Raw genomic sequence first — 230,686 nt, 5'->3', positions numbered from 1 at the left:
TCCGCAGCTGGCACATCAGCGGAAAAACCCTCAAAGAATTCCTCAACGTCTACGTCGACGACACATATGGCGCACGCGCAAAGACGCAGCGCGACGTCACGCCCGAGGGCAAGTTCAATCGGCTGTTGAGCGAGGGCTGGGCTGACCACGTCGAGTCCCTCCTCCCCTTGGAGATCGCTTCCCTGGCCTTCTTCGACGGTGAAAAAATCGAATCACTGGCCGACCCCGAACGGGCCGCCTCCGTCATCGAGTCCGCCGTCCACTCCCTCCTGGGCGTGAGCACCGTCCAGCAGCTGCGCAACGACCTGCTGGCCTTGCAGCGTCGCCAGAAGCTGTCCGACGAAGAACAGCATCTGCTGGACAACATTCGGGCCCAGGAAGCCGAACGCGAGGCCGTGGTCTCCCAGTACGACATCGCCCATCAGGAACTCGCCCACTCCCGCACCGAGCTCGGTAAGGCGCAGCGCAAGCTGGACAGTCTGGAGAAGGCGTTCGCCGACGAGGGCGGTGACCTGTTCACTAGGCGCATCGAGCTGGAGAACGACAAGAAGCAGACCGCCGCCCGGCTGGCCCAGGTGCGCGGCGAGCTGATTCAGCTCGCCGCGGGCCCGCTGCCCCTGCTGATGGCTCAGCCGCTCCTGCAGGACGTGCGCAGGCAGGCCGAAAAGGAGCAGGAAGCCCAGCAATCGGCACAGGTTCTGCAGGTACTCGAAGCGCGCGACCAGTGGTTGCTGGATCTGGTGCCCGACACCGTCCGCGCCGATGTGCTTAAGCAACTGGACGCCGACCGCGCCGAGCGTGCCGACAAGACGCAACTGCCGGTGGACCTACGCTTGCCGCACGACGCACTGGCCCAGCTCACCGTCTTGAATGAACTCCTCCAGCGGGACCAGGAGCGCTCACAGCAGCTACTGCACAGCGCCGCAGAACTGACAGAACAACTCGACCAACTGGACCGGCAGCTCGCCGGCGTCCCCGCCCAGGACAAAGTCGAAGCCCTACAGGCGGCCCGGGACGAGCAGATCGTGGAAGTCGCCCGCAGCCAAGCCGCGTGCGACCGCGCCACGGCCAAGCTGGAGGACCTCAAGCGACGCCGCGAGCACGTCACCACCTTGCTCGAACGAGCCCACAAGGAGTTCGTCCGCACCAAGGTCAAAGCGGAAGAGGTCGAGCGGATCATCAAATACTCTGAAAAGGCCCGCGACACTCTCGAACGCTTCGGCTCCGCCCTCCTCAAGCGGCACATCAGCCGACTCGAAGTGGCCGTCCTGCAAAGCTTCAAGGTCCTCATGCGCAAGCAAGGACTCGTGCACGACCTGCGCATCGACACCGACAAGTTCACCCTCACCCTCGCCGACGCCGACGGCGAGCCCATCGACTCCGCGCGCCTGAGCGCCGGCGAGCGCCAGCTCCTGGCCGTCTCCCTGCTGTGGGGCCTGATGCGGGTCGCCGGCAACCGCCTGCCCAGCGTTATCGACACCCCGCTGGGCCGCCTCGACAGCCGTCATCGCGAGCACCTCGTCGACCGCTACTTCCCCAACGCCAGCGACCAGGTCCTCCTGCTGTCCACTGACGAGGAGATCGACGAGTACCTGCTGGGCCGCTTGCAGAAGTCCGTCGCCCAGACCTACACCCTCGTCCACGACGACACCGAGTTCACCACCGCTGTCGTCGAAGGCTACTGGTGGAACGCAGGAGCACAGCATGCCGGTTGACAACGTCCGCCTGTCCCAGCCAGCTAAGGACCGGCTGATCTACCTTAAGCGCACCACGGGCATCACCCAGTGGAACGTACTGTGCCGCTGGGCGTTGTTGCTGTCCCTCAAAGACCCCTCGACTCCGCTGGTCAAGGACATCGTCACCGACTCCAACGTGGAGATGACCTGGAAGACCTTCGCCGGCCAGCACGGTGATGTCTATCTGGCCCTGCTCAAGCAGCGCTGCGCGGCGGTTGGGCAGGAAGTATCCGATGAGAACGTCGCTCGCATGCTGACCGTGCACCTGCACCGCGGCATCGGATATCTGGGCGCGGACAAGCAAATGGCCACCATCGAAGGGCTAGTTGGCGCCGTCGTCACCTTCTGACGCGACCCTACTGATCCCCCAGGCAGGCCCCCTGGGGGATCGGTGTATCTGAGTCCCGTGGAGGACCAGAGGGGTGCCTTGTAGGGCTAGCTAGCCCTACGGGTGAGCCGGTCCCGGACAGTTTCGCCTGGGGTACCAGACGGTTGGCCGGTGCTCCTATCTCGCGCCTACAAGTCATCATGACTCGTCCACTATGTCGCTTTCGCCGCGTGTGGTCGCAGGTCATGCCCTTCCAAGCAAGTCATCCCCTGCGCTGGTCCTGACTTGGCCGCGTGTGCTTGCAAAGGTGTGACCGCCAAGTTGATCTCGGTGCCGTCAACTCCCTGCGGAGGGCGGCCCACGTGCGAGCCTCATGGCTACACAGTAGGAATCCTATTGAGCCGGGCTGGGCGGCTGGCACCCTGAACGTCTGGTGACCGACGACCGCCATCTTGCAGTGTGCCCTGACTGGGATGGAGGCTGCTGGTGTTGTCCCGGTGGCGATGGGTGTTGTTTGGGCCGCGTGGGGACGCCAGGCAGGCTGGTTCACAGACCAGTACTGAAGGGCAACCTTCCGCAGTGTCTGCGTGTCACAGTGATCGCTGCGCTATTTTTTTCACACACGACTGGCGCAAACCCGTGGACGCGGCTGTGTGTCCGGGGGAGAGGATCGAGGTATCACTCGCCAGGGTGTTGGTGACGTGGCGACAGGCTGAGAACAATGGTGGGTTCAGGGATCGTGGGGAGTGAGGCGAGAACGTGGAGTATGAGCAGGCGGTCGTCGACGTGGACGCGGCTCCTGCCGGCACGATGCGCGTGGCGACGGCACGGGCATGGGCTCGGATCCTCGTGGGCGTCGACTCCCCCAACGACCTAGGCACGTTGTTGGGGCGCTCGACGGCCGCAGGCGACGAGGTTGACGTCCGTTGCCATACCCAGCGAGCACGAAACCTGCTACGCAAGAATCATCTTAGGCGCCTCGATCAGTTGCTCGGGATCACCATCGCTGATTTGCGTAATATACGACAGTGTGGCAGAGAGAGCGCCGTAGATATCTTGACCGCTTTGTTGCTAACACTAGTTGGCGATTCAGGCATGCAGCCTCAAAGACCCGACGTTCCGTTGCCGGGGATAGACGCTCATCTGGATTCTCCCAAGCGTCAGAGGTATGACGGCGACGGCAGAGAACGCGATCCTGTGAAGGATCCTTTGCTTGACCTCCTGAAAGGCGCGTGATGACCGACGACTTGCCCTCTTGGGAACCGAGGTGGAAGCGCCGGTACAACTCGCCGCCAGATGACCTAATCAAAGATTTCTATGTCCCTGCCTTCGCCCGGTCGCGAAATTACGATCGAGCCGTTGGGTTTTTCTCCGCGGGCATTCTGGCGGCAATTGCGCCCTCTCTTGACAGGTTCGTTCTCAACGGCGGCATGATGCGGCTCATTACGTCTCCGGCCCACCTAAGCGACGATGAGCTGGCGGCAATGGGTAAGGGCGAGGCACTCAAGAACTACCTCAAGGAGGGGCTCCGACGCGCCATCTTGCAGCCGATTCCCAGCCCTGTGCTAGCTGACCGGCTGAAGCTGCTGACATGGATGGTCGCCTCTGGTCGGCTGGATGTCCGTATTGCACTGCGAGAGCATACGCACAGTTACGCACTGTTCCATGAGAAGATCGGAGTCTTCTCTGACCAGGCCGGTAACTGGATGACGTTCACCGGCAGTCCGAATGAAACCATCGGTGGGGCTAGGCTTCATTCGGAGTCGTTTCCGCTGCATCGTAGTTGGGTGAACGAGGAGCAGCGCGCGTATGCCCGCGAAGAACGAGACCGGTTCGAGCAGCTATGGGGCGAGCGCGTTGATGGCGTAGCTTTGTGGCGGGTAAACGACTGGATTGAACATCCTATGCGGTCCAACTTCGGCATCCGCGAGCCGTCTGCAGGGCGGACAATAACCGAAACTGACCAACCAGTCTCATCGATCGCCCCTTCTTTGGAAGGCGTGTCGCTTGTCCCGTCGCTACCTGACGACCTTACACTGCACGAGTTTCAACAAGGTGCGGTAAACGACTGGCTTCGGGCTGGTGGACGCGGCACTTTCGCTATGGCAACAGGCACTGGTAAGACCATCACCGCCCTGACGGCCGCGACGCAAGCCTCCGTATCCTCCTCCAACGCCAACAAGCCACTGCTTGTGCTGGTGATCGTGCCACTGATCGATCTAGTGGACCAATGGCGTCAGGAGGCCGAGCGGTTCGGCTTTCGTCCCGCTGTCTGTCACGGCACCCTCACCAGCAGACAGCGGGAGCATCTGAAATCTGTATTCTCAGCTGCCCGATCAAGTCAAGGACGCCGAGCTGAGATGGTAATCACCACGGCGGGCAGCCTCACGCCGCGTGGGAAGGACGTCGCTGATGACGAACATTTTCTGCAGCGGCAATTGGCCCGTCATCGTGGCCGGATCATGGTCATCGGGGATGAGATGCACTCTCTGGGCACACCAGCGCGCCTAAATGCGCTTCCCTCAAATCCCACGTTTACCCTGGGGCTCTCTGCGACGCCCAAGCGGCACGGCGACGACGAGGGTACGCAGGCTCTCCTAAGCTACTTCGGCGATCCTGTGGTTTCGATCAGTATCAAGCAGGCGATCTATCAGTACAACGCACTCGTACCTTATGACTACTTGCCGTATCGGATCGAGCTGACCGAGGACGAGGCCAAGCGCTATCGGCAGATTTCGCAACGGATCGCAGCTGCGTTCGCCAAGGGGGATGAGCTAGCGGCAGAGGCTCAAATTCGAGCGCGCACCAGGCTAACTCAGCACGCTACTGGAAAGCACGACCGACTTCGTCAGCTGATGGCGAGCGGCTTGAAAGACCAGACGCACCAGATTATCTATGTTGCCGAAGGGAAGAATCCCGAGACTGACTTCCCTGCGCTCAAAAAGACCGAGAAGATGCTCAGCGAGGAATTCGGGATGCGGATCGAGTGCTATTACGGTGAGACAGACAGGAGTCGTCGTGAGGTCCTTCAGGAGCGCCTGGCCAGTGGGGACATTCAGGCCCTATTGGCTATGAAATGCCTAGACGAGGGAGTTGACATCCCATCCGCGCGTATTGGTGTCATCACCGCGTCAACCCAGAACCCTCGGCAATTCGTGCAGCGTCGTGGGCGACTTTTGCGGCGTGACCCGAATAACCCGAAGTCGCACGCTGTTATCTATGACTTCATCGTAATGCCGCCTCGACCTGCCGGCGAGCCATCTGATTCAGAGAAGCGCCTCATTGCGGGGGAGTTGTCTCGGGCCGCTGAACTTGCCGAGGCGGCACGAAACCGCGAGGCGCTTCTGACAATCATCGAGTGGGCATACGAGTACGGTCTACGTCCCGTTGATCAGCCCTGGATGAGTATGACTGAGGACGACGAAATGGAGGAATGGGCCTGATGAACCCATTTGAAGAGCAAATGCAGAAGATGGCGAGCGAGTTGAGTCCTGAGGCTAAGGAGGTGGTCAATTACGTTGTTACTGCGGAACATAGGCGAAGGTTCTCTGATGACCGTAGTGACCTACCCGACGAATTTGCTAACCGTGCTCTTCAGATGGCGAAGGCTAAGGAGGGCCGTAAGTGAAGTTCGTGACCTTGGTAATGCGTAATTGGCGGTCCTTCCACGGCGACCACCGAGTTGAGTTCTCTATCGACCCGCGTAAGCCTGTAACTCTAATTCTAGGGCCTAATGGCGCTGGCAAGACAGCCCTTCTCAATGCGTTCACCTGGGCTCTGTACGGTGAGTTCACTGATGGGTTCGCGCGTCCAAGCCAATTGGTAAACGTCGACGCTGTAGAGATGGATCCATCTGCCGAGACCTGGGTAGAACTTACTCTGGTCCACGAAAAAGATGAGTTCCGTATCCGCAGGGTAACCGATGCGCACAGGCAGTCCGCTGGCCAATATGACCTAACAGTTACCAAAAACGGTGAGCGTGCGGTTGAAGACGACATTTATCGAATTCTCCCTAAAGCGCTCAAAGACCTGTTCTTCTTTCCTGCCGAGACGTTCAGTACTGCGAACGTATTGGAGGGGAGCAGGCCTGGCGAGGGATCCTCTCTAAACATCGGCCAGGCGATCAGATCTCTGCTGGCTGGCGACATCTACGACCGGGCGATCGAGGATCTGCGTAAGGCGATAGAGAGTGAGGCACTCAAACCGCCTAAAAACTATAGTGACAACACCGTCGAGGAAGCTCGGCGGAGGTACGCGCAGGCTCAGGAGGAGCTCAATTCTGCTGAGGAGCGTCGTGATGCCCTTCCAGGGCTGCTAGCGGATGCCAGGGACAAAGCGAGTAAAGCGAAAAAGGACGCTGAGAGGTACAACCCGGAGGAGATCAAAAAATGGGAGCGTGAGTACGAACAGCGAACGGGGCGCGTGCGGCAAGCGGAATCCGCAACCCAACGAGCGTACGATCTTTACCTCGACCTGGCCCGCAAGGCGCATCTCCATTTTTCTCAGAGCGCAGTGTACTCCGCGATCTCGCAGCTTGACCTAGCTGAAAAGGCTGGCTTGATGCCTCCGCGTATTCACGAGTCGGTGCTCGACAAGACGTTGAACGACTGCCGCTGCACGCTGTGTGGCGAGCCACTCTCGAAGGAAGCGAACGAGCGCATCAAGAGGCTGCGTGCGCACGTCGGCGACGCGCGGATTGCTGTCCGCGGCATGGAGACTCGCTCTCTGCTTGTGCGGCATGCCACCCAGAAAGACATGGCGGTCGCGAACCTTCGCGACGAGATTGCCTCTCTCGCGTCAGATCTTGGAGTCGCCGGCCCACAGCAGGGTGCCGACATGAGAATGCTCCAGGCAGTGCTGCGGACGTGCCTCGATATGGCTGAGCGGCTGCTTGGCAACGCGACACGTGAACTCATGGAATTCACCGAAGCCCAGGATGTGGAACGCCCTCCAGCAGGCCAGAGCCCTGTTGAGATCGCCATGGTGAGGCAGAAGAGCGTAGATATACTCGCTGCCGAGTCCAAGGGCATTGAAGCCGAAATCGAGACGCTAGCATCCAAAGTCGGAGAGTTGCTGTCGGACTACACTAAGAAGTCCTCGAAATCTGAGGGGCACAAGCGCAAGACAGCCGCCATTGAGATCCTTCGTGAGGTCAAAAAGTTCTTCGATACAGCCCGTAAGGGTCTGAACAAATTTGGTCGAGAAGATTTCGAGAAGGCAATCAATGTGACCTACTCGGATCTGATTGCCAAGCCGTATCAAATCCACGTCGGCGAGGATTTCGGTATTACGGTGCGTTTTCCAGGAAAAGATGAGGAGATTCCGCTTTCTCAGTCGGAGAAGGTGTTGGTCTTGATTGCTTTCCTGGGTGCCATCGCAAGGCTGGCTCCGATTTACGAAGAGATCGCCCGGAATCGGCAACAACTCAAGCGGACGGGGAGCGTCGATACATCGCGAAGTCATGGCTTCCCAGTCGTCCTCGACTCGCCGACAAGTCCATTGGATGATGAGTACGAGGCCGACGTGGTGAATGCGCTGCCCAGGTTGCTGCCTCAAGTCGTCGTGTTGGTTTCAGCGAAATCCGTTGCTGTATGGGAAGGGATCGCTGGTAGCGTGGGAAGCGCCAACATTATGGAATTGACTTCGCGTAGCTCCAGCAACCGAACAGTCCGATGGAACGGAAAGGACCACACCTACAGCGCTCAAGACGAAGGTGTGGCACATGCTAGAACACGGATGACCAGTATCAGTTGAAGGACGAGATATGGCGAACGTCAACATCTATCCGGATCATAGGGATATCCTCGATTCGCTTGTCACGTCGGGCAAAGCTAAATCCGCCGCGGCAGGTACTAAGACTGGCCCATTCAAGGAGATGCGGGACGCGTACGTATTCGCTGCAACGCTGGCGATGGCGCTAAATCAGCCTACGGCCGCGGAGGAAATGCCGACCTCTAAGAGAGGGGTGCTTCCTATCCAGGATCGAGTGTTTTTCGGTGCAGATGGCGCTACCGAGATCACCGCTGCGGTGGTTCTGACAAGCGCCGCTCCTGACCAAACCATCGATGATTCTCTGAGATCACAAATGGATTTGCTGGCCAGTGAGAACATGGCGGAACAGCTGGCACTGCTCGATCGCTACGCGTACGCAGGGTTCGACTGGCTGCGAAAGCACTCGCAGGACGAAAGCAGCATTCGCGACCTTGTCATGACGGCTATCGACACAGTCGAGTGTGCAGAGAGAGAAGTTGGAGATGGCTCACAGGTCCAAGATCCACTACTGGGTCTGCTTAATATGATTATCGATTGATTGGTCGGCGCGAGCCCTCAAGGTAGTGGTGTGATGGTGTGTTACTGAGCTTGAACTCGGGTTGTCGTAGGTGTGAGGGATAGCCCGGTTCCGGCGAGGCATCCGTCGATCAGGTCGGGGCGGTGCTGGATCCCTCTCAGGCCGCGACGGATGGTCTGGATCAGGTGCTCGGGTGTGGTGAAGGCGGTGTTGGACAGCCAGCCGCGCCGCAGCAGGGACCAGATGCCCTCGACGGGCTTGAGGTCGGGTGCGTAGGGCGGCAACTGGTAGACGGTGAGCCAGTCCCGTCCGGCGATGAACTGCCGCATTCCGGCGGTGAGGTGGACGTTGAGGTTGTCCCAGATGAGGACGATCGGGCCGCCGAGCTGTTGGTGGGCGGCGATGAGCAGGTCGCGGTAGTCGGTCCAGGCGAAGCTCTTGCGCCCGTCGCGTCGGCCGTCGTCGCGGCGGGGCCGGTAGATCAGCCGGGAGCGTTCGCCCGGTTTGTAGCAGGTCAGGGCCGCGATCGAGGTGCGGCGGCGGGATCGGCCGCGGACCCGGATGACGGGCGTGCGGCCACGACGGGCCCAGGTGCGGGCGGTGGGCGGCGTCATCGAAAAGCCGGACTCATCTTCGAAGACGATCCAGGCGTCGAGCGCCGCCGCGAGGCTTCCACCTGCGGCCAGGTCTCCTTCACCCAGCCGGTGACCTTGTTCTCGTCACGTTCGACGGCCCGTCTGGCCGGCACCTGGCAGGAGAAGCCGTGCCGGATCAGCAGCTTGCGCACCCCTTGCAGGGTGTAGCTCTTGTGGAAGCGCCGCCCGATCACGGTCTTGATCCTCGACAGCGTCCACCGCTGGTCCGGCCAGCCGTGCGCCATCGGCCCCTTGGCCAGCTCCGCTTCCAACACGGCGAACTGTGCCTCGCTCAGCCGTGGAAGCGAGGCCGAGCCGGCCGAGCGCAGGGCCCGCGGTCCGCCCCTGGACCACGTCCGCCGCCACCGCTGGACCGAGCGCACACTGACCCGTAACTCCTTGGCAATCGCCGAGCTCGGCTCGCCCAAGGCGAACTGCTCTGCGGCCCTCATCCGGATGCCTTCGCGGAACTGCCTGCGCTCATCGCTCAGGCCACCACCCTGCGCGTACCTCATGAAGACGGCGTACCGCGAGGATCAAGCTCTGTCAGCACCTACGACAACCCGAGTTCAACCGCAGTAGTGGGATAGGGAAGCGGCGAAGCGTGTTCCGTGTCGACTGGCTATCGTGCGGGTCTGGTGGTGGGATCGCTAAGTCGGAACCAACGCCTCCCTACTCCGTAGAAGCGCGAGGTCAGGAAAACCCCCTTCTGTAGCGTGAGCATCAGTCGAACCAAGCGTTGCGTGGCTGAAGTCCTGGCGTACTTTTGCAGAGCCCGCTGCACCCAACAGCCTCTCGTCAACTGCGGCGGGCCCGGCCTGGAGAGGCGTCTGCGCCTAAGCCGACGAAAGCCAGCCACGACAGCGGGTAGGCCGGCCGATCACGCGCGCGTGTGTCTCGCTGCACCTCCACTGGCCTCAACCAGGTAACAGGTTCTGTGGCCTTGAGCTGAGTCAGGGCGGCTGCTTGATGGCTGAGGGGTGCCAGGGCTGCGAGCACGGGAGCCCACAGCGCGCTGGTGCGATGTCGTGCCAGCGCAATGACGGCCTGGACGTGTTCGGAGTCCTCGTCACGCTTCTGAGATACAACACTTGATTGGGATCGCCGCGGATGATGGTGATACGCGCGGACAGAGACTTGGCGCGGGAGGCGGTCGTATCGCTTGAGGCGGTGCAGCTCTTTGTGCGGCGACCGGAGTCGTCTGGGAGGGACCAGTCCGGCTGCTGACGCGCGGTGGCCTGCGCAAGTTTCAGATCTGCTGGTCCTCGCACTTGGGCCAGCAGAACTGGGTAGCCAGATCGGCGGCAACCTGTGCGGCGCCGTCCCCCTTCTCTCACAGCCGGTGGCTGATCGCTTTGCGCGGCACGGGCGCCGGCCGGGCTGGAGCGGGGCGGAGACAGGAGCGCAGGCCCGGCCGGGGGCCGGGCCGCGCGCGGTGAGCGGAGCGAGCCGCCTTGAACCCGTAAAGAAGGTTGTTACTCAGTCTGACGCCGGGGGCTATGTGGCTTGAAGTTGTGTGCACATGAGGGAAGTTGCTTGGCCTGACGGTGTGCCATCGGCAGGAAGAGCGCCGGTCGGACAGCCCATGTGATGCGTGTGCTGACGTGGGTGATGGACGCCGTCCAGGGCCCCCGGCGTAACAGGGCCCGTCTCGTGTCGATACGGTCGTCGTGCAGCCGCGTCCACGCCTCTTGGGAAGCAGCCGTGTCGAGGGCCGGTGAGATGGTGCGCAGGATCGTCGCCACCCAGTTGTTCGCCTCGACCGCCGAGTACGCATCGAACGAGCCGAAGAGCGCCGGCGGCTGCCGCCCGTCCAATTTCTCCGTCCAGCACTCGCACCAGAAACCGGGACTGGTCGTGACCCTCAGCACGGGCGGCCTCCCCGGTGACCGTCTGCGCGGAGCTCCGCGGTGATGGTGCGGCCGGAGTCGTCGCCCTGGACCGTGACGCTGTCGGCGAGGGCGGCGACCATGCCGAGTCCGCGGCCGTGGGTGGCGTTGAGGGGCGGGTGCTGAACCTCGGGGGTGGTCTTGCTGTGTCCGGCGTCGGTTACCGCGATCGTGGTGGTCAGCTCGGAGACGGTGAGTGTGACGTGGAAAGAGCCGGCGCCGTCACCGCTGGCGGTGTGAGTGAGTGCGTTGGTGCCGAGCTCCGTGAGGATCAGTGCGGCGTCGTCCGAGCGCGGATGACCGTTCAAGGTGGCGTGGATCCAGTGTCGGGCGGTGCGGAGTGCTCGGGGGTCTCCCGGGAAGGTTCGTCGGTGCGTTGGCATGGCGTCCTCCATGGCGGTGACCTGCTGTTTTCTGCGTCCTCCGGGCGGACCGGCTGACACGGACCATGAAGAGCCGTACAATTAGTACTAACACCGTACCGAATGTGAGCGTACCGGGAGTGCGGGTTCGTACTTTTCGTGCGGGCGGGTGGCGCATAGCGTTCGCCGCGTGGTCTGGTGCTGACCTGGATGCCGATAGAGGGAGGACTCTGCATGTTCGGGCTGTTTGTGCGCTTCACCTGCAAGGACGACGTGGCAGCGGCTGCGTTCGACGACTTGGTGGCGCGCACCGGTGAGCAGATCCGGGCGAACGAACCCGGAACGGTGATCTACACAGTGCACCGCGTTGACGGCCGTCCGCTGGAGCGCGTGTTCTACGAGCTCTACCGGAACAAGGGCGCCTTCGAGGAGCACGAGTCGAAGGACTACGTGCGTGCCTTCCTCGCAGCGCGGGAGCAGTACCTGTCCGCCGTCGAGGTGGATCGCTTGGACTTCGTGTCCGGCAAGGGTGTGGACGTTGAGCACTGAGTACCAGAAGTCGCTCGGCCGCAAGATCGCCTTCAATCGGAAGCGCCGGGGACTGTCGCAGAAGGAGTTCGCCGGCCTTTTGGGGCGCTCGGAAGCGTGGGTGTCCCAGGTTGAGCGGGGCGTGCGGCGTATCGACCGGATGACCGTGCTGGAAAAGGTCGCCGATGTCCTTGAGGTGCCGGTCGCCGAGTTGGCGGCCGAGGCTCCCCTCGTCGCATCGGTGACCGATGGGGAGCCTCCGGGCGCGAGTCGCTTGCGAATGGTGCTGAGTGCCGCGCATTCGCTCAAGGCGGTTCTCAGCCGGCAGGACACGTCCCCTGACGTGCCGGCGTTGCGTGCCGAGGTGGACCGGGCTTGGTCACTCACACATCAGGGCAACTATGCCGACCTGGCTGAGCTGCTGGAAGAGCTGGTTCCTCGACTGGAGTCGGCCACCCGGTCCGTTCCCGACTCGGACCGCCCTGAACTGTTCCGGCTGCTGGCGGTCATGTATCACACGTGCAGCGGCGCCCTGGCGAACATGGGTGAGCCGGAAGCGGCGTGGATCGCCGTGGACCGTGCCGTGGTCGCCGCCGAGCGAGCGAACGATCCGCTGCTGATGGCGGCCGGCGAATTCCGGCTGTCACTGGTCTTCCTCGGCGCGCGGCACTTCGAGCAGGCGGCCCAGGTGTCCGGTAGTGCGGCTGACGCGTTGGGGCCTCTGTCCGAGTCCGGGCAGATCGAGGCGGTCGCGCTGCGTGGTGCGCTGACGCTGCAACGGGCGGTGGCCGCGGCTCGGTTGAACCTTGCCGATGAGGCATACGGGTATCTCCGTGAGGCCCGCGAGATGGGTGAACGGGTAGGCGACGGGCGGAACGACTACAACACCGAGTTCGGTCCGACCAACGTCGCCTTGCACGAGGTGGCCGTCGCGGTCGACCTCGGAGACGCCGGAGTCGCCATGCGCGCTGCCCAGACTGTTGACGCCTCCGGACTGTCGGCCGAACGGCAGACCCGTTTCCAGATCGACGTGGCCAGGGCATACGCCCAGCGACGGCAGGTCGGGGACGCCGTCACGGCACTGCTGTCGGCCCGTGAGCTGTCACCGGAACTGGTGCGGGCCCTGCCGCTGGTGAAGCAGCTCACCGCGGACTTGCTGACGATGAGCCAGCCGCCCTCTGAGGAGCTGCGCACCCTCGCAGGAGAGTTGGGCGTACACGAAGTACGGACTGGTACCTGAAGTACTAGACAGTACTTGGAGTGCGAGTTACTGTGGTTGTCGTCCGAACACCCCTTCGCGTCCAGCGGAGTTGGTGACGCGGGCATGCGAACGGGCCGGAGCAGGAAGGCAGACCTGCGCCGGCGCGTGAGCGAAAGAGGCCACAGAAAGAGATGTGGCCTGAGCGGGAGGCAGCCCACTCAGGCCGGGTGCGTCGTTGGCATCAACGCTCTTGGAGCGTATCGCGCCCAGTCGGTATGCGGTCAACCTCCCGTTGCGTAGTCATTCATCACTCAATGCGCCGGCATGCGTGCATGCGGTGCAGCGCAAGGGAGATCAGATCTGTGCGTGTAATCCGTGTGGAGACCTCGGCAGCCACCATCCTGCTGACCGAAGCTCCGGAACCGAAGGTCCGGGACCGGCAGACGGGCGAGATCGCGAAGGACGCCATCAGCGGCGAAGCCCTGATGACGATCGGCGTCGTTTACCTCGAGGACGGTGAGTCCTCCCTCATCAAGGTCACCGTTCCGGAAAGCGGCGTCACCGAGGGCTTGGCGCTGGGCGCCCCGGTTTCGCTGGTGGGCCTGGTGGCTCGCCCCTGGGAGAGCGTGTTCAACGGCCAGCAGCGGCACGGCATCGCCTTCCGTGCTGCCGCGGTCACGCCAGCCGAGTTCCCGGCGCCCGTGGGAACCTCCGCCTGATGTCGGACTGGACGACGCTGCTGGAGGTAGGTGGTCCCCTCGCCGCGCTCGGTGGCGGGGCTGCCTACACCCGGGCCCGTCACCCGGGCGTCTACTGGTCCACGGTCGGCCTGCCGATATCGACGGCCCGAATCCTGGGCTCGTACGGCTCCGTCATGGAGTCGTGCGGCCTGACGGTGCAGCCTTCCCGGCTGCGTGCGCTCGCCGTCAAGACGACGACTCGGCGTGAAGTCCGGCCAGTTCCCCCGCGCCGGGGCATCATCCGGCCCACTTCGACCGGGCTGCGGCTGAGGCTGCGACTGGCTCCCGGCCAGGAACCGGCGGACGTCGCCGCCTCGGCGGAGCGGCTGCGGCACGCCTGGGGCGTCCATGCCGTGTACGTGAAGGACGTCAAGCCGGGTGTGGTCGAACTGCGGCTCGTCGGCTTCGACGTGCTGCGCGATGTGCGGATGCCCAGGAAGGCGGGCGGCGGACTGCTCAAGGTGCCGGTGGCGCTGAGGGAGGACGCGACGGCCTTCGTACGGGACTACCACGCTGTGCCGCATCAACTCACCCTCGGCGCGACGCTGTCGGGTAAATCCATGTACCTGCGGCACCTGGTGACCGGACTGGCACGGCAACCGGTCGCACTGGTCGGGATCGACTGCAAGCGGGGCGTGGAGTTGGCGCCGTTCGCTCCGCGTCTGTCGGCTCTCGCCACCGATCCACGGCAGGCGGCCGAATTGCTGCCCGTCCTCGTACGCGAGATGGAAGACCGGTACGACCTGATCAAGGCTCGTCAGGGCATCGCCCCCGGCACAACAGACGAGGAGATCACGTCCGACATCTGGGGCCTGCCGGAACACCAACGACCTGTACCGGTCGTCTTGTTCGTCGACGAGGTGGCCGAACTCTTCCTCGTCGCCACGAAGAAGGACGAGGAACGGCGGGACGAGATGGTGACCCACCTCATCCGGCTGGCCCAGCTCGGCCGGGCGGCCGGCATCTACGTGGAGGTGTGCGGGCAGCGCTTCGGCGCCGAGCTGGGCAAGGGCGCGACCATGCTCCGTGCCCAGCTGACCGGCCGTGTCTGCCACCGGGTGAACGATGAGGCCTCCGCGAAGATGGCCCTCGGCGACGTCGCCCCGGAAGCGGTTGACGCAGCCTGCTCCATCGCCCCGGAATTGCCCGGCCTCGCGGTGGCAGGTGACACGTCTGGCGGCTGGTCCCGCATCCGCACGCCGTTCCTGTCTCTCGCCCGCGCGGCTGAGGTCTGCCGCGAGTCGGCTCACATGGTCCCCGACCTGTCCGCGCTCGAACCGTTCCGACCCGCGGTGCCGGCCCGGCCGACCGACGTTCCAGCCTCGCCCCTGAGCCCGGTACCGGTTACCGAGTAGGCCACTCACTACCCCCTACGGCCGGTACGTCCGCCTCGTGCCGAGTCCCTACTCCGGCACGCCTGAAAACGAGGGAGCCACCATGTCCCGCCCGTCTATTTCCGAAGTCAACGCGTTCCTCAGCGATCTGAAAGACCACCGAACGTTCGGAGTCGGCAGCTACGTCGAGCTGATGAGCCGTAAGGCCGAACTGCTGGAACGCATCGCCGCCGACCGGCCCGGTGACATTGAAGCGGCCGAAGTCGCCTCCGCTGCTCGCGCGCGAGCCGACGAACTCACGCCCACCGATTGACCCCACCCACGGAAGGGACGCAACTGTGCGCGCCCACTTGGCCCGCGTCGACGCGGTGTTCGTTCAGGCGGTCATCGCTGCCGCACTGTCCTTCGCCCACCTGCACGACCTGGCCGCAGCCGCCGGACAGGACGGCTGGAAGGCGTGGGCCTACCCGGTCTCCGTGGACCTGCTGTTGGTGGCGGCCTGGCGGCGACTGCGCTCCGGCGGATCGAAGGCGGCCGGGTGGTGCTGGTTCCTCGTCGCGCTGACCGCGTCGCTCGGCGCCAACGTCGCCACAGCCGGTCTGCTCGACATGGATGCCGTACCCGCCTGGCTGCGCATCCTCGTCGCCGGATGGCCCGCCGTCGCCTTCCTCGGCGGCACCCTCCTCGCCCACACCACACACGAGACGGCCGCGGACCCCGCGCCGGCAACCCCGGAACCGACCACAGCGGCTCCGGAACCCGAACAACGACCGGCCGTCGCCTCTCCTCGCCCACTGGTCCCGGCCGCGCTCGTCGCACACGCCCGCAAGGTCGCCGACGAACACCGCACCCGGACCGGATCGGCCATCGACATCTCGACCCTCCGCGCTCGGCTCGGCGTCCCCGCACCACTGGCCGAAGCCGTCGCCGCACAGCTCTGAGAGGAGCATCCATGCCCGCCAACCCGCGTTTCCGCCGGGTCGTCCGCATCGGACCCGTCCAGGTCGGCACGTATTACGACGGCCGGGGCCGCGAGAAGCACGCCGCCGTGTGCACGGCTCCGCGCTGCGGCTTCTCCGCCGACTACGACAGCCGCGCCGCTGCCGAGCTGGCCGCCCGCACCCACCGCTGCCACGTCCGCTGATGCGCTGATCCGCTGAGGAGGCTCCGTGACCGTCTCGCTCCCGCTCGTCTTCGTCCTGGGCGTCGTCGCCTGGGCCGCGATCAAGTTCCTCGGTGTGCGCCTCTGGGTCGCCGTCGTGATCGCCCTGTTTGGCTTCTGGCTCTCCCACACCTTCCTCGCCCCCGCCATCGAGACCGGCACCCGCACCGGCGTCGACGTCGTCGACGGCACCGACAAATGACCAGGAGGTACGCCGTGCTGTTCCGCCCCCAGCTCCCCGACACCCCACACCCGCCCACCACCCTCACCGGGCAGCAACAGGTGCAGGCGCCGCTGCCCTCCGCCGGCCGCCCGCTCACCCCCTACGTGGGTGCGGTCGCCGCGGTGGTCGTCGTCGGCATCGTTCTCACCGCGCTCCTGGCCGCCGTCGCCGTCACGGCTGTGTCCGTGGCCGTCGCCGCCGTGGTCCTGCGCTCGCTCGTCACCGGCGCCCCCAGGCGCTGACCGGCCGCCGGGGCGGCAACAAGCCGCCAAGCATCCCGCCGCCCCGGGGCCGTCCCTTCCCGACCGCCGAAACAGTCGAAAGGAACTCCCATCATCACCCGGCAGACTCCGCCCCCGCTGGCGGAACTCTCCACGCTGGCCTCCCTAGGCACCCTGCCCGAACTTGCCCGCCAGCTTTCCGGCCTGGGCGGCTGCACCCGCCCCGTTCGCCTCGACGGCCACCGCACCGAGTACGACGTCGACACCCGTACGGGCGAGATCGGCAGCGTCCTGCACCACCTCGACTCGACCGCCCTGCCCGCCGGTCACCTCCTGGTTCGCTGCAACAACCGGCGGGCTACCCGTTGTGCGGCCTGCGCCGAGGGCTACCGCCGCGACACCTACCACCTGATCACCGCCGGATTGCGCGGTGGCAAGGGCACCCCCGACCAGGTCGCCACCCACCCGCGCGTCTTCGCCACCTTCACCGCCCCCGGCTTCGGCCCGGTCCACAACCGCCGCACCGACGGCCGCCCTTGCCGCTGCGGCACCCACCACGACCAGGACGACGCCGTCCTCGGCACCCCGCTCGACTCGGACCGCTACGACTACGAGGCCGCCGTGCTCTGGAACGCGCACGCCGGGGCTCTCTGGCGGCGCTTCTCGATCTACCTCCGCAGGGAGGTCGCCAAGCGCGCCGGCCTCACCCAGCGGACCTTCCGCCACCACGCCCGCATCTCCTTCGCCAAGGTCGCCGAGTACCAGAAGCGCGGCGCCGTCCACTTCCACGCCGTCATCCGCCTCGACGGCCCGGAAGGCGCGGATACCTCGCCCCCGCACTGGGCCACCGCCGAGCTGCTCACAGACTCCATCCACGCCGCCGCGACCGCCGCACGTATCGACGGCCCGGTCGTCGACGGACGGGCCCACACCTTCACCTTCGGGCGTCAGCTCGACGTCCGTACGATCCGCTCCGCCGACTTCGACGGCGGCCAGGAACTGACCGAACGGGCCGTAGCGGCGTACATCGCCAAGTACGCCACCAAGGGCGCCGAGACCGCGACGGGAGCCCTCGACCGACCGCTGAAGTTCGCCGCCGAACTCGCCCAGCTCGACATCAGCGACCACGCCCGCCGCCTCATCCGCACCACCTGGGCCCTCGGAGCCCGCAAGGATCTCGAACACCTCCGCCTGCGCGCCTGGGCCCACATGCTCGGCTTCCGCGGCCACTTCTCCACCAAGTCCCGCCGCTACTCCACCACCCTCGGCGCCCTCCGCACCGCCCGCGCCGACTGGCGACGGGCCCAGACGGCTCCGTCCGTCCCGCGGGACGGCGACAGCACGCTCGTCCTCGCTCACTGGGTGTTCGCCGGCACCGGCCTCAGCGCTGCGGAGAGCTGGCTCGCCGCATCCCTCGAACCTGCCATCGGAACGGAAGGAGAACCGACATGGACCACCGTCACGACGAGCTGATGACTGTCCGCCAGGTGCTCGACGAACTGGGCGGAGTCTCCCGCCGCACCTTTTACCGCTGGCGGGAGCTGGGGCTGGGGCCTGAGGCGTTCAAGCTCCCCAACGGAGAGCTCCGAATCTGGCGGAGCGACTTCGCCACGTGGCTGCGACAGCTGGAGGCGGCGGCGTGAAGTCTCTCGACGTGAAGGTCTGGGGCGTCCGAAAGCGGGACACCAAAACGCCCTCGTACGGCGTCCGCTGGTCCGTGGCAGGCAACGTCTTCTCCGAGTCCTTCCGCACCAAAGCGCTCGCCGACCACTACCGCACGAAGCTCATGCGGGCGATGCGCGACGGCGAGGAGTTCGACACGGAGTCGGGCCTTCCGGCCTCGATGGAAGAGAAGAAGTCGGCCGTGTCGTGGTACGCCTTCGCCCTGAGGTACCTCGCCATGAAGTGGCCCCACGCCGCCCCCAACACACGGGACGGCATCAACGAATCGCTCACCAGCGTGACGGTGGAACTCCTCGACGACCGCGCCGGACGTCCGTCTGATGAGGCGATCCGCAAGGCACTTCGCAGCTGGGCCTTCGTCTTACCGGGGCCCGACGACCGGGAAGTCCCGGACGACGTGCGGAACGTTCTCCACTGGGTGTCCAAGGCCTCTCGACCGCTCGCTGATCTTGCTGAGCCCGCCACGGCCCGCGCGGTTCTCGACTCGCTGAAGCTCAAGCTCGACGGCACGGCAGCGGCGGCGGAAACCGTGCGGCGTAAGCGTCGGACGCTCGTCAACGCCGCGAACTATGCGGTCGACCTGGGGGAGCTGCGCGAGAACCCCGTCACGGCGGTCCGGTGGCAGAAACCGAAGGTGTCCAACCAGGTGGACCCTCGGGTCGTCGCCAATCCTGAGCAGGCTCGCAACCTCCTGGCTGCCGTCTCCTATGTGGGCGGATACCGGCGTGCCCGCGGTCGTCGCCTCGTGGGCCTGTTCGCCGCCATGTACTTCGGTGGCCTCCGGCCGGCGGAAGCGGTCGGCCTCGTCGAGACGGATTTGATCCTCCCCGACCAGGGCTGGGGCTCAGCACTGCTCCACCGGACCCGCCCGTCGGTCGGTAAGCAGTGGACCGACTCGGGGGAGACCCACGACGACCGTGGGCTGAAGAACCGACCGACCGAGGACGTGAGGCGCGTGCCGATCCCGCCTCATCTCGTCGCCGTGCTCCGCGAGCACCTGGCCACCTTCGGCACGGCGGAAGACGGTCGGCTCTTCTTCAGCGAGAAGGGTTCGGTCGTCCCGTCCTCGACCTACTACCGCGTGTGGCAGGAAGCCCGGCTCCTGGCGCTCCCACCGGCCGTCGCGGCCTCGCCGCTCGCGAGTAGGCCGTACGACCTCCGCCACTCGGCGCTGTCGACGTGGCTCAACGCCGGCGTTGACCCCACCGAGGTGGCCGAGCGCGCCGGCAACAGCGTCGAGGTCCTGCTGACCCGCTACGCGAAGTGCCTCGACGGACGGCAGGACGTCGCCAACCGGCGCATCGAGGGCCTGTTGCGTGAATACGAGTGATCGCACGGAACCCGGGCCTCATACTTCCGGCGTGGACATATCCGACGATGGCCAAAAGCTCGATCCTGAGTGGGTGGAGGCCGGTAACAACGTATGCGGTGTCCTGCGCGGTTGCCGGGACGCCTCTGCGGTGACCCGACACTTCGTGCGGACGGGGTGGAGTTCGAGGTCGTCTTCCTGGCACGGCTACGAGGTCGAAAACAGTTGGTGCCGGTTGGAGGTCGAGCCGATCGAGGGTCCGGACGTTCTGCTGAGCGGAGTCGTAGACCCTCAGCGTTTTGACGAGCTCGGCGGCGTACTCCTCTGCCTTGGTTTGAGCTACTCCCTGGAGCTCTACGAGGGAGACGAGACCCTGGTTCGCGAGATCCGAGTGTGATCACTGAGCCCACGTGCGAGGCCCCTGGCATCTTGGCCAGGGGCCTCGTCCTCTGCGCTGTCCTTCAGCTCGCCCCGGGGGCCTGAACTCGCTCAGCGGCGAGTAGCCGCTCCAGATGTTTCCGCGAGCTGTCGAGCGTGATGAGCATTTGCATACGAGCCTGCTCGAAGTTCGGGTCGACCTCAACGCCGAGATCATGGCGCAGTGCGACTCTCAACAGGTACACGCCATCGGACAGCGGACCGCTGAACCATGTCTTCGCCCGCTCGTATGCCCCCTCGAGGTCGGAGCTGATCGGCAGCTGCTTGACGACTGAGTACCCGACACCGAGCGCCCTGTTGAGGGTCGAAGCCACTTCCAGGACGTCCTTCGACAGTGCCATCTGCGCCTGTGAGTACTGGTCGGCCCAAGCATCCTTTGCGGCGTCGAGGGCTGCCGGCTCGCTGCTCTCACCACGCTCGGCTGCTCGGACTGCGTCTCGGGCGGCGACCCGGTAAGCGCGAGCCGCAGTGTTCAGCTGGGCATAGAGATCGCGCTTGGCTTGCAGCGCCTGCTCGGTGCGTTCTTGTGCCCGTTCGCGGTCGGCGCGCTGGTTCTGCTCCGCCGCTTGGGCCCGGCTGGCGCGCTGGCTGAGCACTGCTCCGCCCAGAGTTCCGCCCAAAGTTCCCCCGACGCTGATGAGCGCGACGGCAAGGGTGGTCATGTCCACGAGATCCCCCAACTCGTCCATGCGACTGCTCGTGGAGCAGTCTGCTCGACTTTAAGGGCATCACCTGCGGGAATGCTCCAAGATCCCGTCCACGCCTCGTCCACAGCCCCCGACATACGCCCGCTCCGAGCCGCACACGCCTGCACATACGCGAAGACCCCGTCCTCAGCGTTTTCGCTGGTGGCGGGGTCTTTGGGCACCTGATCCAAGGTGCCCCCGGCAGGATTCGAACCTGCGCACACGGCTCCGGAGGCCGTTGCTCTATCCCCTGAGCTACGGGGGCGTGCCCCCGAACTTCAGGGGCTGTGTGGCCTTGAGCTGCTCGCTCGCGGCGACGGGTAGAACACTACCAGCTCTGTCGGGGTGGTCAGGAACGGGTTTCCGTGAGTCGGGGGACGCAGGTCCCGAGGTCGGTGCGCCGGAGTCGCAGGGGTGGCGGGCCCCGGGTCCCCCGCACGGGGTGGAAGTGGGGAAAACCCGGACGCGGTGGCCGGTCTCGACCTACTCTCGAGGTGTGTCAGGCGCGTCCGGCCGGGTGCTTGTTGTGGACGACAACAAGGTCATCCGGCAGCTGATCAGGGTCAATCTCGAGCTGGAGGGCCTCGAGGTCGTGACCGCGTCCGATGGTGCCGAGTGTCTGGATGTCGTTCATCAGGTTCGGCCCGATCTTGTGACCCTCGATGTCGTCATGCCCCGGTTGGACGGGCTGCGGACGGCGGCGCGGCTGCGTGCCGATCCGCTCACCCGTGATCTTCCTCTCGCGATCATCAGCGCCTGCACCCGGTACGAGGTCGAGGCCGGCCTCGACGCGGGCGTCGACGCCTTCCTTCCCAAGCCCTTTGAGCCCGACGAACTCGTGGCCCTCGTACGCAGCCTGCTGGAGGGGAAGCGTGGAGAGGGCGGCGGGGGAGCGGAGGACGGCGTGGGGGCAGGGACGGGAACAGGGGCAGGGGCGGGTACGGGGAGTGTGACGGGGAACTTGTCCGGCGCCGAGTAGGACGGGCCCCCGGGCACCGTCCACATCCCGGACCCTCCCCGAACCGGCTCGCCCACCCACCCCCCTCCTCCCCTACGCTTGTCCCGTGACCCCCGTCGAGCTGTCCCGTACCGTGCTGCGCGCGGTGCGTCGTGCCGTCGATGCCGGGGAGCTGGGGGTGGCGGTGCCGTCGCGGGCCGTGGTCGGGCCGCCCGGGCCCGGGGGGAGCGGGGACTACGCCACCAACATCGCCCTCCAGCTCGCGCGTCCCGCCGGGCAGCCGCCGTTGCGGGTCGCGGAGGTGCTGCGGGCCCATCTGGCGGGCGAGGCCGGCGTCACGGGGGTGGAGATCACCGGGCCGGGGTTCCTCAACATCAGGGTCGATCACACGGCCGCCGCCGTGGCGCTCGTCGAGCGGATACGGGAAGAGGGGGAGCGATACGGGCACGGCGACGCCCTCGCCGGGCGGGTCGTCGAGCTGCGGGTGCCCTTCGACGTGCGCGCCGAGGTCCTGGCCGACGCGCTCGCGCGGATCGTCGGCTCGCAGGGCGGGCGCGTCGAGGTCAGGCATCGTGAGCCGGTCAACCTGCGGCCCGTCCCGGCCCCGGAGGACCCCGCTCCGCTCGGGCCCGACGCCGTTCAGTGGGCCCTGCTCCACCCCGCCCCGCACGACCGGCCCCGCGTCAGCGCCGACCATCTGGTCCAGCGGGAGGGCAATCCGCTCTTCCGCGTCCGGTACGCCCACGCCCGCACCCGCGCCCTCGTTCGCAACGCCGCCGACCTCGGGTTCACCGCCGAGCCCGGCGACCCCTGCGGGCCGGCGGACATCCGGGAGCTGGTCGCCCTGCTCGCCGACCATCCCCGCATCCTCGCCACCGTCGCCGCCGTTCCGCACCCGGACGGCATCGCCACGCCCTCCCGCCTCACCCGGCACCTGGTCGCCCTCGCGGACGCCACCCTCGTCCTGCTGCCCACCGTCCTGCCCCGCGGTGAGGAGAAACCCTCGGCCGCCCACCGCGCCCGGCTCGCGCTCGCCGAAGCCGCCGGGACGGTGCTGGCCGGCGGCCTGACCCTGCTCGGCATCGACGCACCCGATCACCTCTGAAAGAGCACGTTCACGATGAGCCGTTCCGCACACCCCGCCGGGCCCCGTCACGCCGACGTCCTCCCCGAAGGGCACCACGCGGCCCCGCCCGCCGACCTCAACACCCTCGACCCCAAGGTGTGGGCGCAGACCGTCACCCGCACCGCCGACGGCGTCGTCACCGTCGGCGGGGTCGACGTCAAGACGCTCGCCGAGCAGCACGGCACGCCGGCGTACATCCTCGACGAGGCCGATTTCAGGGCGCGGGCCCGGGCCTGGCGTGTCGCCTTCGGGGGCGACGCCGACGTCTTCTACGCCGGGAAGGCGTTCCTGTCCCGCGCCGTCGTGCGGTGGCTGCACGAGGAGGGGCTCAACCTCGACGTCTGCTCCGGCGGCGAGCTGGCCACCGCCCTCTCCGCGGGCATGCCCGCCGACCGCATCGCCTTCCACGGCAACAACAAGTCGGTGGAGGAGATCCGCCGCGCGGTGGAGGCCGGTGTCGGGCGGATCGTGCTCGACTCCTTCCAGGAGATCGTGCGGGTGGCGCACATCGCGCAGTCGCTGGGCAGGCGGCAGCGGGTGCAGATCCGGATCACCGTCGGGGTGGAGGCCCACACCCACGAGTTCATCGCCACCGCCCACGAGGACCAGAAGTTCGGGATCCCGCTGGCCGGCGGGCAGGCCGCCGAGGCCGTACGGCGTGCTCTCCAGCTCGACGGTCTCGAGCTGATCGGCATCCACAGCCACATCGGGTCGCAGATCTTCGACATGTCCGGCTTCGAGGTCGCCGCCCACCGGGTCGTCGGCCTGCTGAAGGACGTCCGCGACGAGCACGGGGTGGAACTGCCGGAGATCGACCTCGGCGGCGGGCTCGGGATCGCGTACACCAGCGACGACGACCCCCGCGAGCCGCACGAGATCGCCAAGGCGCTCACCGAGATCGTGACGCGCGAGTGCGAGGCCGCCCGCCTGCGCACACCGCGGATCTCCGTCGAGCCGGGGCGCGCCATCGTCGGCCCGACCGCCTTCACGCTGTACGAGGTCGGCACCATCAAGCCCCTCGACGGGCTGCGCACCTACGTCTCCGTCGACGGCGGCATGTCGGACAACATCCGTACCGCGCTCTACGACGCCGAGTACAGCATCGCCCTGGTCTCCCGGACCTCCGACGCCGAGCCGATGCTGGTCCGCGTGGTCGGCAAGCACTGCGAGAGCGGGGACATCGTCGTGAAGGACGCGTTCCTGCCCGGGGACCTGGCACCGGGTGACCTGATCGCGGTGCCCGCCACGGGGGCGTACTGCCGGTCCATGGCGAGCAACTACAACCACGTCCTGCGTCCGCCCGTCGTCGCCGTGCGCGACGGCGAGGCGCGGGTCGTCGTCCGGCGCGAGACCGAGGAGGACCTGCTGCGGCTCGACGTCGGGTGAGGCGGGGGACGCCGGGGAGCGGGAGAATTCCCGTGGACGCCGGGGCGGAAGATCTCCTGTCTGCCGCCCTGTGGAAATGAAATCAATGTCTCACGATCCGGACCGAGGGCAGAAACTGCGGTCCGGTGAGTGAGACTGGAGCAACCGTAGACGGTATGAGGAAACGAGGTCGGATGATGCGTACGCGTCCGCTGAAGGTGGCGCTGCTGGGCTGTGGAGTGGTCGGCTCAGAGGTGGCGCGCATCATGACGACGCACGCCGACGACCTCGCCGCGAGGATCGGCGCCCCCGTCGAGCTGGCGGGCGTCGCGGTGCGGCGGCCCTCCCGGGTGCGCGAGGGCATCGACCCGTCCCTCGTCACCACCGACGCCACCGCGCTCGTCAAACGCGGCGACATCGACGTCGTCGTCGAGGTCATCGGGGGCATCGAGCCCGCCCGTACCCTCATCACCACCGCGTTCGAGTACGGCGCCTCCGTCGTCTCCGCGAACAAGGCGCTGCTCGCCCAGGACGGCGCCGCCCTGCACGCGGCCGCGGACGAGCACGGCGAGGACCTCTATTACGAGGCCGCCGTCGCTGGCGCCATCCCGCTGATCCGGCCGCTGCGCGAGTCCCTCGCCGGCGACAAGATCAACCGCGTGATGGGCATCGTCAACGGCACGACCAACTTCATCCTCGACAAGATGGACAGCACGGGGGCGGGGTACCAGGAGGCGCTGGACGAGGCCACCGCCCTCGGGTACGCGGAGGCCGATCCGACCGCCGACGTCGAGGGCTTCGACGCCGCCGCCAAGGCCGCCATCCTCGCCGGGATCGCCTTCCACACGCGCGTGCGCCTCGACGACGTCTACCGCGAGGGCATGACCGAGGTCACCGCGGCCGACTTCGTCTCCGCCCGGGAGATGGGCTGCACCATCAAGCTGCTCGCCATCTGCGAGCGGGCGGCCGACGGGGGGTCCGTCACCGCGCGGGTGCACCCCGCCATGATTCCGCTGACCCACCCGCTCGCCTCCGTGCGCGGCGCGTACAACGCCGTGTTCGTGGAGTCGGACGCGGCGGGACAGCTGATGTTCTACGGCCCCGGCGCGGGCGGTGCGCCCACCGCCTCGGCCGTGCTCGGCGACCTCGTCGCCGTGTGCCGCAACCGGCTCAGCGGGGCGACGGGGCCCGGCGAGTCGGCGTACGCCGCCCTGCCCGTCTCGCCGATGGGAGATGTGGTCACCCGCTACCACATCAGCCTCGACGTGGCGGACAAACCGGGCGTTCTCGCCCAGGTGGCCACCGTGTTCGCCGAGCACGGCGTATCCATCGATACGGTGCGCCAGCAAGGACGGCAGGACGGGGGCGACGACGCCTCCCTCGTCGTCGTCACCCACCGCGCGTCCGACGCCTCCCTGACCGGGACCGTCGAGGCGCTGCGCAAGCTCGACACCGTGCGGGGTGTCGCCAGCATCATGCGGGTTGAAGGAGAGTAACCAGCAATGACCCACCAGTGGCGCGGAATCATCGAGGAGTACCGGGACCGGCTGCCGGTATCCGACAGCACGCCCGTCGTGACGCTCCGCGAGGGCGGCACGCCCCTCGTGCCCGCGCAGGTGCTCTCCGAGCGCACCGGCTGCGAGGTCCACCTCAAGGTCGAGGGCGCCAACCCGACGGGGTCCTTCAAGGACCGCGGCATGACCATGGCCATCACCCGGGCCAAGGAGGAGGGCGCGAAGGCGGTCATCTGCGCCTCCACCGGCAACACCTCCGCCTCCGCCGCCGCGTACGCGGTGCGCGCCGGGATGGTCTCGGCCGTCCTGGTCCCGCAGGGCAAGATCGCCCTGGGCAAGATGGGGCAGGCCCTCGTGCACGGCGCGAAGATCCTCCAGGTCGACGGCAACTTCGACGACTGCCTCACGCTGGCCCGCGAGCTGAGCGACAACTACCCCGTGGCGCTGGTCAATTCGGTCAACCCGGTGCGGATCGAGGGCCAGAAGACGGCCGCGTTCGAGATCGTGGACATGCTCGGCGACGCGCCCGACATCCATGTCCTGCCGGTCGGCAACGCGGGCAACATCACCGCGTACTGGAAGGGGTACCGGGAGTACGCCGCCGACGGCGTGGCCGCGAAGACCCCCCGGATGTGGGGCTTCCAGGCGTCCGGCAGCGCCCCGATCGTGCGCGGCGAGGTGGTCAAGGACCCGTCGACCATCGCCACCGCGATCCGGATCGGCAACCCCGCCTCCTGGCAGTACGCGCTGGCCGCGCGGGACGACTCCGGCGGCCTCATCGACGAGGTGACGGACCGTGAGATCCTGCGCGCCTACCGGCTGTTGGCCGCGCAGGAGGGCGTCTTCGTGGAGCCCGCGTCCGCCGCGTCCGTGGCCGGTCTGCTCAAGGCCGCCGAGCAGGGCAAGGTGGACCCGGGGCAGACGATCGTGTGCACCGTCACCGGCAACGGCCTGAAGGACCCCGACTGGGCCGTCGCCGGCGCCCCGCAGCCGGTCACCGTCCCCGTCGACGCGGTGACCGCGGCCGCGCGCCTCGGCCTCGCCTGACGAGCCTCGCCGGCCCGGCTCGCCCGTCAGCCCCGGCTCGCCCGGCCGACCTCGCCCGAAGAGCCTCGCCTGACGGGCCGGTCCTGACGGGCCGGGCCTGACGGGCCGGGCCTGACGGGCCGGGCCTGACGAACCGGGTGCCCCTTCGGGGGCACCCCCGCCGGGGTGTCCTCGTCAGGGGTGCACGGGGGGCTTGAGACACGCATCGTGCGCCGCCTGTGCGCCCTATGTCGCCACAGAACCTTCCTTCGATAGGCTGTACCGAACCCGCCCCGCATATGCCCGTGCATAGCGCGCGGCCGGTGAGGGGCCGCGCCCGCCGCGAACGGCCCGTGGGTCCTCGTACGTCATCGAATGTCATTCGACCATCACGCAGCTCAAGGAGAGTCAACGAGCGATGGCCGGTCCAGCGTTCCGCGCCGCCGCCGTCCGGGTGCGCGTCCCCGCCACCAGCGCCAACCTCGGTCCGGGCTTCGACGCCCTGGGCCTCGCGCTGGGGCTCTACGACGACGTCGTCGTCCGGGTGGCCGACTCCGGGCTGCACATCGACATCGCGGGTGAGGGCAGCGAGACGCTGCCGCGCGACGAGAAGCACCTCCTCGTCCGCTCCCTGCGCACCGCCTTCGACGCCCTGGGCGGCCAGCCGCGCGGCCTGGAGATCGTCTGCGCCAACCGCATCCCGCACGGCCGCGGCCTCGGCTCCTCCTCCGCCGCCATCTGCGCCGGCATCGTCGCCGCCCGCGCCGTGACCATAGGCGGCGAGTCCAAGCTCGACGACACCGCCCTGCTGGAGCTCGCCACCGAGATCGAGGGCCACCCCGACAACGTCGCGGCCTGTCTGCTCGGCGGCTTCACCCTCTCCTGGATGGAGGCGGGCGCCGCGCGGGCCATCAGGATGGAGCCCTCCGATTCCATCGTTCCGGTGGTTTTCGTGCCCGGTAAGCCGGTTCTGACCGAGACCGCCCGCGGTCTGCTCCCGCGCACCGTGCCGCACGTCGACGCCGCCACCAACGCGGGCCGCGCCGCCCTGCTCGTCGAGGCCCTGACCCGGCGCCCCGAGCTGCTGCTGCCCGCCACCGAGGACCGCCTCCACCAGGAGTACCGCGCGCCCGCCATGCCGGAGAGCGCGGCGCTGGTGGAGCGGCTGCGCGCCGACGGGATCCCCGCGGTGATCTCCGGCGCCGGCCCCACCGTGATGGCGCTGGCCGACGCGGGCACGGCCGACAAGGTCGAAGCCCTGGCCGGCGAGGACTGGGCGGCCAACCGGCTGAGCCTGGACCTGCGGGGCGCGAGCGTGCTCCCGCTCGCGCCCTGACACACGGTTGCCGGATTTCGAGAGGGGGAATGTTTGTTGGATCCGGTAGTGTTAACCTCAAGTCTGCACCCGACCCCACCATGGCGAGGTGCTTCGTGTCCCCGTCCGGGACAGACATTCTTCCGGGAGCTCCCCAAGCCGCACTGTGTTCCGTACGTCGTACCTGGGCAGTACGCCGTACAGCGACGCTGAGCGGTCCGCCGGGCACGCTCCGGAATCGGTGCGACCGCGCCACGTGACACCGGGTGTCACGGCTCGTCGAGGAAGCGCCATCACCAGAAATCTCTTCCGCCGCTTTGGCGGACCACCGCCCCGGCTTCGCCACAGCAAGGACCGAAGTCGGACAGCACAACCGGTCGCCGAGCCAGACAGGCCGACGTCCGCTCCAGGGAAGGACCCTTCGTGAGCGACACCACCGATCTGATGGGCGCACGTGTCGAGGAGACCGCTGCCGCGCCCGCCACGGACGCCTCCGCGCCTGCCACCGGTGCCGGCTCCCGGCGGCGCCGCGGTACCGGCCTCGAGGGCATGGTGCTGGCCGAGCTGCAGCAGGTCGCATCCGGCCTCGGCATCAGGGGCACCGCGCGCATGCGCAAGAGCCAGCTGATCGAGGTCATCAAGGAGGCGCAGGCTTCCGGTGGCGCCCCGGCCGCGAAGGCCGAAGCCCCCGCCGAGACCAAGCCGAAGCGCCGCGCCACCTCCAAGGCGCGCACGGGCGAGGACGCCGCCGAGAAGAAGGCGGACGCCGCCCCGGCCGAGGCCCCCGCCGAGAAGGCCGTGGCCCAGCAGCAGATCGAGATCCCCGGTCAGCCGGCCGGGGGGAACGACGCCCCCACCGAGCGCCGCCGTCGCCGCGCCACCGCCGAGGCGGGCAGCCCCGAGACCGTCACGGCCGAGGCCAAGAGCGCCCCCAAGGCCGAGACCCCGGTCCAGACCGAGCAGGCCGCCCCGCCGCAGGCCGACGGCAAGACCGACGCCGACGGCGCCGAGGGCCGTCGCCGCGACCGCCGTGAGCGCGGCCGTGACCGCGACCGCGACCGCCGCGGCAAGGGCGACGACCAGCAGGGCCAGGGCGGTCAGCGCCAGCAGCAGAGCCAGCAGCAGGGCGGCGGCCGCCAGGACCGCAACGCCGGTCCGCAGGACGACGACGACTTCGAGGGCGGCCGCCGGGGCCGTCGCGGCCGCTACCGCGACCGCCGTGGCCGCCGTGGCCGCGACGAGATCGGCACCGCCGAGCCGCAGATCGCCGACGACGACGTCCTGATCCCCGTCGCGGGCATCCTGGACATCCTCGACAACTACGCCTTCATCCGTACGTCGGGCTACCTGCCGGGCCCCAACGACGTGTACGTCTCCCTCGCCCAGGTCCGCAAGAACGGCCTGCGCAAGGGCGACCACCTCACCGGCGCGGTCCGTCAGCCGAAGGAAGGCGAGCGGCGCGAGAAGTTCAACGCGCTGGTGCGCCTGGACTCCGTCAACGGCATGGCGCCCGAACACGGCCGCGGCCGCCCGGAGTTCAACAAGCTCACCCCGCTCTACCCGCAGGACCGCCTCCGCCTGGAGACGGACCCGGGTGTGCTGACGACCCGGATCATCGACCTCGTGTCGCCGATCGGCAAGGGCCAGCGCGGTCTGATCGTGGCCCCGCCGAAGACCGGCAAGACCATGATCATGCAGGCGATCGCCAACGCGATCACCCACAACAACCCCGAGTGCCACCTGATGGTCGTCCTGGTCGACGAGCGTCCGGAAGAGGTCACCGACATGCAGCGGTCGGTCAAGGGCGAGGTCATCTCCTCGACCTTCGACCGCCCCGCCGAGGACCACACCACGGTCGCCGAGCTCGCCATCGAGCGCGCCAAGCGCCTGGTGGAGCTGGGTCACGACGTGGTCGTGCTGCTCGACTCGATCACCCGCCTGGGCCGCGCCTACAACCTGGCCGCGCCGGCCTCCGGCCGCATCCTGTCCGGTGGTGTCGACTCCACGGCCCTGTACCCGCCGAAGCGCTTCTTCGGTGCCGCGCGCAACATCGAGGACGGCGGCTCGCTGACCATCCTCGCCACCGCGCTCGTCGACACCGGGTCCCGCATGGACGAGGTGATCTTCGAGGAGTTCAAGGGCACCGGCAACATGGAGCTCAAGCTCGACCGGAAGCTCGCCGACAAGCGCATCTTCCCGGCGGTGGACGTCGACGCGTCCGGCACCCGCAAGGAGGAGATCCTGCTCGGTGCCGAGGAGCTCGGCATCGTCTGGAAGCTGCGCCGGGTGCTGCACGCGCTCGACCAGCAGCAGGCGATCGAGCTGCTGCTCGACAAGATGAAGCAGACGAAGTCGAACGTCGAGTTCCTGATGCAGATCCAGAAGACGACGCCGACGCCGGGCAACGGCGACTAGTCGCTCCGCTCGGAGAGCCGGAGAACTTCGGTCGTCGGGCAGCCGCAGGCCTGCCTGTGGCTGGTCGCGCAGTTCCCCGCGCCCCTTTGGGGGCGCCAGGGCCGTCCCCTTCGGGGGCGGCCCTTTCGGCTGTTCAGGAGCACGGTACGATCACGCCCTTCGGTCATGTATTCGACCGTGTACTCCGTGAACATCTGATCCCGAGGGGGGACTTGTGGGTACACCCACGCCCGGGGGCGGCCGGCACAGACGCCGGATACGGATCGCCCTGCCCGTCGCCGCGGCCACGGTCGCCGCCGCCGTCGCCGGCGCGCTGTTCCTGTCGTCCGCCCAGGCGGCCGAGGCACCGCCGGCGCCCGCCCGCGGCACGGTGCTGTCGTCCGAGGCACTCCAGGAGCTCGCCGCCGTCGCCGTCGCCGGCGACGACACCCCCGGAGAGACCTCCAAGGCGTCCCTGAGCGCCGACAGCAGCGCGAGCAGCACCGAGAGCAGCAGCGAGAGCAGCACCGAGAGCAGCAGCGCCGGCAGTGTCGACGCGAAGATCATCGGTGGCGCCACGACGACCCTCACCACCGCGCCGTGGATGGCCCAGCTCTGGTACGGCGACGACCGGGGCACCACCAGCACCAGCGACGACATCGGCTTCTTCTGCGGCGGCGCGGTCGTCGCCCCGACGAAGATCCTCACCGCCGCGCACTGCGTCAAGGGCTACGACTGGCACGCCAACGGCTTCGTCGTCACCGGCACCACGCAGCTGATCTCCGCGGACGGCGACCTGCACGGCGGCACCGCCATGGGCGTCTGGCGCCAGTGGAACCACCCGTCGTACAGCGCGACGACCATCGACAACGACGTCGCCGTCCTGACGCTGCCCGCCCCGGTCAAGGCCACGCCGATCCGGATGACGACCAACCTGGACTCCGCGTCCTACGCGGCGGGCACCACGGCCACGGTCTACGGCTGGGGCCGCACCAGCTCCGCCACGCAGGACATCTCCGAGACGCTGAAGGCCGCCGAGCTGCCGATCCAGTCCAACGCCGCCTGCACGGCCTACTACGGCGTCGACTACATCAAGGGCCACATGGTGTGCGCGGGCACGCCCGCCACCGGCAGCGACACCGGCACCACCTCCGCCTGCAACGGCGACTCCGGCGGCCCGCTCGTCGTCAAGAACGCGGCCGGCGAGGACAGGATCGTCGGCGTCGTCTCCTGGGGCGTGAAGGACTGCGTCGAGAGCGGCGCCTACAGCGTCTTCGCCAAGATGTCCACGTACGTCATCCCGGTCTATCCGCGCGTCGACGACACCAACCTCAGCGGCGACCACCTGGCCGACCTGTGGGTGCGCAACTCCTCCGACAAGACCGGGTACGAGATCGACTCCAAGGGCACCTCGCTGGCCGCCCGCGAGTCCTGGGGCACCTGGAGCGGCTACAACCTCGTCCTCCAGACCGACCTCGACCGGGACGGCTACCAGGACCTGATGCTGCGCCGCGCCTCCGACGGCGACGTCTTCTGGAAGCACTACGTGCCCTCCAGCGGCACCTGGGCCACCAAGCTGATCGGCGACAACTGGAAGACCCGCCGGACGATCGTCACCCCCGGTGACGTCACCGGCGACTACCTGCCGGACATGCTCGCCGTCGACGCCTCCGGCATCCTGTGGATCTACCCCGGCAAGGGCACCGGCGCCTTCTCCGCGCCCGTGAAGGTCGGCAGCGGCTGGAGCCAGTACGACGTCGTGCGCGGCCACGGCGACTTCACCAACGACGGCAAGACCGACCTGATCGCCCGCAACTCCAGCACCGGCGCGGTGTACCTGTACCCGGGCACCGGCACCGCCGGCACCACCGCGTTCGGCGCGCGGATCAAGGTGACGACCTGGAGCAAGACGACGTACAACGCCTTCGACGCCGTCGGTGACGTCAGCGGCGACGGCATCGCCGACTTCCTGGCCCGGACCCCCGCCGGCACGCTCTACCTGTACAAGGGCACCGGCAAGGCGAGCACCGCGGCCTTCGCCGCGCGGATCTCGCTCGGTACGTCGTTCAAGCAGTACGACCTCTTCGCCTGACGTCGCCTGACGCCACCGACGTCGTCCTAGGTCGTGCACGTCGCCGGTGAGCGGGGTGCGCCCCGTCCCGCCGTCCGAGCACGCTCCGCGCCCGGCCCTCCGAGGCCGGGCGCGGTCCGTTGTGCGCCCCCTCCCGACTTTCGCCCCCCGGCGGGGTGGGGTGACGATGGTGAGCATGCCCGCCGAGAGCACGCCGGAGCCCGGCACACCGGGCGGGACCGGCGCAACCGACCGGTCCGGCGGCGGTGGTCCGCGCCGGGGCGCGCGAGGCCGCCGCAGGGCGCTGACGGCCGCGGCATGGACGGCGGCGGGCATCGTCGCCCTCGGCGGCACCGGGACGGGCTACCTCTACGTCCGGCTCAACGGCAACATCGCCAGCGTCGACATCGACCGCCTGCTGGGCGCCGACCGCCCCGCCAAGGCCGACAACGGCTCCGAGAACATCCTCGTCCTCGGCTCGGACACCCGCTCCGGTCCCAACGGCGAGCTCGGCGGCGGCACCGACGACGGCAGCGCCCGCTCCGACACGGCGATGATCGTCCACGTGTACGAGGGCCGCCGGGAGGCCGGCGTGGTCTCCCTCCCGCGCGACACCCTCGTCGACCGCCCGGCGTGCACCGACGCCGAGGGCGTCACCCACCCCGCCGCGACGGACGTGATGCTCAACTCGGCGTACACCACCGGCGGCGCGGCCTGCGCGGTGAAGACCGTCGAGTCGCTCACCGGTCTGCGCATGGACCACTACCTGGAGGTCGACTTCGCCGGCTTCCGCACCCTCGTCGACGAGCTCGGCGGGGTCGAGGTCACCACCACCCAGGACATCCGGGACCCCGGCAGCCACCTGGACCTGAAGGCCGGCACGCACCGGCTGGACGGCGAGCGGGCCCTCGCCCTGGTCCGCACCCGGCACGGCGTCGGCGACGGCTCCGACCTCGGCCGCATCCAGCTCCAGCAGGCCTTCCTCAAGGCCCTGGCCGAGCAGGTCGGGAAGATCGGCCTGTTCACCGGCGGCACCCGGCTCTACGACCTCGCCGACACCGCCACCAGGACCCTCACCACCGACTCCGGCCTGGGCTCCCTCAACGCCCTGATGTCCTTCGCCGACGGCCTCCGGGACATCGACGCGTCCCGCATCACGACGGTCACCCTGCCCGTCCGCTACGACCCGGCCGACCCCAACCGGGTCGTCGTCCGGGAGCAGCAGGCCCGGCAGGTCTGGAAGGCCCTCCGGGACGACCGGCCCGTCCCCGGGACGGCCACGCGGGGCACGGCCACCGGGGAGGCGCAGGACGTGGTCGGCGCCCCGTGAGGGGTGCCGGGACGCCCCGGGAATACACGAGGGCCGCCCCCGGTTTTGGGGGATGGCGCCAGTCCTGGCAGACTGGTACGTCGGCTCCGGTTCACGCTGTCGCACCCCGCGACCGCGACCCGGCGCCCTCCCGAAACCTAGGAGACACCTTGAAGCGCGACATCCACCCCGCGTACGTCGAGACGCAGGTCAGCTGCACCTGCGGCGCGTCGTTCACCACCCGTAGCACCATCGAGTCCGGCGCCATCCGGGCCGATGTCTGCTCCGAGTGCCACCCGTTCTACACGGGCAAGCAGAAGATCCTCGACACCGGTGGCCGTGTGGCCCGCTTCGAGGCCCGCTTCGGCAAGGCCGCCGGCTCCAAGAAGTAGCGAGCCCCTGGGGCCGAAAGGCCCTGTCGCCGGTCCACGGCCGCGCCCCGCCCGGGGAGCGCCGGGACCGGCGTTTTTGGTCGCCCGCCTTCCCTTCCGTACGCAGCACAGGAGCCAGAGATGTTCGAGGCCGTCGAGGAACTCGTCGGTGAGCACGCCGACCTGGAGAAGAAGCTCGCCGACCCGTCGGTCTTCGCCGACCAGGCCAACGCGCGCAGGCTGAACAAGCGCTACGCCGAGCTCACCCCGATCGTCGCCACGTACCGCTCCTGGAAGCAGACCGGCGACGACATCGACACCGCGCGCGAGTTCGCCGCCGACGACCCGGACTTCGCCGCCGAGGTCAAGGTGCTGGAGAAGCAGCGCGAGGAGCTGACGGAGAAGCTGCGCCTGCTGCTGGTGCCGAGGGACCCGAGCGACGACAAGGACGTCATCCTGGAGATCAAGGCGGGCGCCGGCGGCGACGAGTCCGCGCTCTTCGCGGGCGACCTGCTGCGCATGTACCTGCGCTACGCCGAGCGCGTCGGCTGGAAGACCGAGATCATCGACGCCACCGAGTCCGAGCTGGGCGGCTACAAGGACGTCCAGGTCGCCGTGAAGACCAAGGGCGGCCAGGGCGCCACCGAGCCCGGCCAGGGCGTCTGGGCCCGGCTGAAGTACGAGGGCGGGGTGCACCGGGTGCAGCGCGTCCCGGCGACCGAGTCCCAGGGCCGGATCCACACCTCCGCCGCCGGTGTGCTCGTCACGCCCGAGGCCGAGGAGGTCGACGTCGAGATCAACGCCAACGACCTGCGCATCGACGTCTACCGCTCCTCCGGGCCCGGCGGCCAGTCCGTCAACACCACCGACTCCGCCGTGCGCATCACGCACATTCCCACCGGAGTCGTCGCCTCCTGCCAGAACGAGAAGAGCCAGTTGCAGAACAAGGAGCAGGCGATGCGTATCCTGCGCTCCAGGCTCCTCGCGGCGGCACAGGAGGAAGCGGAGCGGGAGGCCGCCGACGCCCGGCGCAGCCAGGTCCGCACCGTCGACCGCTCCGAGAAGATCCGCACCTACAACTTCCCGGAGAACCGCATCTCCGACCACCGGGTCGGCTTCAAGGCCTACAACCTGGACCAGGTCCTGGACGGCGACCTCGACGCGGTGATCCAGGCCTGCGTCGACGCGGACTCGGCGGCGAAGCTCGCCGCCGCGTAAGGCGCACGTACGCACGACGAGTACGACACGGAGGACTTGCGTGAACCTGCTGCTCGCGGAGGTGGCCCAGGCCACCCAGCGGCTGGCCGACGCCGGCGTGCCCTCGCCGCGCAACGACGCGGAGGAGCTCGCCGCGTTCGTGCACGGTGTGAAGCGCGGTGAACTCCACTCCGTGAAGGACTCCGACTTCGACGCCCGGTACTGGGAGGTCATCGCCCGGCGCGAGCAGCGCGAGCCGCTCCAGCACATCACCGGGCGGGCCTACTTCCGCTACCTGGAGCTCCAGGTCGGGCCGGGCGTCTTCGTGCCGCGGCCGGAGACCGAGTCCGTGGTCGGCTGGGCCATAGACGCCGTCCGGGCCATGGACGTCGTCGAGCCCTGCATCGTCGACCTGTGCAGCGGCTCCGGCGCCATCGCACTGGCTCTCGCCCAGGAGGTGCCGCGCTCGCGCGTGCACGCCGTGGAGCTGTCCGAGGACGCCCTGGTGTGGACCCGCAAGAACGTGGAGGGGTCCAGGGTCGACCTGCGCCAGGGCGACGCCCTGACGGCCTTCCCGGACCTCGACGGCCAGGTCGACCTGGTCATCTCCAACCCGCCGTACATCCCGCTCACCGAATGGGAGTACGTCGCCCCCGAGGCGCGGGACTACGACCCCGACATGGCCCTGTTCTCCGGCGAGGACGGCCTCGACCTCATCCGCGGTCTGGAACGGACCGCACACCGGCTCCTGCGCCCCGGCGGCGTCGTCGTGATCGAGCACGCCGACACCCAGGGCGGCCAGGTGCCGTGGATCTTCACCGAGGAGCGGGGCTGGGCCGACGCGGCCGACCACCCCGACCTCAACAACCGCCCGCGCTTCGCGACGGCCCGCAAGGCACTGCCGTGAGCGCCACCCCGCATTCCCACCCCCAGCAGTACGTGCACGAGGAGGCCCGCTAGACATGGCTCGGCGATACGACACCAATGACGCGACCGACCGCGTGACGGGTCTGCGCGAGGCCGCGTCCGCCGTCCGCCGCGGCGAGCTGGTGGTCCTCCCCACCGACACGGTCTACGGCATCGGCGCCGACGCGTTCTCCAAGGAGGCCGTGGGCGACCTGCTCGAGGCCAAGGGCCGGGGCCGCAACATGCCCACCCCCGTCCTGATCGGCTCCCCGAACACGCTCCACGGTCTCGTCACCGACTTCTCGGAGCTGGCCTGGGAGCTGGTCGACGCCTTCTGGCCCGGCGCGCTCACCCTCGTCGCCCGGCACCAGCCGTCACTCCAGTGGGACCTGGGCGACACCCGGGGCACGGTGGCGGTGCGCATGCCGCTGCACCCGGTCGCCATCGAGCTGCTGACCGAGGTCGGCCCCATGGCCGTCTCCTCGGCGAACCTCACGGGCCACCCCGCGCCGGAGAACTGCGACTCCGCCCAGGGGATGCTCGGCGACTCCGTCTCCGTCTACCTCGACGGCGGTCCCACCCCCGGCAACGTCCCGTCCTCCATCGTCGACGTCAGCGGCGACGTGCCCCTGCTGCTGCGCGCGGGCGCCATCGGCGAGGACGAGCTGCGGAAGGTCGTACCCGACCTCGAGGTGGCGAATTGACAGCCCCTGACGCGGGGCGTGGCATAGGCAGCGGAGTACGCGCTGCGGAAGAGACGACGACGTTCGGGTTCCCGCGCGACACCTTCCGCATCCTCCACGTCAGCACCGGCAACGTCTGCCGCTCGCCGATCACCGAGCGGCTGACCCGGCATTTCGTGTCGCAGCGGCTCGGGATCCTGGGCGGCGGGCTGATCGTGGAGAGCGCGGGCACCTGGGGCCACGAGGGCGCGCCCATGGAGGCCAACGCGGAGACCGTGCTGGCCGACTTCGGCGCCGACGCCTCCGGCTTCACCGGCCGCGAGCTCCTCGACGACCACGTCATCCGGGCCGACCTCGTCCTGACCGCCACCCGCGACCACCGTGCCCAGGTCATCTCCATGGGGCACTCGGCGGGGCTGCGCACCTTCACCCTGAAGGAGTTCACCCGTCTGGTGGACGCGATCGACCCGGCCACGCTGCCCCCGCTGGAGGACGGCGTGGTGATGCGCGCCCGCGCCCTGGTGCGCGCGGCGGCGGCGCTGCGCGGCTGGCTGCTGGCGCCGACGGCGGAGGCGGACGAGGTGTACGACCCGTACGGGGCGCCGCTGCCGTTCTTCCGGTCGATCGGCGACGAGATACACCAGGCGCTGGACCCCGTCGTCACGGCGCTCACCGGGGTGCCGGCGCGGATGTAACCCCACCCGCCGGCACCGCCCCCCACCGACGCCCGCCTCGCCTGCCTGTGTCCGCCCGGCGCCGGCCCCTCGTGGCGCCCCGCCCGGGCCCGTTTCTGCGGTGTCCGTCCCGCGCGGCGCGAGGTCCGCCGGCGTCCGCCCGCCCGAACCCGGCGTCCGCCCGCCCGAACCCGGCGTCCGCCCGCCCGAACCCGGCGTCCGCCCGCCCGTACCCGGCGTCCGCCCGCCCGTACCCGGCGTCCGCCCGCCCGGACCCGGCGCCCGGTCCTCCGGCGTTCGCCCCGGTAGCGCCCCTTCCAGGTCCGCCCGTGCGCCACGAATTGCTTCCGGTCGTCGACACCGGGCGTCCCCGGCCTCCCCGGCCTACATTGGACCTACGCCACCGTCGCCGCCCCGGAGTCCAGCGGGAGTCCACCATGCCGGTCACCCATGCCCCAGAGGCCGACGTCCTGCAACGGCAGGACCCCGAGCTCGCCGGGATCCTGCTCGGGGAGCGGGAGCGGCAGGCGTCGTCGCTGCAACTGATCGCCGCCGAGAACTTCACCTCGCCGGCCGTGCTGGCGGCACTCGGCTCCCCCCTGGCCAACAAGTACGCGGAGGGCTACCCGGGGGCCCGGCACCACGGGGGCTGCGAGATCGTCGACGTGGCCGAGCGGCTCGCCGTGGAGCGGGCCAGAACGCTGTTCCACGCCGACCACGCCAACGTACAGGCTCACTCCGGGTCGTCGGCGGTGCTGGCCGCCTACGCCGCGCTGCTGCGCCCCGGGGACACCGTCCTCGCCCTCGGGCTGCCCGACGGCGGCCACCTCACGCACGGGGCCCGCACCAACTTCTCCGGCCGCTGGTTCGACTTCGTCCCCTACGGGGTGGACGCCGAGACCGGGCTGATCGACCACGAGCAGGTGCGGACGCTGGCCCGCAGCCACCGGCCCAAGGCGATCGTGTGCGGGTCCATCTCCTACCCCCGCCACATCGACCACGCCTTCTTCCGGGAGGTCGCCGACGAGGTCGGCGCCTACCTCATCGCCGACGCCGCCCACCCGATCGGGCTCGTCGCCGGGGGAGCGGCCCCCTCCCCGGTGCCGTACGCGGACGTCGTCTGCGCCACCACGCACAAGGTGCTGCGCGGGCCGCGCGGCGGGATGATCCTGTGCGGCGCGGAGCTGGCGGAGCGGGTGGACCGGGCGGTGTTCCCGTTCACCCAGGGCGGGGCGCAGATGCACACGATCGCCGCGAAGGCGGTCGCGTTCGGCGAGGCGGCGACACCGGCGTTCGCCGCGTACGCCCATCAGGTGGTCGCCAACGCGAGGGTTCTCGCGGCCGGGATGGCGGCCGAGGGCTTCGCCGTCACCACCGGCGGGACCGACACCCACCTCGTCACCGCCGACCCGGCGCCCCTCGGCGCCGACGGACGCACCGCGCGGGGCCGGCTGGCGGCGGCCGGGATGGTGCTGGACTGCTGCGCCCTGCCGCACGGCGCGGCCGTCGGGGGCGCGGCCGCCGCCCGCGGCCTCCGGCTGGGCACGGCCGCGGTGACCACGCAGGGCATGGGCGAGGAGGAGATGACCCGGATCGCCAAGCTGATGGCGGGGGTGCTGCGGGACGACGTCGAGGTGCGGGCGGTGCGCGAGGAGGTGCGGGAACTGGCCCGGGCCTTCCCGCCGTATCCCGGCTGAACCGGGGTAGGCGCGCATCCGTACAGCCACCCGTGCAACCATCGTGGCTACCCGGAAGTCCCCAACCATATGCGGCCGTCGCTAGGGTGTGGGGCTGAGATGGCCAGCGAGACCTGTGGGGAAGCCCGTGCGTGAATACCTGCTGACGCTCTGCATCACGGCCGCGGTGACGTATCTGCTGACAGGGCCGGTACGGAAGTTCGCGATCGTGGCCGGGGCGATGCCGGAGATCAGGGCCCGTGACGTGCACCGGGAACCCACTCCGCGGCTCGGCGGGATCGCCATGTTCTTCGGGCTGTGCACGGGCCTGCTGGTCGCCGACCACCTCACCAACCTCAACCAGGTCTTCGAGACGTCGAACGAGCCGCGCGCCCTGCTCTCCGGGGCGGCGCTGATCTGGCTGATCGGCGTCCTGGACGACAAGTTCGACATCGACGCCCTGATCAAGCTGGGCGCGCAGATGATCGCCGCCGGCGTCATGGTCATGCAGGGTCTGACGATCCTGTGGCTGCCGATCCCCGGCGTCGGCACGGTCGCGCTGACCCAGTGGCAGGGCACCCTGCTGACGGTGGCGCTGGTCGTCATCACCATCAACGCGGTCAACTTCGTCGACGGCCTGGACGGCCTGGCCGCCGGCATGGTGTGCATCGCCTCGGCGGCGTTCTTCATGTACGCCTACCGCATCTGGTACTCGTACGGCATCGAGGCCGCCGCCCCCGCGACCCTGTTCGCGGCGATCCTGATGGGCATGTGCCTGGGCTTCCTGCCGCACAACATGCACCCGGCGCGGATCTTCATGGGCGACTCCGGGTCGATGCTGATCGGGCTGGTCCTGGCCGCGGGCGCGATCTCGGTCACCGGGCAGGTCGACCCGGACGTGATGAACCTGTTCTCCGGTTCGGAGCGCAACACCGTGCACCAGACGGTGCCCGTCTACATCCCGCTGCTGCTGCCGCTGACGATCATCGCGATCCCCGCCGCCGACCTGATCCTGGCCATCGTGCGCCGCACCTGGCGCGGCCAGTCGCCGTTCGCGGCGGACCGCGGACACCTGCACCACCGGCTGCTGGAGATCGGCCACTCGCACAGCCGCTCGGTGCTGATCATGTACTTCTGGTCGGCGCTGATCGCGTTCGGCGCGCTGACCTACTCGGTCAACTCCGCGTCCATGTGGATCGTCCTGGGCGTCGTGATCCTCAGTGCGATCGGGCTGGTGCTGCTCCTGCTGCCGCGCTTCACGCCGCGCGCCCCGCGCTGGGCCGAGGCCTTCGTGCCGCCGCGCTACCGGCGCCGCAAGGTCCTGCCCGAGACGGCGGCGGCGGTCGTGGCCGAGGGGGACGGCCCGGCGGAGGAGGAGCCGGCCGAGGAGCCGGAGGAGCCGCGTACGCCGGTCGCCGTCGGCGTCTCCGGGGTCAACGGGGCGACCGCCGTGGGACCTCGTTCGCGTACCGCCTCACGCACCACAAGGTAAGAATCTGACGAGAGCATTGCCAAGTCGTGGGGAAGCCGCGGGGTGGCAAAGCGCCCTAATACCAGACAAGAGGGCGCTGTATCTGCACAGACGCGCACTGTCACTCTCATGTGTGACAGCAAGCACACCATCCAGGTAAAGACCTCATCAAATAGTTTGTGATACGGTTCACGAGAACCCGGGATAGAGCCGAAGGACCGTAGTGCGACGGTCCAAAGGTGTGAGGTCTTCACCCCCTCGGACCGGGACTACGCTCGTCCATGACGACACCCTGCCCCCTTTGAATGCGGAGTTGCCGCCATGCCGTCCAACGACGTCCGGAACCTTGTGCAGACCGCCGTGCCCACGGCCGCGGTCGGCGTGGTCACCGTTGCCGTCAGTGGTGTGGTGGCCGGCGGCAAGGGTGCGATCGGGGCGGCCGTCGGCGTGCTGATCGCCGTCCTCTTCATGGGTATCGGTCTGTACGTCCTGCAGTGGACGGCAAAAACGCTCCCGCAGTTGTTCCAGGCCATGGGGCTGATGCTCTACGTGGCTCAACTCCTGCTTCTCATGATCTTCGTGGCCCTCTTCAAGGACACGTCCCTCTTCAACCCGAAGGCGTTCGCGCTCGCACTCGTCGTCTCGACCGTCGTGTGGATGGCCGCACAGGCCCGTGCGCACATGAAAGCCAAGATCTTCTACGTCGATCCGGACTCCGAGAAGAGCGACAAGCCCGAGAAGTCAAGGTCCTCGTCGTGAGGGGTAGGGCCGGGATAAAGGCGCGTGAGATCTCCTGCTATCGTCCGGTGCCAACTGCGGCATCGCGGGCGCGGGCATCTGAGCTGACGCCTGCTCATTCGCGAGGCTTGATGCCCCACAGCCGCCCCCACATCCGTAACACCAGTCCAGTGCCGACCCGCGGCCGTGCGCCGCGCCGACACAACGAGGTTGCCGTACCCATGCGTCACGCCGAAGGAGCCCGCGGTGAGTGCTGACCAGACCCAGCTCGCCTTTGACTGGAGCTGTCGGATCATGTCCGACGGGTGCGGCTTCCCGGCTCCGGGCCTGCACTCGTTCCTGTTCCAGCCCATCGCCACGGTCGGCGGGTTCGAGTTCAACAAGGTGATGCTGCTCGCGCTCATCACGACCGTGCTCGTCGTCGCGTTCTTCTGGGCGGCCTTCGGCAAGGCGAAGGTGGTGCCGGGCAAGCTGCAGATGGTGGGAGAGGCCGGATACGACTTCGTCCGCCGCGGCATCGTCTACGAGACCCTCGGCAAGCGTGAGGGCGAGAAGTACGTCCCGCTCATGGTCTCGCTGTTCTTCTTCATCTGGATCATGAACATCTGGTCCGTGATCCCGCTGGCACAGTTCCCGGTGTCGTCCATCATCGCGTTCCCCGCCGTGCTGGCCGCCGTCGTGTACGTGGTGTGGGTCTCGGTGACCTTCAAGCGCCATGGCTTCGTGGGCTTCTTCAAGAACGTCACCGGCTACGACAAGTCGCTGGGCGCGGTGCTGCCGCTCGTGATGGTCATCGAGTTCTTCTCGAACCTGATCGTCCGTCCCTTCACCCACGCCGTCCGGCTCTTCGCCAACATGTTCGCCGGCCACCTGATGCTGGTCATGTTCACGGTCGCCTCCTGGTACCTGCTGAACAGCTGGATGATCCCGGCCGCCGGTGTCTCCTTCGTCATGACCATGGTCATGATCCTCTTCGAGCTTTTCGTGCAGGCCGTCCAGGCGTACGTGTTCGTACTGCTGGCCTGCTCGTACGTCCAGGGCGCTCTCGCCGAGCACCACTGAGGCCCCGCCCCACCCCACCCCTGATCGTCCGGTGGCCAACTCCCACCGGTCCGTAAAGAGAAGGAAGAATCAGCATGGCTGCCACTGAGACCCTCGCCGCCGTCTCCGGTTCGCTCGGCTCCATCGGCTACGGCCTGGCCGCGATCGGCCCCGGCGTCGGCGTCGGCATCATCTTCGGTAACGGCACCCAGGCCCTGGCCCGTCAGCCCGAGGCGGCCGGCCTGATCCGCGCCAACCAGATCCTCGGCTTCGCCTTCTGTGAGGCGCTCGCCCTCATCGGCATCGTTATGCCGTTCGTGTTCGGTAAGTAAGACCTCTTACCCCGACACGTTTCGACGAAAGGCATTGATGTGATCGCCAACCTGGTTCAGCTGGCGGCCGAGCACACGGAGGAGCAGAACCCGCTCCTGCCGCCCGGTCCTGAGCTGCTCGTCGGCACCATCGCCTTCGCCATCGTGTTCTTCTTCTTCTGGAAGAAGCTGCTTCCGAACATCAACAAGGTTCTGGAGGAGCGTCGCGCGGCGATCGAAGGCGGCATCGAGGAAGCCGAAGCCATGAAGACCGAGGCCCAGAGCGTCCTTGAGCAGTACAAGGCCCAGCTCGCCGAGGCCCGGCACGAGGCCGCGCGTCTGCGCCAGGACGCGCAGGAGCAGGGCGCCACGCTCATCGCCGAGATGCGCGCGGAAGGCCAGCGGCAGCGCGAGGAGATCGTCGCCGCCGGTCACGCCCAGATCGAGGCCGACCGCAAGGCCGCCGCCTCCGCGCTGCGCCAGGACGTCGGCAAGCTGGCCACCGAGCTGGCCGGCAAGCTGGTCGGTGAGTCCCTCGAGGACCACGCCCGCCAGAGCCGCGTCATCGACCGCTTCCTCGACGAGCTCGAGGAGAAGGCCGAGGCGTCGCGATGAACGGAGCGAGCCGCGAGGCCCTGGCAGCCGCACGCGAGCGTCTCGACGCGCTGACGGACTCCACGTCCGTGGACGCGGCGCAGCTCGCCGCCGAGCTGGCGGCCGTCACCGCGCTGCTCGACCGCGAGGTGTCGCTGCGTCGGGTCCTGACCGACCCGGCGCAGGACGGCGAGGCCAAGGCCGGGCTGGCCCAGCGCCTGCTCGGCGGCCAGGTCAGCGGGACCACCGCCGACCTGGTGGCCGGCCTGGTGCGCTCCCGCTGGTCGCAGTCGCGCGACCTGGTGGACGCGCTGGAGCAGCTGGCGGACACCGCCGACCTCACCGCCGCGCAGAAGGCCGGCACGCTCGACGACGTCGAGGACGAGCTGTTCCGCTTCGGGCGGATCGTCTCCTCGAACACCGAGCTGCGCGCCGCGCTGACGAACCGGAAGGCCACCGCCTCGGCCAAGGGCGAGCTGCTGCGCAGCCTGCTCGGAGGCCGGGCCGACGCGGCCACCGAGCGTCTGGTGACGCGCCTCGTGACCGCGCCGCGAGGCCGTAGCCTGGAAGCGGGACTCGAGTCCCTCTCCAAGCTCGCCGCCGAGCGCCGCGACCGCGTCGTGGCCGTCGTCACCTCCGCGGTGCCGCTGAGCGACGGGCAGAAGCAGCGCCTCGGCGCCGCCCTGGCCAAGCTCTACGGCCGCCAGATGCACCTCAACCTCGACGTGGACCCCGAGGTCCTCGGCGGGATCCGGGTGCAGGTCGGCGACGAGGTGATCAACGGCTCCCTCGCGGACCGGATCGAGGACGCCGCCCGCCGCATGGCGAGCTAGCAGCAACGCAACAACCGCAGTACGTACGCAAGCGGCCCTGGTTGGGCCGTGCAGAGGATTCACCTCTTTCAGGGGGGAGTCCCCATCCCCCCAAAGTGAAACTTCGGGCCCAACAAGGAGAGCAGGGAACCCAGATGGCGGAGCTCACGATCCGGCCGGAGGAGATCCGGGACGCGCTGGAGAACTTCGTCCAGTCGTACAAGCCGGACGCGGCCTCGCGCGAGGAGGTCGGTACGGTCACCCTTGCCGGCGACGGCATCGCGAAGGTCGAGGGTCTGCCCTCGGCCATGGCCAACGAACTGCTGAAGTTCGAGGACGGCACCCTCGGCCTCGCCCTCAACCTCGAGGAGCGCGAGATCGGTGCCATCGTCCTCGGTGAGTTCAGCGGCATCGAGGAGGGGCAGCCGGTCACCCGCACCGGTGAGGTGCTCTCCGTGGCCGTCGGCGAGGGCTACCTCGGCCGCGTCGTCGACCCGCTCGGCAACCCGATCGACGGCCTCGGCGAGATCGAGACGTCCGGCCGCCGCGCCCTCGAGCTGCAGGCCCCCACGGTCATGCAGCGCAAGTCGGTGCACGAGCCGATGGAGACCGGCTACAAGGCCGTCGACGCGATGACCCCGATCGGCCGTGGCCAGCGCCAGCTGATCATCGGTGACCGCCAGACCGGCAAGACCGCCCTGGCCGTCGACACGATCATCAACCAGCGCGACAACTGGCGCTCGGGCGACGTGAACAAGCAGGTCCGCTGCATCTACGTCGCCATCGGCCAGAAGGGCTCGACCATCGCGTCGGTCCGCCGCGCGCTGGAGGAGAACGGCGCGCTGGAGTACACGACCATCGTCGCCGCCCCGGCCTCCGACCCGGCCGGCTTCAAGTACCTCGCCCCCTACACCGGCTCGGCCATCGGCCAGCAGTGGATGTACGAGGGCAAGCACGTCCTGATCATCTTCGACGACCTGTCGAAGCAGGCCGACGCCTACCGCGCCGTGTCGCTGCTGCTGCGCCGCCCGCCGGGCCGTGAGGCCTACCCGGGTGACGTCTTCTACCTGCACTCCCGTCTGCTGGAGCGCTGCGCCAAGCTCTCCGACGACATGGGTGCCGGCTCGATGACCGGTCTGCCGATCGTCGAGACCAAGGCCAACGACGTCTCGGCGTTCATCCCGACCAACGTCATCTCCATCACCGACGGCCAGTGCTTCCTGGAGTCGGACCTGTTCAACGCCGGTCAGCGCCCCGCGCTGAACGTCGGTATCTCCGTCTCCCGAGTCGGTGGTTCCGCGCAGCACAAGGCGATGAAGCAGGTCTCCGGCCGTCTGCGCGTCGACCTCGCCCAGTTCCGTGAGCTGGAGGCGTTCGCCGCCTTCGGTTCCGACCTGGACGCCGCGTCGAAGGCGCAGCTGGAGCGCGGTCAGCGCATGGTCGAGCTGCTGAAGCAGGCCCAGTACCAGCCGATGTCGACCGAGAACCAGGTCGTCTCCGTGTGGGCCGGCACCACCGGCAAGATGGACGACGTCCCGGTAGCCGACATCCGCCGCTTCGAGAAGGAGCTGCTGGAGTACCTGCACCGCAGCGAGCAGGGCCTCATGACCTCCATCCGTGAGGGCGGCAAGCTGTCCGACGACACGCTGACGGCCGTGGCCGACGCGATCGCCGACTTCAAGAAGCAGTTCGAGACCTCGGACGGCAAGCTGCTCGGCGAGGACGCCGCGTCCGTCGCCAAGTGACGTAAGGAAGGGACCTGACTCATGGGAGCCCAGCTCCGGGTCTACAAGCGTCGCATCCGATCCGTCACCGCGACCAAGAAGATCACGAAGGCGATGGAGATGATCGCCGCCTCGCGCGTCGTCAAGGCGCAGCGCAAGGTGGCGGCCTCCACGCCCTACGCGACCGAGCTCACCCGCGCGGTCACGGCGGTCGGAACCGGCTCGAACACGAAGCACCCGCTGACCACGCAGGCCGAGAAGGTCACGCGGTCCGCGGTGCTGCTCCTGACGAGCGACCGTGGTCTCGCCGGCGCCTTCAACTCCAACGCCATCAAGGCCGCGGAGCAGCTGACGGCGGGCCTCGAGGCCGAGGGCAAGCAGGTCGACACCTACATCGTCGGCCGGCGCGGTCTCGCGCACTACAACTTCCGTGAGCGCAAGGTCGCGGAGTCGTGGACGGGCTTCACCGACGAGCCGACCTACGCGGACGCCAAGAAGGTCGCGGCCCCCCTGATCGAGGCCATCGAGAAGGAGACGGCCGAGGGCGGCGTGGACGAGATCCACATCGTCTTCACCGAGTTCGTGTCGATGATGACGCAGACGGCGCTCGGCGACCGTCTGCTGCCCCTCAGCCTCGAAGCGGTGGCCGAGGAGTCGACGGCGAAGGGCGAGATCCTTCCGCTGTACGACTTCGAGCCCTCGGCGGAGGACGTCCTCGACGCCCTGCTGCCGCGCTACGTGGAGAGCCGCGTCTACAACGCACTGCTCCAGTCGGCCGCCTCCAAGCACGCCGCCACGCGGCGCGCGATGAAGTCGGCCACCGACAACGCCGGAGAGCTCATCGAGACGCTCTCCCGGCTTGCCAACGCGGCCCGCCAGGCCGAAATCACCCAGGAAATCAGCGAGATCGTCGGTGGCGCGAGCGCCCTGGCCGACGCGACCGCGGGGAGTGACCGCTAATGACCACCACTGTTGAGACCGCGACGGCCACGGGCCGCGTCGCCCGGGTCATCGGCCCGGTCGTCGACGTGGAGTTCCCCGTCGACGCGATGCCGGACATCTACAACGCCCTCCACGTCGAGGTCGCCGACCCGGCGAACGCGGGCGAGAAGAAGACGCTGACCCTGGAGGTCGCCCAGCACCTGGGTGACGGCCTGGTCCGCACCATCTCCATGCAGCCCACCGACGGTCTGGTCCGCCAGGCCGCCGTCACCGACACCGGCACGGGCATCACCGTCCCGGTCGGCGACTTCACCAAGGGCAAGGTGTTCAACACCCTCGGCGAGGTGCTGAACGTCGACGAGTCCTACGAGGGCGAGCGCTGGTCCATCCACCGCAAGGCCCCGAACTTCGACGAGCTCGAGTCGAAGACCGAGATGTTCGAGACCGGCGTCAAGGTCATCGACCTTCTCACCCCGTACGTCAAGGGTGGAAAGATCGGTCTGTTCGGTGGTGCCGGCGTCGGCAAGACGGTGCTCATCCAGGAGATGATCTACCGCGTCGCCAACAACCACGACGGTGTCTCCGTGTTCGCCGGTGTCGGTGAGCGCACCCGTGAGGGCAACGACCTCATCGAGGAGATGTCGGACTCGGGCGTCATCGACAAGACCGCGCTGGTCTTCGGTCAGATGGACGAGCCCCCGGGCACCCGTCTGCGCGTCGCGCTGGCCGGCCTGACCATGGCCGAGTACTTCCGTGACGTCCAGAAGCAGGACGTGCTGTTCTTCATCGACAACATCTTCCGCTTCACGCAGGCCGGTTCCGAGGTGTCGACCCTGCTCGGCCGTATGCCCTCCGCGGTGGGCTACCAGCCGAACCTGGCCGACGAGATGGGTCTCCTCCAGGAGCGCATCACCTCGACCCGTGGTCACTCGATCACCTCGATGCAGGCGATCTACGTCCCCGCGGACGACCTGACCGACCCGGCCCCGGCCACCACCTTCGCCCACCTCGACGCGACGACGGTTCTCTCCCGTCCGATCTCCGAGAAGGGCATCTACCCGGCCGTGGACCCGCTGGACTCCACGTCCCGCATCCTGGACCCGCGCTACATCGCGCAGGAGCACTACGACGCCGCCATGCGCGTCAAGACGATCCTGCAGAAGTACAAGGACCTCCAGGACATCATCGCGATCCTCGGTATCGACGAGCTCGGCGAGGAGGACAAGCTCGTCGTCCACCGTGCCCGTCGCGTGGAGCGCTTCCTGTCCCAGAACACCCACGTCGCCAAGCAGTTCACCGGCGTGGACGGTTCGGACGTGCCGCTGGACGAGTCGATCGCCGCGTTCAACGCGATCTGCGACGGCGAGTACGACCACTTCCCGGAGCAGGCGTTCTTCATGTGCGGTGGTCTTGAGGACCTCAAGAACAACGCCAAGGAGCTGGGCGTCTCCTGAGCCCCGTGCTCGGTAGAGGGGGCGGGCGCGTCCCGCCCCCTCTCTCACGCCCACTAGACTTGTAACCAACACCCGGCAGACCCGCCGGGTGGTGACCCGAGGAGCCACCTTGGCTGCTGAGCTGCACGTCGCGCTGGTCGCGGCCGACCGAGAGGTCTGGTCCGGCGAGGCCACCCTGGTCGTCGCGCGCACCACGTCCGGCGACATCGGCGTCATGCCCGGTCACCAGCCGCTGCTCGGTGTGCTGGAGTCGGGCCCGGTGACCATCCGTACGAGTGACGGTGGAACGGTCGTCGCCGCGGTGCACGGCGGTTTCATCTCGTTCGCGGACAACAAGCTGTCGCTGCTGGCCGAGATCGCCGAGCTGTCGGACGAGATCGACGTCCAGCGCGCGGAGCGGGAGCTCGAGCGTGCGAAGGCGGAGGGCGATGCCACCGCCGAGCGCCGCGCGGACGTACGACTGCGCGCGGCGGCGGCGAGCTGACCCAGCCCGCCGTGTGATGTCCCTCAGCCGCGGCCGGCACCGGAGCGATCCGGAGCCGGCCGCGGCTGAGGCAGATCTGGATGTTTTTTCCGTTCCGTTACCTATTTCGGTACCTAGGAGACGAGGAGGTCGGTGTCGATGGTCCTCGCTCTGACTGTGTGCGGAATCGTCGTGGCCCTGGTGGTGCTGGGACTGTTCGTCTTCGGGCTGCGGCGCAGGCTCATCCAGCGGTCCGGCGGCACCTTCGACTGCTCGCTGCGCTGGGACGTCCCCGAGAAACCGGACACCAGCGGCAAGGGCTGGAGCTACGGCGTCGCCCGCTACAACGGCGACCGCATCGAGTGGTACCGCGTCTTCTCGTACGCCTACCGTCCCCGCCGGGTCCTGGAGCGCGCCTCGATCGAGGTGGCCGGCCGCCGTCTCCCGGAGGGGGAGGAGGAGCTGGCGCTGCTGTCCGACGCGGTGATCCTCGCCTGTACGCACCAGGGGACGCGGCTCGAACTGGCGATGAGCGAAGACGCGCTGACCGGTTTTCTCGCGTGGCTGGAGGCAGCCCCGCCCGGACAGCGCGTCAACGTCGCTTAGACGGCCTGATCGTCTACGACAGGCCGCTGTTGATGGCGCTCACCAGCTCGCCGTTGCTGGTGTCACCGCTGAACTCCCAGAAGAACGCGCCGCCCAGGCCCTGGTTCTTGGCCCAGGTCATCTTCCCGGCGATCGTCGACGGGGTGTCGTAGGACCACCACTGGGTGCCGCAGTAGGCGTACGCCGTGCCGGCGACGGTGCCGGTGGCCGGGCAGGAGTTCTTCAGGACCTTGTAGTCCTCGATGCCCGCCTCGTAGGTGCCGGGTGCCGCGCCGGTCGCCGTGCCGCCGGGGGCGGACTGGGTGACGCCGGTCCAGCCGCGGCCGTAGAAGCCGATGCCGAGCAGCAGCTTGGCGGAGGGGACGCCCTTCGCCTTCAGCTTGGCGATCGCGTCGGCGGAGTCGAAGCCGGCGGTCGGGATGCCGGAGTACGACGTCAGCGGCGAGTGCGGGGCGGTCGGACCGGTGGTCGCCCAGGCGCCGAAGTAGTCGTACGTCATCACGTTGTACCAGTCGAGGTACTGGGCGGCGCCGCCGTAGTCGGCCGCGTCGAGCTTGCCCCCGGACGAGCCGTCGCCCGTGATGGCGGCGGTGATCAGGTAGTTCGAGCCGAACTCGGTGCGCAGGGCGGACACCAGGTTCTTGAAGGCGGCCGTCCCGCTGGTGTCGCAGGTGAGGCCGCAGGCGTTCGGGTACTCCCAGTCGATGTCGATGCCGTCGAAGACATCGGCCCAGCGCGGGTCCTCCACGACGGCCTTGCAGGAGGCGGCGAAGGCGGCCGGGTTGGCCGCGGCCTGCGCGAAGCCGCCCGAGTAGGTCCAGCCGCCGAACGAGTACAGCACCTTGATGTTCGGGTACTTGGCCTTCAGCTGGCGCAACTGGTTGAAGTTGCCGCGCAGCGCCTGGTCCCAGGTGTCGGCGGTGCCGCTGACGGACTGGTCGGCGGTGTAGGCCTTGTCGTAGGCGGCGTAGGTGTCGTCCACGACGCACTGGCCGTTCTTGACGTTGCCGAACGCGTAGTTGATGTGGGTGATCTTCGAGGCGGAGCCGGAGGTCACCAGGTTCTTGACGTGGTAGTTGCGGCCGTAGACGCCCCACTCGGTGAAGTAGCCGAGCTTGACCTTGTCGCCGGTGGCCGGGGGCTGCGTGGTGCCGCCGGTGGTGCGCACGGCGACGGCGCCGCTGACCGGGCCGGTCTGGTCGGCGGTGTCCCGGGCCTGGACGGTGTAGGAGTAGTCGGTCCCGGCGGTCAGACCGCTGTCCGTGTACGACGTGGTGGTCACCGTGGCGACCTTGGCGCCGTCGCGCAGGACGTCGTAGTTCTTGACGCCGTTGTCGTCGGTGGCGGCGGTCCACGCCAGGGTCGCCGAGGTGTCGGTGACGCCGGAGGCGGTGGGGGTGCCCGGCGCGGAGGGGGCCGCGTCGCCCGGGACGGAGGTGCCGTCGCAGCTGCCGCCGTTGAGCTTGCAGTTGGCGGGCGAGCCGGAGCCGGAGCCGTTGAAGCCGAAGGAGACGGACGCACCGGGGGCGAGGGTGCCGTTATAGGTCTTGTTCTTGGCGGTCCAGTGGGTGCCGGAGGAGGTGACGTCGGCGTCCCAGGCGGAGGTGACGGCGGTTCCGGAGGGGAAGTCCCACTCCACGGTCCAGGAGGTGAGGGTGGTGGTGCCGGTGTTCTTCACCGTCCACTTGCCCTCGAAGCCGGTGCCCCAGTCCTGGGGCTTGGAGTAGGTGGCGGTGGCGGAGGTCGCGGCCTCGGCGGGGCTCGCGAGGCCGACCAGGCCGGCGAAGGGGAGGAGCAGGGTCGCGAGTCCTGCGGCGACTCGGTGTCTGAAGCGCATGGTGCGCCTCCTCGGGGGGAGTCGGGGGGCATGACTGAGCCTTCACACCCACGGTGCCGCGAGAATAGAAAGGTCTGGACCACGGGTCAATAGGTCTGGACCACCTGCGGCGCGCCGTTCTAGATCCCCAACTCCTGCGCCAGGACGGCCGCTTGCACCCGGCTGCGCAGCTCCAGCTTCGCCAGCAGACGGCTGACGTGCGTCTTCACCGTCGCCTCGGCCATGTCCAGGCGCTCGGCGATCCCCGCGTTGGACAGGCCCTCGCCGAGACACGCCAGGACCTCGCGCTCACGCCGGGTCAGCGCCTCCACGACCGCCGGGTCCGCCCTCGGCTCCCGGGCCGGCCGGGCCGCGAACGCGGCGATGAGACGCCGTGTGACGGCCGGCGCGACGACGCCCTCGCCCCGCGCGACGGTCCGTACCGCCGCGATGAGGTCCCGGGCCTCGGTGTTCTTCAGCAGGAACCCGGCGGCCCCGGCGCGCAGCGCCCCGAACACATAGGCGTCGAGGTCGAAGGTGGTCAGCACGAGCACGTCCGCGAGTCCCTCCCCGACCACCGCCCGGGTCGCCGCCACCCCGTCCAGACGCGGCATCTGCACATCCATCAGCACCAGGTCCGGCCGCAGCTCCCGGGCCAGTGCCACCGCCCGCTCCCCGTCCGCCGCCTCGCCGACCACCTCGATGTCCGGCGCGCTGCGCAGGATGAGGACCAGCCCGGCCCGGACGGCGGACTGGTCCTCGGCGACCAGGACGCGGATCATGCGAGGTCTCCTTCGGTGAGGGGGAGTGCGGCGCGCACCGTCCACCGGGCGCCGTCGGGCCCGGCGGTGAAGCTGCCGCCGAGCAGCGCCGCCCGCTCCCGCATACCGACCAGCCCGGCGCCGGAGCCCGGCGCGCGCGGGTCGTCCCGACGGCCGTAGGGGCTGCTCACCCGTACGTCGAGCACCCCGTCCCGCTGCGCGAGCGCGACGGAGACCGGGCCGGGGGCGGCGTGCTTGAGCGCGTTGGTCAGCGACTCCTGGACGATGCGGTAGGCGGCGAGGCCGACGGGGGCGGGGACGCGGACGGCGGGGGCGTCGAGGGTGACGTCGAGACCGTTGGCCCGGGCGCCCGCCACGAGCGCGCCGAGACCGTCCAGGGTGGGGGCGGGCGCCGGTTCCGGGTCGCCGCCGGTGTTGCGCAGGATGCCGATCAGCCGCCGCATCTCCGCCAGCCCGTCCACGCTGTTCTCCCGGATGACGCCGAGGGCCTGACGGGAGGTCTCCGGGTCGTCGAGGGAGAGCGCCGCCGTGGAGTGGATCGCGATCGCCGACAGGTGGTTGGCGACCAAGTCGTGCAACTCCCGCGCCATCCGCGCCCGTTCGGCCACCACCGCCTGGGTGCGGTCCATCTCGGCGAGCAGCGCGGTCTGTTCGGCGCGCAGCCGGGCGGCCTCGGCCGTCTCCCGGTGGTTGCGGACGATCCAGCCGGTCGCGGCCGGCATCAGCGCCACCAGTCCGGTGACCACCCCGGCCAGCAGGGCCTCCGGCACCCGCCACACCGCGACGGGCACCACGGTGGCGGCCACCGTGAGCAGCCCCGTGATCCAGGGGATGCGGCGGGCGGTGGCGGGCGGGCCGTACACCACGGCCGCGTACACCAGGTCGGTGAACATCACGACCGTGACCAGGTTGCCCCGGGTGAGGGTGTCCGCGGTCAGCGCGCCCACGCCCACCAGCAGTGCCGTACGCGGCCGGACGCGGCGCAGCGCCTCGCAGCCGGCCGTCACCGCGAGCGGCAGCAGGACCGGCCAGCGCCCGTCGAGGAGCACCAGCGGATCGTCCGCCGGACGGGTGCCCAGACCGGCGCCCCACAGCAGCAGCCCGCCGAGCAGCCCGGCCAGCGCGGCGCCCACGTCGAAGCGGTGCGGTCGGGGCAGTCGTACGGCCATGTCCCCATCCAACACGGCGGCCGCGTCCCCCGCCTGATGCCCGGGGAGGGTTCCGCACTGCATCCTTCGACGTACCGCGCATTCGTCACCGGCGACGACGACCGCCGACGTTCCGCCCGGGAGCCTGGAAGGGCGACCGAGAGGAGCGAACCGTGATCGTCGCCCTGATCGCCGTGTGCGAGATCGGATTCTGGGTGCTGCTGGCCGCCGGCCTGGGCGCCCGCTATCTGCTGAGGATGCCCCGCACGGGCGTCGCGCTGCTGCTGTGCGAGCCGCTCCTGGAAGTGGTCCTGCTGGTCGTCACCGCGCTGGACCTCAAGCACGGCGCCGAACCGGACTGGACGCACGGCCTGGCCGCGCTCTACATCGGCTACACGGTCGGCCACGGCCACCGCACCGTGCGGTGGCTCGACGGCCACGCCGCCCACCGGCTGGCCGGCGCGCCCCGGCCCGCCGGACCCCCGCGGTACGGCATGGCCCGGGCCCGGCACGAGGGCCGGATCTGGCTGGGCACGCTGACGGCCGCCGTCGTCGCGACCGTGCTGCTCCAGACCGCCGTCTGGTACGTGGGCGACCCCGGCCGCACCGGCCCGCTGGAGAGCTGGCGCTGGGTGGCCTGGCGGGCGGCGGGCATCCACGGCCTGATCGCGCTGACGTACCTGATCCGGCCGAAGAGGGCGCCGGCGGGACCGCCGCCGGACCGGGCCCTCGGCGGCAGGGAGAAGGAGGAAGCCCGGCGATGAGACGGGCGCTCCGGGCTCGCCCGGGATCCGTCCCGGGGCCGCGTGGGGATCCGTCCTGGGCCCTGCGGGGATCCGTTCGGGGATCCGCCCCGGGCCCGTTCGGGGATCCGCCCCGGGCCCGTTCGGGGATCCGCCCCGGGCTCGCCCGGGATCCGTCCCGGGGCCGCGTGGGGATCAGTCCCGGGCCCTGCGGGGATCCGCCCCGGGCCCGTCCGGGGATCCGTTCTGGGATCGCCCGGGGACCCGTCCGGGGACTCGCCCCGGGATCGCGCGGGGACCCGTCCGGGGGCTCGCCCCGGGACCGCCCGGGGATCCGCCCCGGAATCGCCCAGGGTCCCGCCCCGGAACCCGACAGGTTCCCCAGGTCGGCGTCCGCCTAGGCGCGTTCCCCGCCGGGTACCCACAGGACGTCGCCCACGGTCCGGTTGGCCGTCCGGGCGAGGATGAACAGCAGGTCCGACAGCCGGTTGAGGTAGGTCGCCGTCAGCGGGTTCATCACCTCGCCGTGCACCTCCAGCGCCGCCCACGTCGAGCGCTCGGCCCGCCGGACCACCGTGCACGCCTGGTGCAGCAGCGCCGCGCCGGGCGTGCCGCCCGGGAGGATGAAGGACCGCAGCTTCTCCAGCTCGGCGTTGAAGCGGTCGCAGTCGGCCTCCAGCCGGTCGACGTAGGACTGCTCGACCCGCAGCGGCGGGAACTCCGGGTTCTCCACCACCGGGGTCGACAGGTCCGCGCCCACGTCGAACAGGTCGTTCTGGACGCGGGTGAGGACCGTGACGAGCGGCTCGTCCAGGCCGCCCAGCGCCAGCGCCGTGCCGATCACCGCGTTCGCCTCGTTCGCGTCCGCGTACGCGGCGATCCGCAGGTCGGTCTTCGCCACCCGGCTCATGTCGCCGAGGGCGGTGGTGCCCCGGTCGCCGGTCCTGGTGTAGATGCGCGTCAGATTGACCATGCGGCCAATCTAGACGGTCCTCGGGGATCCGTTCCGTTCCCTTCGTCACGGCCGCTCCGTACGGTGCCAATCGGTGCGAATCAGACAGGAATTGACGACGTGACCGGCGTCTCACGGCCTGAGACGTGAAACGCGTTACTAACCGGTCACACAGCCCCTCACGCCCGCTAGTGTCCGGCCGAGAGCCATGGGGAGGGCGACCGCTACGCCGGATGGCTGACGCCGGTGAGATCGGCCGCACGAGTGGGCAGGGCTTCTCCAGGCACTGCTTCCGCACCGGCCCCAGGGGCCTCACCCTTGCGGGTGAATTCGGTATCGGTTCGCTCACAGACGGCAACCTCCGACCGCTTCGTGCAGTCAGAGGAGGCAACACCGGACACCACACCGCGGAGCACGAGACGCACGCTTAGGGGAGTGCTATGTACATCAGGGGCGACCACACCGAGCTGGTCGTCGGGGGCCGCCTCGACGTCCGCAGCGCGGCGGACGCCCGTACGGTCCTGCACACGGCGGTGGACGACGGCGCCGGAGACCTGGTGCTCGACCTGTCCGAGCTGGACTCCTGGGACGCCACCGGACTCGGCGTCATCATGGGCGTCCACCGCCGGGCCGGCCGCTGCGGCCGCCGTCTGGTCCTGCGCGACGTACCGCCCCAGATGCAGCGCCTGCTGGTGGCCACCCGCCTGCACCGCATCCTCGCCATCGAGGGCGGCATCGGCGTGGAGTCGCTCCCGCAGGTGTAGGACCCGGCAGCGGGGCACCCGCACACCACGGCACCCGCGGGCGACGCCACGCGGCACGCGCCGGTGACACCGCGCGACACCCGTGGGCGACACTTCGTGGCGCCCACGGGTCGACCCGTGGCGAACCGCGCGACGCGCGCAATCCTCACGAGACCGTGACGTCTCGGGCGGCTCGGCACCCCGGACTGTCGTGGATACTGTGCGAAGGTTTACGGTTCGTCTGCCCGCCGCCCGCAGCCCTCGAGCGGGCACCGGACCAGAAGCGACAGCGCAGTGTGCAGCAAGGCCGGGAGGGGCTACCGCCACACGACGCTTTTGGGGGGCTTTGACCTATGGACCCGACGCACCGGGGAGCCGAGGAGTACGGCCACGACGGAGGCACCTCCCCGTCGAACGCATTCGATGCATTCGAGACCGCGTTCGAGACCGGGGGAGTCCCCGCTTCCCGCCCGCGGCCCGCCAGGGACCCGCTGGCGCCCGACCTCGGCCAGCACGCCCCGGCCCTCGCCCGCACCGCACGCATCGTCTCGGGGGACCACCTCCTCACGGTCAACCCCGTCGACGGCAGCGAGATCGAGCTGTGCCCGCCCACCGAGCGGCGCCGGCGGCCCGCCCGGCGCACCCCCGAGGCGCGCGCCGAGGCCGACCGCGCGGCCAGGCCCCCCGTGCCGGCCGGCCCCGCCCAGACCCCGCAGCCGCTCCTGGGCCGCCAGGACGAGCGCGAGGAACTGGTCCGGCTGCTCGCCCGCGGCCGCTCCGTCCGCCTCACCGGCCCCGCCGGCTCCGGCCGCACCAGCCTGCTCGACCTCGTCGCCGAGGACTGCGCGGACCTCGCCCCCGACGGCGTCGTCCGCCTCAACGGCCACCGCCGCACCGCCCACGACCTGCTGCACGAGCTCTTCCACGGCGTGTACGACGCCCCCCACCACCGCCCGGAGGACGACGAACTGCGCGCCCTCGTCGGCGAGATCGGGGCCGTCGTCCTGATCGACGACCTGGAGTTCGGCGGCGCCGCCCTCGACGAACTGCTGGACGCCACCCCCGAGTGCGCCTTCCTGTTCGCCACGGCCCCCGACACCCCCGCACCCTCCGCCGACTCCGCCGTCGAGGAGGTCGCCCTCAGCGGCCTGGGCCGTGCGGGGGGCGTCGAGGTGATCGAGCGTGCCGTCGGCCGCGTCCTCACCGAGGAGGAGGCCAACTGGGCCGGCGACCTCTGGTTCGAGTCCGAGGGCCTGCCGCTGAGGTTCGTCCAGGCCGGGGCCCTGCTGCTCCAGCGGGACACGCTGCGCGCCACCGCCGGCGCCGTCGACGAGTTCGGCGTCTTCGAGGACGCCCGCCCGCTCGCCGACCCCGTGGACCCCGACGCCGGCCGGGCCGAGGAGATACCCCTGCCCTCGCTGGGCGAGGCCGCCGCGCCCGCCCCGCTGCTCGCCGCGCGCCTGAGTTCCTCCGCCCGCGCCACCCTGCGCTTCGCCGTCGCCCTCGGCGGGGAGGTCCCGCACCAGGCCCACCTGCCCGCACTGGTCGGTGACACCCACGCCGACGCGGCCCTCGGCGAACTCGTCGCCTGCGGCCTCGTCTCCCCGGTCGGCACCCGCTACCGGCTCGCCGCCGGCGTCCAGGCCCAGTTGGAGGCCGCCGGATACGACGACGACGTCGCCGACCGCGCCCACACCGCCGCCCGGCACTACGCATGGTGGGCCGGACACCCCTCGGTCACGCCCGAGCGGGTCTGCGCGGAGGCCGACGCCATCCTGGCCGCCCTCCTCGTCACCGTCCCCGCCACCGAGCCGCCCGGCGAGGACGAGGAGGCCACCGCCGTCCAGCTGGCCCGCGCCGCGGCGCCCGCGTTCGCCGCCGGGCTGCACTGGGGCGCCTGGGAACAGGCCCTGCACGAGGGCGCCGAGGCCGCGCGCCTGGCCGGACAGCCCGCCGACCGCGCCTACTTCCACCACGAACTGGGCGTCCTCGCGCTGTGCGCCGGACAGCTCGACCGGGCCCGCTCCGAGCTGGAGGCCTCCCTCGGCCTGCGCGGCGCCCTCACCGACAAGCGGGGCACCGTCGCCGGCCGCCGCGCCCTGGCCCTGGTCTCCGACCGTTCCGGCGACATCCCCGGCCTGCTGGCGCCGGTGGTCGCCGAGGAGGAGCCCGGTGTGCGCCGCGAGGAGCCGGCGTCCCCGCCCCTCGGCTTCCCCACCGTGCTCCCGTCGTCTCCGCCCACCGGCCCCACCCTGGTCTCCGCCCAGCCGTCCGCCCAGCCGCCCGCCCGGACGCCGGCCCCCGCCCGTCGCGGCCGGGGCGGCCTGCGCGGCCTCGCCCGGCGCAACCTCGTGGCGGCCGGCGCGGGCGCCCTGCTCGTCGCCGTGCTCGGCACGGTCGTCACGCTGGGCGCGACCTCCAGCAACGACGCCACCGACCCCTCCGACCGCGTCGGCGTCAACCCCTCCGCCGACACCGGCACGGGCGACGGCGGCCTCGGCGAGGACGCCCCGGGCGAGGACACCGGCACCGGTTCCGGCGACACCGGGGAGGCGGCCGACGGGCCCGTGGACCCGGGGCCGGACGGAACGCCGGGAACCGCGGACGACCCGACGCCGACGGGATCGGCGGAGCCGGCGCCGGGGGCGAGCGGCTCGCAGGACGAGCAGGACCCGGACGACGGCGGATCGTCGCCGACGCCGAGCAGGTCCACGTCGTCGAGCCCCGAGTCCACCCCGTCGTCGTCCGCGTCGTCGTCGACACGGCCCTCCGCATCGCCGAGCACGCCGACGGAACCCGACCCGGAGGAGTCGCCGTCGGATCCGTCCGACACGCCGAGCACCCCGGCCACGGAGAGCAACACGGTCTCCTCCGCCCCCGTGAGCCCGTCCGGCGTGCTCCAGAGCAGCGCCGGGGGCACCCCGGCCGGGGACTCCTCGGCGTCGGTCATCTGACCCCTGCGGACGCACCGAGGGCCGGGTCCGTCACACCGGACCCGGCCCTCGTCGTCGTACGGCCGTACCGTCGCCGCTCGTCGCTCAGAACAGCCGCAGCTTGTCGTCCTCGATACCGCGCAGGGCGTCGTAGTCCAGCACCTGGCAGCCGATGCCGCGGTCGGTGGCCAGGACGCGGGCCTGGGGCTTGATCTCCTGGGCGGCGAAGACGCCGCGCACCGGCGCCAGCAGGGGGTCGCGGTTGAGCAGGTCCAGGTAGCGGGTGAGCTGTTCCACACCGTCGATCTCGCCGCGCCGCTTGATCTCGACCGCGACGGTCCGGCCCTCGGCGTCCCGGCAGAGGATGTCGACCGGGCCGATGGCGGTCATGTACTCGCGGCGGATGAGGGTGTAGCCCTCGCCGAGCGTCTCGATGCGGTCGGCGAGCAGTTCCTGGAGGTGCGCTTCCACGCCGTCCTTGATCAGGCCGGGATCGACACCGAGTTCGTGCGACGAGTCGTGGAGGATCTCCTCCATGGTGATGATCAGCTTCTCGCCCGCCTTGTTGACGACGGTCCAGACGCCTTCCTCGTCGCCGGTGCCCTCCTTCAGCGTGCAGGGCGGCGACATCCAGTTCAGGGGCTTGTAGGCCCGGTCGTCCGCGTGGATGGAGACGCTGCCGTCCGCCTTCACCAGGATGAGACGGGGGGCGGAGGGGAGGTGGGCGGTGAGCCGGCCCGCGTAGTCCACGGAGCACCGGGCGATGACGAGACGCATGGTCGGCAACGCTACTCGAAGCCCCCCGGGCCACGCGATTCGCCCATCCCGCCGCCCGCCGCCACCACCTGCCACCGTGGTCCCGCGGGCCGCACCTTTTCACCTGGAAAACGTGAGTTCCAGGCTGGCCGATACTGCGCCCAACCATCGCTCCCTAGTTGCTCATTCTCCTGGTGCGGTCACGGTCGGTTGCCTACGGTAGAGAACGGGAGGGTCGCGGTGCGTGTACTCAGCGTGCTCGATGGTGGCTGCATGGCGGACTCCCTTTCCCTGTCCGGCAACCCCTGCGCGCTTCGGGGGTGCGAGAGGAGAACCCATGTCGCTCGACGTCTCACCGGCCCTACTCGAACAGGCCGAGCGAGGCGAGGTCGACGAAGCAGAATTCGTCGACTGCGTCCGGACCTCCCTGCCCTACGCATGGGAGATGATCAGCTCCCTGGTGGCCCAGCTGAAGGTGGACGGCGGTCAGTTCGCCGACAACCAGACGCCCCCGCCGGACGAGCAGGCACGTGGGCAGTTGCTGCGCGCGCTGGCGAGTGACGCGATTCGCGGCGCGCTGCAGCGGCACTTCGGCGTGCGGCTGGCCTTCCAGAACTGCCACCGGGTGGCGGTGTTCCCGGTGGACTCCTCGGTGGACGGGTCGCTGGCCCGTTTCACCTCGGTCCGCAGCCAGGTGCTCAACCAGTCCCCGGAGTTCCGGGACTGCTGAGGCCGCGTGTGCCCCGCTTGCCGCTCCCCGTGGGGGAGGTGCGTCACCGGAGCGGCAAGCTTCCCGGCCGGAAGGGCCGTTCACCGCAGGTGGGGGAGGACCTCCGCGCCCAGCCGCCGTACGTTCTCCTCGGTGGCCGCCAGGTCGCCGGAGCCCTCCACCAGCAGCACGAAGCGCGAGATGCCGGTGCGCTCACCGGTCGCCGCGAGGCGGTCGGCGCACAGCCGCGGGGTGCCCACCGGGTGGAGCCCGCAGAGCAGTTCGGTGTACGCCACCGGGTCCCGCATGCCGCGGGCGCGGCCGTCGACCGTCACATGGGCGTCGAGGCCCTGCTTCATCCAGCCCGGCATCGCCTTCACCAGCGTCTCGACGGCGTCGGTGCGCCGGTCCGCGATCTGGCAGACGCCCGCCGAGACGTGGCCCGCGGCCCGGATCTCGTCCGCCGGCCGTCCGGCCGCGCGCGCGTGCTGCCGCCACAGGGCGACCATCTCGGCCTTCTCCTCGTCCCCGATGTGCATCCCGAGCAGCATCGGCAGTCCGCGCTCGGCGGCCAGCCGCACACTGGCGGGTGAGGTGCAGGCGACGACCACCTCCGGGCCCGCCGCGTCCGTCAGCGCCTCCGACGGCCTTGGGACGACGGGCACTTCACGGAAGCGGTACCGCTCGCCGTCGGCCCCGACGGACGGTTCGCGCAGCCAGCGCACCAGCAGATCGAGTGATTCCGGGAACCCCTTCTCGTACGCCGCCAGGCCCGAGCCGAACACCTCCAGGTCGACCCAGGGGCCGCCGCGTCCCACGCCCAGCGTGAAGCGGCCGCCGCTGGTCAGGTGGAGCAGCGCGGTCTGTTCGCCGAGGGCGACGGGGTGGACGGTGGGCAGCACGCTGACCGCGGTGCCGACCCGGATGCGCCGGGTGCGGCCCAGCAGCAGGGCGGCCAGGGTGACGGCGGACGGGCACGTGCCGTACGGCACGAAGTGGTGCTCGGCCAGCCAGACCGAGTCCAGGCCCGCCTCCTCGGCGACCTCGGCGGAGCGGACCGCGCGGTGCAGCGCCTCCCCGTGGCCCTGTCCCGGGAACTGGGCCGCCAACACGAAACTTCCAACACGCATGGGACTTTCCTGCTTCCTTGGCTCCGACACGGAGCTCCCCCGCCCGGCATAACCGTCTGACACGTGCCGAGGACACGGTGTGGCGGGGAGATTTGCGGATTGTCTGCAGAATCGGGCATTCCGGAGGGAGACTTGTGGGGGTTGGTGCCCTACGGGTACCCCCACGGCCTCCGCGTAGGCTGGACGCGAACCCTGCTTCCTGTATAGCCCCGTGAGGTGTCCCGTGTCCCCGCGTCGCAACCGACCGAAGGGTGACGGCTCGTCCGGCCGGAGCGCCGAGGACGACCGGTCGAGCCGCTACGGCGGCTGGCAGTCCAGCGTGGACTGGCAGGGCGAGGAGTGGAGCGTACGGCATGTGGCCGGGGCGAGCGCGCAGGGCAAGTCGTACCGCTGCCCCGGCTGTGACCAGATGATCCCCGACGGGGTGCCGCACGTCGTCGCCTGGCCGGAGCACGCGGGCGTGGACGACCGCCGCCACTGGCACAAGGCCTGCTGGAACGCGCGGGACCGCCGCACCCCCGGGGTGCAGCGGTCCCGTAACGGTCCGAGGTTCTGACGACCTCCCCGGCGGTGCCTACACGTCCCGCTTCTGCAACAGCGCGAAGGCGCCGGCGAACACGACGGCGGTGACGCCGAGCGCGATCCACAGCGGATCCCAGCCGGACGGGCCGGACTCGGTCAGCGAGGAGGAGTAGAAGACGCTGAGCTGGTTGGGGATCGAGTACTCGAACAGCGCCTCGCGCAGGTCGACCAGGGACTCCGAGAACATGAACAGCGCGATCACCAGCGGGGCGAGCACGAGGCCGATCATGAGGGTGATGGCGCCCGCCGAGTGCCGGATGACCGAGCCGGCGGCCAGCGAGAGCAGTCCGAGCAGGGCGATGTAGAGGGACACCCCGAACGTGGCCTTCAGCCACTCGCCGCCCGACGGCTCACGGGCCTCGGGGAGCAGGGCCACGTCCACCATCGCGACGAGGACCGTCGACACCAGCGTCACCACGAACGCGACCAGGAAGAAGACGACCGCCTTCGCCGCGAGCACCCGGCCGCGGGACGGGCAGGCCACCATCGTGGTCCGGATCATGCCGGTGCCGTAGTCCGAGGCGGTGGTCAGCACGCCGAGCGTGATGATGCACATGCTGCCCAGGAGCAGTCCGAAGAAGCCGAGCGACAGCGCGTTCTCGCCGGACAGGTCGCCGTCACTGGTGTTGGCGGAGACGATGAGGGCGGTCAGCAGACCGATGCCGACGACGAGCAGCACGAACACACCCAGCGTCCACATCGTGGAACGCACCGACCGGATCTTGGTCCACTCGGAGGCGACGGCGTGCCCGAGGTGGGCGCGCACGACCGGGATCGGCGAGGTGTAGGAGGGGTACGCGGACCCGGGCGCCGCCTGCCAGGCGGGCGCGGCCTGCGGGGTCGGGGGCTGCGGCGTGCTCATCGGGCGTCCTCGGTCGTGGTCGGGGCGGGGGCGGCGGGCCGCGCCTGCTCCGGCGGCGCGGCGGCGGGGGCCGGAGCGGCCGCGGGGGCCGCAGGGGGCGCGGGGGCCACAGGAGCCGCGGGGGCCACAGGAGCCGTGGTGGCCGCAGGGGCCGCGGGAGCGCCCGGTGCCGCCGGAGGACGGTCCTGCGGTGCCGCGGCCGGTGCGGGGGCCGGAGCGGCGGGCTGCGCCGGTGCTGGTGCCTGTGCCGAGGCGGGTGCCTGCGGCGGTGCGGGTGCCTGCGGCGGTACGGGTGCCTGGGGCGGCTGTGCGTACGGGTTGGCTCCCGCCGGACCCACGGCTCCCGCGTGCCCTGCCGGGCCGCCCGGAGCCCCCGGACCGCCGGGCATGCCCGGCATGCCGTACGGCGCCGGAGCGGGCCCCTGGGCGGGCTGCGGCGGCGCCCAGCCCTGCTGCGGGGGCGGCGGGGCGTACCAGCCCGGCTGGCCCTGGCCCGGCACCGGCACGGGCGGCAGCGCCCCCGGCGGCAGGGGCTGCTGGAGGCCGGCCTTCTGGTCGATGGTCGAGCGGTAGTCGACGGCCCCCTGCGTCATCCGCATGTACGCCTCCTCCAGGGAGGCCTGGTGCGGCGACAGCTCCCACAGCCGTACGCCGGCGTCGTGGGCGAGGTCGCTGATGCGGGGCAGCGGCAGACCGGTGACGCGCAGGGCGCCGTCCTGCTCCGGCAGCACATGGCCGCCCGCCTCGGTGAGCGCGGCGGCCAGCTTCTCGCGCAGCTGCGGCTCGGCGAGCGGGGTGCGGACGCGCGCGAAGTCGGCGGAGTTGGCCGAGATGAAGTCCCTCACGCTCATGTCGGCGAGGAGCTGGCCGCGGCCGATGACGATCAGGTGGTCGGCGGTCAGCGCCATCTCGCTCATCAGGTGCGAGGAGACGAACACGGTCCGCCCCTCCGCCGCGAGGGACTTCATCAGGTTGCGCACCCACAGGATGCCCTCGGGGTCGAGGCCGTTGACCGGCTCGTCGAAGAGCAGCACCTGGGGGTCGCCGAGGAGCGCGGCGGCGATGCCCAGCCGCTGCCCCATGCCGAGCGAGAAGCCCTTGGAGCGCTTCCTCGACACGTCCTGGAGGCCGACCACGCCCAGCACCTCGTCCACCCGCCGGGCCGGGATGCCCGAGAGCTGGGCCAGGCAGAGCAGGTGGTTGCGGGCGCTGCGCCCGCCGTGCACGGCCTTGGCGTCCAGCAGCGCGCCGACCTGGCGGGGGGCGTTCGGCAGCTTGCGGTAGGGGTAGCCGCCGATCGTCACCGTCCCCGAGGTCGGGTTGTCAAGACCGAGGATCATCCGCATCGTCGTCGACTTGCCCGAGCCGTTCGGCCCGAGGAAGCCCGTGACGGTTCCGGGTCGCACCTGGAAGGAAAGGTTGTACACAGCGGTCTTGTCGCCGTAGCGCTTGGTCAGGCCGACTGCTTCGATCATGCTCCGCACCCATCGACAGGTTCAGGACAGCGGGGCGCACGCCCCCCGTAAGGGTTAGGAGCTTAGCGAGGCGCTGACGGTTCCGCTCAAGGGCAAGCAAAGACCAAAGCTTCACGCATCGCGTCTGCGGAGCAGCAGGTACCCGCCCGCCAGAGCCGCCACCGTCCACACCGCCATGATCGCCAGTCCGCCCCAGGGGCCGTACGGCGTGTCGTCGCCGGCCGGGGTGACCACCTGCATGACCTTGCTGCCGGCCTGGTCGGGCAGGTACCGGCCCACCTTCTCCGTCGCCTCGACGTTGCCGAGGACGGTGGAGATCAGGAAGAAGAACGGCATCAGGATGCCCAGCGAGAGCATCGGCGAGCGCAGCATCGCGGCCACGCCCATCGAGAACACCGCGATGAGCGTCATGTAGAGGCCGCCGCCGATCACCGCCCGCAGCACGCCCTGGTCGCCGATCGACGCCCGGTGCTCGCCGAGCATGGCCTGCCCCAGGAAGAACGCGGCGAAGCTCGTGGCCGTCCCGACGGCGAGGGCGAGCCCCGCGGCCACCGCGATCTTGCTGAACAGGAAGGTGCCGCGCTGCGGCACGGCCGCCAGCGAGGTGCGGATCATGCCGGTGCTGTACTCGTTCGACACGACCAGCACCCCGAACACGATCATCGCGAGCTGGCCGAGGCTCATACCCGCGAAGCTGATGAACGTCGGGTCGAAGGAGCCCCGGGCGCCGCGGCCCATGCCGTCGAACTCGCTCCTCGACAGCGCGGAGATCAGCATGCCGAGGGCGATCGTGACCACCACGGCGAGGGAGAGCGTCCAGACGGTGGACGCGACCGAGCGGATCTTCGTCCACTCCGAACGGATGACCTGGGTCGCCGCCATGCTCAGCCCTTCCTCCAGCCGTCGCCCCACGCCCGCGCGGGAGCCCGGCCGGTGTGCGCGTGGTACTCGACCGACCCCGCGGTCAGCCGCATGAACGCCTCCTCCAGGGAGGCCTGCTGGGGACTCAGCTCGTGCAGCACGAGCTGGTGCCGGGCCGCCAGCTCCCCGATGACCTCGGCCTTGCCGCCGTCGACCTCCAGGGAGCCGTCGCCGTTCTCCACGACGGTGATCCCGGCGCTGTGCAGCACGTCGAGCAGCCGCTCCCGCTGCGGGGTGCGGATCCGGACGTAGGCCCGTGAGTTGCGGGCGATGAAGTCGGCCATGGAGGTGTCGGCGAGCAGCCGCCCCTGGCCGATGACGACGAGGTGGTCGGCGGTCAGCGCCATCTCGCTCATCAGGTGACTGGACACGAACACGGTCCGCCCCTGCGCCGCCAGTGATTTCATCAGATTGCGGATCCAGTGGATGCCCTCGGGGTCGAGACCGTTGACCGGTTCGTCGAACATCAGGATCCGCGGATCACCGAGGAGCGCGGCGGCGATCCCCAGCCGCTGCCCCATGCCCAGCGAGAACCCCTTGGCCTTCTTCCTCGCCACGGCCGTCAGCCCCACCGTGTCCAGCACCTCGTGCACCCGCCGCCGGGGGATGCCGTTGCTCTGCGCCAGGCACAGCAGGTGGTGGTAGGCGCTGCGGCCCGGGTGCACGCCCTTGGCCTCCAGCAGGGCCCCGATGTACGTCAGCGGGTCCTTCAGCCGGTCGTAGTGCGTGCCGTCGATCCGGACGTCCCCGGCGGTGGGCCGGTCCAGCCCGAGGATCATCCGCATGGTGGTGGACTTGCCGGCGCCGTTGGGACCGAGGAAGCCCGTGACGATGCCCGGTCCGACGGTGAAGGTCAGGTGGTCGACCGCCACCTTCTCGCCGTACCGCTTGGTCAGCCCGTCGAGCTCGATCATGCGGTCACGCTATGACCCGGAAAGGGCGGATGCCACCCCGGCGTGACGAACGGAGGGCGACGCCGCGGCGACGGTCCGGGCACGGGGGACGGGACGGATGCCGCCTCCTCGCGTCCGCTGACGCCCTCCGCCCCGCCGCGTTATGCTCCAGCGGCCTTGATCACGGGGAGCGGCGCCGGGGGGTGCCGGAGAACTCAACACCCATGGGGGGAAGCATGGTTGCGGACAGCGGACCGCTCACGGGCGGGCGGCTGGCGCGGGCCGGACTGGCGGTCGTCGCGGCGGGCGCGGCGGCCGGGCTCGCGGTGGAGTTCCACCTGCTGGGCTGGACGTCCGTCCCGGGCAACGGATGCGGCGGCCGGTACAGCCCCTGCCCGGACGGCACCACGCCCACCCTCGTGCTGGCGTTCGTCCTCACCTTCGCCGGCTACATGGCGCTCCTGCTCACCATCGGGAAGCTCACCGACCGCCGCCCCGGCAAGGTCCTGCCCGCCGTACTGGCCACGACGGGCGTCCTGCTCGTGCTCTGGCCCGGCTGGCAGGCGTACCTCTGGATGCGCGGACCGGTCCTCGACATCGTCTGGAAGGCCGGGCACGACCGGCCCTCGACCGTTCTGGGCGAGGGGGTGTGGGTCGTCGGCACGGACGACCCGGCCGTGGTCCGGGTGCGCACCGACGCCCTGGTCGCCTACGACGCGCACGACGGCGGCCGCCGCTGGGCGCTGAAGGCCCCGACCCGCACCACGGTGTGCGGGATGAGCGACACCGTCGTCGACGGCATCGGCCTGGTCGCCTTCGGCCGCGACGGCAAGCCCTGCGACACGCTGTGGGGCGTCGACCCGTCCACCGGCCGCACGGTGTGGAAGCGCACCGTCGCCGAGGCGGTCCCGTACGCCGGCGACAACGGCGGTCTCCTCGCGGCCGACGCAGGTGTGGCCGTCGCGCTGAGCCAGAAGGCCGTCCAGGGGTACGGGCTCACCGACGGAGAACCGCGCTGGACCGCCGAACCGACCGGGAAGGACGGCGACGAGAGCTGTGCGCCCGACGTCGTCTCCGCGGCCGGCGGCACCACCCGGGTCGTGGTCACGTGCACGCGGGACGGGGCGACCGACGCCAAGCTGCTCGTCCTGGACAGCGCCACCGGCAAGCAGCGCGACAGCCGGCCGCTGCCCGTGGAGAGCCCGCTCGACACCGCGACGGTGGTCTCCGCCGAGCCGTTCACCCTCCTGCTGGAGGAGAGCGACGAACGCGGGGTCGCGGCCGTGCTGTCCTACCCCGAGGACGGCGCCGACCCGGTGGAGATCCCGCTCACCGCCGACGAGGAGGACCTCGTCGTCGCCCCGGGGACCGGCGGAGAATTCGATGCGCGGCCGACACTGTGGGCCGCGGTCGAAGGGGACGTCCTCGTCGTCGCGGCCAGGAAGCCGGGCGCGAACTACCCCGCGCGGGTCTCCGGCTACTCGCTGCGCGACGGACGGCGCGTGTGGCACACGGACCTCGGGAGCGGCAACGACATCGCGGCGCTGGCCCCGGAGGGCTCCGACCGGGGCAGGGTGGCCGTGCTCGGGGACAGCGGCCGTCTGTTCACGCTCGACGCGGCCGACGGGAGCCGGGTCGGCGAGGACGACGGCATCGGCGTACGCGGACTCGACTTCAGCACCGTCTACGGCAGACAACTGGTGCGCGCGGGCGACACCTGGGTGCTGGTCAACGCCAACGGCGGCGGCTACCCGCCCGCCCTCGGCATCCGGTAGCCCATGCGAAAGGGGCGGCGGGCCCGAGCCCACCGCCCCTCACGCACCGGTGACTACCGGGTCTGCTGGGCCGGAACCCCGCGGGAGATCGGCTCGTCGTCGGTCGACGTGCCGGCGGCGGCCACCGCGGCGCCGGTCAGCGTGGCGAGCATCTCGCGGACGTTCGTCAGCTGGGCGTTGATCGAGTCGCGGCGGTTGGTGAGGGCCGCGAGCTCGCGCTCGGATTCCGAACGGATCCGGTCGGCCTTGGCGTTGGCGTCGGCCACGATGTCCTCGGCCTGGCGCTGCGCCGTCTCGACGGTCTGGCGGGCGCGGCGCTCGGCGTCGGTGCGCAGCTTCTCCGCCTCCAGGCGCAGCTGCTCCGCGCGGTGCTCGATCTCCGCGAGCCGCTTCTCCGCCTTCTGCTGACGGGACGCCAGGTCGCGCTCGGACTGCTCGCGGCGCTTGGCGAGGTTCGTCTCGAAGTCGGCGGCGGCCTGCGCGGCCTTGGCGCGGGTCTCCTCGAAGAGGGCGTCGGCCTCCTCCCGCTTGGACTGCGCGTCCTTCTGGGCCTCGGAACGCAGCTGCGAGGCGTCGCTCTTGGCCTTCTCGACGATCCGGACGCCCTCGTCCTCCGCCTTGGCCTTGCGCTCCGCGGCGAACGACTCCGCGTCGCTGCGGACCTGCGCGGCCGCCGACTCGGCGAGTTCGCGGTGCTGCTCGGCCGCGCGTCGGGCCTCCTCACGCAGATCCGCGGCCTCCTCCTCCGCCAGACGGAGGATCTTCTCGACACGCGCGCCGAGACCGGCGTACGACGGCTCGGCGTCGCTGACGGCCGCCTGGGCGTTCTGCGTCTCGAGGTGGAGTTCCTCGATGCGCTTTTCCAGAGCGGTGATGCGGGCAAGAGCGCTGTCACGGTCGGAGACGAGCTTGGAGATCCGTTCGTCCACCTGAGCGCGGTCGTACCCACGCCGCACAAGCTCGAAGCCGTAGGGGGAAGTGTCGCTCATGGGGTTCCTGTCGAATGAGACCGGTGAGGTGATAGGTGGAATCCTAGGGGCCGAAGCGCTGTGTCATCGAGCGGATACGTGTTTGATCTGAGGAATGACACCCCTTTTGGGGGGCCACCCCCAGGACGGCTCGCTACAAACCTGCTCAAACACCTCAGATTTCAACGGAATTCTCACATTCCGCTAGCTATCTGACGACTTGCCACCCGAACGGGGGGCTCCGACCGTCGCGCCCGCCTTGACGCCACCGTCCTTGCCCGACGAGGGCGCCTCGAACGACTCGAGCGCCTCCAGCACGTCCTGGACCCGCGAGATCTCCGCGTTGATGTCCTCGCGCCGGCGGACCAGCACCTCCAGCTCGCGCTTGCCCTCCTCGACCGTGCGCCGGGCCTCGCGGATCGCCTCGGCCTTGAGCTCCTCGGCCTCCTTGACCAGCGTGGCCTTCTTCTGCTCGGCCTCCTTGAGCAGCCCCTCGGCCTTCTTCACCGCGGCGATGCGGACCTTGCCCGCCTCCGAGTTCGCCTCCGACACCAGCTCCTTGGCCTTGGCCTGAGCCTTGGCCAGCTGCTCCTCGGCGGCCTTGATGAGCGCGTCGCAGCGGTCGCCGGTCGACTTCATCGTCTCGGCGGCCTCGCGGCGGGCCCGCTCGTGCAGCTCCTCGATCTCGGAGGTGATGCGGTCGCGCAGCTCCTCGGCCCGCTCCCTTATGGCGGTCGCGTCCCGGCGGGCGCCGACGAGCAGCTCGTCCGCGTCCGTACGGGCCTTCTCCACCCGCGCGTTGCCCTCGACCGTCGCCTCCGAGACGAGCCGCGCGGCCTCCTGGCGGGCCGCGCCGACCATCGTGTCGGCCTGCGCCTCCGCCTCCGCGGTGGTCTTCAGCGCCTGCTGCTGCGCCTCGGTGAGCAGCTTGTCCGCCTCGGCGGCGGTCTCCGTGATGAGCGTGTCGACCTGCTCGGCCGCCTCCGAACGCCGCTTGTTGGCCTCCTGTCGGGCCTCGTCCAGCGTCCGGTCGGCCTCGTCGCGCGCCACGCTCATCATCCGGTCGGCCTCCGCGGCCGCCTCCGCCTTGACGCGCTCGGACTCGACCCGGACCCGCTCGGCGTGCTGGCGCGCGGACCCGACCGTCGCGGCGGCCTCGGCACGCAGCCGCTCCGCCTCGTCGGTGGCGTCCCCGACCAGCTTCTCCGCCCGGGCGACCGACTCGGTGCGCAGCCGCTCGGCCTCGTCCACCGCCTCGGTGCGCACCCGGTCGGCCTCCGCGGCCGTCTCGGTCGTCAGGCGCTCGGCCTCGGCGATGGTCTCCGTCTGGAGGCGCTCCGCCTCCGAACGCGCCTCCGTGATGAGGGCGTCCGCCTGCGTCGCCGCGTCCGAACGGATGCGGTTGGCGTCCTCGCGGGCGTCGGCCCGGGTGCGGGCCGCGGCCTGGTCGGCCTCCGCGAGGGCGTCCGACGCCTCCGTACGCACCCGCTGGGCGTGCGCGGAGGCCTCCGAGCGCAGCCGCTCCGCCTCCGCGATCGCCTCGCCGACGGTCCGCTCGGCCAGCGCCCGCGCCGCCTCCGACTCCTCGCTCGCCTCGCGCCGGACCCGGCCCGCGTCCTCGGCGGCCCGCTCCCGCTCGGCGTAGGCGTCGCCGCGGACCCGGTCCGCCTCCTCCTCGGCCTCCCGCCGCGTACGGTCCGCCGCGTGCTCGGCGGCACTGCGCAGCCCGGCGATCTCCTCCTGGGCCTGCTCGTGCAGCCCGGCCACGGAGTCCCGCACCTGCTGGGCGTGGAGTTCCGCCGCCGCGACCATCTCGCCGGCGCGCCGGTCGGCCTCCTCCACCAGGCGTACGGCCTCGGCCTGCGCGTCCTCCACGCGCTTGCGCGCCGACGCCAGCAGCTCCTCGCTCTGCTCGCGGGCCCGCTCACGCTCCTGGCCGGCCTCCTGGCGGGCCGCGCCGAGGAGTTCCTCGGCCTCGCGGCGGCGCCGGGCGGCCTCCTCCTGGGCGGCGGCCAGCGTCTCGGACGCCTCGGCCGCCAGCCGCTCGGCGGCGGCCTGCGCCTCCGCGCGCACCCGGTCCGCGGTGTCCTGCGCCTCCGACTTCAGCCGCTCCGCCTCGGCCGCGGCCTCCGACCGCAGCCGTACGGCGACGGCCTCGCCCTCGGCCCGCGAGGCGGACGCGTCGGCGGCGGCCTCGGTGCGCAGCCGGTCGGCCTCCTCGGCCGCCTGCCGCTGGAGCGCCCGGATCCGCTCCGCGGCCTCCGACCGCAGCCGCTCGCTCTCCTCGGCGGCCTCGCGACGGATCCGCGCGGCCTCCTCCCGGGCGTCGTCCAGCGCCTGCTCGGCGGCGGCGAGCCGCTGCTCGGCCTCCGACTGGAGCCGGGCCAGCTCCTCGGCGGCCTCGGCCTGCCGGGCCCGAACGGCCCGTTCGGTCTCCTCGCGCAGTTCGCGCGCGGCCCGCTCGGCGTCCGCGGTGAGGGCCTCGGCCCGCTCGGCGGCCTCCTCGCGGAGCCGGTCGGCCTCCTGGCGGGTGCGCTGGAGGGTCTCCTCGGCCTGCCGGCGCAGCGTCGTCGCCCGCTCGATGGCCTCGGTGCGGACCTTCTCGCTGTCCGTGGTGGCCTTCTGGCGCAGCTCGTCCGCGTCGGCCTTCGCCTTGGACAGCAGCTCCTCGGCGGTCTTGGCCGCCTCCTCGATCTGCTGGACGGCCTCCTTGCGGGCCTCCGCGCGGATCTTCTCGCCCTCGGCGACCGCGTCGGCGCGCAGCTGCTCGGCCTCGCCGCGCAGCCGGCGGGCCTCCTCCTGGAGCTCGACCGTCTTGGCGCGGTACTCCTTGGTGTCGTCCTTCGCCGCGCCCTTGAGCTGCTCGGCGATGTCGTGCGCCTCGGCCCGCAGCCGGTCCGCCTCGGCCTCGGCCTCCCGGCGGATGCGCTCGGCCTCCTCGGCGGCGGCCTTGGTGGTGCGCTGCGCGTCCTCCTGCGCCTTGTTGAGGACGTCCTCGGCGGTCTTGGCCGCCTTGGACAGCTGGGTCGCGCTCTCCTCGGCCGTGATCGTGCGGGCCTTCTCGGCCGCCTCGGCGAGGAGCTTCTCCGCCTCGGCGCGGGCGTCGGCGACGATCTGCTCGGCGTCCGTCCGGGTGGCCTCGGCCTCCTTGGTGGCCTCGCTGACCAGCCGGGCGACCTGCTCCTTCGCCGTACGGGTGCGCTGCTCGTTGGTCGACTCGGCGGTCTGGAGCGCCTTCTCGGCGGCCGCCTTGGCCTCGGCGAGGAGCTTCTCCGCCTCCGTGCGGGCCTCGCGCAGCGCCGTGTCGGCCTCCGCGATGCGCTGCTCGGCGGTCCGGCTCAGCTCCTGGGCCTGCCGGCGGGCCGCGTCCGACTCGGACGCGGTGGACGAACGCAGCTGCTCGGCGTGGTCGGTGGCCTCCTGGGCCTGCGCCGACGCGGCGTTCAGCAGGCGCTCGGCGTCCGCGCGGGCGCGGCGCAGGAGCTGCTCGGCCTCCGCGCGGGCGCCCTCGGCCTCGCTCTGGAGCCGCTGGCGGGCCTCGGCGGTCAGCCGTTCGGCCTCGGCGCGCGCGGCCGCCATCGCCTGCTCGGCCTCGGCGCGCGACTCGTCGAGGAGACGGCGGGCCTGGGACTCGGTGCGGGCGCGCAGCTGTTCGGCCCACGCCACGTTCTCGTTGACGTGCGACTCGACCGTCTGCCGGCGCTCCGCCAGCTCCTGGTCGAGCTGCTGCCGGCGGGCCACCGCCTCCGCGTGCAGCTCCGCCTGGAGCCGGGCCGCCTGCTCGGCGTGCTCCTGGAGGATGCGCTGGGTCTGCGCCCGCGCCTGGCTCAGCTCGCGCTCGGCGTCGGCGCGCAGCTGGTCGGCCTGCACCTGCGCGTTGCGCAGCAACTGTTCGGCCTGATAGCCGAGGTCACCGCCGTCGAAGGCGGGCCGGGACATGATGGTGCGCCGCGCCTCGTGCAACTTGGCGCGCAGCACCTCGACCTGGTAGCCGAGGTCCTCGGCGTGCTGGATCGCCTTTTCCCGCTCAGTCTTCAGCCGTTTCATCTCGGCTTCGAACCGAGTGAGGTGGTCGACGTCAGCCGCCGGCTCCCGCTCCTGGCTCTCGTAGCCCCGCACTGCGCGGTCCCATCCGTCCCCTGGTCGCAAGCTTGTGAACCGAGCTCCGTCCATCCGCCGAACGGGGCCCCCGGGGAATGGTGTCAGATCGACGGCGGAGCACGGGCTGCTGCCCCGACCCTCGCCCCCCGAAACCCGGACCCCGGCTGGTCCTGCCGCCGGGACGGCAGGACAACGGTCGCCCGTGATGAGCGACGACCGCCCCCAACCCTACCGGCCCCTATGTACGAGGGTCAGTGCTCAGGTGACTCAACAGGCGCCGAAGTGACCAGTTCTGTCAGTACGCCATGGCAATCCTTTGGGTGCAGGAAGGTGATTCGTGACCCCATGGAGCCGCGTCGGGGCTCTTCGTACAGAACGCGTACGCCCTTGGAGCGGATGTCCGTGGCGTCGCCGTCCACATCCGCCGTACCGAAGGCGATGTGGTGGACGCCCTCGCCGTTCTTCGCCAGCCATTTGGCGACCGTGGAATCCTCCCGGACAGGCTCCAGCAGCTGGAGGTACGAGGCGCCGCCGTCGGACGTATCGTTGATCTTGAGCATGGCCTCGCGCACGCCCTGCTCCTCGTTGACCTCGGTATGGAACACCTCGAAGCCGTACGTGGAGCGGTAGAACTCGACGGTCGCGTCGAGGTCGTGGCAGGCGATCCCGATGTGGTCGATTCGCGTCAGCATGGACTCAGTGCAACGCTCCGGAGGTGGTTACGCAACGTGCGCGCGATCACACCGACGGCCCGGTGACGGTGTGGGCTGCCCCTCAGTACATTCGAAGTAAACCCTCGTTCACTCCTCGGCCCGTGCAGGCCGGTAAGGGGATCGCAGCTCATGACCGCAACGAACAGCACGACCTCGGTGATCGTCGCGGGCGCGCGGACGCCCATGGGCCGCTTGCTCGGCTCGCTGAAGTCCTTCTCCGGAGCCGACCTCGGCGGCTTCGCCATCAAGGCCGCCCTCGACCGTGCGGGGATCGGGGGCGACCAGGTGCAGTACGTGATCATGGGCCAGGTGCTCCAGGCCGGCGCGGGGCAGATCCCGGCCCGCCAGGCGGCGGTCAAGGCCGGCATCCCGATGAACGTGCCGGCGCTCACGATCAACAAGGTCTGCCTGTCCGGCCTGGACGCGATCGCGCTGGCCGACCAGCTGATCCGCGCGGGTGAGTTCGACGTGGTCGTCGCGGGCGGCCAGGAGTCCATGACGAACGCCCCCCACCTGCTGCCGAAGTCCCGCGAGGGCTTCAAGTACGGCGCGATCGAGATGCTCGACGCGATGGCCCACGACGGACTGACCGACTCCTTCGAGGGCGTCGCCATGGGCGAGTCCACGGAGAAGCACAACACGCGTCTGGGCATCGCCCGGCCGGAGCAGGACGAGATCGCGGCCCTCTCCCACCAGCGGGCCGCCGCCGCCCAGAAGAACGGCCTGTTCGAGGCCGAGATCACCCCGGTCGAGATCCCGCAGCGCAAGGGCGAGCCGGTCGTCTTCAGCAAGGACGAGGGCATCCGCCCGGAGACCACCGCCGAGTCGCTCGGCAAGCTCCGTCCGGCCTTCGCCAAGGACGGCACGATCACCGCGGGGTCGGCCTCGCAGATCTCCGACGGCGCGGCGGCCGTGGTCGTGATGAGCAAGGCCAAGGCGCAGGAGCTGGGCCTGGAGTGGATCGCCGAGATCGGCGCCCACGGCAACGTCGCCGGACCGGACAACTCTTTGCAGTCGCAGCCGTCCAACGCCATCCTGCACGCCCTGAAGAAGGAGGGCCTGGAGGTCGCCGACCTCGACCTCATCGAGATCAACGAGGCCTTCGCCGCCGTCGCGGTCCAGTCAATGAACGACCTCGGCGTTTCCACGGAAAAGGTGAACGTCAACGGCGGTGCCATCGCCCTCGGTCACCCGATCGGCATGTCCGGCGCCCGGCTCGTGCTGCACCTGGCCCTGGAGCTGAAGCGGCGGGGCGGCGGGGTCGGCGCGGCCGCGCTGTGCGGCGGCGGCGGCCAGGGTGACGCGCTGATCGTGCGGGTACCCAAGGCCTGAGCCACCGGTACGCCCCTTCGTCCCGAACGGAGCTGTGATGCAGGACGTCTCCTCGCTGGTCGCCGGGGCCAGGGAAGGCCGGCCCCGGGCCGTGGCCCGGCTGATCTCCCTGGTGGAGGGGGCGTCCCCGCAGCTCAGGGAGGTCATGGCGGCCCTGGCGCCGCTGACCGGCAACGCCTACGTGGTGGGCCTGACCGGCTCGCCGGGCGTGGGCAAGTCGACGTCCGCCTCGGCGCTGGTGACGGCGTACCGCAAGCGGGGCCGGCGGGTCGGCGTCCTGGCCGTCGACCCCTCGTCGCCGTTCTCCGGCGGGGCCCTGCTCGGCGACCGGGTCCGGATGGCGGAGCACGCCTCCGACCCGGGCGTCTACATCCGCTCCATGGCGACCCGCGGCCACCTCGGCGGTCTGGCCTGGGCGGCCCCGCAGGCGATCCGCGTCCTGGACGCGGCGGGCTGCGACGTGATCCTGGTCGAGACGGTCGGCGTCGGCCAGTCGGAGGTCGAGATCGCCTCCCAGGCGGACACGTCCGTGGTCCTGCTGGCCCCCGGCATGGGGGACGGCATCCAGGCCGCCAAGGCCGGGATCCTGGAGATCGGCGACGTCTACGTCGTCAACAAGGCCGACCGGGACGGCGCCGACGCCACCGCCCGCGAACTGAACCACATGCTCGGGCTGGGCGAGGCACGCGGCCCCGGCGACTGGCGCCCGCCGATCGTCAAGACGGTGGCGGCCCGCGCCGAGGGCCTCGACGAGGTCGTCGAGGCCCTGGAGAAGCACCGCGCGTGGATGGAGGAGCGCGGCGTCCTCGCCGAACGCCGCCGCGCCCGCGCCGCCCGCGAGGTCGAGACGATCGCCGTCACCGCCCTGCGCGAACGGATCGGCGACCTGCACGGCGACCGGCGGCTCGGCACCCTGGCGGAGCGGATCGTCGCCGGGGAGCTGGACCCGTACCGGGCGGCCGACGAACTGGTCGCGGGGCTCACCGAGGGGTGAACCCCGAACTGACGGCGGGGCTCACCGAGGGGTGAACCCCGCCCGCTCACCTCAGCGCTTGCAGGTGCGTACGACGCTCTCGCTCACACCCGACTTGGTCCACAGCTTCACCGAGGTGATGCCGCCGGTCCTGTTCGTGGTGAACGGGAACGAGCCGTGCGCCTGCCCCTCGTCGGCGGTGAGGTCCCGGCCGCCGACGTAGGTGCTGCCCGCGTACGCCTGGACGAACGCCTTGGTCGGGCGCAGCCAGGTCTCGTCGTCCCACACCGTGAGGTTCACCGTGGCGGACCGGTTCGTCCACGAGACGGTCGCGCGGGCCCCGCTCTTGGGGCCGCCGACCGAGCAGGCCGTCGTGTGCGCGGGCCGCACCGGCTCCCGCGTCGCCGACAGCGCCGGGCCGGCGGCCGTGCCGGCGAGGACCGCCGCCACCGTCGCCGCACCCACCGCGCACCTGATCCGCATGCTCTTTTCGGGCATGGACATGCCTCCGTTCTCTGCTCGGATGGAAGGGACGGCGGGCCCCGGGATCCGTCACCCAAAGTGCTGATCCGGCCCGCCGACACCACCGTGCCCGCCGCCGGACCGGCAGGCTAGATCCGGCGCGTACCCCATCCCGGGACCGTCGGAATACAGGCTCTGAGCTGGGGGAACGCGGTGCATGAGGAGACGGTCGCGGAGGACTTCGCGGAGGCGATGCGGCGGATCCGCCACGAGCGGGGCCTGTCACTCTCCGAGCTCGCCAAGCGGGTGAACTACAGCAAGAGCCACCTGTCGAACGTCGAGCACGGCCGCAAGCGCCCGCACCGCGAGCTCGCCGCGAGACTGGACGCGGCGCTCGACTCCGGCACAACCCTGCGCCGCCTGTGCGAGACACCGGGCGCCCTGCCCGGGCAGCGGGCGACCCCGTGCCCGTACCGCGGCCTCGACCACTACGGCAGGGACGACGCCCGCTGGTTCTTCGGCCGGGAGAGGGCGACGACCGCGCTGGTGGACCGGGTCGCCGAAGCCGTCCGCAGCGGCGGCGGGCCCGTCGTCGTGTTCGGTGCCTCGGGGTCCGGCAAGTCCTCGCTGCTGAGGGCCGGACTGCTGCCCGCCGTGGCGGAGGGCGCGCTCCCCGGACCGGACGGCCGGCCGTGGCACGGCGTCGTCATGACGCCCACCGCCCGCCCGGTCGACGCCCTGGCCCGCGCCCTCGCCGGTCACCTCGACACCGGCGAGGGCGCGCTCGCCGGGCGGATCCGCGCCGGGGCGGCGCCGGGAGAGGCGCCCGGACTGCTGCTGGTCGTGGACCAGTTCGAGGAGGCGTTCACGCTCTGCGCGGACCCCGCCGAGCGGGCCGCCTTCGTCGACGCCCTGTGCGCGCTGCCGCTCGTCGTGATCGCCGTGCGCGCCGACTTCTTCGACCGCTGCCTCACCCACCCGGCGCTCGTCGGCGCCGTCCAGCGCCGGCCGACGGCGCTGGGCGCGATGAGCCGCGACGAACTCGCCGCGTGCGTGACCCGGCCCGCCGAACTGGCGGGACTGGAGATCGAACCCGGCCTCCTCGACGTCCTGCTGCACGACCTCGACCCGGCCGGCCGCGGTCACGAACCCGGAACGCTGCCCCTGCTGTCGTACGCCCTGCTGGCCACCTGGCAGCAGCGCACCGGCCGGCGGATCACGGTGGCCGGGTACCGCCGGACCGGCGGGATCCAGGGGGCGATCGCCGCCACCGCGGAGCGGACGTACCTCGATCTGTCGCCCGTACAGCGGGACGTGGCACGGCAGCTGACGCTGCAACTGGTCCGGGTCGGGGAGGAGGGCGCGGACAGCAGACGGCACGTGGAGCGGGACCGGCTGGTGGCCGGGGCCCAGGAGGTGCTGGAGGCGTTCACACGGGCCCGGCTGTTCACCGTCGACGGCGACCGGGTCGAGATCACCCACGAGGCGCTGCTGCGGGCCTGGCCGCGGCTGGCCGGCTGGATCGACGCCGACCGGGCGGGACTGCGCACGCACCAGCGGCTCACCGAGGCCGCCCGCGCCTGGGCCGACGCCGGCCGTGCGCCCGCACTGCTGCTCCAGGGGGCCGCGTTGGCGGTGGCCGAGCAGTGGGCGGCCGATCATCCCCGGCGGCTCACCGCGGCCGAGCGCGCGTTCCTGGCGGCCGGCCGCCGGGAGGCCGACCGCGGGCTGCGCCGGCTGCGGCGGGCGCTGGCCGCCCTCGCCGGGCTGCTGGGGCTGCTGCTGATCGTCGCCTCGGTGGCGTTCGAGAACGGGCGGGAGGCGCGCCGGCAGGGCGACCTGGCGACGCGTCGGGCGCGGGAGGCCGAGGCGGTCGCCCTGACCGAGCGGATCAGCGCCCTGCGCACCGCCGACCCGGCCCTCGCCGCCACCCTCTCCGTCGCCGCCCACCGCCGGGCCCCGGGCCTGCCGGCCGCCCGCGGCGCGCTGCTCAGCAGCACGGGCCTGCCCCACCCCACCCCGCTGCCGGGCAACGACGCCGCCGTCTCGGCGTTCGCCTTCGGCCGGGACGGGACCACGGCCGTCGGCACCCGCCAGGGAGTGGTACGGCTGTGGCGCGGGGCGCGGATGACGGGCGAGGTGCGGCTCGGGGCGCGGCACGCCGTGTGGGGGCTCGGGTTCGCGGCGGACGGACGGAGTCTCGTCGTGGCGGACACGGTGGAGACCCGGGTGTGGCGGGTCGACGGGGGGTCCGCCCGGCCCGGCGGGGTGGTGTGGGCGGACGGTGGAGCGCGTGACGCCCGGTTCGCGCCCGACGGGCGGACCCTCGCCGTGGCCGGCGCGGACGGGGCGCTGCGGCTGTGGGACCTGACGGACCCGGACCGGCCGCGCGGACCGGTGGTCCACCGGGTCTCCGGCCGCGCCCTGTACTCCGTGTCGTTCAGCCGGGACGGCTCCCGGCTCGCCACCGGGGGCGAGGACGGACGGGCCACGGTCTGGGCGCGCGGCACGCGCCGCCTCGCGTACGAGGCGGCCGGCAGCGTGTCCTTCACGGGCGCCTCGGTCGGCGAGGCCGCGCTCAGCCCCGACGGCCGGCACCTCGCCGCCGGACTGTCCGACCGCGACGTGTGGATGTGCGCCCTGGACCGCGGCGGCCGCTGCACCGCCAGGACCCGGACGGGACAGCGCGCGGAGGGCTACACGACCGGGATGGCCTACAGCCCCGACGGCTCCCTGCTCGCGGTCGCCGGGGAGGCGGGGGGCCTGCAACTGCGCCACCCGCACACCGGGTTGACGCTGACCACCCTCGCCCACCCGAACGGGTTGCAGTCCGTGGCCTGGGGCCCCGGCGGCCGCGACCTGTACGCGGGGGCGGCCGCCGGCGGCACCGCCTCCGTCTGGCGGCTGCCGCTGCCGCTGCTCCTCGGCCACGCCGGCCAGGTCTACGCCGTCGCCCTCGACGACGCGCACGCCCGTGCCGCCACCGCCGCCCTCGACGGCACCGCCGCGCTGTGGGACGTACGCGATCCGGCCCGCCCCCGGCGCCTGGCCGCCCTGCCGCACCCCGCGTGGGTGTCCGCCGTCGCCTTCGACCCGGCCGGCACCCGGCTCGCCACCGGAGCCTGGGACGGACGGATCACCCTGTGGGACGTACGGCGCCCGGGCGCCGTACGCGTCCTTGACCACGCCACCGTCCACCGGCAGGCCGTCAACGACGTGGCCTTCGGACCGGACGGCGGGCAACTCGCCAGCGCCGGCCGCGAGACGGGGGCGCGGCTCTGGGACGTCTCCACCGGCGGCCGCCTCGCCGAACGCGCCCGCCTGGACGGCGCCAAGGGCGTCCAGGCGGTCGCCTTCGGGCTCGGCGGCACGGTGCTCGCGACGGCGGAGGCCGACCACGCCGTACGGCTCTGGGACACCCGGGGACGGGGGCGGCCCCGGCCGCTGTGGGCGCGGGCCCGCCACACCGCGATGGTCACCGACGTGGCCTTCGCCGGGCGGGGCGCGCTGCTCGCCTCCGGCGGCCGGGACGGGGCGGTCCTGCTGTGGCGGCTCGACCCCGACGGGGCCCGGCACCGGCCGGCCGGCGACCCGCGGCCGCTGCTCGGCCACACCCGCCACATCGCCGCGCTGGCCTTCGCCCGGCGCACGGGCACGCTGCTCACGGCCGGCGAGGACGGGGCGGCGCTGCTGTGGGACGTCGGCCGTCCCCAGCCCGTCCTGCGGGAACGGCTGGACAGTCCCGGTGAGCCGTTCGGCGACGCGGCCGTGAGCGCGGACGGACGGACCGTCGTCACGGCGGCGGGCTACACGGCACGGGTGTGGACCACGGCCACCGAGGAGGCCGAACGGCGGGTGTGCGCGGCGGCCGGGGCGCCGCTGACGGAGGACGAGTGGCGGGTGCGGGTGCCCGGGATCGGTTACCGGCGCACGTGCGCGGAGGGGGACTGAGGGACTGAGCGGAGCGGGACGGAGGGGGCGCGGGATGGTGTGCGGGGTATCAGCCCGCGCCTCCCTCGCCTGGCGTCGGGTCAGTCGTCGTGGTCGTCGTGGTCTTCGTGGTCGTCGGTGACGTCGTCGGCGTCCGTGTCGTGGCGGTCGGCGGTGACCTCGGCGTTCTTCAGGCCGACGGTCCAGTCGTGCTCCCGGCCCGCGGAGTCGGTGGTCTCCACCTCCCAGCTTCCGGTGCCGTCGTCGTCCAGGCCGACCGAGGTGACGACGCCCTTCGCGGCGGCGGCCTCGGCGGCCTGCGCGGCCGTGACGCCGGCGCCCTTCAGCAGGCGGCGCTCGCCGGTGTCGTCGGCGTCGTCGTCGCGGTCGGTCTCCGTGCCCAGGATCCGGCCGTCCGACGGGTCCACGCGGACGGTGTAGGAGGTGGTGCCCTCGCCGAGGACGTCGACCTCCCAGCCGGGGCCGCTGGCGCTGCCGCTGCCGCTGCCGTCGTCGTCGAGCTCGGCGGAGAGGGCCGTGCCGGGCCGCGCCTCCAGGGCCGCGGCAACGGACTGGGCGGCGGTGAGCCGGGTGGTGCCGTCGTCGGCCCGCGCGGTGCCTCCCTGCGACCGCGCGTCGCTCGTCCGGACCCGCGCGTCGCTCACCTCGGCCCGCGTGCCGCTCACCTCGGCCCGCGTGCCGCTCACCTCGGCCCGCGCTCCGCTTCCGGCGTCGTCGTCCGCGAAGGCGACGGCCGTGCCCGCGCCGATCACGGCGGTCGCGGCGACGGCGGCGATGACGAGCTTGCGCTTCATGAGGTTTCCTCCCGTTACAGGTCGATCGCACCGTTTCGGCGCGACGGGCCCCACCTTCGCCGATCGACGCTGAGAGGAACCTGAAGCCACCTGAAGATCCCTTCAGCTTCGGTTTGCGACGCTGAGGGGCATGCGACTGTTGATCGTCGAGGACGAGAAGCGCCTCGCCCTGTCCCTCGCCAAGGGCCTGACCGCCGAGGGGTACGCCGTGGACGTCGTCCACGACGGCCCGGAAGGCCTGCACCGGGCGGGCGGGACGCCGTACGACCTGCTCGTCCTCGACATCATGCTGCCCGGCATGAACGGCTACCGCGTCTGCGCCGCCCTGCGCGCCGCCGGGAACGACGTCCCGATCCTCATGCTCACCGCCAAGGACGGCGAGTACGACGAGGCGGAGGGCCTCGACACGGGCGCGGACGACTACCTGACCAAGCCGTTCTCGTACGTCGTCCTCGTCGCCCGGGTCAAGGCCCTGCTGCGGCGGCGCGGGCAGGGCGCCGGGGCCTCGCCGGTGCACGTCCACGGCGCGCTGAGGGTGGACACGGCCGCGCGGAGGGTCTTCCTGCGGGACGAGGAGGCCGCGCTGACCGCCAAGGAGTTCGCCGTCCTGGAGCAGCTCGTGCTGCGGGCCGGCGAGGTGGTGTCCAAGGCGGAGATCCTCGACCACGTCTGGGACTTCGCCTACGACGGCGACCCCAACATCGTCGAGGTGTACGTCAGCGCGCTGCGCCGCAAGCTGGACGCCGGGCTCATCCGGACGGTCCGCGGCGCCGGGTACCGGCTGGAGACCGGGCGGTGAGGCGGCGGCTGGACTCCGTGCGGGCCCGGGCCACGCTCGGCGCGACCCTCGTCGTCGCCATCGCGCTGGTGGCCGCCGGAACCGCCGTCCTGCTGTCGCTGATGTCCAGTCTGAGCGGCCAGGCGAGCACCCTGGCGGAGCGGACCGCGCGGGAGGTCGCCGCCGAGCTGGCCGCCGGGCTGCCCTACGGACAGTTGTCCCTGGACGACGACGACCGGCCCGTCCAGGTCGTCGCCGAGGACGGCACCCTGGTCGCGGCCGGGGAGGACCTGCAACGGATCAGCGGCACGGGCACGGACGCGGTACGCCCGGCGGCAGCCCGGGACGACGCCGGGGAGGACGACAAGGACGGCGAGGAGGACGGCGAGGACGACGGGGAGGCTCTCGAAGCCGGGGAGATCGGCGACGAGACCTCCTACTCCGACGGCTCCGCCACCGTCGACGGCGACACCGCCGACTACCGCTTCGCCACCGTGTCCGTGGAGACCGGCGGCCGGGGCACGCTCACCGTCCACGCCGGCGCCCCCCTGTCCGCCGAACGGAGCGCCGTCGGCGCGGCCCTGACCGTCATGCTGATCGGCTTCCCGCTGCTGCTCGCCGTGGTCGCGGGCGTCACCTGGCGGGTCACCCGGCGGGCGCTGCGCCCGGTGGAGGGCATCCGGCGCGAGATGGCCGCGATCACCGCCTCCGCGGACCTGGCCCGGCGCGTTCCCGAGCCGGCCACCCACGACGAGATCGCCCGGCTCGCCCGGGCGACGAACGAGACCCTGGCCGCGCTGGAGACCGCCGTGGAGCGCCAGCGCCGCTTCGTCGCCGACGCCTCGCACGAACTGCGCAGCCCCATCGCGTCCTTGCGCACCCAGCTGGAGGTGGGGGCCGCGCACCCGGAGCTGCTGGACGTCCCCGGTGCCGTCGAGGACACCGTGCGGTTGCAGAACCTCGCCGCCGACCTGCTGCTGCTCGCCCGGCTGGACGCGGGGGAGCGGCCCGCGGACGCGCGGGTCGACCTGGCGGTGCCGGCACGGGAGCAGGCGGCCGGCCGGGCGCGGGTCACCGTGGACGCGGAGCCGGTGGAGGTGACCGGATCGCGGGCGCAGCTCGGGCGGGTGCTCGCCAATCTGCTCGACAACGCCGAGCGGCACGCCCGTTCGGCGGTCACCGTGGCCGTACGGCGGGAGGGGCGGTGGGCCGTCGTCGAGGTCGCCGACGACGGGGACGGCGTTCCGGAGGCGGACCGGGAGCGCGTCTTCGAGCGGTTCGTCCGGCTCGACGCCGCGCGCAGCCGCGACGACGGCGGGGCGGGGCTGGGGCTGGCCATCGCCCGCGACGTGGCCGTACGGCACGGCGGCACGCTCACGGTCCGGCAGGCGCCGGCGGGCGGAGCCCTGTTCGAGCTCCGCCTGCCGGCCGCCGGGTAGACCCGAGCGGACGCGGGACGCGAGGGACGCCGGGGGCGTCCCCGCCGGGTGCGGCTAGGGGCGTCCCCGCTGGGTGCGCAGGTGGTCCGCGATGGGCTTCAGGGACGTCTCCAGTTCCACGAGCGCCTCGGGGGAGAGCAGGTCGATGAAGTGCCGCCGCACGGACGCCACGTGATGGGGCGCCACCTTCCGCATCGTCTCCAGACCGCGGTCGGTGAGGACCGCGTACAGGCCGCGGCGGTCCGACTCGCAGTTCTCCCGGCGCACCAGGTCGGAGTTCTCCATCCGGGTGATCTGGTGGGAGAGGCGGCTCTTGGACTGGAGGGTGGCGGACGCCAGGTCGCTCATCCGCATCCGCAGGCCCTCCGACTCGGAGAGGTTCACCAGGATCTCGTAGTCGTTCATCGTCAGGCCGAACGGCTGGAGGTCTTTCTCGAGCTGGTACGTCAACAGCCTGTTGACCTCCAGGTGGGTGCGCCAGGCGCACTGCTCCGCATCGGTCAGCCAGCGCGTGGCCGTGTCGGTCTCCATGATTGAAGTCTACCTAAGAAGTTGAAAAGCTAACTAGTGAGGGTGGTGTGACGGTGCGCACGCGTTCGAGGTCACACTCCGCAGACTACCGCTCACAGACCGAAGCGACGCTGGAGGTCCCCCAGCTGTCCGGGAAGGCGCGGTGCGCCGCTCTGCCCGCCGTGCCCGACCGGCCGTCCATTGCCGCCGGGTACCCCGGGTTCCGCCGGCACCACCCCGGTGGCCTGCTCGGCCATCAGGGTCTCGCTCGACTGGAGCAGCACCGTACCGGCCCCCACGAACTCGAACTGGTGCTCCTCGCCGGAGACCCCGCCCAGGCCCGTCAGCGCACGTAGACCGCCCATCACGCCCGTCATGTACCCGTGGTCGTAGTGGTGGCACGGGGACGGGCAGTCGGCCCATCCGACGAGCGCCTGCGGGTCCACCCGGATGGGCGGTTCCATGAACACCACGGGACCGTTGGACGCGGCCACGAACTTCCCGGTTCCGATCAGCGTGAGGAATCCCGGAACGATCGACTGCTTCAGCGACAGACTTGGCTGAAAAGCGAGGAGATTGCCCGAGCGAATGGTCAGATTGCCGTCGTCCAGGTCGTACGAGTTCACGTCGAAGGCCCGGTCGGCGAGGAGCATCTTGCCGGAGCCCTCCGCCACGACCCACTCGCTCGCGTGCAGTGGCGAATGGAACGACGTGCGCACCAGGCGGTCCAGCCGGCCGTGCCCGACGCCGTTGAAGTCGATCGAGCCGTAGTAGGCGATCATCTTGCCCTTCTGCAGGAACCACTGGCTCCCCTTGAGCTCCACGCAGAAGGTGTACGCGTTGACGTTGTCGTCGACGGGCAGGGTCGCCGGGTCGAGGACGGTGGGGCCGGTCCCCGGGTGGGGGTAGGTGGTCACAGCTTCTCCTCCGACGCCTGGACGTACACCGCACCACTGCCGCTGAGCTCCAGCTGGAACGCCTCGCCGGAGCCGCGGCCCACCATGTCCCGCCAGCCGAGCGCCGTCGACAGCTTGTTGCGGACGTCACCGTGGTGGGCGACGTAGGCCTGCGGGTCGACGTGGACCGGGCGCTGCGGGGTGATCGGGATCTCGAAGACGCCGCCGTGGGCCATCACGGCGACCGCGCCGTGCCCCTTGAGCGTCGTGGTGAACAGGCCCTGGCCGCTGATCTGGCCGCGGACCATGCCCATGACGCCGCCCTGGGAGCCCATGAACATCGTGCCCTGCCGGAGCGTGCCCTCGAAGGCGAGCAGCCGGTCCGCCTCCACGTACAGCGTGTCGCCGGTGAGCTGGATGACCTGGACGTGGTGGCCGCCGTGCCCGAAGAGGACGGTGCCGCTGCCCTCGACGGTCATCAGGGGGGTGTCCTCGTCGGCGAGCCGCCGGCCGATCATCGACATGACGCCGCCCTGGCCGCCCTGCATGTTGGGCGTGAACGACACCTCGCCCCGGTACGCCAGCATCGCGCCGCGCTGACTGAACAGCCGCTGACCGGGCAGCACGGTCGCCTCGACCATTTTGGAGTTGATCTCGCGGAAGGGCATCTCAGACGTCCCCCGCGATCGTGTTGCGCTCGCTGGGCTGTACGTACACCAGGCCGTCCCCCTCGAAGCGGATCTGGAAGGCCTCGCCGCCGCCCTCCCCCAGGAACGTGCGGAACGTCACACCGGACTGGAAGGACTGCCGGACGTTCCCCTGGTGCGCGATGTACGCACCGGGGTCGACGGTCAGCGGGTACTGCGGGCTCACCCTGAGCACCACCGCCGGTCCGTCCGAGGTGATCGCCGCCCGGCCGTGGCCCTCGACGGTGGTCGTGAACAGGCCGTTGCCCTGGGAGGCGCCGCGCAGGCCGGTGAAACTGGTCCCCGTCCGCAGGCCGGAGTCCGTCGCGAGCAGGTTGCTCGACTCGACGTACAGCTTGTCCCCCCGGAGATCGACGAGGTTGATCTCGGAGGCCCGGTCCGCGAACCAGCACGTCCCCCGCCCTTTCACCTCCATCACGGTCATCTGCTCGCCGGTCAGCCGCCGCGTCACCATCCCGCGCAGCCCCTCACCACCGCCGCTCAGCTTCTTGAAATCCATCTGCCCGTCGTACGCGACCATCGAGCCGTTCTTCGCCTTCACGGCGTCCCCGGTCATGTCGACGGCGAGCACCTTGCTGCCTTGGAGTCGGAACATCGCCACGCAGCGAAGGTAGCCGCCGGGCGGCTCCGCCGACAGGTCCCACGGGTGGACTTCGCCCCTGATCGTCCCCTGATGGCCCCCGGAGGGGGAGGAGGCGCCGCTCCCTGACGCCGGCGACTCCCCCGACGGGGAGGGCGACCCCCGCCCCCGCCCCGCGCCGTTCGTTTGCCACAATGGGCGGACCCTTGTGCGTGCGTTCACAAACGGCCCAGCACATCGACACCGAAGGTGACCCGTGGACCTCAAGACAGCCTCCGCCCTCCGCCGACTGCGCCTGGTCTCCGCCCCGGAGGCCATCTCCTTCCTCCTGCTCCTCGTCTGCTCGGTGCTGAAGCGGACCACGGACTTCAACGCGGTGCCGGTCATGGGCGCGGTGCACGGCGTGCTCTTCATCCTGTACGTGCTCTTCTGGGCGGACGCCTGGAACCGCGCGAAGTGGCCCCTGGGGACCGCGGCCCTCTACCTCGTCCTGTCGGTGCTGCCGACCGGCGGCTTCTTCGCCGACCGCAGGCTCCGCCGTGAGGCCGAGGACGCGGTCATCGCCTCCCGCGCCCGCAAGGAAGGGGTGGTGAACGCGTGATCGTCGCCTTCTCCGTCACCCCTCTCGGCGTCGGCGAGGACGTGGGGGAGTACGTCGCCGAGGCCGTCCGCGTGGTCCGCGCCTCCGGGCTGCCGAACCGCACCGACGCCATGTTCACGTCCATCGAGGGCGAGTGGGACGAGGTCATGGACGTCGTCCGGCGGGCCGTCGCCGCCGTCGAGGAACGGGCGCCGCGCGTGTCCCTGGTCCTCAAGGCGGACATCCGCCCCGGTGTGACGGACGGACTCACGTCGAAGGTGGAGACGGTCGAGCGGCACCTGGCGCACGAGGGGGAGTAGGGCGGCGCGGGCACCCGCCGTGCGCCCGCCGCCCCACGCCGGGACCTGCCGGGCAGCGGTGCGCACCGCCTCACGGCGGGCCCGCCGAGGCTGCCGGGCACACCGCCCCGCGCCAAGCCCGCCGCCCGCGCCAAGCCCGCCGCCCGTGCCGGCCCTGCCGCGGTCGTCGGGCTCACCGTCTCGCCGAAGCCCGCCGCAGGTACTGCCGTACCGCCCGCTGGGCCACCGGCCCCAGCTCCTCCAGTGCGCCCACCAGCACCCCGAGCCGCTCCAGCGCGTCCAGGGCCGCCGTGGCACCCGCCTCGTCGACCCCCTCGTACAGCTCGATCCCGACGAACGAGGCCGCGACCGCCCGGGCCAGTCCCGCCGGGTCCGTGAACGCTCCGAAGGGGGTGCCGGCGAGCACCCGGCGCAGGACCTTCTCGATCTCCACGACCCACAGGTCGAGCCCGGCGGCCGTGGCCGGGCCCAGGGCCTCGTGCGTGCGGGCGCCGGCCAGGAGCTGGCCGAGCCGGGTGACGTGGCCGTCGGCCCGCTCGCGCTCGTGGATCTCCCGGCCGAGGGCGAGCAGTTCGGACAGTGAGCCGACCGCCGCGAAGCGGGCCCGGTAGCGCGCCACCGTGCGCTCCGCCCCGTACCGGCAGGCCGCGGCGAGCAGTTCGTCGACCGAGCCGAAGTGGTAGAAGACCAGCGCCTGGTTGACCCCGGCGGCCGCCGCCACCGTCCGCGCCGACGTCCCGGCGATGCCCTGCTCGGTGAGGGTGCGCAGCGCTCCGTCCAGCAGCTTGGTCTTCGTCTCCAGCGACTTGGCGGTCTCCGGGCTCACGCGCGGGCCTCCCCGCGCACGGCCGTGACGGAGCCTCGGACGTCGAACAGCGGTCCGACGTACCGTTTCACCACGCTGAGCGGAGCCCGGCCGGACAGATCGAAAGTGCGCACGAACCCCACGGTCTCACGGCCGGAGGCGCCGGCCCACGGCACGTCACCGACGACGAAGGGCACCGCGCGGCCCGCGCACGGGGTCCTTCAGGGGGCGCAGAAGGGGACGCAGGACGTACGGCGCACGCGCGCGTGCCGGTCGGCGAGCGCCCCGACCGCGCCCCGGGGAGGTGGAGCGCGAGGTGGAGGTCCGGGTGCCGTCCGGGTGTTTCCGCCCGCCCGTCGAGACGCCCGTTCCGGCGATCGTCAGGAACGGCGGCACGCGAGTGGAGTAGCGGAAGCGCCGGGGCTCGCCGTTGCCCCGCGGGAGGTACTCGATCGCGGTGAAACGCAGGTCCCAGCGCCGGTGCCGGGCCAGGCCGCGTGTGTGTGTCCACAGGTCGTCCAGGTCGGCACGGATCCGCGTCTCGACGTGGAGCCCCGTGCGAACCCCCCAGGTCGGGACGGTGTTTGAGCGACCGCTCAACCCTCCGGGAGGGGACGGTACGCCCGTTTGAGCGATCGCTCAAACGGGTGGTATCCCACATGGTTTTCAGCCCGCGTCCGAGGGCTAACCTCTCCGAGAATCGATCAAGTTCCGTCCGATGGGCGGACCTTCGGGCGGAGGCGAAGTGACAGGTCGTCACGGGCCGGGACTGGCGGGCAGGGTCGTCGCGGCGGTGGTACTGGCGGTGTCGGTGGCAGTGGTGGGCGGCGGCGACGGACCCACGCGCGCGGGCGCCGAGGCGTCCACCCGCGCGGGCGGCGGCTGCGTCCTCGGGCGCGGCGCGCTGACCCCGGACGACCTGCCCGCCGGGTCCTCGGTCCTCGACTGCGCGGCCGTCGGACGCCTCGTCACCCACGGGGGCGCCGGGGTCACGGTCCCCGAGCCCGGCACGAAGGTCACCGTGGACGCCCTGTCGGTGGACGGCACGCGGCACGGCTTCACCCTGGAGGTCGCCGCCGACGGCACGGTCTCCTACGACTACGACCTGGAGGCCGGGGCGGGCGGGGCGGCCCCCGCCGCCCCGGCGCCGGAGGCCGGCTCCGAGGCGCACACCCGTGCCGCGGCCCCGGCCGCCCGCGCCGCCCGCCGCGCCCCTTGCGCCGACAGTGCGTACGCCGTCGCCGACCACAAGGAGTACGGCACCTACGACTGGTGGCTCGGCGACGACCCCCTGCCCGGCAATCTCTCCGCCGCCGAGGCCCGCCGCGCCTTCGAGGACGCCATCGGCGCGATCACCGGCACCCGCAACGACTGCGGGTTCGGCGACGCGGTGGCGGCCAGGGCCCTCTTCCACGGCCGCACCCATCACGAGGCCGACATCGACCAGCAGGCCCGCTGCGCGGCGCGGGACGGCGTGAGCGTCTGGGACGCCGGGAACCTCAGCGGCGGGGTCGTCGCCACGACCTGCTCGTGGAGCCGCCCGATGTCCGGCCGCCCGGACTGGCTCAAGGAGGCCGACGTCCGCTTCAACACCAGCCACTACACCTTCACGAACAACCCCACCGGCGACTGCACCGACGCCTACGACATCCGCAGCGTCGCCACGCACGAGGCGGGCCACGTGTTCGGCCTGGCCCACGTCGGCCCAGGTCACGAGGGGCAGACCATGTTCACGAACTCCTTCGCCTGCACCACGGACGCCCGCACCCTCGGCCGGGGCGACGTCCTCGGACTGCGCAACCTCTACTGAGGAACGTCCGAGGAACGTCCGAGGAACGCCGGGGCGGGCCGTGCGGCCGGGAGACCGAAAACCGAGACGGGGCTGACCGCGATATGACCGGCGGGTAGGGTCTGATGCCGTGCCCAAGCCGCTCAGCCTTCCCTTCGACCCCATCGCCCGCGCCGACGAGCTCTGGAAGCAGCGCTGGGGGAACGTGCCCTCCATGGCCGCGATCACCTCGATCATGCGTGCCCACCAGATCCTGCTCGCCGAGGTGGACGCGGTGGTCAAGCCGTACGGGCTGACCTTCGCGCGCTACGAGGCGCTGGTGCTGCTCACCTTCTCCAAGGAGGGCGAGCTCACCATGTCGAAGATCGGCGAGCGGCTCATGGTGCACCCCACGTCCGTGACGAACACCGTCGACCGCCTGGTGAAGTCGGGCCTGGTCGCCAAGCGGCCCAACCCCAACGACGGCCGCGGCACCCTCGCCACCATCACCGACAAGGGCCGTGAGGTCGTCGAGGCCGCCACCCGCGACCTGATGGCGATGGACTTCGGGCTCGGCGTGTACGACGCCGAGGAGTGCGCGGAGCTCTTCGCGATGCTGCGGCCCCTGCGGGTCGCGGCGCACGACTTCGAGGAGGAGTGACGGGCGCTCCGGCGGGCAGTGACGTCCGGCGAGGAGTGACGGCCGTCCGGCGAGGAGCGGCCGGCACGCCCCGGCGGCGGGCGACCCGGTACAAGATCTCCCGGAACGGGTGGTTACGCTCGTCGGCATGAAGAAGAGCGTGCTGACCCGCTACCGCGTCATGGCCTACGTCACCGGTGTGCTGCTGGTCCTGCTGTGCCTGTGCATGATCGGCAAGTACGTGCTGGACGTCGACGGCGCCGCGGACGCCACCCGGGTCGTCTCCATCGCGCACGGCTGGCTCTACGTCGTTTACCTGGTCTTCGCCTTCGACCTGGGCTCCAAGGCGAAGTGGCCGGTCGCCCGGCAGCTGTGGGTGCTGCTGGCCGGGACCGTTCCGACCGCCGCGTTCTTCGTCGAGCGCAGGATCAGCCGCGAGCTGGAGGCCAAGGTCGCCGAGGACGCCCCGGTGGCCGCCAAGGCCTGACCGCCACCGCCGTACGGACCCGTACGGCGGTCTCCCGTCGACATTTACTAGGACGTCCTAGTAAATTCGAGGGATGGACGCTGACGCCATCGAGGAGGGCCGCCGACGCTGGCAGGCCCGGTACGACGCCTCCCGCACACGGGAGGCCGACTTCACCACGCTCTCCGGGGACCCCGTGGAGCCGGTGTACGGGCCCCGGCCGGGCGACACCTACGAGGGCTTCGAGCGGATCGGGTGGCCCGGCGAGTACCCCTTCACCCGCGGGCTGTACCCGACCGGCTACCGCGGGCGCGCCTGGACCATCCGCCAGTTCGCCGGGTTCGGCAACGCCGAGCAGACCAACGAGCGGTACAGGACGATCCTCGCCAACGGCGGCGGAGGGCTCTCCGTCGCCTTCGACATGCCGACGCTGATGGGCCGCGACTCCGACGACCGGCGCTCGCTGGGCGAGGTCGGGCACTGCGGGGTCGCGATCGACTCCGCCGCCGACATGGAGGTGCTGTTCCGGGACATCCCCCTCGGGGACGTCACCACCTCGATGACGATCAGCGGACCCGCCGTACCCGTCTTCTGCATGTACCTGGTCGCCGCCGAACGGCAGGGCGTCGACCCGGCCGTCCTCAACGGCACGCTCCAGACCGACATCTTCAAGGAGTACATCGCGCAGAAGGAGTGGCTCTTCCCGCCCGAGCCGCACCTGCGCCTCATCGGCGACCTGATGGAGTACTGCGCGTCCGGCATCCCCGCCTACAAGCCGCTCTCCGTCTCCGGCTACCACATCCGCGAGGCCGGCTCGACGGCCGCGCAGGAGCTGGCGTACACCCTGGCCGACGGCTTCGGCTACGTCGAACTCGGCCTCAGCCGCGGCCTGGACGTCGACGTCTTCGCCCCGGGCCTCTCCTTCTTCTTCGACGCGCACGTCGATTTCTTCGAGGAGATCGCCAAGTTCCGCGCGGCCCGCCGCATCTGGGCGAGGTGGATGCGGGACGTCTACGGGGCGCGGAGCGAGAAGGCGCAGTGGCTGCGCTTCCACACCCAGACCGCCGGCGTCTCGCTGACCGCCCAGCAGCCGTACAACAACGTGGTGCGCACGGCGGTGGAGGCGCTCGCGGCGGTCCTCGGCGGCACCAACTCGCTGCACACCAACGCGCTGGACGAGACGCTGGCGCTGCCGAGCGAGCAGGCCGCGGAGATCGCCCTGCGCACCCAGCAGGTGCTCATGGAGGAGACCGGCGTCGCCAACGTCGCCGACCCGCTGGGCGGATCCTGGTACGTCGAGCAGCTGACCGACCGCATCGAGGCCGACGCCGAGAAGATCTTCGAGCGGATCAAGGAACGGGGGCTGCGGGCGCACCCCGACGGACGGCACCCGATCGGTCCGGTCACCTCCGGGATCCTGCGGGGCATCGAGGACGGCTGGTTCACCGGGGAGATCGCCGAGTCGGCCTTCCGCTACCAGCGGGCGCTGGAGAAGGGCGAGAAGAGGGTCGTCGGGGTGAACACCCACACCGGGTCGGTGACCGGGGACCTGGAGATCCTGCGGGTCGGCCACGAGGTGGAACGGGAGCAGGTGCGGGCGCTGGCCGCGCGCCGGGCGGCCCGGGACGACACCGCCGTGCGCGCCGCGCTCGACGGCATGCTCGCCGCCGCCCGGAGCGGCGCCGGCATGATCGAGCCGATGCTGGACGCCGTACGCGCCGAGGCGACCCTCGGCGAGATCTGCGACGTGCTGCGGGAGGAGTGGGGCGTGTACAGGGAACCGGCCGGCTTCTGAACACCCGGGGCGGCAGCCGATCCGCTGCCTGTCGGGCCGCTGGTGCCGTGACCGGACCTAGGCGGCGGCTCCCGCCAGTCCGAGCAGCAGCACGCGGGTGAAACCGCGCACCCACTCCTCGTCCGCCGGCTGTCCGCTCACCAGCGTGCGGTGGACCACCGCGCCCGCGACGACGTCGAAGATGAGGTCGACCGTGCGGGCGGCCTGTCCGGGGTCGGGTTCCGGGGGGAGTTCGCCGCGGTCCTGGGCGCGGGAGCGGCCCTCCAGGACCAGGTCCTTCTGCGGCTCGACGATGGAGCAGCGGATGCGTGCGCGCAGGGCGTCGTCGCGGGTGGACTCGGCGACGACCGCCATCAGGCCGCTCCTGGCCTCGGGGCGGGCGAGGATCGCCGCGAACTGCGAGACCACGCCCTCGACGTCGGCGGCCAGGCTGCCGCGGTCGGGGAGCTCCAGCTCGTCGAAGAGTTCCGCGACCGCGTCGACGACCAGTTCGTTCTTGCCGGCCCAGCGCCGGTAGAGCGTGGTCTTCGCGACCCCGGCCCGGGTCGCCACGTCCCCCAGCGTCAGCTTCGACCAGCCCAGCTCCACCAGCGCCGCCCGCGTGGCGGCCAGGATCGCGGCGTCCGCGGCGGCGCTGCGCGGACGTCCGGTGCGGCTGGCGGGGCTGCGGCTCTGCATGTCCCGACCCTATCCGGCGGGGTCCACGCCCCCCAGGGCCGTGCCGCCGTGAGGGAGATCACCGGGGACCGGTCCCGGGGAGGCCCTCGACACCATTACGCTACGACTCGTAGCGAAAGCCCGTGACGGACGTGCGCGGGCCGCGGCCGCCCGGCGTGGGGGGTTCGCGACCGCCTGGCGCGGGTGGGGACCCGGCGCACATTCGGGTTCGCTTTTCACGCACACGCGGGTACGGGGGAGGATAGACGCATGCAGCCACGGAACATGTCCATGAGCGGGGTCGTCGACCTCGCCGCGGTGAAGGCGGCCCAGGAGGCCAAGGCGAAGGCGGAGCAGGCGCGGGCCGAAGCCGCCCGGCAGGGCGGTACGGGGGCGGTGTCCCCCGCCGACCTCGTCATCGACGTCGACGAGGCCGGGTTCGAGCGGGACGTCCTCCAGCGGTCCGCCGAGGTGCCCGTCGTCATCGACTTCTGGGCCGAGTGGTGCCAGCCCTGCAAGCAGCTGAGCCCGGTCCTGGAGCGTCTCGCCGTCGAGTACGACGGCCGCTTCCTGCTCGCCAAGATCGACGTCGACGCCAACCAGATGCTGATGCAGCAGTTCGGGGTGCAGGGCATCCCGGCCGTCTTCGCCGTCGTCGCGGGACAGGCCCTGCCGCTCTTCCAGGGGGCCGCGGGCGAGGCGCAGATCCGCCAGACCCTCGACCAGCTGGTGGCCGTCGCCGAGCAGCGCTTCGGTCTGACCGGCCTGACCGTCGACCCCGACGCCGAGACCGGCGGCCGTACGGAGCCGGCCGAGGCGCCGGCCGGTCCGTACGACGCGCTGCTCGAAGCGGCCGTGCGGGCGCTGGACGCCGGTGACCTGGCCGGCGCCGTCCGTGCCTACCGGAACGTGCTCGCCGACGACCCCGGCAACACCGAGGCCACGCTGGGTCTGGCGCAGGCCGAACTGCTCCAGCGGGTGCAGGAGATGGACCCGCAGCAGGTGCGCAAGGACGCCGCCGACAAGCCGCAGGACGCGCAGGCGCAGATCGCCGCCGCCGACCTGGACCTGGTGGGCGGTCACGTCGAGGACGCCTTCGGACGGCTCATCGACACCGTGCGGCGCACGGCGGGCGACGACCGGGACGCCGTACGGCGGCGGCTGCTGGAGCTGTTCGAGGTGGTCGGGCCGGACGACCCCCGGGTGGCCACGGCGCGGCGGGCGCTGGCCCGGGCGCTGTTCTGAGCCGGGCGGGCGGCCTGGTTCTGACCAGTCACTAAACGCCGGGGCCCGTGATGCCCGCGTGAAAGTTCTGTCGAAGATGGTCCCGTGCGGCCGCGCTTTGCCAAATCTTGGCAATCGCGGCCGCTGTTACTGGCAGTAAGTCGGGGCAGTGGGTCTGTCGGATTCCGTCCACTGATCAACAGATTTGTCCTGGGTGTCATGGCCACCGACTGTCGCCGCTCGAGACCTCCGGGTCGTTGTTCGGTTATCCGGCCGTTACTAGCCAGTAACGAACCCCCTTGTGCGGGCGGCGAGAATGCACCACGATCGGCCACGCTCGGTCCGTTCCCGTGCCCCGGCAGCCGGTTGGGTCAACGGGTTTTCCTGGGTCCCCACCGAGCAGAGCGGGCGGTAGTGACGCCGGCTCTTGGGCAGGGGGGTCTTCGCCACGGCGAAGCCTGTCCAGCAAGGTTGTGCGTGATGCGTGTTCAGGCGCGACCAGTGGTTGTCGCTCGGGGGTGATCGCCGGTGATCGGTGCGCGGTTCGCGCCTCCGAGACGGGCGCTCTCCTTCCCGAGGACGTAGCACTTCTCCCATCCCTGCCCGGCCGAGCCGCCGCCTAGGGGGCGAGCCGGAGCCAGGAGATGTACGTCCGAGAAGGAGGAAATATGGAGTCCCAGGTGCGTGGCGGGACCAGATGGAAGCGGTTCGCCGTGGTCATGGTGCCCAGCGTCGCCGCGGCGGCGTGTGTGGGCATCGGTCTGGCGCAGGGCGCCCTCGCGGCGTCGTTCAGCGTCTCCGGCCAGCAGTTCAAGGTGACGGCCGGTCACCTGCACGGTGAGGGTTTCGCCCAGTACGGCGGCATCGACACCGTCTACACCTCGACCAAGGGCGACGCCAAGACGCAGGTTCCGGTCGCGGTCTCGTCGTTCGAGGACGCGACGATCACCAAGATGTGCCAGTCGGTCAAGACCGAGATCCCCCTCATAGGCAAGACGATCTACCTTCGTCTCGAGGCGGGCAACGACGAGAAGAACCCGGTCGTCGCCGAGAACCTCTACATCGACGTCGCCCAGCTCGACGCCGACGCGGAGTTCAAGAACATCGACATCGGCGTCGCGATCAAGGACAAGACCGAGGGTCCCGCCGTGAAGGAGGGCGAGACCGTGCTGCCGGGCGGCTTCGCCCAGCAGGCGGAGACGGCCGACCTCTACGGCGTGGAGCAGACGGCGTGGGCGACCACGGCCGGCACGTTCAAGCTCAGCGGCCTGTCCATGCGCCTCGGCACGGACGCCAAGATGGAGTGCTACTGACGGCTTCCGTCACCGGGGTGTCCCGGGGCGGCTGAGCCGCCCCGGGGGGTTCCGCCGGGGGCGGGGAAGCCGGTGCTTCTCCGCCCCGCGGGCCCGGCCCGGCCGGACGCCGGGCCCACCTGAACCGTCTCAGACCTTCCGGCTTCTGCACGCGTACGGCCGAGCCGGTACGTACTTCCACCGGACCCAGGGAGCTGTTTTCCATGAGTGCCGAGACTCCGGACCAGAGCGCCGGGAGGTTCACCCGGCTGCGTCTGCGTTTCCGTGACTGGCGGGGCACCCGGCCCTTCTGGGCAGGCCTGTTCACCCTGCTCGGCGGACTGCCGATCGCCTACTTCCCGTACGCCACGCTCAAGCTGGGCACCATGTCGCTCGCCATGTCGACCACCGCGGGGGCGGGCTCGCTGATCATCGGCGTCCTGCTGGTCACGCTGGGCCTGACCATGTGGTTCCAGCAGGCCACCCGGGTCTTCGCCGGCATCGCCTCGATCCTCCTCGCGCTGGTCTCGCTGGTGGTCTCCAACATCGGCGGCTTCATCATCGGCTTCCTGCTGGCGCTGATCGGCGGAGCGCTCGCCCTCTCCTGGGCGCCCGGCAAGCCCACGGCCGAGGGCGCGGCGCCGAAGGGTGCCGGGCCCGCTCCCACGACGGACGGCGCGCCGGAACCCGCTCCGGGAGCCGTCGCCGGTGAGCCGGACCTGCCCCGCTCCTGGCACGAGCCGGCCGAGGGCGGCGCGCCGTACGGCGACGGGGCGAAGGAACCGAACGGAGTGCACCGTGTCGGCTGACGAGGCCCGCACCACCGGCCCGGCCTCGCCGGACCGGCCGAAGGGCACAGGGCGCCACGCGGCGCCGAAGAAGCCCCTGCTCACCCGGTTCCACATGCCGGCGGGCAAGGCGATAGCGATGGCGGCGATGCCCACCGCCGTCCTCATGGGCATGGGGTTCACGCCGACGCTCGCCGTCGCCGACGACCAGCCCACGGCGAACAGCAAGCTGGCCGACGAGTACCAGGAGTGCGTGACGGCCCTGGAGGGCGCGGACGCCTCCGCCTCCGCGTCACCGTCCCCGTCGGCCTCCGGGAGCGACTCCGCGGACGACGCGTCGGACGCGCAGGACTCCCAGGACTCCCAGGACTCCCAGAGTTCCGGGAACTCCGAGGACTCCACGGACTCCACCGGCAAGGGGAGTACGGCGGACGGCTCCTCGTCGTCAGATTCAGGTTCTGACGACGAGGCCGAGCCGTCCCCGTCGGCGTCCTCCGAGGCCGCCTCCTCGGCGGACGGGACGGCGTCGTCCTCCGGCGCCACCGCGACGGCGAGCCCGTCGGCCTCCGCGACGGACAAGAACCTCCTGGAGACCATCGGCGACGCCATCACCGACCTCTTCGACGGCGACACCTCCGACGAGGCGACGACCGGTGCGAGCCCGTCGCCGTCCGCGTCCGCGTCCGCCTCCGCCTCCGCCGACAGCGGCACCTCCTCCTCCGCCCCGGACACGAAGGACTCCTCCGGCGAGGGCGACTCCTCCGGCGGCACGGTCGAGGACACCACCGACGAGGTGAAGGAGACCGCCGAGGACGCGGCGGAGGACACCGAAGAGGCCGCGGACGAGGCCACCGACGGGGCCACGTCCTCGCCCAGCCCCTCCGCGAGCTCCACCACCGACGCGGAGGACTGCGTCGCCGCCACGGACGACGAGGGCGGCGTGGACAACAAGGTGCCGGTCGCGGACGACCCGTGGTACCTCGAGGCGAGTTCGCTGCTGCTCAAGAACGCGGACTACCAGGGTGTCGTCGAGGTGAAGACCGCGAGCGGCACCACGAAGAAGGTGCTGAAGTACGTCATCTCCGGCGGCACCGACATCGGCGATCTGCACCAGCTGGTGAACGACGACAACTCTGGCAAGACGTACCACGTGCAGGCCGGTGAGGGCACGACCTCCACCATCCGCGACGGCGACACGATCATGTACACCGAGAGCATCTCGGGCAACCTGTTCGGCCTGGTCCCGATCACGTTCAGCCCGGACAGCCCGCCGCCGCTGAACATCCCGCTGATCTACTTCACCGATGTGAAGGTCACTCAGGCCGCCCAGTTCGGCGGGACGCTGCACATCCCCGGCATGCAGCTGTACACGACCGACTGACGGCACCGCCCCCGGCGCGGATCCGGGCCGGGGGCGCTCCCGTGGGTGGTCAGGCCACGACGTCGATGTAGTACGAGGGCCCGGTGCTGCTCCCCTGCACCGGCGTGACGTACATGCGGACGGTCCGGCCCTCCCTGAGGTCACCGCCCAGCCAGCCGGTGCAGTAGCCCGCGGCGTGACCGCGGGTGTCGACGATCCGGTCGGGCACCGTGTCGAAGTCGTAGTCGAGAGCGGTCTCGACGCCCCAGCCGTCGGCCTTGGTGTCGCAGGCCCGGATGGCGTCACCGGGGATCGAGCCGTCCGGGTCGGCGTTCCAGGTGCCGTACCCGGCGCCGCCGGCGGCGTCGATGGTCACCGTTCCCGCCCAGGCCTGGCCCTGCACGCCGGCGACCAGGCCGATCGCGCACACCCCCGTCGCCAACGCCCGCGTCACCGTTCTCCGGGACTTCATGGCCTTTCCCTCCCCCTTGCCGGCAGGCTCGCGCCCGCCGTCCTCATCGCTCGGAACCCGCCGGGACCGCCGCAACGGATCACCGCCAGGGGAGGAGACTCTCATGAAACGATCATCTTTGACAGGGTGTTGATAGTTTGCGGCCCCTACGGTGTCGGGCCCGTCCCGTGCCGGACAGCCGAGAGGGCGCGCCCCTGTTCCAGGAGCGCGCCCTCAGCGCCGTACCGCCGTACGAGACCCCGCGCGGGGGTCGCCGCTCAGTCGCGGGAAGAGCCCTCGCCCAGGTGGTGGACGCGGACCATGTTGGTGGTGCCGGGGACGCCGGGCGGCGAACCGGCGGTGATGATGACGATGTCGCCCGGCTCGAAGCGGTGCAGCCGGGTGATCTCCTGGTCCACCAGGTCGACCATCTCGTCGGTGCTGTTCACGAACGGCACGACGTGCGACTCCACGCCCCAGCTGAGCGCCAGCTGGTTGCGGGTTCCCTCGTCCGTGGTGAACGCGATGATCGGCTGGGCGGCGCGGTAGCGGGACAGCCGGCGGGCGGTGTCGCCGGACTGGGTGAAGGCGACCAGGCCGCGGCCGCCGAGGAAGTCGGCGATCTCGGCGGCGGCGCGGGCCACCGAACCGCCCTGCGTGCGCGGCTTCTTGCCGGGGACGAGCGGCTGGAGGCCCTTGGAGAGCAGCTCCTGCTCGGCCGCGGTGACGATCTTCGACATCGTCTTCACGGTCTCGATCGGGTACGCGCCCACGCTCGACTCGGCGGAGAGCATGACCGCGTCGGCGCCGTCCAGGATCGCGTTGGCCACGTCGGAGGCCTCGGCGCGGGTCGGACGGGAGTTGGTGATCATCGACTCCATCATCTGGGTCGCGACGATCACCGGCTTGGCGTTGCGCCGGCACAGCTCGATCAGGCGCTTCTGCACCATGGGGACCTTCTCGAGCGGGTACTCGACGGCCAGGTCGCCACGGGCGACCATCACGCCGTCGAACGCCATCACGACGTCCTCCATGTTCTCCACCGCCTGCGGCTTCTCCACCTTGGCGATGACGGGGACGCGGCGGCCCTCCTCGTCCATGACCCGGTGGACGTCGGCGACGTCCTTGGCGTCCCGGACGAAGGAGAGCGCGACCAGGTCGCAGCCCATGCGCAGCGCGAACCGCAGGTCCTCGATGTCCTTCTCGCTGAGCGCGGGCACGTTGACGGCCGCGCCGGGCAGGTTGATGCCCTTGTGGTCGGAGACGACGCCGCCCTCGATGACGATCGACTTCACCCGCGGGCCCTCGACGTCCAGGACCTTCAGCTCGACGTTGCCGTCGTTGATCAGGATCTGGTCGCCGCGCGAGACGTCCCCGGGCAGGCCCTTGTAGGTGGTGCCACAGATCTGCTTGTCGCCCGGCACGTCCTCGGTGGTGATGACGAACTCGTCACCCCGCTCCAGCTCGACCGGGCCCTCGGCGAAGGTCTCCAGGCGGATCTTCGGGCCCTGGAGGTCGGCGAGGACGCCGATGGCGCGGCCGGTCTCCTTGGACGCGGCACGGACCCGGTCGTACCGGCCCTGGTGCTCGGCGTGCGTACCGTGGCTGAAGTTGAAGCGGGCCACGTTCATGCCGGCCTCGATCAGCGACACGAGTTGCTCGTGGGAGTCGACCGCGGGGCCGAGAGTACAGACGATTTTCGAACGGCGCATGGGACGATCCTATCGGTTTGTTTCGCCGCGGAATATTCCGTCTGGCGGAAGATACAAATGAGGTGGCCGGCGCTCAGTTGCTTTCCTGCTCAGTTCGTGTTTTCGACCAGTGCGTACGTCTGCGTCGCGATCTCCAGCTCCTCGTCGGTCGGCACCACGGCGACCTTCACCCGTGCGTCCCCGGGCGAGATCAGCCGCGGCTCGTCACTGCGTACGGCGTTCAGTTCGCCGTCCACCGCCAGGCCCAGGGTCTCCAGGCCGGCGACGGCCGCCTCCCGCACCGGCGCCGCGTTCTCGCCCACCCCCGCGGTGAACGCGATCGCGTCCACCCGCCCGAGGACGGCGTAATAGGCGCCGATGTACTTCTTCAGACGGTGAATGTAGATGTCGAAGGCGAGCTTCGCCCGTTCGTCGCCCTCGTCGATGCGGCGCCGGATCTCCCGCATGTCGTTGTCGCCGCACAGGCCGATCAGTCCGCTCTTCTTGTTGAGAAGAGTGTCGATTTCGTCGATGGACATTCCGCCAACACGCGCCAAATGGAAGATGACGGCCGGATCGGCGTCCCCGGAGCGGGTCCCCATCACCAGGCCTTCGAGCGGCGTCAGTCCCATGGATGTGTCGACGCACCGCCCGCCCCGCACGGCCGACGCCGACGCCCCGTTGCCCAGGTGCAGCACGATGACGTTCACCTCCTCGGGCGCCCGGCCCAGCAGCTTCGCCGTCGCCCGGGAGACGTAGGCGTGCGAGGTGCCGTGGAAGCCGTAGCGCCGGACGCGGTGCGCGTCGGCGGTCTCGACGTCGATCGCGTAGCGGGCGGCCGACTCCGGCATCGTCGTGTGGAAGGCGGTGTCGAAGACGGCGACCTGGGGCAGGTCGGGGCGCAGGGACAGCGCGGTACGGATCCCGGTCAGGTTGGCCGGGTTGTGCAGCGGCGCCACCGGGATCAGCCGCTCGATCTCCGCGAGCACGGCGTCGTCGACGACGGTCGGCTCGGTGAAGCGCTTGCCGCCGTGGACCACCCGGTGCCCGATCGCGGCCAGCTCGGGCGAGTCCAGCCCGAGCCCGTCCTGGGCCAGCTCCTCGGCCACGGCCTTCAGCGCGGCCTCGTGGTCGGCGATCGGCCCGGTCCACTCGCGGGACTCCCCGCCCCGGGCGAGGGGCGTGTGCTTGAGCCGGGAGGTGTGCTCACCGATGCGCTCCACGAGCCCGGCGGCCAGCCGGCTGCTGTCCCGCATGTCGAGCAGCTGGTACTTCACCGACGAGGAGCCGGAGTTGAGGACGAGGACACGGGTGGAACTCACTGGGCGGTCGCCTTCTCGCTCGGGGACTGTGCCTGGATCGCCGTGATGGCGACCGTGTTGACGATGTCCTGCACGAGGGCGCCCCTCGACAGGTCGTTGACCGGCTTGCGCAGACCCTGGAGCACCGGCCCGACGGCGATCGCGCCGGCCGAGCGCTGCACGGCCTTGTACGTGTTGTTGCCGGTGTTCAGGTCCGGGAAGATCAGCACGCTGGCCTGGCCGGCCACCTCGGACCCGGGCAGCTTGGTCGCCGCGACCGACGGCTCCACCGCCGCGTCGTACTGGATCGGCCCCTCGATCCTGAGGTCGGGACGGCGGGCCCGGACCAGCTCCGTGGCCTCCCGCACCTTGTCGACGTCGGCCCCCGAACCGGACGTGCCGGTGGAGTACGACAGCATCGCGATCCGCGGCTCCACGCCGAACCGGGCGGCGGTCGCCGCCGACTGGATGGCGATGTCGGCGAGCTGCTCGGCGTTCGGGTCGGGGTTCACGGCGCAGTCGCCGTAGACGAGGACCTTGTCGGCCAGGCACATGAAGAACACGGACGAGACGATGTCGGCGTCCGGCTTGGTCTTGATGATCTCGAACGCGGGCCGGATGGTGGCGGCCGTGGAGTGCACCGAGCCCGACACCATGCCGTCGGCGAAGCCTTCCTGCACCATCAGCGTGCCGAAGTAGTTCACGTCGGAGACCACGTCGTACGCCAGCTCCACCGTCACGCCCTTGTGGGCGCGCAGCCCCGCGTACAGCTCGGCGAAGTGGTCGCGCAGCTCGCTGGTGGCCGGGTCGGTCAACTGGCAGTCGCCCAGGTCGATGCCCAGGTCGGCGGCCTTCTTGCGGATCTGCTCGACGGGCCCGAGCAGGGTGAGGTCGCAGACGCCGCGGCGCAGCAGCACCTCGGCCGCGTGCAGCACCCGCTCCTCCGTCCCCTCCGGCAGCACGACCCGGCGCCGGTCGGAGCGGGCCTGCTCCAGCAGCTGGTGCTCGAACATCATCGGCGTCACGCGGTCGCTGCTCGGCGCGGAGACCCGCTTCAGCAGGTCGGCCGTGTCGACGTGCCGCTCGAACAGACCGAGGGCGGTCTCCGCCTTGCGCGGGGTGGCCGCGTTGAGCTTGCCCTCCAGGGAGAACAGCTGCTCGGCCGTCGGGAAGCTGTTGCCGGTCACCGACAGCACGGGCGTGCCGGGGGCGAGCCGGGCGGCCAGGGTCAGGACGTCCCCGCTCGGCACCTCGCCGAGGGTGAGCAGCACACCGGCGATCGGCGGGGTGCCGGCGCTGTGCGCGGCCAGCGAGCCGACGACCAGGTCGGCCCGGTCGCCGGCGGTGACCACCAGACAGCCCGGCGTCAGCGCGTTCAGGAAGTTCGGCAGCATCGCGCCGCCGAAGACGAAGCCGAGCGCGTCACGGGCGAGCCCGGAGTCGTCGCCGAGCAGCACCTTCGCGCCGAGCGTGTGCGCGACCTGCGCGACGGTCGGCGCGGACAGGGCGGGCTCGTCGGGGATCACGTGGCAGGGCACCGGCAGCCGGCCCGCGAGCCGCTCCGCGATCGGGTCCCGGTCCTTGCGGGCGACCCGGTTGGCGACCATCGCGATGACGTCGCAGCCCAGCCCCTCGTACGCCCGGTAGACGTTGCGGGTCTCGGCGAGCACCGACTCCGCGGTCTGCCCGCGGCCGCCGACGACACCGATCACGGAGGCGCCGAACTCGTTGGCCAGCCGGGCGTTGAGGGACAGCTCGTCCGGGAACTGGGTGTCGGCGTAGTCGGTGCCCAGGACGAGGACGACGTCGTAGGCGCGCGCGACGCGGTGGAACCGGTCGACGAGCGTGGAGACCAGCTCGTCCGCGCCCCGCTCCGCCTGGAGGACGGACGCCTCGTGGTAGTCCATGCCGTAGACGGTCGCCGGGTCCTGGGACAGCCGGTACCGGGCGCGCAGCAGCTCGAACAGGCGGTCCGGCCCGTCGTGGACGAGGGGACGGAAGACGCCCACCCGGTCGACCTGCCGGGTCAGGAGCTCCATGACCCCCAGCTCGACGACCTGGCGGCCGTCGCCGCGGTCGATCCCGGTCACGTACACGCTGCGCGTCACGCGTGCTCTCCGTTCCTGTCGGTTCCTGTCGGGGGCGGTCGCCGTCGGCGGGTACCCGCGGCACGGCACCTGCCGGTACACAAAAATCGCCCACCGGGGTGAGCGGGATTCTCTTGACAATACCCCCGTCCGCGGATAAGGCGCCCGTCAAGAGACAGCCTCATCGGCGGCATGAAACAATCGGTGTGGCTGACCGGCATCAACAGCGAGCAGGAGACACAGCACGATGCGTATCGGAGTTCTCACCGCAGGCGGCGACTGCCCCGGGCTGAACGCAGTGATCCGGTCGGTCGTGCACCGAGCGGTCGACAACTACGACGACGAGGTCATCGGCTTCGAGGACGGCTACGCGGGGCTGCTGGACGGCCGCTACCGCAGCCTCGACCTCAACGCCGTCAGCGGCATCCTCGCCCGCGGCGGCACGATCCTCGGCTCCTCCCGCCTGGAGCGCGACCGGCTGCGCGAGGCCTGCGAGAGCGCCGGCGACATGATCCACGACTTCGGCATCGACGCGCTGATCCCGATCGGCGGCGAGGGCACGCTGACGGCGGCCCGCATGCTGAGCGACGCCGGGCTGCCGGTGGTCGGCGTCCCGAAGACGATCGACAACGACATCTCCTCCACGGACCGGACGTTCGGCTTCGACACGGCGGTCGGCGTCGCCACCGAGGCGATGGATCGCCTGAAGACCACGGCCGAGTCCCACCAGCGCGTGATGGTCGTCGAGGTCATGGGCCGGCACGCGGGCTGGATCGCCCTGGAGTCGGGCATGGCGGCCGGCGCCCACGGCATCTGCCTGCCGGAACGCCCCTTCGACCCGGCGGACCTGGTCAAGATGGTCGAGGAGCGCTTCGCCCGCGGCAAGAAGTTCGCCGTCGTCTGCGTCGCGGAGGGCGCCCACCCCGCCGACGGCACCATGGACTACGGCAAGGGCGAGATCGACCAGTTCGGCCACGAGCGCTTCCAGGGCATCGGTACGGCGCTGGCGTACGAGCTGGAGAAGCGGCTCGGCAAGGAGGCCCGCCCGGTCATCCTCGGCCACGTCCAGCGCGGCGGCACCCCCACCGCGTACGACCGCGTCCTCGCCACCCGCTTCGGCTGGCACGCCGTCGAGGCCGCGCACCGCGGCGAGTTCGGCAAGATGACCGCGCTGCGCGGCACCGACATCGTGATGGTGCCCCTGGCGGAGGCGGTCACCGAGCTGAAGACGGTACCGACGGACCGGATGGACGAGGCGGAGTCGGTTTTCTAGTGCGGTCACGGCACTAGGGCGCTTCTGACGCCCGTGCGGGCCTGCGAGTTCCTCGGCGTCGCCCTGCGGATCGCGGACCCGGAGGACGGCCGAAGCGCTCACCGCCCCCGCACCCACCGGTACACCAGCTCCGGCCTCCCCACCTGCCCGTACAGCGGCTTCCGCACCGCCTGTCCCGCCTCCACCAGATGTTCCAGGTACCGGCGGGCGGTGATCCGCGAGATGCCCACGGCCTCGGCGGCCGCCGCCGCGGTCAGGCCCTCCTCCGCCTCCCGCACCGCGCCCACCACCCGCTCCAGCGTCGGCCCGCTCAGCCCCTTGGGCAGGGCCGCCGGTCCCGGGGCGCGCAGGGCGGCCAGGGCGCGGTCCACCTCGTCCTGGCCGCTCGCCTCGCCCGCGGCCGCCCGGAACTCGGCGTACCGCACCAGGCGGTCCCTCAGCGTGGCGAAGGTGAACGGCTTCAGGACGTACTGCACGACGCCCAGCGACACGCCCTCGCGCACCACCGTCAGGTCCCGCGCCGACGTCACCGCGATCACGTCCGCGCGGTAGCCGGCGGCCCGCAGGGACCGGGCCAGTTGCAGTCCGTGGCCGTCCGGCAGGTGCAGGTCGAGCAGGAGCAGGTCGACCGGGGTGCGGTCCAGCAGGCGCCGGGCCTCCGCACCGGTGTGGGCCTTCCCCACCGCGACGAATCCCGGCACCCGTCCGACGTACAGGACGTGCGCGTCGGCGGCCACGGGGTCGTCCTCGACGACCAGGACACGGATCGGTTCCTCGCCGGTCCCGCCGGTCCCGCCGAACCCGCTGGTCCCGCCCGTCCCGCTGCCCCCTGCGGTCCCTCTGCCCCCTGCGGTCCCGCCGAACCCGCCAGCCCCGCCCGTCACGTCCGGCCTCCCGGCACCGGTGCCGCGCCGACCGCCGTCCGCAGGGGCAGCCGTACCGTGAACTCCGCCCCGCCCCCGTCGGCCTCCGCGACCGACAGCGTGCCCTCGTGGCGGTGCACGGCCTGGCGGGCCAGGGCGAGGCCGAGGCCGCGCCCGCCGGGGCCGGCCGGCTTGGTCGAGAAGCCGCGTTCGAAGACCTGGGAGGCGTGCGCGGGGTCCACTCCCGCCCCCGTGTCCGCCACCCGGAGGACCAGCTCCCCGCTGCCGCCGGGTCCGGCACGGCCCTCCGTCGACGCGGTCACCGTCACCCGCGCCGGCACGCTGCCCTGGGCGGCGTCCACGGCGTTGTCGATGAGGTTGCCGAGGATGGTGACGAGGTCACGGGCGGGCAGCGAGCGCGGCAGCAGCCCGTCGTCCAGGCCGCTCTCCCGGGAGACCACCAGTTCCACGCCCCGCTCGTTGGCCTGGGCCGTCTTGCCCAGCAGCAGGGCCGCCAGCACCGGCTCGCTCACCGCCGCGACCACCTGGTCGGTGAGGGCCTGGGCCAGTTCCAGTTCGGCGGTCGCGAAGCCGGCGGCCTCGTCCGCGCGGCCCAGCTCGATCAGCGAGACGACCGTGTGCAGCCGGTTCGCCGCCTCGTGGGCCTGGGAGCGCAGCGCCTGGGTGAAGCCGCGCTCCGAGTCCAGCTCGCCCATCAGCGACTGGAGCTCGGTGACGTCGCGCAGGGTGACCACCGTGCCCCGCCGTTCCCCGCCGGACACCGGGGAGGTGTTCACCACCAGCACCCGGTCGGCGGTCAGGTGCACCTCGTCCACCCGTGGTTCGGAGGCCAGCAGCGCGCCGGTCAGCGGCGCGGGCAGACCGAGGTCGGCGACGGAGCGGCCGACGACCTCCTCGGAGACCCCCAGCAGCTCGCGGCCGCCGTCGTTGATCAGCGCCACCCGGTACTGGCCGTCCAGCATGAGCAGGCCCTCGCGGACCGCGTGCAGCGCCGCCTGGTGGTAGTCGTGCATACGGCTCAGTTCGGCCGCGTTCATGCCGTGGGTGTGGCGGCGCAGGCGGGCGTTGATGACGTAGGTGCCGACCGCGCCCAGGACGAGGGCGCCGGCCGCGACGCCGAACAGGGCGGTGACCTGGTCCGAGACCCGCCTGCTGATCGCCTCCACCTTGATGCCCGCGCTGACCAGGCCGACGATCCGGTCGTCGTCGTCCCGTACGGGGGTGACCGCGCGGACGGACGGGCCGAGGGTGCCGGTGTAGGTCTCGGTGAAGGTCTCGCCCTTCAGCGCCCGCGCGGTGTTGCCGCGGAACCGCCGCCCTATCTCGTCGGTGTCGGGATGGGTCCAGCGGATGCCGTCCGGGCTCATGATCGTGACGAAGTCGACCTCGGTGTCGTGCATGATCCGCGTCGCGTACGGCTGGAGTTCGGCCGTGGGGTCGGCGGTGCCGATCGCCTCCCGCACGGAGGGGGCGTCGGCGACCGAGCGGGCCACGGCGGTGGCCTGGCGGCTGGCCGCCCCCTCGGCCTGGGCCCGGTCGCTGACGTAGGTGAACAGCGCGCAGCCCGCCACGACCACCGCGATGAGCACGGCCTGCATGGCGAACAGCTGGCCGGCCAGGCTGCGGGGTCGGGGGACGGGGAGGCGCATGCCGTCAGTGTGCCCCTGACCTCGGGCGTGAACTAAATGAACGGAAGGGTGACCGCCCTCACACACCGGGAGATAGTCACCGGGTTCCCTTATCTCGCCCGGACGTGAGCCGCACGCCGGTGATGCCGACGAAGACGTCTAAGGAGGGCAGCCGTGGCCGCCAGCAGCACCCCCGATACGGCACCTGCCGCACCCGCCGCCCAGCGGGACCGGACCCACTACCTGTACATCGCGGTGATCGTCGCGGTCGCCCTCGGCATCACGGTGGGTCTGGTCGCCCCCGACCTCGCCGTCGAGCTGAAGCCCATCGGCACCGGCTTCGTGAACCTGATCAAGATGATGATCTCGCCGATCATCTTCTGCACGATCGTGCTCGGCATCGGTTCGGTCCGCAAGGCCGCCAAGGTCGGTGCCGTCGGCGGTATCGCCCTCGGCTACTTCCTGGTGATGTCGCTGGTGGCGCTGGCCATCGGCCTGGTCGTCGGCAACGTCCTGGAGCCGGGCACCGGCCTCGCGGTCACCGACGCGGTGAAGGAGACCGGCCAGGCGCAGGTGTCGGCCGAGGCCAAGGACACCACCGAGTTCCTGCTGGGCATCATCCCGACCACCATCGTGTCCGCCTTCACCGGCGGCGAGGTGCTCCAGACCCTGCTCGTCGCGCTGCTCGCCGGCTTCGCCCTCCAGGCGATGGGCCCGGCCGGGGAGCCGGTCCTGCGCGGCGTCGAGCACATCCAGCGGCTCGTCTTCCGCATCCTCGCCATGGTGATGTGGGCCGCCCCGATCGGCGCCTTCGGCGCCATCGCCGCGGTCACCGGTTCGGCCGGCGTGGACGCGCTCAAGAGCCTGGCCGTGCTGATGCTCGGCTTCTACATCACCTGCTTCCTCTTCGTCTTCCTCGTGCTCGGCGCGCTGCTGCGGATCTTCGCGGGCCTGAACATCCTCACGCTCTGCACGTACCTGGGCCGCGAGTTCCTGCTGATCCTGTCCACCTCCTCCTCCGAGTCCGCGCTGCCGCGCCTCATCGCGAAGATGGAGCACCTCGGGGTCAGCAAGCCCGTCGTCGGCATCACCGTCCCGACCGGCTACTCCTTCAACCTCGACGGCACCATGATCTACATGACCATGGCCTCGCTGTTCATCGCCGACGCGATGGGCACGCCGATGTCGGTCGGCGAGCAGATCCCGCTGCTGCTCTTCCTGCTGGTCGCGTCCAAGGGCGCCGCCGGGGTCACCGGCGCGGGCCTGGCGACCCTGGCGGGCGGCCTCCAGTCGCACAAGCCGGCCCTGGTGGACGGCATCGGCCTCATCGTCGGCATCGACCGCTTCATGAGCGAGGCGCGCGCCCTCACCAACTTCGCGGGCAACGCCGTCGCCACCGTCCTGATCGGCACCTGGACCAAGGAGATCGACAAGGCGCGCGTGGAGCAGGTGCTCGCCGGCCGGATCCCCTTCGACGAGCGGACCCTGCTCGACGACGGCCACGGCGGCCACGGCGGCCACGGCGGCCACGGCGGCCCGGCCCCGGCGGAGGCGGACGTGCCCGAGCCGCGCGAGCGGGGCGGCGAGAAGGAACTCGCCAAGGCCTGACGCACCGGCCCCGGTCTCCGGGCGCCCGGCCCCGCCTGAACCGGGGCCGGGCGCCCGGCCGTTTTCCCCCGTCGCCCTTTCCGGGCGTGCGCTCTTGCCTTGACGTCGGCGTCAAGCCGTACGTTCACCGGTATGCGAATCGGCGAGCTGGCCGCACGGGCCGGGACCACGACGCGGGCTCTGCGGTACTACGAGTCGCGGGGGCTGCTGCCCGCGCGCCGCGACGAGCTGGGGCACCGCGCCTACGACGAACGCGATCTGCGGCTGTTGCGGCAGATCACGACGTTGCGGGACTTCGGGTTCGACCTGGAGGAGACCCGGCCCTTCGTGGAGTGCCTGCGGGCCGGGCACCCGGAGGGCGACTCCTGCCCGGCGTCGCTCGCGGTGTACCGGCGCAAGCTGGACGAGCTGGACGCGCTCATCGGCGAGCTGGCGGCGGTCCGGGAGAAGGTCGCGGGGCAGCTGGCGCGGGCCGAGCGGGCGCGGGACGAACTGGGCGCCGAGGCGCTGGTTCCGGGGGGTCCGGAACCACTGTGCGAACTGGGAGGACGGGAACAGTGACCAAGGCGGCGGGAGTGCCCGAGGTGACGGACGCGGATTTCGGGGCGGAGGTGCTGGGGGCGGATCTGCCGGTGCTGGTGGAGTTCACCGCGGACTGGTGCCCGCCCTGCCGGCAGATGGCGCCGGTGCTGAAGGCCCTGGCCTCGGAGGAGGCGGAGCGGCTGAAGGTGGTGCAGCTGAACGTGGACCACAACCCGGCGACGACCAACCACTACAAGGTGCTGTCGATGCCGACCTTCATGGTGTTCCGCGGCGGTGAGCCGGTGAAGGCGATGGTGGGGGCGCGGCCGAAGCGGCGGCTGCTGGAGGAACTGTCGGACGTCGTCTGAGCCCTCCCGCAGCAACGCGGGCAACGCGGGCAGGGCATGCACAGCACGCACCCTGTGCACCGCACGCAGAAATCCCCCGAGCGCAATTGCGCTCGGGGGATTTCTTTATGTATATTCAATGGTTCGCGACTTCACAATGGTCGGTCGCGGAGAAGTTCAGTGAGCACAGTATATCCGGCCGGGAGTGGAATTGTCAAACAACGGTTTTCCGGGCAGTGAAGACAGCGAATTGCGCGGTGAACAGGAATTCATCGACGGCCTGTACGCCCGCGTCGACGCCCTGCGCGGTGACACCGAGGCCTCCGTCGCGGACGCCCTCGCCCAGGGCGACAAGCCCATGCAGGCCCGGCTGGAGCGGGACATCCTGGTCGCCGAGCGCTCGGGGCTGCTCGCCGCGCTGAACGCCGTCGACGGCTCCCTCTGCTTCGGCCGGATCGACCTGGCCTCCGGCGCCGCCCACCACATCGGCCGGGTCGGGCTGCGCCTGGACGACGCCGAGCGCACGCCCGTCCTCGTCGACTGGCGTGCCGACGTGGCACGCCCCTTCTACCTGGCCACCGGCCACACCCCGATGGGCCTGCGCCGCCGCCGGCACATCACCACCGAGGGCCGCCGGGTCACCGCCCTGCACGACGAGTTCCTCGACCTCGGCGACGCCACCCGCACCGGCCACGAGGACCCGGCCGGCGACGACGTCCTGCTCGCCGCGCTCAACTCCGCGCGCACCGGCCGCATGACCGACATCGTGCAGACCATCCAGGCCGAGCAGGACGAGATCATCCGCGCCCCGCACCGGGGGGTGCTGGTGGTCGAGGGCGGGCCGGGCACCGGCAAGACCGCGGTGGCCCTGCACCGCGCCGCCTACCTCCTCTACGAGCACCGCGACCTGCTCGCCAGACGGGCCGTCCTGATCGTCGGCCCCAACCCCGCCTTCCTCGGCTACATCGGCGAGGTGCTGCCCTCGCTGGGCGAGACCGGAGTGCTCCTCGCGACGGTCGGCGAGCTGTACCCGGGCGTACGGGCGACGGCCGGCGACACGCCCGAGGCGGCCGCAGTGAAGGGCCGCGCCGCCATGGCCGACGCCCTCGCCGCCTTCGTACGCGACCGGCAGGCGCTGCCCGACCCGGTCGTCGCGATCGAGCACGACCGCGAGGTCCTGATGCTCGACGACGGGCTCGTGCGCGTCGCCCGGGAGCGCACCCGGGCCGCGAAGCTGCCGCACAACGCGGCCCGCGAGCACTTCGAGGGCCACATCCTGAACGCGCTCACCGAGCTGTACGCGGAGCGCGTCGGCACCGACCCCTACGACGGGTCCAGTCTCCTCGACGCGAGCGACGTCACCCAGATCCGCGACGAACTCGCCGAGAACCCCGAGGTGTGGGCCGCGATCGACCGGCTGTGGCCGGTGCTCACCCCGCAGCGCGTGGTCGCCGGCCTCCTCGCCGACCCCGAGGGCTACGTCCCCGACGAGGACGTGGCCGCCGTGCGCCGCCCGGTGACCCGGGCCTGGACGGTCGCGGACGTCCCGCTGCTCGACGAGGCCGCCGAACTCCTCGGCGAGGACGACCGGGCGGCGCGGGCCCGCGCCGAGCGCGAGCGGGAGACGCAGATCGCCTACGCGCAGGGCGTGCTCGACGTCTCCTACGCCTCCCGCACCTACGAGTTCGAGGACAAGGAGGAGGACGATCCGGAGGCCGGCGAGGTCCTCTCCGCGCACGACATCATCGACGCCGAGCGGTTCGCCGAACGCCACGAGGAGGACGACCACCGCAGCGCCGCCGAGCGGGCGGCGGCCGACCGGACCTGGGCGTTCGGGCACATCATCGTCGACGAGGCGCAGGAGCTGTCGCCGATGGCGTGGCGGCTGCTGATGCGGCGCAGCCCGACGCGCTCGATGACCCTGGTCGGCGACCCGGCCCAGACCGCCGAGGCGGCCGGCGTCGGCTCCTGGTCCGAGATCCTCCAGCCGTACGTCGAGGACCGCTGGGCGCACACCCGGCTGGGCGTCAACTACCGCACCCCGGCCGAGATCATGGAGGTCGCCGCGGCCGTCGTGCGCGCCGAGCGGCCCGGCTTCGCCCCGCCCAGCTCGGTACGCTCCACCGGCGTCCGGCCCTGGGCGCGCGCCACCGACGACCTGCCCGGCGCGGTCGCCGAGGCGGTCGGCGAGCTGACCCCCGCGGAGGGCCGGCTCGCGGTGATCGCCCCGCGCGACCTGCACCGCCGGCTGGCCGCCCGGCTGGACGGGGTCACCGCGGGCGCCGAACCGGACCTGACGCACAAGGTCGTCCTCCTCGACCCGCGCCAGTCCAAGGGCCTGGAGTTCGACTCGGTGCTCGTGGTCGAGCCGGGCCGGTACGGAACGAGCGACCTGTACGTCGCCCTGACCCGGGCCACCCAGCGCCTCGGCGTGGTCCACACCGGGGAACTGCCGACGGCGCTGGCGGAGGCGCTGGCGTAGACCGGCCGCACCGGGGCCCCGGGCGGCGGAGCCCGATCTCGCCCCCGCCGCCCCTTCCCGTCCCGCCCCCGGACCCCCGTTTCGGCCCTGAACGGGCCTCGTCCTCAAACTCACCCAGAGGGGGGACCCCGGACGGGCTGTGTTCGCCGGCCCTTGGACGAGAGGCGCTCAGGCCGGCCGCAGCCACACCGTCGCCAGTGGGGGCAGGGTCAGGCGGATGCTCGCCGGGCGTCCGTGCGCACCCTGTGGCTCGGGCTTGACCGGGTCGGGGTGCGAGACACCGCTGCCGCCGTACCGCTCGGCGTCGGTGGTGAGGACCTCGTGCCAGGCGGGGACGTCGTCGGGGACGCCGAGGCGGTAGTCGGGGCGGACGACGGGGGCGAAGTGCGAGACGGCCAGCAGGGGCGTGCCGTCGGCGTCGTACCTCAGGAACGCGAGGACGTTGTCGTCGGCGGCGTCGCCCACCACCCACCGGAAGCCGTCGGGGACGGTGTCCCGCTCCCAGAGCGCGGGCGTCGAGCGGTAGACGGCGTTCAGGTCGCGGACGAGGTCGCGGACGCCCCGGTGGTCGGCCTCGGCGCCGTAGGCGGGGTCGAGGAGCCACCAGTCGGGGCCGTGGGCCTCGGACCACTCCGCGCCCTGGGCGAACTCCTGTCCCATGAACAGCAGTTGCTTGCCCGGGTGGGCCCACATGAAGCCCAGGTAGGCGCGCAGGTCCGCGCGCTGCTGCCACCAGTCGCCCGGCATCTTCGACACCAGCGAGCGCTTGCCGTGGACGACCTCGTCGTGGGAGATCGGCAGGACGTAGTTCTCGCTGTAGGCGTACACCATCGAGAAGGTCATCTCGTGGTGGTGGTGCTTGCGGTGGACGGGTTCGTGGCCGACGTACTGCAACGAGTCGTGCATCCAGCCCATGTTCCACTTCAGGCCGAAGCCGAGCCCGCCGAAGCCGCTCGGGCCCCGGTGGTGCGTGGCCCGGGTGACGCCGTCCCAGGCGGTCGACTCCTCGGCGATCGTCACGACGCCCGGGTTCCTGCGGTACACGGTGGCGTTCATCTCCTGGAGGAAGGCCACCGCGTCCAGGTTCTCCCGGCCGCCGTGCTCGTTCGGCGTCCATTGGCCGGGCTCGCGCGAGTAGTCGAGGTAGAGCATCGAGGCGACGGCGTCGACGCGCAGTCCGTCGATGTGGAACTCCTCGCACCAGTACACGGCGTTCGCCACCAGGAAGTTGCGCACCTCGCGCCGCCCGAAGTCGAACTCCAGCGTGCCCCAGTCGGGATGCGCGGCCCGCAGCGGATCCGCGTGCTCGTACAGGGGGCGCCCGTCGAACTCGGCGAGCGCCCAGTCGTCGCGCGGGAAGTGCGCCGGCACCCAGTCCATCAGGACGCCGATCCCGGCCCGGTGCAGGCGGTCCACCAGGTACTTGAAGTCGTCGGGGGTGCCGAGCCGGGCCGTCGGCGCGTAGAAACCGGTGACCTGGTAGCCCCAGGAGCCGCCGAAGGGATGCTCGGCGACCGGCATCAGCTCGACGTGCGTGAAACCCAGGTCCTTGACGTAGGCCGGGAGCTGCTCCGCCAGCTGGCGGTACGTCAGTCCCGGACGCCAGGAGGGGAGGTGGACCTCGTACACGGAGAAGGGGGCCTCGTGGACCGGCCGGTCGGCGCGGCGGGCCAGCCACTCCTCGTCGCCCCACGTGTAGTGGGAGGCGTGCACGATCGACGAGGTGGCCGGCGGCGTCTCGGTACGGCGGGCCAGGGGGTCGGCGCGCAGTGTGTGCGAACCGTCCGGCCGGGTGATGTCGAACTTGTACAGTTCGCCCTCCCCGATGCCCGGCACGAACAGCTCCCAGACCCCGGAGGAGCCGAGCGAACGCATCGGGAACCCGGTGCCGTCCCAGTAGTTGAAGGTCCCGGCCACCCGTACGCCGCGCGCGTTCGGCGCCCACACCGAGAAGCGGGTGCCGGTCACGCCCTGGTGGGTCATGGGGTGCGCGCCGAGCACCGTCCACAGCTGCTCGTGCCGGCCCTCGCCGATCAGGTGCAGGTCCAGCTCGCCGAGGGTGGGCAGGAAGCGGTACGCGTCCTCGGTCTCGTGGACCGTGCCCTCGTACGTCACGACGAGGCGGTGCTCCGGCACCTCGCGCAGGGGCAGCAGACCGGAGAAGAAGCCGTCGCCGTCGTCGTGGAGGCCGACGCGCACACCGTCCGCGACCACCGCGACGGACAGCGCGTAGGGCCGGAAGGCCCGGACGACGACCCCGTCGGGCGTCGGGTGCGCGCCCAGCACGGAGTGCGGATCGTGGTGGGTGCCGTGCAGCAGCCGCTCCCGGTCTACGGCGTCCAGGGCGGGGGAGGGGGCGACGCCGACGCCGACGCCGGCGTCCGGGGCCGTGACGGCGGGCTCCCGGACCTCGGCCGTCTCCGCCGGTGCCGTCTCCGCCGGTGCCGTCTCCGCCGGGGCTTGCGCCGCCGCCGGCAGCTTCTCCGCCGTCGCGCTCCTCGCCGGCGCCTTCCTCACGGGAGCCTTCTCGGCGGGCGCCTTGCGCGCGGGTGCCTTGCCCCCGGGCGCCTGCGCCGCCGCGGCCGATTTCTGCGCGGGGACCTGTGTGGCGGTGGGCTTTCCGGCGGTGGGCTTTCGGGCGGTGGCCTTCTGTGTCGGGACCCTTTTCGCGGTGGACTTCGCGGCGGCGGCCTTCTGCGTGGGAACCTTCTTCGCGGCGGCCCCTCCGGCGGTGCCCTTCTCGGCAGCGGCCTTCTCGGCAGCGGTCTTCTTGCCCGCCGTCGTCGTCCTGCCCGCCGTGGTCCTGCCTGCCGCGGCCGCCTTCTTCGCCGCCGCCTTCTGTGTCACCGCCTTCTTCGCCACCGCCTTCTTCACCGCCGCCTTCTTCACCGCCGCCTTCTTCGCGGTGGTCTTCTTCTTCGGGTCCGGACCGTCGGACGGGGGACTGGGAGTCACGGGTGAAGCCTCCTCAGAACGGCTCGGACGCGGCGAGCCTGCGGATCGCGGACAGCGGGACGGAGAGCCAGTCGGGACGGTGCCGGGCCTCGTAGACGACCTCGTAGACGGCCTTGTCCGTCTCGTGGGCCCGCAGCAGGACGGGGTCGGTGCGCGGGTCGGCGCCGGCCACCTCGGCGTACCCGGTGCAGTAGGCGGCCCGGCACGCCTCGGCCCAGCCCGGTGCCGGCGGGTCGGCCGAGTGGGCCGCGTAGTCGAAGGACCGCAGCATGCCCGCCACGTCCCGCACCACCGGCTGCGGCATCCTGCGCTCCGCCAGCGGCCGGGACGGCTCGCCCTCGAAGTCGATCAGCGCCCACTCCCCGGAGGGGGCGCGCAGACACTGCCCGAGGTGCAGGTCGCCGTGGACGCGCTGGGCGGTCCAGGTGTGGCCCTCGGCCGCGAGGTCGGCCAGTGCGGTGAAGGCGGTGCGCAGGGCGGGCGCGTACGGACGCAGCGCGGGCACCGCCTGCGCGGCCGCGTCGAGCCGCTCGGTCATGCCCTCCACCAGCGGCCCCAGCTGCGCGTGCCCCAGGGTGGCCGTGGGCAGCGCGCGGGCGAGCGCGGTGTGCACCTCGGCTGTGGCCCGCCCCAGCGCCCGCGCCTCGGCGGCGAAGTCCTCCCCCTTGGCCAGCTCCCGCAGCGCCAGCTCCCAGCCGTCCGCCGCGCCCTGCACGTACGGCTGGAGCACGCCCAGGACGTACGGCTCGCCGCCGAGCTCGGCGTGCATCCACGCCGTCGGCGCCGGCACCCGGGGGCAGCCCTCGCGGGCCAGGGCCAGCGGCAGCTCCAGGTCGGGGTTGACGCCAGGGACGACCCGGCGCAGCAGCTTGAGAATAAACGTATCTCCAAAGACGACCGACGAGTTGGACTGCTCGGACGTCAGCCGCCGGGGCACCAGGCCGGTGCGGATCTCCTGGGCCGGGTCGCGGTCGCAGCGCAGGACGCCGATCCGGGCGCCGGTGCGCAGCGCCTCCAGCAGCACCTCGGCGGGCCGGGTGTCGTACAGGGCGTCGTACACGGTCCGCCCGGCGAGCGGCCCGTCCTGCACATGACCGATCAGCGCGGGCGCCAGCCGGGGCGGCAGCGCCTCGCGCGTCCCTATCAGGAGCTGGTAGGTGTCGCCGTACCCGGTCGTCTGATGTGCGCGGATCAGCAGGTGGTACAGGCCCAGCCGGCCTCCCGCGGGCAGCAGCTCGGTGGCCGCCACCGGCGTGAACCCGGTGACCGGACTCCCCTTGCCGGCGAACCAGCGCTGCCGCGGCAGCCACTCCCGCAGCAGGGGCGTCAGTGACGCGAGGAGACCAGGGGCTGTCGTGCCGGAGAGTGTGACAGTGTCCGCCATTGCGTCACATTCCTTTCCCCGGAGGGTCGGGGTGCTACTTCTGCGTGCCCCGGGCGGGGCAGGGGAAACCGCCCCGCCGCAGGGTTCTAGACGGCGTCCCGGCGCAGCCGGAACCAGTAGAAGCCGTGTCCTGCGAGGGTGAGCAGGTAGGGCAGTTCGCCGATGGCGGGGAAGCGGACCCCGCCGAACAGTTCGACCGGGAAACGGCCCTTGAACGGGCGCAGGTCCAGCTCGGTGGGCTGGGCGAAGCGCGAGAAGTTGTGCACGCACAGGACGAGGTCGTCCTCGTACTCGCGGAGGAAGGCGAGGACGGCGGGGTTGCTGGAGGAGAGCTCCGTGTAGGAGCCGAGTCCGAAGGCGGGGTTCTGCTTGCGGATCTCGATCATGCGGCGGGTCCAGTGCAGCAGCGAGGAGGGTGATGCCATGGACGCTTCGACGTTGGTGACCTGGTAGCCGTGGACGGGGTCCATGATGGTGGGCAGGAAGAGCCGTCCGGGGTCGCAGGAGGAGAAGCCGGCGTTGCGGTCGGGGGTCCACTGCATGGGGGTGCGGACGGCGTCGCGGTCGCCGAGCCAGATGTTGTCGCCCATGCCGATCTCGTCGCCGTAGTAGAGGATCGGCGAGCCGGGGAGGGAGAGGAGGAGGGCGGTGAAGAGTTCGATCTGGTTGCGGTCGTTGTCGAGGAGGGGTGCGAGGCGTCGCCGGATGCCGATGTTGGCGCGCATACGCGGGTCTTTCGCGTATTCGGCGTACATGTAGTCGCGTTCTTCGTCGGTGACCATTTCGAGGGTGAGCTCGTCGTGGTTGCGGAGGAAGATTCCCCATTGGCAGTGGGTGGGGATGGCGGGGGTTTTGGCGAGGATCTCGGAGACGGGGTAGCGGGACTCGCGGCGGACGGCCATGAAGATGCGGGGCATGACGGGGAAGTGGAAGGCCATGTGGCATTCGTCGCCGCCGGAGGCGTAGTCGCCGAAGTAGTCGACGACGTCCTCGGGCCACTGGTTGGCCTCCGCGAGGATCACGGTGTCCGGGTAGTGGGCGTCGATCTCCTTCCGGACCCGCTTGAGGAACTCGTGGGTCGCCGGGAGGTTCTCGCAGTTGGTGCCCTCCTCGGCGTACAGGTAGGGCACGGCGTCGAGGCGGAAGCCGTCGATGCCCAGGTCCAGCCAGAACCTCAGCGCGGAGATCATCTCCTCCTGGACGGCCGGGTTCTCGTAGTTGAGGTCCGGCTGGTGGGAGAAGAAGCGGTGGAAGAAGTACTGCTTGCGGACCGGGTCGTAGGTCCAGTTGGAGACCTCGGTGTCGACGAAGATGATGCGGGCGTCGGCGTACTGCTTGTCGTCGTCGGCCCACATGTAGTAGTCGCCGTAGGGGCCGTCGGGGTCTTTGCGGGACTCCTGGAACCACGGGTGCTGGTCGCTGGTGTGGTTCATGACGAAGTCGATGATGACGCGCATGCCGCGTTGGTGGGCGGCGTCGACGAATTCCACGAAGTCGGCGAGGTCGCCGAATTCGGGGAGGACGGCGGTGTAGTCCGAGACGTCGTACCCGCCGTCCCTCAGGGGGGATTTGAAGAACGGGGGGAGCCAGAGGCAGTCGACGCCGAGCCATTGCAGGTAGTCGAGTTTGGCGGTGAGGCCCTTCAGGTCGCCGACGCCGTCGCCGTTGCTGTCCTGGAAGGAGCGGACGAGGACTTCGTAGAAGACCGCGCGCTTGAACCACTCGGGGTCGCGGTCCTTCGCGGGCGTGTCCTCGAAGGTGTCCGGAACGGGCTCGTTGACGATCATCGTGTGGGTGACCCTCCGATCTGCGGGTTGGACGGTCGCAGGACGGTGCCGTGCCCGTCCGGGGGACTGTCCCCGGACTCCGGGCCGACGGTCAGCACATGGGCGCCGCCCGGTCCGAGACGCACGTAGTTGGCCCTGCCCCAGTAGTAGGTCTCGCCGGTGAGCAGATCGCGCACCGGCGCCGACTCGTGCCATTCCAGGCCGAGTTGTGGCATGTCCAACGAGACCGTCGCTTCCTGGGTGTGGTGGGGGTCGAGGTTGACGACCACCAGAACCGTGTTCGAACCGCTCCGCTTCGAGTAGGCGATCACCGCGTCCTTGTCGGCGTGGTGGAAGTGCAGGTCGCGCAGTTGGCGCAGGGCCGGGTTCGTCCGCCGGATGCCGTTGAGGCGGGTGATGAGGGGGGCGATGGTGCGGCCCTCGCGTTCGGCGGCCGCCCAGTCGCGGGGTTTGAGCTGGTACTTCTCGGAGTCGAGGTACTCCTCGCCGCCTTCGCGCAGGGGGGTGTTCTCGCAGAGTTCGTAGCCGCTGTAGATGCCCCAGGTGGGGGAGAGGGTGGCGGCGAGGACGGCGCGGGACTCGAAGGCGGGGCGGCCGCCGTGCTGGAGGTGGGCGTGGAGGATGTCGGGGGTGTTGACGAAGAAGTTGGGCCGCATGGAGGAGGCGGCCTCCCCCGTCAGTTCGGTGAGGTACTCCGTCAGTTCGTCCTTGGTGTTGCGCCAGGTGAAGTAGGTGTAGGACTGCTGGAAGCCGATCTGGGCGAGGGTGTGCATCATCGCCGGGCGGGTGAAGGCCTCGGCGAGGAAGATGACGTCGGGGTCGGTGCGGTTGATGCCGGCGATGACCCGTTCCCAGAAGACGACGGGTTTGGTGTGGGGGTTGTCGACGCGGAAGATCCGCACGCCGTGGGACATCCAGTGGCGCAGGATGCGCTGGGTCTCCTCGACGAGGCCGTCCATGTCGGCGTCGAAGGCGACGGGGTAGATGTCCTGGTACTTCTTGGGCGGGTTCTCGGCGTGGGCGATGGTGCCGTCGGGGCGGTGGTGGAACCACTCGGGGTGTTTGTGGACCCAGGGGTGGTCGGGGGAGCACTGGAGCGCGAAGTCGAGGGCGATCTCCAGGCCGTGGCCGGCGGCCTGTTCGACGAAGCGGGTGAAGTCCTCCAGGGTGCCCAGGTCGGGGTGGACGGCGTCGTGGCCGCCTTCGGGGGAGCCGATGGCCCAGGGCACGCCGACGTCGTCGGGGCCGGCGGTGAGGGTGTTGTTGCGGCCTTTGCGGAAGGTGGTGCCGATGGGGTGGATCGGGGGGAGGTAGACGACGTCGAAGCCCATCGCGGCGATGGCGGGCAGCCGGCGGGCGGCGGTGCGGAACGTTCCGTGCGGGCGTTCGGGCGTGCCCTCCGAGCGGGGGAAGAACTCGTACCATGCGCCGTACAGGGCCCGTTCCCGCTCCACCAGCAGCGGCAGGGCGTCGGACGCGGTGACCAGTTCCCGTAGGGGATGGCGGGCCAGCACCTCCTCCACCTCCGGCGTCAGCGCCGCCGCGAGACGGGAGGCGGCCGGACGTGTCGTGTCGCGCAGGGCGTCGGCGGCCGCCAGCAGCACGGCCCCCTTCCGCTCCTCCCCTCCGGGCAGTTCGGCGGCCGCCCGCTCGTGCAGGCGGGCGCCCTCCTCCAGGACGAGTTCGGTGTCCATCCCCGCCGGGATCTTCACCCCGGCGGTCCGGCGCCAGGTGGTGACCGGATCGCCCCAGGCCTCCACCGTGTACGTCCAGCGGCCGGGTGCGTCCGGGGTGACGTCGGCGCCCCAGCGGTCGGTGCCGGGGGCGAGTTCGCGCATCGGCGTCCACGGGCCCGGGCGGCCCGCGGGGTCGCGCAGGACGACGTTGGCGGCGACGGCGTCGTGGCCCTCGCGGAACACGGTGGCCGAGACCTGGAACGTCTCCCCGGTGACCGCCTTGGCCGGCCGGCGGCCGTGCTGCACGATCGGGCGGACGTCGAGGACGGGTATGCGCCCCACGGCGGTCACGTCACCCGCGGAGGATCGCTCCGGGGCCGGCGGTCCGGCGTCGGCGGGGCGCACGGGGGGTGCTGGTGCCGTGGTGCGGGACGAACGGGATGTCGGGGGTGCTGACGAGTGGTGCGTGGCGGGCATGACCGCTCCTGTCCGCATCAACGTGGGTGGGCGGATGGACGAGGGGAGGTGGGTCCTGCGGTGGGGGGTGCCGGTGGTGCCTGCCCGGGCGGGACCCGGGGTGGTGCTGACCCCGGAGGGCCGGGGTGGTGCTGGTTCCCCGAGGGGCCGGGGTGGTGCTGGTTCCCGGGGGTCCGGGTGGTGGCGGTGCGGCCCGGGCGGACCCGGGTGGTGCAGGTGGTGCCCGGGCGGACCCGGGTGGTGCTGGTGGTGCCCGGGCGGACCCGGGTGGTGCTGGTGGTGCCCGGGCGGACCCGGGTGGTGCTGGTGGCCGGACGCGCCAGGGGTCGTACTCGGGTCCGGTCGCGCCGGGTCCCCTACGGGTACCCGGACGGGCCGGGGTTGTGCTCGTGCCCGGGCGCGCCGGGTGGTGCTCGGGCCGTGCGGGGGGTGTCGTACGGGGGCGTACGGGTCGTGTACCGGAGGAGCCTTCCCACCCTTTTCGGGTGAGCAATCCGGGACTTTGTTAACTACTCGCGCGTATGTCTCCACACAAGACCGGCCTCTTCGCGGGAGGGGAGCCAGGACCGGAGCCGCTGCCATAGCCGGGACCGGAGCCGGGACCGGAGTCGGGACCGGAGTCGGGACCGGAGCCAGGGCCGATGCCGGGGGCGGTGTCCCGCCGTCAGGAACGGGGCACCCGCAGCAGCTTGTCCGGCGAACCGGCTCCCCGGCCGGACACCTTCACGTGCGACGCCCCCGCCACCAGTGCGCGTTCGACCTGGGCGGGCGTGGCCGTCGGATGGCCGGCCAGATACAGGGCGGCCGCGCCCGCCGCGTGCGGCGCCGCCATCGACGTACCGGAGAAGGTCGCGCGCCCGGTGTCGCTCCTGTGGGACGCGGAGGTGATCGACACGCCGGGGGCGAACAGGTCGAGGGCGGGGCCGGTGTCGGAGAAGGCCGCCCGGGCGTCCCGGCGGTCGGTCGCGCCGACGGTGACGGCCTGGCGGACGCCGGCGGGGGAGCGGAGCGCGGCCGGCCGGCCGCCGTTGCCCGCGGCGACGGTGTAGGTGACGCCCGAACGGATGGAGGCGCGGACGGCGGCGTCCAGCCGTTCGTTGTAGGGGCCGCCCAGACTGAGGTTGGCGACGGCCGGGCCGCGCGCGTGGCGGGTGACCCAGTCGATGCCCGCGATGACCCGCGCGGTGGTGCTCGCGCCGGTGTCGTCCAGCACCCGGACGGCCACCACCCTCGCCTTCTTCGCGACGCCGGCGCTCGTGCCCGCGACGGTCGCGGCGACGTGCGTGCCGTGGCCGTTGCCGTCGGACGCGGTGCGGTCGCCGTCGACGAAGTCCCAGCCGTAGGAGGCCCGCCCGCCGAAGTCCCGGTGGGTGACGCGGACGCCGGTGTCGATGACGTACACCGTCACCCCCGCCCCCGCCGGCTTCGGGGCCGTGTACCGGCCGTCCAGGGGCAGGGACGGCTGGTCGACGCGGTCCAGCCCCCAGGACGGCGGGCTCTTCCGGGTCGCCGTACCGCGCCGCGTCACCCCGAGCGTCACCCGGCTGTCCCGGACGACCGAGGCGACCCGCGGATCGGCCGCCAGGCGCCGGGCCTGTCTCTCGCCCGCCTCGACGGAGAAGCCGTTGAGGACCGTGCCGTAGGTGTGGCCGATCCGCGCGCCGTACCGCGCGGCGACACCGCGACCGGCCGCCGACAGGGCGCTCACCCCGTTCTTCAGTGTCACGAGAAAGCTGCCGCGGACGGAGCCGGGCGCCCCGGCGCCGCGTATCGTCCCCTCCGGTGCGGCGTGCGCGGGCAGGGCGATGGCCGAAAACACCACGGTCGTGGCGACCGTGACCAGACCCCCCACCCGGCGCAGACGCCGTGTTCGCGTCCGTGCCATGGTCCGCGTTCCCCTCCTCGACTCGGCCTACGGCGGCGCGGGTTCCCGGCGCCGGGTACGCACTGGGCAGCCTCTCGTGCGGGGCGAAGCACCACAAGGTGGCCCGAGGGGTCTTCAGGGGACGGAATCGGCCATACAGGATGAGCGTCCCCCGGGGCGCGGCGGGTACCGCCGTCCGGGGGAGCCGGACGGCCGGGCCGGTACCGGGCCGAAAGCCGGGCACGCGGGGGCGGCAAGCCCTCGGCGCCACCCGCGTCGGCCCCGGTACCGTCATCCACGACGTGGACGCACACCGCCGTGCGTCTCTTCCTCACGCACGCCGAGGTGGAATGTGAAGGCGATCCGTCGATTCACCGTCCGACCCCTTCTCCCCGAACCCCTCCGGCCGCTCGGTGACCTGGCCCGCAACCTGCGCTGGTCCTGGCACGCGGAGACCCGCGACCTCTTCCAGTCCGTCGACCCCGAACGCTGGGCCGCCTCCGGCAAGGACCCGGTACGGCTCCTCGGCGGTGTGCGCGCCGAGCGCCTCACCGCACTGGCCGGGGACCGCCGCTTCCTGCGCCGGCTGACCGCGGCCGTCGACGAGCTGCACGACTACGTGACCGGCGACCGCTGGTACCAGACCCAGGACGCCACCCCCCGGCTCCCCGCCGCCATCGCCTACTTCTCCCCCGAGTTCGGCATCACGGCCGCCCTGCCCCAGTACTCCGGCGGCCTCGGCATCCTGGCCGGCGACCACCTGAAGGCGGCCAGCGACCTGGGCGTGCCGCTGATCGGGGTGGGCCTGCTGTACCGGCACGGCTACTTCCGCCAGAGCCTGACCCGGGACGGCTGGCAGCAGGAGCACTACCCCGTCCTCGACCCCAACGAGCTGCCGCTGACCCTCCTGGAGGAGGACGACGACACCCCCGCCCAGGTCTCCCTCGCCCTCCCCGGCGGCAGGCGGCTGCGGGCCCGGATCTGGCTGGCCCAGGTGGGCCGCGTGCCGCTGCTGCTGCTCGACTCCGACGTCGAGGAGAACGACCTGCGCGAGCGCGGCGTGACCGACCGGCTCTACGGCGGCGGCAGCGAACACCGGCTCCTCCAGGAGATGCTGCTCGGCATAGGAGGTGTCCGGGCGGTACGCACGTACTGCCGGCTGACCGGGCACGCCCCGCCCGAGGTGTTCCACACCAACGAGGGGCACGCCGGCTTCCTCGGCCTGGAGCGCATCGCGGAACTCTGCGACGCGGGGCTCGACTTCGACTCCGGACTGGAGGCGGTCCGGGCCGGCACGGTCTTCACCACGCACACCCCCGTCCCGGCCGGCATCGACCGCTTCGACCGCGAGCTGGTCGCCCGGCACTTCGGCCCCGGAGCCGAGCTGCCGCGCATGGACGTCGGCCGCATCCTCGGCCTGGGCATGGAGACCTACCCCGGCGGCGAACCCAACCTGTTCAACATGGCGGTGATGGGCCTGCGCCTGGCCCAGCGCGCCAACGGCGTGTCGCTGCTGCACGGCCAGGTCAGCCGCGAGATGTTCGCCGGCCTGTGGCCCGGCTTCGACGCCGCCGAGGTGCCGATCACCTCCGTGACCAACGGTGTGCACGCCCCGACCTGGGTCGCCCCCGAGGTGCTGCGCCTCGGCGCCCGCCGGGTCGGCGCCCAGCGCACCGAGGACGCGCTCAGCGTCGGCGGCTCCGACCGCTGGGACTCCGTCGCCGACATCCCCGACCAGGACATCTGGGACCTCCGCCGGGACCTGCGCGAACAGCTCGTCCAGGAGGTGCGCGCCCGGCTGCGGGCCTCGTGGCGCCAGCGCGGCGCGGGCACGGCCGAGCTGGGCTGGATCGACGGCGTTCTCGACCCCGACGTCCTCACCATCGGCTTCGCGCGCCGCGTCCCGTCGTACAAGCGCCTCACGCTGATGCTCCGGGACCGCGACCGGCTGATGAGCCTGCTGCTCCACCCCGAACGGCCGGTCCAGATCGTCGTGGCCGGCAAGGCGCACCCGGCGGACGACGGCGGCAAGCGGCTCGTCCAGGAACTCGTCCGCTTCGCCGACGACCCGCGCGTCCGCCACCGCGTCGTCTTCCTCCCCGACTACGGCATGGCGATGGCCCAGAAGCTCTACCCGGGCTGCGACATCTGGCTGAACAACCCCCTGCGCCCGCTGGAGGCGTGCGGCACGTCCGGTATGAAGGCGGCGCTCAACGGCTGCCTCAACCTCTCCGTCCTCGACGGCTGGTGGGACGAGTGGTTCCGGCCCGACTTCGGCTGGGCGATCCCCACCGCCGACGGCGCCGGCACGGACCCCGACCGCCGCGACGACATCGAGGCGGCGGCCCTCTACGACCTCCTCGAACAGCGCGTCACCCCCCGCTTCTACGAGCGCGGGCGGCACGGCCTGCCCGACCGCTGGATCGAGATGGTCCGCCAGACCCTCACCCTGCTGGGCCCCAAGGTCCTGGCCGGCCGCATGGTCCGCGAGTACGTCGAGCGGCTCTACGTCCCCGCCGCCCAGGCCCACCGCGCACTCGACCCGGACACCGCGAGCGAGCTCGCCGCCTGGAAGGCCAGGGTGCGGTCGGCCTGGCACGCCGTCACCGTCGACCACGTCGAGACCTCGGCCGCCACCCCGACCGCCGAACTCGGCAGCACCCTCGCCCTCCGCGTCCGCCTGCGCCTCGGCGACCTCGCCCCCGACGACGTCGAGGTCCAGGCCGTCTCCGGCCGCGTCGACACGGAGGACCGCATCACCGACGCGACGACGGTCCCCCTCAAACCGACGAGCGGCCCCGACCTGGAGGGCAGCTGGATCTACGAGGGCCCCCTCTCCCTCGACCGCACCGGCCCCTACGGTTACACGGTCCGCATCCTCCCCGACCACCGCCTGCTGGCCTCCGGCGCGGAACTGGGGCTGGTGGCCGGACCGTCGGACGAGCTGGTGGAGGGGGCGGGGGTGCTGTACCGGTGACCGGGGCCCGGGAGGGGCGGCGCCGACGCCGCCCCTCCCGGTGCACCGGGCTCCCCGGGCTTGCCCTTGAGCGCACTCCACCTCGTAGTGTGCGCTCGTCAGGCCACGCCCGTCTCCGGTCGCGGCCCCGAGTCGACTGCACCCAGGGGGAGTCGCATGCGCCACCGCGTTCTGGGCGGGACCGGGATCAAGGTCAGTCCCTACTGCCTCGGCACCATGATGTTCGGTGCCGTCGGCAACGCCGACCACGACGACTGCGTCCGGATCGTCCACGCCGCGCTGGACGAGGGGATCAACTTCGTCGACACCGCCGACATGTACTCGGCCGGGGAGTCGGAGACGATCGTCGGCAAGGCGCTCAAGGGCCGCCGCGACGACGTGGTCCTCGCGACCAAGGTCCACTTCGCCATGGGGGACGGCCCCGACCAGGGCGGCAACTCGCGGCGCTGGATCGTCCGCGAGGTGGAGGACAGCCTGCGGCGGCTGGGCACGGACTGGATCGACCTGTACCAGGTGCACCGGCCGGACCACACGACGGACATCGAGGAGACGCTCGCCGCCCTGACCGACCTCGTGCGCCAGGGCAAGATCAGGGCGTTCGGCTGCTCGACGTTCCCCGCGGACGACATCGTCGAGGCGTACCACGTGGCCGACCGCCGCGGGCTGCACCGGTTCCGCACCGAGCAGCCGCCGTACTCCCTGCTGGCCCGGGGCGTCGAGCGGCAGGTGCTGCCGGTGGCGCAGCGCCTCGGCATGGGGGTCCTCACCTGGAGCCCACTGGCCTCGGGCTTCCTCACCGGCCGCTACCGCAAGGGCCAGGACCTCGACCTGAGCAGCGGACGCCCCACCCTGAACCCCGCCCGCTTCGACCCGTCGTCGCCGCTCACCGCCGCGAAGCTGGACGCCGTCGAGCAGCTCGTCGCCGTGGCGGAGGAGGTGGGCTGCTCGCTCCCGGAGCTGGCGATCGCCTTCCCGCTCGCGCACCCCGCCGTCACCTCGGTCATCATCGGCCCGCGCACGATGGAGCAGCTGCGGAACACCCTCAAGGGCGCCTCCGTGGTGCTGGACGACGCCGCCCTCGACCGCATCGACGCGATCGTCCCACCCGGCACCGACGTCTACCCGCCGGACGGGGCCTGGGCTCCGCCGTCGCTGACGACGCCGGCGCTGCGGCGGAGGACGGCGGAGTCGCGGTCCGCCGCCTGAGGCGAGGCTCCGGCCCGGCTCCGCCCTGCGGGAGGCCGCCCGAGCCGCCTGAGCCACCTGATCCGCCCGCGCCGCCTGAGCCACCCGATCCGCCCGCGCCGCGCCCGGTCGGCGGAGACGGCCCGCTTCCCGGAGCGTGGGGACGTCACTTGGACTCGATCCGGCCCAGGGGGGCGCTGCTCTCCGACAGCGCCTTTCGCACGGCCGTCCAGCCGGCGTCCTCGATGCCGAGCGCGTGGCGCAGGTAGGCCCACGTGACCTGCTGGACCAAGGCGACGCGCGCGGGGCTCTCGTCCGTCGTCTCCCGGACCTCGTAGCCGGTGATCCCGCCGAGCGAGTGTTCGGCCCCGAACAGGGTGAGCAGGCTCTTCTCACCCGGGCTCAGGAGGTACGGGTCGTACGTCCACTCAGGTCCCCTGACGGACAGCGGCAGGTCGTCCTTGTCACCGGCGACCACGAGGGCCGGCGTCGTCATGTGCGAGAAGTCCGGGCCCTTCATGAACGGGAAGTGCTCGGCCGCGTACGGCGTCAGGTCGGCTCCGCCCCGGCCGGCCGTGGCCAGCAGCACACCTGCCGTGACCCTCGGATCCGACAGATCCTCACTCCTCCCGCTCACCGGATCGAGGACGCGCAGGCCCAGCAGGATGCCCGCCGTCTGACCGCCGAAGGAGTGCCCGGCCACGGCGATGCGACTCCGGTCGACACGGCCGCCGAGACCGGGGACGGCGGCTTCCAGCAGATCGAGCCGGTCGAGGACGCGCTTCACGTCCTCGACGCGCAAGCGCCAGAGCCGCGGTGTGCGGGGATCGTCAGCGGCGAGGCCGACGGTCCTGGAGTCGAGATGGGTCGGCTGGACCACCACGAAACCGTGAGCGGCCCAGAAGTCGGCCAGGGGGCCGTAGCCGTCCAGCGACGACCCGAAGCCGTGCGAGAGGACGACGACCGGCAACGCGCTCCCGGTCACCGGTGCGGACACCTTCACCCGCAGATCGTCACCCCGGCCCGGTGCCTCCAGCACCACCGGCTTCACCGAGACGACGGGAGCGGGTGCGCCGACGGCCTCGCCTGCCGTCGCCCTGTCTGATGTGGTCATGAAAGAACGTCCTCACCCTTGCCATGCGGTTGATGCGGCCGCGTCGCGTCCGTCGCCGATACGCTAAAATCTGACGCTGACGTGAGAGGCAAGAGCGGAGGAGGCGTGATGCGCATCGGTGAACTGGCCGGCAGGACGGGCGTCAGCGTGCGGGCGCTGCGCTACTACGAGGAGCACGACCTGCTCGCCGCCGACCGCAGCCCCAGCGGCCAGCGGCACTACCCCGACAGCGCCGTGGACCGGGTCCGGCTGATCCAGCAGTTGTACGCCGCCGGCCTGTCCAGCAAGGCGATCCTCGAACTGCTGCCGTGCGTGGTGGACGGCGAGGCCACACCGGAACTCCTCGACCGGCTCTTGGCCGAACGGGACCGCATCGACCGGCAGATCGGCGACCTGGTGAGCACCCGGGAGAGGCTCGACACGGTCATCACCGCGGCCACCACGAACTTGCGGACAGGCCGGCACTGCGGGCCTCGGTGACCGGCCTGCCACGGTGAACTGCCGCCGAGCAGGCCGACGGAGACTTCCGGATGCGGTCTGAGCTGTTCAAAGGAAGGGGAGATGGGTGATATCTACCGTAAACTCTCTTTTAGTTCCTCCGTGCTACCCAACGCACCGAAATGCAACCGCCAGTTGATCACCGACACCATGACGAGGGACACTGCCTGGCGGATGCGTGTTCCCGGCCGAGTGGCACTCGCTTCGGTATCCTCCCGTGCAGGTCGTCGGAGGCCATTTACCCAAGGATTACTGGGCAGTTGACCTCAGGGTTTCGTGGTAGCGTCCTTGTTCGGAGGGACAGTGCAACCTGAAAGGGAAATCGTGAACACGGAGAAGATTGCCGCTCGCCGCCTCTCGCTGGAAGAGGTGACGAAGCTCGGCGTGAAGGACAGGGTCTTCATTTCCGCCGACACGGCAGAACTCAAGCTTCCCGACTGCTATGTCCCTGCTTTTCTGACCAAGTCCGGTGAGCATTTCGAGGGCGGCTCGATCACGGCGAGGACCGTATTCCAGGAAGAGGTCTCCTGCCTTCCCGACGACGAGAATGCAGCCGGGATCTACGTGGCCGACGAGAACGGCCCGGTGACCATCGAGGTCCTCCAGTCCGCCGGTGTCGTGCTGGACCTGGCACTGTTCGTCCCTGGTGGGGACAAGGGGGCCCTCACGGCCCTTTACGCTGCGGCCCGGCAGGCGTTCGGCGCCGACATCGTGCAGATCTGGCGCCAGGGCCTCAAGGAGGTTCCCGACGTGAAGGTCGACATCTTCGAGGAGCAGATTCCCCGGGGGCGCAAGGCTGGCGACAGCCCCAAGCGTGACCGTCGCGCGATCGACACCTACCCCACCCGTGCGGACTTCATCGAGTTCTCCGCGGGGTGGAAGCCGGTCATTGAGATTCACAAGCCGGTTGTCGACGACACCCCGACCATCTGAGGCGGCATTACCTCTCGGTATCGGTCTCGGCCTCGGTAACCTCGCGAGACGGCCCGCCTGACCAAGAGTAAAACCTGACCTGGCTGCCCTTGACGCCGTGTATCAGGGCGCGCAGACCGGACACCGTCGTCGTGAGGACGGTGTCCGGGGCGTCGCTCTCGCGGAGATGGGCGGTGCCGGTGGGGGTGGCGGCGACGTAAAGGCAGTTCGAGCCGTCGCCGCTGTAGGTGGACTTACTCGCAGGCGCCATGGTGAGAGTCCAGTTGGACCGTGTCGAGTTGCGGTACTGAGCCCTCCACATAGTCGAAGGACTGGCCGGTGGTCGGGAACTCGACTTCGCCGAAGGGAATCACGCGGATGGTGACGTGAGGCAGTTCGCTCATGTCGAGCAGGTGCTTGAGCTGACCGCGGGTGACCGCAGCGCCTCCGAAGCCCATGCGTAGGGCCGCCTCGTGTGCGGCGAGTGCGTCGACCAGACGTACGTCCGAGCGGGAGCAGGCCGACTCCTGGGGCGGATGGCCGGTCGCGGACCGCGGCGACCGGCTCGCGAGCGGTGCGGGCAAGCTGCTGTGGTTCGAGGTCGGCGGGCCGGCGTGTTCGACCAGGTCGTCCACGGCCCCCGCTGTTACTTGAGGTCGATCATGCGGACGGGCTGCCCGGTGGTGCGGGCGATGGTCTCGAAATCGCGGTCGTAGTGGAGCAGTGTCAGCCCCGTTTCTTCTGCGACAGCCGCGATCAGCAGGTCGACCGGGCCTGCGCTGCGGTGTTCGCCCTTGGTGGTGAGCTGCTCCTGCACCACGCGGGCGCGTCGGAAGATCCCATCGGGCATCGGGCACCAGGTCAGCTCATTCAGCCGTTCCGCGATGATCTTGCGGTCACCCGTGGAGCGGGCTGAGTACTGCACCTCCAGCTCGGTGATGTCGCACAGGGCGACCAGTCCGGCACCGATGCGACGCTCCCAGTCCTCGGTCGCCTGGCGCAGCAGTACCCGGGCCAGGGCGGAGGTGTCGATGAGGTAGTCGGCCGTGCTCAACGGGCGGCTCCGCCACGGTAGGCGCGCTTGTCGAGGAGGGCCTCGGCGTCTAGGCCGCCTTCGGCTGCCAGGTCCTGGAGCTCGTGGAGGGCGCGCAGACGACGGTTGCGTGCGACGATCTCGCGGAGCGCGGTGTTGATGGTGTCGCGCTTGGTCGTGGTGCCCAGCTCTATGGCGGCTGCTTCCAGCGCTTCGTCGTCGAGGTCGATCACCGTGCGGCTCATGCCTCTCCTCCGTCCTTATGTATACGCGAACGTATATCAGTATACATGGCTGGATGTGCATGGTGGTCGGTGCCGCGTCCCGGTCCGGGCTACTCCTCCAGTCCCGCCGTAGCCAGCCCCCGCAGTACCGTCCCGCATCTGCGGGCGTAGGCCTGTTGCAGGCCGCGGGTCGCGGGGCCGCCCGCTCGGGCGTACCACTTGGCCGGGCGGCTGAAGGCGGAGACCGTCAGCCAGACCGTGCCGTCGCCCGTGCGGTCGACGACGAAGGCCTCCTCGCCGCATTCGGGGTGGCCGGGCAGGGTGCCGTAGGCCCAGCCGGCGCGGCGGCGTTCCTCGACCGTCCAGACCACCCGGCAGGGGGCCTTGACCAGGCCGGCCAGGGTCACCGTGACGTCCACGTCGGGGGCCGCGCGGTCCGCGTCGGTGGTCATGCCGACGCCCATCGAGCGGTGCATCTCCCAGGTGAGGACGGCCTCGGCCGCGCGGCGGAAGACCTCCTCGCCCTCGCCGAGGCGGGTGCGCACGTGCAGGGAGTGGAAGCCGGGCGGGCAGAAGCCGGGCCGCTCGCGGGTCGCGCCGACATCGGCGTACGTGAAGTCTTCCGAAGACATGGTGCCCAAGCGTAGGGCGGCACCCGGAATATGCGCCTCCCGGGTGCCGCCCTCGCTCAACGTGCGGTCAGCTGACGTTGATCGCCGTCCAGGCCGCCGCCACCGTCGCGTACTCGGTGCTGGAGGAGCCGTACAGGGCCGACGCCGCGCTCAGGGTCGCCGTGCGGGCGCCCGAGTACGTCGTGGTCGACGTCATGTACGTCGTCAGGGCCTTGTACCAGATCTGGACCGCCTTGGCGCGGCCGATGCCCGTGATCGTCGAGCCGTTGTAGGTGGGGGAGTTGTAGGACACCCCGTTGATGGTCTTGCTGCCGCTGCCCTCGGAGAGGAGGAAGAAGAAGTGGTTCGCGGGGCCGGACGAGTAGTGCACGTCCAGGTTCTTCAGCGTCGACGACCAGTAGTTGGCGGACGCGCCGTCCTTGCTGGGCTGGTCCATGTAGCGCAGCGGGGTGCCGTCGCCGTTGATGTCGATCTTCTCGCCGATGAGGTAGTCGCCGACGTCGTTGGAGTTCGCCGCGTAGAACTCGACCGCCGTGCCGAAGATGTCGGACGTCGCCTCGTTCAGGCCGCCGGACTCGCCGGAGTAGTTCAGGCCCGCCGTGTTCGAGGTGACGCCGTGGGTCATCTCGTGGCCGGCGACGTCGAGCGAGGTGAGCGGCTTGACGTTGCCCGAGCCGTCGCCGTACGTCATGCAGAAGCAGCTGTCGTCCCAGAACGCGTTGACGTAGGCGTTGCCGTAGTGGACGCGGGAGTACGCCGCCACGCCGTTGTTCTTGATGCCGTTGCGGCCGAAGGTGTTCTTGTAGAAGTCCCAGGTGGTCTGGGCGCCGTAGGCCGCGTCCACCGCCGCCGTCTGGTCCGTGGAGGAACTGGACGCGGCGCCGGTGCCCCACGTGTCGTCGGTGTCCGTGAACAGCGTGCCCGCCGAACTGCTGGTGCTGCGCGCCTTGTTGTACGTCTTGTGGCCGCCGCGCGAGGTGTCGTACAGCTGGTACGTCGAGCCCGAGAGGTACGTGCCGAGGGTGACCGTGCCGGAGTACAGGCTCTTGCCGGTGCCGGTCTCGATGCCCTGGTACTCGTACAGCTTCGCGCCGGTGGCCGCGTCGGTGATGACGTGCAGCTCGTTCGGGGTGCCGTCCTCCTGGAGGCCGCCGACGACCGTCTCGTAGGCCAGGGTCGGCTTGCTGCCGTTGCCCGCCCAGACCACCTTGCGGGGCGCCTGGGAGGCCTCGGTGTCCTCCGAGCCCGCCGCCTTGGCGAGGGAGAGCGCCTGGGTCTCGGCCTTCGCCGCGGTCACGGCCGGGGTGGTGGAGGCGACCTTGATGGTGGCGTTCGTCGCCTTGGTGACGCCCTGCTCCGCGCCCGAGGCCGACTCGTGGACGACCAGGTCGCCGCCGAGGACCGGCAGGCCCGCGTAGGTGCGCTCGTAGCGGGTGTGGACCGCACCGTCCGCGTCCTTGATCACGTCGCGGACGACCAGCTTCTCCTGGGCGCCCAGACCGATCTCCTGCGCGGTCGCGGGGGCGTCGGCCTGCTTGTCCTGGATCAGGGCGGTGCGGGCGGCCGGGGCCAGGGCGGTGGGGACGGCGAGCGGGGTGGAGCCCGCGGAGTCCGGCGCGGTCTGGGCGGCGGCGGTGCCACCGGTCAGACCGGTGGTGATCAGGGCTCCGGCCGCGACGGCGGTGGCGACGGCCAGGGTGGTGCGCTTGTGACGCGCGTAGAAGGCGGGCGAGACAGTCACACGAGCTCCTTGGGTGTGGGGGAGCCCGGACGGCGTGGGGTGGCCGGCCGGTGCTGTGCTGACGCTGTGCGGCGGGTGAGAGGAAGAGTGACATTGAGGTCGCGTACATGTCATGACCCCCACGTGATGTTGGCCGGAAACCGACCGGCCGGTGAACATTGCCGTCGTGTAAAAGGGGCGTGACCCCGGTCAAGGGCCAACAGGTCGGAGGTAAGGGACCGGCAAAGAGTGGACGCCGTCCCGGCGGGTCCAACCGCGTCAGGCACGCATGAGGTGGACGCCCGGCAGCGAGCCGGGCGGGGCGTCGCCGGTGCGGTCGGAGACCGTCACAGGGGAGGTGACGGCCGTGCCGTTGTCCGGAATCGATAGGTCCCTCAGGGGACTGATCCCCAGGGGACTGATCCCGAGGGGACTGGTTCCGAGGGGACTGACCCTCCGGGGGTTGAGCCCGAGTGGGCTGATCCCGAGGGGACTGATCCGGCGTCGGACTACGCCTCGCTCGGCTCCCCGTGCCACGTCGCCCACAGCGCCGCGTACGCGCCGCCCGCCCGCACCAGCTCCTCGTGCGTGCCGAGTTCGGTGAGGCGGCCGTCCTCCATCACGGCCACCCGGTCCGCGTCGTGCGCCGTGTGCAGCCGGTGCGCGATGGCGATGACCGTACGGCCCCGGAGGACGGCGGCGAGGGCGCGCTCGGTGTGCCGGGCGGTCGTCGGGTCCAGCAGCGCCGTCGCCTCGTCCAGGATCAGGGTGTGCGGGTCGGCCAGCACGACCCGGGCCAGGGCGAGCTGCTGTGCCTGCGAGCCGTCCGTACGGCAGCCGCCGGCGCCCAGCTCGGCGTCCAGCCCGCCGGGCAGCTCCCGGACCCAGCCCGCCGCGCCGACCGCCGCCAGCGCCGCCCACACCCGCTCGTCCGAGGCGCCGGGCGCGGCGATCAGCAGGTTGTCGCGGACCGTGCCGATGAAGACGTGGTGCTCCTGGGTGACCAGGACGACCTGGCGGCGCAGCACCTCGGGTTCCAGGGCGGCCACCGGCACCCCGCCCACCGTCACCGAACCCGCCGTCGGCGCGTCCACGCCCGCCAGCAGCCTGCTCAGCGTGGTCTTGCCGGCGCCGGACGGGCCGACGACCGCGAGCCGCTCCCCGGGCCGTACCGTCAGGTCGACCCCGCGCAGCACCTCGCCGCCGCGCTCGTAGGCGTACCGCACGCCGGTCACGTCGATCCGGTCGTCGGCCGGGGCCGGGACGCCGGCCTGGGGAGCCGTGCCGTCCGGTTCCGCGCCGTCCGGTTCCGCGCCGTCCCGTCGCGGGTCCCGGGCCAGCCCCTCCACCCGCGCGAACGAGGCGCCGCTGCTCTGGAGTTGCTCCACCCGCACCAGGATCTGGTCCAGTGGCTCGGTGAACTGCCGCAGGTACAGCGCGGCGGCCACCACCGTGCCCAGACTCATCGCGCCGCGCGCGTGCAGCGCCCCGCCCAGCAGCAGGACGCCCGCCACGGGCAGCGCGTACGACACCTCGATGACCGGGAAGAACACCGACCGCAGGTACAGGGTGTGGAAGCGGGCGCGCCGCGATACTTCCAGCGCCGCGCGGCTCGCCCCGACGCGCGCCTCCCGGAGCCGGAACGCCTCCACCGTGCGCGCCCCGGACGCCGTCGCCGCGAGGACCTCGGCGACCTCGGAGCCGGCCGCGCCCTCGGCGAGGTACCCGGCGCGCGCCCGCCGCAGGTACCAGCGCAGCGCCCACCAGATCGGCGTCAGCCCGAGCACCCCGACCGCGCCCAGCAGCGGGTCGATCACGAAGACCGCGCCCAGCACGGACAGCGCCTGCACCGTGCAGACCAGCAGCTCCGGGCCGGCGTCGCGCAGCGTCGTCCCCACGGCGGCCACGTCGGCGGTGCCCCGCGTGGTCAGATCGCCGGTGCCGGCCCGCTCCACGACCGACGCGGGCAGCGCCAGCGCCCGCCCCACGAACTGCTCCCGCACCCGCGCCAGCGTCCGCTCCCCGAAGCGGTGCCCGGCGTACCGGGCCCAGCGTGCCAGCAGCAACTGCGCCGCCGCGCACACCAGGATGGCCGCCGCCAGCCGGTCCACGGCCCCGGTACCGCTCCCGGCGCGCACCTCGTCGATGATCCGTCCCAGTAGCCAGGGCCCGGCCAGCCCGGCCGCGGCGGCCAGCGCGTTCGCCACGAGGACGACGGTGAAGGCCCGACCGTCGGCCCGCACCAGCCGGGCGGCCGCCCGCCGTACGCCGGCCGGTCCGGCCACCGGGAGCCGACCCGCGGTCTCCGGCTCCGGCGCCGCCGAGGTCGTCCGTGGTTCTTCCGGCTCCGGTGCCGCCGAGGCCTGTGGTCCTCCCGGCTCCGGTGCCGCCGAGGTCCCTGGTGTTCCCTGCTGTCGTCCCGACGTCACGTCACGGCCTCCTCGACGTCGCCGGGGCCGGCGGCCTCGCCTTCCCCGATGTCCCCGGTCTCCCCGGCGTCCCCGATGTCCCCGGTGTCCCCGATGTCCCCGGTGTCCCCGCTGCCCCCGGTCTCCCCGGCGTCCCGCGCCACCAGTGCCCGGTAGCCCGGCTCCATTTCCCTCAGCACCCGGTGCCGTCCGCTCGCCGCGACCTTCCCGTCCACGAGGTACAGCACGGTGTCGGCGTGGTCGAGCAGCAGCGGGGAGGTGCTGGTGACGACGGTCGTCCGGCCGTCCCGCGCCGCGCGCAGCCGTTCGGCGACCGCCGCCTCGGTGTGCGCGTCCAGCGCCGACGTCGGCTCCACGGCGAGCAGTACCTCGGCGTCGGCGAGCAGCGCCCGCACCAGCCGTACGCGCTGCCGCTGCCCGCCGGAGAGGCTGCGGCCCTGTGCCGCCACCGGCGAGTCCAGCCCTTCCGGCAGGCCCCGCACGACGTCCTCGGCGGCAGCCGCCCGCACCGCGTGCCCCACGGCGGCGTCGGTGTGGCCGCGCCCGCCGCCCACCACCTCGCGCAGCGGGCCCGCGAAGAGGTCGGCCTCGTGGTCGGCGACCAGGATCCGCTCCCTGACCCGCGCCAGCGGGACCGCGTCGAGCCGTACGGCACCCCAGGTGACGTCGGACGGCGCGTACCGGCCCAGCCGGTCGACGACCGCGGCCGTGTCGGCCGGCCGGGCGCCCACCAGCGCCGTCAGCCGGCCCGGCGCCACCCGTACCCCCGACGCCGGGTCGTACAGCACCGCCGGCCCGGCGGGCGCCGGCGCGGTGCCGGTGTCCGGGTCCGGCTCCAGCCGCAGCAGCCGGACGACCCGGCGGGCCGCGACCACGCCCCGGCTCAGCTGGTACCCCATGTCGACGAGGAACGCCACCGGGCCGACCAGCACGGCGACATAGCCGTACACCGACACCAACTCGCCCACCGTCAGGTCCCCCCGGGCGGCGAGCCGGGCCGCCAGCCAGGTGACGACGGCGAGGAACACCGTCGGCAGGCCCGTGCCGAGCGCCTGCATCCAGCTGGTGACCGCGCCGACCCGGTAGCCCTGGTCGCGCAGCCGCCGGGAGTCGCGCCGGAAGGCGTCCGCGAACAGGTCCTTCCCGCCGAGCCCGTTGAGCACCCGCAGCCCGCCCGCCAGGTCGCCGATCCGGGCCGTGAGCACGCCCTGCCGTTCCCGGTACTCGCCCTCCGCCCCCTGGAGCCGCGCCATCAGCGGTCCCACGAGCACGGCCACCACCGGCATCCCGAGCAGCACGACCGCCGCGAGCAGCGGTGAGACCGCCAGCAGCAGCCCGGCGACGACGACGTACACGACGACCGAGCCGACGCCCGGCCCGATCACCGTCAGCGACCCGGCGATGGTCTGCACGTCGCCCACCCCGACGGTGACGACCTCACCGGCCCCCGCCCGGCGCGGCAGCGCGGCACCCAGGCGCACGACCTGCCCGACGACGACCTTGACCGTGCGGAAGTTCGCGTCCATGCGCAGCCGGGTCATCGTGCGGTGTCGCATGATGCTCACCCAGGCGTTGGCCGCCCCCACCGTCACCAGGGCGGCGGTCCAGCCCGCCAGCGCGGCCGGGTCCCCGGCCTCCAGCCCCTCGTCGACCGCCTTCGACAGCAGGTACGGCGCGGCCGCCAGCAGCACCATCCAGACACTGGCCAGCACGGCCCCGGCCAGCGCCCGCCCCGGCTGGCGGCGCACCAGCCACCACAGGTACCACCAGCCGCCGCGGCAGTCGGGCGTGCCGGGATCCCCGTAGACGTCGATCATCCGCCCCCGTCCCTTCGGTCGTGCCGGCCCGCGTCGGGCCGGGCCGCTCGGTCGTGGTGGCCTCTCGCCCTGGTCGGGCCGGGCCGCTCGGTCGTGGTGGCTGTCCCGGTCGGGCCGGGCGGTGTCGGTCAGCCAGGCAGGTGTCGGTCAGGCCAGGCGGGTGTCGGTCAGGCCAGGCTGTCGCGCCAGGCGCGGTGCAGGTCCGCGAACCGGCCGGTGCCCGCTATCAGTTCGGCGGGGCTGCCGTCCTCGACGATCCGGCCCCGTTCCATGACGAGGACCCGGTCGGCGATCTCCACGGTCGACAGCCGGTGCGCGATCACCACCGCCGTCCGGCCCGCCAGCACCGTCGCCATCGCCGCCTGTACGGCCCGCTCGCCGGGGACGTCCAGGGAGCTGGTCGCCTCGTCGAGGATCAGCACGGCCGGGTCGGCGAGCAACGCCCGTGCGAAGGCGACCAGTTGGCGCTGACCGGCGGAGATGCGGCCGCCCCGCTTGCGGACGTCGGTGTCGTAGCCGTCGGGCAGGGCGCCGATGAACTCGTGCGCGCCGATCGCCTTCGCCGCCCGCTCGATCTCCTCCCGGGTCGCGTCGGGCCGCCCGACGGCGATGTTCTCGGCGACCGTGCCGGAGAACAGGAACGCCTCCTGCGTCACCATGACCACCCCGCGCCGCAGTTCGGGCACCGCGAGGTCGCGCAGGTCGACGCCGTCGAGGAGGACCCGGCCCGCCGTGGGGTCGTAGAAGCGGGCGAGGAGCTTGGCCAGGGTGGACTTCCCGGCGCCGGTGGAGCCGACCACGGCGACGGTCTGCCCGGCCGGCAGGGTGAGGTCGAAGCGGGGCAGCACCTCGCCGCCGGTGCGGTAGCCGAAGCCGACGCCGTCGAACACGACCTCCCGGCCCGGGAGCCCGGAGCGGCGGGCCGGCAGCTCCACGGGCGCGGCCGGCTCCGGCACCGACGGCGTCTGCGCCAGCAGCCCGGCGATCTTCTCCAGCGAGGCCGCCGCCGACTGGTAGGAGTTGAGGAACATGCCGAGCCGGTCGATCGGGTCGTACAGCCGCCGCAGGTACAGCACCGCCGCCGCCAGCACCCCCAGCTCCAGCGAGCCGTCCGCCACCCGGTGGGCACCCCACAGCACGATCGCCGCGACGGCCGTGTTGGCCACCAGCCGCGATCCGGTGACGTACCGGGCCATCTCCAGCAGCGCGTCGCCGTTGGTCCGCTCGTGCCGCTGGTTGAGCACCCGGAACCCGGCGTCGTTGACGGCCTCGCGGCGGAACGCGCGCACCGGGCGGATGCCGTTCATCGTCTCCACGAACTTCACGATCACGGCCGCGATCGCGGTGGACCGCGCCCGGTACACCCGTGCGGCGCGCCGCCGGTAGATCCGGACGAGAAGGTACAGCGGCCCGAAGGACGCCACCGCGACCGCTCCCAGCCCCAGGTCCAGCCAGAGCAGCATCGCCGAGATGTACACGAACGACAGGACGACCCCGACCAGCTCCTGGAGGCCCTCGTTGAGCAGTTCGCGCAGCGACTCCACGTCCGTGGTGGAACGGGAGATCAGCCGGCCCGAGGTGTAGCGCTCGTGGAAGTCGACGCTCAGCGCCTGCGCGTGCCGGAAGATCCGCCCGCGCAGGTCCAGCAGCACGTCCTGGTTGACCCGGGCGGCGGCGATCAGGAAGGCGGTCTGGAGCCCGCCCGAGGCCAGCGCGCACAGCAGGTAGCCGACGCCCACGGCGGCCAGCGGCCGGGTGTCGCCGTCCCGGAACGCGGGGACGGCGCGGTCGATGGCGTACGCCACCAGCAGCGGGCCCGTCTGCACGGCCGCCTGCTGGAGCAGCAGCAGGAGCGTGGTGAGGGCGACGCGGGCCTTCATGGGGGCGAGCAGCGACCGCAGCAGCGTGGCCGTGGCGCCCGGCGGGGTGGGCAGGACGTCCCGGTCGAAGGGGTCGCCGGCCTCCCGCTCGTCTGCCTCCCGCTCGCGGGGCGGGTCCGGCTCGACGGTGGGGGAGGAGGTCGTGGGGGTGGTCATCGTCGGTCGGCCTCCTGGTCCCCGGACATGAGGTGGGCGTACTCGGCGTTGGTGCGCAGCAGCTCCTGGTGGGTGCCGACGGCGGTGATCCGGCCGCCCGACAGCAGGGCGACGCGGTCGGCGAGCAGGACGGTGGAGGGGCGGTGGGCGACGATCAGCGCGGTGGTGTCGGCGAGGACCTGGCGCAGCGCCGCCTCCACGGCGGCCTCCGTGTGGACGTCCAGCGCGGACAGCGGGTCGTCCAGGACGAGGAAGCGGGGCCGTCCCACGACGGCCCGGGCGAGCGCGATCCGCTGCCGCTGACCGCCGGAGAGACTGAGTCCCTGTTCGCCGACCTGGGTGCGGGCGCCCTGCGGCAGCGCGTGCACGAACTCGGCCTGCGCCACCGCCAGCGCCCGTTCCAGCTCGTCGGCGCCGGCCCGGTCGTCGGCGCCCATCAGCACGTTCTCCCCGACGCTCGCGGAGAAGAGGGTGGGTTCCTCGAAGGCGACGGCCACCTTCGACCGCAGTTCCTCGCGGGGCAGCGCGGTGATGTCCTGCCCGTCGAGCGTGATCCGCCCCGACGTCAGCTCGTGCAGCCGGGGGACCAGGGCGGTGAGGGTGGTCTTGCCGCTCCCGGTGGCCCCGACGAGCGCCATGGACTCACCGGGCCGGACGTGGAGGTCGACGTGGTCGAGGAGGGGAGGGGAGTCGGGGGCGGCGTCGGGGTAGCGGAAGACGACGCCCTCGAAGCGGAGGCCGTCGCCGTTCCCGTCACCGTCCCCGTCAAAGAGCGCCGAACGGCCGACCGCGGCCGCCGAACGGTCCGCGGCGGCCGTCGAGCGGTCCGTGGCGGCCGTCGACGACTCCGGCCGCTCGTCCATCACCTCGAAGTACCGCTCCGTCGCCGTCGCCGCCTCCTGGCTCATCGCCAGCAGGAAGCCGATCGAGTCCACGGGCCAGCGCAGGGCCAGCGCCGTGGACAGGAAGGCGACCAGCGTCCCCGCGGACAGCTCCCCGTCCGCCACCCGCACGGCGCCCAGCACCAGCGCGGCCCCGACGGCCACCTCGGGCAGCGTGACGATGATCCCCGAGAGCGTCGCCAGCAGCCGGGCCTTGCGCAGCTCCGTCCCGCGCAGCGTCTCCGACAGCCGCCGGAACGCCCGCGCCTGGCTGCGGTGCCGTCCGAAGCCCTTGATGATCCGGATGCCGAGCACGCTCTCCTCGACGACCGTCGTCAGATCGCCGACCTGGTCCTGCGCGAGCCGCGCGACGCGCGTGTAGCGGGCCTCGAAGAGCACGCAGGTGACGACGACGGGCACGGCAGGACCGAGGACGATCAGGCCCAGCGCCCAGTCCTGCACCAGCATGATCACCACGCCGACGAGGATCGTCACCGCGTTGACCAGCAGGAACGTCAGCGGAAAGGCGAGGAACATACGCAGCAGCATCAGATCGGTGGTGCCCCGGGACAGCAGCTGTCCCGAGGCCCACCGGTCGTGGAAGGCCATGGGCAAGCGTTGCAGGCGGCGGTAGAGGTCCGCCCGCATCTCCGCCTCGACGTGCGACAGCGGCCGGGCGACCAGCCACCGCCGCAGCCCGAACAGGAGCGCCTCGGCGACGCCCAGCAGCAGCAGGTACAGCGCGCCCAGCCACACGCCCGCCGGGTCCCGGTCGGCGACCGGGCCGTCCACCATCCACTTCAGGACGAGCGGGATCACCAGCGCCGTGCAGGAGGCGACGATCGCGACGAAGGCGGCGGTGAACAGCCGCGCGCGTACGGGCCGCACGTACGGCCACAGGCGCAGCAACGTCCTCACCGCGGAGCGGTCCTTGGTGGTGGGGTATGTCGTCGGCATCACCGCGAGCCTACGGACCGCCACCGACATCGCCCACCGAGTTTCGGCCGGACGGGCCCCCGGCCCGACCGCCGCGACCTGCGCGTTCGGGGTGCCGAACGCGGGGTCGGGCGGTCAAGCCCGTGGCTCTGCGTCATTCGATCGAATGAAGTCCGTCGGGCTGCGGTTGCCGGTCAGGCCGCCGGGTACGGCAGCAGCCCGCTCGCGGTCTTCTCCCACGCGGCCTTCAGCTCGGCGAGCAGCTCCGGCCGGTCGGTGGCGAGGTCGGCCTGCTCGCGCTGGTCCTGGGCCAGGTTGTACAGGTGGTCCGTGCCGGCGGAGTCCTGGTAGTACTTCCAGTCGCCGCGCCGCAGGGCCCGGTTGCCGCGCACCCGCCAGAACAGGTCGCGCTCGGGCACCTCCTCGCCGCGCAGCAGGTAGCCGGCGAGGCTGTGTCCGTCGAGCGGGTGGGTCGAGGCGGGGCGGGCGCCGCCCAGTTCCAGCAGGGTCGCCGTCCAGTCCGGGGAGAAGACGGGCTCGTCGCTGACCTGGTGGCCGTCGAGCCGGGCGGGCCAGCGCAGGATGGTCGGCACCCGGATGCCGCCCTCCAGCAGCTCCGACTTGGCGCCGCTGAGCGGCCACAGGTAGGAGAACCGCTCGCCGCCGTTGTCGCTGGCGAACACCACGACGGTGTTCTGCTCCTGGCCGGAGCGCTTCAGGGCGGCGAGCACCTTGCCGATGGAGGCGTCGAGGTTCTCCACCATCTCGGTGTACTTCTCCACCGAGCCGCCGTCGTTGTGCAGGAGGCCGCTCAGCACTTGGCCGGCGCGGATCTTCGCGGCGATCTCGGCGCCGGTCTCCTCGTCGCCCTCGCCCAGCCAGGGCCAGTGCGGGGTGGTGAAGTTGAGGTTGAGCAGCCAGGGCTCGTCGTGGTCCCGGGAGACGTACTCCACGGCCCGCTCGGTGAGGACGGTCGTGTAGTAGCGCAGGTCCTTGTACTCGGCGTCGCCCTCGTAGAGGTCGTAGTCACCGAGCTGGCCCAGCTTGGAGAAGTACTCCAGGGCGCCGCCGAAGTTGCCGAAGAACTCGTCCCAGCCCGACTTGGTGGGGCTGTAGTCGGGCAGCCAGCCGCAGTGCCACTTGCCGATGAGGGCGGTCGAGTAGCCGGCCTTCTTCAGCAGGGAGGCCAGGGTCGGGTGGTTCGGGTCCAGTCCCTGCGTCTTGTTGCCGATGGGCTCGGCGAGCCCGCCCTGCGTACGGCCCGGGTAGCGGCCGGTGTACAGGCTGAACCTGGTGGGGGAGCAGGTCGCGGAGCCGGAGTAGGCGTTCGTGAACCGCACGCCCTGCGCGGCCAGCCGGTCCAGGTTCGGCGTCTTGATGTGCGGTGAGCCGTACGACGACAGGTCCGCCCAGCCCAGGTCGTCACCCAGGATGAACAGGAAGTTGGGCCGCCCGCCCGAACCGGCGGAGGAACGGGCCCGGAACGGACGCTCGGCGGAGGCGGAGGCGGAGGCGGACTCGGGAGCGGCTTCTGCGCTGCCGGCCGTACCGGCGACCGCGGTCACGGCACCGCCACCGACCAGGCCACCGAAGGTACGACGGGATATTTCGGGCATGCGGAATCCTCGTGATCGGCGTGCCCCGTGCGAGGGCGCGCGAAGAGAAGGAGCGAAGAGGAGAAGAGGAGAAGAGGAGAAGAGGGGGAAAGGGAGAGGAGGGGGAGGGGGCTACGGCTCAGCGACAGATGGCGCTGGACTGCCGGCACAGGTCGACGTGACGCCGCTCCACGAGCGCGACGCGCGCGCGGCGGTGGTCAGCGGGGGTCCTCATGATCGCGAACGGTGCCACCGTCGGGCCGTGCCGTCAAGGCGCCGTCCACGGACCGGGACCAGCGGCCTTCCCCCTGCCGGAGGCGCGCTCCTCACCGGTCCGCCACCCGCATCTCGAACCACGTCGTCTTCCCCCGGGGCAGCAGGTCGACCCCCCACCGGTCGGACAGCTTGTCGACGAGGAACAGGCCCCGGCCGCTGATGTCCGTCTCCTGGACCGGCATCAGACAGGGCAGCCCGCGGGAGGGGTCGCGGACCTCGACGCGGATCCAGCCGCGGCGACGGCGCATCCGCAGGCCGAAGGTGCGGGCGCCGGTGTGGCGGACGGCGTTGCCGACGAGTTCGGAGACGAGCAGGACGGCGTCCTCGGTCATCTTGGGGGTGAGCTGCCACTGGCGCAGGACGACGACCTGGGCGAGCCGCCGGGCGGTGGCGGCGGACTCGGGGCGGGACGGCAGCGGAACCTCGGCCTCCGTCGGGTCGCCGAACAGTTCCAGCGCCTTGAGTGCCCGTTCGTCCTCGACCGCGGGCGACCAGCGTGCCGCGGTCACACGGCCGTGCCCTCGCGGCTGTTCAGAACCCTCCAGCCCCGCCATGCCCCCATCATGGCCGTCCGGTGACTTCGCCGTGGTGCTTCCCGGCGAATGCGCCCCCCGGGCGCCCTCGTTCCCCACACGTCACCTGGCATGTGCCGCTGGCATGCCGAGGCCCGGCAACCATCGCCGACCTGCGACGACGAAGCGTTCGGAGGCAAGGGGCGGACTCCCTCGGCGCGGGAGCCTTAAGGCTGCCTTAAGGCTCCCGTAAACCGCCCCGACGGGAGAGCCGGGTGAGACGGACCGTCAATTGCAAGCGGCTTCACCCGGATTTGGCGAGAGATGCCTCACCGTGCACCGCCCGCTCGCTCAGAGGAACTTCGCCTTGCCGGGACCCTCCTCCACGAAGCTCCGCATGCCGGTCTCGCGGTCGGCGGTCGCGAACAGGCCCGCGAACCAGGTGCGTTCCACCGCCAGGCCCGTCTCGATGTCCGTCTCCAGGCCCGTGTCGATCGACTCCTTCGCCGCGCGCAGCGCGATCGCCGGGCCCTGCGCCAGCTTCGCGGCCCAGGCGTGCGCCTGCGCGTACACCTCGCCGGCCGGGACCACCCGGTCCACCAGGCCGATCGTCAGGGCCTCCTGCGCCTTGACCATCCGGCCCGTGAAGATGAGGTCCTTCGCCTTGGACGGGCCGACCAGCCGGGCGAGGCGCTGGGTGCCGCCCGCGCCGGGGATCAGGCCGAGCAGGATCTCGGGCTGGCCCAGCTTGGCGTCGTCCGCGGCGATGCGGACGTCCGCGCACAGCGCCAGCTCGCAGCCGCCGCCCAGCGCGTAGCCGGTCACGGCCGCCACCACCGGCTTGGGGATACGGGCCACCGCGGTGAAGGCCTCCTGCAAGGCGCGGGCGCGCAGGACCATCGCCGCGTGGTCCATGGCCTGCATCTCCTTGATGTCCGCGCCCGCCGCGAACACCTTCTCGCCGCCGTACACGACGACGGCCCGTACGTCGTCACGGCGGCCCGCCTCCTCGGCGAGTTCCCTGAGCCGGTCCTGCGTGGCGACGTCCAGCGCGTTCATGGGCGGGCGGTCCAGACGCAGCGTGCCGACGCCCTCGGAGACTTCGAGATTCACGGTCATGCGAGCAGGTTAACGACAACTAACGTCGACCGGTCCCATGCCGTGGGTCACACCCGGCCGGGGGTCCGGGGGTCGTCCCCCGGGCAGGTGGGGCACGACAACTAACGTCGACCGGTCCCATGCCGTGGGTCACACCCGGCGCACGGGCACGGACGACGGCGGGCCCGGTGCCGTGGGTCACGGCACCGGGCCCGCCGGGCGGTGGAACCTACTTCGTCCACTCCGCCCACGACATGTTCCAGCCGTTCAGGCCGTTGGACGGGTCGACCGTCGGGTCGGTGGAGTTCTTCACGACCACCACGTCGCCGACGATCGAGTGGTTGAAGAACCACGCGGCCGGTACGCCGCTGTCGTAGCCGCCGCGCACGTCGCGCAGGCCGATGCAGCCGTGGCTGGCGTTGTAGTTGCCGAAGGCGTCGCCGCCCCAGTAGTTGCCGTGCACGAAGGTGCCGGAGTTGGTCAGCCGCATGGCGTGCGGGACGTCCTTGATGTCGTACTCGCCGTCGTAGCCGACGGTGTCGCCGTTCATCCGGGTCACCGTGAACTTCTCGCTGATGACCATCTGGCCGTTCCAGGTGGCGTAGCCGGGCTTGCCGGTGGTGACCGGGATGGTCTTGACGACCTTGCCCTCCTGCATGACCTTCATGGTGTGCTTCTTGGCGTCCACGACGGTCACCTGGTTGCGGCCGATGGTGAAGGAGACGGTCTTGGACTGCTTGCCGTAGACGCCCTTGCGGCCCTCGACGCCGTCCAGGTTCAGCTCGACCGTGACCTTGGTGCCGGCCTTCCAGTACTGCTCGGGGCGGAAGTCGAGGCGGTCGTTGCCGAACCAGTGGCCCTGCACGTCGACGGCCGGCTCGGTCGTGACGGTGATGGCCTTCTCGACGGCGTCCGGCGCGGTGATGCCCCGGGTGAAGCGGACCGAGAACGGCATGCCGACGCCGACCGTGGAGCCGTCCTCCGGCGTGAAGTTCCCGATGAAGGTGTTCTGCGGGCTCAGCGTGGTGAAGGAGGAGTCCTCGGCGGCCGTGCGGCCCGCGGAGTCCTTGGCGACCGCGTGCACCTGGTAGCGGGTGGAGGCCGCCAGATGGGTGGCGGGCGTCCAGCCGGAGCCGTCGGCCGATATCGCGCCGTCGACCGTGGCGCCGTCGGCGTCCTTGACGACGACCTCGGTCAGCTTGCCCTGGGCGGCGGTGACCTTGAGGGTGCCGCTGGTGTCGACGGACTGGGCGCCGTCCTTCGGGGCGATGGTGACGACCGCCTCCGACTGCCCGCTCTGCGCGGTGGCGGAGCCGGAGGCCGCCACGTTGCCCGCCTTCTGCGAGCCGGCGTCGGAGTCCCCGCCACCGCCGCAGGCCGTGACGGCCAGCAGCAGCCCTCCGACGATCAGTGCCAGCCGCCTGTTGCGGCCGCGTGAGCGCCCGCCAACCGATGCCCCCGATATCGGTCGCACGTTCAAGTCCGTTCTCCCCTCCCCCGGGCCGGTCAGGCCCGCACGCGGGCGTGTCCCCCGCGCTGCGCGCATATTAACCACAAGGTCAGCGGCGTGGACGGCCCCCACATGTCACCGTTCCGTCCCAACTTCGGCCCCGGGAGGAAAGGGTCACTCCACCGCGCTGCCCTGCGTCCACTCCTCCCAGGTCATGTTCCAGCCCCCGAGCCCGTTGTCCGGGGCGACCTGCTTGTCCTTGCTGCGGACGACCTCGACGACGTCCCCGACGAGGGAACGGTCGAAGAACCAGCCCGCCGGCGTGTCCGGGCCGCCGCCCTTGACGTCCCGCAGCCCCACGCAGCCGTGGCTGACGTTGGTCCGCCCGAAGACCTGCGGTTCGGCCCAGTAGTTGCCGTGCAGGAAGGTGCCGGAGGCCGTGAGCCGCATGGCGTGCGGCACGTCCGGGATGTCGTACTCGCTCTTGCCGTTCTTCTTCCGGAAGCCGACCGTGGCGCCGTTCATGCGGGTCAGCTCCAGCATCTCGGTCACCACCATCTTCCCGTTGTACGTCGTCGTCTTCGGTGCCCCGGCGGTGACCGGCACGGTGGCGATCAGCTCGCCCTCGCGCCGCACCTTCATCGTGTGCCGGGCGGCGTCGACGACGGAGACCTGGTGGCGGCCGACGGTGAAGGAAAACGTCTTGTCCTGGAGCCCGTAGACGCCCGGCGCGCCCTCGACGTCGCGGAAGCGCAGGGCGACGGTGACCTCGGTGCCGGGCCGCCAGTAGTCCTCGGGGCGGAAGTCGAGGCGGCCGCCGCCGAACCAGTGCGGCCGGATCTCCACGGGCGGGTCGGCCGTGACCTCGACCGCGCGTTCGACGGCGGCGCGGTGCTCGATCTCCCGGTTGAACTCCAGGGAGACGATCATCCCGGTGCCGACGGTGGCCCGGTTCTCGGGCGTGACGTACCCGATGAAGCGCTCCTCGGGGACGTACGTGGTGAACGTGGTGTGGCGGGCGGAGCGGCGGCCGTCGTCGTCGACGGCCACCGCGTCGACCGTGTACCGGGCGGCGAGCGCGAGCCGGCCGTCGTCCGGGCGCCAGCTGCGGCCGTCCGCGGAGATCCGGCCCGGCACCCGGGTCTCCTGCGCGTCCTGCGACCGGACGACCTTCACCGACTCCAGGCGCCCTCGGGTGACCCGCACCCCGAGCCCGCCGTCCGGGCGGACCCCCTTGGCGCCGTCCTCCGGCGTGACGCGGACGACCTCCTCGGGCGCCGGCGGTTTCCCGAGCATCCGGTCGAGCCCGCCGGGGCGCTCCCCGGTGCAGCCGGCGGCCCCCGCCAGCAGTGCTGCCCATGTCATGACGGCGGCCAGGACGGCCCCCGCGCGCCGCGCGCGCCGTTGTACGTGCCTCACGCGGTACCCAACGACGGGCCCGCTCCGGGGAAACGTGAGTGCGAGGCACGCTCTGGGCAGAACAGGGGGGAGGACGACGCTACGGGGAGCCGCGGCCGGGACGCCGTACGCCCTGGGGCCCGCGTCGTGCCACGAGCCGCGGGAGGCGCAACGGTGTCCAGCGCAGCCGAGCAGGAGACGGTGGCGGAGCAGCGCACCGCTGCCTCCGCCGTCGTGAACGGGGCACCGCGCAGGACGCCGGGCGTCCCCGTGCGGCCCGGCGCGCCCATGCCGCTCGGCGCCCGCTTCCGGGTCGGCCCGGACGGCGTGGCGGGCACCAACTTCGCCCTCTGGGCGGGCGGCGCGGAGGCGGTCGACCTGTGCCTCTTCGACGAACAGGGCCGTGAGACCCGCGCCCGGCTCACCGAGCTCACCCATGAGATCTGGCACGGCTTCGTCCCCGGGGTGATGCCCGGCCAGCGCTACGGCTACCGGGTGCACGGCCGCTGGGACCCCTGGACCGGCGGCCGCTGGAACCCGGCGAAGCTGCTGCTCGACCCGTACGCCCGCGCCGTGGACGGCGACTTCCGCCTGCCGCCCGAGGTGTACGGGCACGTCCGCGACTGGCCCCAGCAGCAGGTCGCCGACACCGTGCGCGACGAACGGGACTCGGCGCCGCACGTCCCCAAGGGCGTCGTCGTCCACGATGACGACGACTGGGCCGACGACCGCCGCCCGAAGACCCCCTGGGCCGACTCGGTGATCTACGAGCTGCACGTGCGCGGCTTCACCCGGCTGCACCCCGGCATCCCCGAGGAGCTGCGCGGCACGTACGCGGGCCTCGCGCACCCGGCGGCGGTCGAGCACCTGGTGAAGCTGGGCGTGACGGCGGTGGAGCTGCTGCCGGTGCACCAGTTCGCCCACGAGGACCACCTGCTGCGCAGGGGGCTCGGCAACTACTGGGGCTACAACTCCATCGGCTACTTCGCCCCGCACGCCGCGTACGCCTCCGCCGGCACGACCGGGCAGCAGGTCGGCGAGTTCAAGCGGATGGTGCGCGCGCTGCACGCGGCCGGCATCGAGGTCATCCTCGACGTCGTCTACAACCACACGGCGGAGGCGGGCGAACTCGGGCCCATGCTGTCGCTGAAGGGCATCGACAACCGCGGCTACTACCGGCTCCAGTCCGACGCGCGCCGGTACGCCGACTACACCGGCTGCGGGAACACCCTGCACGTGGTCCAGCCGCACGTGCTGCGCCTGATCACCGACTCGCTGCGGTACTGGGTGACGGAGATGGGGGTGGACGGATTCCGCTTCGACCTGGCGGCGGCCCTGGCCCGCTCCATGCACGACGTGGACATGCTCTCGCCCTTTCTGGCGGTCATCGCACAGGACCCGGTGCTGCGGCGGGTGAAGCTGATCGCCGAACCGTGGGACGTGGGCTCGGGCGGCTACCAGGTGGGCGCCTTCCCGCCGCTGTGGACGGAGTGGAACGACCGCTACCGCGACGCCGTGCGCGACTTCTGGCGGCACGCGCTGCCCGACGTACGGGAGATGGGGTACCGGCTGTCGGGCTCCAGCGACCTGTACGCCTGGGGCGGGCGGCGCCCGTACGCCTCGGTCAACTTCGTGACGGCGCACGACGGCTTCACCCTGCGCGACCTGGTCTCCTACGGGCGCAAGCACAACGAGGCCAACGGCGAGGGCAACCGGGACGGCACCGACGACAACCGCGCCTGGAACTGCGGGGCGGAGGGGGAGACGGACGACGAGCGGGTCCGGGCGCTGCGGCGGCGGCAGCTGCGGAACCTGATGACGACGCTGCTGCTGTCCACGGGCGTGCCGATGCTGGTCGCGGGGGACGAGCTGGGGCGGACCCAGCGGGGCAACAACAACGCCTACTGCCAGGACAACGAGATCAGCTGGCTGGACTGGGGGCTGCTGGAGGACCCCGGCTGGAAGGCCCTGTTCGACCTGACCTCCCGTCTGATCGCCCTGCGCCACCGGCACCCCGTCCTGCGCCGGCGGGCCTTCTTCTCCGGGCGGGCGCACTCGGCGGACGGGCTGCGGGACCTGGCCTGGTTCACGGCGCGGGGCACGGAGATGACGGAGGGCGACTGGTACGCCCCCGCCGCCACGCTGGGCATGTACCTGTCCGGCCGGGACATCCCGGGGCGCGACGAGCGGGGCGCGCCGATCACCGACGACAGCTTCCTCGCCGTCCTGCACGCGGGGGACCGCCCGGTGGACTTCGTCCTGCCCGGGCCGCCGTGGGCGGAGCGGTACGAGGTGGTCGTCGACACGTCGAGGGAGGAGCAGGCGCAGGCACCGGGGGTGACGCACCGGGCGGGGGCGGCGGTGACGGTACCGGGGCGGTCGGTGCTGCTGTTGCGGGTGGCGGGGTAGGGGCGGGAGCGGGACGTCCCCGGTCCGGTCGCCCGCTCACCCGGCCGATCCGCTCACCCGGTCGGCGTCGACCGCCGGACCTCCCACCACTCCACCAGCGTCCTCACCTTCGCCTCGAACTCCGGGTCCCCGGGTGACCACGGCGCCCGCAGCGTCGTACCGCGCCCGTCCACCGTCCAGACGATCACCTGACGCCAGCCCAGACTCCGCCGCACCTCCAGCCGCTGGATGTGCGCCCACGCGATCCGTCGCCGCCGCAGGCCCACGGCCACCAGCGCGTCCGGCGTCAGGATCACGCCGTCCTTCCGCCGGAAGAACGGGGCGACCAAGGTGGCGAGCAGGGCCCAGGACGTCATCTGCCCCAGCTCGGCCGCCGCCATCCGTTCGCCTTCGACGGCCAGGACGACGGCGACCAGCAGCACGGCGCCCGGGAAGGCGACGAGGCAGGGCAGGGCGCGCTGCCACACCGTCAGTCTGTAAGAAAGCACCGGATCCGGGGGATTCACAGGTCGCACCTTCCGAGGGAGGAGGGCACCAGCATCACACCGCCGACGCCCCTCCCCGCGGCGATCGGGTGAATGAACCGTTTTGTAGCCCTATGCCCCTTAAATGGTGCGGGTGACTTCGACCGACCGCCGAGCCGCGCTCCGGGCGGGCGCCGGGATCGTCGCAGGGAGCGCGTTGGCGGCCGCGTGCGCCCCGGCCGCCCCCTCCTCCGGCGCCGCCGCCCGCCCGGTTCCCGCATCCCCCGCTCCCGCCACCACCCCCGCTCCCGCCCCGGCGGCCCCCGCCCCCCGCGCCTACCCCGGCCACCCCGCCCACATCACCCACGGTCCCCGCGACCGGCCCCGTGTCGCCCTCACCTTCCACGGCAACGGCGACCCCGCCACCGCCCGTGCCCTCCTCGCCGAGGCCGAGCGGCACGGCGCCCGGGTCACCGTGCTGGCCGTCGGCACCTGGCTGGAGGAGCACCCCGCCCTCGCCCGCCGGATCCTCGACGGCGGCCACGACCTCGGCAACCACACCCACCGCCACCTCGACATCAACGCCCTGCCCGCGGCGGAGGCGGAGCGGGAGATCACCGCGTGCGCGGACCGGCTGCGCGCGCTCACCGGGTCCATCGGCACCTGGTTCCGCCCCTCCCGAGCCGCCCGCGCCTCCCCGGCCGTCGCGGCCCTGGCCCGCCGCGCCGGCTACCCGCACGTCCTCTCCTACGACGTCGACTCCCTCGACTTCACCTCCCCCGGCGGCCCCGCCGTCGCCCGCACGGTCCTCGACGGCATCCGAGGCGGATCCGTCGTGAGCCTGCACTTCGGGTACGCGGACACCGTCGCCGCGCTCCCCGCCGTCCTGGCCGAACTCCACCGCCGCGGTCTGCGCGCGGTCACCACCACGGAGCTGCTGAGCTGATGCACCGCACGACTGTGACAAGCGCCCTGCTCGCCGGCGCCGCCCTCACCGCCCTCGCCGCCTGCGGCACCGCACCCCGGGCCGGGACCGGGAAGGCGGCGCCCGAGGCCACCGGGACCACGGTCCCCGCCCCGACCCGGAAGGCGGCGGCCCAGGGCCTGCCCGGCATGCCCCCGGTCCTCGACCCCGAGGACGTCTACGCCGCCGACCGCCCGGGCCGGCTCTCGCCCGTGGTCAAGGGCTTCCCGTCCCGCGTCTACGTCCCCAACACCGAGTCCGACACCGTCTCCGTCATCGACCCGGCGACGTACCGGGTGATCGAGACCATCAAGGTCGGCCGCCAGCCCCAGCACGTCGTGCCCTCCTGGGACCTGAAGACCCTGTGGGTCAACAACAACCGCGGCCACACCCTCACCCCCATCGACCCGCGGACCGGCAAGGCGGGCGCGGAGGTCGAGGTGCACGACCCGTACAACCTCTACTTCACGCCCAACGGCAAGTACGCCGTGGTCATGGCCTCCCTCGACCGCGAGCTGGTCTTCCTCGACCCGCACACCATGAAGCGGATGAAGGCCGAACCGGTCACCTGCTACGGCGTCAACCACGCCGACTTCTCCGCCGACGGCCGCTACTTCATCGTCTCCTGCGAGTTCAGCGGCGAGATCCTCAAGGTCGACACCGAGAAGATGCAGGTCGTCGGGCAGCAGCAACTGCCCTTCGAGGGCGCGATGCCGCAGGACGTGAAGATCTCACCGGACGGGAAACGCTTCTACATCGCCGACATGATGGCCGACGGCATGTGGGTCCTGGACGGCGACAAGTTCACCGAGCCGACCCTCCTGCCCACCGGCAAGGGCTGCCACGGCCTCTACGTCGGCCGCGACTCCCGCGAGATGTACATCTCCAACCGGGGCGAGGGCACCGTCTCCGTCTTCGACTTCACCCGCGGCCGGCTGACCAAGAAGTGGAAGCTGCCCGAGGGCGGCAGCCCCGACATGGGCGGTGTCTCCGCGGACGGCAAGGTCCTGTGGCTGTCCGGGCGGTACGACGACGAGGTGTACGCCATCGACACCCGCACCGGCGTCCAACTGGCCCGCATCCCGGTCGGCGCCGGCCCGCACGGCCTCGCCGTCTACCCGCAGCCGGGCCGCTACTCGCTCGGCCACACCGGCATCTTCCGCTGACCGCAGGTCAGTTGACACGCCACGCACGGGTGAGGGTCCACAACCCGCCGCCGCGGAACCGGGATCGTCCCCCGCATGATCACCACTCGTGCGCGGCGGCGGGCAGCCGCCGCCGTCCTCTCCCTGGCCACCGTCCTCGCCACCGCGGCGGCCGCCGTCCCCGCGACCCCGGCCGCCGCGGAACCGCGCGCCCAGGTTCCGGCCAAGGCCGCCCCCGCCTGCCCCCTCTTCGACGACAAGCTGAAGGCCGCCGCCGACCGAGGCGTCGACCTCGGCCGGATCACCCCCGCCCCGGTCTGGCGCACGACCTGCGGCACCCTCTACCGCAGCGACGGCCGCGGCCCCGACACCGTCTTCGAGGAGGGCTTCCACCCCCGGGACGTGGTCGACGGGCAGTACGACATCGAGAAGTACGTCCTGGTCAACCAGCCCTCCCCGTACGTGTCCACGACGTACGACCACGACCTGTACAAGACGTGGTGGAAGTCCGGCTACAACTACTACATCGACGCCCCCGGCGGCATCGACGTCAACAGGACCATCGGCGACACCCACCGCTGGGCGGACCAGGTCGAGGTCGCCTTCCCCGGCGGCATCGACCGGAAGTACATCATCGGCGTCTGCCCGGTGAACAAGACGACCAAGGTCGAGATCATGAGCGGCTGCCAGAGCAACCCGCACTTCGAGGCCTGGCACTGAGCCCGCTCACCGGCGGGCGGTGAGCAGCGCCTCCGCCCCGACCTGACGGTAACCGGCCGCCTGGAACGCCCGCGCGCTGCGGGCATTCCCCGGCGTGACCTGCGCCCACAGCGGCTCGTCGACGAGACGGCGGGCCGCGGCCACCAGCGCCCGGCCCAGCCCCCGGTGCCGTACGCCCTCATCCACCTCGACCGACACCTCCAGCCGGCCGGCGACCCCGCGGCCCAGCACCAGCACCCCGCCGTCCGCCGTCCAGGCCCGTACGTCGTCCCGCCGCCGGCGGGCGTAGACCACGCGGGGATGGTCCGCGTCCTCGATCTCCGTCAGCCCCGGCGGCGGCCCACCCGGCAGCGGGGAGCCGACCAGGAGCGCGTCGACGTTCTCGCAGGCGCGGCCCGTGCGCTCCATGAGCGCCGTCAGGAACCGCGGGCTCATGGGCGCCGCCAGGGCGTCGCCCTCCACCGCCGCCAGCGCCTCGCGCACCCACCGCGGATCCTCGTCGGTGAAGACGACGGAGTGCGCCGTGAACGCCAGCACACCCGCGTCCCGGGGCGCGTGCTGCGGCACGACCGTCGTCCCGCCGTCCGCCGGCGGGAAGACGCCCCGCGCCGCCGCGTCGAGAATGTCCCGCAACGTCTCCACCGTGCTCCTCGCCCCGCTCCTTGAGTCTCCACCCGCTGGAAGGCCCAGACTCACACACATGATCGACGACGGCACCGGACTTCTCACCATCGGCGAGCTGGCCCGCGCGACGGGACTGACCGTGCGCACCATCCGCTACTGGTCCGACGAGGGCGTCCTCACCCCGGTCACCCGCTCCCCGGGCGGCTACCGCCTCTACGACGCCGAGGCCGCCGCCCGCCTGGAGCTGATCCGCACCCTGCGCGAACTGGGCCTCGGCCTGGACCACGTGCGCGCGGTGCTGGCCGGGGAGACCACGATCGCGCAGGTCGCGGCCGCGCACGTGGCCGCCCTCGACGCGCAGATCCGCTCGCTGAAGGTGACCCGTGCGGTGCTGTCGACCGTGGCGCGACGCGGCTCGACCGCGGAGGAGATGACCCTGATGAACAGACTGGCCCGCCTGTCGGCGGCCGAACGACGGCGGATCGTCGAGGAGTTCCTGGCGGAGGTCTTCGACGGCCTCGACACCGCCGACCCCGACATCCGCACCCGGCTGCGCTTCCACGCCGCCGAACTGCCCGACGACCCCACCCCCGAGCAGGTCGACGCCTGGGTGGAGTTCGCCGAACTGATCCAGGACCCGGAGTTCCGGGTGCTGATGCGGCAGATGGTCGAGTTCAACGCCGCCGACCGGAAGCCCGGGGTCCCGCCCGGCACCTCGCTGTGGTTCATGAGCCGGCTGTTGCAGCTCGCGGGACAGGCCCTGCGCGACGGCGTCACCCCGGGTGCCCCGGAGGCCGACGGCATCCTGCGCGGCCTCCTCGGCGACGCCGACCGGGCCGCCGTACGGGACCGGCTGACCCCGGTCGCCGACCAACGGGTCGCCCGCTACCGGAAGTTGTCGGCCGTCGTGAACGGGCTGGAGGGGCAGTCCGCGTACGAGGAGGAGTTCGCGTGGGTGGTCGCCGCGCTCCGCGCCCACCCGGACCGTTAATCTGACCTGCGTCAGCACGGCAGCAAGCTAGGAAAAAGGGGCGGATCGGTGGCCGACATCGAAGAAGCGCGCGCGCAGTTCCAGCGGATCGACACGGACGGTGACGGATTCATCACCGCCGCCGAGTTCAAGACCGCCCTCGCCCAGGGCGGCGACTGGAACGTCACCGAGTCGGTCGCCGAGGCCGTCATCAAGAGCCGCGACCTCAACGGGGACAAGGTCCTCTCGTTCGACGAGTTCTGGGCGTACCTCGACAAGTGACGCGCGGGGGAAGGGGGGCACCCGGCGGGTGCCCCCCTTCGTCATGCGGTGCCGGTGCCGGTGCCGGTGCCGGTGCCCGTGCCCGTGCCCGTGGTGCGCACGGTCCACCGGCCGCCGTGCCGGGCCAGGACCAGCGGCAGGCCGAAGCACGCGCCGACCAGGTCGCCGGTGAGGACGTCGGCCACCGGGCCCTGGGCGAGCGCACGGCCGTCGCGCAGCAGCAGGGCGTGCGTGGTGCCCGGCGGAAGCTCCTCCAGATGGTGCGTGACCAGGACCGTGGCCAGCTCCCGGTGGTCGTGGCGCAGGGCGTCGAGCGCCTCGACCAGCCGCTCGCGGCCCGGCAGGTCCAGGCCGGTCGCCGGTTCGTCCAGCAGCAGCAGCCGGGGCCGCGGCATCAGCGCGCGGGCGATCAGGGTCCGGCCGCGCTGGCCCTGCGACAGGGTCGGCCAGCGGGCCTCGCGGTGGCCGGTGAGGCCCAGGGTGCGGATCAGCCGCTCGGCCCGCGCCTCCTGCTCCGGGGTCGGGCGCCAGCGGGGCAGCGGCGCCACGGAGTTGGTCGCGCCCGTCAGGACGACGTCCCGGACCCGCAGCGGCTCGGTCAGCGGATGACGGGGGTCGACGTGGCCCACGTACGCCCGCAGCTCCCGGACGTCCACCCGGCCCAGCCGCCGCCCGAGCACGTCCACCGTGCCGCGCGTGGGGTGGGTCCGGGCGCCGAGCAGACCGAGCAGGGTGGACTTCCCGGCGCCGTTCGCCCCGAGGAGGGCCCAGTGCTCACCGGCCCGCACGGTCAGCGACACGTCCTGGAGCAGGGGCCGCCCGTCCCGCACGAGGTGGACGTCCCTGGCCCGCAGGACCTCCGCCGGCGGTGTCCCGGTCGTCATCGTGCCGCCCGGTTCACCGCGGACAGCACGGCGTGGACGGAGGCGGCCGGCCCGGTCGGACCCTGGCCGGCGCCCCAGACGGTGACCCCGTTCACCCGGCACCGGGCGAAGGCCGTCCGGGGGGCCGGTCCGCCGGTCGCCGTAGCCGCCGTGGCTGCCGTGGTCGCCGTGGTCGCCGTGGTCGCCGTGGCCGTGCCTGTCGTGGAGGCCGCGGAGGGCGTGGAGGCCGCGGAGTCCGCGGTGGCCGTCCCGGCCGGAGCGTCCCGGCCGGTCTCCGTCAGGTCCAGCACCTCGACCGTGAACCCCGCGCCCGCCAGCGCGTCGACGAAGGCGGACAGCGGCCCCGCGCCGGTGCCCTCGTGGTCGCCGGCGCGGTCGTCGCCGTGGCGCAGGGTGCCGGCGAAGCGGTGCACGCCCGGCGCCTGCCGGTGCGTGGACCAGGCGTCCAGCCGGAGCTCCCCGTCCGCCAGGTAGGTGGCCCGGAACAGCTCGTACAGCTCCTTCGGGGTGGCCTCCCGCCCGCTGTCGTCCGTCGCCTCCTGCACGACCCGGGAGAAGTCCGGCCGCATCGCCGCCGGCAGGTCGATCCCGTGGTGCGTGCGCAGCAGGTACGCCACCCCGCCCTTGCCGGACTGGGAGTTGACCCGGATGACCGCCTCGTACGAGCGGCCCAGGTCGGCCGGGTCGATCGGCAGGTACGGCACCGACCAGGGCGCCTCCCGCTCCGGCAGCCCCAGCTCGGCCGCCCTGCGGGCGTGATGGGCGAAGCCCTTGTCGATGGCGTCCTGGTGCGTGCCGGAGAACGCCGTGTGGACCAAGTCGCCGGCGTACGGATGGCGGGGGTGGACGGGCAGCCGGTTGCAGTGCTCGACCGTCTCCCGGACGGCGTCGATGTCGCCGAGGTCGACCATGGGGTCGACGCCCTGCGCGTAGAGGTTGAGGGCCAGGGTCACCAGGTCGACGTTGCCGGTCCGCTCGCCGTTGCCGAACAGACAGCCCTCCACCCGCTGCGCCCCGGCCAGCACGGCGAGTTCGGCGCAGGCCACTCCGGTGCCGCGGTCGTTGTGCGGGTGCACCGAGAGGATGACGCGGTCGCGGCGGGCCAGGTGCCGGTGCAGGTACTCGATCTGGTCGGCGTAGACGTTGGGGGTGGCGATCTCCACGGTCGCGGGCAGGTTGTGGGTGACCGGGCGGTCGGGGCTCGCGTCCCAGAGTTCGGTGAGGCCGTCGCACAGCTCCAGGACGAAGTCGGGTTCGGTGAGGTTGAAGGTCTCCGGGGAGAACTGGAAGCGGACGCCCGGGTCGTCGCCGGCCCGGCGGGCCATGTGCGTGGCGGCCTCGCGGACCGTGCGCCACACCTCCTCCCGGTCCCGGCCGAGCACCACCTCCCGCCACACCGGGGAGGTCGCGATGTACAGGTGGACGACGGCCCGGGGCAGCCCCTCGATCGCCTCGAAGGTCCGGTCGATCAGCTCCGGCCGGGCCGGGGTGAACACGACCGGCGTGACGTCGTCCGGCACGGCGCCGGCCGTCACGAGGTGCCGTACGAAGTCGAAGTCGGTGCGGCTGGCCGACGGGTAGCCGACCTCGATCTCCTTGAACCCGGTGGCGACCAGCAGGTCGAAGAAGCGGCGCTTGCGCGGGGTGTCCATCGGCTCGGCGAGCGCCTGGTTGCCGTCGCGCAGGTCGACGGGCACCCACAGCGGGGCGCGTTCGAGACGGGCGGAGGGCCAGCTCCGGTCGGCGGCGGGGACGCTCACCCGCTCCTGGAAGGGGCGGTAGCGGTGGTGGGGCATGGGGCTGGGACGCTGCGGGTTCCACGGCGGGGCCGGGGTGGGGGACGGGCCCCGGGACGGAATGACGGTGGACATCTGGGTTCGCTGCCTCGGTCTCGGCCGGATCGGCCGGTTCGGTCGGACGGTGACCGGCAGCACGGCGACCCGCGGCGGGGTGCCGGTCGCGTCAGGCCCCGCCGCGGCAGCCGAGAAGAAGGAGACCGCGGAACGTCATGGCCGGTACGCTAGCGACTCCTCAGGTCCTCAGACAAGTGAGAATCGTCGTGAAGCCCGTCGTCCCGTGTGCAGGTTGGTGAAGTGATGTCCCTCGGCCCCGTCCGCCCCAGTCCCCTGGTGGAGCAGGTCGTGGAGCGGCTGCGCGCCCGCATCGCCGGCGGGCAGTGGCCGGTCGGCACCCGCCTGCCCGGCGAGACCACCCTCGCCAAGGACCTCGGCGTGGGGCGCTCCACGGTCCGCGAGGCGCTGCGCGCGCTGGCCGGCGCCGGGCTCGTACGGCCGCGCCAGGGCTCGGGCGTCTTCGTGATCGCCACCGAGCCGGCCGAGGACTGGCCGGCCCGGCTGCGGCGGGCCGCGGTCACCGACGTGTACGAGGTCCGGGCGGCCCTGGAGGTGCACGCGGCGCGGCTGGCCGCCCGGCGCCGCACCGCCGAGGACGTCGCCGCCGTCGAGGCGGCCCTGGCCGGACGGCGCGCGGCCGCGGACGCCGACGACACCGCCTTCGTCGACGCCGACATCGCCTTCCACGCGGCGGTGGTCGCCGCCGCCCACAACCCCGTCCTGGCCGACCTGTTCACCGAGTTCGTGCCCGTCCTGCGCGAGGGCCTGGTCGACCTCCTCGCCCTCACCGGCCTGCGCGACCACGACCCGGGCACCGGCGACGAGGCCCACGAGAGCCTGCTGCGGGCGGTCGCCGAGGGGGACGCGGAGCGGGCGGCCGAGGTGCTGGCACGGGAACTGGAGGACCCGTTCGGCGCGGGCCCGGAATAGCGGGCGGTCCCGAGGGGTTCACCCACCAGATGCATGCGTATGCATGCGTCGCGCACGTGCAGGTGAGTCACTCTGGAAGGGTCTGTCATGAAGATCGGCATCATCGGCGCCGGCAACATCGGCGGCAATCTCACCCGGCGGCTGACCGCCCTCGGGCACGAGGTCTCCGTCGCCAACTCCCGGGGTCCGCACACGCTCAAGGAGCTCGCCGAGGAGACGGGCGCGACCCCCGTCGAGGCGGTGGAGGCGGCCCGCGGCGCGGAGATCGTCGTCGTCACCATCCCCCTCAAGGCGATCCCCGACCTCCCGGCCGGCTTCCTGGACGGCGCCGCCGAGGGCGCGGCGGTGATCGACACCAACAACTACTACCCCCGTCAGCGCGACGGCCGGATCGCGGAGATCGAGGACGGGGGCATCACCGAGAGCCGCTGGACGGAACGGCGGATCGGCCACCCGGTGATCAAGGTCTTCAACGGCACCTACGCCCAGGACATCCTGGACCGCCACCGCCCGGCGGGCGCCCCCGACCGCATCGCCGTACCGGTGGCCGGCGACGACGAGGCGGCGAAGGCGAAGGTCCGGGCCCTCGTCGAGGAACTCGGCTTCGACACGGTCGACGCCGGCGGCATCGACGACTCCTGGCGCCAGCAGCCGAACACCCCGGTCTACGGCCTGCGCGCCGGGGTCGCCGAGGTCACCGAGGCACTGGCGCAGGCGAGCCCCGAACGCACCCCGGACTTCACGGGCTGACGCGCACCGCCGCCGGGCCGCACCGCCGGGCCCGGACTGCCCGGGTCGTACCGCCGGGCCTGGGCCGTCCGGGTCGTACCGCCGGGCCCGGGCCGTCCGGGTCGTTCCGCCGGGCCTGGGCCGTCCGGGTCGTAGCGCCGAGTCCGGGCCGCCCGGGTCGTACCGCCGTTCCCGGGCCGCCCGGGTGCCGCTGAGCCCGCGCCGCCCGGCGGGGGCGACCGGCCCCGGCCGGCCCGGTCCTCAGTCCGGTGTCGCCCACGCCCGTAGCGCCGCCCGGCTGGCGAAGTCCGCCACGTTCCTGTCGACGGGGTCGTCGGTGTGCTGGTGGAAGCGCCAGTCGGCCTTGATGCGGGGCTCGCCCGCCGTGACGTAGTCGGCGATCCACAGGCCGTCGCCGGCGTACGAGGTGTCGTCGACGTTCAGCCAGTAGTTCCGGTTGCAGTAGAGGATCACCCGGTGGTGCGGCCTCAACTGCTTCACCTTCCGGATGAAACGGTCCTTCTCGGCGTTGCTCGCATGGGTGCCCTCGCCCGTCGTCTCCCAGTCGACGGCGAGGATGTCACCCGCGCGCTCCGGGGCCTTGGAGAGGAAGTGCTGCGCCTGGGCGGTGATGTTGCCGGGCCACAGGAAGTGGTAGAAGCCGACGACGAGTCCGGCCTCGCGGGCGTGCTTCGTCTGGGCCGAGAGTTTCGGGTTGACGTACGTGCGGCCCTCCGTCGCCTTGATGAAGACGAAGGAGATGTCGTCCGTGTCGAAGGAGGAGGACTGGTAGGCGCTGACGTCTATGCCACGGAGCATGCTCAACTCCCGTGATTCTGGGGCCGGATGAGGACTTACCTGATGCCCCGAGGCGCGTCGGCGGAACCTGCCCGTCCGCCTCTGTCACCCGTCCGTGTCGCTGCCGCCGTCCCGGTCCGGCCCGGGGACGCCCGCCGGCGGGAAGGGCGTTTAGTTTTCGTTGAGGAGCCGCGTACGCCGCTCGGGTAGATTCCCGCAGCGTGCTGCGTATCCGAGTGCTGGGTTCCATGGGTGCCGACGTCGGGGGGAAGCCGGTCGATCTGGGACCCCCACGGCAACGGGCCGTCCTCGCGCTGCTGATCGCGGCCCGCCAGGGCGTGGTCTCCGTCGACCGCATGGCGGACGACCTGTGGCGCGGGGCGCCACCGGCCAAGGCGTCCGTGTCCCTGCACGCCTATGTGTCGAACCTGCGCCGCCTGCTCGAACCCGAGCGGCCCCCGCGCACCCCCGCCTCCGTCCTGATCACCTCCCCTCCGGGGTACGCGCTGCGGCTGCCGCAGGACGCGGTGGACGCCTGGCGCTTCGAGGCCCTGGTGAGCCGTGCGCGTCGCGTGCCGGCCGCGCAGGCACGCGAGCTGCTCGCCGAGGCACTGCGGTGGTGGCAGGGTCCCGCCTTCATGGAGCACGCGGACGAGACGTGGGCCGCGCCCGAAGTGGTCCGCCTCGGCGCGCTGCACGCCGAGGCCCGCGAACTCGCCGTCGCGGCCGACCTCCGTACCGGGCACGCGGCCGAGGCGGCGTCGGCGGCCGAGGTCCTGGTGCGGGAAAGCCCGTTGCGGGAGGAGGGATGGCGACTGCTCGCGCTCGCCCACTGGGCCGACGGCCGGCAGGCGGACGCCCTCGTCTCGCTCCGCCGTGCCAGGGCGGTGCTGCGCGACGAACTCGGCTGCGATCCGTCGCCCGCCCTGGCCGAACTGGAGCACGCGGTCCTCTCCCAGCGGCTCGACGTGCTGCGCGCGGCCGGCCCGACACCGCCGCCGGCGATCGCCGTGCCCGCCCAGGCCCCGGCCGGCGCGCCCGGAGGCCGGCACGACCTCTTCGTCGGCAGGAGCGACGAACTGCGCGCCGTGGACGCCGCCGCACGGGCGGCCTGGCGCGCGGGCGACATGGTGCTGGTCACCGGGGAGGCGGGGGCGGGAAAGTCCGCCCTGCTCGGGCGGCTCGCCGACGGCTTGCGGCGCGACGGCTGGACCGTGGTGACCGGCGGCTGCCCGGAGTACGAAGGTGCGCCGCCCGCCTGGGCCTGGGTGGAGGCGCTCGGCGCACTCGCCCGTGCATGCCCCCCGGCGCAGCCCGGGGAACTGGCGGCGCTGCTGCACGAGCCGGACGGCACGGCCGCCACGACGCGCGACGAGGCGACCGCGGGCCTGTTCCGCATGCACCGCGCCTTCGCCGCCTGGCTGCGGGACGCGGCGGCCCAGCAGCCGCTGGCGGTCCTCCTCGAAGATCTGCACCGCGCCGACAGCCAGACGCTCGCCCTGCTCGAAGCGACGGCCGCGGTCACCGGCGTGCCCCTCCTCACCGTGGCCAGTTACCGTCCGGCCGAGGCGGGGGAGCAACTGGCCAAGACCCTCGCCCACCTCGCCCGCCGCCTCCCGCACCGGGTCGCGCTCGGCGGCCTGTCGGCGCGGGACGTCGCCACCGTCGTCGACGCCGTCTGCGGCGAACCCGTGGACGGGACCACGGTGACGGCGATCGCCGAGCGCACCGGCGGCAATCCGTTCTACGTCTGGGAGAGCGCACGCCTGCTGGCCAGCGAGGGCGCCCTGGTGGCCGTCTCCGAAGTCCCCCAGGGAGTCCGGGACGTCCTGCGCAGACGCCTGGCGCTCCTGCCCGCCGGCGCGCGCTCCGCCGTACAGCTCGCGGCCGTCGTGGGACTCGAGGCCGAGGTGGCCCTGCTGACCGACGCGGCCGACGGGGACGAGGACACCGTCCTCGCGGGGCTCGACGCCGCCCTGGCGGCGGATCTCCTGACCGAGCCCGGACCGGGACGGGTCCGCTTCGTGCACGCCCTGGTCCGCGACACGGTGTACACCGACCTGTCCGGCATACGCCGGTCCCGCCTGCACGACCGCATAGCTCAGGAGCTGCGCCGCCACCGCCCGGACGACCTCGCCGCGCTGGCCCACCACTTCGCCCGCTCGGGCCGGACGGCGAACGCGCCCCTGGCCGTCGACTACGCGCTGCGCGCCGCCGAGACGGCCGAGCGGCGGTACGCCCACGACGTGTCCGTCGGGCTGATCCAGCAGGCGCTGGAGGCGCACACCGCGGCCACGGCGGACCCCGACACGCACCCGGACGGCGTGGTCGCCCTTCTGGTGCGGCTCCTGGGCGCGCAGATCCGGGCCGGAGCCACGGAAGCCGCCCAGCACACCCGGCAGCGCGCGGTCGACCTGGCCGTGCGGGCCGGCCGCGACGACCTGGTCGCGGCGGTCTACGGGGCCTGGACCGAACCCTCCCACTGGCGCAGCAGACTGGAGGGCTTCTACGACCGGACCGCGCTGGCCCGCCTGGAACGGCTCGCCGGCGACGACGCCCTGGACGGTCCGACCCGTGCCCGCGTGCTCCAGGTCCTCGTCGACGCGGTGGCGGCCGAGGACCCGCGGCGAGCCCTGGAGGCGGCCGACGCCCAACTGGCCCTGGCCCGGGCCGACGGCGGACCGCGCCTGCTGGCCTCCGCGCTGATGACGTCCGCCCAGCTGCTGCCGCACGAGGTGCACGGCGCCGAGCGGACGCCGCTCGTCGACGAACTGCGCGAGCTCGCCCGGGTCCACGACCTTCCCGCCTACCGCTGGGTGTGCGAGCACCTCGACAGCATGACCGCCGCCACCCGCAACGATCCGGACGCGGTACGCCGGCACACCGCCGAAGGCCTGGGACTCGCGCAGCGCTACCGGATGCGGTGGGCGCAGGCCATCAACGTCATGACCACGGCCATGCTGGCCACGGTCAGGGGACGCTTCGACGAGGCGGAAGCCGGGTACGACGAGGCGGTCGGCCTGTTCCAGCACATCGGGGCGCACTACGCCACGGCCCCCCGCACGCTGGGCCTGTGGGCCATCCGGCTCACGCAGGGGCGGGAGGCCGACATCGCGGCGGCCATCCGGGACCTGCACGCGGTCGTCGGTACCCCCGTCGCCGTGATGCACGCCCTCGTCCTGGCCCGCCTGGGGCGGCTGGACGAGGCGGGGGCCGTCCCCATCGCGCCGCGACCGGTGAGGGACCACCTCTACGGGGTGGAGCTCGACTACCGCTGCGAACTGGCCTTCCGCCAGGGCGACACCGACACCGCGGCCCTGCTGATCGACCATCTGCTGCCCATCCGGGAGCAGTTCGGGGGCACCGCCGGCGGGGCGTACGCGACCCGCCCCCTCGCCCACCCCCTGGGCGACCTCTACCGGCTCGTCGGTGAGGGACAGGCCGCCGCCGACGCCTACGCGCTGGCCGAACGCGTCGCGCTCGCCTGGGACTCGCCCCACCACGTGGCCGCCGCGCGCCGGGCCACGGCGGACCTGTCGGCGGCCTCGGCACGGCGGCGGACCTTCGCGACGTGAGGAACCGCGCGCTGCGGATCCGCGGCCCGGATCCGCCGCCCGGATGCTCCGTGGGGATCCTCCGCCCGGATGCTCCGCAGTGCCGGGGCAGTGCGCGGTAGTGGCACTGTGTCTGGCCCGGATGCTCCGCGCGGCCGGAGCGGTCCGTGGTGGCGGCACTGTGCCTGGCCCGGATGCTCCGCAGTGCCGGGGCAGTGCGCGGTAGTGGCACTGTGTCTGGCCCGGATGCTCCGCGCGGCCGGAGCGGTCCGCGGTGGCGGCACTGTGCCTGGCCCAGACCCTCCGCGCGGCCGGAGCGGTCCGGCGAGCCCACCACGGCGTCGTACGACGTCTCGTCCCCCCTCGCCGCCCCACGGCGCGCGCCCGGTCCCCCCGCCATGTCGGTGCCAAGTCGGTTCCAAGTCACGTCGTCCAGCGTTCGTACCCGCAAGGGATCTGGGTGCGGGACGGTCGTGGACGACGTCGGTGCCGGAGCGGGGAAGGCCAGGGGGACATGCCGACGGGTGTCACAGGGGAGAGCGGGACCGCACCCGAGCCGGGAAGACTGTGGTTCTCCGTGCTCGGGCCGGTCCGTGCCTGGCGCGACGGGGTCGCCCTGGAACTGGGGCCGCCCCAGCAGCGCGGGCTGCTCGCCCTGCTGCTCGCTCGCCCGGGCCAGCCGATGGAGGTCGAGCAGATCGTCGACGCCCTGTGGGGCGACGAGCCTCCCGTCAGCGCGCTCACCCTCGTCTACCGGCACATCGGCCTGCTGCGCAGGACCCTCGAACCCGATCTGCCGGCCCGCCGGTCCGGCGGCTGGCTGCTGCGCGGAGCCGGCGGCTACCGGGTGGACGCCGACGCCGACTCCCTCGACCTGCTGCGCTTCCGGCAGTTGGCCCAGGAGGCCCGGCGGGCGCGGGACGACGGCTCCACGCGGCGGAGCGTGGCGACGTACGTGGCGGCGCTGGCGCTCTGGGAAGGCCACCCGCTCGACGGCCTCCCGCCCTCCATGCACACCGCTCCGGCCTTCAAGGCGCTGGACCGGGAACGCCACACCGTGGTCAAGGAGGCCGCCGACGCGGCGCTGCGCTGCGGCACGATCGGGGAACTGCTCGGGCCGCTGCGCCGCTGCGCCGCCGAACGGCCCCTCGACGAGCCGGTGCACGCACGACTGCTGTACGCCCTGATGGCGACGGACCGGGTGCGGGAGGCGCTGCGCACCTACCGTGCGGTCAAGGCCCGGCTCGCGGACGACCTGGGCATCGAACCGGGCCGGGAGCTGCGTGCGGCGGCCCGGCAGGTCCTCGGCCCGTCCGCCGGCACGCCGGCCGCCCCCGGCGCGGACCTCACCTCGTCCACCGCGCCGGAGCGGCCCGCCCTGCCGCCGGTCACGTACTCCGTACCCGCTCAGCTCCCGCCCGGCCTGCCCGTCTTCGTGGGCCGCAAGCGGGAGCTGGCGCTGCTGCCGGCGCCCTGCGGCACCGCGGCCCGGCCGCCCGAGGCGGTCGTCCTCAGCGGGCCGCCGGGCGTGGGCAAGACCGCGCTGGCCCGCCGCTGGGCGCACCGCGCGGCACCCGGCTTCCAGGACGGACAGCTCTACGCGAACCTGCGGGGCCACACCCCGGGCACCCCACCGACCGACCCCGCCGTGGTGCTCTGCGGGTTCCTGCGCGCTCTGGGTCTGTCGCCGGGGGACATTCCCGGGGACGAGAGGGTCCGGCGCTACCGGGAGGCACTGGCGGGCCGCCGGGTCCTGGTCTTCCTCGACGACGCCCGCGACGCCGCCCAGATCCGGGACCTGCTCCCCGACACGCCCGGCTGCCTCGCCGTCGTCACCAGCCGGGACCCGCTGCGGGAGATCGCGGGGAACGCGCGGGGCACCCGCTTCCTCGGCCTGGCGCCCTTCGACGACGACGAAGCCCGTGACTGTCTCGCCGCGCGGCTCGGCGGTGACCGTGTCGCCGCCGAGGAGGACGCGGTCGGCTCGCTCGTCTCCCTGACCGGCGGACTGCCGCTGGCCCTGGCCGCCGTCGCCGCACGGGCCTCCGCCGGACCGGCCTTCCCGCTCGCCGCGCTGGCCGAGGAGATCCACTCGACGGGCACCGGCCTGGACGCGGTGCCCGAGGTACGGGCGGCCCTCGACACCTCGTACCGCACCCTCTCCCCGGCCGCCGCACGCGTCTTCCGGCTGCTCGCCGCCTGTCCGGGCACGACGGTTTCCACGGCGGCGGCGGCGAGCACGGCGGGGCTGCCGGTGGAGCGGGTCCGCCGGCCGCTCGGCGAACTGGTCCGCGCGGGCCTGCTGACCGAGGGGCCCGGCGACCGGTACCACTGGCTGCGGCTGGTCGGGACGTACGCCGGCGAACTCGCCCGCGCCGCTGAACACGGGGCAGCGGCCGCCGCACCGCGAACCGCCCGGCAACCGGTGCCGGACGGCCGCGCCGGGGGCCCGCGCACGCCCCGGGACGACATCCACCCCGAGGCCGAGGCGTCCCGGCCGGCCCTGCGGCGCCTGCTCGACCACCACCTCCACACGGCGGGCGACGCCCTCGCGCGCCTCTCCCCGAACAGGATCGTCCCCGCGCCGCCCCCGGCCCTGCCCGGAGTCACGGTGATCGAGCACGGGAGCGCCGCCCAGGCACTGGCCTGGTGCGGCGCCGAGCGCCGGGCACTGGCCGACATGGTGAGCCTGGCGTCCCGCAACGGGTTCCACGAGCACACCTGGCGGCTCGCCCGGGTGGCCGAACTCCTCCTCCAGCAGCAGGGGCTGCGGTTCGACGACACCACGCCGTGGCGGTCGGCCCTCGACTCGGCCCGGCACCTGTGCGATCCGGTGGCACTGGCCCACGCGCACGGCTCGCTCGGCGAACTCATCGGGCACCTCGGCCGCCCGGACGACGCCCACACCCATCTGAGCCGGGCCCACGACCTCTTCGGCGCACTGGGAGACCTGCCGGGACAGGCCCTCGTACACCGCAGGTTCAGCCAGGTGTACGAGCGGCAGGGCCTCCTCGACGACGCTCTGAGCCACGGGAAGAGGGCCGTGGAGAAGCACCGGGACGCCGGCGACCCGGTGGGCGCCTCCGGCGCGCTCGTCGCGGTCGGCGGGACGTACCTCCTGCTGGGCGCGCACCGGCAGGCGCTCGCCGTGACGAGGCAGGCCCTCGAAGCGCTGCGCGGCCTCGCCGAGCCGCACGCCGAGGCCGCGGTCTGGAGCGCGCTCGGCCACTGCCACGACGTACTGGGCCATCCCCGCCGCGCGCTCACCGGGCACCAGCGCGCCCTCCAGCTGTACCGGGCGGCCGGGGACGCGCACCACGAGTTCCGCTGTCTGGTCCGGATCGGCGACGCGCACCGTTCCGCGGCCGCCCCGGCTGCGGCCCGCAGGGCCTGGGCGCGCGCGCTCGCGGTACGGGACGCCATGGACCAGGTGGCGCCCGAGGTGAGCGACGCCGCCGACCGGATCCGGTCGAGGATCCGCGCCCTGCCCCCGCGAGGCCGCACCGGCCGGGAACCGGGGGCGCGCACGCCCCTGCGTCTCACGTCGGAGCCGTCGACATGAGAGCGGCACGGGAGGGAGAACCGTCCGCGGAACCCCCACGGTCCCGCGTCCGCGCGGGTCAGTTTCCTGTCACTGGACCGACCTACGCTGGCCCGGGGCGGACGGGCGGACCGTCGCCCCGTCGTCTGCCGGACGGCCCGGGCGTCGCGTCGCGGCGCAGGTGCGCGTACCGCCGGTCACACGTTTGATCCAGGAGAGTGGACTATGAGGGGCGGGGCGACACAACGCTCCGGGGACGCGACCTCGTCTCCGTCCAGCGGCCTCGCGGTGGCGGCGGAGGAGCCGCCGGGAGCGGACGGCGCCGAGGAGCGGGACCCCGCCCGGGGGCACGGCGAGACCGAGCTCGCCGGCCGGACCGCGACCGCCGAACGGACCGCGACCGCCGGCCGGACCGCCGTCCACACCGGAGCACCCTCCGTCCGGACCGAGGAGAACCCGGAGCAGGAGACCGCGGAGCAGGAGGCCCCGGCCGGGGCAGGCGCCACCGTGGGGAGTCCGGCCGCGTCAGGAGCAGCGGCCACGGACACGGACCCGGACCCGGACCCGGACACAGACACAGTCACCGCCGCGTCCCGACGGCCGGCCGCCGACGTCGACGCCGCCGAGCCGGATTCCGGTACGGGCTCCGCCGACGTCGACGCCGCCGAGCCGGATCCCGGTACCGGCTCCGCCGACGGTCGCGCCGAGGCGTCGGGCGGTCGGGCCGAGGGGACGAGCGCCTCCGCACCGGCGGCGCTCGCCGCGCCCTCGGAGGAGGACGGCGGCGCCGGGAACGGCGGTCGAAGGCTCTCCCGTGAAGCGGTCGTCGGCGTCTCCCTGCTGGCTCTCCTGGTGGCCGGGAGTTCCGTCCTCCTGGTCGGCGGGGGAAGCGAGAAACACGAGTCGGAGGCCGCCCGGGCGGCTCAGGGCGACTTCTCGCAGGACAGCGGGGGCAGCCCCGGCGGTGTCCCCGGCGTCGCTCCCTCCACCGCCGCCTCCGCCAAGCCCACCACCGGCACCCGGCCCGCCACGGCCTCCGCGTCGCCGAAGAGCGGCAAGGACGAGCCCGACACCGGTACGAGCCCCGACACCGCCTCCGGCGCCGCCACGCACCCCGCCGCGGCGGCAGCCGCCGCGGCCGCGGCGGGCGGCGACCAGCCCGTCAAGTCCACGGCCTCGACATCGACCACCGCCCGCACCGCGTCGGCCCCGACCGTGCAGTCGGTGGGCCCCCTGACCGGCTCGGCGTCCGGTCGCTGCGCCGACGTCACCGACGGCGCGGCCGAAGCCGGCACCCCGGTCCAGATCTGGGACTGCACCGGCGCCAAGTGGCAGCAGTGGTCCTTCTACTCGGACGGCTCGGTCCGGTCGCTCGGCCTGTGCATGAACGTCGCCCTGGCCTCGGTGGCCGACGGCGCCACCATCCAGATGGCGGACTGCGACGGCGGCTCGGCCCAGCGGTTCCGTCTCACCGCCGCCGGCGACCTGGTCAACGTCCGCGCGGACAAGTGCGTGGACGTCAAGGACCAGCAGACCGCCAACGGCTCCCGTCTCCAGCTGTGGACGTGCGCCGGGACGCAGAACCAGAAGTGGCGACTGGGGTGAGGACCGTGGGGCGGGAGGGCAGGTGATGCGGCAGGAACCCGCGGCGCCGTCCTTCTCCGTGCTGGGGCCGGTGCGCGCCTGGCGTGAGGGTGCCGAGCTGGATCTCGGGCCCCCGCAGCAGCGCGCCACCCTGGCGGTGCTGCTCGTCCGCGTGAAACGGCCCGTTCCCGTCGGCGAGATCGCCGACGTGCTGTGGGGCCAGGGGCAGCCGGTGAGCGCGACCAACGTGATCCACCGGCACATCGGCATGCTGCGCCGTCTCCTGGAGCCGGGACTGCCCAACCGCGCCGAAGGACAGCGGCTCGTCCGGGTCTTCGGTGGCTACCGGCTGCGGGTCGACACCGACGACGTCGACCTGTCCCGCTTCCGTCACCTGCGCGAGCTCGCCCAGAACGCGGACCGCGCGGGAGCCGCGGAGGAAGCCGTGGAGCGGTTCGTCGAGGCCGTGTCGCTGTGGCGGGGGCCGGTCGTCGCCGGCGTCCCGGCCGTCGCCCGCGGCCACCGGGTCTTCACCGTTCTCGAAGACGAGTACGTGGCGGCCGTGCGGGAGGCCGCGGACACCGCGCTGCGGCACGGGCTGGCGGACCGCGTCCTGCCCGCGCTCGAACGCTGCGGCGCCCGGCACCCGCTCGACGAAGGCGTCCTGGCGAGACTGGCCCTGTCGCTCGCCGCCACCGGACACCAGGCCGAAGCCCTGGACGTCTGCCACGCGGCCCGGACCCGGCTCGCCGAGGAACGGGGCGTCACCCCGGGAGCGGAACTGCGCGCCGCCCACGAGCGCGTGCTCCGCGACCTCGCGCACCACCACCCGGTCGACCACCCGGTCACCGCGCGGGCGGAGCGTCCGGGGCCCGGCCGCCCCGCCCCGGCGCCGCGTGAGGGGGACGGCCTCGCGCGCGCGACGCCTCCCCCTCCCGCCGCCGCGACGCCACCGCGGGCCACGGCGGACCACCGGCGGCGCGCGCCGCGGCCGGCGGGCGGGCCGCGGCTCCGCCCGCCCGCGCACGACACCACGACCCGACCGGCGCGGGCCGGCGGCGCGGACGCGGACCGGCGGCTGATCTCGTTCGGCGGTGCCGCGCCCGTCGCTCCGCGCGGGTTGGTCGGACGAGCGGCCGAGGTAGCGCGGCTGCTCGCTGCGGCCGTGGCCGCCGGGCCGGGGGACGAGACCATGACCCTCGCCGCGGTCTGCGGCCAGGCCGGGGTCGGCAAGACCGCCCTGGCGACCGAGGTCGCCCGCCGGCTGACGGACCGCTTCCCGGACGGACTGATCCACGTCTCCCTGCGGGGCTTCGACCCGTCCGCTCCGCCGGTCGCGCCGGGCGAGGCGATCCGCGGCCTGCTCGAGGCGCTGGACGTGCCGCCGGCCCGGCTGCCCGAGGACCGGGACGATCTGGACGCGCACACCGCCCTGTGGCGCAGCGTGCTCTCCGGGCGCCGCTTCCTGCTGCTGCTCGACGACGCCCGCGACGCCGAGCAGATACGGCCGCTGCTGCCCGGCGCGCACGGGTGCGCGGTCCTGGTGACGAGCCGCGACCAGCTCTCCGGGCTGGTCGCCGCGGACGGGGCCCACCGGGTCGTACTGGACCCGCTGACGCCCGAAGGCTCCCTGGAACTGCTGGCCACGCGCGTCGACTCCGGCCGGCTCGCCGCGGACCGCGAGGGGATCGGACGGCTCGTGGAGTGCTGCGGCGGGCTGCCGTTCGCGTTGCGCCTGGCCGCCGGGCGGATCACGGACGTACCCGGGAAGCCGGCGTCGGGAGCCGCGGCGCCCGCCGGGCCCCTCTCCCTCGACGAGGACGACCTGCGGACGGTACGGCGGAGCCTGTACGGCTCCTACCGGACCCTCGCCCCCGACGCGGCCCGTCTGTTCCGGCTCCTCGCCCTCCACCCCGAGCCCGAGGTGAGCACCGGGGAGGCCGCGGCCCTGGCCGGTGTGGAACCCCGCCCGGCCCGCGTCCTCCTGTCGGCGCTCACCGGAGTGCACCTGCTCCACGAGTGCGGACCGGGCCGCTTCACCCTGCGGCCCCTGGAGCGTTCCTACGCGCACGCGCTGGTGCACGAGACCGACAGCGCCCGGGCGCGTGCCGCGGCCGTGCGCCGGCTGCTCGGTCACCTCGTGCGCCCCGAACCGCCGGCCGACCGGCCGAGGCCGCCGCGGCCGTACGGCGCCGGTCACGGTCGTGCGGCCGCCGCGCCGGCCCGTCCGCCGGGTACCGGCGCCTTCCTCCGCGTGTGACCGGAGACGCTCCCGCTCCGGCCGGCTCCGGCCGCCCCGACCCCTGAAGGACTGGACCGCACATGCCCCTCTCCCGGCCGCGCAGGACGGCTCGGCCCACCCTGCTCGCCCACGTCCCCCCGTACGCGGTCCCCGCCGGCCTGTGCGCCCTCGCCCTCACCGTCTGCTCGGCGCCCGTCGCGCGGGCCGACGAGGCGTCACCGGCACCGAGCGCGTCCGCCTCGACCGTACGGCTGCCCGTCGTCCCCGGCTCCCTGGGTTCCGGCGCCGCGTGCACCGGGCCCTCCCCGACCACCATGTCGGTCGTCCCGTGGACCCACGCCGTGCTCGGGCTGTCCGGTGTCCGGGCGTACTCCCGGGGAGCGGGAGTCACCGTCGCGGTGGTCGACTCGGGGGTGGAGCCGGGCGCCCACGGTCTCGGCGGCCGGGTCGAGGCGGTGGGGGACGCCGACGAGGACTGCGTCGGGCACGGCAGCTTCGTCGCGGGCCTCGTCGCGGCGGACGACGACGGCACCGGCGCCGACCTCGGCGGGATGGCCCCGGACGCTCGCGTCCTCGCGGTGCGCGGCACCGACGCGCGCGGCCGGACCGACGCCGGGCTGGTCGCCGCCGGCATCCGCGCGGCGGCCGACGCGCGGGCCGGGGTGATCGCGGTGCCGCTGGCGCTGCCCGAGGGCAGCGAGGAACTGACCGCGGCGGTGCGGTACGCCGCCGGGCGGGACTGCCTGGTGGTCGCGGCGGCGGCGCCCGACACCGCCTCCGACACGACCGACGCCTCCGGCACGACCGGCGCGTCCGATACGTCCGGCACGTCCGGCGCGTCCGGCGCCTCCGGCGGCACGGGGGACGCGGCCCGGCCCGCACGCTTCTGGCCCGCGTCGGACGAGGGGGTGCTCTCCGTCCTGGACTTCGGTCCCGACGGCACCCGCCCCGACGACGCGCCGGAGCCGGACGGGGCCGACCTGGCCGCGCCGGGCGACAAGGTCGTCGGCACCGGTCCGCGCGGCGCGGGCAGTTTCACCGGCACCGGTGCCTCCTTCGCCACCGCCTACGTCGCCGGCGCCGCCGCGCTCGTACGGTCCCGGTATCCGGACCTGAGCGCCGAGGAGACCGCGCAGCGGCTGACCGGGACCGCCTACCCGGCGGACGTGCCCCGCCTGGACACCTATGCCGCACTGACCGTCGTACCGGACGGCGGGCGGGCCACCGCGCCGCGGAAGGCGGCGGCGGGGCGGGTGGTGCTGTCGCTGCCCCGCGAGGACCCGGGGCCGCGCCGGGTCGCCCTGCTCGTGGGGGCGGCCGGTCTGCTGGCGGTGCTGGCGGCGGCCGCCGTCCGGGGCGCGGTCCGCGCCCGGCGCGGTCGGCGCGACAGCGCCGCGCAGGGGTGAGGGCGTCAGCGCACGACGTGGCCCGTCCTGGTGGGGGTCCGGCCCGGGGCCGGACCCCCACGGCGTCTCAGTCCTCCCCCAGCAGCCCCGTCTGCACCTGGAACGTTTTGCGGCGGGTGATGCGCAGTGCCCGGCCCGGGACGAGGACGCGTGGCTTCACACTGCCGAACAGGTAGCCCTCGGAGGGCGGGCACGACATCAGGAGGGCGGGGGTGTTCATCTCCAGCATCCGGCGCAGGACCTGGTCGCCCAGCCCCCGGCCGGCGCCCGCGGCGGAACGGGTCACGACCAGGTGGAAGCCGATCTCGTAGCCGAGGGCCAGGAAGTCCAGCAGCGGCTCGAAGGGGCTGCGGCCGAGCGGCGCGTTGATCAGGTCGTAGTCGTCGACCAGGACGAACAGGGTGGGACCCCGCCACCAGTCGCGCTGCCGCATCCGGGACGGGGCGATGTCCGGCCCTGGCATGCGGCTGCGCAGCGCGCGGCCCGCGCCGTCGGCCAGTTCGCGCAGCTGGTCGACGGAGACCGCGTGGCCGAGCCGGTACTCCTCCGGCACCGCCTCGACCAGTTCCCGGCGGTAGTCGACGACCAGGATCCGCACCTCGGCGGGGGTGTAGCGCTCGGTGATGCCCTTGGCCACCAGACGGAGGAGGTTGGTCTTGCCGGTCTCCGCATCGCCGACGACGACGAGGTGGGGATGCTCGGCGAAGTCGTGCCAGGCGGGGGCCAGCTTGTCCTCCTCCACACCGAGCGCGATCCGCAGGTCGCCCTCGGCGGGCGGCAGTTCACCGGCGGGCAGCCGGACCGGCAGCATCCGCACCGGCGGAGCCGGAGGCCGCTGCCAGTGCTCGCCGACCGCCCGGACGACCTCGGCGACGCCCTCGGCCAGGTCCTTGTGGTCCTGCACGCCGTCCAGGCGCGGCAGCGCGGCGAGGAAGTGCAGCTTCGACTCGGGGGTCAGGCCGCGGCCGGGGACGCGGGGGACCGAGCGGGCCCGCCGGATGTCGATCACCGACTCCATCGGGTCGCCCATCTTCAGCTCCAGACGGGTGCCCACCTGATCCCTGACCTGCGCGGCGAGTTCCACCCAACGGGTGGTGGTGACGACGAGGTGCACGCCGTAGTTCAGTCCGCGCAGGGCGAACTGGGACAGGGTGGCCACGTGGTCGAGGAAGTCCTGCCGCAGGGTGCCCCAGCCGTCCACGACCAGGAAGACGTCGCCGTACGGCTCGTCGGGGAACTCGCCGGCCGCGCGCCGCTTGCGGTAGGTCGCCATGGAGTCGATGCCGTGCTCCAGGAAGAGGCGCTCCCGTTCGGCCAGGAGCGAGGCGACCGCGGCGACGGTACGGCCGATCCGCTCGCCGTCGACGTGTGCCGCCACTCCGCCGACGTGCGGCAGTCCGGCGAGCCCGGTCAGGCTGCCGCCGCCGAAGTCGAGGCAGTAGAACTGCACTTCGCGGGGGGTGTGGGTGAGCGCCAGGGCGGTGATGAGGGTACGCACCAGAGTCGACTTGCCGCTCTGCGGGCCGCCCGCGACGGCGACGTGGCCGCCCGCCCCGGAGAGGTCCACGACGAGGGGGTCGCGGCGCTGCTCGAAGGGCCGGTCCACGACACCGATCGGAACGCGCAGGCCGCCCCGTGCCACCGCTTCGGCGCCGGCCCCGCCGGCCGCGACCGTCAGACCGCGCTCGGCGTCCGGCGCGGTGGGGGGCAGCAGCTGGTCCAGGGTCGGCGGCAGGTCGAGCGGCGGCAGCCACACCTGGCGGGCCGCCGGACCCGACGCGCGCAGCCGGTCCACGGCGGTGGCGAGCAGACTCCGCGCGCTCGCCTCCTCCGCGGCGGCGGCCTCCTCCTCCGCCCTGACCACCGACTCGGGCAGCTGCCGCGGCGCGACCCACCCGACGCTCCACGGGGTGACCTGACCGGCCACCTGCGCACGGGCCAGGGCGCCGCGCCGCCGCCGGTAGGAGCCGGAGACGTACGCGGCCCGGAACCGGGTCAGTGCCTCCACACCGCTCTTGAGGTATCCACTGCCCGGCTGGGAGGGAAGCTGGTAGGCGTCGGGCACGCCGAGCACCCCGCGGCTCTCCATGGCCGAGAACGTGCGCAGGCCGATGCGGTAGGAGAGGTGGCTCTCCAGCTGGTGCATCCTGCCCTCGTCCAGGCGCTGGGAGGCCAGCAGGAGATGCACGCCCAGGGACCGCCCGAGCCGGCCGATCATGACGAACAGCTCCATGAACTCGCCGTGCGAGGCGAGCAGTTCGCTGAACTCGTCCACGACGACGAACAGGCTCGGCAGCGGCTCCAGCGGCGTGCCCGCGGCCCGCGCCTTCTCGTACTCCAGGGCGGAGGTGAAGTTGCCCGCCGCCCGCAGCAGCTCCTGACGGCGGATCAGCTCGCCGTGCAGGGCGTCCTGCATACGGGAGACGAGGGCGACCTCGTCCGCGAGGTTGGTGATCACGGCCGAGGTGTGCGGCAGGTCCTCCAGGCCCAGGAAGGTCGCGCCGCCCTTGAAGTCGACGAGCACGAAGTTCAGGGTCTGCGACGAGTGGGTCAGCGCCAGGCCGAGGACGAGCGTGCGCAGCAGCTCGCTCTTGCCGGAGCCGGTGGCGCCGATGAGCATGCCGTGCGGGCCCATGCCGCCCTGCGCCGACTCCTTGATGTCGAGCTCGACGGGCGCGCCGTCCGCGCCGACCGCGATCGGCACCCGCAGCCGGTCGGCGGCGTCGGTGCGTCCCGCCCAGTAGCCCGCCGGATCGTGCCGGTGCAGGTCGGGGATGCCGAGCAGCGAGGTCAGCTGGATGTCGGAGGCGAGCGGTTCCGTGCTGTCGGTGGCCAGGCTCGGCCGGTACCGGGCGAGGAGCGCGGCCAGCGACCGGGCCGCCGCCGGGCCCATCCGGTCGGGACGGCCCAGCGCGGTGGTCTGCTCCTGACGGCTGCGGTCGGTCCGCACCAGGCGCAGTTCGTCGCCGGCGAAGTCCAGCCGCAGCGTCGTACGGCCCGGCCGCCAGGTCAGCGCGCCCCCCAGGTCCACGACGACGCAGTTGCGGAAGCCCTGTCCGTCCAGCCGGTGCCCCGCCGGGACCCGGCCGCCGTCCACGACGACGACGGTGAAGGGTTCCTCGCGCCCCGGAACCGCGTCCGGGTCGAAGGGGGGCCGCTCCTGGAACTCGGCACCGAGCAGGTTCTCCAGTTCGGTGAGGGACGGAGCGACGAGGCGGGCGGGGCCGGCGCCGTCCCGGTCGTACCGGTGCTGGCAGTGCGGCAGCCACTTCAGCCACTCCCAGTCGGCCTGCCGCTCGTCGGACACGCACAGTGCCACCCACAGGTCCTCCGGGGAGTGGAAGGCGGCGAGCTGGGCCACCAGGGCGCGGCCGGCCGCCCGGATGCGGTCCTCGTCACCCCGGGTGAGCACCTTCGACCAGGCCCGCAGATAGATCGCGACGGGCTGGTCGGGAACGGTCGAGTAGGCGCGGATGAACCGGCGCAGGGCGTGCGCGCTCAACGGTTCGAGGTCCTCGACGGGCTTCGTGGAGACCGGACTGAGACGCACCCCGAGCCGCTGATCGCCCACGGCGATCCGCACCTCGGCGAAGTCGTCGTCGGCCGGGCGGCGCTCCCACAGCCTGGTGGTGCGCACCATCGACCACAGCACGGCGGGGGCGGGATGGCGCCAGACCAGGGCCTCCCGCTGTTCGAGCACCGCGCGCCGCACTTTCCTGCGCACCTGCGCCAAGTACCGCAGGTAGTCCCGCCGTTCGCCCTTGGTGCGGCGCTTGCGCTCCCCCCGGCCGCGCATGATCTGGCCGACCAGCATGGCCACCATGGACAGCATCATCATGCCCATGGCGATGTAGCTGAGGACGGAGTTCTCGCCCGGCCGCAGGAACATCACCAGCATCGACGCGGACATCATGCCCATCGGCAGGAAGGTCCAGACGGCGGAGGCGTCCGCCTGCACTTCCGGCAGGGTCGGCGGCTCCTGGAGCGCCAGTTCACCCTGGGGCATGTCGGGACCGCGACGGCGGGCCGGCCTGCGGAAGAGTTCAACGGACAACGGGACGGCGCTCCTTCGGTGGGGGTCCGGCGGGTTCGGGTCCCTCCACGCGCCCCCGGCCGGCGGACGGCGAGCGCCGCACGGGGCAGGCCACCACAGATCCTGCTCGGCCGCCGGCCCCGCCGGCCGGCCGCACGTCCCGGACCTGACGGCGCGGGCGTCACGGTGTGGCTGCCCCGACCGCGGCCGGGAGCATCTCCACGAACCTCACCCGGGATCCTAGGCACGCGTCAGTGCGTAAAAAATGCGCGCGCCCGCCGGCCGGCGGGACGGGCGGAGGCCCGCGCGGGGGCGTGCGCGGCGCGGGGGAGACCGGCCCTGGAGCCTTTGTGCCGCGGGCCGGCCGGCGCGGCCCTTCGGTCAGTTTTCCTTCACACACGCCTGCCTACCATCGCCCCCGGCGCTCTCGTGCGAGCGGCCGGACCCCGGTTCCGCGACCCCGAGCGCCTCGGGTGAGGTGCGCGCGGCAGGTCCGGGCCGGACCGCCCGTACCCGTCCCCGCACAACCCGTGCCCGCCCACACGACGGGCCGTCGAAGAAGAAAGGCAGGAGCGTGAGCGACAACGCCCTGGCCAGCCTCTGCCGGGTGACCATACGGACGTCCGAACGGTCCGTCGACCTCGCCGTGCCCTCGGACGTCCCGATCGCCGATCTGCTGCCCGTCGTCATCGGATACGCCGGCGACGGCCTGGAGGAGTCCGGACTCGAACACGGCGGCTGGATCCTCCAGCGGCTCGGCGGCCCCCCGCTGGACCTGGAGGCCACCGCCCAGTCCCTCGAACTCCGCGACGGCGACACCCTCTACCTGCGGCCAGGTGTCGAGACCCTCCCCGAGGCGCACTTCGACGACCTGGTGGACGGCATGGCCGGCACCCTGCGCGAGCGCCCCCACCAGTGGTCCGAGGACGCCACCCGCCAGCTGCTGCGCACCCTGCTGGTGGGCTCCGTGACCGTCGCGCTGGCGATACTCGTGCTGCCCGGCGCCCCGGTCGCCGTACGCGCCGGCACGGCCGCGGCGATGGGCCTGCTGCTGCTCGCCGGCGCCGCCGCCGCCAGCCGCGCCATGGCCGACAACGGCACCGCCACCGCCCTCGCCCTGATGGCCGGACCCTGCCTCGGCGCCACCGGCTGGCTGCTGCCCGTACTGGGCGCGGGCGACGGCCCCGCCGCGACCGGCAGCCGCCTGCTGTCCGCCGCCGCCGCGTCCGCGGCCGGCGCCGGACTGGCCCTGATCCTGATCTCCGGCCCGGCCCGCTTCTTCCTCGCCTCGGCCGTGGTGGCGGTCGCCGTCTGGCTGGCCGGTCTGCTCATGGTCCTCACCGACCTCCCGGCCGCGCACGCCGCCGCGCTCGTCGCCGTCGTCGCCACCCTGCTCGGCGCGAGCGTCCCGGCCGTGGCGTTCTGGCTGGCGGGCCTGCGCATGCCCCCGCTGCCCACCAACGCCGGGGAACTCCAGCAGGGCATCGACCCCGAACCCGGCGAACGCCTCGTCGCCCGCACGATCCGCGCCGAGGGCTGGACGACCGCGCTGTACGCGGCGGTGGGCGTGATCAACGCCGGGGCCCTGACCTGCCTGGGCACGGAACCCACCACCCCGGCCCGCGTCACCGCCTTCGCCCTCGCCCTGCTGCTCGCCCTGCACAGCCGGGGCATCGGCAACGCCGTGCAGCGCGTGTCGGTGCTGCTGCCCGGACTGTGGGGCGCGGCGGTCCTCGTGGTGTCCCTCGCCCTGGGCTCCGGCACCGGGAACCGGCTGCTGCTCGTCGTGCTCCTGTGCGCCCTGGCCGCCACGCTGGCCGTCCTGTGCTGGGCGCTGCCGGGCCGCCGCCTCGTCCCGCACTGGGGGCGGGCCGCCGAACTGCTGCACTCCGCGTCCGCGATCGCCCTGCTGCCGCTGGTGCTGTGGGTGCTCGGCGTCTACGGCCGGATGCGCGGCGTCTTCGGCTGACCGGCGGGGGCGGACAGACGCCGGGACGGAGAGCCCGCGGGCCGCCCCGCGGGGCGTGACACGGAGCCGGCCGGCCGCCCCGCGGGGCGTGTCACGGAGCCGGCGGGCCGCCCCGCGGGGCGTGACGACGACAGAGCCAGAGAAGACGAGGAAAGGAGGAGCCGGTGCAGTCCAAGCGCGACCAGGTCGAGGCGCACGTCTTCATGATGAGCCGCCTCACCTCCGGCATGCTGCTCACCGACCCGGACGCGGCGGAGAGCCCGATGGGCCGCACCGGCCGCGGTGCCGCCTGGGGGCTCCTCCTGGGCGCCCTGGCCGCGGCGGGATGTGTCCTGTTCGGGGTGCTGTCGCCCGGCGGCGACGACTCCTGGCGGAGCGCCGACGCCCTCATCGTCAGCAAGGACACCGGCACGCGGTACATCTACCAGGACGGCGTCCTGCACCCCCTCCGCAACTACGCCTCCGCACGGCTGATCGGCGGCTCCGACCTCACCACCCGCCTGGTCTCCGGCGCCTCCCTCGCCGGCGTCCCGCGCGGGGCCGCCGTGGGCATCTCCGGCGCCCCGGACGACCTGCCCGGCACCTCGGACGTCAACGCGGGCCCCTGGCTGGTCTGTTCGGGGATCTACCGGACGGGGAAGGGCGAGCGGTCGGCCACCACGACCCTCGTCATCGGCTCCGCACCGCCCGAGGGCGACGGACTCACCACGGAACAGGCCCTCCTGGTCACCGCCCCCGGCGGGGACCGGTTCCTCGTCTGGCACGGGCGCCGGCTGCCGCTGGACACCGAGCACGGCGCCCAGCGCGCCCTCGGCTACGGCGACGCGGTCGCCCGCCCGGTCTCGGCGGAGTTCCTCAACAGCCTGCCCCTCGGCCCCGACCTGGCACCCCTCGACGTCCCCGGACGGGGCACGGCGGGCCCGTCGCTCGACGGACACGCCACCCGCGTCGGCCAGGTGTTCACCGGGCAGGTCCCGGACGGCCCGGTGCGCTACTACCTGCTGACCGGGCAGGGCCTGCGTCCCCTGGACGCCACCCAGGCGGCCCTGGTGCTGGGCGACCCCCGCACCCGCGAGGACAGTTACGGCGGCGAGCCGCCCACCGCGGTGGCGCTGGCCACCGACACGCTCGACGCCCACCTCGCCCGCCCCGCCACCGGGGACACCGCCTCCGCGCAGTGGCCCTCGGGCCCGCCCCGGCTGGTGGCGGCCGCCGACCGGCAGAACCTCTGCGTGGGCGTGGAGTCCACGGACGGCGGACCCGGGACGAGCGTCGCCGTGGTCTCCACCCTGGACACCGCGCCCGCCGCGGCGCCCGAAGGGGTGCAGGCCGCCTGCGCCCCCGTGGACGCCATCGCCGTACGGCCGGGCGCCGGAGCCGTGGTCCGCGTCCTCGGGGCGGGCGGCGGGGAGCTGGGGGACACCACGTACCTGGTGACCGACACGGGAGTGAAGTACCGCATGCCCTCCGGGCAGGCCGTCGAGGACCTCGGCTACGGCGGGACGGAACCGGCGGTCCTGCCCTCGACGTTCCTGGAGATGCTCCCGACCGGCCCCGACCTGGACCCCGCCGCGGCCTCCGGCGCCACCGCCGCACACACCACGTCGGCGGGGGACTGCTCCGGCGGCCCGGCCGGCGACGGGGCTCCCGGAACACCGGGAGGACCGGCCGACGGAACCCCCGCCGGTTCCGGCGCCGCCGCCGTCCCCGGCCTCGCCGCGGACGAGGAGGACTGACCCAGCCCGGCCCGGCCCGGACCGTCTCGCCGAGGCGGTCCGGCGCCCTCCGCACCGACCGCATCCGACCGCACCCAGTGGAACGAGGTAACCCGTGAGCACACCGATCCAGCAGTCGTCGGCGTCGTCGACACTCCTCGGCATCAACGCCCTCACCACCGCCCACGCGGGCATCCAGCGCTGCAAGACCGACGTGGACACTACCGCCGGCGGCCTGGCCACCAGCTACAGCGCCGCCTCCGAGGACGGCCGGGAGTTCCAGAAGCTGCTCCAGCAGTGGGACGCCCAGGCGCAGATCATCCTGAACAAGCTCCAGGGACTGATCAACCACCTGAACACGACGATGCAGCAGCACAACACCACCCAGGCGGCCAACACCGACATGGTGCGCAGCTCACAGAGCACCTCGGACGCCGCCTACAGCCAGCTGACCGGCTGACCCGTCGGCCGGCCGACCGGGACACCACCCTTACGACCCACCCTTACGACCCACCCTCACGAGCCACCCTCACGAGCCACCCTCACGACCCAAGGAGTTGCCATGAGTGCCGACGGTGTCATCCACGTCGAGTACAACCACGTCGACCAGGGCGTGGAGGACCTGATCCAGCAGACCAGGGCCATCGAGACCACGCTGGACACCCTGGAGGCCGAGCTGACCGAGCTGAAGAGCACCTGGCAGGGCACCGACGCCGACGCCTACACCAACGCGCAGCGCGACTGGAACAACGCGGTCACCGCCATGGAGCAGCTGCTGATGTCCCACGCCACCCTGCTCGGCGAGGTCTCCAACAACTACCGGCAGACCGAGAACAGCCTCACCCAGATGTGGAGCGAGCTGTCCTGACCCCGGCCCGTGACGCGGGCCGGCCGCCCCGGCCCCGTCCCGGCCACCACCGCACCGAGAGACCCGGCAGCCCATAGCCCCGGAAGGGAGAACGGACATGGCAGACCTCACGCATCTCGACGCGACCCAGGTGACCTCGTTCGTCGAGCACGAACTGACCACCTTCGGCTCGGACCTCACGAAGATCCGCAACGACACGGGCGACGAGCCGCCCGTCGAGTCGCTGTTCACCCTTCACTCGGTGCTCAGCGCGGCCCCGAACAAGCAGCTCACGATCGGCCCCATGGGGACCGTCGGCACGGTCCACGGCGACTCCCTGCGCACCGACACGGTCGCCCTGGCGAAAGCCGTCGACCTGGTCTTCGTCAAGCAGAAGAAGCTCTTCAACGACATGGACCGGGACCTCAGGGACACCGTGACGACCCTGCTCGCCGCCTCCGGCTCCTCGTTGCAGGCGGTGGCCACCGACCGGTTCATCTCGTCCATGGCCGACGTCGGTCAGGACCTCGGCGGCACCAGCCTCTCCTGACCCCCACCCACCAGGAGTTCACGCACCATGGCAGACGACGGCAAGTGGGAGCAGGCGGTCTACCTGATGACCGGATGGAAGGTTCCGGGCAGGGAGACCGTCACCGACGACCTCAAGGGCAAGGGCAACCGCGGCGACGGCGGCGCCGACGACGCCGTCGACATCCCCTGGTTCTCCGTGACCATCAGCAACGTGGGGAAGACCGACGCGTCCGCCGCCGCCCAGCGCCTCGCCGCGCTCGGCGGCAACTACGTGCTGTTCTTCGCGGGTACGGGGGACTCGGGCGCCGTCACCAACGCCAAGGCGCTGAACCTGTACGTCGCGAAGATCACGTACGCGTGGCAGACCGGCAGCGGAGTGAGCGGGACAAACTTCCACAAGTTCTCCAACGGCGTCGCCTCCCTCCTGGACCAGCTCGGCGCCTCCCCCTGGAAGACCACCGGCTACTCCTTCGACGGGCTCGCCGTCGCCGAGGCCGACTCGGTGGACCTGGGCACCTTCTCCTACCGGGCCAAGTCCTTCGACCGGGCCAAGCTGTTCTTCGAGGAGCACGAGACCCGGCTCGACGGCTGGGTCCAGGCCATGGGACGCGACAACGCGGCCTGGCAGGGCAACGCGGCCGGGGTCTTCGTCAACCTCCTGGACACCCTGCGCAAGCAGTACAAGCACTACCACGAGCAGTTGGCGCCCCATGGCTTCAGCACGCAGAACGCCAGCGTGGTCGACGGCTACGTCAGCAAGACCTTCCAGGGCGACGGCCTGATCCAGGCCGAACAGGCCCTCAGCGCCGCCGTGAAGACCCTCAAGGACGCCTGGGTCAAGTGGCACGGCGACCAGAACGGCCCCACCACCGGCACCGCGCCCGACGGTTCCGCGAACGCCCCGGGCGGCCACTGGAACGCCGAGGACGTGATGCGCGAACTCCTCACCGAGATCAAGCAGTGGCTGGACACCAACAACGCCGGCAAGGTGGTCACCCACTCCAACTACTACGGCACCTCCTACGGCGGCACCGAGTACTGGTACGACCTCACCGACGGCTTCAAGGAGAACGTCCCCGCCTACGGCACCCTGACCGACCCCGCCAGCTGGGTCAAGATCGGCCAGGAGGCGGTCAAGCGCTGGAACAACAACATCACCGCCCACCTCGACCCGGCCGCCGAGACCGCCACGACGACCCTCAGCGGCGTCTGGTCGAAGCTGATGAACACCGACTGGGACCCGGCCTACGGCTTCGAGGAGGCACCGTCCGCCACCCTCACCACGACCGGCGGCACCGGCGACGACGGCGAAGGCGACTCGAACTTCGACGTCAGTGACATCGCCGACATCCTGAACGGCCAGAACTCCTCCGTCAACGACGCCCTCAACGACATCGCCTCCTCCACCGACGACGCGCTGAACGACATGGGCACGTCCACCGATGACGCGCTCAACAGCCTCTTCGGCGACAGCGGTTCGGGCAGCACCGACACCGGCGGCGCCGGCACCGGGGGCATCGACACCGGCGCCGTCACCTCCGACCTCAACAGCGACCTCAACACCCTCCTCGGCTCCGACGGCACGACGGACGGCGGCACGGGCACCGGCACCGACGCCGCCCTCGGCACCTCGCCCGCCTACACCTCGCTGCTCAACAGCGCCCTGAACGGCATCGGTTCGTCCGGCACCGGCACCACGAAGGTCAACGCCGACGGCAGCATCACCGTCACCAACCCCGACGGCAGCACGACCACCACCAGCCCGGACGGCACCCAGGTCACCGAGTACCCGGACGGCAGCACCCTCACCGTCGACCCGGACGGCACGAGCACCCTGGTCAACGCCGACGGCAGCACCTCCGTGCAGAACGCCGACGGCTCCGTCACCACCACCTACCCGGACGGCACCGAGGTCACCGCCGACCCCGCCGCGCCCACCCCCGTCGCCACCTCCTCCCTCACCACCGGGCTCAACGGCTCGCTCGACAACGCCCTCAACGGCCTCGGCTCCACCACCGGCTCCGCCACGCAGGCCCTGGACGGCGACTTCCTCTACGACGACGTCCCCTACACCTCCTCGCTCTCCGGCGCCCTCGGCGGCGTCTCCGCCGGCGACGGCCTCACCGGGTCGACCGGCCTCAACCCCGGAGCGCTCGCCGCGGCCTCCCGCATGGGCGGCCTCAACAGCGAGATGACCGCGGCCGCCGAACGCGTCCGGTCCGGCTACTCCGACACCGACACCGCCGTCAACGGCACCGCGCGCACCTCCGCAACCCGGTCGGCGACGACCACCGAACAGGCCGCCGCGCGGGCCACCACCAGCTCGGGCATGCCGTTCATGCCCCCGAGCGCCGGACAGGGCGGCCAGCAGACACAGAGCGAGGAACGCACCCGGACCACCTGGCTCTCCGAGGACGAGGAGGTCTGGGGAACCGACGAGGCCACCGCCCCCGCGGTCCTGGGCCGCGACGACTGACCCGCCCCCACGCTCACCACACTTCTCAGGAGACAGACCATGGAACCCGTCGAGGAGCGCCTCGCCCAGGCCCTCCAGGCCCTGGAGTCGACCAGGGCGGCGGTCGCCGACGCCGAACGCCGCCTGCGCGAGGCGTCCGTCACGGTGACGTCCAAGGACCGCTCGGTGGAGGTCACCGTGGGCGCCCAGGGCGAGCTGCGGGCCCTGCGCTTCCAGGACGGCAAGTACCGGTCGATGGCACCGGCCCAGCTCTCCGCCGTCCTGATGGAGACGATCGGCCAGGCCCGCGCCCGGATGGCCCGCCAGGTGGTCGACACCTACCGGCCGATCTCCGAGAGCGTGCCCCGGATCACCGACATGCCCGGCGCGGAGATCGACTGGGACCGGCTGTTCGGCTCCGCCACCGACGAGGACGGCTCCGCGGCCAGGAAGAAGCAGGGCAGCAGACTGCGCGACGAGATCGTGGAGGACCCGCCCCAGCCGTGAGGCGGCCGGAGGAGAAGGCCGGAGAGAGCCGGAGAAGGCCCCGAGAAGACCGAGAAGACCGAGAAGGCCGGGACACCGGAGCGACCGGGACGGCCGGGACGTTCCGAGGAGACGGAGGAGAACCACCGTGGCGAATGCGTTCGAAGCCAACCCCTATGTGACCCGCAGGGGCGCCCAGCTCCTGGCGGACATCGCCGACCACGCCAACGCCCTGGTCGACGACCTGGAGCACCACAGGACGACGCTCACCGGCTGGGCGGGCACCGACGACGACTACGCCGAGGCGGTCGGCCCGCAGATCAAGCGGAACTACCGGCAGACCCTCACCTCCGGCCAGCAGGTCGTCGAGGCCATCGTCGGCATCGTCGGCAACACCGCGGGCACCGCGCGCCACGTCGAACGGGCGCAGAACGAGGCGTACGACGGCATCGCGGCCGAAGAGGCCCAGTACGGCAGGCACTGAGAGCGGGAATCGGACCATGGGTGATCTGAGGGTCTCGGAGGCGATGAATGCTGTTCTGATCGTGTTGATCGGCACGGGGTTTCCGCAGGCGAGCGAGACGAAGGCGAGGCTCTCCAGTCAGGAGCTGGCCGAGTTCGGGCGGCGGATGCGGAAGCTCGAGGAGGACATCGGGTACTCGGTGGCGCACATCGGCGATTCGCTGCCGGGCGACGCGGGCCGTGAGTACGTGCGGGCGATGTCGGTGCTGACGGGGGCGGACGGGGGGACGAACTACCTGCGGGAGTACGAGCGGAGCCTGCGGAACGTGGCGGCGGGTCATCGTGACCAGTCGTTGAACATCCAGGAGAGCAAGTGGCAGATCGTCGCCGAGCTGATCCGGCTGCTGATCGAGCTGGCGATCCTGGCGGCGACGGCGTGGATCAATCCGGCGGCGGCGGGTCAGGCGGCGGAGGCGAAGGCCCGCTCGACGGCGGTGTTCCTGACGGTGCTGGATCTGTTCCTGCGGCGGACGCATCTGCTGCCGAGTCTGAGCGAGGCGCTGGAGGAGGCGTTCCAGACGCTGGTGGTGCGGCTGGGGCTGATGGCGTTCAACGATCCGGACATGCGGCCGTCGGGGGTGGACTGGCGTGCGGTGTGGCAGAGCGCGGCGTTCGGTGGTGCGGCGGGGTGGCTGTCGGGTCCGTTGCGGGGTCTGGCGGACCGGTTCAACGGGCTGTTCACGCGGAGTGAGACGCGGGGGCTGTTCAAGGACGTGTCCGAGGACGTGCTGGCGAAGTCGGGGCGGGATCTGCCGGCCGCCGGGACGGGGAACACGTCGCGGTCGTTCGGGCAGTGGCTGGCGTCGTCGCCGCGGCGGATCTCGGAAGGCATCGCGGACGGGCTGACGGAGGCGTTGCCGGAGGCGGCGCTGATGGCGTTGTTCTACGGTGCGCCGTTCTCGCCGACGGCGTTCTTGAACACGTTCTGGATGTCGGCGGTGAGTGAGCAGACGACGAGCATGCTGGGCGACGCGGTCAGCGGCGGCGTCGGCACCGTCCGCCAGGCCTACGACGGTTCGGACCTGGAGGCCAAGACCACCGGGACGACGGTCGCGCCGGGAAGCCCGGTCCCCACGTCGTCCCGCGGCACGGGCTCCACGACGACCCGCGGCGCAAGCACCGCCCCGGCCGTGAGCGCCAAGACCCGCGCGAACCTCGGCACGGACGTCAACGCCGTCGACGTACTCGACCGCGTGGGCGCGCCCGGCGTCACCGCTCCCCGCGTCACCGCGCCCACCGGCACCGGCGCGACGGACACCGAGTCGGCGCACGCCCCCCGGACGACCGGCGGCACGGGCACCCGGCCCGTCACGGAACGGGCCGCACCCGGCGAGAACCAGGAGACCGGACGGACGCCGGACACCGACCGGACCGGCACCCCGGCGGAACCGGCCGAGGAGGAGGCCGGCACGCCGGTCACCCCGACGCCGGTCACGACGACTCCCCCCACGACGACCCCGGTCACGACGACTCCCCCCACGACGACTCCGGTCACCACGGCGACGACCACGACACCCGCCGCCCCCGGCACCGCTCCGACGGCAGGGAGCACACCCCCGCCGGACACCCGCGGCACGGCCGCCCCCGCGCACGAGGCGGGCCGGGGCAACGCCGCCACGCCTCCCGGCCGTACCGCCGCGGGACCGGACACCGCCCGCGCCACGACCACCACCTCGGCCCCGGGGACGACCACGACGTCCGGGGACCCCGCCGCCGAGCCCTCCTGGGACGGCCTGCGCGAGGAACTCGCCGGCACCTGGGCGGCGGACATGCCGGGCCCGGACGACATCACCACCGCCCACAACATCGTCCGCACGCACCAGAAGCTCGCGGAGTTCGCGCCCGCCCGGCGGCCCGACTTCGCGACCCTGGACCCCGGCCACCTCGCCGTCTACGCGGTCGCCATGGACCTGCGGGCCCACGGCGACATCGATCAGGCCGAGGCCCTGTCCCGTGAGCTCGCCCAGGGGCGGCCCCGCGCGGAACGCGCCTACCTGCCCGGCGGCAGCGGCCGGGGAACCGCCGGACGGCAGTACGGCGCGTCCGGCAGCGGCAGCGGCAGCGGCAACGCGAGCACGCCCGGCGGTCAGACCCGCCCGGAGCGTACGAAGGGCCCGCGCGGCCCGCGCACCCCGCGGACGTCCGGCGACACCGACGCCAGGACGGTCGTGGAACCCGCCCGGCCCACCGCGACCACGACGACCTCCACACCGCTTCCCTCCGCCGTTCCCACCACCTCGACCTCGACCTCGTCCGGCACGGACCCGGTCCGCCCCGGCGGCGTCCGCGGCCTGCCCGCCGTACCCCTCCCCGCGCGGTCCCGGACCGCCACCGACTCCGCGACGCCCGACACCGCCGACTCCGTCGCCCCCGCAGCCCCCAAGGCTGCCACCACGACCTCCAGCACGTCGTCCGAGACGGCCGCGAGCGCCGGCCGGGGCAGGACGCGGCAGCCCCTCATGGGCGCCCGGCCGCGCCCGACCGCGTCCACCAGCACCTCCCGCAGCCGCCCCGACGCCGCACCCCCGGCCCTCCCGCGGCCCGACCGCTCGCTGCCGGGGCACGCGCCCCGCGAGGTGTTCCGCACGGTCGCCGTGGACGACCGCCCCTTCGAGGTGCTGCGGGTGGAGCCGGACGGCGAGTGCTTCATGACCTCGACGCTCGCCGGTGCCTCCCGGCAGCTGACCGGTTCCCCGCTGAGCGACCTGACCGTACGGCAGTTGCGCGACCGGGTGGGAGACTGGCTCACCGGGAGCGACCCGAGGGCCGTGGCGCGGCGCGCGGAGCTGGACTCCGGGCCCTCGTCCCTGCGGATCCTCGTCAACGACCTCACCCTCAACCAGCTCCAGGACCTCCTCGGGCACCGGGCGCCGCAGCCCACGCCCGAGCAACTCCGCCGCATCGACCAGGACCTGGGCCGCCCGCAGTATGTGAACGAGCTGAAGCGCCGGATCGCCGACCCCGCCGACCGCACGATCGTCGGCGACTTCACCGCGGGCATGGCCGCGGCGCTGCTGCCCGGGTTCACCCCGGACCCCGCCCTGATCCGCGACCAGGACCGCGCGCGTCTCGTGGAGGACCTGAAGCTCGCCTCCCTGCGGGAGGAGGCCGACCGCGTGCTCGCCACGGTCACCCCGCGCAGCCAGGCCCTCTACGCCGAGCTGATCAGCCCGCACGGAGGGCTGACCCGTATGTTCCCCCGCCTCCAGGACATGCACGCGCTCACGCCGAGCGCCGCCGCCGACAGCGCCGTACGGAACGTCGACATGTGGACGACACCGTTCTACGACCAGGTGCCGGCGCTCACCGCGCTGGCGCTCGACCTGAACATCGTCGCCGTACAGCCGGTGGAGGGGCTCGACGACCTCGCCTTCGCCAACCCCCTGAACCCGTCCGCCGCGCACACCCTGCACCTCTTCTACGAGGGCCGCAACCACTACTCGGCGATGAACCCGATCGGCGCGGCCCCGGCGATGATCACCGACCGGGCGTTGACGGCCGACAGCCCGCTGGGCACCCTGCCGCCCGCGGCCCCCTGGTCGACGGCGGCCCACGAGGCCCCTCCCGGACGCCCCGAACTGGTCTCCTTGGCCGCGGTGTTGCGCGGTCACGGCGCCAGCGACCAACTGCTCGCCCGGCTCGACGACCTCTCGCCCGGGACCGCGGGCCTCCTCGCCGCCCTGGCCCCGCCCGCACCGGGCGACGGCAACCCGACGCCGGAACAGCCGTCCGCGCGGGACGGCGACGCTACGGCCCCGGGACAGCCGTCCGCGCGGGACGGCGACGCTACGACGCCGGGACGGCCGTCCGCGTCACGGGGTGACGGTACGACTCCCGGACAGCCGTCCGCCGAGGTCCTCGCGGCCGCCTCGTCCGCCCGCAGACGCCGTGACGAGGCCAGGACCGCGACCGCCGCCCCGCGCCCCGAACCCCTCGTGCTCACCTTCGCCGCCCGTGACACCGCCCTCGGCCCCGACCAGCGGCGGGAGCTGGACGTCCTCATCGAACTGGTCGCGGAACAGGCGCTGACCAACACCATGCTGGGACAGCCGCTGCCCGTGCTGACCGTGGAGGTGCTGTCCCCCAAGCGGTCGCGCTTCACGCTGACCGGCACCGGCACCAAGGACGTGGGGGCGCTCCGCACACGGGCCGCCGTGGAGTACGTCCGCGCCGGGCTCGGTCCGGTCCTGGAAGGCAGACAGCCCGCGTACCGCGCCCACCCCGTCACCGCCGGCGACTTCCGGATCGAGACCCGGGAGCTGGGCCGCGACACGGCACCGGACCCGGCCGGGCGGGCCGGGCGGGCGCCGACCGCGAACACCGTGCGGATCACCGTCGACTTCAGCCCGCCGCTCAACCTGGAGCAGGAGACACTGCGACCGGACGTGCTGAGCACCGAGTGGGGGCAGCACGAGAACGCGGTCAACCCGAGTCGCCACGCGGCCGTGCAGATGGCCGCCGGGATCGTCCGCAAGCACATGCGCCTCGCCGGGTTCCGGGATAACGAGAGCCCCGACTTCGGGGACCTGCCGCTCTCCCACCGCGCCGTGTACGGCGTCGCCGCCGCCATCCTGCGCGACCCCCTGAAGATCGCCGACACCGATGACCTGGCCCGCGCCTTCGCGGACCACCAGCCCGGTCCCGAGTCGCTGGCGCCGCGCACCGAGGCTCCCGCGGGCGAGCGCTCCACCGGCGAGCAGCCCTCCGGGAAGCGCGCGGAGGGCGGTCGGTCCGGCGGTCGGTCCGGCGGGCGGTCCGATCAGGGCCCGACCGGTGAACGCCCCTCCTCCGAGCGCCCGTTCGGCAGTGGCGGACTCCCCGCCCCGCCCCCCGTCACCGGCGGTACGGCCTTCACCACCACCGGCACCGCGCACCTCGCGTCGGCGACCGTCCCGCCCCGCGTCGTCATCCCCGCCGCCGTCCCGGACCTGGGGGGCCTGCGCGGCCTCGCCCTGCCCCTCGTCCACATGACACCCGCCGGCCGCCGCGACGCCCTGCTGTCGATGACCCCCGACGAACGCCGCCGGATCGCCCAGGACCCGCTCGTCGTGGACAAGCTGCGCCGCTCCCTCTCCGAGGACGACTTCGCCGCGACCGCCGCCGTCCTCCTGGTCGAGGTGGCACCCGGCCTCGACCAGCCCGTGTCCGCACGGCAGGAGGCGCACCGGCTGCTCGCCGCCCTGCTGCGGGACCCCGGGACCGCCGCCCGCGTGCTGCTCAGCGGCGCCCGGGTCACCATCCTCCCCAAGGACGTCCCCCTCACCCGGGTGGAGCCGTTCACCGCCCTGGCCGGACGGGCGCTGTCCGGCGGGCGGGTCTGGGACGACGTCCGCGGACGGTCCTCCCTGGACCCCGCCGACAAGCACACCGCGATCAGCGAGGAGAACCTCCTCGGCACCCTCTCCGCCCTGCCGGGCAGCGCGTACGCCGACGGCTATTCGAGCGCCGCCCACGAACTCGTCCACATGATCCACACGCACGGCCTCGACGACGCCCAGCGCGCCCTCATCGAGACCTCCTTCGCCGAGCGGCTCGCCGAGGGACCCGACGCGGCCTGGCCCGACGGCCCGCGCCGCCACGTCAACGGCACCCCCGTCGACAACTACTCCTCCACCGACCCCTACGAGTACTTCGCCCAGCTCAGCAACGCCTACCAGGGCGTCAACACCGGCTTCGACGCCGCCACCGGACAGCCCCGCAACAACGGCCGGCAGTGGGTGCTCGGCAACGAGAAGACCCTGAAGGACCTCCTCGAACGCCTCTACGGCACCACCCCCACGCTCCTGAAGACGGGCCCCGCCAACCCGGTCGAGGCCACCCGGCAGGAGGACGACCTCTACGCGGCCGTCGGCCGTCTCCACCCCGAGCTGACCCCGATGCACCACGCGCCGCCGCCGGCGGACACCAAGGTGGGCGAACTGGCCCGCTGGCACGGCCCGTTGACCGACGCGCAGGAACAGCAGGTGCGGGACCGGGTCACCGTGTTCTCCCGGACCGCGCGGCTGAGCGCCGTCCGGATCGTGCACGACCGGCTGAGCAAGCGCGCCGCCCGGCTGGAGGGCACCCGCTTCCACGCCGAGGCCGCGCGGCTGCGGGACTGGGTGCGGGAGGAGCTGCGCCACGCGTCCGGCGCCGCGCACATCGGGACCGCGCCCAAGACCGTCAACTTCTTCTGGGTCGGCCGCCCGCTGTCCCCCGCCGCCGTCGCCAACATCCTGTCCTGGTCCGAGGCGGCCCGCGACCACGGCTGGACCGTCCAGATGTGGTCGGACACCACCCCGGTCACGATGGCCGGCGAATCCACCGAGAAGCCGCTGAGCACCTGGGACGAGGAGACCGCCGCGGCCTTCCGGTCCGCCGGCATCAGGTTCCGCGCGGTCCGCGACCTGTTCCCGCAGGACCGGCCCACGACCGACGACGACCCCGGCTTCCAGCTCGTCAACCAGCGGCTGCGCAAGCTCCGCACCCTCTACGACACCGCCCGCACCCTTCCCACGGCGTTCCCGGTCGCCTCCGACGCCACCCGGCTGGCCATCCTGCTGTACGAGGGCGGCACCTACGCGGACGTCGACCTCGAACCCGGCACGGTCGACCTGTTCTCCGACGCGCGCAGGATGGGCCGCTCCGACATCCCGCTCATCGGGCCCATGTTCCGCGACCAGCGCAGCTTCCGCGAGCAGCGCGAGGAGTTCGCCCGCGAACTCGGCGTACGCCCGGAGGACTTGAGCACGGTGGACGTCGCGTCGCACGCCATGCGGCACGGACGGTTCGGCAACGCGCTGATGTCGACGGTGCCCGAGTCGTCGTTCTTCCGGCGGGTGATCGACGCGATCGACGACGGCATCCTCGGCTGGAACGCGGAGGAACTCGCGGCGGGCGGCGCCTTCCTGACCGGCCCGCTGACCCTCACCAAGGCCGCCGTCGACCAGACCGCCACCTACGGCCTCGGCGACGTCGACGGCACCGAGCACGGCGCCGCGATGGACCCCTACGAGATCGCACGCTGGGCGCACGTCGGCTACCTCACCGAGGAGAGCGAGAACCAGGTCGACCGCGCGGCCCCGGCGACCGTACCGACGAGCCGACCGGCCGGCCCCCCGGTCCCGGGCCAACTCCCGCCCCCGCCACCGCAGTCGACCACCTCCTCGGACGGGGGCGGCTCCTCCTACGGCGAGCACGCGGCCGGAATTTCCGACGGGTCGGACGACGACGGCTTCGGCGAGGCGGGCGACGGCGCCTTCGGCGAGGCGGGCGACGGCGCCTTCGGGGAGGCGGGCGGCGGCGCCTTCGGTGACACGGGCGGCGGCGCCTTCGGCGAGGCCGGTTCGCCCGGTGAGGAGTCCGAGCCCGACCTCCCGCCGGTCTCACCCGAGACCGCCGCCGCGGCCGTCCGCACCTGGACGGCCGACGGCTCGCTCGTCCGGCTCTCCGCCGAGCACCGGGTCCTGCTCGGCCAGGACACGGCGTTCCAGCAGGCGGCGAGCGCCGGTCTGCCCGTCCACGAGTACGCGCGGTTCGCGGCCCAGCTCATGGTCGACGTGCCGCCGCAGGTGGTCCAGCCGGTCGCGGCCCGCGAGGCGGCCCACGTCGTGGTCGCCCGGATGCTGCGCAACCCCCGTGTGGCGCGCGCCCTGTTGGCGGCGGGACTGCGGGTGCGCGTCCTGGGGAGGGACACCCGGCTCACCGACCTGGAGGAGTTCGAGGACCAGAGGGGCACGGTGACCCCCGACGGCCATGAGATGGACGAGGTCCGCGGTGTCCAGGTGGGCGCCCTCGTCGTCGTCCCCGAGGAGAACCTGATCGGCGGGAGCAGCTTCGGCAAGGAGGTGCCGCACGGGCACTCCACGACCACGCACGAGATGGCGCACGCCATCCACACGCTCGTCCTCGACGACGCCGAGAGCGCCGGGATCGAGGCCGCCTACCGGGCCCGCCGCGACGCCGGGGCCGACACCGCCTGGCCGGACGGCATCCGCCGCGACCTGGTCGACAACGTGCGGGACAACTACGCCTCCAGCAGCGTCCACGAGTACTTCGCCCAGCTCACCAACGCCTACCTCGGCGTCAACCGGGGCATCGACCCGGACACCCAGCGCCCCCGCGAGAACGGCCCGGCCTGGGCGGCCCTGAACGAACCCGAACTGCGCGACCTCCTCCACGACCTCTACGGCCCCGTCGAGGAGGTGGGGATCGGCGCGCCCGTCAACCCCGTCGACCAGGTCCGGGAGGAGACCCGCGGACTGGACGGCGTACGCGCCCTGTTCGGCGGCGCGGCCGACATCGACGACATCGGCGACATCGGTGACGTCGACGACATGGACGGCGTCCTGCGCGCCGTACGCTCCGACGCGGTGGCACCCCCGAGCGCCGACCGGGTGAAGGCCACCGTCGCGCAGGCGGCCCCCGCCGCCCGGGCGGCGATCCTGGACGCCCTCCCGCCCGAGCACCGCCGCTGGCTGGCGCTCGACCAGGACTTCGTGGCCGGTCTCCGGGACCGGCAGACGCCCGAGGAGTTCGCCGACACCGCCGCGCACCTGATGGTGGACCTGCCCGGCACGGACGCCCGGGCCGACGACCTCCGCGACGCGGCCCGGGCGGTCCTCGTCCCGCTGCTCAGGAACCCCGAGGTCGCGGCACGGCTGCTCGCCGAGGGCGTGTCCCTGACGGCGCCGCCGTCCCGCCGGGGCATCACCGCCCTCGCCCCGTTCCGGCACCTCAAGGGGGTCAGGACGACCCGCGGCACGTCCTACGACCGGGTCCGGGAGCTGAGCGCCGCCAGGACCACCGTGCTCAACCCGCGGGCCCTCGAAGCGTGGGCGGACGACGACGCGACGCTGGACCGCGGCGAGGCGGTCGTCGCCGTGGCCCGCACCGTGTTCACCCTCGGCCTGCCGGAGGAGGACATGCGCCTGGTCCGCTCCGCCTTCCGGGCCCGCCGCGCCGCCGGGCCCGACGTTCCCTGGCCGGACGGCATCCGCCGCGACCGCTCCGGCGCCCTCGCCGACCCCTACTCCACCACCGACGAGGCCGCCTACTTCGGCCAGCTGACCTCCGTCTACCTCGGCACCAACACCGGCTTCGACCGCGTCACGGGCCGGGCCAGGAACAACGGGGCGGACTGGGTGGCCCAGCACGAACGCCACCTGCTCCCGCTCCTCCAGCGCCTCTACGGCCCCGCCCCCGCGGACCGCGGGGGCGACACCGACTCCCCGCCGCCCGTCCACGCGGCCCCGATCGCCCACCAGTCCGACGGCGCGGGCACCCGGCACACCCCCGCCCCGGTCACGCCCCAGCAGGCCGCCGACGCCCAGCGCGCGCGGGCCGTGCAGTCGTTGACCAGCCTCGCCGCCCAGGGCCGGGTCACGGAGCTGCGGACGGAGGTCCGCGTCCGTATGGCCACCGACGCCGTGATCGTCGGGCAGCTCAAGGCGACGCTGGAACCCGCCGCGTTCGCCTCGCTCGCCGCCCAGTTGATGGTCGACGTGGCCGAGGGGGAGCCCCGGTCCGCCGAGGCGCGGGCGACGGCGGTCCGGCAGGTCGCGGCGTCGCTGGCCGACCCCGGCACGGCGGCACGCCTGCTCGTCCAGGGCACGCGCGTGACGGTGCGGCTCGGCCGGGCGTCGCGCACCACGCCCACCGGTCCGGCCGTGACCCGGGGCCCGAACGGCCGGCCCGTCGTCGCCCTCACCGAGGACGACCTCTTCGGACCGGCGGGGGAGGACACGCCGGCGCTGTCTCACCCCGCCACCGACTCCACCCCCGCGACGGTCCGCGCGATGGCCCACGCCCTGCACCGGCACGCCCTGGACGAGAAGGCCCGCTCCACCCTCAGCACGGCCTATCTGGCACGGCGGTTCGCGGGAGCGGACGCCCTCTGGCCCGACGGCGTCCGCCGCACCACCCCCACCACCCCCGCCGCCCCCGGGAGCACCCCCGCCCACACGTCCGTCGAGGAGTACTTCGCCCGGCTCAGCGCGGCGTACCTGGGCGTGAACACCGGCACCGACCCCCTCACCGGGCAACCGGCACCGAACGGCGCCGCCTGGATCGCCGAGCACGACCCGCAGGTGCTGACCGTCCTCCAGACCGTCTACGGCCGGACCGCGCCCGGCACGGACACCGAGGCCGTCGCCGAACAGGTCCGCACCGTGCGGGACCTGGCGCGACTGGGCACCCTGTCCTGGCTGAGCCCGGCGCGGCGGCGCCGACTGGCCACCGATCCCGAGCTGGTCGACGCCCTCGCCGCCGCCGTGACATCGGCGGAGGAGTTCGCCGGCATCGCGGCCCAGCTCATCGTGGACGTACCGCCGCAGGTGCAGCGCCCCGTCTCCGCGCGGCACGCCGCCCACGCGCAGATCGCCAGGCTGCTGCGCGACCCGGCGGTCGCGGCGCGCGTCCTCACGAGCGGCGCGCACGTGGTCCTGGTGGCCAGGGGCCTGCCCCTGACGAGCCTGCCGGAGATCGCCCCCTTCCGGGACGCGAGCACCACCCGCGGCGACGCCCTCGACGACATCCGCGGTGCCAACATCGGCACGGTGGTGGCCGTACCGGAGGAGAACCTGCTCGGCGAGAGTCCGGACATACCCGGACTCTTCGCCGCCGCCGAGGGCTACTCGTACACCGTGCACGAGACGGCCCACGCCGTGCACCACCACGGCCTGGACGCCGCCGACAAGGCGCTCGTGCACGCCGCCTACCTCGCCCTGCTCGACAAGGGCAGCGACGGGGTGTGGCCCGACGGCATCCGGCGGGACGAGGCCGGCAACCCCGTCGACAACTACTCCGCGACGAACGAGTACGAGTTCTTCGCCCAGTTGACCAACCTCTACCTGGGCGTGAACACCGGCCGTGACCCGTACACGGGGCGGAGCAGGCGGAACGGCGCCGCATGGGTGGAGGACAACGTGCCCGGCCTGTCACGCCTCCTGGAACGGCTCTACGGCCCCGCCGCCACCGCCGCCTTCCCGGGACCCGTCAACCCGCGCGCCGCGACGGACGCGGAGAACGAGGTCTACGCCGGTTTCCGCGCCCTCTTCGGCGCGCCGGAGCCCGCCCCCGCCGAGACGTTCCCGTCCGTGCCCCCCACCACGACGGGCACAGCGCCGACTCCCGTGATCCACGCGGGCCCCCTGGGCACGAAGACCGACGTCTCCGGCGGAACGGCCTTCACCGCCAAGGACACCGACTCCACCACCGGCAAGGACCTCCCCTCCCTCCCGCCCGCGGACACCGACTCCACCACCGGCAAGGACCTCCCCGCCCTCCCGTCCCCCGGCACCGACAAGGACCTGCCGCCCCGGCCCGACACGGACTCCCCGGCTCCCGCGCACCCGCTCGACCAGCCCCTCACGGTGCACTTCCCGCAGAACTCCCGCACCCCCGCCGACGGCGAACGCCGGGCACTGCGCGAGCTGGCCCGGCGGATCGCGCCGGAGCTGCTGCGCGACCACGCCGCCCGACTCCCCCCGCGCGCCCTGCGGGTGACCGGACGCGGCAACAGCACGGGCCACGCCGGGCTGACCGGACGCGCCCGGGCCAGGAACGTCGCACGGCTCCTGGAGACCTACCTGGCGGCCGAGTTGCGCACCCTCCAGGCGGGCAGCTCCGGGCGCCCGCTGACCACGCGCGACCTCACCCTGGTCTACGGCTACGACGACACCGGCGACCAGCTCCGCATGGATCCGTACCAGCGTCGTACCGCGTCCGTCGCCTTCGGCGCGGAGGCGGGCGACAAGGTCGAGTGGACGCCGCTGCGGGAGCCCGCCGCCGAGGACCGCCACGAGCGGGCCGAGACACCGACCCGCGTGCTGTTCGGCCGGGGCGAGAAGACGGTGTCGGACCGCGCACGACGGGACATCGCGGACCTGGCCGACCGCATCGCCGTACGGGCCCTGCGCGAACGCCGGCCCGGCGGCCGCCCCACCGCGATCACGGTGAAGGGCGCCGCCAACACGACCCGGGAAAGCGGACTGCTGCGGGCCGCCGACACGAGCGCCGCGCTCAAGTCGGCCCTGGAACGCAGACTCCGCGAACTCCAGCCCGCCGCCCAGAACCCGCTCACCCTCGCCGACTTCACCTTCGAGACGGCCTACGACGACACCCCGAGAGCGCTCTACGAGGACCCGCTGACCCACCGCGCGGCGACCATCACCGTGGACTGGCCGCCTCGGGACGAGGAAACCGGCGACGAGGAGACCGGCGACGAGCAGACCGGTGACGAGGAAACCGGTGACGAGGAGACCGGCGACGAGCAGGTCCGTGACGAGGAGACCGCCGCGCTGCGGGAGCGCCTCGCCGAGGAGTGGCCGCTCGACATCGAGCTCTCCCGGCACGTCACCGCCGCCCACAACATCGTCCGCACCCACCAGCAACTGGAGCGCTTCGAACCGGAGACCAAGACCCTGCCCGCCTTCGCCACCATGGACCCGGGGCACCTGGCCGTCTACGCGGTCGCGCTGGACCTGCTGGCCCATGACGACAGGGAGCGGGCCGAGGAACTCTCCCGGCTGCTCGCGCAGGGCCGCCCCCGGGCCGCACGCGGCTACCTGGCCGGCGGAATGTTCAAGAGCAAGGGCGGCACGGGAGACAAGGGGAGCAAGGGGGGCAAGGGCCTCTTCGGCGGTCTGCTCGGCAAGAAGGGCGGTGGCGGCGGTTCCGCCCCGCCGCCGCGCGTCACGTACACGGCGGAGTCGAGCAGTCAGAGACTGGGACGGTCCGAGGCCGAGGCGGCCGAGGAATTCCGGAACGCGCCGGACAAGTTCCTCGAGAAGAACGTGCTGCTCCTCCGCATGCACGAGGGAGTGCAACTGCGCAACCCCACGCGCGGAGTCGATCCGGACGCGTTCGTGCGGTGGATGGCGGACAAGGACCGGCACTGGTTCGTCCTGGCCACGGATCCGAACCGAACCGGCACCAAGGGCGAGCCGGTGTACATCCTGACCCCGGCGGTGGAGATGTACTGGCACGCGTACGGATCGTTCGACTCTGCATTGCAGACGTTGATGCAGGGGCGTACCCCGCCCCGGATGCGTGACGAGAAGGGCTACATCACCTCGCTCTTCATTCCCTACCTGCCCGGTTCCGCCCAGGACACCGACCGGATAGGCCACATCGAGGTACCCACGGCGGGAGCCGTCGCCTCGGGCGGCGCCGACTTCGTCTTCACCCCCGGAATGAACGGCTGCGCCCTGGTGGTGACCGAGAGCGGGGTGCCGGGCAACTTCACCGCCTGGCACTACCAGTCGCCCGGAAGCCTCTCCAACATCCGGCCGGCCCAGCTGTTCCGCAACGAGCACAACGTCCTGGCGTGGTACGGGGACGAGAAGTACATGCCGCCGTTCGAAGACGTCTACGCGGAGGCGACGAACTTCCTGTGGCGGTCCCCGGGCGGAGAATGGCGGATCCTCAGCCAGGAGAACCACACGGCGGCGTCCGGACCGCAGGACTGGGCGAAGATCGAGAAGCTCGGGCAGCAGACGGTCACCACCGCACGCGGATGGCACGAGGTGGCCACGATCTACCAGGGGAGGGCGAACGACCGCCTCGTCCGCGCGCAGCGCGTCCGCCGCGACCACGTCAGCAAGTTCGAGGACAATCCCGACGACGGGTATCTGCTGCGCGCCTTCGACACGATGCTGAAGAACGCCCAGAGAGATGTGACCGCCCTGTCGCGCGTGACCGACCTGCACGGGCTGCAGACCGCCGCCGACGACATGGAGAAACGACTTCGGAAGATCGAGGCCGGTGTCCGGAAGGACCTGGACAGCCATCAGCGTGTGGAAGCGAGCCGCCAGTCGATGTCCGCCAAGGGCAAGACCTCGGACAGACATTCGGGCTCCCGCAACGCGGCCTGGTCGGTCATCGACGAACTGCTGGACGAACGCATGCGCGTGGACCTGGAACGCGAGCATGAGGCTCTGGAGCGCCGCACCATCCCCGACCCCTCCTACGGCACGAGCGTCTACGACGACTACCCCGAGACCCCCATGGCGGCGCCGTTGCAGGTCCTCAGGACCGCCGGGCTCAGCCCCGCCGAGGGTTCCTGGACCGGTCCGCGCAGGGCCCCGAGGTCCGACTTCTCGCCGCCTCCGGCCCCCTTGTCCCCAGGGCCGGGCGGAGAGCCCGCCTACGGTGCGTGGTACGGGAATGCACCGAGCCGGTCGACCGGCGGGACCTTCTACACGAGCGTGCCGGCGACCCCCTTCCCCTCCGTCACCCCCGGCGGAACGACCGCCGGGGTGCCCTATCCGACGGTCGACTACGGTCCTCCGTCCGGGACGGTGTCCTACGCGGTGTACGACCCCTCGCCCGTGGCCCCCTCGGCGTACCAGACCCAGCCCCTGACCACGCCGGTACTCACCGTGCCCCCGCAGGGCTGGGGCGGGGCGGTGCCCGGCGGAGGGCAGTTCGTCCTGGCGCCCGCTCCCGCGCCCGCACTCTCGCGCCGCGGCACCCACGTGTCCGGCGGCACGGTCTACACAGGTCAACCCACCGGGCACCACACCGGCTACCCGTCGAGCCGCCAGCCCCAGCACCGCAGAGGACAGCACACCAGGCACACCACGTGGGCACCGCCCGGCCAACCGCGCTTCGGCACACCGCCCCCGCCGGATCAGGACGAGGACTACTGACCCCGGCGGACAGCGGGCGCCCCCGTCCCGACAACCATCAGACGACCACCAGAGGAACCAGCCCATGACGAACGACACCGACGTCCCGACGGAGGAGCCCGAGGACGCGCCTCCGCCGCTCGTCAGCCGCCCGGTCGACCCGGAGGACCTGGCGCGGGACCCCGGCACCGGCGCGCCGATGCCCGACGCGCCCCGGCATGTGGTCGAGGCCGCCGAGGAGGCCCCCGGCCACTGGTTCGGCCTGCCCGACCCGGCCTGGACCGGGGAGTGGCCGCCGCCGTGGTGGACCGTGGTGGGGGAGTGGCGCGCCGACGACACCGGGCAGCTGGTGGAGTGGCGGCACAATCCGGACTACGTACCGTCGCCCGCGGCGCGGGGCTGGGCGCGGCCGACCGACGCCGTCGACGACGCCGTACAGCGGGCCGCGGCGGGCTACGGCCAGGACGACGAGGTGCCCGACCTGCTGGCCGGGGCCGAGGTCGCGGTCTTCGTCACCCCGGCCGGTGAGCCGGTGACGGCGGTCGCCCCGGACGGCACCCCGGTGGTGCTCGCGTTCACCTCGCAGGCCCATCTGACCGGCGCGGGACGGCTGACGTACGAGATCCACGACGTGCCCGACCTCGCGGCCCGCCTCCCCGAGGGCCACCAGCTCTACCTCAATGCCTCGGCCTCGGTGTCGATGTGCGTGGACCCGGAGGCCCTGCGACGGGCGATCGACCGCGCGGACCACCAGCCCGAACCCGAGCCCGACATCGAGCCCGAGCCCGAGCTCGACTCCGGGGAAGCCGAGCTCGTCCCCGCGGCCCCCCGCGTCGACACCACCGGATCCGCACCCGGGCCCGCGGCCGGAACCTCCGCCCCCGACGCCTCTCCCGTGCCCGAACCCGAACCCGAGCCCGAGCCCGAACCGGCCGCCGAACCCGCTCCCGCTCCGGCCCCCACCCCCGGCACTCTCACCCTCGCCGACACCGCGGCCGCCGCGCTGATGTCCCCCTCCTCCTCCCGCTGACGCGCGGAACGCCGTGGCCCGCACCCGGGCCACGGCGTTCCCCAGCTCCCCGCGCGGGGAGGTCAGTACGCCACCAGGTCCTCCGGCAGCAGTGCCTGGAGGTCCTCCAGTCCGGGCGCGGTCATCGCGCCCAGCCGGCGGGCCTGACTGGTGGTCATCGACTGGAGCAGCTGCCGTGCCGTGCGGGCGTTGCCGAAGGACCGGTCGCGGGGCAGCGCGTCGAGGTGCTCGTACAGCGCCTCGACGGTCTCCGGCCCGCAGGTGTAGCCCGCCTCGGTCGCCTGCGTCCGCACGATGGTCACCAACTCCTCGGTGGAGTAGTCCTCGAAGCGCACATGGCGGGAGAACCGGGAGCCGAGGCCGGGGTTGGAGGCGAGGAAGCGGCGCATCTCCTCGGTGTATCCGGCGACGATGACGACGATGTCGTCCCGGTGGTCCTCCATCAGCTTCAGCAGGGTGTCGACGGCCTCCCGGCCGAAGTCGGAGGGCGCGTTCTCGGGCGTCAGCGTGTACGCCTCGTCGATGAACAGCACGCCGCCCAGGGCCCGTTCGAAGACCTCACGGGTCAGCTGGGCGGTGTGGCCGACGTACCGGCCCACCAGGTCGGCGCGCGCCACCTCGACCAGCTGGCCGCGGGGCAGCACGCCGAGGGAGTGCAGCAGGTCGGCGTAGAGCCGGGCCACGGTGGTCTTGCCGGTGCCGGGCGGGCCCGCGAAGACCAGGTGGTGGCTGAGCTTTGGCGCGGGCAGCCCGACGGCCTCCCGCTGCCGGGCCGCCGCCAGCACGCTCACCAGGTCGCCGACCTCCCGCTTGACCGCGTGCAGACCCACCATGGCGTCCAGTCCCGCGAGCAGGGTCTGCGGATCACGCGCCGCGTCCTGGGCGGTGCCGGTCTCGTCGGCGCAGACGTCGGCGGGCAGCAGCAGCGCCAGGTCGCTCTCCGCGGGATCCACCATCGCCGCCAGCCGGACGGCCTGCCGGTCGATCATCTCCTCGAACACCCGGCGGGCCTCGCGGCCGTTGCCGAAGGAGGCGTCACGCGGCATCCGCCGGTAGAGCCGGGCGAGCGCCTCCCGGGTGCTCGGATGCAGCTCGTAGCGGTGGGCCGCGCACATGTTCTCCGTGATGGTGACCATGTCGGCGTCGGAGTAGTCGGTGAACTCGATGCTGCGGGTGAACCGCGAGGCCAGACCGGCGTTCGCGGCGAGGAACGACTCCATCTCCGCCGTGTACCCGGCGACCACCACGACGACGTCGTCCCGGTGGTCCTCCATGAGCTTCACCAGGGTGTCGATCGCCTCACGGCCGAAGTCGGCGCCGGACCCCTTGCTGTCGGACAGCAGGGTGTACGCCTCGTCCACGAACAGCACACCGCCGAGCGCCTCCTTGAACGCCTCGGTCGTCTTGATGGCCGTACCGCCGATGACCTGGGCCACCAGGTCGGCCCGCGACACCTCCACCAGGTGCCCGGAGCGCAGCACGCCGAGCGAGGCGAGGATCCCGCCGTAGAGCCGGGCCACGGTGGTCTTGCCGGTGCCGGGCGGTCCGGCGAAGACCAGGTGACGGCTCATCGGCGGCACCGGCATGCCCAGCTTCGCGCGCCGCTGCGCCAGCTGGTTGAGGTGGACGAGGGTGGAGACCTGCTGCTTGACGCCCTCCAGGCCGACCAGCGCCTCCAGTTCGGCCATCGGACCCGAGACCGGAGCACCCCGGGCCGCCCCGCCGGGCCCGCCGGGCCCGCCCGCGGCGCCGGAGCCCGCCGGCGCCTCCCGGCCGCCGCCGTCGGTGAACGGCGCGCCCCAGGTGTCCGGGGTGGCGTTGTCGTGGCTGGACAGGTTCTCGACGGACAGCCGCTCGCCGGCACGGGTCTGGCGCAGCCCGGCGCCCCGGTTGTCGCGTACCGTGCAGCCGGTCACGGAGACCGACTCCGCCGAGTCCACCCGGATGCCGTCGCCGAGGCCGGCCGACGCCTCGCAACCGGCGACGACCGCTCTGCCGCCCGCGGACACCAGGATCCCGTGCGCGCCGGAGCCGGTGATCCGGCAGCGGCTCGCGGCGAGTTCCGCGCCGTCGGCCACGGTGATCCCGGAGCCGGAGCTGCCCTCGACGACGGAGTCCCGGACGGTCACCCGCCCGCCGGCGGCGACGGTCACGCCCGCCTCGCCCGACCCGAGCAGCCGGCCGTCGCCCACATGGAGGCCGCCACCCTCGGAGACCAGGACCGCGGAGCCCTTGGCGCCCTCGACGCGGCAGCCCTCCAGCCTGCCGCGACCGCCGTCGCCCACCTCCACGCCGTTCCCGCCCGGCGCGGAGATCACGGCCCTGTGCAGCAGGGGGTTGGCGCCCGAACGCACGGACACGGCGACCCCGGCCGCGTCCGCGACCTCCAGCCGGTCGAACTCGGGGGCGGAGTCGTCCAGGACGAGCACGGCGGCCCTCCGATCGGCGCAGTCCCGCACCACGGCCCGGTCGAACACGGGCGTCGCGCCCCCGCCCACCCGGATCGCGGAACCGGCCGCCGACAGGAACTCGCACTCCTCGAAGGTCCCCCGGGACCGCTCGTCGACCACCAGCCCGGCCGCCGCCGTCCGCACCGTACGGCAGCGGCGCAGGGTGGGATCGCCGCCCGAGGACACCACGATCCCGGCCTCCGAGGTCCCGGTGACGGTGACGTCCTCCAGGACCGTGCGGGCGGTCGAGGTGACGTAGACGCCGGTGGAGACATCGCGGACGGTGGTGCGCAGCACCGTGGTGCCGCTCAGGGCCTCCAGGGCGATGCCGGGCTTGTCGGTGGCGGAGATCTCGCAGTCCTCGACCGAGCCCCGCGCCTCGCCGTTGGCGAGCACGCCGTTGCCGCGCGCGTCCCGCAGCCGGCAGTTCCGCACGACCGTGCGGGAGCGTTCGCCGAGGACGACCGCGGACGAGCCCAGATGCTCGATCTGGCAGTCCTCGACGACACTCCCGCCCGGCGCGATGTCCACCACTCCCGCGCCCGCCGGATTGGTGACACGGCAGCCCCGCATGGCCAGCGATCCCGACATCCGGGCCAGGACGGCGGCCCAGCCGGAGCCGACCACGGTGCAGCGCTCCATGGCCACCTGGCCGCGCGGCGCGTCGACCACCGGCACGTCCTCGTCGCCGCCGCGCAGCAGGAGACCGGTGAGCATGACCTCCTCGGCCATGACGGTCACCGCGCTGCCGAGACGCGGACATATCTCGACGCTGTCCCGCTCGCCCTCGGCGACGATCGTCACCCTGGTCCGGACGGTGAGGTTCTCGGCATAGCGTCCGGGGGCCACGCTGATCACGGCTCCCGTGCGCGCCTGCGCCACGGCCGCGCCGATCGTACGGTAGCCGTCCGGGCGTTCCGGGCAGACCATGAGCACCTGCCGTGACACTGTCCAACCTCTCTGAGCCACGTACGCGCGTGCGCGGACGAAGCGGCACCGACGACCGTGGTTCACCCACCCGGGCCGGCGGCGGCACCGGGTGACCGGATCGTAGGCACAGAGGTGTGCGTAAGAACTGACCGCTGCGCGGAGCCGGTGCTCCCCAGCACTCGACGATGTTTCACCGCGCGCCCGCCCCGGGCGACCGAGCCACTTCGACAGGCTGACGACCGACTTGCCGGACTCCCGTTGCACCCTCGCGAAGGTCCAGGCCTGACAAAGGGGATTCTCAGGTGAATCTGTTTCTATCGGGACGGTATTCAGCGCTGGCGAAAAGGACTGTAATAATGGGCACGCGGCGAGCGTTTCTCGCTCAAGTAATGGGCACGACAATGGCGATCACGGCAGGAGCTGCCGCCTGCGGTTCCGATGCGGATGATTCGGAATCCGGGAATAAGCATGTCAAAAACGTGACCGCTATCACTCAGGTCTACGGCGATGGCCAGAAATTCATCGCGGTGGCCTTGGAGTACGACACCGGCATCGAGACGTCCAAGCTGACGAAGTCGTCGTTCAAGGTCGACGGACGGACCGTCACCAAGGTCTACGCCAACACCACCCCGGCGCTGGCCGATCAGGGGCGCAACGGCAAGTACGTCATCGTCGAGCTGTCCCCCGACGACAGCGGCGCGGCGTTGTGGGGCGACGACAGCGGCAGCGGTAAGACGGGCACGGGGGAGAGCTCCGGCTCGGCGTCACCGTCGGCCTCCTCGGGGAGCGGCTCCGCCGCCTCCGGGGGCCCGCAGGTCGGCCAGAAGGGCGGAGCCAAGGGTGCCAAAGCGGCGAAGGGGACGGTCACCCGGACGGGCAGCGTCACGACCACCGGCGGCGCGTCCTACTCGGGCGGCAGCACGAAGCTCGTCACCACCGAAACCGTGAATCTGATCGTCGACGACTTCCAGCAGTTCTCGTACACGGATTCCCAGACCGGCGAGACTCTGCCCTACAACCTGTTCATCCCCAAGGATCTCGACGAGAGCAAGTCGTATCCCCTCGTCCTGTTCATGCACGACGCGAGCGTGGTCAGCACGGTCACGACCGCCACGCTCGTGCAGGGACTCGGCGCGGTGTGCTGGGCGAGCCCCGAAGACCAGGCCAAGCGCCCGGCGTTCGTCCTGGCACCCCAGTACCCGGAGGTGGTTGTCGGCGACGACTACAAGCCGACGTCGTACTTCGACGCCACGGCCCGTCTCGTCCAGAAGCTGACGGCCGAGTACAGCATCGACTCCGACCGGGTGTACTGCACCGGGCAGTCCATGGGCGCGATGCTGACCCTCGGACTGAACATCAAGTATCCCGACCTGTTCGGCGCCTCGTGGGTCGTCGCCGGTCAGTGGCCCTCCTCCGAGGCCGCCCCACTCGCCGAGAAGAACCTCTTCGTGACCGTCTCCCAGGGCGACACCAAGGCGTATCCCGGCGAGGACGCCATCATGTCCGTCATCGAGAAGGCCGGCACGGAGGTGAGCCGCGCGACCTGGAACGGGAAGTCCACGGCCGCTCAGTTCGCCCGGGACGTGGACGCCATCGCGGCGAAGGGCGCCTCGGTCAACTACGTCACGTTCGAGAAGGGCACAACCGTGACCGAGGCTTCCAAGGAGAAGTTCGGAACCGTCGAGCACAACTCGACCTGGCCGATCGCCTACACCATTGAGGGCGTCAGGGAATGGATCTTCCAGCAGCGGAAGTAGGCCCGCCGCCGACAGCCGGTCGCCACCGCTGCCGGGGCCCTGTGCGGCCAAGGCTCGTGACCCCCGGCGGGCGGTGGCCCGCCGGCTCACCGGGGGTCACGATGTCGGCCCGGTCAGGCGTGATCCCTCACCGGTGGTGGGGGGAGGTGAGGTAGTGCTGACGGAGGAGTTCCCTGCCGTAGTCGTTGCCGTTGGGTGTACGGATGACGGAGTGGACGTGCTTCTGGCTGGGGCCGTCGGCGCGGGTCTTGCCGTAGGCGGGGCCGAGGGGACCGGCCGCCTGGCAATCTACTTCCAGCCAGATGACCGGGCTGTGGATGCGCAGATAGAAGGGGTCGTCGTCGCCGGTCGCGCCGATCCAGGCGGCGTAGGTGTCGTCGAGGTGGTTGCGGATCTCGGCCATGCGGGTCTTGGCGACATCGGCCTTGGCGCGGCCCGCGAAGGCTTCGGCCACCGCGAGGAGCTTCTCTTTCTGGGCCGCGGTGAGGGCGGTGGCGCGGATGCCGGCGTACTCCTCCACCGCGTTGTCCGCGAAGGCACCGGCTTGCATGTCCTCGTTGGCCTTGGTGGCCGAGATGACGGCGGTCTTCTGCTGGGCGGTGGTGAGGGACTGGATGAAGGCGAGGCTGGCCTCGACCTCCTCCTGGCAGACGGAGACGGTCTCGCCGTCGATCTCCATGGAGGTCGGCTCCGATCCCCAGAAGCAGGGGCTCATGACCACTTGGTCGCCGAGGACGAAGTAGTTCACGGCCAGGTGGTGGCCGTCGAGCTGGAATCCCCACGGTTCGGTCGCCGAAGGTGTGCCCATGACGGTCCAGTAGAACAGCTCGTCGTTGAAGACGTCGCTCTTGCCCACCAGTTCACCGGCGGCCTTGTTGATGCGGCGGATCTTCTCCGTGGTCTCCAGGCCCTCGGCGCTGAGCGCCGCCTTCAGCATGGCCGTGCCCAGGGCGTTCTGGGCATCGGTCAGTTCGGCCAGGGAGACGCCCTGGCGCTCGAACTCGCCAGGGTCGAGGTTGCTCCACTGCCGCCACTCGGTGGACTGGACGGTGAACTGGGCCGTGGTCTTCTGATCGTCGGTGAGCCCGGCCAGGAACGCTGTGGCGGCGGAGACGACCGGTGCGGTGTCGACGCCCTGGGAGTGGACCGTGAAGAGGTCGTCGATGCGCTTGCCGTCGGTGGTCAGACCGAAGAAGTCCTCGGTGATGGTCTGCTTCGCGAGGACACCACCGCCGCTGTGACCGGAGCCGCCGCCGGGAGTGCCGCTCGTACTGGCACTGGGAGTCGCCGTCGGCGTGGCGGTGGAGCCGCTGTCGTCGGCGAACGCCACCGCGCCCGCGCCGCCCATGGCGGTGAAAGCGGCGGCTCCGCCCGCGAGGAAGACCCGGCGCATGAAGCCACGGCGGTCGGCGTCGGCTCCCAGCGGTGTCTCCTCGTGCGGCGCCGTCTTGTCGTCCGCGTCGATATCAGGCATGACGGAGAACTCCTCAGTGTGGTTCTGACGTTGGTCCAGCTCAGCGGCTGGGCCGCCTCCGCGACTGTGTCGCAGCGATCTGAGAGACGAATGAAAGGCCGGTCATGAAATCCCCACGGTGGGAGCAGTGATCGCGCGTCCTCTGGTGTCCGAGCCTCGTACGCGGTACCCGGAACACTGACCGGGCGATGCAGGTTCTCGCCTGCGCCGGGGAAGGACGGCCCCATGACGCGGTGCGGCCCCGGGCGATGGGTGCCTCGGGCGGATATGGGCCGTGCTGCGGGTCGATGCCGCCGTGGGACGGCGGGGGTCAGCCGCGCAGGACGGAGACCGTGCCGTCGCCGTGCGTAGGCAGGAAAGGCCCTGACAGCGCCGAAAGACAAGAAGGCGCAGGTCAGGGCCCCTCCGCTCAGCACTCGATGATGTTCACCGCGAGCCCCCCGCGCGCCGTCTCCTTGTACTTCACGGACATGTCGGCGCCCGTGTCCTTCATCGTCTTGATGACCTTGTCGAGGGACACCTTGTGGGAGCCGTCGCCGCGCAGCGCCATGCGGGCCGCCGTGACCGCCTTCACCGCGGCCATGCCGTTGCGTTCGATGCAGGGGATCTGGACCAGGCCGCCGACCGGGTCGCAGGTCAGGCCGAGGTTGTGCTCCATGCCGATCTCGGCCGCGTTCTCCACCTGCTCCGGGGAGCCGCCGAGGACCTCCGCCAGGGCGCCCGCGGCCATCGAGCAGGCCGACCCGACCTCGCCCTGGCAGCCGACCTCGGCGCCGGAGATGGAGGCGTTCTCCTTGAAGAGCATGCCGATCGCGCCGGCGGCGAGCAGAAAGCGGACGACGCCGTCGTCGTCCGCGCCCGGGACGAAGTCCACGTAGGAGTGGAGGACGGCGGGGATGATGCCGGCGGCGCCGTTCGTGGGGGCGGTGACCACCCGGCCGCCGGCCGCGTTCTCCTCGTTCACCGCCATCGCGTAGAGCGTGATCCACTCCATGGCGTGGGCGTGCGGGTCGCCCTCGGCGCGGAGCTGCCGGGCCGTGACCGCCGCGCGGCGGCGCACCCGCAAGCCGCCCGGCAGGATGCCCTCGCGGGACATGCCGCGCGCCACGCACTCCCGCATCACCCGCCAGATCTCCAGCAGACCCGCGCGGATCTCCTCCTCCGTCCGCCAGGCCCGCTCGTTCTCCAGCATCAGCGAGGAGATCGACAGGCCCGTCTCCTTCGTCAGGCGCAGCAGCTCGTCGCCCGTGCGGAAGGGGTACTTCAGGGGCGTGTCGTCCAGCTTGATGCGGTCCGCGCCCACGGCGTCCTCGTCGACGACGAAACCGCCGCCCACCGAGTAGTACGTCTTCGTCAGCAGTTCCGCGCCCTGCGCGTCGTACGCCCACAGCGTCATGCCGTTCGCGTGGTACGGCAGGGCCGTACGGCGGTGCAGGACCAGGTCGTCGTCGTAGGAGAACGGGATCTCGTGCTCGCCGAGCAGCCGGATCCGGCCCGCCGACCTGATCGACTCCACCCGTTCGTCCGCCGTCTCCACGTCCACCGTGCGCGGCGAGTCGCCCTCCAGGCCGAGGAGGACGGCCTTCGGGGTGCCGTGGCCGTGGCCGGTGGCGCCGAGGGAGCCGTACAGCTCCGTGCGGACGGAGGCGACGGAGGCCAGCAGGTCCTCGTTGCGCAGCCGGCGGGCGAACATGCGCGCCGCGCGCATCGGGCCGACCGTGTGGGAGCTGGACGGGCCGATGCCGATCGAGAACAGGTCGAAGACCGAGACGGCCACGGTGACTCCTCGGGACGGGGGTGGTGCGGGGTCTCCGCATCGGGGTGGTGCGGGCTCGGCGTGCCACCGGGCGCGGGATCGCCGCACCCGCGTGCCACCGGCGCGGGATCGCCGCACCGGGGTGGCGCCGGTCCGGGGCGTCCCGCGCACCCACCTACGAGTGTGCGGGACGCCCCGCCGAGAACCGGGGGACCTACTTGTTCAGACCGGGGTACAGCGGGTGCTTGTCCGCCAGGGCGACGACCCGGGCCTTGAGCGCCTGTGCGTCGTAGGACGGCTTCAGCGCCTGGGCGATCACGTCGGCGACCTCGGCGAAGTCCTCGGCGGTGAAGCCGCGGGTGGCGAGGGCGGGCGTGCCGATCCGCAGGCCGGAGGTGACCATCGGCGGGCGCGGGTCGTTCGGCACCGCGTTGCGGTTGACGGTGATGCCGACCTCGTGCAGACGGTCCTCGGCCTGCTGACCGTCCAGCTCCGACTCGCGCAGGTCGACCAGGAGCAGATGCACGTCGGTGCCGCCGGACAGGACGTTCACCCCGGCCTCGCGGGCGTCGGCGGCCGTCAGGCGCTCGGCGAGGATCTTCGCGCCCTCGACCGTACGGCGCTGGCGCTCCTTGAACTCCTCGCTCGCCGCGACCTTGAAGGACACCGCCTTGGCCGCGATCACGTGCTCCAGGGGACCGCCCTGGAAGCCCGGGAAGACGGAGGAGTTCAGCTTCTTCGCGAACTCCTTCTTCGCGAGGATGATGCCGCCGCGCGGGCCGCCCAGCGTCTTGTGGGTGGTGGAGGTGACGACGTCGGCGTACTCGACGGGGTTCGGGTGCAGGCCCGCCGCGACCAGACCGGCGAAGTGCGCCATGTCCACCCACAGGTACGCCTCGACCTCGTCGGCGATCCGGCGGAACTCGGCGAAGTCCAGCTGCCGCGGGTACGCCGACCAGCCCGCGATGATCACCTTCGGACGGTGCTCCTTGGCCAGCCGCTCGACCTCGGCCATGTCGACCAGGCCGGCCTCGTCCACGTGGTACGCGACCACGTCGAACTGCTTGCCGGAGAAGTTCAGGCGCATCCCGTGGGTCAGGTGACCGCCGTGCGCCAGGTCCAGGCCGAGGATGGTGTCGCCCGGCTGGGCCAGCGCGAACAGGGCGGCCTGGTTGGCGGAGGCGCCCGAGTGGGGCTGCACGTTGGCGTACTCGGCGCCGAACAGCTCCTTGATCCGGTCGATCGCGATCTGCTCGGCGACGTCGACGTGCTCGCAGCCGCCGTAGTAGCGGCGGCCGGGGTAGCCCTCGGCGTACTTGTTGGTCAGGACCGAGCCCTGCGCCTCCATGACCGCGAGCGGAGCGAAGTTCTCCGAGGCGATCATCTCCAGCGTGGACTGCTGGCGGCGCAGCTCGGCGTCGACCGCCGCGGCGATCTCCGGGTCGAGCTCGTGCAGGGGCGTGTTCAGGACAGACATGCGTCTACGACTCCTCAGCCGGCGGTGTAGGCGGTGTACTCGTCGGCGGAGAGCAGTTCTTCCTGCTCGCCCGAGACGCGTACCTTGAACAGCCATCCGCCCTCGAAGGGGGCGGAGTTCACCAGCGCCGGATCGTCGACGACATCCTGGTTGACCTCGACGATCTCGCCGTCGACGGGCGAGTACAGCTCACTGACCGACTTGGTCGACTCCAGCTCGCCGCAGGACTCGCCCGCGGTCACCGAGTCGCCGACCGCCGGGAGCTGCACGAAGACCACGTCGCCGAGCGCGTTGGCCGCGTGCTCCGTGATGCCGACCGTCGAGACGCCGTCCTCGGCGGCCGACAGCCACTCGTGCTCCTTGCTGTAGCGCAGCTGCTGGGGGTTGCTCATGGCCTGAATTCTCCTGTACGCGGGGGAGTGCTGGTGAAGGGGGGACTGCTGAATACGTTCGTGAGCAGCGGAAATGTGCGCAGGGTCACGCGCACCGGCCGTCCCGGCGGCGATCTCTGCCCCCGGGTCTTCGCTTCCGGGGGTCTTTACTTCTGTCGCCGGTAGAACGGCAGCGCCACGACCTCGTACGGTTCGTGGCTGCCCCGGATGTCCACGCCGACACCCGGCGTGCCCGGTGCCGCGTGCGCGGCGTCGACGTACGCCATCGCGATCGGCTTGCCCAGCGTGGGGGAGGGGGCGCCGGAGGTGACCTCGCCGATGGTCTCGCCGCCCGCGACCACCGCGTACCCGGCGCGCGGCACCCGGCGGCCCTCGGCGACCAGGCCGACCAGGACGCGCGGCGGGTCCGTCTCCGCGCGCGAGGCCGCCTCGGCGAGCGCCGCGCGCCCGACGAAGTCGCCCTCCTTGCCGAACTTGACCACCCGGCCGAGGCCGGCGTCGAAGGGGGTCAGCGCGGTCGACAGCTCGTGCCCGTACAGCGGCATGCCGGCCTCCAGGCGCAGCGTGTCCCGGCAGGACAGGCCGCAGGGGACCAGTCCGGCGCCCTCGCCGGCCTTGGTCAGGGCCTGCCACAGCTCCACCGCGTGCTCCGGCTTCACGAACAGCTCGAAGCCGTCCTCGCCGGTGTAGCCGGTGCGGGCGATCAGCGCCGGGACCCCGGCGACGGTGCCGGGCAGTCCGGCGTAGTACTTGAGGCCGTCGAGGTCGGCGTCGGTGAGGGACGCCAGGATGCCCGGCGACCGGGGGCCCTGGACGGCGATCAGGGCGTAGGCGTCCCGGTCGTCGCGGACCTCGGCGTCGAAGCCGGCGGAGCGCTCCTGGAGCGCGTCCAGCACCACCTGCGCGTTCGAGGCGTTCGCGACGACCATGTACTCGGTGTCGGCGAGCCGGTAGACGATCAGGTCGTCGAGGATGCCGCCGTCGGCCCGGCAGATCATCGTGTAGCGGGCGCGGCCGACGCCGACGGACGCGATGTCGCCGACCAGGGCGAAGTTCAGCAGGGCGGCCGCCTGCGGACCGGTGACGGTGATCTCGCCCATGTGCGAGAGGTCGAACAGGCCGGCGCGGGTGCGGACGGCGTGGTGCTCGTCGCGCTCGGAGCCGTAGCGCAGCGGCATGTCCCAGCCGGCGAAGTCGGTCATCGTGGCACCGAGCGAGCGGTGCACGGCGTCGAGCGCGGTACGGCGCTGCCGCGAGGGTTCGGTACTGCTCATCGGACGGTCGTCTCCCAGGGCGAGGGGCCCCGCGCGAGCACAGCCGGGCGCGGGGGAGGGCGAGGAAAGTCCTCCCCATCTGTCATCGGAACCTGAGAGGTTCGCCATGACCGCGGGTGATCGGCGACGATCACGCGGTCCTGACTTGCACCTTGGGTGGGGCCCTGTGGCAGCGGCCCGCTTTTCAGATGTGCCTCGCCCGCGCGGTAACGGGGCCTGAGAGATTCAAGGGAGGGACTTGCTCCTTCGGCGCCCGGACACGGTCCGGGACTCTCCCGCGCGGATTCAAACGGCCGGTATGCAGTTGGCGCGGCCATCATTGCACGCCCGGCCCGCGTCACGGCAGGCCGCATCTGTAACCGGCTTGTGGCGGGACGCGTACGAAACAGGAAGACACCGAGCATTACCTTCTCTTTACGCTCGAAGGGGAGAAGACTTGTCTGACCCCAGGGGAGGACGATGACGGTGAACAGGACCACGGCGTACGCGACGACCTCGGCGATCGCGCTGCCCGCGCAGCCCGCGACCCCGGCCCGGGGGGTGTGCGGTACGGCCCGCGCGTCCGTCGTCCGCGACCTGCGCGACCGCGCCGGCCACAGCCCGCACGGCCTGCTGTTCGGCCCGCGCGACCTGGTCGTCGTCACGGGCCTGCCGGGCAGCGGCAAGTCCACCCTGATGCGGCGCACGGTGAACGGCGTCCGCATCGACTCCCAGGACACCCGCGACCGCTGGGACGCCCGCGTGCCGCGCTTCCTGCCGTACGCGCTCTACCGCCCGCTCGTCCGCGTCGCCCACTACGCCGGGCTGCGCCGCGCCGTGCGCGCCGGCGGGGGCGTCGTGGTGCACGACTGCGGCACGCAGGCCTGGGTGCGCGCCTGGCTGGCCCGCGAGGCTCGCCGACGTGGCGGCACCCTGCACCTGCTGATGCTCGACGTCACCCCCGGCACCGCCCTGGAGGGCCAGCGCGAGCGCGGCCGGGGCGTCTCCCGCTACGCCTTCCTGCGCCACCGCCGGGCCGCCTCCCGCCTCCTGCGCTCCGTCGAGCGGGGCCGCCTCCCCGAGGGCTGCGGCTCGGCGATCCTCCTCGACCGCCCCGCGGCGGACGCCCTCCGCCGCATCGCCTTCACCGGCTGATCCGCTCGTCCTCGCCCTCCCCGCCCTCCCTTCCCCGACGGCGGACCCCGGCAGACCGCACCCCCGGCCCCGGCGCCCCGGCCGCACGGGGCGGCCGTCGGCACGGGGCGTCGGAGGGGTGCTCGGGTGGCGTGCGGGTGGCGGGGGGACTCGCTCTTCCGTCTTGGCCGGCCTCGCCGGGGCGGTCGGGTGGGGCGGCCGCCCGCGCAGGCGCCCGGGTCCCGCGCGGGTGGCGCGGGGACCCACTCCCGCTTCGGTCGGCCCCCGCCGGTCGGGAGCCGCAGGCTCGGGCCGTGGCCGAGGGAAGCCTCCGGGTGCCGCGCCGCGGGCTGTGGCTGAGGGGGCGCGCCCTTCCGTACCGCGCCAAGGGCTGTGGCCGAGGGGGCGTCCTTCCGTACCGCGCCGAGGGGGCGTCCCTTCCGTACCGTGCCGCGGGCAGTGGCCGGCGGTGCTGTTCGGGGGCGGTGGCCGGGGGTGCCCTTCGGGGAGCGTGCCGTGGGCTGTGGGGCCGGTTGCCGGTACCCGCTAGCCTTTCAGCTCCAGCAGCGGTTCCCAGCAGGCGGTAGACAGATGGATTTCCCCCCGGCGGACTTCCCGGCGGACCACTTCGCGGACTTCCCGGCACAGTCGCACCCCCCGTCGCACGGCGGATGGCCCAGCAACGAGCTGGAGGAGGTGCTCTCGGCCTCCCTCGGCGTGCCGGAGGCCGGCGGGCGGATCGTGGAGGTGCTCGGCCGCAGCTTCGTGTGGATCCCGCTGCCCAGCGGCGGCGGCCCGCACAGCGGCCCCCTCGACCTGCCCACGCTGGAACTCCACGGCCAGGCCTTCGTGCCCGTCTTCAGCTCGGAGGAGCAGTTCCGCCAGGTCGTCGGCTCGCACATGTCGTACACGATCGCGCCGGCCGTCGAGTTCGCCCGCGGCCTGCCGCCGCAGGTGGGCATCGTGCTGAACCCGGACGGCGTGGTCGGCATGCCGTTGCCCCCGCCGGCCGTGGCCGAGCTGTGCCGCACCGTGCGCACCCCGCTGGACGGCCCGTCGAGCGGCGGCCGGGTCCGCCTCTTCGAGCCCGACTGGCAGGACGACCCCGTCGACTTCCTCACCGCGGCCTCGGCCGAGTTCGAGGCGACCGGCGTCGTCCTCACGGCCCGCCGCTGCCTCGCCGCCATCGAGACGGCCGACCCGGTCATGTTCGTCGGTGTGGAACTCTCCGTGTGGGAGGGCGACCTGAGGGCGCTTCCCCTGGAGGCCCTCGGCCGGGCCCTGGGCGCCGTCCCCCCGAAGTGGCCGGTCAACCTCGTCCTCCTCGACGTGACGGAGGACCCGGTGGGCCGGTGGATGAAGGAACGGGTCCGCCCCTTCTACACCAGGGCCGGCTGACCGCCCGCCCGGACGCCCCCGCGACCGCCGGCGACGGACAACCCACCCCTCGGTGGGCGCCCGTTGTCGGCGGAGCCGCCTAAGCTGGTCTCCGACGCGGGGCAACCGAGAGAAGGGGCGGTACAGGTGAGCGCCAGCGGCATCGCGGCCGGGCAGGTCGAGCACATGCTGCGCCAGGTCACGCCCGGGCGCTACGACGCCTACGAGGCGCTCCTGCGCGCGCTCGCGACACCGACCACCGGCCAGGTCTGGATGCTGCTGTGGCAGGGACAGGCCGGCTCCCCGGACGCCCAGTACGGCACCATGGAGGTCGAGGGCCACGGCTACGCCCCCTGCGTCACCTCCGCCCAGGAGCTCTCCGCCAGCGGCTGGAACAGGTCGTACGAGGTCGTCGACGGCCTGGACGTGGCGCGCACGCTCTACCCGGACCACTACGGCCTCTGGCTGAACCCGCACGCCCCGGGCGGCGGCGTCGGCATCCCCTGGCTCGATCTGCGGCGGATCGCCACCGGCCTGGAGCGCCAGCCCGCCGGACCCCTGCGGCTGTCCGAACCCGCCATCGAGATCCCGCAGTTCTACGCCCTCCTCGCCCAGAACGCCCACCGCACCCCCGCCCTGCGCTCGCTGCGCCGCGCCTGGGTGCAGCCCGCGCTGGGCGCGCCCTACCTCGCCCTCGGCCTCGACGTGTACGACACCTCCCCGCCGGCGGTGGACGCGGTGCGGGCGATGATGCAGCAGTCGATCGGCGCCGTGCCGGAGGGACTGCCCGTGTCGACGGTCGCGATGAGCGACGACTACGACCCGGTCGTGATGTGGATGCGCACCCACGCCCGCCCGTTCTACGACCGTGAGGCCCACGCCCCGGCGGCCCCCGCCCAGGCCCCGGCCACCGGATACGGCTACCCGGGCCCACGCCCCTACTGACCGTCACCGCCCGTGTCCGGCCGAGGGGTCGGGCCCGCCCCGGAACCGGCCGCGGTGGTGCCCCCGCCGGGCCGCGGCGACACGGGATCACCCGACGTAGCGCCCGTTTCGCGCAGTTCGCCGCCCCCGTCGCGACGGGCGCCGCGGGACGGGCTTCCGTCACGCTGAGTGGTGCGTCAACTCGCGTGTGTCGCACTGACGTTGGGTCCTTGCCTCTCCGGAAGGCGGCATGCCGCGTTCGGATAACGGATTCCCCATGTCGGCATCACGGTTAGGCATCCTTTCGTCGACAGATCTGGCGCGTGATCACGAACGCGTTGAAGACTCGCCTCTCAGACGCGAGGCCGTGTCGATCCTGTGAAGGCGCACCCGTCCGGGGATCGGCCGGGCAGTTGGGCCGTACCACCTGCGGCCGCCGCGCAGCACGCAAGCGAATCACAGCGCCGACAGCGGCGGTATGAAGGCCGGTCACCGCCGGCGAGAAGGGGCAGGGCACTTGTGACGGCACCGATCGAGACCACCGGATCGCAGGCCGAGGCCCAACCCGAGGCCGTGCTGGCGGGCGCCGCGTCCCGGCAGATCGAGGGCCGCTCCCTCGGGCAGATCGCCTGGACCCGCTTCAAGCGGGACAAGGCGGCGGTGGCCGGCGGCGTCGTCGTCGTGCTGCTGATCCTGACGGCCGCCCTGTCGCGCCCGCTCCAGGCGCTGCTGGGCCTCGACCCCAACGCCTTCCACCAGGACCTGATCGACCCCAACACCACCCTCCCCCAAGGGGACTTCGGTGGTATGAGCTGGGACCACCCGCTCGGTGTGGAGCCCAAGTTCGGACGCGACATCCTCGCCCGCATCCTCGAGGGCTCCTGGGTCTCCCTCGTCGTCGCCTTCGGGGCGACGATCCTGTCCAACGTGATCGGCACCGTCCTCGGCCTCGTCGCCGGCTACTACGGCGGACGCGTCGACTCCGTCATCAGCCGTCTCATGGACACCTTCCTCGCCTTCCCGCTGCTGCTGTTCGCCATCGCCATCTCGGCGACGCTCCAGGGCGGCGCGTTCGGGCTCGAGGGCCTTCCGCTGCACATCCTCGTGCTGATCTTCGTCATCGGCTTCTTCAACTGGCCGTACATGGGCCGCATCGTGCGCGGCCAGACGCTGGCGCTGCGCGAGCGGGAGTTCGTCGACGCCTCCCGGGGCATGGGCGCCGGCGGGCCGTACATCCTGTTCAAGGAGCTGCTGCCCAACCTGGTGGCGCCGATCATCGTCTACTCGACGCTGCTGATCCCCACCAACATCCTCTTCGAGGCCTCACTGAGTTTCCTCGGCGTCGGCATCCAGCCCCCGCAGGCCTCGTGGGGCGGCATGCTCAACCAGGCCGTCGACTTCTTCCAGGTCGATCCGCAGTACATGATCGTCCCCGGTCTCGCCATCTTCATCACCGTGCTGGCCTTCAACCTCCTCGGTGACGGCCTCCGGGACGCACTCGACCCCCGCAGCCGCTGACGTCTGCGGTCGCGGACGCCGTCCGCGTCCATACCAAGTGTCCACCTACGAAGGGGAATGCGACCAACATGCGAAGGTCAGCATTGGCCGTAGTCGCGGCCATCAGCAGCGCTGGCCTGCTCCTGGCAGGCTGTAGCAAGGCCGACGACGGCAGCGGTGACGACAGCGGGAACAAGGCCGCTGCCAACGCCGCCACCAAGGGGGTCGTGAACGCCTCGACGCAGAAGGGCGGCACGGTCACCTACGCGATGTCCGACGTCCCGGACTCGTTCGACCCGGGCAACACGTACTACGCGTACATGTACAACTTCAGCCGGCTCTACGCGCGTCCGCTGCTCACCTTCAACCCGGCCCCGGGCGAGAAGGGCAACGAGGTCGTGCCCGACCTGGCGGAGTCCAAGGGCGTGTCGTCCGACGGCGGCAAGACCTGGACGTACAAGATCCGCAGGGGCGTGAAGTACCAGGACGGCACCGAGATCACCTCGGCCGACGTCAAGTACGCGGTGGAGCGCTCCAACTTCGCCCGTGACGTCCTCTCCCTCGGCCCGAACTACTTCGCCACGTACCTCGCGGGCGGCGACAGCTACAAGGGCCCGTACAAGGACAAGAGCGCGAAGGGCCTGGCGTCCATCGAGACGCCGGACAAGTACACGATCACCTTCAAGCTCAAGCAAGCGTTCATGGACTTCGACTACCTGGTCACCACGCCGCAGACGGCCCCCGTGCCGCAGGCGAAGGACACCGGTATCGACTACGTCAAGAACATCGTCTCCTCCGGCTCGTACAAGTTCGCGAGCTACGAGGAGGGCAAGTCGGTCACCCTGGTCCGCAACGAGCAGTGGGACCCCAAGACCGACCCGCTGCGCAAGCAGTACCCGGACAAGATCGTGGTCAACCTGAAGGTCAACCAGGCCACCATCGACCAGGACCTGATCGACGGCACCACCACCGTCGACCTCGCGGGCCGCGGTGTGGACACCCAGACCCAGGCCAAGCTGTTCGCCGACGCGGACCTCAAGGCCAGCACCGACAACACCTACGGCAGCCGGCTCGTCTACGCGGCGCTGAACACCCAGGTCGCGCCGCTCGACAAGGTCGAGTGCCGCAGGGCCGTGCAGTACGCCATCGACAAGGTGGCCGTGCAGACCGCGCAGGGCGGCCCGGTCCGCGGTGACATCGCCTCCACGATCCTCCCGACGGACGTCACCGGCTACCAGAAGTACGACACCTACGCCACCGCCGGCAGCAAGGGCGACGCGACCAAGGCCAAGGAGCAGCTGAAGGCCTGCGGCCAGGAGAAGGGCTTCACGACCTACATCTCCGCGCGCAGCGACCGCCAGCAGGAGGTCGACGCGGCCACCGCGATCATCGACTCGCTGAAGAAGGTCGGCATCAACGCCGAGCTGAAGCAGTACCCGTCCGGCAAGTACTTCACGGACTACGCGGGTGTCCCGGCGTTCGCCAAGAAGCAGGGCATCGGCATCATCATGATGCAGTGGGGCGCCGACTGGCCGACCGGCTACGGCTACCTGAACCAGATCCTCAACGGCAAGGCGATCAGCCCGTCCGGCAACACGAACCTCTCCGCGTACAACAACGCCGAGGTCAACAAGCTGCTCGACGGGGCCATCCTGAACCCGGACGAGTCGGCGCGCAACGCCGCCTACACCGCGGTGGACAAGCAGGCGATGGACGACGCCGTGATCGTGCCGCTGACCTACTTCAAGGTCCTGCTGTACCGCTCGCCGTACGCCACCAACGTGGTCTCGTCGGCCGCCTGGAGCGGTCAGTACGACGCTCTGAACCTCGGTACGACCAAGAAGTAGCGCGCAGCAGAAGCCCTGGAAGGCAGGTGAAGGCATTGGCGCCCGCGGGCCTGACGGTCCGCGGGCGCCGGCGCCGGTCCCCGTGATCTCGTACATCATCCGCCGGACGGTCGCGGCAGTGATCCTGCTGCTGGTCGTCACCGCGGTCACCTTCGGCATCTTCTTCCTGCTGCCGAGACTGGCCGGGCAGAGCCCCGACCAACTGGCCGCGCAGTACATCGGAAAGAACCCCTCGCCGGAGGACATCCTGGCGGTCAAGCAGAACCTCGGGCTCGACAAGCCGGTCTACGAGCAGTACTTCGAGTTCATCAAGGGGATCGTCTCCGGCACCACCTACAACCTCGGCCCCACCACGGCCGACTGCGGGGTGCCCTGCTTCGGCTACTCCTTCAAGAACCACGTCGAGGTCTGGCCGCAGCTGGTCGACCGGCTGCCGGTGACCGTCTCGCTGGCCGCGGGCGCCGCCGTGCTGTGGCTGGTCTCGGGCGTGGCCGCCGGTGTCGTCTCGGCGCTCAAGCCGGGTTCGTTCTTCGACCGGACCGCGATGGGCGTGGCGCTCGCCGGTGTGTCGCTCCCCATGTTCTTCACCGGCCAGCTGGCCCTGCTCGTCTTCAGCTACGAGCTGGGCATCTTCGGGCGGACCTATGTGCCGTTCACCGAGAACCCGTCGCAGTGGGCCAACACCCTGTTCCTGCCCTGGTGCTCGCTGGCACTGCTGTACTCCGCCGTCTACGCACGGCTCACCCGGTCCGGCATGCTCGAGACCATGAGCGAGGACTTCATCCGCACGGCCCGGGCCAAGGGCCTGGGCGAGCGCAAGGTCGTCCTCAAGCACGGCCTGCGGGCCGCGCTCACCCCGATCGTCACGGTCTTCGGCATGGACATCGGCCTGCTGCTCGGCGGCGCCGTGATCACCGAGTCCGTTTTCTCCCTGCCCGGTATCGGCCAGTACGCCGTGGCGGCCATCACCGACAACGACCTGCCGCCGATCCTGGGCGTCACCCTGCTGGCCGCCTTCTTCGTCGTGCTCTGCAACCTGGTGGTGGACGTGCTGTACGCCACCGTCGACCCGCGGGTGAGGCTCTCGTGACCGACGTTTCCAAGACCGGGGCCGCCGTGGGTGAGCCCGTGCGCGCCGAGGGCGCCGACCGCGCCTTCCTGGACGTGCGCGACCTGAAGGTGCACTTCCCGACCGACGACGGCCTGGTCAAGTCCGTCGACGGGCTCTCCTTCCAGCTGGAGAAGGGCAGGACCCTCGGCATCGTCGGCGAGTCCGGCTCCGGCAAGTCCGTCACCTCGCTCGCCGTCATGGGCCTGCACCGCCTCGGCAGCCGGGGCAAGAACGTGCGGATGTCCGGCGAGATCTGGCTCGACGGCAAGGAACTCGTCTCGGCCGGCCCCGACGAGGTGCGCCGGCTGCGGGGCCGCGACATGGCGATGATCTTCCAGGACCCGCTGTCCGCGATGCACCCGTACTACACGGTCGGCAGCCAGATCGTGGAGGCCTACCGCGTCCACCACGACGTCGACAAGAAGACCGCCCGCAGGCGCGCCGTCGAACTCCTCGACCGCGTCGGCATCCCCGAGCCGCACAAGCGCGTCGACAGCTACCCGCACGAGTTCTCCGGCGGTATGCGCCAGCGCGCGATGATCGCGATGGCGCTGGTCAACAACCCGCAGCTGCTGATCGCGGACGAGCCCACCACGGCGCTCGACGTGACCGTCCAGGCGCAGATCCTCGACCTCATCCGGGATTTGCAGAAGGAGTTCGGCTCCGCGGTCGTCATCATCACGCACGACCTCGGCGTGGTCGCCGAGATCGCCGACGACATCCTCGTGATGTACGGCGGGCGCTGTGTGGAACGCGGACCGGTCGACCAGATCTTCGAGGAACCCAAGCACCCCTACACCTGGGGCCTGCTCGGCTCGATGCCGCGCATCGACCGTGACCAGACCGACCGGCTCAAGCCGGTCAAGGGCCAGCCGCCCAGCCTCATCAACGTCCCCTCGGGCTGCGCGTTCCATCCCCGCTGCCCGTACGCCGACGTCCCCAAGGGCGGGATCACCCGCACCGAACGGCCCGAGCTGCACGAGGTCGGCAGCAGGCACTTCACCGCGTGCCACCTCTCGCCCGAGGACCGTACGCGGATCTGGACCGAAGAGATTGCGCCGAATCTGTGAGCGAGACTGAGACCCGGGCCGCCGTGCCGGCCCAGCGGACCGACGACGAGAAACCGCTGCTCAAGGTCGAGGGCCTGGTCAAGCACTTCCCCATCAAGAAGGGCCTGCTCCAGCGGCAGGTCGGGGCGGTCAGGGCCGTCGACGGCATCGACTTCGAGGTGCGCAGGGGGGAGACCCTCGGTGTCGTCGGGGAGTCCGGCTGCGGCAAGTCGACCATGGGCCGGCTCGTCACGCGGCTGATCGAGCCCACCGGCGGGTCGGTCGAGTTCGACGGGACGGACATCACGCACCTCGGCACCAAGGGCCTGCGCCCGCTCCGCCGGGACGTGCAGATGATCTTCCAGGACCCGTACGGCTCGCTGAACCCCCGGCACACCATCGGCACCATCGTCTCGGCGCCGTTCCGGCTCCAGGGCGTCGAGCCGGAGGGCGGGGTCAAGAAGGAGGTCCAGCGCCTGCTCGGGCTGGTGGGCCTCAGCCCCGAGCACTACAACCGCTACCCGCACGAGTTCTCCGGCGGTCAGCGCCAGCGCGTCGGCATCGCCCGCGCCCTCGCGCTCAACCCGAAGCTGGTCGTCGCGGACGAGCCGGTGTCCGCGCTGGACGTGTCGATCCAGGCGCAGGTGGTGAACCTGCTGGACGACCTCCAGCAGGAGCTCGGACTGACGTACGTGATCATCGCGCACGACCTGTCGGTGGTCCGGCACGTCTCCGACCGGATCGCGGTGATGTACCTCGGCAAGATCGTGGAGCTCGCCGACCGCGACCTGCTGTACCGCACGCCGATGCACCCGTACACCAAGGCGCTGATGTCGGCGGTGCCCATCCCGGACCCCAAGCGCCGCACCGCCAAGAGCGAGCGGATCCTGCTCCGGGGCGACGTGCCCTCGCCGATCTCGCCGCCCAGCGGCTGCCGCTTCCACACGCGGTGCTGGAAGGCGACGGAGATCTGCCGGACCACCGAGCCCGTGCTGGTCGAGCTGCGGCCCGGCCAGCAGGTCGCCTGCCACCACCCGGAGAACTTCGCGGACCAGGCCCCGCAGGACACCGTCCTGCTGACGGCGGCGAAGGAGGCGGCGGAGTTGGTGGCCGACGAGGTGCTCGCCCAGTCGGCGGAGACGTCGGCGGCGGTGGCCTCACTGACGGAGGAGACGGAAGAGGCGGCCGCGGAGGGCCCGGTAGCGGCGGCCGGGGAGGGCCCGGAGGAGGCGGCCGGGAAGGGCCCGGAGGAGGCGTCTCCCACCCCGGCCCCCACCCCCGAGGACACTCCCTCCAAGGAGAAATAAGCAGTGCCGAGCCCCTGCCTTGCAATGTAAGGCGGGGGCTCACCGCTGGGCGAGAATGGAAGGGTGCTCCAGCAAATCTTCAGCCCCTCCGTCCAGCACACGCTCGACCTGATCGGCATCTTCGTCTTCGCGATCTCCGGCGCCCTGCTGGCCGTCCGCAAGAACTTCGACGTCTTCGGCATCGCCGTCCTCGCCGAGGTCACCGCTCTGGGCGGCGGGCTGTTCCGCGACCTGGTCATCGGGGCCGTACCGCCCGCCGCCTTCACGGATCTGGGGTACTTCCTCACCCCGCTGCTCGCCGCGCTCCTCGTCGTCTTCCTGCACCCGCACGTGGAGCGCATCCAGACCGGCGTGAACGTCTTCGACGCCGCCGGCCTCGGCCTCTTCTGCGTCACGGGCACGACGAAGGCGTACGACTTCGGCCTGGGCCTCACCGCGTCGGCGGCCCTGGGGCTGGCCACCGCGGTCGGCGGCGGTGTGCTGCGCGACGTCCTCGCCAACGAGGTGCCGTCCCTGCTGCGCTGGGACCGCGACCTGTACGCGGTCCCGGCGATGGTCGGCGCCACCATGGTGGCGCTCTGCATCCGCTACGACGCCCTCACCCCGCTGGCCAGCGGCGTCGCCGCGGCCACCGCCTTCGTGCTGCGGCTGCTCGCGATGCGGTTCCACTGGCGGGCGCCGCGCGCGTGGAACCGCCGCTCGACGGTGCGCGAGGAGTAGGCGGGTCCCTGGGCCCCTCTTGGAAAGCTACCGCTTAGTAATTGCTTCCTGTACCGTTTCCGCCATGTCTGAAGCAGTCACGGCCCCCGCCGCCGTCGGGGACAGCGAGTTCGACCGCGACACCGCCGTCACCCTCCGCGCACCCGGCCTCTACGACACCGACCTCTCGGCCGGCTGGACGATCTTCGGCGCCGTCAACGGCGGCTACCTGCTCGCCGTCGTGGCCCGCGCCCTGGCGGACACCCTGCCGCACCACGACCCGTTCACCGTCTCCGCGCACTACCTCAGCGCCTCCCGCCCCGGCCCGGCGGTCGTCCGCACCGAGACGGTCCGCACCGGCCGCACCCTCTCCACCGGCCAGGCGTCGCTCCTCCAGTACGACGAGCGGGGCCGCGAGGTCGAACGCATCCGCGTCCTCGCCACCTACGGCGACCTCGACGCCCTCCCCGACGACGTCCGCACCTCCGCGAAGCCCCCCGCCGTCCCGCCGATCGGCCAGTGCCTCGGCCCCGCGGACGGGCCCGCCCCCGCCCCCGGCGCCGACCAGCAGCCCATCGCCGAGCGGCTGATGCTCAAGCTCGACCCGTCGACCGTGGGCTGGGCCCTCGGACAGCCGTCCGGCAAGGGCGAGGTGCGGGCCTGGTTCGGGCTGGCGGACGGCCGCGACGCCGACCCCCTCTCGCTGCTCCTCGCCGTGGACGCCCTGCCGCCCACCGCGTTCGACCTCGGCATCGCCGGCTGGGTGCCCACGGTCGAACTCACCGTCCACGTCCGCTCCCGTCCGGCTCCGGGGCCCGTGCGCGTCTCCATCACCACCCGCAACCTCGCCGGCGGCTTCCTGGAGGAGGACGCCGAGGTGTGGGACAGCGAGGACCGGCTGGTGGCGCAGTCACGCCAGTTGGCCCGGGTCAGGCTGGGCTGAGGGGCCGCGCGGACCGTCGGCGAGCGGCCGCGGGCGGCCGTCTCCGTCACGGAGCTGTACCGGTGCGCCGACCGCCGGCCGTGGTGAACTCCCAGGTCGGAGCGGTTCCTTGGGGCGCGCTTTGCCCGATTGACAGGAGGGGAACAGGAAGGCCCCAACAAAGCCTTATCCGTCGTTGGTTGAGTACCGCACCTCAGGAATTCCTCATCTTCCATGGAGCTGATTCTCATGAAGCGTGTACTCGGGTCGGTGCGTCTCGTCCCCGCGGTGGCCCTCCTGGCGCTCTCGCCGCTCGCCCTCGCGGCCTGCGGCTCGGGCGACTCGTCCTCCACGGACAGCGGCAGTTCGGGGCAGCAGACGTGTCAGCCGCCCTCCGGGATGCCGAGCGGTATGCCCTCGGGCATGCCGTCCGGGATGCCGAGCGGGGCGCCGTCGGGCGCCGCCTCGGGGATGCCGACGGGGTCGCCCTCCGCGATGCCGAGCGGTATGCCCTCGGGCATGCCGAGCGGCGGGCCCGGCCAGGGCGGCGGTCCCGGTGGCGGCCAGGGCGGCTGCGGCGGGCCGGGCGGCGGCCAGGCGCAGCAGAGCCAGCAGGCGCAGTAGAACCGGCGGGAATCGGAGGGCGCGGGAGAACCGGCGGGCGCGGTCGAATCGGCGGGCGGGGGAGGGCGGCGTACTCGGGGTGGGTGCGCCGCCCTCCCCCGTGTGCCGGACCGCCCGGTTCAGTCGAGCCAGTGGTGGCGGCCGACGGTGATGAGCCGCAACCGCCGTGTCGCGAGCCGGGCGACCCGCTCACGGGCCTCCGCGGAGGGCTCGTCACCGGCCGCCGCCTCCTGGACCTCCAGGAACAGCGAGGCCGTGATGAGCATCTGGTCGACGTAGAGGTGCGCGAGCATCAGCAGGTCGTCGTCGCTCCAGCCCTCCGCCTCGTCGTCCCCGGCCAGCTCGGCCTTCACCTCCTCGGCGAACCGGCCCAGTTGCTCCCGTATCGCCTCGCGGACCGGCTGGACCCCGCCGTGTCGCTCACGGGCGATGAAACGGACATGGGCGGGGTACGCGTGAACATGACGGGCGATCAACTCGACAGCGCGCGTGATGCGTTCGTCGCTGGAGTCGGCGGCGGTCACGGTGGTGCGGATCAGCGGGTGCAGGCTGCCCAGCGCCTCCTCGACCAGGGCCACGCCCAGGTCCGCCGTGGAGCGGAAGTGCCGGTAGAAGGCGGTCGGGGCCACCCCGACCGCGCGGGTGACCTCGCGCAGGCCCAGGCTGCTGAGACTCTGCTCCTCCAGCAGCGCCAGCGCCGCGTCCAGGAGCGCCTGACGCGTCTTCTGCTTCTGTGCCTGACGAATGCCGAGCGTGTGACTCATGTCATTTAGTTAACAACTGTTACCTGTCATTGCAAAGCAGTGGAGCGGGCTAGACTGGGTAGTCAGTGAACAACTGTACCCACAACTGTTCACCGACCGTCCACGGAGGGGATCCGATCCCGTGCTGTTCCTCGTCGTCGCACTTCTGCTGCTCGGCGTCGTCCTGGGCACCGTCGCCCACGCGCCGCTCGGGTTCAGCCTGGCCGCCGCCGTCGTGATCGCCGCCTGGCTCGGCGTCTTCGCGCTCCGCGAGCGCCACGGCCGCCGCCGTCACACCTCGACCCACTGACCGGAAGGAGCGGAACGACCATGCACCTCACCGCACCCGCCACCCGCCGCACGGGCATCCGGGACACCGACGGCATGGCCGTCGCGTCCTTCGTCCTCGGCCTCGTGGGCCTCCTGGTCCTCAACGTCTTCCTCGGGCCCATCGCCATCGTCCTGGCCTCGGTGGCGCTGTGGCGCGGCACCGAGCGCCGCGGCCGCGCCCTGCTGGGCCTCGCCCTCGGCGTCGCCGACCTGGTGGTCCTCGCCGCGTTCATCCAGGCGGACTCGACGATCTCGTGGAGCTTCTGACGGGCGGCGTGGCTGTGCGCGCCGGCTCGCCGTGCGACCCGTCGGGCCGCCCCGGGGGCGGCCGCCCGAGACGCGCGGACGGCGCGCCGTAGAATCGCCTCACCATGGCTTACCTCGACCACGCCGCGACCACCCCGATGCTCCCGGAGGCGGCAGAGGCACTGACCGCCCACCTGGGCGTCACCGGCAATGCCTCCTCCCTCCACGCAGCCGGCCGCCAGGCCCGCCGCACGGTCGAGGAAGCACGCGAGAGCCTCGCGGAGGCGCTCGGCGCCCGCCCCAGCGAGGTCGTCTTCACCTCCGGCGGCACCGAGGCCGACAACCTCGCCGTCAAGGGCCTGTACTGGTCCCGCCGGGACGCCGACCCGGCGCGGACCCGGGTCCTCGCCAGCCCCGTCGAACACCACGCCGTCCTCGACGCCGTGCACTGGCTGGGCGAGCACGAGGGCGCGACGGTCGAGTACCTGCCCGTCGACGCGTACGGCCGGGTCCACCCGGACGCGCTCCGCGAGGCGATCGCCCGCAACCCCGCCGACGTGGCCCTGGCCACGGTCATGTGGGCGAACAACGAGATCGGCACGCTCATGCCGGTCCGCGAACTCGCCCGGACGGCCGCCGAATTCGACGTCCCCCTGCACGCCGACGCGGTGCAGGCGTTCGGCCAGGTCCCCGTCGACTTCGCCGACTCCGGCCTCGCCGCGATGACCGTCTCCGGCCACAAGATCGGCGGCCCCTACGGCATCGGCGCCCTCCTCCTCGGCCGCGACCGCACCCCCGTGCCCGTCCTGCACGGCGGAGGCCAGGAACGGCACGTCCGCTCCGGCACCCTCGACGTCCCCGCGATCGCCTCCTTCGCCGTCGCCGGACGCCTCGCCGCCGAGCGGCGCGAGTGGTTCGCCCGCGACATCGGCGCCCTGCGCGACGCCCTGGTCACCGCGGTCCGTACGGCGGTCCCGGACGCCCTCCTGGGCGGCGACCCGGCACCGGAGGGCCGCCTCCCGGCCAACGCCCACTTCACCTTCCCCGGCTGCGAGGGCGACTCCCTGCTGCTGCTCCTGGACGCCCAGGGCATCGAGTGCTCCACGGGCTCCGCGTGCACCGCCGGCGTCGCCCAGCCCAGCCACGTCCTGCTCGCCACCGGCACCGACCCGGACCTGGCCCGCGGCACCCTCCGCTTCTCCCTCGGCCACACCTCCACCGAGGCCGACGTAGAGGCCGTCGCCAAGGCCATCGGCCCGGCCGTCGAACGGGCCCGCGCCGCGGGACTCACGTAGAGCCCGACCCGGCCACCCCGGTCACGCGGACGCCGTGCGCGCCTCCCGCACCAGCCGCAGATACCGGTCCCAGTCCCAGTGCTCGCCCGGGTCGGTGTGGTCCGTCCCCGGCACCTCCACGTGCCCGATGATGTGCTCACGGTCGACGGGTATGCCGTACCGGCGGCAGATCCCGGCCGTCAGTCGCGCCGACGCCGCGTACATGGCGTCGGTGAAGTCCTGCGGCCGGTCCACGAAGCCCTCGTGCTCGATGCCGACGCTCCGCTCGTTGTACGCGCGGTTGCCCGCGTGGTACGCCACGTCCAGCTCGCGGATCATCTGCGCCACGCGCCCGTCCTGACCGACGATGTAGTGCGCGGCCGCCTGGTGCTCCGGATCCTGGAAGGCCCGCACCGCGCTCGCGTAGTCGCCCTGGGTGACATGGACGACCACCCGGTCGATGCCGTAGTCGTCCGGCCGGTCCGCCCAGCGGAAGTTGGCCTCCGACGCCGCGACCCACCGCGCGCCCCGGAAGTCGACCGCACCCTCCACCCGCGGCTTCTCCACCCCCGGCACCCGCCACCACAGCCGCGCCAGCTCGTCCCGCGCCAGCACCGCCGACCCCACGGCCGCCGCCGCCCCGCCGACCAGCAGCGCCCGCCGCCCGAGCCGCCGGTCGGCGTCCTTGTCCCGCGCCCCCATGCGCCCGCCCTGCCCCTCTTCGTCCCGCATCCTCGCCCCCCGCGCCCGTCCCCGCTCCCGGGCGCCCACCGCGCCCACCCGGCCCCTCGATCCGCCCAACGGATATCCGCGGCCCGCGGTTCCCCGCGCCCCGTACTCTTGAAGGGCTATGACTGAGACCTCACAGCGTCCCCTCCGCGTCCTCGCCGCCATGTCCGGCGGGGTCGACTCCGCCGTCGCCGCCGCCCGCGCCGCGGAAGCCGGCCACGACGTCACCGGCGTCCACCTCGCGCTCTCCGCGAACCCGCAATCGTTCCGCACCGGGGCGCGGGGCTGCTGCACCATCGAGGACTCCCGTGACGCCCGCCGCGCCGCCGACGTCATCGGCATCCCCTTCTACGTCTGGGACCTCGCCGACCGCTTCCGCGAGGACGTCGTCGAGGACTTCGTCGCCGAGTACGAGGCCGGCCGCACCCCCAACCCCTGCCTGCGCTGCAACGAGAAGATCAAGTTCGCCGCGCTCCTCGACAAGGCGCTCGCCCTGGGCTTCGACGCGGTGTGCACCGGCCACTACGCGAAGATCGTGACCCTGCCCGACGGCTCCCGCGCCCTGCACCGGGCCTCCGACATGGCCAAGGACCAGTCCTACGTCCTCGGCGTGCTCGACGAGCGGCAGCTCGCCCACGCCCTCTTCCCCCTCGGCGACACCGTCACCACCAAGGACGAGATCCGCGCCGAGGCCGAGCGCAGGGGGCTGGCCGTCGCCAAGAAGCCCGACTCCCACGACATCTGCTTCATCGCCGACGGCGACACCCAGGGCTTCCTCGCGCGGCGGCTGGGCACGGCCGAGGGCGACATCGTCGACGAGGCCGGCAACAAGCTCGGCACGCACGACGGCGCGTACGGCTTCACCATCGGCCAGCGCAAGGGCCTGCGCATCGGCACCCCGGCCGCCGACGGCAAGCCGCGCTACGTCCTCGACATCTCCCCGGTCGACAACCGCGTGACGGTGGGCCCCGCCGCTGCCCTCGACGTGACGGGCCTCACGGCCGTCAAGCCCCGCTGGTGCGGAGCCGCCCCCACCGGCCCCGGCACCTACACCGCCCAGCTGCGCGCCCACGGCGGCGAGACCAAGGTGACCGCCGCACTCGTCGACGGCCGCCTGGAGGTCACGTTCACCGACCCGGTCCGCGGCGTCGCCCCCGGCCAGGCGATCGTGCTGTACGACGGCACCCGGGTGGTCGGGTCGGCGACGATCGCGTCGACCACGCGCGCGACGGCCGCGGCGGTCTGACGACAGCGGCGGTCCGACGACAGCGGCGGTCCGACGACAGCGGACGTACGTCCGGGCGGCGGACCCGGACGTCCACGGCTACGGAGTGAAGAAGTCGGCGAGGACCGGCGCCAGGACGTTCGGGTCCACCATGTGCGTCTGGTCCTCCAGCGTGCGGTAGGTGCCGCGCGGGACCGCGTCCGCCACCGCGCGCGCGGCCTCGCGCAGCCACGCCGGGCTCGCCCCGCCCGCCACCGCGAGCACCGGGACGCCGAGCGAGGCCAGCCGTCGCCGGGGCACCAGGCCGTCGCCCATCAGGGCGTCGTCGTAGGCGAGGGTGGGGGCGATGGCCTCCATGCCGGCCCACATCGGCGACTGGCGGGCGTTCCGGATCACGCTCTCGGCCAGGCCCGTCCGCCGCAGGAACAGCTCGACCGCGTCCCCGCGCCGGTCCTGCCCGAGGGCCTCGGTGAGGCGCTCGGTGTACTCGGCGCACGCCTCGGCGCCGTCGTCCGCGAAGTCCGCGTACGGCGTCTCGTACACCGCGACCCGGCTCACCGGCAGCCCGCTCGCCGCCGCCTCCAGGGCCAGCGCGCCGCCCGAGGAGACGCCGTACAGCGCTGCCTCGCCACCCGCCGCGTCGATCAGCGCCGCGACGTCCTCGACCTCGCGTTCCACCGCGTAGGGCGCCGAGTCACCGCTCTCGCCGCGGCCCCGGCGGTCGTACCAGAGGGCGGTGAAGCGCTGCGCGAGGAGGCCGGCCAGTGGTGCGACGGTGGCGCCCGTGGACATCGCGCCACTGACGAGGACGACCGCCGGGCCCTGTCCCCTGATGCCGTACGCGAGGGAGGTGCCGTCGCGCGAAAGGGTCTTCTTGTCCATGTCTGTGCAGACTGTCAGACCCGGCGGGAGTTGTCGGGGTGGCGGGGCCGTGCCGGGCGGGGGCGAGGCCGGGTCCGCCGGCCGCGCTCAGTCCGCCCGCACGAGGAAGCGCTGGTCGGCCGCGCCCGTGCAGCGCTCCTCGACGGCCTCCGCCCCCTCCGCGCTGCCGTCCCCGGCCAGTCCGACGCAGTCGTCGGCGTGGGCCGGCCGCATCCGGAAGCCGTCGTCGGCGTCGTCGGAGACGGGCTCCAGCCGGAACAGGGTCCCCTGCGTGCAGTCGTCGCGGGGCTCCAGCATGCCCTTGACCGGCCCGGACTCCATCACCGTCAGACAGCCCTTGCCCATCTCGGGGTGGTGCCACTGGATGCGGTAGAGGCCCTCTCCCGCCGGTTCCAGGTACGTGCGCGGAACCGGGACCTCGGCGCAGGGGCGCTGAACGGCGACGGCGTTCGGGTAGGCGCCGCCCCGGTCCCGTCCGTCCGTCAGACAGAGCTCCGGCGCGCCGGCGGGGCGCACGGTCACCCAGCCGTCGACGGGAGCCCGGGACGCGGTGCTCGCGGCGGCGTCCGCGTCCGCGTCGTCGGAGCCGTCGGAGCCGTCGGAGGAGCCCGTGCCGTGGGCGAGCAGGACCCAGGCGGCGAAGACGAGCAGCGGGGCCAGCAGCGCGGCGACGAGGACCCGGGTGCGGGACCGGGCCGGACGGGGACCGGAGGGGCCGGGCGATCCGGAGCCCGGGCCGGGCGATCCGGGGCCGGGCTCGGCGTCGGGGGATCCTTCGGCCCCGGCGCGGGGGGCGGCCGGGGCCGAAGCCGACCCGACCGGCGTGGTGGCGGCGGCCGGGCCTGCGGGGTCCGTGGGCGCTGCCGGGTCCGCGGTGCCGGCCGCTCCCGCCGGGTCCGCGGTGGCGAGCCGGTCCCTGGCCTGGAGCCAGGCGTCGACGCGCTGTCCGTCCCCGCAGGCGCGGACGAACGCGGCGACGATGTCCGCGCGCGGAAGGGTCGTCCGGCGCAGCACGTCGGCCAGCGTGCTGCGCGCCAGCACGTCACCGTTGAGGGCGGCCTTTTCCTCCAGCTCCCGATAGGTCAGCCCGGCGCGCTCCTTGAGCCGCTGCATCGACGCGACGAAGCCGGCGGCGTCCCGGGCCGCATAGGGCGACAGCTCTCCCAGGTTCCCCATGCACGCATGGTGTTGCAGGTCCCGTTTGAGAGACAACGGGG

181 protein-coding genes, 1 tRNA gene, 2 pseudogenes and 2 riboswitches (1 of these 186 running past the window's edge) are annotated in these 230,686 nt (G+C 72.1%); of the genes and pseudogenes, 113 read left to right on the top strand and 71 right to left on the bottom strand.

The genetic code is table 11. From position 1 onward, the window contains the following. The 6 genes from dndD to ACZ3KJ_RS12930 all read left to right on the top strand — a co-directional run. On the top strand, positions 1-1,715 hold the 3' portion of the coding sequence (gene dndD / locus ACZ3KJ_RS12955; protein WP_467526560.1) for a DNA sulfur modification protein DndD. It extends 313 nt beyond the left edge of the window; the window shows 1,715 of its 2,028 coding nt (coding positions 314-2,028); its start codon lies beyond the left edge, outside the window; its stop codon occupies positions 1,713-1,715. Beyond that, positions 1,705-2,085: a DNA sulfur modification protein DndE gene (gene dndE / locus ACZ3KJ_RS12950; protein ID WP_467526559.1), complete on the top strand. Its 381-nt coding sequence runs from the start codon at positions 1,705-1,707 to the stop codon at positions 2,083-2,085. The genes dndD and dndE overlap by 11 nt, the downstream gene beginning before the upstream one ends. A 738-nt stretch (positions 2,086-2,823) precedes the next feature. Further along, complete coding sequence (locus ACZ3KJ_RS12945) at positions 2,824-3,300, top strand: hypothetical protein (RefSeq protein WP_467526558.1); 477 nt, start codon at positions 2,824-2,826, stop codon at positions 3,298-3,300. After that, positions 3,300-5,507 (top strand): helicase-related protein, encoded by a 2,208-nt coding sequence (locus ACZ3KJ_RS12940; RefSeq protein ID WP_467526557.1) that lies wholly within the window; start codon positions 3,300-3,302, stop codon positions 5,505-5,507. Before ACZ3KJ_RS12945 ends, ACZ3KJ_RS12940 begins: the two co-directional genes overlap by 1 nt. Before the next feature lie 181 nt (positions 5,508-5,688). After that, positions 5,689-7,818: an AAA family ATPase gene (locus ACZ3KJ_RS12935; RefSeq protein WP_467526556.1), complete on the top strand. Its 2,130-nt coding sequence runs from the start codon at positions 5,689-5,691 to the stop codon at positions 7,816-7,818. A gap of 10 nt (positions 7,819-7,828) precedes the next feature. Further along, positions 7,829-8,374 carry a hypothetical protein gene (locus ACZ3KJ_RS12930; protein WP_467526555.1) on the top strand — a complete coding sequence of 182 codons (546 nt, stop codon included), beginning with the start codon at positions 7,829-7,831 and terminating at the stop codon, positions 8,372-8,374. Positions 8,375-8,415: 41 nt separating this feature from the next. On the opposite strand, the gene ACZ3KJ_RS12925 is transcribed toward ACZ3KJ_RS12930, so the two are convergent. The 3 genes and pseudogenes from ACZ3KJ_RS12925 to ACZ3KJ_RS12915 all read right to left on the bottom strand — a co-directional run bounded on the left by ACZ3KJ_RS12925 (position 8,416) and on the right by ACZ3KJ_RS12915 (position 11,260). Continuing rightward, positions 8,416-9,503 (bottom strand): IS630 family transposase gene (locus ACZ3KJ_RS12925; RefSeq protein WP_467526554.1). Its coding sequence is split into 2 segments (ribosomal slippage): positions 8,416-9,042 and positions 9,045-9,503, totalling 1,086 coding nucleotides; the frame shifts between segments, so codons are not numbered across the junction. 487 nt (positions 9,504-9,990) lie between these two features. Then, positions 9,991-10,230 (bottom strand): annotated as a pseudogene (locus ACZ3KJ_RS12920) (IS110 family transposase); the annotation flags it as partial. 622 nt (positions 10,231-10,852) lie between these two features. Beyond that, complete coding sequence (locus ACZ3KJ_RS12915) at positions 10,853-11,260, bottom strand: ATP-binding protein (protein WP_467526553.1); 408 nt, start codon at positions 11,258-11,260, stop codon at positions 10,853-10,855. A gap of 213 nt (positions 11,261-11,473) precedes the next feature. On the opposite strand from ACZ3KJ_RS12915, the gene ACZ3KJ_RS12910 reads away from it, so the two are divergent. The 13 genes from ACZ3KJ_RS12910 to ACZ3KJ_RS12850 all read left to right on the top strand — a co-directional run bounded on the left by ACZ3KJ_RS12910 (position 11,474) and on the right by ACZ3KJ_RS12850 (position 20,037). Further along, the gene (locus ACZ3KJ_RS12910; RefSeq protein WP_467526552.1) at positions 11,474-11,788 is read left to right on the top strand and encodes a putative quinol monooxygenase; all 315 of its coding nucleotides are present in this window, start codon (positions 11,474-11,476) and stop codon (positions 11,786-11,788) included. Then, positions 11,769-13,007: a helix-turn-helix domain-containing protein gene (locus ACZ3KJ_RS12905; protein WP_467526551.1), complete on the top strand. Its 1,239-nt coding sequence runs from the start codon at positions 11,769-11,771 to the stop codon at positions 13,005-13,007. Before ACZ3KJ_RS12910 ends, ACZ3KJ_RS12905 begins: the two co-directional genes overlap by 20 nt. 323 nt (positions 13,008-13,330) lie before the next feature. Next, positions 13,331-13,687, top strand: coding sequence for an SCO3933 family regulatory protein (locus ACZ3KJ_RS12900; RefSeq protein ID WP_467526550.1), 357 nt, complete (start codon positions 13,331-13,333; stop codon positions 13,685-13,687). After that, positions 13,687-15,063, top strand: coding sequence for an FtsK/SpoIIIE domain-containing protein (locus ACZ3KJ_RS12895; RefSeq protein ID WP_467526549.1), 1,377 nt, complete (start codon positions 13,687-13,689; stop codon positions 15,061-15,063). The genes ACZ3KJ_RS12900 and ACZ3KJ_RS12895 overlap by 1 nt, the downstream gene beginning before the upstream one ends. Before the next feature lie 82 nt (positions 15,064-15,145). Further along, positions 15,146-15,355 (top strand): hypothetical protein, encoded by a 210-nt coding sequence (locus ACZ3KJ_RS12890; RefSeq protein WP_467526548.1) that lies wholly within the window; start codon positions 15,146-15,148, stop codon positions 15,353-15,355. Positions 15,356-15,380: 25 nt separating this feature from the next. Continuing rightward, positions 15,381-15,983, top strand: coding sequence for a DUF2637 domain-containing protein (locus tag ACZ3KJ_RS12885; protein ID WP_467526547.1), 603 nt, complete (start codon positions 15,381-15,383; stop codon positions 15,981-15,983). An 11-nt stretch (positions 15,984-15,994) separates the two neighbouring features. Beyond that, positions 15,995-16,186 carry a mobile element transfer protein gene (locus tag ACZ3KJ_RS12880; RefSeq protein ID WP_467526546.1) on the top strand — a complete coding sequence of 64 codons (192 nt, stop codon included), beginning with the start codon at positions 15,995-15,997 and terminating at the stop codon, positions 16,184-16,186. Between the two features lie 25 nt (positions 16,187-16,211). Further along, entirely contained in the window at positions 16,212-16,406 is a 195-nt protein-coding gene (locus ACZ3KJ_RS12875) for a hypothetical protein (protein WP_130438825.1), read from the top strand. 17 nt (positions 16,407-16,423) lie between these two features. Continuing rightward, positions 16,424-16,669, top strand: coding sequence for a SpdD protein (locus tag ACZ3KJ_RS12870; RefSeq protein WP_467526824.1), 246 nt, complete (start codon positions 16,424-16,426; stop codon positions 16,667-16,669). Positions 16,670-16,786: 117 nt separating this feature from the next. After that, positions 16,787-18,121, top strand: a complete 1,335-nt coding sequence (locus tag ACZ3KJ_RS12865) for a replication initiator (protein ID WP_467526822.1) — start codon at positions 16,787-16,789, stop codon at positions 18,119-18,121. Continuing rightward, positions 18,097-18,291: a helix-turn-helix transcriptional regulator gene (locus ACZ3KJ_RS12860; RefSeq protein ID WP_069926930.1), complete on the top strand. Its 195-nt coding sequence runs from the start codon at positions 18,097-18,099 to the stop codon at positions 18,289-18,291. Before ACZ3KJ_RS12865 ends, ACZ3KJ_RS12860 begins: the two co-directional genes overlap by 25 nt. Further along, positions 18,288-19,661: a tyrosine-type recombinase/integrase gene (locus ACZ3KJ_RS12855; RefSeq protein ID WP_467526545.1), complete on the top strand. Its 1,374-nt coding sequence runs from the start codon at positions 18,288-18,290 to the stop codon at positions 19,659-19,661. Before ACZ3KJ_RS12860 ends, ACZ3KJ_RS12855 begins: the two co-directional genes overlap by 4 nt. Before the next feature lie 31 nt (positions 19,662-19,692). Next, complete coding sequence (locus tag ACZ3KJ_RS12850; protein WP_467526544.1) at positions 19,693-20,037, top strand: hypothetical protein; 345 nt, start codon at positions 19,693-19,695, stop codon at positions 20,035-20,037. A 64-nt stretch (positions 20,038-20,101) separates the two neighbouring features. On the opposite strand, the gene ACZ3KJ_RS12845 is transcribed toward ACZ3KJ_RS12850, so the two are convergent. Continuing rightward, a complete protein-coding gene (locus ACZ3KJ_RS12845; protein WP_467526543.1) occupies positions 20,102-20,767 on the bottom strand; it encodes a hypothetical protein in 666 nt (221 codons plus the stop codon). A 190-nt stretch (positions 20,768-20,957) separates the two neighbouring features. Then, positions 20,958-21,029 (bottom strand) — tRNA-Arg (locus tag ACZ3KJ_RS12840). A 183-nt stretch (positions 21,030-21,212) separates the two neighbouring features. On the opposite strand from ACZ3KJ_RS12840, the gene ACZ3KJ_RS12835 reads away from it, so the two are divergent. From ACZ3KJ_RS12835 to ACZ3KJ_RS12710, 26 genes are all read left to right on the top strand, one after another. Then, positions 21,213-21,743 (top strand): response regulator, encoded by a 531-nt coding sequence (locus ACZ3KJ_RS12835; protein WP_467526542.1) that lies wholly within the window; start codon positions 21,213-21,215, stop codon positions 21,741-21,743. An 85-nt stretch (positions 21,744-21,828) separates the two neighbouring features. Beyond that, positions 21,829-22,827, top strand: coding sequence for an ArgS-related anticodon-binding protein NrtL (gene nrtL, locus ACZ3KJ_RS12830; RefSeq protein WP_467526541.1), 999 nt, complete (start codon positions 21,829-21,831; stop codon positions 22,825-22,827). A 15-nt stretch (positions 22,828-22,842) separates the two neighbouring features. Continuing rightward, a complete protein-coding gene (lysA, locus tag ACZ3KJ_RS12825; RefSeq protein WP_467526540.1) occupies positions 22,843-24,234 on the top strand; it encodes a diaminopimelate decarboxylase in 1,392 nt (463 codons plus the stop codon). A 176-nt stretch (positions 24,235-24,410) separates the two neighbouring features. After that, positions 24,411-25,709: a homoserine dehydrogenase gene (locus ACZ3KJ_RS12820; protein ID WP_401693616.1), complete on the top strand. Its 1,299-nt coding sequence runs from the start codon at positions 24,411-24,413 to the stop codon at positions 25,707-25,709. 6 nt (positions 25,710-25,715) lie between these two features. Further along, positions 25,716-26,774: a threonine synthase gene (thrC, locus tag ACZ3KJ_RS12815; RefSeq protein WP_389514203.1), complete on the top strand. Its 1,059-nt coding sequence runs from the start codon at positions 25,716-25,718 to the stop codon at positions 26,772-26,774. A 397-nt stretch (positions 26,775-27,171) separates the two neighbouring features. After that, positions 27,172-28,089, top strand: coding sequence for a homoserine kinase (gene thrB, locus ACZ3KJ_RS12810; RefSeq protein WP_467526539.1), 918 nt, complete (start codon positions 27,172-27,174; stop codon positions 28,087-28,089). 402 nt (positions 28,090-28,491) lie between these two features. Then, on the top strand, positions 28,492-30,483 hold the full coding sequence (gene rho / locus ACZ3KJ_RS12805; RefSeq protein ID WP_467526538.1) for a transcription termination factor Rho: 1,992 nt from the start codon (positions 28,492-28,494) through the stop codon (positions 30,481-30,483). Positions 30,484-30,697: 214 nt separating this feature from the next. Then, positions 30,698-32,554, top strand: coding sequence for a trypsin-like serine protease (locus ACZ3KJ_RS12800; RefSeq protein WP_467526537.1), 1,857 nt, complete (start codon positions 30,698-30,700; stop codon positions 32,552-32,554). Between the two features lie 175 nt (positions 32,555-32,729). Continuing rightward, positions 32,730-33,863, top strand: coding sequence for an LCP family protein (locus ACZ3KJ_RS12795; RefSeq protein ID WP_467526536.1), 1,134 nt, complete (start codon positions 32,730-32,732; stop codon positions 33,861-33,863). Between the two features lie 149 nt (positions 33,864-34,012). Beyond that, positions 34,013-34,234 (top strand): 50S ribosomal protein L31, encoded by a 222-nt coding sequence (gene rpmE / locus ACZ3KJ_RS12790; protein ID WP_010040182.1) that lies wholly within the window; start codon positions 34,013-34,015, stop codon positions 34,232-34,234. A gap of 120 nt (positions 34,235-34,354) precedes the next feature. Then, a complete protein-coding gene (prfA, locus tag ACZ3KJ_RS12785; RefSeq protein ID WP_389514212.1) occupies positions 34,355-35,431 on the top strand; it encodes a peptide chain release factor 1 in 1,077 nt (358 codons plus the stop codon). Between the two features lie 40 nt (positions 35,432-35,471). Next, entirely contained in the window at positions 35,472-36,317 is an 846-nt protein-coding gene (gene prmC, locus ACZ3KJ_RS12780) for a peptide chain release factor N(5)-glutamine methyltransferase (protein WP_385061671.1), read from the top strand. Between the two features lie 55 nt (positions 36,318-36,372). Beyond that, the gene (locus ACZ3KJ_RS12775; protein ID WP_385061669.1) at positions 36,373-37,020 is read left to right on the top strand and encodes an L-threonylcarbamoyladenylate synthase; all 648 of its coding nucleotides are present in this window, start codon (positions 36,373-36,375) and stop codon (positions 37,018-37,020) included. Then, a complete protein-coding gene (locus tag ACZ3KJ_RS12770) occupies positions 37,017-37,694 on the top strand; it encodes an arsenate reductase/protein-tyrosine-phosphatase family protein (protein ID WP_385061667.1) in 678 nt (225 codons plus the stop codon). The genes ACZ3KJ_RS12775 and ACZ3KJ_RS12770 overlap by 4 nt, the downstream gene beginning before the upstream one ends. A gap of 416 nt (positions 37,695-38,110) precedes the next feature. Next, positions 38,111-39,370, top strand: a complete 1,260-nt coding sequence (locus ACZ3KJ_RS12765) for a serine hydroxymethyltransferase (RefSeq protein ID WP_389514215.1) — start codon at positions 38,111-38,113, stop codon at positions 39,368-39,370. 127 nt (positions 39,371-39,497) lie between these two features. Beyond that, the gene (locus ACZ3KJ_RS12760; protein ID WP_467526535.1) at positions 39,498-40,841 is read left to right on the top strand and encodes an MraY family glycosyltransferase; all 1,344 of its coding nucleotides are present in this window, start codon (positions 39,498-39,500) and stop codon (positions 40,839-40,841) included. Between the two features lie 300 nt (positions 40,842-41,141). After that, positions 41,142-41,579 (top strand): hypothetical protein, encoded by a 438-nt coding sequence (locus ACZ3KJ_RS12755; protein ID WP_467526534.1) that lies wholly within the window; start codon positions 41,142-41,144, stop codon positions 41,577-41,579. A 273-nt stretch (positions 41,580-41,852) separates the two neighbouring features. Continuing rightward, entirely contained in the window at positions 41,853-42,620 is a 768-nt protein-coding gene (atpB, locus tag ACZ3KJ_RS12750) for a F0F1 ATP synthase subunit A (protein WP_467526820.1), read from the top strand. Between the two features lie 74 nt (positions 42,621-42,694). Further along, on the top strand, positions 42,695-42,931 hold the full coding sequence (locus tag ACZ3KJ_RS12745) for an ATP synthase subunit c family protein (protein ID WP_015657805.1): 237 nt from the start codon (positions 42,695-42,697) through the stop codon (positions 42,929-42,931). A 39-nt stretch (positions 42,932-42,970) separates the two neighbouring features. Next, the gene (locus ACZ3KJ_RS12740; RefSeq protein ID WP_467526533.1) at positions 42,971-43,525 is read left to right on the top strand and encodes a F0F1 ATP synthase subunit B; all 555 of its coding nucleotides are present in this window, start codon (positions 42,971-42,973) and stop codon (positions 43,523-43,525) included. Continuing rightward, entirely contained in the window at positions 43,522-44,337 is an 816-nt protein-coding gene (locus tag ACZ3KJ_RS12735) for a F0F1 ATP synthase subunit delta (RefSeq protein ID WP_467526532.1), read from the top strand. Before ACZ3KJ_RS12740 ends, ACZ3KJ_RS12735 begins: the two co-directional genes overlap by 4 nt. A 134-nt stretch (positions 44,338-44,471) precedes the next feature. Next, positions 44,472-46,061: a F0F1 ATP synthase subunit alpha gene (atpA, locus tag ACZ3KJ_RS12730; RefSeq protein ID WP_467526531.1), complete on the top strand. Its 1,590-nt coding sequence runs from the start codon at positions 44,472-44,474 to the stop codon at positions 46,059-46,061. Between the two features lie 21 nt (positions 46,062-46,082). Continuing rightward, complete coding sequence (locus tag ACZ3KJ_RS12725; protein WP_389514226.1) at positions 46,083-47,000, top strand: F0F1 ATP synthase subunit gamma; 918 nt, start codon at positions 46,083-46,085, stop codon at positions 46,998-47,000. After that, the gene (gene atpD / locus ACZ3KJ_RS12720) at positions 47,000-48,436 is read left to right on the top strand and encodes a F0F1 ATP synthase subunit beta (RefSeq protein ID WP_389514227.1); all 1,437 of its coding nucleotides are present in this window, start codon (positions 47,000-47,002) and stop codon (positions 48,434-48,436) included. The genes ACZ3KJ_RS12725 and atpD overlap by 1 nt, the downstream gene beginning before the upstream one ends. Before the next feature lie 109 nt (positions 48,437-48,545). After that, complete coding sequence (locus tag ACZ3KJ_RS12715; protein WP_189942660.1) at positions 48,546-48,920, top strand: F0F1 ATP synthase subunit epsilon; 375 nt, start codon at positions 48,546-48,548, stop codon at positions 48,918-48,920. Positions 48,921-49,058: 138 nt separating this feature from the next. After that, complete coding sequence (locus ACZ3KJ_RS12710) at positions 49,059-49,505, top strand: DUF2550 domain-containing protein (protein ID WP_389514229.1); 447 nt, start codon at positions 49,059-49,061, stop codon at positions 49,503-49,505. A gap of 13 nt (positions 49,506-49,518) precedes the next feature. Here ACZ3KJ_RS12710 and ACZ3KJ_RS12705 read toward each other — a convergent pair whose 3' ends face one another. The 3 genes from ACZ3KJ_RS12705 to ACZ3KJ_RS12695 form a co-directional block, all read right to left on the bottom strand. Next, positions 49,519-51,342 carry a glycosyl hydrolase family 18 protein gene (locus ACZ3KJ_RS12705; protein ID WP_467526530.1) on the bottom strand — a complete coding sequence of 608 codons (1,824 nt, stop codon included), beginning with the start codon at positions 51,340-51,342 and terminating at the stop codon, positions 49,519-49,521. A gap of 119 nt (positions 51,343-51,461) precedes the next feature. Continuing rightward, the gene (locus ACZ3KJ_RS12700; RefSeq protein ID WP_467526529.1) at positions 51,462-52,103 is read right to left on the bottom strand and encodes a response regulator; all 642 of its coding nucleotides are present in this window, start codon (positions 52,101-52,103) and stop codon (positions 51,462-51,464) included. Further along, entirely contained in the window at positions 52,100-53,272 is a 1,173-nt protein-coding gene (locus tag ACZ3KJ_RS12695) for a sensor histidine kinase (RefSeq protein WP_467526528.1), read from the bottom strand. Before ACZ3KJ_RS12695 ends, ACZ3KJ_RS12700 begins: the two co-directional genes overlap by 4 nt. A 152-nt stretch (positions 53,273-53,424) precedes the next feature. On the opposite strand from ACZ3KJ_RS12695, the gene ACZ3KJ_RS12690 reads away from it, so the two are divergent. Next, positions 53,425-54,015 carry a hypothetical protein gene (locus tag ACZ3KJ_RS12690; protein ID WP_467526527.1) on the top strand — a complete coding sequence of 197 codons (591 nt, stop codon included), beginning with the start codon at positions 53,425-53,427 and terminating at the stop codon, positions 54,013-54,015. A 376-nt stretch (positions 54,016-54,391) separates the two neighbouring features. On the opposite strand, the gene ACZ3KJ_RS12685 is transcribed toward ACZ3KJ_RS12690, so the two are convergent. Next, a complete protein-coding gene (locus tag ACZ3KJ_RS12685) occupies positions 54,392-54,967 on the bottom strand; it encodes a cob(I)yrinic acid a,c-diamide adenosyltransferase (RefSeq protein WP_467526526.1) in 576 nt (191 codons plus the stop codon). A gap of 419 nt (positions 54,968-55,386) precedes the next feature. Between ACZ3KJ_RS12685 and ACZ3KJ_RS12680 the strand changes: the two genes are divergently transcribed. Next, the gene (locus ACZ3KJ_RS12680; protein WP_385061639.1) at positions 55,387-55,710 is read left to right on the top strand and encodes an STAS domain-containing protein; all 324 of its coding nucleotides are present in this window, start codon (positions 55,387-55,389) and stop codon (positions 55,708-55,710) included. A gap of 332 nt (positions 55,711-56,042) precedes the next feature. Beyond that, on the top strand, positions 56,043-58,643 hold the full coding sequence (locus ACZ3KJ_RS12675; RefSeq protein WP_467526525.1) for a P-loop NTPase family protein: 2,601 nt from the start codon (positions 56,043-56,045) through the stop codon (positions 58,641-58,643). 84 nt (positions 58,644-58,727) lie between these two features. Here ACZ3KJ_RS12675 and nucS read toward each other — a convergent pair whose 3' ends face one another. Beyond that, positions 58,728-59,399 (bottom strand): endonuclease NucS, encoded by a 672-nt coding sequence (gene nucS, locus ACZ3KJ_RS12670; protein ID WP_401693327.1) that lies wholly within the window; start codon positions 59,397-59,399, stop codon positions 58,728-58,730. A 316-nt stretch (positions 59,400-59,715) separates the two neighbouring features. On the opposite strand from nucS, the gene ACZ3KJ_RS12665 reads away from it, so the two are divergent. Next, positions 59,716-60,108: an SCO5389 family protein gene (locus ACZ3KJ_RS12665; RefSeq protein ID WP_389514244.1), complete on the top strand. Its 393-nt coding sequence runs from the start codon at positions 59,716-59,718 to the stop codon at positions 60,106-60,108. An 80-nt stretch (positions 60,109-60,188) separates the two neighbouring features. Here ACZ3KJ_RS12665 and ACZ3KJ_RS12660 read toward each other — a convergent pair whose 3' ends face one another. Then, the gene (locus ACZ3KJ_RS12660; protein WP_467526524.1) at positions 60,189-61,217 is read right to left on the bottom strand and encodes an LLM class flavin-dependent oxidoreductase; all 1,029 of its coding nucleotides are present in this window, start codon (positions 61,215-61,217) and stop codon (positions 60,189-60,191) included. Between the two features lie 223 nt (positions 61,218-61,440). On the opposite strand from ACZ3KJ_RS12660, the gene ACZ3KJ_RS12655 reads away from it, so the two are divergent. After that, complete coding sequence (locus ACZ3KJ_RS12655) at positions 61,441-61,773, top strand: ATP/GTP-binding protein (protein ID WP_389514247.1); 333 nt, start codon at positions 61,441-61,443, stop codon at positions 61,771-61,773. An 18-nt stretch (positions 61,774-61,791) separates the two neighbouring features. Here ACZ3KJ_RS12655 and ACZ3KJ_RS12650 read toward each other — a convergent pair whose 3' ends face one another. The 4 genes from ACZ3KJ_RS12650 to ACZ3KJ_RS12635 form a co-directional block, all read right to left on the bottom strand. Continuing rightward, on the bottom strand, positions 61,792-62,661 hold the full coding sequence (locus tag ACZ3KJ_RS12650) for an ABC transporter permease (RefSeq protein WP_467526523.1): 870 nt from the start codon (positions 62,659-62,661) through the stop codon (positions 61,792-61,794). Further along, entirely contained in the window at positions 62,658-64,136 is a 1,479-nt protein-coding gene (locus ACZ3KJ_RS12645; protein WP_467526522.1) for an ABC transporter ATP-binding protein, read from the bottom strand. Before ACZ3KJ_RS12645 ends, ACZ3KJ_RS12650 begins: the two co-directional genes overlap by 4 nt. Positions 64,137-64,247: 111 nt before the next feature. Continuing rightward, positions 64,248-65,018 carry an ABC transporter permease gene (locus ACZ3KJ_RS12640; RefSeq protein ID WP_467526521.1) on the bottom strand — a complete coding sequence of 257 codons (771 nt, stop codon included), beginning with the start codon at positions 65,016-65,018 and terminating at the stop codon, positions 64,248-64,250. A 2-nt stretch (positions 65,019-65,020) separates the two neighbouring features. Next, positions 65,021-65,971, bottom strand: coding sequence for an ABC transporter ATP-binding protein (locus ACZ3KJ_RS12635; RefSeq protein WP_467526520.1), 951 nt, complete (start codon positions 65,969-65,971; stop codon positions 65,021-65,023). Between the two features lie 215 nt (positions 65,972-66,186). Here ACZ3KJ_RS12635 and ACZ3KJ_RS12630 point away from each other — a divergent pair, with 215 nt between their 5' ends. Further along, a complete protein-coding gene (locus tag ACZ3KJ_RS12630; RefSeq protein ID WP_467526519.1) occupies positions 66,187-67,725 on the top strand; it encodes an outer membrane protein assembly factor BamB family protein in 1,539 nt (512 codons plus the stop codon). A gap of 53 nt (positions 67,726-67,778) precedes the next feature. Here ACZ3KJ_RS12630 and ACZ3KJ_RS12625 read toward each other — a convergent pair whose 3' ends face one another. The 3 genes from ACZ3KJ_RS12625 to mce form a co-directional block, all read right to left on the bottom strand. Next, on the bottom strand, positions 67,779-68,714 hold the full coding sequence (locus ACZ3KJ_RS12625) for a coiled-coil domain-containing protein (RefSeq protein WP_389514256.1): 936 nt from the start codon (positions 68,712-68,714) through the stop codon (positions 67,779-67,781). 183 nt (positions 68,715-68,897) lie between these two features. Next, the gene (gene scy / locus ACZ3KJ_RS12620) at positions 68,898-72,812 is read right to left on the bottom strand and encodes a polarized growth protein Scy (RefSeq protein WP_467526518.1); all 3,915 of its coding nucleotides are present in this window, start codon (positions 72,810-72,812) and stop codon (positions 68,898-68,900) included. A 233-nt stretch (positions 72,813-73,045) separates the two neighbouring features. Next, positions 73,046-73,486, bottom strand: a complete 441-nt coding sequence (gene mce / locus ACZ3KJ_RS12615) for a methylmalonyl-CoA epimerase (RefSeq protein WP_467526517.1) — start codon at positions 73,484-73,486, stop codon at positions 73,046-73,048. A gap of 150 nt (positions 73,487-73,636) precedes the next feature. Here mce and ACZ3KJ_RS12610 point away from each other — a divergent pair, with 150 nt between their 5' ends. Together ACZ3KJ_RS12610 and meaB are read left to right on the top strand one after the other, a co-directional pair. Continuing rightward, the gene (locus ACZ3KJ_RS12610) at positions 73,637-74,839 is read left to right on the top strand and encodes an acetyl-CoA C-acetyltransferase (RefSeq protein WP_467526516.1); all 1,203 of its coding nucleotides are present in this window, start codon (positions 73,637-73,639) and stop codon (positions 74,837-74,839) included. A gap of 37 nt (positions 74,840-74,876) precedes the next feature. Beyond that, positions 74,877-75,833 (top strand): methylmalonyl Co-A mutase-associated GTPase MeaB, encoded by a 957-nt coding sequence (meaB, locus tag ACZ3KJ_RS12605; protein WP_467526515.1) that lies wholly within the window; start codon positions 74,877-74,879, stop codon positions 75,831-75,833. Positions 75,834-75,884: 51 nt separating this feature from the next. Here meaB and ACZ3KJ_RS12600 read toward each other — a convergent pair whose 3' ends face one another. Further along, on the bottom strand, positions 75,885-76,310 hold the full coding sequence (locus ACZ3KJ_RS12600) for a hypothetical protein (protein WP_467526514.1): 426 nt from the start codon (positions 76,308-76,310) through the stop codon (positions 75,885-75,887). Positions 76,311-76,487: 177 nt separating this feature from the next. On the opposite strand from ACZ3KJ_RS12600, the gene ACZ3KJ_RS12595 reads away from it, so the two are divergent. Further along, entirely contained in the window at positions 76,488-80,225 is a 3,738-nt protein-coding gene (locus tag ACZ3KJ_RS12595) for an nSTAND1 domain-containing NTPase (protein ID WP_467526513.1), read from the top strand. 80 nt (positions 80,226-80,305) lie between these two features. On the opposite strand, the gene ACZ3KJ_RS12590 is transcribed toward ACZ3KJ_RS12595, so the two are convergent. Continuing rightward, entirely contained in the window at positions 80,306-81,019 is a 714-nt protein-coding gene (locus ACZ3KJ_RS12590; protein WP_467526512.1) for a PepSY domain-containing protein, read from the bottom strand. A gap of 130 nt (positions 81,020-81,149) precedes the next feature. On the opposite strand from ACZ3KJ_RS12590, the gene ACZ3KJ_RS12585 reads away from it, so the two are divergent. Next, positions 81,150-81,818 carry a response regulator transcription factor gene (locus ACZ3KJ_RS12585; protein WP_467526511.1) on the top strand — a complete coding sequence of 223 codons (669 nt, stop codon included), beginning with the start codon at positions 81,150-81,152 and terminating at the stop codon, positions 81,816-81,818. Then, entirely contained in the window at positions 81,815-83,236 is a 1,422-nt protein-coding gene (locus tag ACZ3KJ_RS12580; RefSeq protein ID WP_467526510.1) for a sensor histidine kinase, read from the top strand. The genes ACZ3KJ_RS12585 and ACZ3KJ_RS12580 overlap by 4 nt, the downstream gene beginning before the upstream one ends. A gap of 54 nt (positions 83,237-83,290) precedes the next feature. On the opposite strand, the gene ACZ3KJ_RS12575 is transcribed toward ACZ3KJ_RS12580, so the two are convergent. From ACZ3KJ_RS12575 to ACZ3KJ_RS12560, 4 genes are all read right to left on the bottom strand, one after another. Beyond that, entirely contained in the window at positions 83,291-83,767 is a 477-nt protein-coding gene (locus ACZ3KJ_RS12575; RefSeq protein WP_467526509.1) for a MarR family winged helix-turn-helix transcriptional regulator, read from the bottom strand. Positions 83,768-83,859: 92 nt separating this feature from the next. Continuing rightward, positions 83,860-84,663: an AIM24 family protein gene (locus ACZ3KJ_RS12570; protein ID WP_467526508.1), complete on the bottom strand. Its 804-nt coding sequence runs from the start codon at positions 84,661-84,663 to the stop codon at positions 83,860-83,862. After that, entirely contained in the window at positions 84,660-85,310 is a 651-nt protein-coding gene (locus tag ACZ3KJ_RS12565; protein WP_467526507.1) for an AIM24 family protein, read from the bottom strand. The genes ACZ3KJ_RS12570 and ACZ3KJ_RS12565 overlap by 4 nt, the downstream gene beginning before the upstream one ends. A gap of 1 nt (position 85,311) precedes the next feature. Next, the gene (locus ACZ3KJ_RS12560; RefSeq protein WP_389514444.1) at positions 85,312-85,944 is read right to left on the bottom strand and encodes an AIM24 family protein; all 633 of its coding nucleotides are present in this window, start codon (positions 85,942-85,944) and stop codon (positions 85,312-85,314) included. Between the two features lie 241 nt (positions 85,945-86,185). On the opposite strand from ACZ3KJ_RS12560, the gene ACZ3KJ_RS12555 reads away from it, so the two are divergent. Together ACZ3KJ_RS12555 and ACZ3KJ_RS12550 are read left to right on the top strand one after the other, a co-directional pair. Continuing rightward, complete coding sequence (locus ACZ3KJ_RS12555; RefSeq protein ID WP_467526506.1) at positions 86,186-86,530, top strand: DUF3817 domain-containing protein; 345 nt, start codon at positions 86,186-86,188, stop codon at positions 86,528-86,530. Continuing rightward, on the top strand, positions 86,527-86,829 hold the full coding sequence (locus tag ACZ3KJ_RS12550; RefSeq protein ID WP_467526505.1) for an MTH1187 family thiamine-binding protein: 303 nt from the start codon (positions 86,527-86,529) through the stop codon (positions 86,827-86,829). The genes ACZ3KJ_RS12555 and ACZ3KJ_RS12550 overlap by 4 nt, the downstream gene beginning before the upstream one ends. Positions 86,830-87,001: 172 nt before the next feature. On the opposite strand, the gene ACZ3KJ_RS12545 is transcribed toward ACZ3KJ_RS12550, so the two are convergent. Then, positions 87,002-87,655: a TetR/AcrR family transcriptional regulator gene (locus ACZ3KJ_RS12545; RefSeq protein WP_467526504.1), complete on the bottom strand. Its 654-nt coding sequence runs from the start codon at positions 87,653-87,655 to the stop codon at positions 87,002-87,004. A 724-nt stretch (positions 87,656-88,379) separates the two neighbouring features. On the opposite strand from ACZ3KJ_RS12545, the gene ACZ3KJ_RS12540 reads away from it, so the two are divergent. The 4 genes from ACZ3KJ_RS12540 (at position 88,380) to ACZ3KJ_RS12525 (ending at position 92,303) form a co-directional block, all read left to right on the top strand. Beyond that, a complete protein-coding gene (locus ACZ3KJ_RS12540; protein ID WP_467526503.1) occupies positions 88,380-89,444 on the top strand; it encodes a matrixin family metalloprotease in 1,065 nt (354 codons plus the stop codon). Between the two features lie 109 nt (positions 89,445-89,553). Beyond that, positions 89,554-90,063 (top strand): MarR family winged helix-turn-helix transcriptional regulator, encoded by a 510-nt coding sequence (locus ACZ3KJ_RS12535; RefSeq protein WP_467526502.1) that lies wholly within the window; start codon positions 89,554-89,556, stop codon positions 90,061-90,063. Positions 90,064-90,190: 127 nt separating this feature from the next. Continuing rightward, complete coding sequence (locus ACZ3KJ_RS12530; protein WP_467526501.1) at positions 90,191-90,529, top strand: DUF3817 domain-containing protein; 339 nt, start codon at positions 90,191-90,193, stop codon at positions 90,527-90,529. A 73-nt stretch (positions 90,530-90,602) separates the two neighbouring features. After that, positions 90,603-92,303 carry an acyl-CoA mutase large subunit family protein gene (locus ACZ3KJ_RS12525; protein ID WP_467526500.1) on the top strand — a complete coding sequence of 567 codons (1,701 nt, stop codon included), beginning with the start codon at positions 90,603-90,605 and terminating at the stop codon, positions 92,301-92,303. A 57-nt stretch (positions 92,304-92,360) separates the two neighbouring features. Here ACZ3KJ_RS12525 and ACZ3KJ_RS12520 read toward each other — a convergent pair whose 3' ends face one another. Continuing rightward, on the bottom strand, positions 92,361-92,981 hold the full coding sequence (locus tag ACZ3KJ_RS12520; protein ID WP_467526499.1) for a TetR/AcrR family transcriptional regulator: 621 nt from the start codon (positions 92,979-92,981) through the stop codon (positions 92,361-92,363). A gap of 249 nt (positions 92,982-93,230) precedes the next feature. On the opposite strand from ACZ3KJ_RS12520, the gene ACZ3KJ_RS12515 reads away from it, so the two are divergent. The 4 genes from ACZ3KJ_RS12515 (at position 93,231) to ACZ3KJ_RS12500 (ending at position 97,645) form a co-directional block, all read left to right on the top strand. Beyond that, a complete protein-coding gene (locus ACZ3KJ_RS12515; protein WP_389514301.1) occupies positions 93,231-94,205 on the top strand; it encodes a tetratricopeptide repeat protein in 975 nt (324 codons plus the stop codon). A gap of 647 nt (positions 94,206-94,852) precedes the next feature. Further along, positions 94,853-95,497, top strand: a complete 645-nt coding sequence (locus ACZ3KJ_RS12510; protein WP_467526498.1) for a DUF6230 family protein — start codon at positions 94,853-94,855, stop codon at positions 95,495-95,497. Positions 95,498-95,700: 203 nt separating this feature from the next. Beyond that, positions 95,701-96,285: a DUF6114 domain-containing protein gene (locus ACZ3KJ_RS12505; RefSeq protein ID WP_467526497.1), complete on the top strand. Its 585-nt coding sequence runs from the start codon at positions 95,701-95,703 to the stop codon at positions 96,283-96,285. After that, on the top strand, positions 96,275-97,645 hold the full coding sequence (locus ACZ3KJ_RS12500) for a hypothetical protein (protein WP_467526496.1): 1,371 nt from the start codon (positions 96,275-96,277) through the stop codon (positions 97,643-97,645). Before ACZ3KJ_RS12505 ends, ACZ3KJ_RS12500 begins: the two co-directional genes overlap by 11 nt. Before the next feature lie 49 nt (positions 97,646-97,694). Here the strand turns inward: ACZ3KJ_RS12500 and ACZ3KJ_RS12495 are convergent, their stop codons facing one another. The 4 genes from ACZ3KJ_RS12495 to pta form a co-directional block, all read right to left on the bottom strand. Next, the gene (locus ACZ3KJ_RS12495) at positions 97,695-98,096 is read right to left on the bottom strand and encodes a hypothetical protein (protein ID WP_467526495.1); all 402 of its coding nucleotides are present in this window, start codon (positions 98,094-98,096) and stop codon (positions 97,695-97,697) included. Between the two features lie 257 nt (positions 98,097-98,353). Next, positions 98,354-99,787 carry a pyruvate kinase gene (pyk, locus tag ACZ3KJ_RS12490; protein WP_467526494.1) on the bottom strand — a complete coding sequence of 478 codons (1,434 nt, stop codon included), beginning with the start codon at positions 99,785-99,787 and terminating at the stop codon, positions 98,354-98,356. Positions 99,788-99,876: 89 nt separating this feature from the next. Then, positions 99,877-101,088, bottom strand: coding sequence for an acetate kinase (locus tag ACZ3KJ_RS12485; RefSeq protein ID WP_467526493.1), 1,212 nt, complete (start codon positions 101,086-101,088; stop codon positions 99,877-99,879). Further along, complete coding sequence (gene pta, locus ACZ3KJ_RS12480) at positions 101,085-103,175, bottom strand: phosphate acetyltransferase (protein ID WP_467526492.1); 2,091 nt, start codon at positions 103,173-103,175, stop codon at positions 101,085-101,087. Before pta ends, ACZ3KJ_RS12485 begins: the two co-directional genes overlap by 4 nt. Positions 103,176-103,401: 226 nt before the next feature. Here pta and ACZ3KJ_RS12475 point away from each other — a divergent pair, with 226 nt between their 5' ends. Then, positions 103,402-104,427, top strand: coding sequence for an ATP-dependent 6-phosphofructokinase (locus ACZ3KJ_RS12475; RefSeq protein WP_467526491.1), 1,026 nt, complete (start codon positions 103,402-103,404; stop codon positions 104,425-104,427). 98 nt (positions 104,428-104,525) lie between these two features. On the opposite strand, the gene ACZ3KJ_RS12470 is transcribed toward ACZ3KJ_RS12475, so the two are convergent. Both ACZ3KJ_RS12470 and ACZ3KJ_RS12465 read right to left on the bottom strand, forming a co-directional pair. Further along, complete coding sequence (locus tag ACZ3KJ_RS12470; RefSeq protein WP_467526490.1) at positions 104,526-105,164, bottom strand: DUF977 family protein; 639 nt, start codon at positions 105,162-105,164, stop codon at positions 104,526-104,528. Positions 105,165-105,307: 143 nt separating this feature from the next. Continuing rightward, positions 105,308-106,960, bottom strand: coding sequence for a sensor histidine kinase (locus ACZ3KJ_RS12465; RefSeq protein ID WP_467526489.1), 1,653 nt, complete (start codon positions 106,958-106,960; stop codon positions 105,308-105,310). Positions 106,961-107,113: 153 nt separating this feature from the next. Between ACZ3KJ_RS12465 and ACZ3KJ_RS12460 the strand changes: the two genes are divergently transcribed. The 4 genes from ACZ3KJ_RS12460 to ACZ3KJ_RS12445 all read left to right on the top strand — a co-directional run bounded on the left by ACZ3KJ_RS12460 (position 107,114) and on the right by ACZ3KJ_RS12445 (position 111,898). Continuing rightward, the gene (locus ACZ3KJ_RS12460) at positions 107,114-108,547 is read left to right on the top strand and encodes a cation:dicarboxylate symporter family transporter (protein WP_467526488.1); all 1,434 of its coding nucleotides are present in this window, start codon (positions 107,114-107,116) and stop codon (positions 108,545-108,547) included. A gap of 132 nt (positions 108,548-108,679) precedes the next feature. Then, a complete protein-coding gene (locus tag ACZ3KJ_RS12455; protein WP_467526487.1) occupies positions 108,680-109,108 on the top strand; it encodes a MerR family transcriptional regulator in 429 nt (142 codons plus the stop codon). A gap of 14 nt (positions 109,109-109,122) precedes the next feature. After that, a complete protein-coding gene (locus tag ACZ3KJ_RS12450) occupies positions 109,123-109,437 on the top strand; it encodes a thioredoxin family protein (RefSeq protein ID WP_389514449.1) in 315 nt (104 codons plus the stop codon). Between the two features lie 229 nt (positions 109,438-109,666). Further along, positions 109,667-111,898 carry a HelD family protein gene (locus ACZ3KJ_RS12445; protein WP_467526486.1) on the top strand — a complete coding sequence of 744 codons (2,232 nt, stop codon included), beginning with the start codon at positions 109,667-109,669 and terminating at the stop codon, positions 111,896-111,898. A 168-nt stretch (positions 111,899-112,066) separates the two neighbouring features. Here the strand turns inward: ACZ3KJ_RS12445 and glgB are convergent, their stop codons facing one another. The 5 genes from glgB to ACZ3KJ_RS12420 all read right to left on the bottom strand — a co-directional run bounded on the left by glgB (position 112,067) and on the right by ACZ3KJ_RS12420 (position 122,062). Then, entirely contained in the window at positions 112,067-114,853 is a 2,787-nt protein-coding gene (gene glgB, locus ACZ3KJ_RS12440) for a 1,4-alpha-glucan branching enzyme (RefSeq protein ID WP_467526485.1), read from the bottom strand. 13 nt (positions 114,854-114,866) lie between these two features. Further along, entirely contained in the window at positions 114,867-116,237 is a 1,371-nt protein-coding gene (locus tag ACZ3KJ_RS12435; protein ID WP_467526484.1) for a maltokinase N-terminal cap-like domain-containing protein, read from the bottom strand. Positions 116,238-116,323: 86 nt separating this feature from the next. Next, entirely contained in the window at positions 116,324-118,024 is a 1,701-nt protein-coding gene (gene treS / locus ACZ3KJ_RS12430) for a maltose alpha-D-glucosyltransferase (RefSeq protein WP_467526483.1), read from the bottom strand. Then, positions 118,021-120,177: an alpha-1,4-glucan--maltose-1-phosphate maltosyltransferase gene (locus ACZ3KJ_RS12425; RefSeq protein ID WP_467526482.1), complete on the bottom strand. Its 2,157-nt coding sequence runs from the start codon at positions 120,175-120,177 to the stop codon at positions 118,021-118,023. Before ACZ3KJ_RS12425 ends, treS begins: the two co-directional genes overlap by 4 nt. A gap of 664 nt (positions 120,178-120,841) precedes the next feature. Then, complete coding sequence (locus ACZ3KJ_RS12420) at positions 120,842-122,062, bottom strand: S8 family peptidase (RefSeq protein ID WP_467526481.1); 1,221 nt, start codon at positions 122,060-122,062, stop codon at positions 120,842-120,844. 331 nt (positions 122,063-122,393) lie between these two features. On the opposite strand from ACZ3KJ_RS12420, the gene ACZ3KJ_RS12415 reads away from it, so the two are divergent. Both ACZ3KJ_RS12415 and ACZ3KJ_RS12410 read left to right on the top strand, forming a co-directional pair. Next, positions 122,394-125,018 (top strand): glycosyltransferase family 1 protein, encoded by a 2,625-nt coding sequence (locus ACZ3KJ_RS12415; RefSeq protein ID WP_467526480.1) that lies wholly within the window; start codon positions 122,394-122,396, stop codon positions 125,016-125,018. A gap of 156 nt (positions 125,019-125,174) precedes the next feature. Beyond that, the gene (locus tag ACZ3KJ_RS12410) at positions 125,175-126,224 is read left to right on the top strand and encodes an aldo/keto reductase (RefSeq protein ID WP_467526479.1); all 1,050 of its coding nucleotides are present in this window, start codon (positions 125,175-125,177) and stop codon (positions 126,222-126,224) included. Between the two features lie 145 nt (positions 126,225-126,369). On the opposite strand, the gene ACZ3KJ_RS12405 is transcribed toward ACZ3KJ_RS12410, so the two are convergent. Continuing rightward, the gene (locus ACZ3KJ_RS12405; RefSeq protein WP_467526478.1) at positions 126,370-127,317 is read right to left on the bottom strand and encodes an alpha/beta hydrolase family protein; all 948 of its coding nucleotides are present in this window, start codon (positions 127,315-127,317) and stop codon (positions 126,370-126,372) included. 108 nt (positions 127,318-127,425) lie between these two features. Between ACZ3KJ_RS12405 and ACZ3KJ_RS12400 the strand changes: the two genes are divergently transcribed. Continuing rightward, positions 127,426-127,797, top strand: coding sequence for a MerR family transcriptional regulator (locus ACZ3KJ_RS12400; RefSeq protein ID WP_467526477.1), 372 nt, complete (start codon positions 127,426-127,428; stop codon positions 127,795-127,797). Positions 127,798-128,139: 342 nt separating this feature from the next. Next, positions 128,140-128,748 (top strand): hypothetical protein, encoded by a 609-nt coding sequence (locus ACZ3KJ_RS12395; RefSeq protein WP_467526476.1) that lies wholly within the window; start codon positions 128,140-128,142, stop codon positions 128,746-128,748. 7 nt (positions 128,749-128,755) lie between these two features. Here ACZ3KJ_RS12395 and ACZ3KJ_RS12390 read toward each other — a convergent pair whose 3' ends face one another. The 16 genes and pseudogenes from ACZ3KJ_RS12390 to ACZ3KJ_RS12315 all read right to left on the bottom strand — a co-directional run bounded on the left by ACZ3KJ_RS12390 (position 128,756) and on the right by ACZ3KJ_RS12315 (position 146,731). Then, a complete protein-coding gene (locus tag ACZ3KJ_RS12390; protein ID WP_467526475.1) occupies positions 128,756-128,998 on the bottom strand; it encodes a DUF397 domain-containing protein in 243 nt (80 codons plus the stop codon). Beyond that, positions 128,988-129,203: pseudogene (locus ACZ3KJ_RS12385) on the bottom strand (Scr1 family TA system antitoxin-like transcriptional regulator); the annotation flags it as partial. The pseudogene ACZ3KJ_RS12385 and the gene ACZ3KJ_RS12390, both read right to left, overlap by 11 nt. Positions 129,204-129,373: 170 nt before the next feature. Beyond that, positions 129,374-129,781, bottom strand: a complete 408-nt coding sequence (locus tag ACZ3KJ_RS12380; RefSeq protein ID WP_467526474.1) for a PIN domain-containing protein — start codon at positions 129,779-129,781, stop codon at positions 129,374-129,376. Continuing rightward, the gene (locus ACZ3KJ_RS12375; RefSeq protein ID WP_467526473.1) at positions 129,778-130,005 is read right to left on the bottom strand and encodes a type II toxin-antitoxin system VapB family antitoxin; all 228 of its coding nucleotides are present in this window, start codon (positions 130,003-130,005) and stop codon (positions 129,778-129,780) included. The genes ACZ3KJ_RS12380 and ACZ3KJ_RS12375 overlap by 4 nt, the downstream gene beginning before the upstream one ends. An 89-nt stretch (positions 130,006-130,094) precedes the next feature. Continuing rightward, positions 130,095-130,616 carry a DUF1990 domain-containing protein gene (locus tag ACZ3KJ_RS12370; protein WP_467526472.1) on the bottom strand — a complete coding sequence of 174 codons (522 nt, stop codon included), beginning with the start codon at positions 130,614-130,616 and terminating at the stop codon, positions 130,095-130,097. Positions 130,617-130,683: 67 nt separating this feature from the next. Further along, positions 130,684-132,357, bottom strand: coding sequence for a M4 family metallopeptidase (locus ACZ3KJ_RS12365; RefSeq protein ID WP_467526471.1), 1,674 nt, complete (start codon positions 132,355-132,357; stop codon positions 130,684-130,686). 488 nt (positions 132,358-132,845) lie between these two features. Next, positions 132,846-134,621: an ABC transporter ATP-binding protein gene (locus ACZ3KJ_RS12360; RefSeq protein ID WP_467526470.1), complete on the bottom strand. Its 1,776-nt coding sequence runs from the start codon at positions 134,619-134,621 to the stop codon at positions 132,846-132,848. A 140-nt stretch (positions 134,622-134,761) separates the two neighbouring features. After that, positions 134,762-136,582 carry an ABC transporter ATP-binding protein gene (locus ACZ3KJ_RS12355; RefSeq protein ID WP_467526469.1) on the bottom strand — a complete coding sequence of 607 codons (1,821 nt, stop codon included), beginning with the start codon at positions 136,580-136,582 and terminating at the stop codon, positions 134,762-134,764. A 167-nt stretch (positions 136,583-136,749) separates the two neighbouring features. After that, the gene (locus ACZ3KJ_RS12350; protein ID WP_467526468.1) at positions 136,750-138,618 is read right to left on the bottom strand and encodes an ABC transporter ATP-binding protein; all 1,869 of its coding nucleotides are present in this window, start codon (positions 138,616-138,618) and stop codon (positions 136,750-136,752) included. Then, positions 138,615-140,456 carry an ABC transporter ATP-binding protein gene (locus ACZ3KJ_RS12345; protein WP_467526467.1) on the bottom strand — a complete coding sequence of 614 codons (1,842 nt, stop codon included), beginning with the start codon at positions 140,454-140,456 and terminating at the stop codon, positions 138,615-138,617. Before ACZ3KJ_RS12345 ends, ACZ3KJ_RS12350 begins: the two co-directional genes overlap by 4 nt. A 173-nt stretch (positions 140,457-140,629) precedes the next feature. Continuing rightward, a complete protein-coding gene (locus tag ACZ3KJ_RS12340) occupies positions 140,630-142,051 on the bottom strand; it encodes a sulfatase family protein (RefSeq protein ID WP_467526466.1) in 1,422 nt (473 codons plus the stop codon). A gap of 118 nt (positions 142,052-142,169) precedes the next feature. Then, the gene (locus ACZ3KJ_RS12335; protein ID WP_467526465.1) at positions 142,170-142,265 is read right to left on the bottom strand and encodes a putative leader peptide; all 96 of its coding nucleotides are present in this window, start codon (positions 142,263-142,265) and stop codon (positions 142,170-142,172) included. 91 nt (positions 142,266-142,356) lie between these two features. After that, the gene (locus tag ACZ3KJ_RS12330; protein WP_467526464.1) at positions 142,357-142,860 is read right to left on the bottom strand and encodes an ATP-binding protein; all 504 of its coding nucleotides are present in this window, start codon (positions 142,858-142,860) and stop codon (positions 142,357-142,359) included. Positions 142,861-143,169: 309 nt separating this feature from the next. Continuing rightward, positions 143,170-143,937 carry an enoyl-CoA hydratase/isomerase family protein gene (locus ACZ3KJ_RS12325; protein WP_467526463.1) on the bottom strand — a complete coding sequence of 256 codons (768 nt, stop codon included), beginning with the start codon at positions 143,935-143,937 and terminating at the stop codon, positions 143,170-143,172. A 208-nt stretch (positions 143,938-144,145) separates the two neighbouring features. Continuing rightward, on the bottom strand, positions 144,146-145,396 hold the full coding sequence (locus ACZ3KJ_RS12320) for a L,D-transpeptidase (protein ID WP_467526462.1): 1,251 nt from the start codon (positions 145,394-145,396) through the stop codon (positions 144,146-144,148). A gap of 144 nt (positions 145,397-145,540) precedes the next feature. Further along, the gene (locus ACZ3KJ_RS12315; RefSeq protein WP_467526461.1) at positions 145,541-146,731 is read right to left on the bottom strand and encodes a L,D-transpeptidase; all 1,191 of its coding nucleotides are present in this window, start codon (positions 146,729-146,731) and stop codon (positions 145,541-145,543) included. 207 nt (positions 146,732-146,938) lie between these two features. Here ACZ3KJ_RS12315 and glgX point away from each other — a divergent pair, with 207 nt between their 5' ends. Beyond that, positions 146,939-149,173: a glycogen debranching protein GlgX gene (gene glgX, locus ACZ3KJ_RS12310; RefSeq protein WP_467526460.1), complete on the top strand. Its 2,235-nt coding sequence runs from the start codon at positions 146,939-146,941 to the stop codon at positions 149,171-149,173. A 53-nt stretch (positions 149,174-149,226) separates the two neighbouring features. Here glgX and ACZ3KJ_RS12305 read toward each other — a convergent pair whose 3' ends face one another. Then, on the bottom strand, positions 149,227-149,661 hold the full coding sequence (locus tag ACZ3KJ_RS12305; protein WP_467526459.1) for a hypothetical protein: 435 nt from the start codon (positions 149,659-149,661) through the stop codon (positions 149,227-149,229). 121 nt (positions 149,662-149,782) lie between these two features. Between ACZ3KJ_RS12305 and ACZ3KJ_RS12300 the strand changes: the two genes are divergently transcribed. From ACZ3KJ_RS12300 to ACZ3KJ_RS12290, 3 genes are all read left to right on the top strand, one after another. Continuing rightward, positions 149,783-150,583 carry a polysaccharide deacetylase family protein gene (locus tag ACZ3KJ_RS12300; RefSeq protein WP_467526458.1) on the top strand — a complete coding sequence of 267 codons (801 nt, stop codon included), beginning with the start codon at positions 149,783-149,785 and terminating at the stop codon, positions 150,581-150,583. Then, positions 150,583-151,767 carry a YncE family protein gene (locus tag ACZ3KJ_RS12295; RefSeq protein ID WP_467526457.1) on the top strand — a complete coding sequence of 395 codons (1,185 nt, stop codon included), beginning with the start codon at positions 150,583-150,585 and terminating at the stop codon, positions 151,765-151,767. Before ACZ3KJ_RS12300 ends, ACZ3KJ_RS12295 begins: the two co-directional genes overlap by 1 nt. Positions 151,768-151,842: 75 nt before the next feature. Further along, a complete protein-coding gene (locus tag ACZ3KJ_RS12290) occupies positions 151,843-152,466 on the top strand; it encodes an ADP-ribosyltransferase (protein ID WP_467526456.1) in 624 nt (207 codons plus the stop codon). 6 nt (positions 152,467-152,472) lie between these two features. Here ACZ3KJ_RS12290 and ACZ3KJ_RS12285 read toward each other — a convergent pair whose 3' ends face one another. Next, a complete protein-coding gene (locus tag ACZ3KJ_RS12285) occupies positions 152,473-153,108 on the bottom strand; it encodes a GNAT family N-acetyltransferase (RefSeq protein WP_467526455.1) in 636 nt (211 codons plus the stop codon). A 58-nt stretch (positions 153,109-153,166) separates the two neighbouring features. Here ACZ3KJ_RS12285 and ACZ3KJ_RS12280 point away from each other — a divergent pair, with 58 nt between their 5' ends. Together ACZ3KJ_RS12280 and ACZ3KJ_RS12275 are read left to right on the top strand one after the other, a co-directional pair. Beyond that, a complete protein-coding gene (locus tag ACZ3KJ_RS12280) occupies positions 153,167-154,081 on the top strand; it encodes a helix-turn-helix domain-containing protein (protein ID WP_467526454.1) in 915 nt (304 codons plus the stop codon). Positions 154,082-154,129: 48 nt separating this feature from the next. Next, positions 154,130-154,342 (top strand): EF-hand domain-containing protein, encoded by a 213-nt coding sequence (locus ACZ3KJ_RS12275; RefSeq protein WP_467526453.1) that lies wholly within the window; start codon positions 154,130-154,132, stop codon positions 154,340-154,342. A 41-nt stretch (positions 154,343-154,383) separates the two neighbouring features. Here ACZ3KJ_RS12275 and ACZ3KJ_RS12270 read toward each other — a convergent pair whose 3' ends face one another. Both ACZ3KJ_RS12270 and ACZ3KJ_RS12265 read right to left on the bottom strand, forming a co-directional pair. Continuing rightward, positions 154,384-155,226 (bottom strand): ABC transporter ATP-binding protein, encoded by an 843-nt coding sequence (locus tag ACZ3KJ_RS12270; RefSeq protein WP_467526452.1) that lies wholly within the window; start codon positions 155,224-155,226, stop codon positions 154,384-154,386. Further along, complete coding sequence (locus ACZ3KJ_RS12265; RefSeq protein ID WP_467526451.1) at positions 155,223-157,097, bottom strand: 2-isopropylmalate synthase; 1,875 nt, start codon at positions 157,095-157,097, stop codon at positions 155,223-155,225. The genes ACZ3KJ_RS12270 and ACZ3KJ_RS12265 overlap by 4 nt, the downstream gene beginning before the upstream one ends. Positions 157,098-157,322: 225 nt before the next feature. On the opposite strand from ACZ3KJ_RS12265, the gene ACZ3KJ_RS12260 reads away from it, so the two are divergent. Together ACZ3KJ_RS12260 and ACZ3KJ_RS12255 are read left to right on the top strand one after the other, a co-directional pair. Further along, entirely contained in the window at positions 157,323-158,009 is a 687-nt protein-coding gene (locus tag ACZ3KJ_RS12260) for a FadR/GntR family transcriptional regulator (protein WP_467526450.1), read from the top strand. Between the two features lie 87 nt (positions 158,010-158,096). Next, positions 158,097-158,759: an NADPH-dependent F420 reductase gene (locus ACZ3KJ_RS12255; protein ID WP_467526449.1), complete on the top strand. Its 663-nt coding sequence runs from the start codon at positions 158,097-158,099 to the stop codon at positions 158,757-158,759. Positions 158,760-158,999: 240 nt separating this feature from the next. On the opposite strand, the gene ACZ3KJ_RS12250 is transcribed toward ACZ3KJ_RS12255, so the two are convergent. Beyond that, entirely contained in the window at positions 159,000-159,557 is a 558-nt protein-coding gene (locus tag ACZ3KJ_RS12250) for a glycoside hydrolase family 25 protein (RefSeq protein WP_467526448.1), read from the bottom strand. Between the two features lie 200 nt (positions 159,558-159,757). On the opposite strand from ACZ3KJ_RS12250, the gene ACZ3KJ_RS12245 reads away from it, so the two are divergent. From ACZ3KJ_RS12245 to ACZ3KJ_RS12225, 5 genes are all read left to right on the top strand, one after another. Further along, positions 159,758-163,111, top strand: a complete 3,354-nt coding sequence (locus ACZ3KJ_RS12245) for a BTAD domain-containing putative transcriptional regulator (RefSeq protein ID WP_467526447.1) — start codon at positions 159,758-159,760, stop codon at positions 163,109-163,111. 556 nt (positions 163,112-163,667) lie between these two features. Next, positions 163,668-166,652 (top strand): AfsR/SARP family transcriptional regulator, encoded by a 2,985-nt coding sequence (locus ACZ3KJ_RS12240; protein ID WP_467526446.1) that lies wholly within the window; start codon positions 163,668-163,670, stop codon positions 166,650-166,652. Between the two features lie 204 nt (positions 166,653-166,856). Then, a complete protein-coding gene (locus ACZ3KJ_RS12235; protein WP_467526445.1) occupies positions 166,857-168,236 on the top strand; it encodes a ricin-type beta-trefoil lectin domain protein in 1,380 nt (459 codons plus the stop codon). A gap of 25 nt (positions 168,237-168,261) precedes the next feature. Further along, the gene (locus ACZ3KJ_RS12230; protein WP_467526444.1) at positions 168,262-170,475 is read left to right on the top strand and encodes an AfsR/SARP family transcriptional regulator; all 2,214 of its coding nucleotides are present in this window, start codon (positions 168,262-168,264) and stop codon (positions 170,473-170,475) included. 62 nt (positions 170,476-170,537) lie between these two features. Beyond that, a complete protein-coding gene (locus tag ACZ3KJ_RS12225; protein WP_467526443.1) occupies positions 170,538-171,863 on the top strand; it encodes a S8 family serine peptidase in 1,326 nt (441 codons plus the stop codon). Positions 171,864-171,930: 67 nt separating this feature from the next. Here ACZ3KJ_RS12225 and eccCa read toward each other — a convergent pair whose 3' ends face one another. Beyond that, positions 171,931-175,917: a type VII secretion protein EccCa gene (gene eccCa, locus ACZ3KJ_RS12220; RefSeq protein ID WP_467526442.1), complete on the bottom strand. Its 3,987-nt coding sequence runs from the start codon at positions 175,915-175,917 to the stop codon at positions 171,931-171,933. A gap of 553 nt (positions 175,918-176,470) precedes the next feature. Between eccCa and eccD the strand changes: the two genes are divergently transcribed. The 10 genes from eccD (at position 176,471) to ACZ3KJ_RS12170 (ending at position 200,060) form a co-directional block, all read left to right on the top strand. Next, positions 176,471-177,865: a type VII secretion integral membrane protein EccD gene (gene eccD / locus ACZ3KJ_RS12215; protein ID WP_467526441.1), complete on the top strand. Its 1,395-nt coding sequence runs from the start codon at positions 176,471-176,473 to the stop codon at positions 177,863-177,865. A gap of 164 nt (positions 177,866-178,029) precedes the next feature. Beyond that, positions 178,030-179,601, top strand: coding sequence for a type VII secretion protein EccB (eccB, locus tag ACZ3KJ_RS12210; protein ID WP_467526440.1), 1,572 nt, complete (start codon positions 178,030-178,032; stop codon positions 179,599-179,601). Between the two features lie 94 nt (positions 179,602-179,695). Then, positions 179,696-180,040, top strand: coding sequence for a hypothetical protein (locus ACZ3KJ_RS12205; protein ID WP_467526439.1), 345 nt, complete (start codon positions 179,696-179,698; stop codon positions 180,038-180,040). 102 nt (positions 180,041-180,142) lie between these two features. Then, positions 180,143-180,448 carry a WXG100 family type VII secretion target gene (locus ACZ3KJ_RS12200; RefSeq protein ID WP_389520480.1) on the top strand — a complete coding sequence of 102 codons (306 nt, stop codon included), beginning with the start codon at positions 180,143-180,145 and terminating at the stop codon, positions 180,446-180,448. Between the two features lie 97 nt (positions 180,449-180,545). Further along, entirely contained in the window at positions 180,546-180,977 is a 432-nt protein-coding gene (locus tag ACZ3KJ_RS12195) for a type VII secretion system-associated protein (protein ID WP_467526438.1), read from the top strand. A gap of 27 nt (positions 180,978-181,004) precedes the next feature. Continuing rightward, on the top strand, positions 181,005-183,434 hold the full coding sequence (locus ACZ3KJ_RS12190) for an AAWKG family protein (RefSeq protein WP_467526437.1): 2,430 nt from the start codon (positions 181,005-181,007) through the stop codon (positions 183,432-183,434). A 39-nt stretch (positions 183,435-183,473) separates the two neighbouring features. After that, a complete protein-coding gene (locus tag ACZ3KJ_RS12185) occupies positions 183,474-183,920 on the top strand; it encodes a YbaB/EbfC family nucleoid-associated protein (RefSeq protein ID WP_467526436.1) in 447 nt (148 codons plus the stop codon). A gap of 127 nt (positions 183,921-184,047) precedes the next feature. Continuing rightward, positions 184,048-184,383, top strand: coding sequence for a hypothetical protein (locus ACZ3KJ_RS12180; protein WP_467526435.1), 336 nt, complete (start codon positions 184,048-184,050; stop codon positions 184,381-184,383). A 16-nt stretch (positions 184,384-184,399) separates the two neighbouring features. Then, positions 184,400-199,051, top strand: coding sequence for a WXG100-like domain-containing protein (locus ACZ3KJ_RS12175; protein WP_467526434.1), 14,652 nt, complete (start codon positions 184,400-184,402; stop codon positions 199,049-199,051). A 64-nt stretch (positions 199,052-199,115) separates the two neighbouring features. Beyond that, on the top strand, positions 199,116-200,060 hold the full coding sequence (locus tag ACZ3KJ_RS12170; protein ID WP_467526433.1) for a type VII secretion system-associated protein: 945 nt from the start codon (positions 199,116-199,118) through the stop codon (positions 200,058-200,060). A gap of 62 nt (positions 200,061-200,122) precedes the next feature. Here ACZ3KJ_RS12170 and ACZ3KJ_RS12165 read toward each other — a convergent pair whose 3' ends face one another. Beyond that, a complete protein-coding gene (locus ACZ3KJ_RS12165; RefSeq protein ID WP_467526432.1) occupies positions 200,123-203,458 on the bottom strand; it encodes a right-handed parallel beta-helix repeat-containing protein in 3,336 nt (1,111 codons plus the stop codon). A gap of 461 nt (positions 203,459-203,919) precedes the next feature. Between ACZ3KJ_RS12165 and ACZ3KJ_RS12160 the strand changes: the two genes are divergently transcribed. Beyond that, positions 203,920-205,197 (top strand): hypothetical protein, encoded by a 1,278-nt coding sequence (locus ACZ3KJ_RS12160; protein WP_467526431.1) that lies wholly within the window; start codon positions 203,920-203,922, stop codon positions 205,195-205,197. A gap of 127 nt (positions 205,198-205,324) precedes the next feature. Here the strand turns inward: ACZ3KJ_RS12160 and ACZ3KJ_RS12155 are convergent, their stop codons facing one another. The 5 genes from ACZ3KJ_RS12155 to gcvT all read right to left on the bottom strand — a co-directional run bounded on the left by ACZ3KJ_RS12155 (position 205,325) and on the right by gcvT (position 211,570). Then, a complete protein-coding gene (locus ACZ3KJ_RS12155; RefSeq protein WP_467526430.1) occupies positions 205,325-206,671 on the bottom strand; it encodes a DUF3500 domain-containing protein in 1,347 nt (448 codons plus the stop codon). 409 nt (positions 206,672-207,080) lie between these two features. Beyond that, a complete protein-coding gene (locus tag ACZ3KJ_RS12150; RefSeq protein ID WP_467526429.1) occupies positions 207,081-208,448 on the bottom strand; it encodes an L-serine ammonia-lyase in 1,368 nt (455 codons plus the stop codon). A 193-nt stretch (positions 208,449-208,641) separates the two neighbouring features. Continuing rightward, positions 208,642-209,904, bottom strand: a complete 1,263-nt coding sequence (gene glyA, locus ACZ3KJ_RS12145; RefSeq protein WP_467526428.1) for a serine hydroxymethyltransferase — start codon at positions 209,902-209,904, stop codon at positions 208,642-208,644. Positions 209,905-209,918: 14 nt separating this feature from the next. Continuing rightward, complete coding sequence (gene gcvH, locus ACZ3KJ_RS12140) at positions 209,919-210,296, bottom strand: glycine cleavage system protein GcvH (RefSeq protein ID WP_385068641.1); 378 nt, start codon at positions 210,294-210,296, stop codon at positions 209,919-209,921. 146 nt (positions 210,297-210,442) lie between these two features. Next, complete coding sequence (gene gcvT, locus ACZ3KJ_RS12135; RefSeq protein WP_467526427.1) at positions 210,443-211,570, bottom strand: glycine cleavage system aminomethyltransferase GcvT; 1,128 nt, start codon at positions 211,568-211,570, stop codon at positions 210,443-210,445. A 69-nt stretch (positions 211,571-211,639) separates the two neighbouring features. Then, positions 211,640-211,764: riboswitch (glycine riboswitch) on the bottom strand. Further along, positions 211,765-211,858: riboswitch (glycine riboswitch) on the bottom strand. A gap of 171 nt (positions 211,859-212,029) precedes the next feature. Between gcvT and ACZ3KJ_RS12130 the strand changes: the two genes are divergently transcribed. The 10 genes from ACZ3KJ_RS12130 (at position 212,030) to ACZ3KJ_RS12085 (ending at position 223,437) form a co-directional block, all read left to right on the top strand. Continuing rightward, positions 212,030-212,704, top strand: coding sequence for an AAA family ATPase (locus tag ACZ3KJ_RS12130; RefSeq protein WP_467526426.1), 675 nt, complete (start codon positions 212,030-212,032; stop codon positions 212,702-212,704). 570 nt (positions 212,705-213,274) lie between these two features. Next, complete coding sequence (locus ACZ3KJ_RS12125; protein WP_467526425.1) at positions 213,275-214,081, top strand: enhanced serine sensitivity protein SseB; 807 nt, start codon at positions 213,275-213,277, stop codon at positions 214,079-214,081. Positions 214,082-214,207: 126 nt separating this feature from the next. Next, positions 214,208-215,005, top strand: coding sequence for an enhanced serine sensitivity protein SseB C-terminal domain-containing protein (locus ACZ3KJ_RS12120; protein ID WP_467526424.1), 798 nt, complete (start codon positions 214,208-214,210; stop codon positions 215,003-215,005). A gap of 498 nt (positions 215,006-215,503) precedes the next feature. Then, positions 215,504-216,502, top strand: a complete 999-nt coding sequence (locus ACZ3KJ_RS12115; RefSeq protein ID WP_467526423.1) for an ABC transporter permease — start codon at positions 215,504-215,506, stop codon at positions 216,500-216,502. 68 nt (positions 216,503-216,570) lie between these two features. After that, the gene (locus tag ACZ3KJ_RS12110; RefSeq protein WP_467526422.1) at positions 216,571-218,328 is read left to right on the top strand and encodes an ABC transporter substrate-binding protein; all 1,758 of its coding nucleotides are present in this window, start codon (positions 216,571-216,573) and stop codon (positions 218,326-218,328) included. A gap of 82 nt (positions 218,329-218,410) precedes the next feature. After that, complete coding sequence (locus ACZ3KJ_RS12105) at positions 218,411-219,418, top strand: ABC transporter permease (RefSeq protein WP_467526421.1); 1,008 nt, start codon at positions 218,411-218,413, stop codon at positions 219,416-219,418. Next, complete coding sequence (locus ACZ3KJ_RS12100) at positions 219,415-220,509, top strand: ABC transporter ATP-binding protein (protein ID WP_467526420.1); 1,095 nt, start codon at positions 219,415-219,417, stop codon at positions 220,507-220,509. Before ACZ3KJ_RS12105 ends, ACZ3KJ_RS12100 begins: the two co-directional genes overlap by 4 nt. Next, positions 220,506-221,795: an ABC transporter ATP-binding protein gene (locus ACZ3KJ_RS12095; RefSeq protein WP_467526419.1), complete on the top strand. Its 1,290-nt coding sequence runs from the start codon at positions 220,506-220,508 to the stop codon at positions 221,793-221,795. Before ACZ3KJ_RS12100 ends, ACZ3KJ_RS12095 begins: the two co-directional genes overlap by 4 nt. A gap of 63 nt (positions 221,796-221,858) precedes the next feature. Next, positions 221,859-222,515 carry a trimeric intracellular cation channel family protein gene (locus ACZ3KJ_RS12090; RefSeq protein WP_467526418.1) on the top strand — a complete coding sequence of 219 codons (657 nt, stop codon included), beginning with the start codon at positions 221,859-221,861 and terminating at the stop codon, positions 222,513-222,515. A 64-nt stretch (positions 222,516-222,579) separates the two neighbouring features. Then, positions 222,580-223,437, top strand: a complete 858-nt coding sequence (locus ACZ3KJ_RS12085) for a thioesterase family protein (protein ID WP_467526417.1) — start codon at positions 222,580-222,582, stop codon at positions 223,435-223,437. A gap of 362 nt (positions 223,438-223,799) precedes the next feature. Here ACZ3KJ_RS12085 and ACZ3KJ_RS12080 read toward each other — a convergent pair whose 3' ends face one another. Both ACZ3KJ_RS12080 and ACZ3KJ_RS12075 read right to left on the bottom strand, forming a co-directional pair. After that, complete coding sequence (locus ACZ3KJ_RS12080) at positions 223,800-223,937, bottom strand: hypothetical protein (RefSeq protein ID WP_467526416.1); 138 nt, start codon at positions 223,935-223,937, stop codon at positions 223,800-223,802. Positions 223,938-224,159: 222 nt separating this feature from the next. Continuing rightward, a complete protein-coding gene (locus ACZ3KJ_RS12075; protein WP_467526415.1) occupies positions 224,160-224,804 on the bottom strand; it encodes a TetR family transcriptional regulator in 645 nt (214 codons plus the stop codon). A 121-nt stretch (positions 224,805-224,925) separates the two neighbouring features. Between ACZ3KJ_RS12075 and ACZ3KJ_RS12070 the strand changes: the two genes are divergently transcribed. The 3 genes from ACZ3KJ_RS12070 (at position 224,926) to ACZ3KJ_RS12060 (ending at position 226,654) form a co-directional block, all read left to right on the top strand. After that, entirely contained in the window at positions 224,926-225,093 is a 168-nt protein-coding gene (locus ACZ3KJ_RS12070; RefSeq protein ID WP_467526414.1) for a hypothetical protein, read from the top strand. 20 nt (positions 225,094-225,113) lie between these two features. Beyond that, on the top strand, positions 225,114-225,380 hold the full coding sequence (locus ACZ3KJ_RS12065) for a DUF4190 domain-containing protein (protein WP_385068615.1): 267 nt from the start codon (positions 225,114-225,116) through the stop codon (positions 225,378-225,380). A gap of 104 nt (positions 225,381-225,484) precedes the next feature. Next, positions 225,485-226,654 (top strand): cysteine desulfurase family protein, encoded by a 1,170-nt coding sequence (locus tag ACZ3KJ_RS12060; RefSeq protein ID WP_467526413.1) that lies wholly within the window; start codon positions 225,485-225,487, stop codon positions 226,652-226,654. A gap of 21 nt (positions 226,655-226,675) precedes the next feature. Here the strand turns inward: ACZ3KJ_RS12060 and ACZ3KJ_RS12055 are convergent, their stop codons facing one another. After that, the gene (locus ACZ3KJ_RS12055) at positions 226,676-227,365 is read right to left on the bottom strand and encodes an N-acetylmuramoyl-L-alanine amidase (protein ID WP_467526412.1); all 690 of its coding nucleotides are present in this window, start codon (positions 227,363-227,365) and stop codon (positions 226,676-226,678) included. 118 nt (positions 227,366-227,483) lie between these two features. On the opposite strand from ACZ3KJ_RS12055, the gene mnmA reads away from it, so the two are divergent. Further along, positions 227,484-228,608 (top strand): tRNA 2-thiouridine(34) synthase MnmA, encoded by a 1,125-nt coding sequence (gene mnmA, locus ACZ3KJ_RS12050; protein WP_467526411.1) that lies wholly within the window; start codon positions 227,484-227,486, stop codon positions 228,606-228,608. A gap of 78 nt (positions 228,609-228,686) precedes the next feature. Here the strand turns inward: mnmA and ACZ3KJ_RS12045 are convergent, their stop codons facing one another. Further along, positions 228,687-229,469, bottom strand: coding sequence for an alpha/beta fold hydrolase (locus ACZ3KJ_RS12045; protein WP_467526410.1), 783 nt, complete (start codon positions 229,467-229,469; stop codon positions 228,687-228,689). 87 nt (positions 229,470-229,556) lie between these two features. Continuing rightward, complete coding sequence (locus ACZ3KJ_RS12040) at positions 229,557-230,645, bottom strand: RICIN domain-containing protein (RefSeq protein WP_467526409.1); 1,089 nt, start codon at positions 230,643-230,645, stop codon at positions 229,557-229,559. Positions 230,646-230,686 lie beyond the last annotated feature (41 nt).

Source organism: Streptomyces sp. NPDC003248, assembly GCF_055563235.1.
The sequence above is the reverse complement of the archived record's forward strand: the minus strand, read 5'-3'. Positions and strand labels throughout refer to the sequence as shown.

Coding starts and splice junctions, on each gene's coding strand:
- dndE (WP_467526559.1), top strand. CDS start 1,705: ATGCCGGTTGACAACGTCCGCCTGTCCCAGCCAGCTAAGGACCGGCTG.
- ACZ3KJ_RS12940 (WP_467526557.1), top strand. CDS start 3,300: ATGACCGACGACTTGCCCTCTTGGGAACCGAGGTGGAAGCGCCGGTAC.
- ACZ3KJ_RS12930 (WP_467526555.1), top strand. CDS start 7,829: ATGGCGAACGTCAACATCTATCCGGATCATAGGGATATCCTCGATTCG.
- ACZ3KJ_RS12915 (WP_467526553.1), bottom strand. CDS start 11,260: ATGCCAACGCACCGACGAACCTTCCCGGGAGACCCCCGAGCACTCCGC.
- ACZ3KJ_RS12910 (WP_467526552.1), top strand. CDS start 11,474: ATGTTCGGGCTGTTTGTGCGCTTCACCTGCAAGGACGACGTGGCAGCG.
- ACZ3KJ_RS12895 (WP_467526549.1), top strand. CDS start 13,687: ATGTCGGACTGGACGACGCTGCTGGAGGTAGGTGGTCCCCTCGCCGCG.
- ACZ3KJ_RS12890 (WP_467526548.1), top strand. CDS start 15,146: ATGTCCCGCCCGTCTATTTCCGAAGTCAACGCGTTCCTCAGCGATCTG.
- ACZ3KJ_RS12880 (WP_467526546.1), top strand. CDS start 15,995: ATGCCCGCCAACCCGCGTTTCCGCCGGGTCGTCCGCATCGGACCCGTC.
- ACZ3KJ_RS12860 (WP_069926930.1), top strand. CDS start 18,097: ATGGACCACCGTCACGACGAGCTGATGACTGTCCGCCAGGTGCTCGAC.
- ACZ3KJ_RS12845 (WP_467526543.1), bottom strand. CDS start 20,767: ATGGACGAGTTGGGGGATCTCGTGGACATGACCACCCTTGCCGTCGCG.
- lysA (WP_467526540.1), top strand. CDS start 22,843: ATGAGCCGTTCCGCACACCCCGCCGGGCCCCGTCACGCCGACGTCCTC.
- ACZ3KJ_RS12820 (WP_401693616.1), top strand. CDS start 24,411: ATGCGTACGCGTCCGCTGAAGGTGGCGCTGCTGGGCTGTGGAGTGGTC.
- thrC (WP_389514203.1), top strand. CDS start 25,716: ATGACCCACCAGTGGCGCGGAATCATCGAGGAGTACCGGGACCGGCTG.
- thrB (WP_467526539.1), top strand. CDS start 27,172: ATGGCCGGTCCAGCGTTCCGCGCCGCCGCCGTCCGGGTGCGCGTCCCC.
- ACZ3KJ_RS12795 (WP_467526536.1), top strand. CDS start 32,730: ATGCCCGCCGAGAGCACGCCGGAGCCCGGCACACCGGGCGGGACCGGC.
- prfA (WP_389514212.1), top strand. CDS start 34,355: ATGTTCGAGGCCGTCGAGGAACTCGTCGGTGAGCACGCCGACCTGGAG.
- ACZ3KJ_RS12775 (WP_385061669.1), top strand. CDS start 36,373: ATGGCTCGGCGATACGACACCAATGACGCGACCGACCGCGTGACGGGT.
- ACZ3KJ_RS12765 (WP_389514215.1), top strand. CDS start 38,111: ATGCCGGTCACCCATGCCCCAGAGGCCGACGTCCTGCAACGGCAGGAC.
- ACZ3KJ_RS12755 (WP_467526534.1), top strand. CDS start 41,142: ATGCCGTCCAACGACGTCCGGAACCTTGTGCAGACCGCCGTGCCCACG.
- atpB (WP_467526820.1), top strand. CDS start 41,853: ATGTCCGACGGGTGCGGCTTCCCGGCTCCGGGCCTGCACTCGTTCCTG.
- ACZ3KJ_RS12745 (WP_015657805.1), top strand. CDS start 42,695: ATGGCTGCCACTGAGACCCTCGCCGCCGTCTCCGGTTCGCTCGGCTCC.
- ACZ3KJ_RS12735 (WP_467526532.1), top strand. CDS start 43,522: ATGAACGGAGCGAGCCGCGAGGCCCTGGCAGCCGCACGCGAGCGTCTC.
- atpA (WP_467526531.1), top strand. CDS start 44,472: ATGGCGGAGCTCACGATCCGGCCGGAGGAGATCCGGGACGCGCTGGAG.
- ACZ3KJ_RS12725 (WP_389514226.1), top strand. CDS start 46,083: ATGGGAGCCCAGCTCCGGGTCTACAAGCGTCGCATCCGATCCGTCACC.
- atpD (WP_389514227.1), top strand. CDS start 47,000: ATGACCACCACTGTTGAGACCGCGACGGCCACGGGCCGCGTCGCCCGG.
- ACZ3KJ_RS12710 (WP_389514229.1), top strand. CDS start 49,059: ATGGTCCTCGCTCTGACTGTGTGCGGAATCGTCGTGGCCCTGGTGGTG.
- ACZ3KJ_RS12705 (WP_467526530.1), bottom strand. CDS start 51,342: ATGCGCTTCAGACACCGAGTCGCCGCAGGACTCGCGACCCTGCTCCTC.
- ACZ3KJ_RS12700 (WP_467526529.1), bottom strand. CDS start 52,103: ATGATCCGCGTCCTGGTCGCCGAGGACCAGTCCGCCGTCCGGGCCGGG.
- ACZ3KJ_RS12695 (WP_467526528.1), bottom strand. CDS start 53,272: ATGGCCGTACGACTGCCCCGACCGCACCGCTTCGACGTGGGCGCCGCG.
- ACZ3KJ_RS12685 (WP_467526526.1), bottom strand. CDS start 54,967: ATGGTCAATCTGACGCGCATCTACACCAGGACCGGCGACCGGGGCACC.
- ACZ3KJ_RS12680 (WP_385061639.1), top strand. CDS start 55,387: ATGTACATCAGGGGCGACCACACCGAGCTGGTCGTCGGGGGCCGCCTC.
- ACZ3KJ_RS12675 (WP_467526525.1), top strand. CDS start 56,043: ATGGACCCGACGCACCGGGGAGCCGAGGAGTACGGCCACGACGGAGGC.
- nucS (WP_401693327.1), bottom strand. CDS start 59,399: ATGCGTCTCGTCATCGCCCGGTGCTCCGTGGACTACGCGGGCCGGCTC.
- ACZ3KJ_RS12665 (WP_389514244.1), top strand. CDS start 59,716: ATGTCGCTCGACGTCTCACCGGCCCTACTCGAACAGGCCGAGCGAGGC.
- ACZ3KJ_RS12660 (WP_467526524.1), bottom strand. CDS start 61,217: ATGCGTGTTGGAAGTTTCGTGTTGGCGGCCCAGTTCCCGGGACAGGGC.
- ACZ3KJ_RS12650 (WP_467526523.1), bottom strand. CDS start 62,661: ATGAGCACGCCGCAGCCCCCGACCCCGCAGGCCGCGCCCGCCTGGCAG.
- ACZ3KJ_RS12645 (WP_467526522.1), bottom strand. CDS start 64,136: ATGATCGAAGCAGTCGGCCTGACCAAGCGCTACGGCGACAAGACCGCT.
- ACZ3KJ_RS12640 (WP_467526521.1), bottom strand. CDS start 65,018: ATGGCGGCGACCCAGGTCATCCGTTCGGAGTGGACGAAGATCCGCTCG.
- ACZ3KJ_RS12635 (WP_467526520.1), bottom strand. CDS start 65,971: ATGATCGAGCTCGACGGGCTGACCAAGCGGTACGGCGAGAAGGTGGCG.
- ACZ3KJ_RS12630 (WP_467526519.1), top strand. CDS start 66,187: ATGGTTGCGGACAGCGGACCGCTCACGGGCGGGCGGCTGGCGCGGGCC.
- ACZ3KJ_RS12625 (WP_389514256.1), bottom strand. CDS start 68,714: ATGAGCGACACTTCCCCCTACGGCTTCGAGCTTGTGCGGCGTGGGTAC.
- mce (WP_467526517.1), bottom strand. CDS start 73,486: ATGCTGACGCGAATCGACCACATCGGGATCGCCTGCCACGACCTCGAC.
- ACZ3KJ_RS12610 (WP_467526516.1), top strand. CDS start 73,637: ATGACCGCAACGAACAGCACGACCTCGGTGATCGTCGCGGGCGCGCGG.
- meaB (WP_467526515.1), top strand. CDS start 74,877: ATGCAGGACGTCTCCTCGCTGGTCGCCGGGGCCAGGGAAGGCCGGCCC.
- ACZ3KJ_RS12600 (WP_467526514.1), bottom strand. CDS start 76,310: ATGCCCGAAAAGAGCATGCGGATCAGGTGCGCGGTGGGTGCGGCGACG.
- ACZ3KJ_RS12590 (WP_467526512.1), bottom strand. CDS start 81,019: ATGAAGCGCAAGCTCGTCATCGCCGCCGTCGCCGCGACCGCCGTGATC.
- ACZ3KJ_RS12585 (WP_467526511.1), top strand. CDS start 81,150: ATGCGACTGTTGATCGTCGAGGACGAGAAGCGCCTCGCCCTGTCCCTC.
- ACZ3KJ_RS12575 (WP_467526509.1), bottom strand. CDS start 83,767: ATGGAGACCGACACGGCCACGCGCTGGCTGACCGATGCGGAGCAGTGC.
- ACZ3KJ_RS12565 (WP_467526507.1), bottom strand. CDS start 85,310: ATGCCCTTCCGCGAGATCAACTCCAAAATGGTCGAGGCGACCGTGCTG.
- ACZ3KJ_RS12560 (WP_389514444.1), bottom strand. CDS start 85,944: ATGTTCCGACTCCAAGGCAGCAAGGTGCTCGCCGTCGACATGACCGGG.
- ACZ3KJ_RS12530 (WP_467526501.1), top strand. CDS start 90,191: ATGAAGAAGAGCGTGCTGACCCGCTACCGCGTCATGGCCTACGTCACC.
- ACZ3KJ_RS12525 (WP_467526500.1), top strand. CDS start 90,603: ATGGACGCTGACGCCATCGAGGAGGGCCGCCGACGCTGGCAGGCCCGG.
- ACZ3KJ_RS12520 (WP_467526499.1), bottom strand. CDS start 92,981: ATGCAGAGCCGCAGCCCCGCCAGCCGCACCGGACGTCCGCGCAGCGCC.
- ACZ3KJ_RS12515 (WP_389514301.1), top strand. CDS start 93,231: ATGCAGCCACGGAACATGTCCATGAGCGGGGTCGTCGACCTCGCCGCG.
- ACZ3KJ_RS12510 (WP_467526498.1), top strand. CDS start 94,853: ATGGAGTCCCAGGTGCGTGGCGGGACCAGATGGAAGCGGTTCGCCGTG.
- ACZ3KJ_RS12505 (WP_467526497.1), top strand. CDS start 95,701: ATGAGTGCCGAGACTCCGGACCAGAGCGCCGGGAGGTTCACCCGGCTG.
- ACZ3KJ_RS12495 (WP_467526495.1), bottom strand. CDS start 98,096: ATGAAGTCCCGGAGAACGGTGACGCGGGCGTTGGCGACGGGGGTGTGC.
- pyk (WP_467526494.1), bottom strand. CDS start 99,787: ATGCGCCGTTCGAAAATCGTCTGTACTCTCGGCCCCGCGGTCGACTCC.
- ACZ3KJ_RS12475 (WP_467526491.1), top strand. CDS start 103,402: ATGCGTATCGGAGTTCTCACCGCAGGCGGCGACTGCCCCGGGCTGAAC.
- ACZ3KJ_RS12465 (WP_467526489.1), bottom strand. CDS start 106,960: ATGCGCCTCCCCGTCCCCCGACCCCGCAGCCTGGCCGGCCAGCTGTTC.
- ACZ3KJ_RS12455 (WP_467526487.1), top strand. CDS start 108,680: ATGCGAATCGGCGAGCTGGCCGCACGGGCCGGGACCACGACGCGGGCT.
- ACZ3KJ_RS12435 (WP_467526484.1), bottom strand. CDS start 116,237: ATGGCGGACACTGTCACACTCTCCGGCACGACAGCCCCTGGTCTCCTC.
- treS (WP_467526483.1), bottom strand. CDS start 118,024: ATGATCGTCAACGAGCCCGTTCCGGACACCTTCGAGGACACGCCCGCG.
- ACZ3KJ_RS12425 (WP_467526482.1), bottom strand. CDS start 120,177: ATGCCCGCCACGCACCACTCGTCAGCACCCCCGACATCCCGTTCGTCC.
- ACZ3KJ_RS12420 (WP_467526481.1), bottom strand. CDS start 122,062: ATGGCACGGACGCGAACACGGCGTCTGCGCCGGGTGGGGGGTCTGGTC.
- ACZ3KJ_RS12410 (WP_467526479.1), top strand. CDS start 125,175: ATGCGCCACCGCGTTCTGGGCGGGACCGGGATCAAGGTCAGTCCCTAC.
- ACZ3KJ_RS12405 (WP_467526478.1), bottom strand. CDS start 127,317: ATGACCACATCAGACAGGGCGACGGCAGGCGAGGCCGTCGGCGCACCC.
- ACZ3KJ_RS12400 (WP_467526477.1), top strand. CDS start 127,426: ATGCGCATCGGTGAACTGGCCGGCAGGACGGGCGTCAGCGTGCGGGCG.
- ACZ3KJ_RS12390 (WP_467526475.1), bottom strand. CDS start 128,998: ATGGCGCCTGCGAGTAAGTCCACCTACAGCGGCGACGGCTCGAACTGC.
- ACZ3KJ_RS12375 (WP_467526473.1), bottom strand. CDS start 130,005: ATGAGCCGCACGGTGATCGACCTCGACGACGAAGCGCTGGAAGCAGCC.
- ACZ3KJ_RS12370 (WP_467526472.1), bottom strand. CDS start 130,616: ATGTCTTCGGAAGACTTCACGTACGCCGATGTCGGCGCGACCCGCGAG.
- ACZ3KJ_RS12355 (WP_467526469.1), bottom strand. CDS start 136,582: ATGATCGACGTCTACGGGGATCCCGGCACGCCCGACTGCCGCGGCGGC.
- ACZ3KJ_RS12350 (WP_467526468.1), bottom strand. CDS start 138,618: ATGACCACCCCCACGACCTCCTCCCCCACCGTCGAGCCGGACCCGCCC.
- ACZ3KJ_RS12345 (WP_467526467.1), bottom strand. CDS start 140,456: ATGCCGACGACATACCCCACCACCAAGGACCGCTCCGCGGTGAGGACG.
- ACZ3KJ_RS12340 (WP_467526466.1), bottom strand. CDS start 142,051: ATGCCCGAAATATCCCGTCGTACCTTCGGTGGCCTGGTCGGTGGCGGT.
- ACZ3KJ_RS12335 (WP_467526465.1), bottom strand. CDS start 142,265: ATGAGGACCCCCGCTGACCACCGCCGCGCGCGCGTCGCGCTCGTGGAG.
- ACZ3KJ_RS12330 (WP_467526464.1), bottom strand. CDS start 142,860: ATGGCGGGGCTGGAGGGTTCTGAACAGCCGCGAGGGCACGGCCGTGTG.
- ACZ3KJ_RS12325 (WP_467526463.1), bottom strand. CDS start 143,937: ATGACCGTGAATCTCGAAGTCTCCGAGGGCGTCGGCACGCTGCGTCTG.
- ACZ3KJ_RS12315 (WP_467526461.1), bottom strand. CDS start 146,731: ATGACATGGGCAGCACTGCTGGCGGGGGCCGCCGGCTGCACCGGGGAG.
- ACZ3KJ_RS12300 (WP_467526458.1), top strand. CDS start 149,783: ATGGTGCGGGTGACTTCGACCGACCGCCGAGCCGCGCTCCGGGCGGGC.
- ACZ3KJ_RS12295 (WP_467526457.1), top strand. CDS start 150,583: ATGCACCGCACGACTGTGACAAGCGCCCTGCTCGCCGGCGCCGCCCTC.
- ACZ3KJ_RS12290 (WP_467526456.1), top strand. CDS start 151,843: ATGATCACCACTCGTGCGCGGCGGCGGGCAGCCGCCGCCGTCCTCTCC.
- ACZ3KJ_RS12280 (WP_467526454.1), top strand. CDS start 153,167: ATGATCGACGACGGCACCGGACTTCTCACCATCGGCGAGCTGGCCCGC.
- ACZ3KJ_RS12270 (WP_467526452.1), bottom strand. CDS start 155,226: ATGACGACCGGGACACCGCCGGCGGAGGTCCTGCGGGCCAGGGACGTC.
- ACZ3KJ_RS12265 (WP_467526451.1), bottom strand. CDS start 157,097: ATGTCCACCGTCATTCCGTCCCGGGGCCCGTCCCCCACCCCGGCCCCG.
- ACZ3KJ_RS12260 (WP_467526450.1), top strand. CDS start 157,323: ATGTCCCTCGGCCCCGTCCGCCCCAGTCCCCTGGTGGAGCAGGTCGTG.
- ACZ3KJ_RS12255 (WP_467526449.1), top strand. CDS start 158,097: ATGAAGATCGGCATCATCGGCGCCGGCAACATCGGCGGCAATCTCACC.
- ACZ3KJ_RS12250 (WP_467526448.1), bottom strand. CDS start 159,557: ATGCTCCGTGGCATAGACGTCAGCGCCTACCAGTCCTCCTCCTTCGAC.
- ACZ3KJ_RS12235 (WP_467526445.1), top strand. CDS start 166,857: ATGAGGGGCGGGGCGACACAACGCTCCGGGGACGCGACCTCGTCTCCG.
- ACZ3KJ_RS12230 (WP_467526444.1), top strand. CDS start 168,262: ATGCGGCAGGAACCCGCGGCGCCGTCCTTCTCCGTGCTGGGGCCGGTG.
- ACZ3KJ_RS12225 (WP_467526443.1), top strand. CDS start 170,538: ATGCCCCTCTCCCGGCCGCGCAGGACGGCTCGGCCCACCCTGCTCGCC.
- ACZ3KJ_RS12200 (WP_389520480.1), top strand. CDS start 180,143: ATGAGTGCCGACGGTGTCATCCACGTCGAGTACAACCACGTCGACCAG.
- ACZ3KJ_RS12195 (WP_467526438.1), top strand. CDS start 180,546: ATGGCAGACCTCACGCATCTCGACGCGACCCAGGTGACCTCGTTCGTC.
- ACZ3KJ_RS12190 (WP_467526437.1), top strand. CDS start 181,005: ATGGCAGACGACGGCAAGTGGGAGCAGGCGGTCTACCTGATGACCGGA.
- ACZ3KJ_RS12185 (WP_467526436.1), top strand. CDS start 183,474: ATGGAACCCGTCGAGGAGCGCCTCGCCCAGGCCCTCCAGGCCCTGGAG.
- ACZ3KJ_RS12175 (WP_467526434.1), top strand. CDS start 184,400: ATGGGTGATCTGAGGGTCTCGGAGGCGATGAATGCTGTTCTGATCGTG.
- ACZ3KJ_RS12170 (WP_467526433.1), top strand. CDS start 199,116: ATGACGAACGACACCGACGTCCCGACGGAGGAGCCCGAGGACGCGCCT.
- ACZ3KJ_RS12155 (WP_467526430.1), bottom strand. CDS start 206,671: ATGCCTGATATCGACGCGGACGACAAGACGGCGCCGCACGAGGAGACA.
- glyA (WP_467526428.1), bottom strand. CDS start 209,904: ATGTCTGTCCTGAACACGCCCCTGCACGAGCTCGACCCGGAGATCGCC.
- gcvH (WP_385068641.1), bottom strand. CDS start 210,296: ATGAGCAACCCCCAGCAGCTGCGCTACAGCAAGGAGCACGAGTGGCTG.
- gcvT (WP_467526427.1), bottom strand. CDS start 211,570: ATGAGCAGTACCGAACCCTCGCGGCAGCGCCGTACCGCGCTCGACGCC.
- ACZ3KJ_RS12130 (WP_467526426.1), top strand. CDS start 212,030: ATGACGGTGAACAGGACCACGGCGTACGCGACGACCTCGGCGATCGCG.
- ACZ3KJ_RS12125 (WP_467526425.1), top strand. CDS start 213,275: ATGGATTTCCCCCCGGCGGACTTCCCGGCGGACCACTTCGCGGACTTC.
- ACZ3KJ_RS12110 (WP_467526422.1), top strand. CDS start 216,571: ATGCGAAGGTCAGCATTGGCCGTAGTCGCGGCCATCAGCAGCGCTGGC.
- ACZ3KJ_RS12085 (WP_467526417.1), top strand. CDS start 222,580: ATGTCTGAAGCAGTCACGGCCCCCGCCGCCGTCGGGGACAGCGAGTTC.
- ACZ3KJ_RS12080 (WP_467526416.1), bottom strand. CDS start 223,937: ATGCCCGAGGGCATACCGCTCGGCATCGCGGAGGGCGACCCCGTCGGC.
- ACZ3KJ_RS12075 (WP_467526415.1), bottom strand. CDS start 224,804: ATGAGTCACACGCTCGGCATTCGTCAGGCACAGAAGCAGAAGACGCGT.
- ACZ3KJ_RS12065 (WP_385068615.1), top strand. CDS start 225,114: ATGCACCTCACCGCACCCGCCACCCGCCGCACGGGCATCCGGGACACC.
- ACZ3KJ_RS12060 (WP_467526413.1), top strand. CDS start 225,485: ATGGCTTACCTCGACCACGCCGCGACCACCCCGATGCTCCCGGAGGCG.
- ACZ3KJ_RS12055 (WP_467526412.1), bottom strand. CDS start 227,365: ATGCGGGACGAAGAGGGGCAGGGCGGGCGCATGGGGGCGCGGGACAAG.
- mnmA (WP_467526411.1), top strand. CDS start 227,484: ATGACTGAGACCTCACAGCGTCCCCTCCGCGTCCTCGCCGCCATGTCC.
- ACZ3KJ_RS12045 (WP_467526410.1), bottom strand. CDS start 229,469: ATGGACAAGAAGACCCTTTCGCGCGACGGCACCTCCCTCGCGTACGGC.
- ACZ3KJ_RS12040 (WP_467526409.1), bottom strand. CDS start 230,645: ATGGGGAACCTGGGAGAGCTGTCGCCCTATGCGGCCCGGGACGCCGCC.